This is a genomic window from Lentzea albida, from assembly GCF_900111005.1.
Lineage (GTDB): Bacteria > Actinomycetota > Actinomycetes > Mycobacteriales > Pseudonocardiaceae > Lentzea > Lentzea albida.
The window spans coordinates 1-224,576 of the sequence record NZ_FOFV01000008.1 but is presented as its reverse complement, the minus strand read 5'-3'; the positions used below and the strand labels follow the sequence as shown (position 1 = coordinate 224,576).

226 protein-coding genes, 1 tRNA gene, 1 pseudogene and 1 riboswitch (1 of these 229 running past the window's edge) are annotated in these 224,576 nt (G+C 69.3%); of the genes and pseudogenes, 98 read left to right on the top strand and 130 right to left on the bottom strand.

Features of this window, described 5'->3' with window-relative positions:
- Nucleotides 1-97: the 5' end (the start) of a sterol carrier family protein gene (locus tag BMY74_RS21605; RefSeq protein WP_371927798.1), read on the bottom strand. It extends 251 nt beyond the left edge of the window; the window shows 97 of its 348 coding nt (coding positions 1-97); the start codon lies at nt 95-97; its stop codon lies off the left edge, out of view.
- Between the two features lie 89 nt (nt 98-186).
- Here BMY74_RS21605 and BMY74_RS21600 point away from each other — a divergent pair, with 89 nt between their 5' ends.
- Both BMY74_RS21600 and BMY74_RS21595 read left to right on the top strand, forming a co-directional pair.
- A complete protein-coding gene (locus BMY74_RS21600) occupies nt 187-1,884 on the top strand; it encodes a type VII secretion protein EccC (protein WP_089918737.1) in 1,698 nt (565 codons plus the stop codon).
- A complete protein-coding gene (locus BMY74_RS21595; protein ID WP_089918735.1) occupies nt 1,881-3,569 on the top strand; it encodes a hypothetical protein in 1,689 nt (562 codons plus the stop codon). Before BMY74_RS21600 ends, BMY74_RS21595 begins: the two co-directional genes overlap by 4 nt.
- On the opposite strand, the gene BMY74_RS21590 is transcribed toward BMY74_RS21595, so the two are convergent.
- From BMY74_RS21590 to BMY74_RS21570, 5 genes are all read right to left on the bottom strand, one after another.
- Complete coding sequence (locus BMY74_RS21590; RefSeq protein ID WP_089918733.1) at nt 3,564-5,207, bottom strand: glycosyl hydrolase family 28-related protein; 1,644 nt, start codon at nt 5,205-5,207, stop codon at nt 3,564-3,566. The two genes, BMY74_RS21595 and BMY74_RS21590, sit on opposite strands and share 6 nt — an antisense overlap.
- A 56-nt stretch (nt 5,208-5,263) precedes the next feature.
- Entirely contained in the window at nt 5,264-6,070 is an 807-nt protein-coding gene (locus BMY74_RS21585; protein WP_089918731.1) for an ESX secretion-associated protein EspG, read from the bottom strand.
- Nucleotides 6,067-7,338, bottom strand: coding sequence for a PPE domain-containing protein (locus BMY74_RS21580; protein WP_089918729.1), 1,272 nt, complete (start codon nt 7,336-7,338; stop codon nt 6,067-6,069). The genes BMY74_RS21585 and BMY74_RS21580 overlap by 4 nt, the downstream gene beginning before the upstream one ends.
- Before the next feature lie 15 nt (nt 7,339-7,353).
- A complete protein-coding gene (locus tag BMY74_RS21575; protein ID WP_089918727.1) occupies nt 7,354-7,725 on the bottom strand; it encodes a hypothetical protein in 372 nt (123 codons plus the stop codon).
- A gap of 123 nt (nt 7,726-7,848) precedes the next feature.
- Nucleotides 7,849-8,448: a DUF3558 domain-containing protein gene (locus BMY74_RS21570; RefSeq protein ID WP_089918725.1), complete on the bottom strand. Its 600-nt coding sequence runs from the start codon at nt 8,446-8,448 to the stop codon at nt 7,849-7,851.
- 150 nt (nt 8,449-8,598) lie between these two features.
- On the opposite strand from BMY74_RS21570, the gene BMY74_RS21565 reads away from it, so the two are divergent.
- Nucleotides 8,599-11,238, top strand: a complete 2,640-nt coding sequence (locus BMY74_RS21565) for a glycoside hydrolase family 2 protein (protein WP_089918724.1) — start codon at nt 8,599-8,601, stop codon at nt 11,236-11,238.
- On the opposite strand, the gene BMY74_RS21560 is transcribed toward BMY74_RS21565, so the two are convergent.
- From BMY74_RS21560 to BMY74_RS21550, 3 genes are read right to left on the bottom strand one after another with little or no spacing between them, the layout of a single operon-like run.
- Entirely contained in the window at nt 11,235-13,037 is a 1,803-nt protein-coding gene (locus BMY74_RS21560) for a glycoside hydrolase family 15 protein (RefSeq protein WP_089919110.1), read from the bottom strand. The genes BMY74_RS21565 and BMY74_RS21560 overlap by 4 nt on opposite strands.
- Before the next feature lie 20 nt (nt 13,038-13,057).
- Nucleotides 13,058-15,223, bottom strand: coding sequence for a putative bifunctional diguanylate cyclase/phosphodiesterase (locus BMY74_RS21555; protein ID WP_177229856.1), 2,166 nt, complete (start codon nt 15,221-15,223; stop codon nt 13,058-13,060).
- 60 nt (nt 15,224-15,283) lie between these two features.
- Nucleotides 15,284-16,099 carry an SAM-dependent methyltransferase gene (locus BMY74_RS21550; protein WP_089918721.1) on the bottom strand — a complete coding sequence of 272 codons (816 nt, stop codon included), beginning with the start codon at nt 16,097-16,099 and terminating at the stop codon, nt 15,284-15,286.
- Between the two features lie 71 nt (nt 16,100-16,170).
- On the opposite strand from BMY74_RS21550, the gene BMY74_RS21545 reads away from it, so the two are divergent.
- Entirely contained in the window at nt 16,171-17,043 is an 873-nt protein-coding gene (locus tag BMY74_RS21545) for a pentapeptide repeat-containing protein (protein ID WP_089918719.1), read from the top strand.
- A gap of 895 nt (nt 17,044-17,938) precedes the next feature.
- Here the strand turns inward: BMY74_RS21545 and BMY74_RS46670 are convergent.
- Entirely contained in the window at nt 17,939-18,835 is an 897-nt protein-coding gene (locus BMY74_RS46670) for a LysR family transcriptional regulator (protein WP_177229855.1), read from the bottom strand.
- Between the two features lie 75 nt (nt 18,836-18,910).
- On the opposite strand from BMY74_RS46670, the gene BMY74_RS21535 reads away from it, so the two are divergent.
- Both BMY74_RS21535 and BMY74_RS21530 read left to right on the top strand, forming a co-directional pair.
- On the top strand, nt 18,911-19,750 hold the full coding sequence (locus BMY74_RS21535; protein WP_089918717.1) for an aldo/keto reductase: 840 nt from the start codon (nt 18,911-18,913) through the stop codon (nt 19,748-19,750).
- A gap of 42 nt (nt 19,751-19,792) precedes the next feature.
- Nucleotides 19,793-20,581, top strand: coding sequence for a lysozyme (locus BMY74_RS21530; RefSeq protein WP_089918715.1), 789 nt, complete (start codon nt 19,793-19,795; stop codon nt 20,579-20,581).
- A 38-nt stretch (nt 20,582-20,619) separates the two neighbouring features.
- On the opposite strand, the gene purL is transcribed toward BMY74_RS21530, so the two are convergent.
- The 4 genes from purL to BMY74_RS21510 all read right to left on the bottom strand — a co-directional run bounded on the left by purL (nt 20,620) and on the right by BMY74_RS21510 (nt 24,554).
- Nucleotides 20,620-22,878, bottom strand: coding sequence for a phosphoribosylformylglycinamidine synthase subunit PurL (purL, locus tag BMY74_RS21525; RefSeq protein ID WP_089918712.1), 2,259 nt, complete (start codon nt 22,876-22,878; stop codon nt 20,620-20,622).
- Entirely contained in the window at nt 22,875-23,546 is a 672-nt protein-coding gene (purQ, locus tag BMY74_RS21520) for a phosphoribosylformylglycinamidine synthase subunit PurQ (protein WP_177229854.1), read from the bottom strand. Before purQ ends, purL begins: the two co-directional genes overlap by 4 nt.
- On the bottom strand, nt 23,543-23,782 hold the full coding sequence (purS, locus tag BMY74_RS21515; protein ID WP_030477798.1) for a phosphoribosylformylglycinamidine synthase subunit PurS: 240 nt from the start codon (nt 23,780-23,782) through the stop codon (nt 23,543-23,545). The genes purQ and purS overlap by 4 nt, the downstream gene beginning before the upstream one ends.
- 232 nt (nt 23,783-24,014) lie before the next feature.
- Nucleotides 24,015-24,554: a hypothetical protein gene (locus tag BMY74_RS21510; RefSeq protein ID WP_089918708.1), complete on the bottom strand. Its 540-nt coding sequence runs from the start codon at nt 24,552-24,554 to the stop codon at nt 24,015-24,017.
- 149 nt (nt 24,555-24,703) lie between these two features.
- On the opposite strand from BMY74_RS21510, the gene BMY74_RS21505 reads away from it, so the two are divergent.
- A complete protein-coding gene (locus BMY74_RS21505; RefSeq protein ID WP_089919105.1) occupies nt 24,704-25,684 on the top strand; it encodes an NAD-dependent epimerase/dehydratase family protein in 981 nt (326 codons plus the stop codon).
- On the opposite strand, the gene BMY74_RS21500 is transcribed toward BMY74_RS21505, so the two are convergent.
- Entirely contained in the window at nt 25,668-26,594 is a 927-nt protein-coding gene (locus BMY74_RS21500; protein WP_177229853.1) for a trypsin-like serine peptidase, read from the bottom strand. The two genes, BMY74_RS21505 and BMY74_RS21500, sit on opposite strands and share 17 nt — an antisense overlap.
- Nucleotides 26,595-26,858: 264 nt before the next feature.
- Here BMY74_RS21500 and BMY74_RS21495 point away from each other — a divergent pair, with 264 nt between their 5' ends.
- A complete protein-coding gene (locus tag BMY74_RS21495; protein ID WP_089919103.1) occupies nt 26,859-27,482 on the top strand; it encodes an MBL fold metallo-hydrolase in 624 nt (207 codons plus the stop codon).
- Here BMY74_RS21495 and BMY74_RS21490 read toward each other — a convergent pair.
- Both BMY74_RS21490 and BMY74_RS21485 read right to left on the bottom strand, forming a co-directional pair.
- Nucleotides 27,445-28,095, bottom strand: a complete 651-nt coding sequence (locus tag BMY74_RS21490) for a polysaccharide deacetylase family protein (protein WP_089918705.1) — start codon at nt 28,093-28,095, stop codon at nt 27,445-27,447. The two genes, BMY74_RS21495 and BMY74_RS21490, sit on opposite strands and share 38 nt — an antisense overlap.
- A gap of 50 nt (nt 28,096-28,145) precedes the next feature.
- Complete coding sequence (locus BMY74_RS21485) at nt 28,146-29,021, bottom strand: phosphoribosylaminoimidazolesuccinocarboxamide synthase (protein WP_089918703.1); 876 nt, start codon at nt 29,019-29,021, stop codon at nt 28,146-28,148.
- A gap of 88 nt (nt 29,022-29,109) precedes the next feature.
- On the opposite strand from BMY74_RS21485, the gene BMY74_RS44265 reads away from it, so the two are divergent.
- Nucleotides 29,110-29,556, top strand: coding sequence for a hypothetical protein (locus BMY74_RS44265; RefSeq protein WP_143091655.1), 447 nt, complete (start codon nt 29,110-29,112; stop codon nt 29,554-29,556).
- On the opposite strand, the gene BMY74_RS21475 is transcribed toward BMY74_RS44265, so the two are convergent.
- From BMY74_RS21475 to BMY74_RS21445, 7 genes are read right to left on the bottom strand one after another with little or no spacing between them, the layout of a single operon-like run.
- Nucleotides 29,553-30,341 carry an MOSC domain-containing protein gene (locus tag BMY74_RS21475; protein WP_089919102.1) on the bottom strand — a complete coding sequence of 263 codons (789 nt, stop codon included), beginning with the start codon at nt 30,339-30,341 and terminating at the stop codon, nt 29,553-29,555. The genes BMY74_RS44265 and BMY74_RS21475 overlap by 4 nt on opposite strands.
- Before the next feature lie 2 nt (nt 30,342-30,343).
- Complete coding sequence (purB, locus tag BMY74_RS21470) at nt 30,344-31,762, bottom strand: adenylosuccinate lyase (protein WP_089918699.1); 1,419 nt, start codon at nt 31,760-31,762, stop codon at nt 30,344-30,346.
- Between the two features lie 25 nt (nt 31,763-31,787).
- On the bottom strand, nt 31,788-32,555 hold the full coding sequence (locus tag BMY74_RS21465; protein ID WP_089918698.1) for a hypothetical protein: 768 nt from the start codon (nt 32,553-32,555) through the stop codon (nt 31,788-31,790).
- Nucleotides 32,552-33,085 (bottom strand): SigE family RNA polymerase sigma factor, encoded by a 534-nt coding sequence (locus BMY74_RS21460; protein ID WP_089918696.1) that lies wholly within the window; start codon nt 33,083-33,085, stop codon nt 32,552-32,554. Before BMY74_RS21460 ends, BMY74_RS21465 begins: the two co-directional genes overlap by 4 nt.
- Nucleotides 33,086-33,142: 57 nt before the next feature.
- Nucleotides 33,143-33,724, bottom strand: a complete 582-nt coding sequence (locus tag BMY74_RS21455) for a TetR/AcrR family transcriptional regulator (protein ID WP_089918694.1) — start codon at nt 33,722-33,724, stop codon at nt 33,143-33,145.
- Nucleotides 33,725-33,751: 27 nt separating this feature from the next.
- Nucleotides 33,752-34,441: a hypothetical protein gene (locus BMY74_RS21450; RefSeq protein WP_089918692.1), complete on the bottom strand. Its 690-nt coding sequence runs from the start codon at nt 34,439-34,441 to the stop codon at nt 33,752-33,754.
- A 20-nt stretch (nt 34,442-34,461) separates the two neighbouring features.
- Complete coding sequence (locus tag BMY74_RS21445; protein WP_089918690.1) at nt 34,462-34,980, bottom strand: SigE family RNA polymerase sigma factor; 519 nt, start codon at nt 34,978-34,980, stop codon at nt 34,462-34,464.
- Between the two features lie 183 nt (nt 34,981-35,163).
- On the opposite strand from BMY74_RS21445, the gene BMY74_RS21440 reads away from it, so the two are divergent.
- Entirely contained in the window at nt 35,164-36,105 is a 942-nt protein-coding gene (locus tag BMY74_RS21440; protein ID WP_425434850.1) for a threonine aldolase family protein, read from the top strand.
- Between the two features lies 1 nt (nt 36,106).
- Complete coding sequence (locus BMY74_RS21435; RefSeq protein WP_089918689.1) at nt 36,107-36,703, top strand: HAD-IA family hydrolase; 597 nt, start codon at nt 36,107-36,109, stop codon at nt 36,701-36,703.
- Here the strand turns inward: BMY74_RS21435 and BMY74_RS21430 are convergent.
- From BMY74_RS21430 to BMY74_RS21400, 9 genes are all read right to left on the bottom strand, one after another.
- The gene (locus tag BMY74_RS21430; protein WP_089918687.1) at nt 36,647-37,372 is read right to left on the bottom strand and encodes a potassium channel family protein; all 726 of its coding nucleotides are present in this window, start codon (nt 37,370-37,372) and stop codon (nt 36,647-36,649) included. The two genes, BMY74_RS21435 and BMY74_RS21430, sit on opposite strands and share 57 nt — an antisense overlap.
- Before the next feature lie 39 nt (nt 37,373-37,411).
- Complete coding sequence (locus BMY74_RS45140; RefSeq protein WP_177229852.1) at nt 37,412-37,561, bottom strand: hypothetical protein; 150 nt, start codon at nt 37,559-37,561, stop codon at nt 37,412-37,414.
- Between the two features lie 56 nt (nt 37,562-37,617).
- Entirely contained in the window at nt 37,618-38,748 is a 1,131-nt protein-coding gene (locus tag BMY74_RS21425; protein WP_089918686.1) for a pyridoxal phosphate-dependent aminotransferase, read from the bottom strand.
- Between the two features lie 54 nt (nt 38,749-38,802).
- Nucleotides 38,803-39,969: a transglycosylase SLT domain-containing protein gene (locus tag BMY74_RS21420; protein ID WP_245786274.1), complete on the bottom strand. Its 1,167-nt coding sequence runs from the start codon at nt 39,967-39,969 to the stop codon at nt 38,803-38,805.
- A 1-nt stretch (nt 39,970) separates the two neighbouring features.
- Nucleotides 39,971-40,225 (bottom strand): hypothetical protein, encoded by a 255-nt coding sequence (locus BMY74_RS44260; RefSeq protein WP_143091654.1) that lies wholly within the window; start codon nt 40,223-40,225, stop codon nt 39,971-39,973.
- Nucleotides 40,226-40,410: 185 nt separating this feature from the next.
- A complete protein-coding gene (locus BMY74_RS21415; protein WP_342717553.1) occupies nt 40,411-41,133 on the bottom strand; it encodes an ESX secretion-associated protein EspG in 723 nt (240 codons plus the stop codon).
- A 38-nt stretch (nt 41,134-41,171) separates the two neighbouring features.
- Entirely contained in the window at nt 41,172-42,467 is a 1,296-nt protein-coding gene (locus tag BMY74_RS21410) for a hypothetical protein (RefSeq protein ID WP_089918681.1), read from the bottom strand.
- Nucleotides 42,468-42,476: 9 nt separating this feature from the next.
- On the bottom strand, nt 42,477-43,079 hold the full coding sequence (locus BMY74_RS21405; RefSeq protein WP_089918679.1) for a DUF3558 domain-containing protein: 603 nt from the start codon (nt 43,077-43,079) through the stop codon (nt 42,477-42,479).
- Nucleotides 43,076-43,531, bottom strand: a complete 456-nt coding sequence (locus BMY74_RS21400; protein ID WP_089918677.1) for a hypothetical protein — start codon at nt 43,529-43,531, stop codon at nt 43,076-43,078. The genes BMY74_RS21405 and BMY74_RS21400 overlap by 4 nt, the downstream gene beginning before the upstream one ends.
- A gap of 296 nt (nt 43,532-43,827) precedes the next feature.
- Here BMY74_RS21400 and BMY74_RS21395 point away from each other — a divergent pair, with 296 nt between their 5' ends.
- Both BMY74_RS21395 and BMY74_RS21390 read left to right on the top strand, forming a co-directional pair.
- The gene (locus BMY74_RS21395) at nt 43,828-45,021 is read left to right on the top strand and encodes a hypothetical protein (RefSeq protein WP_089918675.1); all 1,194 of its coding nucleotides are present in this window, start codon (nt 43,828-43,830) and stop codon (nt 45,019-45,021) included.
- A gap of 49 nt (nt 45,022-45,070) precedes the next feature.
- On the top strand, nt 45,071-45,919 hold the full coding sequence (locus BMY74_RS21390; RefSeq protein WP_089918673.1) for an AraC family transcriptional regulator: 849 nt from the start codon (nt 45,071-45,073) through the stop codon (nt 45,917-45,919).
- On the opposite strand, the gene BMY74_RS21385 is transcribed toward BMY74_RS21390, so the two are convergent.
- The 5 genes from BMY74_RS21385 to BMY74_RS21365 form a co-directional block, all read right to left on the bottom strand.
- Nucleotides 45,909-46,817 carry an ADP-ribosylglycohydrolase family protein gene (locus BMY74_RS21385; protein ID WP_089918670.1) on the bottom strand — a complete coding sequence of 303 codons (909 nt, stop codon included), beginning with the start codon at nt 46,815-46,817 and terminating at the stop codon, nt 45,909-45,911. The genes BMY74_RS21390 and BMY74_RS21385 overlap by 11 nt on opposite strands.
- Nucleotides 46,814-48,070: a phosphoribosylamine--glycine ligase gene (purD, locus tag BMY74_RS21380; RefSeq protein ID WP_089918667.1), complete on the bottom strand. Its 1,257-nt coding sequence runs from the start codon at nt 48,068-48,070 to the stop codon at nt 46,814-46,816. The genes BMY74_RS21385 and purD overlap by 4 nt, the downstream gene beginning before the upstream one ends.
- 16 nt (nt 48,071-48,086) lie before the next feature.
- Nucleotides 48,087-49,067, bottom strand: a complete 981-nt coding sequence (locus BMY74_RS21375) for a TAXI family TRAP transporter solute-binding subunit (protein WP_245786272.1) — start codon at nt 49,065-49,067, stop codon at nt 48,087-48,089.
- Nucleotides 49,054-50,943: a TRAP transporter permease gene (locus BMY74_RS21370; protein WP_089919094.1), complete on the bottom strand. Its 1,890-nt coding sequence runs from the start codon at nt 50,941-50,943 to the stop codon at nt 49,054-49,056. The genes BMY74_RS21375 and BMY74_RS21370 overlap by 14 nt, the downstream gene beginning before the upstream one ends.
- 125 nt (nt 50,944-51,068) lie before the next feature.
- Nucleotides 51,069-51,329, bottom strand: coding sequence for a UBP-type zinc finger domain-containing protein (locus BMY74_RS21365; RefSeq protein ID WP_089919092.1), 261 nt, complete (start codon nt 51,327-51,329; stop codon nt 51,069-51,071).
- A gap of 29 nt (nt 51,330-51,358) precedes the next feature.
- On the opposite strand from BMY74_RS21365, the gene BMY74_RS21360 reads away from it, so the two are divergent.
- Entirely contained in the window at nt 51,359-52,906 is a 1,548-nt protein-coding gene (locus BMY74_RS21360; RefSeq protein WP_089918666.1) for a Na+/H+ antiporter, read from the top strand.
- A gap of 66 nt (nt 52,907-52,972) precedes the next feature.
- Nucleotides 52,973-54,055 (top strand): glycerophosphodiester phosphodiesterase, encoded by a 1,083-nt coding sequence (locus tag BMY74_RS21355; protein ID WP_089918663.1) that lies wholly within the window; start codon nt 52,973-52,975, stop codon nt 54,053-54,055.
- Here the strand turns inward: BMY74_RS21355 and BMY74_RS21350 are convergent.
- The 5 genes from BMY74_RS21350 to BMY74_RS21330 all read right to left on the bottom strand — a co-directional run bounded on the left by BMY74_RS21350 (nt 54,045) and on the right by BMY74_RS21330 (nt 59,037).
- Nucleotides 54,045-55,169: an LLM class flavin-dependent oxidoreductase gene (locus BMY74_RS21350; protein ID WP_089918661.1), complete on the bottom strand. Its 1,125-nt coding sequence runs from the start codon at nt 55,167-55,169 to the stop codon at nt 54,045-54,047. The genes BMY74_RS21355 and BMY74_RS21350 overlap by 11 nt on opposite strands.
- Nucleotides 55,166-56,140 carry an ABC transporter substrate-binding protein gene (locus BMY74_RS21345; protein ID WP_425434847.1) on the bottom strand — a complete coding sequence of 325 codons (975 nt, stop codon included), beginning with the start codon at nt 56,138-56,140 and terminating at the stop codon, nt 55,166-55,168. The genes BMY74_RS21350 and BMY74_RS21345 overlap by 4 nt, the downstream gene beginning before the upstream one ends.
- Nucleotides 56,124-56,825 (bottom strand): ABC transporter ATP-binding protein, encoded by a 702-nt coding sequence (locus BMY74_RS21340; RefSeq protein ID WP_089918659.1) that lies wholly within the window; start codon nt 56,823-56,825, stop codon nt 56,124-56,126. Before BMY74_RS21340 ends, BMY74_RS21345 begins: the two co-directional genes overlap by 17 nt.
- Nucleotides 56,810-57,619 carry an ABC transporter permease gene (locus BMY74_RS21335; RefSeq protein WP_089918656.1) on the bottom strand — a complete coding sequence of 270 codons (810 nt, stop codon included), beginning with the start codon at nt 57,617-57,619 and terminating at the stop codon, nt 56,810-56,812. Before BMY74_RS21335 ends, BMY74_RS21340 begins: the two co-directional genes overlap by 16 nt.
- 128 nt (nt 57,620-57,747) lie before the next feature.
- Complete coding sequence (locus tag BMY74_RS21330; protein ID WP_089918653.1) at nt 57,748-59,037, bottom strand: adenylosuccinate synthase; 1,290 nt, start codon at nt 59,035-59,037, stop codon at nt 57,748-57,750.
- A gap of 62 nt (nt 59,038-59,099) precedes the next feature.
- On the opposite strand from BMY74_RS21330, the gene BMY74_RS21325 reads away from it, so the two are divergent.
- Both BMY74_RS21325 and BMY74_RS21320 read left to right on the top strand, forming a co-directional pair.
- A complete protein-coding gene (locus BMY74_RS21325) occupies nt 59,100-59,756 on the top strand; it encodes a hypothetical protein (protein WP_089918651.1) in 657 nt (218 codons plus the stop codon).
- A 104-nt stretch (nt 59,757-59,860) separates the two neighbouring features.
- Complete coding sequence (locus BMY74_RS21320; RefSeq protein WP_089918648.1) at nt 59,861-60,490, top strand: HNH endonuclease family protein; 630 nt, start codon at nt 59,861-59,863, stop codon at nt 60,488-60,490.
- Nucleotides 60,491-60,649: 159 nt separating this feature from the next.
- On the opposite strand, the gene BMY74_RS21310 is transcribed toward BMY74_RS21320, so the two are convergent.
- Nucleotides 60,650-61,810 carry an FUSC family protein gene (locus tag BMY74_RS21310; RefSeq protein WP_089918645.1) on the bottom strand — a complete coding sequence of 387 codons (1,161 nt, stop codon included), beginning with the start codon at nt 61,808-61,810 and terminating at the stop codon, nt 60,650-60,652.
- Nucleotides 61,811-62,455: 645 nt separating this feature from the next.
- Complete coding sequence (locus BMY74_RS21305) at nt 62,456-62,866, bottom strand: DUF3151 domain-containing protein (protein ID WP_089918642.1); 411 nt, start codon at nt 62,864-62,866, stop codon at nt 62,456-62,458.
- Nucleotides 62,867-63,154: 288 nt separating this feature from the next.
- Here BMY74_RS21305 and BMY74_RS21300 point away from each other — a divergent pair, with 288 nt between their 5' ends.
- Entirely contained in the window at nt 63,155-64,276 is a 1,122-nt protein-coding gene (locus BMY74_RS21300; RefSeq protein WP_089918640.1) for a hypothetical protein, read from the top strand.
- On the opposite strand, the gene BMY74_RS21295 is transcribed toward BMY74_RS21300, so the two are convergent.
- On the bottom strand, nt 64,242-64,613 hold the full coding sequence (locus tag BMY74_RS21295; protein WP_089918638.1) for a winged helix-turn-helix transcriptional regulator: 372 nt from the start codon (nt 64,611-64,613) through the stop codon (nt 64,242-64,244). The genes BMY74_RS21300 and BMY74_RS21295 overlap by 35 nt on opposite strands.
- Nucleotides 64,614-64,697: 84 nt before the next feature.
- Here BMY74_RS21295 and BMY74_RS21290 point away from each other — a divergent pair, with 84 nt between their 5' ends.
- The gene (locus BMY74_RS21290; protein WP_089919087.1) at nt 64,698-65,525 is read left to right on the top strand and encodes an SDR family oxidoreductase; all 828 of its coding nucleotides are present in this window, start codon (nt 64,698-64,700) and stop codon (nt 65,523-65,525) included.
- A gap of 51 nt (nt 65,526-65,576) precedes the next feature.
- Here BMY74_RS21290 and fbaA read toward each other — a convergent pair whose 3' ends face one another.
- Entirely contained in the window at nt 65,577-66,611 is a 1,035-nt protein-coding gene (gene fbaA / locus BMY74_RS21285; RefSeq protein WP_089918636.1) for a class II fructose-bisphosphate aldolase, read from the bottom strand.
- Between the two features lie 157 nt (nt 66,612-66,768).
- On the opposite strand from fbaA, the gene BMY74_RS21280 reads away from it, so the two are divergent.
- The gene (locus BMY74_RS21280; RefSeq protein ID WP_089918634.1) at nt 66,769-67,053 is read left to right on the top strand and encodes a DUF427 domain-containing protein; all 285 of its coding nucleotides are present in this window, start codon (nt 66,769-66,771) and stop codon (nt 67,051-67,053) included.
- On the opposite strand, the gene BMY74_RS21275 is transcribed toward BMY74_RS21280, so the two are convergent.
- Nucleotides 67,043-67,825 carry a TIGR03620 family F420-dependent LLM class oxidoreductase gene (locus BMY74_RS21275; RefSeq protein WP_089918632.1) on the bottom strand — a complete coding sequence of 261 codons (783 nt, stop codon included), beginning with the start codon at nt 67,823-67,825 and terminating at the stop codon, nt 67,043-67,045. The two genes, BMY74_RS21280 and BMY74_RS21275, sit on opposite strands and share 11 nt — an antisense overlap.
- 37 nt (nt 67,826-67,862) lie before the next feature.
- Here BMY74_RS21275 and BMY74_RS21270 point away from each other — a divergent pair, with 37 nt between their 5' ends.
- Together BMY74_RS21270 and BMY74_RS21265 are read left to right on the top strand one after the other, a co-directional pair.
- Complete coding sequence (locus BMY74_RS21270; RefSeq protein ID WP_089918630.1) at nt 67,863-68,789, top strand: aldo/keto reductase; 927 nt, start codon at nt 67,863-67,865, stop codon at nt 68,787-68,789.
- Between the two features lie 45 nt (nt 68,790-68,834).
- Nucleotides 68,835-69,686 (top strand): SDR family oxidoreductase, encoded by an 852-nt coding sequence (locus BMY74_RS21265; RefSeq protein ID WP_089919084.1) that lies wholly within the window; start codon nt 68,835-68,837, stop codon nt 69,684-69,686.
- Here BMY74_RS21265 and BMY74_RS21260 read toward each other — a convergent pair.
- Nucleotides 69,676-69,957: a YciI family protein gene (locus BMY74_RS21260; RefSeq protein WP_089918628.1), complete on the bottom strand. Its 282-nt coding sequence runs from the start codon at nt 69,955-69,957 to the stop codon at nt 69,676-69,678. The genes BMY74_RS21265 and BMY74_RS21260 overlap by 11 nt on opposite strands.
- A gap of 40 nt (nt 69,958-69,997) precedes the next feature.
- On the opposite strand from BMY74_RS21260, the gene BMY74_RS21255 reads away from it, so the two are divergent.
- From BMY74_RS21255 to BMY74_RS21220, 8 genes are all read left to right on the top strand, one after another.
- Nucleotides 69,998-70,561, top strand: a complete 564-nt coding sequence (locus tag BMY74_RS21255) for a SigE family RNA polymerase sigma factor (protein WP_030465839.1) — start codon at nt 69,998-70,000, stop codon at nt 70,559-70,561.
- Nucleotides 70,562-70,789: 228 nt separating this feature from the next.
- On the top strand, nt 70,790-71,698 hold the full coding sequence (locus tag BMY74_RS21250) for an ROK family protein (protein ID WP_245786271.1): 909 nt from the start codon (nt 70,790-70,792) through the stop codon (nt 71,696-71,698).
- Nucleotides 71,698-72,849, top strand: coding sequence for an N-acetylglucosamine-6-phosphate deacetylase (nagA, locus tag BMY74_RS21245; protein ID WP_089918622.1), 1,152 nt, complete (start codon nt 71,698-71,700; stop codon nt 72,847-72,849). The genes BMY74_RS21250 and nagA overlap by 1 nt, the downstream gene beginning before the upstream one ends.
- Nucleotides 72,850-72,853: 4 nt before the next feature.
- Nucleotides 72,854-73,048: a hypothetical protein gene (locus BMY74_RS21240; RefSeq protein WP_089918620.1), complete on the top strand. Its 195-nt coding sequence runs from the start codon at nt 72,854-72,856 to the stop codon at nt 73,046-73,048.
- Nucleotides 73,049-73,071: 23 nt separating this feature from the next.
- Entirely contained in the window at nt 73,072-73,788 is a 717-nt protein-coding gene (locus BMY74_RS21235; protein WP_245786296.1) for a DedA family protein, read from the top strand.
- 140 nt (nt 73,789-73,928) lie between these two features.
- Nucleotides 73,929-75,074 carry a glycoside hydrolase family 18 protein gene (locus BMY74_RS21230; RefSeq protein ID WP_218159694.1) on the top strand — a complete coding sequence of 382 codons (1,146 nt, stop codon included), beginning with the start codon at nt 73,929-73,931 and terminating at the stop codon, nt 75,072-75,074.
- 2 nt (nt 75,075-75,076) lie between these two features.
- Nucleotides 75,077-75,277 (top strand): hypothetical protein, encoded by a 201-nt coding sequence (locus BMY74_RS21225; protein ID WP_089918618.1) that lies wholly within the window; start codon nt 75,077-75,079, stop codon nt 75,275-75,277.
- 34 nt (nt 75,278-75,311) lie between these two features.
- Entirely contained in the window at nt 75,312-76,727 is a 1,416-nt protein-coding gene (locus BMY74_RS21220) for an amidohydrolase family protein (protein ID WP_143091653.1), read from the top strand.
- A 157-nt stretch (nt 76,728-76,884) separates the two neighbouring features.
- Here the strand turns inward: BMY74_RS21220 and BMY74_RS21215 are convergent, their stop codons facing one another.
- Entirely contained in the window at nt 76,885-78,261 is a 1,377-nt protein-coding gene (locus BMY74_RS21215) for an FAD-binding oxidoreductase (protein WP_089918612.1), read from the bottom strand.
- 157 nt (nt 78,262-78,418) lie between these two features.
- On the opposite strand from BMY74_RS21215, the gene BMY74_RS21210 reads away from it, so the two are divergent.
- Nucleotides 78,419-79,087: a DedA family protein gene (locus BMY74_RS21210; protein WP_089918609.1), complete on the top strand. Its 669-nt coding sequence runs from the start codon at nt 78,419-78,421 to the stop codon at nt 79,085-79,087.
- Nucleotides 79,088-79,094: 7 nt separating this feature from the next.
- Here the strand turns inward: BMY74_RS21210 and BMY74_RS21205 are convergent, their stop codons facing one another.
- Genes BMY74_RS21205 through BMY74_RS21190 form a run of 4 tightly spaced genes read right to left on the bottom strand, consistent with a single transcriptional unit; the run spans nt 79,095 to nt 83,101 of the window.
- Nucleotides 79,095-79,499 (bottom strand): peptidase inhibitor family I36 protein, encoded by a 405-nt coding sequence (locus BMY74_RS21205; RefSeq protein ID WP_089918606.1) that lies wholly within the window; start codon nt 79,497-79,499, stop codon nt 79,095-79,097.
- Between the two features lie 46 nt (nt 79,500-79,545).
- A complete protein-coding gene (locus tag BMY74_RS21200) occupies nt 79,546-81,654 on the bottom strand; it encodes an ATP-binding protein (protein ID WP_089918604.1) in 2,109 nt (702 codons plus the stop codon).
- Nucleotides 81,655-81,656: 2 nt separating this feature from the next.
- Nucleotides 81,657-82,292 (bottom strand): nucleoside/nucleotide kinase family protein, encoded by a 636-nt coding sequence (locus BMY74_RS21195; RefSeq protein ID WP_089918601.1) that lies wholly within the window; start codon nt 82,290-82,292, stop codon nt 81,657-81,659.
- Nucleotides 82,256-83,101, bottom strand: coding sequence for a PfkB family carbohydrate kinase (locus BMY74_RS21190; RefSeq protein ID WP_089919080.1), 846 nt, complete (start codon nt 83,099-83,101; stop codon nt 82,256-82,258). The genes BMY74_RS21195 and BMY74_RS21190 overlap by 37 nt, the downstream gene beginning before the upstream one ends.
- Nucleotides 83,102-83,135: 34 nt before the next feature.
- Between BMY74_RS21190 and BMY74_RS21185 the strand changes: the two genes are divergently transcribed.
- Nucleotides 83,136-84,110, top strand: a complete 975-nt coding sequence (locus BMY74_RS21185; protein ID WP_089918598.1) for a LacI family DNA-binding transcriptional regulator — start codon at nt 83,136-83,138, stop codon at nt 84,108-84,110.
- On the top strand, nt 84,104-84,835 hold the full coding sequence (locus tag BMY74_RS21180; protein WP_089918595.1) for a sugar phosphate isomerase/epimerase family protein: 732 nt from the start codon (nt 84,104-84,106) through the stop codon (nt 84,833-84,835). Before BMY74_RS21185 ends, BMY74_RS21180 begins: the two co-directional genes overlap by 7 nt.
- On the opposite strand, the gene BMY74_RS21175 is transcribed toward BMY74_RS21180, so the two are convergent.
- From BMY74_RS21175 to clpB, 8 genes are all read right to left on the bottom strand, one after another.
- Nucleotides 84,825-85,922, bottom strand: coding sequence for a glycoside hydrolase family 76 protein (locus BMY74_RS21175; protein WP_089918593.1), 1,098 nt, complete (start codon nt 85,920-85,922; stop codon nt 84,825-84,827). The two genes, BMY74_RS21180 and BMY74_RS21175, sit on opposite strands and share 11 nt — an antisense overlap.
- Nucleotides 85,923-85,947: 25 nt before the next feature.
- Nucleotides 85,948-86,625, bottom strand: a complete 678-nt coding sequence (locus BMY74_RS21170) for a TrmH family RNA methyltransferase (protein ID WP_089918592.1) — start codon at nt 86,623-86,625, stop codon at nt 85,948-85,950.
- Nucleotides 86,585-86,953 carry a DUF2784 domain-containing protein gene (locus tag BMY74_RS21165; RefSeq protein WP_089918590.1) on the bottom strand — a complete coding sequence of 123 codons (369 nt, stop codon included), beginning with the start codon at nt 86,951-86,953 and terminating at the stop codon, nt 86,585-86,587. Before BMY74_RS21165 ends, BMY74_RS21170 begins: the two co-directional genes overlap by 41 nt.
- A 59-nt stretch (nt 86,954-87,012) precedes the next feature.
- Nucleotides 87,013-87,567 carry an orotate phosphoribosyltransferase gene (gene pyrE, locus BMY74_RS21160; RefSeq protein ID WP_089918588.1) on the bottom strand — a complete coding sequence of 185 codons (555 nt, stop codon included), beginning with the start codon at nt 87,565-87,567 and terminating at the stop codon, nt 87,013-87,015.
- Between the two features lie 37 nt (nt 87,568-87,604).
- Entirely contained in the window at nt 87,605-88,378 is a 774-nt protein-coding gene (locus BMY74_RS21155; RefSeq protein ID WP_089918585.1) for an SDR family NAD(P)-dependent oxidoreductase, read from the bottom strand.
- Between the two features lie 43 nt (nt 88,379-88,421).
- Nucleotides 88,422-89,159 (bottom strand): type III secretion system chaperone family protein, encoded by a 738-nt coding sequence (locus tag BMY74_RS21150; protein ID WP_089918583.1) that lies wholly within the window; start codon nt 89,157-89,159, stop codon nt 88,422-88,424.
- Between the two features lie 161 nt (nt 89,160-89,320).
- Nucleotides 89,321-89,689 (bottom strand): hypothetical protein, encoded by a 369-nt coding sequence (locus tag BMY74_RS21145; RefSeq protein ID WP_089918581.1) that lies wholly within the window; start codon nt 89,687-89,689, stop codon nt 89,321-89,323.
- The gene (gene clpB, locus BMY74_RS21140) at nt 89,686-92,268 is read right to left on the bottom strand and encodes an ATP-dependent chaperone ClpB (protein ID WP_089918578.1); all 2,583 of its coding nucleotides are present in this window, start codon (nt 92,266-92,268) and stop codon (nt 89,686-89,688) included. Before clpB ends, BMY74_RS21145 begins: the two co-directional genes overlap by 4 nt.
- A 126-nt stretch (nt 92,269-92,394) precedes the next feature.
- On the opposite strand from clpB, the gene BMY74_RS21135 reads away from it, so the two are divergent.
- Nucleotides 92,395-92,778: a VOC family protein gene (locus BMY74_RS21135; protein WP_089918577.1), complete on the top strand. Its 384-nt coding sequence runs from the start codon at nt 92,395-92,397 to the stop codon at nt 92,776-92,778.
- Here the strand turns inward: BMY74_RS21135 and BMY74_RS21130 are convergent.
- Together BMY74_RS21130 and BMY74_RS21125 are read right to left on the bottom strand one after the other, a co-directional pair.
- Complete coding sequence (locus BMY74_RS21130; RefSeq protein WP_483868410.1) at nt 92,676-94,355, bottom strand: MDR family MFS transporter; 1,680 nt, start codon at nt 94,353-94,355, stop codon at nt 92,676-92,678. The two genes, BMY74_RS21135 and BMY74_RS21130, sit on opposite strands and share 103 nt — an antisense overlap.
- A gap of 215 nt (nt 94,356-94,570) precedes the next feature.
- Nucleotides 94,571-95,188 (bottom strand): pyridoxamine 5'-phosphate oxidase family protein, encoded by a 618-nt coding sequence (locus BMY74_RS21125; protein WP_342717527.1) that lies wholly within the window; start codon nt 95,186-95,188, stop codon nt 94,571-94,573.
- A 332-nt stretch (nt 95,189-95,520) separates the two neighbouring features.
- Between BMY74_RS21125 and BMY74_RS21120 the strand changes: the two genes are divergently transcribed.
- Together BMY74_RS21120 and BMY74_RS21115 are read left to right on the top strand one after the other, a co-directional pair.
- The gene (locus BMY74_RS21120) at nt 95,521-96,624 is read left to right on the top strand and encodes an FAD-binding oxidoreductase (protein ID WP_089918571.1); all 1,104 of its coding nucleotides are present in this window, start codon (nt 95,521-95,523) and stop codon (nt 96,622-96,624) included.
- A gap of 6 nt (nt 96,625-96,630) precedes the next feature.
- A riboswitch (ZMP/ZTP riboswitch) is annotated at nt 96,631-96,715 on the top strand.
- Between the two features lie 13 nt (nt 96,716-96,728).
- On the top strand, nt 96,729-97,946 hold the full coding sequence (locus BMY74_RS21115; RefSeq protein WP_089918569.1) for a serine hydroxymethyltransferase: 1,218 nt from the start codon (nt 96,729-96,731) through the stop codon (nt 97,944-97,946).
- Here BMY74_RS21115 and BMY74_RS21110 read toward each other — a convergent pair.
- Nucleotides 97,929-98,504, bottom strand: a complete 576-nt coding sequence (locus tag BMY74_RS21110; protein WP_089918568.1) for a TetR/AcrR family transcriptional regulator — start codon at nt 98,502-98,504, stop codon at nt 97,929-97,931. The two genes, BMY74_RS21115 and BMY74_RS21110, sit on opposite strands and share 18 nt — an antisense overlap.
- A gap of 85 nt (nt 98,505-98,589) precedes the next feature.
- On the opposite strand from BMY74_RS21110, the gene BMY74_RS21105 reads away from it, so the two are divergent.
- On the top strand, nt 98,590-99,489 hold the full coding sequence (locus BMY74_RS21105) for an SDR family oxidoreductase (RefSeq protein ID WP_089918566.1): 900 nt from the start codon (nt 98,590-98,592) through the stop codon (nt 99,487-99,489).
- On the opposite strand, the gene BMY74_RS21100 is transcribed toward BMY74_RS21105, so the two are convergent.
- The 9 genes from BMY74_RS21100 to BMY74_RS21060 form a co-directional block, all read right to left on the bottom strand.
- The gene (locus BMY74_RS21100; RefSeq protein WP_089918565.1) at nt 99,471-99,974 is read right to left on the bottom strand and encodes a hypothetical protein; all 504 of its coding nucleotides are present in this window, start codon (nt 99,972-99,974) and stop codon (nt 99,471-99,473) included. The two genes, BMY74_RS21105 and BMY74_RS21100, sit on opposite strands and share 19 nt — an antisense overlap.
- Nucleotides 99,971-100,399: a heat shock protein transcriptional repressor HspR gene (locus tag BMY74_RS21095; RefSeq protein ID WP_089919078.1), complete on the bottom strand. Its 429-nt coding sequence runs from the start codon at nt 100,397-100,399 to the stop codon at nt 99,971-99,973. The genes BMY74_RS21100 and BMY74_RS21095 overlap by 4 nt, the downstream gene beginning before the upstream one ends.
- Before the next feature lie 5 nt (nt 100,400-100,404).
- The gene (dnaJ, locus tag BMY74_RS21090) at nt 100,405-101,568 is read right to left on the bottom strand and encodes a molecular chaperone DnaJ (protein ID WP_089918563.1); all 1,164 of its coding nucleotides are present in this window, start codon (nt 101,566-101,568) and stop codon (nt 100,405-100,407) included.
- 182 nt (nt 101,569-101,750) lie between these two features.
- Nucleotides 101,751-102,383, bottom strand: a complete 633-nt coding sequence (gene grpE, locus BMY74_RS21085; RefSeq protein ID WP_089918561.1) for a nucleotide exchange factor GrpE — start codon at nt 102,381-102,383, stop codon at nt 101,751-101,753.
- Nucleotides 102,380-104,242, bottom strand: a complete 1,863-nt coding sequence (gene dnaK, locus BMY74_RS21080) for a molecular chaperone DnaK (RefSeq protein WP_089918559.1) — start codon at nt 104,240-104,242, stop codon at nt 102,380-102,382. Before dnaK ends, grpE (BMY74_RS21085) begins: the two co-directional genes overlap by 4 nt.
- Before the next feature lie 180 nt (nt 104,243-104,422).
- Nucleotides 104,423-105,262 carry a DUF4097 family beta strand repeat-containing protein gene (locus BMY74_RS21075; RefSeq protein ID WP_089918557.1) on the bottom strand — a complete coding sequence of 280 codons (840 nt, stop codon included), beginning with the start codon at nt 105,260-105,262 and terminating at the stop codon, nt 104,423-104,425.
- 79 nt (nt 105,263-105,341) lie between these two features.
- On the bottom strand, nt 105,342-105,896 hold the full coding sequence (locus BMY74_RS21070; protein ID WP_089918555.1) for a hypothetical protein: 555 nt from the start codon (nt 105,894-105,896) through the stop codon (nt 105,342-105,344).
- Between the two features lie 4 nt (nt 105,897-105,900).
- A complete protein-coding gene (locus tag BMY74_RS21065; RefSeq protein ID WP_089918553.1) occupies nt 105,901-106,476 on the bottom strand; it encodes a TetR/AcrR family transcriptional regulator in 576 nt (191 codons plus the stop codon).
- Between the two features lie 8 nt (nt 106,477-106,484).
- The gene (locus BMY74_RS21060; protein WP_089918551.1) at nt 106,485-106,808 is read right to left on the bottom strand and encodes a DMT family transporter; all 324 of its coding nucleotides are present in this window, start codon (nt 106,806-106,808) and stop codon (nt 106,485-106,487) included.
- A gap of 144 nt (nt 106,809-106,952) precedes the next feature.
- Between BMY74_RS21060 and BMY74_RS21055 the strand changes: the two genes are divergently transcribed.
- Nucleotides 106,953-109,214 carry a (Fe-S)-binding protein gene (locus BMY74_RS21055; protein WP_089918549.1) on the top strand — a complete coding sequence of 754 codons (2,262 nt, stop codon included), beginning with the start codon at nt 106,953-106,955 and terminating at the stop codon, nt 109,212-109,214.
- 60 nt (nt 109,215-109,274) lie between these two features.
- On the opposite strand, the gene BMY74_RS21050 is transcribed toward BMY74_RS21055, so the two are convergent.
- From BMY74_RS21050 to BMY74_RS21040, 3 genes are all read right to left on the bottom strand, one after another.
- Nucleotides 109,275-109,655: a phage holin family protein gene (locus BMY74_RS21050; protein WP_089918548.1), complete on the bottom strand. Its 381-nt coding sequence runs from the start codon at nt 109,653-109,655 to the stop codon at nt 109,275-109,277.
- A gap of 32 nt (nt 109,656-109,687) precedes the next feature.
- The gene (locus BMY74_RS21045) at nt 109,688-110,962 is read right to left on the bottom strand and encodes a hypothetical protein (protein WP_089918546.1); all 1,275 of its coding nucleotides are present in this window, start codon (nt 110,960-110,962) and stop codon (nt 109,688-109,690) included.
- Between the two features lie 161 nt (nt 110,963-111,123).
- Nucleotides 111,124-111,675 carry a MarR family winged helix-turn-helix transcriptional regulator gene (locus BMY74_RS21040; RefSeq protein ID WP_089918544.1) on the bottom strand — a complete coding sequence of 184 codons (552 nt, stop codon included), beginning with the start codon at nt 111,673-111,675 and terminating at the stop codon, nt 111,124-111,126.
- Between the two features lie 265 nt (nt 111,676-111,940).
- Between BMY74_RS21040 and BMY74_RS21035 the strand changes: the two genes are divergently transcribed.
- A complete protein-coding gene (locus BMY74_RS21035) occupies nt 111,941-112,921 on the top strand; it encodes a cation diffusion facilitator family transporter (protein WP_089918542.1) in 981 nt (326 codons plus the stop codon).
- Here BMY74_RS21035 and dcd read toward each other — a convergent pair.
- Nucleotides 112,918-113,499 (bottom strand): dCTP deaminase, encoded by a 582-nt coding sequence (gene dcd, locus BMY74_RS21030; RefSeq protein ID WP_089918540.1) that lies wholly within the window; start codon nt 113,497-113,499, stop codon nt 112,918-112,920. The two genes, BMY74_RS21035 and dcd, sit on opposite strands and share 4 nt — an antisense overlap.
- A 73-nt stretch (nt 113,500-113,572) precedes the next feature.
- On the opposite strand from dcd, the gene BMY74_RS21025 reads away from it, so the two are divergent.
- Nucleotides 113,573-113,646 (top strand) — tRNA-Gly (locus BMY74_RS21025).
- Nucleotides 113,647-113,716: 70 nt separating this feature from the next.
- On the opposite strand, the gene BMY74_RS21020 is transcribed toward BMY74_RS21025, so the two are convergent.
- Nucleotides 113,717-114,133 (bottom strand): hypothetical protein, encoded by a 417-nt coding sequence (locus tag BMY74_RS21020; protein WP_245786269.1) that lies wholly within the window; start codon nt 114,131-114,133, stop codon nt 113,717-113,719.
- Between the two features lie 117 nt (nt 114,134-114,250).
- Between BMY74_RS21020 and BMY74_RS21015 the strand changes: the two genes are divergently transcribed.
- Nucleotides 114,251-114,613 (top strand): hypothetical protein, encoded by a 363-nt coding sequence (locus tag BMY74_RS21015; protein WP_143091651.1) that lies wholly within the window; start codon nt 114,251-114,253, stop codon nt 114,611-114,613.
- Here BMY74_RS21015 and BMY74_RS21010 read toward each other — a convergent pair.
- Nucleotides 114,573-116,081, bottom strand: a complete 1,509-nt coding sequence (locus BMY74_RS21010) for a sodium:solute symporter family protein (protein WP_089918533.1) — start codon at nt 116,079-116,081, stop codon at nt 114,573-114,575. The two genes, BMY74_RS21015 and BMY74_RS21010, sit on opposite strands and share 41 nt — an antisense overlap.
- A gap of 276 nt (nt 116,082-116,357) precedes the next feature.
- On the opposite strand from BMY74_RS21010, the gene BMY74_RS21005 reads away from it, so the two are divergent.
- A complete protein-coding gene (locus tag BMY74_RS21005; RefSeq protein ID WP_089919076.1) occupies nt 116,358-116,996 on the top strand; it encodes a response regulator transcription factor in 639 nt (212 codons plus the stop codon).
- Nucleotides 116,997-117,225: 229 nt separating this feature from the next.
- Here the strand turns inward: BMY74_RS21005 and BMY74_RS21000 are convergent, their stop codons facing one another.
- Entirely contained in the window at nt 117,226-117,801 is a 576-nt protein-coding gene (locus BMY74_RS21000) for a TetR/AcrR family transcriptional regulator (protein WP_089918531.1), read from the bottom strand.
- 81 nt (nt 117,802-117,882) lie between these two features.
- Between BMY74_RS21000 and BMY74_RS20995 the strand changes: the two genes are divergently transcribed.
- Nucleotides 117,883-118,917 (top strand): FAD-dependent oxidoreductase, encoded by a 1,035-nt coding sequence (locus tag BMY74_RS20995; RefSeq protein ID WP_089918529.1) that lies wholly within the window; start codon nt 117,883-117,885, stop codon nt 118,915-118,917.
- A gap of 151 nt (nt 118,918-119,068) precedes the next feature.
- Nucleotides 119,069-120,904 carry an acyl-CoA dehydrogenase gene (locus tag BMY74_RS20990; RefSeq protein ID WP_089918528.1) on the top strand — a complete coding sequence of 612 codons (1,836 nt, stop codon included), beginning with the start codon at nt 119,069-119,071 and terminating at the stop codon, nt 120,902-120,904.
- A gap of 71 nt (nt 120,905-120,975) precedes the next feature.
- On the opposite strand, the pseudogene BMY74_RS20985 reads toward BMY74_RS20990, so the two are convergent.
- Nucleotides 120,976-122,001 (bottom strand): annotated as a pseudogene (locus BMY74_RS20985) (Cmx/CmrA family chloramphenicol efflux MFS transporter); the annotation flags it as partial.
- A 172-nt stretch (nt 122,002-122,173) separates the two neighbouring features.
- On the opposite strand from BMY74_RS20985, the gene BMY74_RS20980 reads away from it, so the two are divergent.
- Nucleotides 122,174-122,620, top strand: a complete 447-nt coding sequence (locus tag BMY74_RS20980) for a hypothetical protein (protein WP_089918524.1) — start codon at nt 122,174-122,176, stop codon at nt 122,618-122,620.
- Here BMY74_RS20980 and BMY74_RS20975 read toward each other — a convergent pair.
- The 4 genes from BMY74_RS20975 to BMY74_RS20960 form a co-directional block, all read right to left on the bottom strand.
- Nucleotides 122,584-123,375 carry a DUF1206 domain-containing protein gene (locus BMY74_RS20975; RefSeq protein WP_245786268.1) on the bottom strand — a complete coding sequence of 264 codons (792 nt, stop codon included), beginning with the start codon at nt 123,373-123,375 and terminating at the stop codon, nt 122,584-122,586. The two genes, BMY74_RS20980 and BMY74_RS20975, sit on opposite strands and share 37 nt — an antisense overlap.
- Nucleotides 123,376-123,422: 47 nt before the next feature.
- Nucleotides 123,423-125,228 carry a VanW family protein gene (locus BMY74_RS20970; RefSeq protein WP_425434849.1) on the bottom strand — a complete coding sequence of 602 codons (1,806 nt, stop codon included), beginning with the start codon at nt 125,226-125,228 and terminating at the stop codon, nt 123,423-123,425.
- Nucleotides 125,229-125,511: 283 nt separating this feature from the next.
- Entirely contained in the window at nt 125,512-125,805 is a 294-nt protein-coding gene (locus BMY74_RS20965; protein WP_089919073.1) for a GroES family chaperonin, read from the bottom strand.
- A 36-nt stretch (nt 125,806-125,841) separates the two neighbouring features.
- Nucleotides 125,842-127,701: an NHL domain-containing thioredoxin family protein gene (locus tag BMY74_RS20960; protein ID WP_089918518.1), complete on the bottom strand. Its 1,860-nt coding sequence runs from the start codon at nt 127,699-127,701 to the stop codon at nt 125,842-125,844.
- Between the two features lie 46 nt (nt 127,702-127,747).
- On the opposite strand from BMY74_RS20960, the gene BMY74_RS20955 reads away from it, so the two are divergent.
- Together BMY74_RS20955 and BMY74_RS20950 are read left to right on the top strand one after the other, a co-directional pair.
- Nucleotides 127,748-128,239 carry a helix-turn-helix domain-containing protein gene (locus BMY74_RS20955; protein ID WP_089918515.1) on the top strand — a complete coding sequence of 164 codons (492 nt, stop codon included), beginning with the start codon at nt 127,748-127,750 and terminating at the stop codon, nt 128,237-128,239.
- A gap of 3 nt (nt 128,240-128,242) precedes the next feature.
- Nucleotides 128,243-128,815 (top strand): PIN domain-containing protein, encoded by a 573-nt coding sequence (locus BMY74_RS20950; RefSeq protein ID WP_089918513.1) that lies wholly within the window; start codon nt 128,243-128,245, stop codon nt 128,813-128,815.
- A gap of 18 nt (nt 128,816-128,833) precedes the next feature.
- Here the strand turns inward: BMY74_RS20950 and BMY74_RS20945 are convergent, their stop codons facing one another.
- From BMY74_RS20945 to BMY74_RS20935, 3 genes are read right to left on the bottom strand one after another with little or no spacing between them, the layout of a single operon-like run.
- Nucleotides 128,834-129,247, bottom strand: coding sequence for a DUF4259 domain-containing protein (locus BMY74_RS20945; protein ID WP_245786266.1), 414 nt, complete (start codon nt 129,245-129,247; stop codon nt 128,834-128,836).
- Between the two features lie 29 nt (nt 129,248-129,276).
- On the bottom strand, nt 129,277-130,170 hold the full coding sequence (locus BMY74_RS20940; RefSeq protein ID WP_089918511.1) for a pentapeptide repeat-containing protein: 894 nt from the start codon (nt 130,168-130,170) through the stop codon (nt 129,277-129,279).
- Between the two features lie 22 nt (nt 130,171-130,192).
- On the bottom strand, nt 130,193-130,711 hold the full coding sequence (locus BMY74_RS20935) for a hypothetical protein (RefSeq protein ID WP_089918508.1): 519 nt from the start codon (nt 130,709-130,711) through the stop codon (nt 130,193-130,195).
- 116 nt (nt 130,712-130,827) lie between these two features.
- Here BMY74_RS20935 and BMY74_RS20930 point away from each other — a divergent pair, with 116 nt between their 5' ends.
- On the top strand, nt 130,828-131,880 hold the full coding sequence (locus BMY74_RS20930) for an NAD(P)-binding domain-containing protein (protein ID WP_143091650.1): 1,053 nt from the start codon (nt 130,828-130,830) through the stop codon (nt 131,878-131,880).
- A 3-nt stretch (nt 131,881-131,883) separates the two neighbouring features.
- On the opposite strand, the gene BMY74_RS20925 is transcribed toward BMY74_RS20930, so the two are convergent.
- Both BMY74_RS20925 and BMY74_RS20920 read right to left on the bottom strand, forming a co-directional pair.
- Nucleotides 131,884-132,552: a dienelactone hydrolase family protein gene (locus tag BMY74_RS20925; RefSeq protein ID WP_089918503.1), complete on the bottom strand. Its 669-nt coding sequence runs from the start codon at nt 132,550-132,552 to the stop codon at nt 131,884-131,886.
- Nucleotides 132,553-132,578: 26 nt separating this feature from the next.
- Nucleotides 132,579-133,493 (bottom strand): SDR family oxidoreductase, encoded by a 915-nt coding sequence (locus BMY74_RS20920; protein ID WP_089918501.1) that lies wholly within the window; start codon nt 133,491-133,493, stop codon nt 132,579-132,581.
- Between the two features lie 97 nt (nt 133,494-133,590).
- Here BMY74_RS20920 and BMY74_RS20915 point away from each other — a divergent pair, with 97 nt between their 5' ends.
- Together BMY74_RS20915 and BMY74_RS20910 are read left to right on the top strand one after the other, a co-directional pair.
- The gene (locus BMY74_RS20915; protein ID WP_089918498.1) at nt 133,591-134,262 is read left to right on the top strand and encodes a TetR/AcrR family transcriptional regulator; all 672 of its coding nucleotides are present in this window, start codon (nt 133,591-133,593) and stop codon (nt 134,260-134,262) included.
- 7 nt (nt 134,263-134,269) lie between these two features.
- On the top strand, nt 134,270-135,043 hold the full coding sequence (locus tag BMY74_RS20910; protein WP_218159691.1) for an HAD family hydrolase: 774 nt from the start codon (nt 134,270-134,272) through the stop codon (nt 135,041-135,043).
- On the opposite strand, the gene BMY74_RS20905 is transcribed toward BMY74_RS20910, so the two are convergent.
- From BMY74_RS20905 to BMY74_RS20890, 5 genes are all read right to left on the bottom strand, one after another.
- Entirely contained in the window at nt 135,033-135,377 is a 345-nt protein-coding gene (locus BMY74_RS20905) for a PIN domain-containing protein (RefSeq protein WP_089918496.1), read from the bottom strand. The two genes, BMY74_RS20910 and BMY74_RS20905, sit on opposite strands and share 11 nt — an antisense overlap.
- Nucleotides 135,378-135,391: 14 nt before the next feature.
- Nucleotides 135,392-136,762, bottom strand: a complete 1,371-nt coding sequence (locus BMY74_RS20900; protein WP_245786265.1) for a S28 family serine protease — start codon at nt 136,760-136,762, stop codon at nt 135,392-135,394.
- A 52-nt stretch (nt 136,763-136,814) separates the two neighbouring features.
- The gene (locus BMY74_RS20895) at nt 136,815-137,666 is read right to left on the bottom strand and encodes an NAD(P)-dependent oxidoreductase (RefSeq protein ID WP_177229850.1); all 852 of its coding nucleotides are present in this window, start codon (nt 137,664-137,666) and stop codon (nt 136,815-136,817) included.
- A 230-nt stretch (nt 137,667-137,896) separates the two neighbouring features.
- Entirely contained in the window at nt 137,897-138,043 is a 147-nt protein-coding gene (locus BMY74_RS45135; RefSeq protein ID WP_169746017.1) for a hypothetical protein, read from the bottom strand.
- A 158-nt stretch (nt 138,044-138,201) separates the two neighbouring features.
- The gene (locus tag BMY74_RS20890; protein ID WP_089918490.1) at nt 138,202-139,395 is read right to left on the bottom strand and encodes an ATP-binding protein; all 1,194 of its coding nucleotides are present in this window, start codon (nt 139,393-139,395) and stop codon (nt 138,202-138,204) included.
- A 154-nt stretch (nt 139,396-139,549) separates the two neighbouring features.
- On the opposite strand from BMY74_RS20890, the gene BMY74_RS20885 reads away from it, so the two are divergent.
- Together BMY74_RS20885 and BMY74_RS20880 are read left to right on the top strand one after the other, a co-directional pair.
- Nucleotides 139,550-140,164, top strand: coding sequence for an SIMPL domain-containing protein (locus tag BMY74_RS20885; protein ID WP_089919064.1), 615 nt, complete (start codon nt 139,550-139,552; stop codon nt 140,162-140,164).
- An 83-nt stretch (nt 140,165-140,247) separates the two neighbouring features.
- Nucleotides 140,248-140,928 (top strand): S1 family peptidase, encoded by a 681-nt coding sequence (locus BMY74_RS20880; protein WP_089918488.1) that lies wholly within the window; start codon nt 140,248-140,250, stop codon nt 140,926-140,928.
- Here the strand turns inward: BMY74_RS20880 and BMY74_RS20875 are convergent.
- Complete coding sequence (locus BMY74_RS20875) at nt 140,915-141,175, bottom strand: hypothetical protein (protein WP_089918486.1); 261 nt, start codon at nt 141,173-141,175, stop codon at nt 140,915-140,917. The two genes, BMY74_RS20880 and BMY74_RS20875, sit on opposite strands and share 14 nt — an antisense overlap.
- 83 nt (nt 141,176-141,258) lie before the next feature.
- The gene (locus BMY74_RS20870; protein ID WP_089918483.1) at nt 141,259-142,464 is read right to left on the bottom strand and encodes an acetyl-CoA C-acetyltransferase; all 1,206 of its coding nucleotides are present in this window, start codon (nt 142,462-142,464) and stop codon (nt 141,259-141,261) included.
- Nucleotides 142,465-142,517: 53 nt separating this feature from the next.
- Between BMY74_RS20870 and BMY74_RS20865 the strand changes: the two genes are divergently transcribed.
- Together BMY74_RS20865 and BMY74_RS20860 are read left to right on the top strand one after the other, a co-directional pair.
- Entirely contained in the window at nt 142,518-143,753 is a 1,236-nt protein-coding gene (locus BMY74_RS20865; protein ID WP_089918480.1) for a 3-oxoacyl-ACP reductase, read from the top strand.
- Nucleotides 143,753-144,514, top strand: coding sequence for a MaoC family dehydratase (locus tag BMY74_RS20860; RefSeq protein ID WP_089918478.1), 762 nt, complete (start codon nt 143,753-143,755; stop codon nt 144,512-144,514). The genes BMY74_RS20865 and BMY74_RS20860 overlap by 1 nt, the downstream gene beginning before the upstream one ends.
- Here BMY74_RS20860 and BMY74_RS20855 read toward each other — a convergent pair.
- The gene (locus BMY74_RS20855; protein ID WP_089919062.1) at nt 144,503-145,138 is read right to left on the bottom strand and encodes a TetR/AcrR family transcriptional regulator; all 636 of its coding nucleotides are present in this window, start codon (nt 145,136-145,138) and stop codon (nt 144,503-144,505) included. The genes BMY74_RS20860 and BMY74_RS20855 overlap by 12 nt on opposite strands.
- A 103-nt stretch (nt 145,139-145,241) precedes the next feature.
- Here BMY74_RS20855 and BMY74_RS20850 point away from each other — a divergent pair, with 103 nt between their 5' ends.
- The 3 genes from BMY74_RS20850 to BMY74_RS20840 all read left to right on the top strand — a co-directional run bounded on the left by BMY74_RS20850 (nt 145,242) and on the right by BMY74_RS20840 (nt 148,674).
- Nucleotides 145,242-145,871, top strand: coding sequence for an SCP2 sterol-binding domain-containing protein (locus BMY74_RS20850; protein ID WP_089918477.1), 630 nt, complete (start codon nt 145,242-145,244; stop codon nt 145,869-145,871).
- Between the two features lie 15 nt (nt 145,872-145,886).
- Nucleotides 145,887-147,101, top strand: a complete 1,215-nt coding sequence (locus tag BMY74_RS20845) for an acyl-CoA dehydrogenase family protein (RefSeq protein ID WP_089918473.1) — start codon at nt 145,887-145,889, stop codon at nt 147,099-147,101.
- A 1,189-nt stretch (nt 147,102-148,290) separates the two neighbouring features.
- On the top strand, nt 148,291-148,674 hold the full coding sequence (locus tag BMY74_RS20840; RefSeq protein ID WP_143091649.1) for a hypothetical protein: 384 nt from the start codon (nt 148,291-148,293) through the stop codon (nt 148,672-148,674).
- Nucleotides 148,675-148,677: 3 nt separating this feature from the next.
- Here BMY74_RS20840 and BMY74_RS20835 read toward each other — a convergent pair whose 3' ends face one another.
- Nucleotides 148,678-149,004, bottom strand: a complete 327-nt coding sequence (locus BMY74_RS20835) for a hypothetical protein (RefSeq protein WP_089918468.1) — start codon at nt 149,002-149,004, stop codon at nt 148,678-148,680.
- A 66-nt stretch (nt 149,005-149,070) separates the two neighbouring features.
- Entirely contained in the window at nt 149,071-149,991 is a 921-nt protein-coding gene (locus BMY74_RS20830) for a helix-turn-helix domain-containing protein (protein WP_089918466.1), read from the bottom strand.
- Nucleotides 149,992-150,053: 62 nt separating this feature from the next.
- On the opposite strand from BMY74_RS20830, the gene BMY74_RS20825 reads away from it, so the two are divergent.
- Nucleotides 150,054-151,178 (top strand): pentapeptide repeat-containing protein, encoded by a 1,125-nt coding sequence (locus BMY74_RS20825; protein WP_143091648.1) that lies wholly within the window; start codon nt 150,054-150,056, stop codon nt 151,176-151,178.
- Here BMY74_RS20825 and BMY74_RS20820 read toward each other — a convergent pair.
- Genes BMY74_RS20820 through pdhA form a run of 3 tightly spaced genes read right to left on the bottom strand, consistent with a single transcriptional unit; the run spans nt 151,172 to nt 154,796 of the window.
- Entirely contained in the window at nt 151,172-152,560 is a 1,389-nt protein-coding gene (locus BMY74_RS20820; protein WP_089918462.1) for a dihydrolipoamide acetyltransferase family protein, read from the bottom strand. The two genes, BMY74_RS20825 and BMY74_RS20820, sit on opposite strands and share 7 nt — an antisense overlap.
- 14 nt (nt 152,561-152,574) lie before the next feature.
- Nucleotides 152,575-153,600, bottom strand: a complete 1,026-nt coding sequence (locus BMY74_RS20815; protein WP_089918460.1) for an alpha-ketoacid dehydrogenase subunit beta — start codon at nt 153,598-153,600, stop codon at nt 152,575-152,577.
- Nucleotides 153,600-154,796: a pyruvate dehydrogenase (acetyl-transferring) E1 component subunit alpha gene (pdhA, locus tag BMY74_RS20810; RefSeq protein WP_089918458.1), complete on the bottom strand. Its 1,197-nt coding sequence runs from the start codon at nt 154,794-154,796 to the stop codon at nt 153,600-153,602. The genes BMY74_RS20815 and pdhA overlap by 1 nt, the downstream gene beginning before the upstream one ends.
- A 355-nt stretch (nt 154,797-155,151) precedes the next feature.
- On the opposite strand from pdhA, the gene BMY74_RS20805 reads away from it, so the two are divergent.
- Nucleotides 155,152-156,570, top strand: coding sequence for a M20/M25/M40 family metallo-hydrolase (locus BMY74_RS20805; RefSeq protein ID WP_089918455.1), 1,419 nt, complete (start codon nt 155,152-155,154; stop codon nt 156,568-156,570).
- Here BMY74_RS20805 and BMY74_RS20800 read toward each other — a convergent pair.
- Nucleotides 156,521-158,554 carry a hypothetical protein gene (locus BMY74_RS20800; protein ID WP_089918453.1) on the bottom strand — a complete coding sequence of 678 codons (2,034 nt, stop codon included), beginning with the start codon at nt 158,552-158,554 and terminating at the stop codon, nt 156,521-156,523. The two genes, BMY74_RS20805 and BMY74_RS20800, sit on opposite strands and share 50 nt — an antisense overlap.
- A 136-nt stretch (nt 158,555-158,690) precedes the next feature.
- Between BMY74_RS20800 and BMY74_RS20795 the strand changes: the two genes are divergently transcribed.
- The 7 genes from BMY74_RS20795 to BMY74_RS20765 all read left to right on the top strand — a co-directional run bounded on the left by BMY74_RS20795 (nt 158,691) and on the right by BMY74_RS20765 (nt 169,287).
- Complete coding sequence (locus BMY74_RS20795; RefSeq protein WP_089918449.1) at nt 158,691-161,345, top strand: MGH1-like glycoside hydrolase domain-containing protein; 2,655 nt, start codon at nt 158,691-158,693, stop codon at nt 161,343-161,345.
- A gap of 241 nt (nt 161,346-161,586) precedes the next feature.
- Nucleotides 161,587-162,405: a transporter substrate-binding domain-containing protein gene (locus BMY74_RS20790; RefSeq protein WP_089918447.1), complete on the top strand. Its 819-nt coding sequence runs from the start codon at nt 161,587-161,589 to the stop codon at nt 162,403-162,405.
- A gap of 73 nt (nt 162,406-162,478) precedes the next feature.
- Complete coding sequence (locus BMY74_RS20785) at nt 162,479-163,276, top strand: amino acid ABC transporter permease (protein WP_089918445.1); 798 nt, start codon at nt 162,479-162,481, stop codon at nt 163,274-163,276.
- Nucleotides 163,273-164,034 carry an amino acid ABC transporter ATP-binding protein gene (locus BMY74_RS20780; protein WP_089918443.1) on the top strand — a complete coding sequence of 254 codons (762 nt, stop codon included), beginning with the start codon at nt 163,273-163,275 and terminating at the stop codon, nt 164,032-164,034. The genes BMY74_RS20785 and BMY74_RS20780 overlap by 4 nt, the downstream gene beginning before the upstream one ends.
- A gap of 11 nt (nt 164,035-164,045) precedes the next feature.
- Nucleotides 164,046-166,154 (top strand): hypothetical protein, encoded by a 2,109-nt coding sequence (locus BMY74_RS20775; RefSeq protein ID WP_089918442.1) that lies wholly within the window; start codon nt 164,046-164,048, stop codon nt 166,152-166,154.
- Between the two features lie 53 nt (nt 166,155-166,207).
- Nucleotides 166,208-168,376, top strand: coding sequence for an NEW3 domain-containing protein (locus BMY74_RS20770; RefSeq protein WP_089918440.1), 2,169 nt, complete (start codon nt 166,208-166,210; stop codon nt 168,374-168,376).
- An 11-nt stretch (nt 168,377-168,387) separates the two neighbouring features.
- On the top strand, nt 168,388-169,287 hold the full coding sequence (locus BMY74_RS20765) for an ROK family protein (protein WP_089918438.1): 900 nt from the start codon (nt 168,388-168,390) through the stop codon (nt 169,285-169,287).
- Nucleotides 169,288-169,502: 215 nt separating this feature from the next.
- Here the strand turns inward: BMY74_RS20765 and BMY74_RS20760 are convergent, their stop codons facing one another.
- On the bottom strand, nt 169,503-170,282 hold the full coding sequence (locus BMY74_RS20760; RefSeq protein WP_089918436.1) for a LamB/YcsF family protein: 780 nt from the start codon (nt 170,280-170,282) through the stop codon (nt 169,503-169,505).
- Between the two features lie 97 nt (nt 170,283-170,379).
- Between BMY74_RS20760 and BMY74_RS20755 the strand changes: the two genes are divergently transcribed.
- The 5 genes from BMY74_RS20755 to BMY74_RS20735 all read left to right on the top strand — a co-directional run bounded on the left by BMY74_RS20755 (nt 170,380) and on the right by BMY74_RS20735 (nt 175,230).
- Nucleotides 170,380-171,066 (top strand): GntR family transcriptional regulator, encoded by a 687-nt coding sequence (locus tag BMY74_RS20755; protein ID WP_245786264.1) that lies wholly within the window; start codon nt 170,380-170,382, stop codon nt 171,064-171,066.
- A gap of 105 nt (nt 171,067-171,171) precedes the next feature.
- Nucleotides 171,172-171,438 carry a DUF3311 domain-containing protein gene (locus BMY74_RS20750; RefSeq protein ID WP_089918434.1) on the top strand — a complete coding sequence of 89 codons (267 nt, stop codon included), beginning with the start codon at nt 171,172-171,174 and terminating at the stop codon, nt 171,436-171,438.
- A complete protein-coding gene (mctP, locus tag BMY74_RS20745; protein ID WP_089918432.1) occupies nt 171,438-173,072 on the top strand; it encodes a monocarboxylate uptake permease MctP in 1,635 nt (544 codons plus the stop codon). Before BMY74_RS20750 ends, mctP begins: the two co-directional genes overlap by 1 nt.
- Nucleotides 173,073-173,143: 71 nt before the next feature.
- Entirely contained in the window at nt 173,144-174,391 is a 1,248-nt protein-coding gene (locus BMY74_RS20740) for a pyroglutamyl-peptidase I (protein ID WP_245786263.1), read from the top strand.
- The gene (locus BMY74_RS20735) at nt 174,388-175,230 is read left to right on the top strand and encodes a septum formation family protein (RefSeq protein WP_143091647.1); all 843 of its coding nucleotides are present in this window, start codon (nt 174,388-174,390) and stop codon (nt 175,228-175,230) included. Before BMY74_RS20740 ends, BMY74_RS20735 begins: the two co-directional genes overlap by 4 nt.
- A gap of 286 nt (nt 175,231-175,516) precedes the next feature.
- Here the strand turns inward: BMY74_RS20735 and BMY74_RS20730 are convergent, their stop codons facing one another.
- The 3 genes from BMY74_RS20730 to BMY74_RS20720 all read right to left on the bottom strand — a co-directional run bounded on the left by BMY74_RS20730 (nt 175,517) and on the right by BMY74_RS20720 (nt 178,613).
- On the bottom strand, nt 175,517-175,729 hold the full coding sequence (locus tag BMY74_RS20730) for a hypothetical protein (protein ID WP_089918428.1): 213 nt from the start codon (nt 175,727-175,729) through the stop codon (nt 175,517-175,519).
- A 74-nt stretch (nt 175,730-175,803) separates the two neighbouring features.
- A complete protein-coding gene (locus tag BMY74_RS20725; RefSeq protein ID WP_089918426.1) occupies nt 175,804-177,615 on the bottom strand; it encodes a phosphoenolpyruvate carboxykinase (GTP) in 1,812 nt (603 codons plus the stop codon).
- A 311-nt stretch (nt 177,616-177,926) separates the two neighbouring features.
- Entirely contained in the window at nt 177,927-178,613 is a 687-nt protein-coding gene (locus BMY74_RS20720; protein WP_089918423.1) for a DUF6802 family protein, read from the bottom strand.
- An 88-nt stretch (nt 178,614-178,701) separates the two neighbouring features.
- On the opposite strand from BMY74_RS20720, the gene BMY74_RS20715 reads away from it, so the two are divergent.
- Nucleotides 178,702-178,977 carry a hypothetical protein gene (locus BMY74_RS20715; RefSeq protein ID WP_089918421.1) on the top strand — a complete coding sequence of 92 codons (276 nt, stop codon included), beginning with the start codon at nt 178,702-178,704 and terminating at the stop codon, nt 178,975-178,977.
- Here BMY74_RS20715 and BMY74_RS20710 read toward each other — a convergent pair.
- The 3 genes from BMY74_RS20710 to BMY74_RS20700 are packed head-to-tail and all read right to left on the bottom strand — an operon-like array spanning nt 178,974 to nt 182,673.
- Nucleotides 178,974-180,794, bottom strand: coding sequence for a dynamin family protein (locus BMY74_RS20710; protein WP_089918419.1), 1,821 nt, complete (start codon nt 180,792-180,794; stop codon nt 178,974-178,976). The genes BMY74_RS20715 and BMY74_RS20710 overlap by 4 nt on opposite strands.
- Entirely contained in the window at nt 180,791-181,156 is a 366-nt protein-coding gene (grpE, locus tag BMY74_RS20705; protein ID WP_089918417.1) for a nucleotide exchange factor GrpE, read from the bottom strand. Before grpE (BMY74_RS20705) ends, BMY74_RS20710 begins: the two co-directional genes overlap by 4 nt.
- Nucleotides 181,153-182,673 (bottom strand): dynamin family protein, encoded by a 1,521-nt coding sequence (locus tag BMY74_RS20700; protein ID WP_425434846.1) that lies wholly within the window; start codon nt 182,671-182,673, stop codon nt 181,153-181,155. Before BMY74_RS20700 ends, grpE (BMY74_RS20705) begins: the two co-directional genes overlap by 4 nt.
- A gap of 36 nt (nt 182,674-182,709) precedes the next feature.
- Here BMY74_RS20700 and BMY74_RS20695 point away from each other — a divergent pair, with 36 nt between their 5' ends.
- Entirely contained in the window at nt 182,710-183,159 is a 450-nt protein-coding gene (locus tag BMY74_RS20695; RefSeq protein ID WP_089918415.1) for a hypothetical protein, read from the top strand.
- On the opposite strand, the gene BMY74_RS20690 is transcribed toward BMY74_RS20695, so the two are convergent.
- A complete protein-coding gene (locus BMY74_RS20690; RefSeq protein WP_089918413.1) occupies nt 183,144-183,512 on the bottom strand; it encodes a GntR family transcriptional regulator in 369 nt (122 codons plus the stop codon). The genes BMY74_RS20695 and BMY74_RS20690 overlap by 16 nt on opposite strands.
- Complete coding sequence (locus BMY74_RS20685; protein ID WP_089918411.1) at nt 183,509-184,177, bottom strand: hypothetical protein; 669 nt, start codon at nt 184,175-184,177, stop codon at nt 183,509-183,511. The genes BMY74_RS20690 and BMY74_RS20685 overlap by 4 nt, the downstream gene beginning before the upstream one ends.
- A gap of 116 nt (nt 184,178-184,293) precedes the next feature.
- Between BMY74_RS20685 and BMY74_RS20680 the strand changes: the two genes are divergently transcribed.
- On the top strand, nt 184,294-185,472 hold the full coding sequence (locus BMY74_RS20680) for a sensor histidine kinase (protein WP_342717486.1): 1,179 nt from the start codon (nt 184,294-184,296) through the stop codon (nt 185,470-185,472).
- 9 nt (nt 185,473-185,481) lie between these two features.
- Complete coding sequence (locus BMY74_RS20675) at nt 185,482-186,138, top strand: response regulator (RefSeq protein WP_089918409.1); 657 nt, start codon at nt 185,482-185,484, stop codon at nt 186,136-186,138.
- Here the strand turns inward: BMY74_RS20675 and BMY74_RS20670 are convergent.
- The 3 genes from BMY74_RS20670 to BMY74_RS20660 are packed head-to-tail and all read right to left on the bottom strand — an operon-like array spanning nt 186,135 to nt 188,045.
- Entirely contained in the window at nt 186,135-187,055 is a 921-nt protein-coding gene (locus tag BMY74_RS20670) for an SDR family oxidoreductase (protein WP_089918407.1), read from the bottom strand. The genes BMY74_RS20675 and BMY74_RS20670 overlap by 4 nt on opposite strands.
- Nucleotides 187,039-187,518 (bottom strand): pyridoxamine 5'-phosphate oxidase family protein, encoded by a 480-nt coding sequence (locus tag BMY74_RS20665; protein ID WP_089918405.1) that lies wholly within the window; start codon nt 187,516-187,518, stop codon nt 187,039-187,041. Before BMY74_RS20665 ends, BMY74_RS20670 begins: the two co-directional genes overlap by 17 nt.
- A complete protein-coding gene (locus BMY74_RS20660; RefSeq protein ID WP_089918403.1) occupies nt 187,518-188,045 on the bottom strand; it encodes a TetR/AcrR family transcriptional regulator in 528 nt (175 codons plus the stop codon). Before BMY74_RS20660 ends, BMY74_RS20665 begins: the two co-directional genes overlap by 1 nt.
- A 48-nt stretch (nt 188,046-188,093) precedes the next feature.
- Between BMY74_RS20660 and BMY74_RS20655 the strand changes: the two genes are divergently transcribed.
- Nucleotides 188,094-188,879, top strand: coding sequence for an HAD family hydrolase (locus tag BMY74_RS20655; RefSeq protein WP_089918401.1), 786 nt, complete (start codon nt 188,094-188,096; stop codon nt 188,877-188,879).
- Here BMY74_RS20655 and BMY74_RS20650 read toward each other — a convergent pair.
- The gene (locus tag BMY74_RS20650; protein WP_089918399.1) at nt 188,876-189,310 is read right to left on the bottom strand and encodes a PPOX class F420-dependent oxidoreductase; all 435 of its coding nucleotides are present in this window, start codon (nt 189,308-189,310) and stop codon (nt 188,876-188,878) included. The genes BMY74_RS20655 and BMY74_RS20650 overlap by 4 nt on opposite strands.
- 130 nt (nt 189,311-189,440) lie before the next feature.
- Between BMY74_RS20650 and BMY74_RS20645 the strand changes: the two genes are divergently transcribed.
- The 3 genes from BMY74_RS20645 to BMY74_RS20635 all read left to right on the top strand — a co-directional run bounded on the left by BMY74_RS20645 (nt 189,441) and on the right by BMY74_RS20635 (nt 192,108).
- Complete coding sequence (locus BMY74_RS20645) at nt 189,441-190,352, top strand: ABC transporter ATP-binding protein (RefSeq protein WP_089918398.1); 912 nt, start codon at nt 189,441-189,443, stop codon at nt 190,350-190,352.
- Nucleotides 190,353-190,357: 5 nt separating this feature from the next.
- Nucleotides 190,358-191,113 carry a hypothetical protein gene (locus BMY74_RS20640; RefSeq protein ID WP_089918396.1) on the top strand — a complete coding sequence of 252 codons (756 nt, stop codon included), beginning with the start codon at nt 190,358-190,360 and terminating at the stop codon, nt 191,111-191,113.
- Between the two features lie 92 nt (nt 191,114-191,205).
- The gene (locus tag BMY74_RS20635) at nt 191,206-192,108 is read left to right on the top strand and encodes an ABC transporter ATP-binding protein (protein ID WP_089918394.1); all 903 of its coding nucleotides are present in this window, start codon (nt 191,206-191,208) and stop codon (nt 192,106-192,108) included.
- Here the strand turns inward: BMY74_RS20635 and mycP are convergent.
- Nucleotides 192,074-193,222, bottom strand: coding sequence for a type VII secretion-associated serine protease mycosin (mycP, locus tag BMY74_RS20630; protein WP_177229849.1), 1,149 nt, complete (start codon nt 193,220-193,222; stop codon nt 192,074-192,076). The genes BMY74_RS20635 and mycP overlap by 35 nt on opposite strands.
- 305 nt (nt 193,223-193,527) lie before the next feature.
- Between mycP and BMY74_RS20625 the strand changes: the two genes are divergently transcribed.
- The 5 genes from BMY74_RS20625 (at nt 193,528) to BMY74_RS20605 (ending at nt 199,064) form a co-directional block, all read left to right on the top strand.
- Nucleotides 193,528-193,899, top strand: coding sequence for a hypothetical protein (locus BMY74_RS20625; protein WP_143091646.1), 372 nt, complete (start codon nt 193,528-193,530; stop codon nt 193,897-193,899).
- Between the two features lie 82 nt (nt 193,900-193,981).
- Complete coding sequence (gene trmB / locus BMY74_RS20620) at nt 193,982-194,626, top strand: tRNA (guanosine(46)-N7)-methyltransferase TrmB (RefSeq protein WP_089919053.1); 645 nt, start codon at nt 193,982-193,984, stop codon at nt 194,624-194,626.
- Between the two features lie 132 nt (nt 194,627-194,758).
- Nucleotides 194,759-195,865: a nitric oxide synthase oxygenase gene (locus BMY74_RS20615; RefSeq protein ID WP_281244993.1), complete on the top strand. Its 1,107-nt coding sequence runs from the start codon at nt 194,759-194,761 to the stop codon at nt 195,863-195,865.
- Nucleotides 195,866-196,167: 302 nt separating this feature from the next.
- The gene (locus BMY74_RS20610; RefSeq protein WP_089918387.1) at nt 196,168-197,325 is read left to right on the top strand and encodes a sensor histidine kinase; all 1,158 of its coding nucleotides are present in this window, start codon (nt 196,168-196,170) and stop codon (nt 197,323-197,325) included.
- A gap of 431 nt (nt 197,326-197,756) precedes the next feature.
- The gene (locus BMY74_RS20605) at nt 197,757-199,064 is read left to right on the top strand and encodes an amidohydrolase family protein (protein WP_089918385.1); all 1,308 of its coding nucleotides are present in this window, start codon (nt 197,757-197,759) and stop codon (nt 199,062-199,064) included.
- A gap of 4 nt (nt 199,065-199,068) precedes the next feature.
- On the opposite strand, the gene BMY74_RS20600 is transcribed toward BMY74_RS20605, so the two are convergent.
- A complete protein-coding gene (locus tag BMY74_RS20600; RefSeq protein ID WP_089918383.1) occupies nt 199,069-199,746 on the bottom strand; it encodes an SDR family oxidoreductase in 678 nt (225 codons plus the stop codon).
- 12 nt (nt 199,747-199,758) lie between these two features.
- On the opposite strand from BMY74_RS20600, the gene BMY74_RS20595 reads away from it, so the two are divergent.
- Entirely contained in the window at nt 199,759-200,934 is a 1,176-nt protein-coding gene (locus BMY74_RS20595; RefSeq protein WP_089918381.1) for an MFS transporter, read from the top strand.
- On the opposite strand, the gene BMY74_RS20590 is transcribed toward BMY74_RS20595, so the two are convergent.
- The 5 genes from BMY74_RS20590 to BMY74_RS20570 form a co-directional block, all read right to left on the bottom strand.
- On the bottom strand, nt 200,907-201,446 hold the full coding sequence (locus BMY74_RS20590) for a DUF3455 domain-containing protein (RefSeq protein WP_089918378.1): 540 nt from the start codon (nt 201,444-201,446) through the stop codon (nt 200,907-200,909). The genes BMY74_RS20595 and BMY74_RS20590 overlap by 28 nt on opposite strands.
- A 46-nt stretch (nt 201,447-201,492) precedes the next feature.
- Complete coding sequence (locus BMY74_RS20585; protein WP_089918376.1) at nt 201,493-202,029, bottom strand: DUF3455 domain-containing protein; 537 nt, start codon at nt 202,027-202,029, stop codon at nt 201,493-201,495.
- Nucleotides 202,030-202,146: 117 nt separating this feature from the next.
- Nucleotides 202,147-204,234 (bottom strand): PhoX family protein, encoded by a 2,088-nt coding sequence (locus tag BMY74_RS20580; protein WP_089918374.1) that lies wholly within the window; start codon nt 204,232-204,234, stop codon nt 202,147-202,149.
- A 129-nt stretch (nt 204,235-204,363) separates the two neighbouring features.
- Nucleotides 204,364-206,385, bottom strand: coding sequence for a PhoX family protein (locus tag BMY74_RS20575; RefSeq protein ID WP_177229848.1), 2,022 nt, complete (start codon nt 206,383-206,385; stop codon nt 204,364-204,366).
- 57 nt (nt 206,386-206,442) lie between these two features.
- Nucleotides 206,443-207,609, bottom strand: a complete 1,167-nt coding sequence (locus tag BMY74_RS20570; RefSeq protein ID WP_089918372.1) for an MFS transporter — start codon at nt 207,607-207,609, stop codon at nt 206,443-206,445.
- A 66-nt stretch (nt 207,610-207,675) separates the two neighbouring features.
- Between BMY74_RS20570 and BMY74_RS20565 the strand changes: the two genes are divergently transcribed.
- The 4 genes from BMY74_RS20565 to BMY74_RS20550 all read left to right on the top strand — a co-directional run bounded on the left by BMY74_RS20565 (nt 207,676) and on the right by BMY74_RS20550 (nt 210,874).
- Nucleotides 207,676-208,305 carry an HAD family hydrolase gene (locus BMY74_RS20565; protein ID WP_089918370.1) on the top strand — a complete coding sequence of 210 codons (630 nt, stop codon included), beginning with the start codon at nt 207,676-207,678 and terminating at the stop codon, nt 208,303-208,305.
- 77 nt (nt 208,306-208,382) lie between these two features.
- Entirely contained in the window at nt 208,383-209,276 is an 894-nt protein-coding gene (locus tag BMY74_RS20560; RefSeq protein ID WP_089919049.1) for a DNA-processing protein DprA, read from the top strand.
- Nucleotide 209,277: 1 nt separating this feature from the next.
- A complete protein-coding gene (locus BMY74_RS20555; RefSeq protein ID WP_089918368.1) occupies nt 209,278-209,964 on the top strand; it encodes a ComF family protein in 687 nt (228 codons plus the stop codon).
- Nucleotides 209,965-210,139: 175 nt separating this feature from the next.
- A complete protein-coding gene (locus BMY74_RS20550) occupies nt 210,140-210,874 on the top strand; it encodes an SDR family NAD(P)-dependent oxidoreductase (protein WP_089918366.1) in 735 nt (244 codons plus the stop codon).
- A gap of 40 nt (nt 210,875-210,914) precedes the next feature.
- Here the strand turns inward: BMY74_RS20550 and BMY74_RS20545 are convergent, their stop codons facing one another.
- The gene (locus BMY74_RS20545) at nt 210,915-212,000 is read right to left on the bottom strand and encodes an inositol-3-phosphate synthase (protein WP_089919046.1); all 1,086 of its coding nucleotides are present in this window, start codon (nt 211,998-212,000) and stop codon (nt 210,915-210,917) included.
- 30 nt (nt 212,001-212,030) lie between these two features.
- Complete coding sequence (locus BMY74_RS20540) at nt 212,031-212,570, bottom strand: PadR family transcriptional regulator (RefSeq protein WP_089918364.1); 540 nt, start codon at nt 212,568-212,570, stop codon at nt 212,031-212,033.
- A gap of 164 nt (nt 212,571-212,734) precedes the next feature.
- On the opposite strand from BMY74_RS20540, the gene BMY74_RS20535 reads away from it, so the two are divergent.
- The 3 genes from BMY74_RS20535 to BMY74_RS20520 all read left to right on the top strand — a co-directional run bounded on the left by BMY74_RS20535 (nt 212,735) and on the right by BMY74_RS20520 (nt 217,735).
- On the top strand, nt 212,735-213,133 hold the full coding sequence (locus BMY74_RS20535; protein ID WP_177229847.1) for a DUF5318 domain-containing protein: 399 nt from the start codon (nt 212,735-212,737) through the stop codon (nt 213,131-213,133).
- 347 nt (nt 213,134-213,480) lie between these two features.
- Nucleotides 213,481-216,018, top strand: coding sequence for a transglycosylase domain-containing protein (locus BMY74_RS20525; protein WP_245786262.1), 2,538 nt, complete (start codon nt 213,481-213,483; stop codon nt 216,016-216,018).
- Nucleotides 216,019-216,121: 103 nt separating this feature from the next.
- Nucleotides 216,122-217,735 carry a glycosyltransferase family 87 protein gene (locus tag BMY74_RS20520; protein WP_089918358.1) on the top strand — a complete coding sequence of 538 codons (1,614 nt, stop codon included), beginning with the start codon at nt 216,122-216,124 and terminating at the stop codon, nt 217,733-217,735.
- Here BMY74_RS20520 and BMY74_RS20515 read toward each other — a convergent pair.
- Genes BMY74_RS20515 through BMY74_RS20505 form a run of 3 tightly spaced genes read right to left on the bottom strand, consistent with a single transcriptional unit; the run spans nt 217,647 to nt 220,844 of the window.
- Nucleotides 217,647-218,654 (bottom strand): GDSL-type esterase/lipase family protein, encoded by a 1,008-nt coding sequence (locus tag BMY74_RS20515; protein ID WP_089918356.1) that lies wholly within the window; start codon nt 218,652-218,654, stop codon nt 217,647-217,649. The genes BMY74_RS20520 and BMY74_RS20515 overlap by 89 nt on opposite strands.
- 19 nt (nt 218,655-218,673) lie before the next feature.
- The gene (locus BMY74_RS20510) at nt 218,674-220,050 is read right to left on the bottom strand and encodes a glycosyltransferase family 87 protein (RefSeq protein WP_089919042.1); all 1,377 of its coding nucleotides are present in this window, start codon (nt 220,048-220,050) and stop codon (nt 218,674-218,676) included.
- Nucleotides 220,051-220,073: 23 nt separating this feature from the next.
- On the bottom strand, nt 220,074-220,844 hold the full coding sequence (locus BMY74_RS20505; RefSeq protein ID WP_089918354.1) for a deoxyribonuclease IV: 771 nt from the start codon (nt 220,842-220,844) through the stop codon (nt 220,074-220,076).
- 131 nt (nt 220,845-220,975) lie between these two features.
- Between BMY74_RS20505 and BMY74_RS20500 the strand changes: the two genes are divergently transcribed.
- From BMY74_RS20500 to BMY74_RS20475, 6 genes are all read left to right on the top strand, one after another.
- Nucleotides 220,976-221,911, top strand: coding sequence for a hypothetical protein (locus tag BMY74_RS20500; RefSeq protein ID WP_089918352.1), 936 nt, complete (start codon nt 220,976-220,978; stop codon nt 221,909-221,911).
- Nucleotides 221,912-222,012: 101 nt separating this feature from the next.
- Nucleotides 222,013-222,321 (top strand): 30S ribosomal protein S6, encoded by a 309-nt coding sequence (gene rpsF / locus BMY74_RS20495; protein ID WP_089919040.1) that lies wholly within the window; start codon nt 222,013-222,015, stop codon nt 222,319-222,321.
- Between the two features lie 29 nt (nt 222,322-222,350).
- Entirely contained in the window at nt 222,351-222,860 is a 510-nt protein-coding gene (locus tag BMY74_RS20490) for a single-stranded DNA-binding protein (protein WP_089918350.1), read from the top strand.
- Nucleotides 222,861-222,918: 58 nt separating this feature from the next.
- The gene (gene rpsR, locus BMY74_RS20485; protein ID WP_030480165.1) at nt 222,919-223,158 is read left to right on the top strand and encodes a 30S ribosomal protein S18; all 240 of its coding nucleotides are present in this window, start codon (nt 222,919-222,921) and stop codon (nt 223,156-223,158) included.
- An 18-nt stretch (nt 223,159-223,176) separates the two neighbouring features.
- Nucleotides 223,177-223,629, top strand: a complete 453-nt coding sequence (rplI, locus tag BMY74_RS20480; RefSeq protein ID WP_089918347.1) for a 50S ribosomal protein L9 — start codon at nt 223,177-223,179, stop codon at nt 223,627-223,629.
- Between the two features lie 520 nt (nt 223,630-224,149).
- The coding region (locus tag BMY74_RS20475) for a DnaB-like helicase N-terminal domain-containing protein (RefSeq protein WP_425434845.1) at nt 224,150-224,576 on the top strand (427 nt) is incomplete at its 3' end.

Below are 224,576 nucleotides of genomic sequence, written 5' to 3'. Positions count from 1 at the left end.
GCAGGCTCAGCCGGACCGCCGCGGCGAGCACGGGACGTTCTGGCTGGTCAGCCTCACCGCGCAACCAGGGGAGCACGGCCTGCACGGCGGCGCGCATCTCGGCGGGGTCGACGGCTTTGGCTGGCACGCCGCCCACATTAGCGAAGGGGCGGCGGCGCTCCGGGGGCTGTTGGTATACCTGGGGCCGTGATCAGGAACTTCGCCGTCGTCGGTCCCGGGCAGGCGACCAGGGAGCGGCTCACGACGGCGCTGGCGGCGGCACCGAACATCTCGGTGTACCGGATCGGGAGGGGAGCGGACCCGTTGCCCGTCTCGGCCACCTTCGACCCGGCCGACGCACCGGGCTGCCGCAGCCTGCTGGACTGGTTCGAGCGCGGCGCGCCGTCGGGTGCCGTGCTGCTGATGGACGACTGGGCCCTGTGCTCCGGTCTCGACGGGGAGCTGGACAGGACCGTCGAGTGGATCGCGGCGTTCGGGCCGGCGCGGGGCGTGCAGGTCGTCGTCACGGCGCGGAAGTGGTCGGACGTGCCGGACCGGCTGCGGCGGCACCTGCACGGCGAGGCCACGGACTTCCTGGCGCTGCACGAGATCGAGCCCGACCTGGGCAACAGGTACCAGCGCCACGACCTCCGTGCGGCCATCGGCGCCGACGCCCGCGGCTGGCCCGTCTACATCGACGTCAACAGCACCCTCGCCGCCTGCCTGGGCAGGCCGGCGGACCGCGAGCAGAAGCTGCTGAGCGCGTTGCTGGGCCTCATGGTCACGCACTCGTCGGCCGACCTGAACTTCGCCCTCTTCGACATGAAGAACGTCGGGTTGTTCGACGGCCTGGAGACGGCGCCGCACGTGGCGTGCGCGCTGTCGGGCGAGGACGACGACGAAGTGCTCCAGCAGTTCCACGACGGTCTGGCCGCCGAGCTCGACCGCCGGCGCCGGCTCAGGCAGGCGGGCGAGCCCTTCCCCGCCCTCATGGTCTGCGTGGACAGCCCCGAGACGCTGGTGGAACGGTGCCCCGCCTACCGCGGCCTGCTGCAGTCGCTCAGCGGGGCGGGCCACGAGCTCGGCGTCCACCTGCTCTACTCCGGCGACGGGCTCGCGGCTCCGCTGCCGGCGCAGATTCCCGCCTGGCCCGCCGCGGTGCCGCCGTACGACCTGGAGGAGTGGGCGGAGGTCCTGCCGCCGGCGCTCGCCGGTACCTGCCCGCCCGCGCACGTGCTGGCCCAGCCGCCGGCCGGGGCGTTCCAGGCCACGCAGAAGCTCACGCTGCCGCCGCGTCCGTCCACTTCGGACGGGGTGGGGGAGGTGGTGCAGCCAGTGGAGTTGGTGCCGCCGGTGGACGCGGTACGGCCAGGGGACGCGGTACGGCCGTTGGACGCGATGCGGCCAGCAGAAGCGATGCGGCCGGTGGACGCGGTGCGGCCGATGGACGTACCGCCACCTCCGTCCCCTGCGGGCCTGTCGCTCGCCATGCTCCCGCCGGGAGCCATCGGCCTGGTCGACCTGCCTTCCGAACAGCGCCGCGACGTCCTGGTCCCCACCTTCACCCGGGAACGACGCCACGGCGCCATCGTCGGCAAGCCGGGCACCGGCAAGAGCACGACCCTGCGCACGCTCGGCGCCGTCCTCGGCGACCCCGAGCGCTACCAGCTCCTCGACGGCCCCGGCGAACCCCTCGACCCGCGACGCCACATCGTCGTCACCGCCCGCTCCTGGGACCAGGTGCCGCCGTTCATCAGGAATAGCCTGGCGTTCGCCGTCGAGTTCCGCCTCGACGACCCGGCCACGTCACTGGTCGACGCCCGGCAGGCCGCCCGCGTGCCGGACCGGCCGGGGTTCGGCCTCTCCCTGCCCGGCCGTCTCCACGCCCAGATCGCGCTCCCGTGAACCACCTCGGTCTGGTGGGGCCGCCGGACCTCGTCGCACGCCGGATCGCCGTGGTGCCAGGGCTCTACCGCATCGGCCGGGGTGAGGTGCCGGGGGTCGCGGTGAGCTTCGAGCCCGGTGACGAGCGGCGGCGGCAGAACCTGCTGGCCTGGTTCGAACGGGGTGCGGAACCCGGCGCGACGCTGCTGGTCGACGACTGGAAGTACTGCTGTGACCACGATCCCGGGCTCGCCGACACCGTGCGGTGGATCGCGGCGGCCTCGTGGAACGTGCGGGTGATCGTCACGGCTCGGGCGCTCGACGAGCTGCCGGAGCGGTTGCCGTTGCGGGTCGAGGTGCTGGACTTCCTGTCGTTGCACGGGATGGCGCGGTTCACCAAGGCGCTCGCGTGGAAGGGGCGGTGGTGGAAGGTTCCGGTCGGTGTCGATGAGAGCGGTGCGCCGGTCGTCGTGGAGTTGACGCACTTCGCTGACGGCAAGTGGCGCACCGGGTCGCACCTGGCCGTCCCGTCGCGGGAGGCCTTCCGGAGTCTGGTGCTCGGGCTGATGACGACGCACTCGCCCAAGTTGTTCCAGGCGTGGTTCATCGATGCGCACGACTCCGACGTGTTCGACGGGCTCGACCAGGCTCCGCACGTCGTGGCACGTCATCGGCACGCGGCGCGGGATCCGCAGAAGATCGCCGACCTGCTCGTCGAGGAGTCCGAGCGCCGGCTCGAGGTCGTGGGCAACACGTGGACCGTCTTCGACCACCGGGGTTTCGACCAGGTGATGCCGCAGCTCCTGGTGTGCGTGAGCGGGTTCGGGGACATCGGCGCGGAGGTGTTCGAGGCCGTCGCGCAGGACGTCGGCAAGTCCGGTGTGCAGCTCCTGCTCGACGGGCCGGGCGGACTGGCCGACGTGGTGGTCGGCGACTGCCTGGTGCCCGCGAACCTCGACGAGGCCGCACGGGACCTGCCGGCGTTGATGCACCAGGACGAACGCGCGCCCGGCTTCTTCGCGCTGCACGAGATGCCGAACCGGCACGCGTGGCGGTCGCGACCGGTCAAGCTGCAGTACCGGGTGCCGGTCGGCGTGGACGAGCACGGGCAGCCGGTGGAGATCGACCTCAAGTCGAAGCACCTGCAGGACGGCATGGGGCCGCACGGCGAGGTGATCGCGCCCGCTGACAAACGGGCGGAAGCTGTTCGGGCGCTGACGCTCGGGCTGATGGCACGGCATTCACCGGACGAACTCCAGGTCGTCCTCGTCGACTTTCACGGCAGCGGTGTGTTCGCGGGGATCGACGGCGCACCGCACATCCGGCACGGCATCGTGGACCTGCTGGAGGACCACGAGCAACGCACCAGAACGTTGGCGCACAACAACTTCCGCAACATCTGGGACTACCGGGCCGCCGGGCTCGTCCTGCCCGAGCTGCTGGTCTGCGTCGACGGCGTGCAGGCGTTGCTCGAGGAGCGCCCGGAGTTCGCCGAGGTCCTGCGGACGCTGGCCACGGCGGGGCGCACCTACGGCCAGCACCTGCTGTTGTGCGACACGGCTCCGGGCGAGCACGGCTCGTACCGGCTGGAGTTCACCGAGCAGGGCTGGGTGCGGCGGATCGGCAGGTCGGTGGAGAGGGTCGTGCTCCCCACCGACCTGAACGACGTCGTGTGGTCGTTGCCGATCAGGATGACCGAGTCATGAGCGGCGCAGCTTCCGCTGTGCGTCGTAGAGGTTGCGCGGAACCACGGACGTCGTGCCGTAGAGCTCCAGCCGGGAGTTCAGGTCGCCGGTGAAGTCCGGCTTGTCGACCTGACCGAAGTCGCGGACCTCGGAGATCGCCACGGTGGCGCTGCACGGCGCGACTTGGTCGATGCGGACGTTGCCGGCCCGCTGGTTGGTGACGGTGACGTTCCAGTGCGTGAAGCGGGCGCCGTAGAGCGGGCCCGCGTTGGCGCTGCCGCCGTGGGCTCCCACGTTGTTGATGGTGATCTCGGTGCGGACGTTGGCGAACGGCAGGCCGCGGTGGGTGTCGAAGACGTCGTGGTCCATCCGGCCGCGCGTCCAGACGTTGCCGCAGGACAGGCCTTCCACGTTCAGGCCGTGGTTGCCGGCGCCCGCCTGCGAGGGTTCGGACGGGGCCTCGATCACGAAGCCGTCGGTCAGGTTGTCGTGGGACTGCTCGCGCACGGCGTACGCGTGGTGGTGACCTCGGCCGGAGACGCGGGTGTTCAGCAGCGAGATCCCCTTGGAGGACACCAGGAGGAACCCGTTGTCGACGTCCTGCACGTGCACGTCGTCGGCCCAGCAGTCCCACGCGCACTGGAACGCGAGGCCGTTGTACCCCTTGTCCTGCAGGTGCTTCGGGGTCGGCACCTTGAACATCTCGATCTTGATGCCCTCGACGCCGGCACCGGTGATCACGGGCGCCATCGTGGTGAGGCGCGCCTTCCACTCCGGGCGGATCTCCAGCGGCAACGGCTGCGCGAGCTTGACCCTGTTGCCGCGCACCCACTCCACGCGCACCGGCCACAGGAACGGGAAGTACGACAGGAGCTTGTCCTTGTCGTCCCAGCGGTAGCTCGCAGTGCCGGGGACGTCGCCGCACATGTGCTTGGGCAGCGAGTACTCCGAGTCGTCCAGCCGCAGCAGCACGCGCTGACCCGCCCGCAGCGACCGTCCGTTCTCGACGGTCACGACGAACGACCCCCTTGCGGCGGAACCGGTCACGGCCGTCAGCGTCGAGCCCTGCTCCAGCTCGTTGCCCGTCCAGCCCTCGAACGGCCACCTGCGCGCCTTGATCGCGTCGACCAGCGGCTGGTAGCGGTCGCGGTGGCAGACCCACACGAGGCCGCCCGACCAGCTCCAGGCCGAGTTCTCCGAGCCGTACCGGCTGCGGTTGATGCCGACGATCTCCTCGAGCGACCTGGTCGCGTAGAACGTCGTCCGGCCGCTGCCCGCACCGCGCAGCACGACGTTGTCGTAGCCGATGCGGACGACGTCGTCGATGCGGTAGCGGCCCGGTGGCACGTGGACGGTGCCGCCACCGAGCCTGCCGACGAACTCGATCGCCTTGTTGATCGCGGCGGAGGCGTCCGCCGACCCGTCGGGCCGGGCGCCGAAGAACAGCACGTTCGCGAGGACCGGCCGGCGGGCGGGCTTCTCACCGGTGCGGTAGCCGGCGTAGGCGACGTTCGGGATCTGCGGGTGGTCGTACGGGTCGGCAACGAACTCTTGCCACAGCGAAGCTGAGGACTGCGCGGAGGCAGTCCCCGTCATCGTCGACGTCCCGACCAGTGCCGCTCCCGTAGCCAGCAGGAACGACCTTCTGTCGATGCTCATTTCGCCGTCTCCAAGGGGTCTTGGCCACGGCGGCGGTGATCAGATCAAACCAGACGTCAGACGCCCGCGGAACGGCTCGCTTCGGCGATCAGCTCGTCGACCTGGTGCATCATCCGGCGCGCGTCGGTCGGCGTGAACGTGCTCCACGGCGGCTGACCGTTCGAGGCACGCCGTTGTTGCAGGTAGCGGCCCTCTTCGGTGTCGAAGAACGCGACCACGCGCTCGGGGCGCCAGCGCTTGCCGTACTTGTCGCGGGCGGCCGCGCCGAAGTTCCCGGTGTGCACGAGGCCGGTGAACATCTTCACGAGCGCCTTCGCGTCGTCCTCGCGCAGCCCGATGCCGCGGAACGCGGCCTCCATCGACTTCGGCGAGCCGTCGGTCTTCGCGATCGCCTTCTCGATGTCCTCGCTCGGCAGCGTCACGGACATGCCCGTGCCGGCGGGGTGCGCGGGGAGGACGGACAGCACCGCCGAGGCGAGCCCGGAGCCCGCCCACGGCTGGAACGTCAGCTGGTCGTCCCGCAACGTCGCGAGCGCGCCCCAGTCACCGTTCGCCACGGCGAGGACGCGCAGGCTGTGGCCGAGCCAGAGGCGGCCGTCCGCCTCCCGCTCGGGCTTGACGAACATGCGCAGGAGCCCCTCCAGCTGGGACGACAGGCCGCGCGAGTTGCCCAGGCGCCGGTGGTCCAACTGCTGGTAGACGCGGTTCTCGAGCTGGATGCGCTCGTCGCGCGTCTTGCCCGGGGTGGGAACCTTCAGCACGAGCGGCATGGGGCCGACGTCCAACCGTTCCCACACGACGTCGAACTCCTCGGCGGAGAGGGTGATCGGCTCCCTCTCCGCTGCTGCGCCGAACAGGCTCACTCCGACAGGCCGCCGATGACCGGCGGCGCGACCATGCGCTCGTCGCCGAACACGTCGTCGGTCTCGACCAGGTAGTCGGCCGCCTTGTGCTCGATGTCGTCCTCGCCCTCGCCCTTCTGGCCGTGCGCACCCGCGCCGCCCATGCCGGCGCCGGCCGCACCACCCTTGCCCGCGCCCGCACCGACGCCCGCGGCACCGCCGCGCATCGCGTCAGGACCGGAGCCCATGGCGCCGGAGAGGCCGCCGGGCATGCCACCGGGCTTCATGGCGCCCTGCTGGCCGGCGGAGCCGAGCGAGCCGGACATCGGCCCGAACGCCTTGCCGCCACCAGCACCACCTGCGCCACCGGCGCGAACACCACTGCTCGAGCCGCCGGGGCCACCGGGACCGGTCAGACCGGGCCGGGTGAACACCGGACCGCCGGGAGGCGTCGTCGTCGGGTTGTGGGTCTGTCCCGGGTTGGGCAGCGTCGTGGGAGGCGGGGTGTGCGTGGGAGGCGGCGTCGTCGTCGGAGGCTGCGTCCACGAGGTGTGCGTGGTGTCGGTCGGCGGAGGGGTCCAGCCGGTCGAGACCTGCTGCTGCGGGGTCGTCGACACCGGCGTGGCCCACGACGGGGTGGTCGTGCCGGTGCCGGAGGGACCGGCCGAACCGGTCGGGCCGTAGCCGACTCGCGTGCTGCCCGTGCCGGTGTCGGCGGGAGGCGGCGTGTCGATCACGACCTGCGGCGGCGTCGGGAACTCGCCGAGCGTCGAGGAGTTCCAGCGGCTGTCCGACTGGTAGTCCTCCATGACCTTGACGGCCTGGGCGGCGGCGTTGTCCGCGGCGGCTTCCTGGCGCTCGTGGTCGAGCTGCTGGCTCACGACGTGCGCCATGCCGACCGGACCGGTCAGCGCGCCCGCGGCGATGTCGAGGAAGCCGGGCTTCTCGGTCGTGACGGGGACGACCTCGGGCATCTTCTTGCGCGCGTCGGCGATGTACTCGCCCTGCAGGCGCGCGGAGCTCTCCATGGTCGTCGCGCCGGTCTCGGCGAAACCGGCCCACTCGGCCAGCGGCGACAGCGCGCCCTGGGCGGCGTCGGAGGCGTCGGACTCCCAGTCCGCGCCCATCTTCGCCAGACCGGCGTGCAGGTCGTCGTCGATCTGCTTGAGGGTCGCGGCGACCCTCTTCCAGCCCTGCTCGACCGGGATGGAGGCGGCGACGCCGGGACCGGAGTTGATCATCTTGTACAGCTCGGGGTGCCCGTACCCCTGGAAGCGGTGGTCAGTCATCGGTCAGTCCCCCTCTCAGGCCTGGTCACGCAGGTGCTTGCCCCACATCGCGGCGTTGTCGCCCTCGGTGAGGATGTACTGCTGCTCGATCGCCTTGAGCTGGTCGATCACGCCGACGAGCTGCTTGCGGTAGGCGGTCAGCGCCTCCAGCGCCTTGTCGCTCGTCTGCTGGTTGAACTTCTTGGACGTCTCGTCGCTGATCGGGTCTTCCGCCCACGGCCTCGTGGGGAGGTCGGCCACGGCGTCGGCCAGCTTGCCGTCGAACTCGTCCAGCGCCTTCTCGAAGGCGGCTCTTGCCTGTGGAATCGCTGACGGGTCCACCTTCAGCTTGCGCTGACCGAACTGGGGCGGCGACGACGCGCCACCTCCACCATCCGCGAGAAACACGGCACACCCTCCTCAGTACGGCCCCTCAGGAATGGACCGTGTGTGCATTTGGGACGACTTTAGCTCTGATGCATGACGGCGGCGGGTGGTTCCCGGTAAAAGCGGAGTAGTTCTACTCAACCGTCAGGCGGTCGCGAGAGCGGTGCCGACGGCGGCACCGATGCTCTTGCTGAGCTCGCAGGCACCGTCGAGCGGAGCCTCCACCCCGATGAGCGGGCCCATCTTGACCAGCAACAACTGCCCGTCGTTGGCGTCGATGTAGAGGTCGCAGGAGTCCGGCTGCGACCCCTCGGTGATGTTCTTGGCCAGGTAGGCGGGATAACCCGAAGCGGTGGTCTCGGTGAGTTCGGTGGTCTTGCCCACCGTCCTCTTGAGGCGATCCACACCACCGTTGGTGAGCGTGTAGAGGCTGCCGCCGTAGGTGCGGGGCTGCTGGAACAGCAGGCCGCACGACTTGGTGCCCTCGCCGTAGTCCGCGGGGGACTCCCGCTCGGTCGCCGACTGGATCTTGAGCGTCGTCTTCGCGTCCGCCGTGATCAGCCCGCACACGTCCACGGACTTCATGTCGACGGCCTTCGGCCTGTTCACCGGGGCGTTCCCGGCCGAAGAACCGGTCGTGGGCGCGGAGCCCGTCTGGTCCCCCGCGGAGGGCTTGCCGGGCTCTGTCGAAGAACACCCGGTCAGGACCGCTGCCAGCAGGAACGGGACGGCAAGTCGACGCATGACGGCCAAGTTATCGGATCACCGAGCACGGGGTGTGGCCAATGGCGTGTCCCGCATCACCCGTAAAGCCCATTGCCGCTGGCGGAATATAAAGGAAACCTTCTTTACGATACCCCGAAGCGCCGCCGCCCCGATGCGTCGAGGAGCGACATGCTGCGCAACCGACCACTGCCGACACTGGTCGTGGCGGCGGTGGGTCTGGCCCTGCTGGTGCCAGGCGCCTCCGCCAACGCGGGCCCCGTGCCCGGCACGGGAGCGGCGCTGGAGGCGGCCGCCGTCCCGGGACAGACCTCCACCGTTCCCGACTGGCGCATGCAGAGCAGCGCCTCGGCCACGCAGGCCGGCAACGTGATCTCCGGGCCCGCCTACTCGGACGTGGGCTGGCTGACGGTCCCCGCCCGGTCCACCGTGATGGCCGGGTTGATCGCCAACGGCAAGTACGGCGACGTCAACTACTCGGAGAACCTGAAGCGCGCCAACGCGAACGACTTCAAGGTGCCGTGGTGGTACCGCAAGGTCTTCCAGGCCGACCCGCAGCCGGGCGTGAACACGTTCCTCAAGCTCAACGGCGGCGTGATCGCACGCGGTGAGGTGTGGCTGAACGGCACCAAGGTCGCCGGCACGGACACCGTGATCGGCGCCTACCCGACGTTCGAGTTCAACGTCACCGGCCTGCTGCGCAAGGGGGACAACGCGCTCGCGATCAAGGCGTCGCCGTCCGACCCCGCCAAGGACCTGGTGATCCACTTCATCGACTGGGCCCAGCTACCGCCCGACCGCAACCAGGGCCTGTTCCGCGACGTCGACCTGACGGCGAGCGGGCCCGTGTCGGTGCGCGACCTGCACGTGCTGAGCGACCTGCCGCTGCCGGACCTGAGCAGCGCCAAGGTGACCGTGAAGGTCGACGCGCGCAACAACACCGGCAGCCCGGTCACCACCACCGTCGCCGGCAGCGCCGCGGGCCAGAACTACAGCCAGGTCGTGAACCTCGCGGCGAACGAGACCAGGACCATCACGTTCGCGCTCGACGTCACCAACCCGCAGATCTGGTGGCCTTTCCAGATGGGCGCGCAGCCGCTGTACGACGCGACGGCGGCCGCGACCGTGAGCGGTGTGAAGTCGGACGAGCAGAAGACGACGTTCGGCATCCGCGAGGTCACCTCGAAGATGATCAGCGGCAACGTCCAGTACCAGGTCAACGGCAAGCCGATTCTGATCCGCGGCGGCGGCTGGGCGTCGGACCTGTTCCTGCGCACGGACGCGCGGAAGATCGCCGACGAGATCCGGTTGACGAAGTCCATGGGGCTCAACACGATCCGGTTGGAGGGCAAGCCGGAGAACGACGAGATCTACGACCTCGCCGACCGCGCGGGCGTCCTGCTCATGACCGGCTGGGAGTGTTGCTCGAAGTGGCAGAACACCGGCGGGTTCACCGAGGAGGACAAGCGCGTCGCGGGCGCGTCCGCCGAGGGCGAGGCCAAGCGGATCCGCAACCACCCCAGCGTGTTCACGTTCCTGATCGGCTCGGACGAGGCGCCGGTGGCGGACGTCGAGAAGATCTACCTGGACGCCCTGAAGCGCGCCGACTGGCAGACGCCGATCATCACCGCGGCCGCCCGCCGCAGCTCCCCGCAGCTCGGTGACTCCGGCATGAAGATGGACGGCCCGTACTGGTGGGAGCCGCCGGTCTATTGGTACAACAACCAGAAGGGCGGGTCGGCGGGCTTCGCGTCGGAGATCGGCCCCGGCCTCGCCATCCCGGAGATGGACGAGCTGAAGAAGTTCCTCGGCCAGACCGAGATCAACAAGCTCACGGACTACAACGCGCAGCAGTACCACCTGTCGCCGTCGGGGAACTTCAGCAAGATCGGCTTCTGGGGCACGGCGCTCGACAACCGCTACGGCAAGCCGTCGAACGTCGAGGACTTCGTGAAGAAGGCGCAGCTTCAGCAGTACGAGACGAACCGCGCGCAGTTCGAGGCGTTCGGCCGCGACTTCTCCGACACCGGCGCGAACCAGGCGCAGGGCGTCATCTACTGGATGCAGAACGACCCGTGGCCCAAGCTCTTCTGGCACCTCTACAACTACAACCTCGCCACGGCGGGGTCGTACTTCGGCGCCAAGACGGCGAACAAGGCGTTGCACGCGCAGTACTCCTACGACGACAAGTCGCTCGCCGTCGTGAACATGGGCCTGGAAGCGCGACAAGGCCTCCAGCTGCAGGTCACGGTCTTCAACTCCGACGGCACGCAGAAGGCGAATGAGACGCGTTCCGTTCCGGCCAAGGCCAACGGGTCCGTGCGGGTCGGGAACCTGCCGCAACCGTCCGGGCTGTCGACGGCGTACTTCGTGCGGCTGCTGCTGAAGGACGCGAGCGGCAAGGAGGTCGACCGCAACGTCTACTGGCTGTCCACCAAGGCGGACACGCTGAACTACAACGCCGGCGACTGGTGGTACACGCCGCAGGCCCAGTACACGGACCTGAAGTCGTTGAGCTCGCTGAAGGCCGGCCAGGTGTCGGTGACCTCCACGACGACGCCGGGTGCGGACGGTCGGCAGTCCACGAGCGTGACGGTGAAGAACACCGGCACGTCCGTGGCGTTCTTCCTGCGGGCGTCGCTGCGCAAGGGCCAGGGCGGCGCCGAGGTGCTGCCCGTCGACTGGAGCGACAACTACATCACGCTGTTCCCCGGTGAGTCGCAGACGATCAGGGCCGAGTACCGCACGTCCGACCTGGGCGGGGCGGCTCCGGTCGTGCAACTCTCCGGGCACAACGTGAGCAAGCGCTAGGAGCCGTAACGGTTCGCGACGACGTCGGGTCGTTCCACGGGACGGCCCGCGTCGAGCGACCACGCCAGCCGCACGTACTGCGCGTGCGTCCAGGCGAGCGGCGTGGCCGCGCCGGTGCCGCGGCCGTTCCACACCTGCTCGGGCAGCATGAGCCCGCTGTTCGCGGTCGCGGCGATCTCCCTGAGCCGCTTGGCAGCGCTCGCCCTGTCACCCGCCAGCAGCTCGTACTCACCGCGTTCGCCGGTCAGCAACGGCCAGAGCCTGCCGTACGTGCGAGTCGGCGTCGGCCAGTTGATGCCCCACGGCCTGCCGTCGGCGGTCTCGCCGTAGCCGTCCTGCGTGAACCGGTGCCAGTAGCCCTGCTCCTTCAGCTGCTGGTCCACGACCCGCACGGTGTTGCGGACGACCGGGTCGTCGGCGCGCTTCACGCCGAGCCTGACCAGTTCGAGGAAGCTCGGGTCCACCACCGCGCGCTGGTCGATGTCGGTCGGGTTGTTGTCGCCCAGGTTGTACTTGGTGGCGGCGTCGGGCTGTCCGTCCTTGGTGAGGCGCAGGTAGTACGGCTTGGGTTCGTACGGGCCGGTCCTCGTCGCGGTCCAGCCCTCCACCTGCCGCTGCCACGAGTCGGCGGCCGCGAGGTACCTGTCGGCGTTCTGCCCGTTGCGCTGCAACAGGTCCGCGAAGCACACGAGCCCGGCGACGGCCGAGGCGATCGTGGCGGGCGAGTAGCCGTCCTGGTTCTCCCAGCGCTCCTGCTCGCTGAACGGTGCGTTCGGGTACGCCAGCAGGTAGTCGGCGGAGCGGCGGAGTGAGTCCACAGTGGACTTGTCCTGGCGGCCCAGGTGCCAGGCGAGCAGCAACGGCGCCGCGACCTGGTCGAGCTGGACCTTGAGCCACACCGGCGTGCCGTCGACCCGCGTGTTCTGCGGCAGGTGACCGTCGGGCTGTTGTTGTTCGGTCAGCATGAAGTCCAGCGCCCGCTGGGCGAAACCGACGTCTCCGGCGGCGATCATGGCCGTGGAGACGTGGTACAGGTCGCGCGGCCACACCAGCGCGTACGGGCCGAGCTCCGGCGCCAGTTCGCGGTCGAAACCGAACGCCCACGGGAAGCTCGGCGAAGCGATCGACGCACCGGGATGGGTCTTGTCCTCCGTCGCGGCCAGCACCATGACGGACATGTCGTAGAGGCGCCGGTCCGCGGACTTCGGCCGACGCAGCCCGTCCAGGTACGTGTGCCAGCCCTGCGCGTACTCCCTGGCCACAGCAGGAAAGCCGCGGTTCAGCGCCGCCTGGGCGACGCCGTCGCCGAAGCCGACCGCGAACGTGCCGTGCGCGCGGCGCACCGGTTCCGTGGGCAACGAGCTGACGAGCTCGCTCGAGCCCTTCATCGGCACGTGCTCGATCGACAACCGCACGGGCCGCTGCGCCTTGAAGTCCACCTCGGCGAGCACGGCCGCGCGCTGCGGATCGGTGACGTAGGTGATCTCGGCCTGCCAGCCGTCACCGCGCACGTGCTGCCGGAACGTCAGCGATCGGTCGTCGGCGGGTTCGGTGCGGGCCTCGCCGGGCTCGCCGTCGACGAGCAACCGGGTCTCGCGGGTCGCGGGAGTGCTGAGGTCGGGGTGGAAGATCCCGGAAAGCCCCTGGTGGCCGAGGGTGAACCACACCGGGCTGGCGGCGGACCTGGCCGTGCCGAACGCCTGCTTGTCGGCGGGGAGGGGCACGACGTCCGGAGCATCAGCGCGGGCGATGGGGGCCGACATGACCAGCAGGAGCACGACGAGCGCCAGTGGCTTCATGCCCACCGGGGTGCCCCGGTCTAGAGATCACCACGCAACAGGCTGTCGATGTTCTCCGGCGGTCCCGGCCGCGCGAAGAACCAGCCCTGGCCCGTGTCACACCCGAGGCGCAGCAGCCGCGCGGCCTGCGCGGGGGTCTCCACGCCCTCGGCCGTGACGCCCAACGACAGGGCGTGCGCGAGCTGCACCAGCGTCGCGACGATCTGCGAGTCGACCGGGTCTTCCTCGTTCTCGGCGCGCAGCCCCTCCATGAACGAGCCGGCGATCTTCAGCTCGTGCACGGGCAGGTGCTTGAGGTACGCGAGGTTCGAGTAACCCGTGCCGAAGTCGTCGATCGCGATGCGGACACCCATGTCGCACAACGCCCGCAGCGCCTCCAGCGGCTCGTCGGCGGTGCCCATGATCGCCGACTCGGTGAGCTCCAGCTGCAGGTGGTGCGGCGGCAGCGAGCACTCGTCGAGGATCTGCTTGACGTCGCGGACCAGCTCGGGGTCGCGGGACTGCCGCACGGCGAGGTTCACCGACACGAACGGCGCCGAGTCGCCGAACTCCTCGAGCCAGCGCCGGGCCTCCTCGCAGGCCTTGCGCAGCACCCACCGTCCCAAGGGGACGATCAGGCCGGTCTCCTCGGCCAGTTCGATGAACCTGTCCGGCGCGAGCCGCCCGAACTCCGGGTGCTGCCAGCGGACCAAGGCCTCGACACCCGTGACGGTGGAGTCCTCCAGGCGCACCAGCGGCTGGTACTCGACGTAGAACTCGCCGCGTTCCAACGCGCGCGGCATCGTCGCGGAGAGCGTGAACCGGGCGACCTCGCGGGCGTTGCGCTCCGGGTCGTACAACGCCCAGCGCGCCTTGCCGTCCGCCTTCGCCCAGTACAGCGTGATGTCCGCGTCGCGCATCAGGTCGGCGGACGTCGTGCCGGACAGCTGCCGTTCGACGATGCCGATCGACGCCGACACGGACAGCTCGTGGCCCGCTATCCGGATCGGCGCCTCCAGCGCGGTCAGCACCCGGTCGGCGACCTCGACGATGTCCTGCTCGCCGGACGAGCCCTCGACGAGGATCACGAACTCGTCGCCGCCCATGCGCGCGACGAGCTTGCCCTCGCCGGACACCGACTGGTCGAGCCGGCGACCGACCTCGACCAGCAGCTGGTCGCCCGTGTCGTGGCCGAGCGAGTCGTTGATGACCTTGAAGCCGTCCAGGTCGAGGTAGCAGAGGCCGGCCCGAACGTGCTTGGCGCGGTTGTTGAAGACGCGGCCGAGGCGTTCGAGGAACAGCGCCCGGTTCGGCAGCCCGGTCAGCGGGTCGTGCAGCGCCTGGTAGCGCAGGCGGTTCTGCAGCAGGTGCCGGTCGGTGACGTCCTCGATCATCGCGACCTGGTACTGCGGCTCGCCGTGGTCGTCGCGGACCAGCGACAACGTCAGGTGCGTCCACACCTGCTCGCCGTCGGCCCGGTGGAAGCGCTTCTCGGCGCGGTAGTGGTCGCACTCGCCCGCGATGAGCTGGTCGTAGAGCCGCCAGACGCTGCCCGCGTCCTCGGGGTGCATGAGGTCGCGGACGTTGTACTGGCGCATCTCGTCGACGCTGAACCCGAGCATGTCCTGCAACGCCTGGTTGACGTCGAGGATCCGGCCGTCGATGTCGGCGATGCCGATGCCGATCGCGGCCTCGGTGAACATGGCGCGGAACCGGGCTTCGGACGCACGCAGCATCGACTCGGCCTGGTCGCGGGCGTCCAGCACGGCCGCCCTGATCGCCTCCTGCTCGGCCAGCGTGCGTTCGCGCAGCGCACGGGCGTACCCGGCGGCCAGCGCGCCCTGCAGGGCCGCGAGGCGGGAGGTCAGCCGTTCGTCGCCCGGGAAGCCCAGGTCGGCCAGCAGGTCGTCGCCGAGCAGCTGGACGGTGCGGCCCAGCGTGTCGGTGCCGGTGAAGTGCGCGTCGACCAGCCTCGAGCCGATCTCGTGGCCGGGCGCGGTGCGGAACGGTTTCGCGAACAGCGCGGCGACCAGCAGCTCGGTGAGGTCCTGCAGGTGCTGCGCGACCTCGGCCCTGGTCATCGGCACGTAGCTCGACCCGATGACGGCAGTGGCCCAGCTGCGCGCGAACACCTCGGCACCGGCCAAAACGGCCGGGTCCAAAGGAGAGCGGTCCTCACGCACTCGCTGGTCAACCCGTTCGGTCATCTGCTCGGCCTTAAGCCCACGAACGCGCAGCATACGGCCGGTAGCGGTCCGGAGTCACCTCTACTCCTTCCGGCCTACCGCGGCGAAGCCCGGGAAGCGCTTCCCCGCCTCCTCGACGTCGGCCGGTGACTCCGGGTGCCAGGCCGGCAGCCGGACGACACCCGGCTCGACCAGCGTGAAGCCGTCGAACAGGCGGCCGATCTCGGTCCTGTTGCGAAACGTCGACCGCGTGACCTGCCGGTCGTAGATCCGGCGCGCCTGCACCGAGGCGGACGACTCCACGTCGTCCTCGTCGTAGCCCGCCTGGGAGATCGCGAGGTAGCTGCCGGGCGCGAGGCGGTCGCGGTAGCGGCCGATGATGCCCCACGGGTCCTCCTCGTCCGAGACGAAGTGCAGCAGCGCGATCATCAGCACGCCGACGGGCTCGTCGAAGTCGAGCTGCTTGGTCACCTCGGGGGACGACAGCACGCCCAGCGCGTCGCGGACGTCCGCCTGCAGCACGCTGACCTGCGTGTTGGTGTCCAGAAGCGAACGGCTGTGCGCGACGGCGACCGGGTCGAGGTCCACGTAGACGACCCGCGCCCCGGGGTCCGCGGCCTGCGCGATCTCGTGCACGTTGCCCACGGTAGGGATGCCGGAGCCGAGGTCGAGGAACTGCCGGACGCCCTGGTCGAGCAGGTAGCGGACGGCGCGGCGCAGGAAGGCGCGGTGGTTGAGGACCACGGTGCGGATCTCCGGCATCGCCTCGAGCGTCTTCTCCGCCGCCGCCCTGTCCGCGGCGAAGTTGTGGGCACCGCCGAGCCAGTAGTCGTACACGCGCGCGACGCTCGGCCGTTCCAGGTCAATGTCCCCCGGCGCCCAGTTCGGCCGCTCCACTCGCTCTCCCCACCGCGTTCGGACCCGTTCCACCCCATCATGCACCCGGTGGTTGGCAGAATGCCGACCTCGTGAGGAAAAGTTTGCTGCTGTCGACCATTCTCGCGTCGATCGGCGCGTTTCTGCTGGTCGGCGGCGCGCTGCTGCTCGTCGACCCCGGCGCGCCGAAGCACGAGGCGATCAAGACGGGCGGTCTCGCGGGCGGCGCGATCGTCGCGCTGTACGCGTTGTGGCTGAACGACCGGCGCCGCAAGGTCGAGGAGGCCCGCCAGGAGCTCGAGAGCCAGCGCATCGACCACGACCGCTCCAGGGTGGCCGACGAACGGTTCGCGCGCGCCGTGGAACTGCTGGGCCACGAGACCGCCCAGGTGCGGGTGGGCGCGATGCACGCGCTGGCCGGCCTCGCCAAGTCCAGGGTCGAGTACACCCAGACCGTGCTCGACATCCTCTGCGCCTACCTGCGGCGGCCGTTCAAGCGCAAGCCGGACGACGAGGACGCCGGCGAGATCGAGCTGGAGGTCCGCCTCACCTCGCAGCGGCTGATCGAGGACCTGCTGCCGCGCCTGGAGGAGAAGGACCCGGTCCGCTACGACCTCAACCTCACCAAGGCCCACCTCGAGTACATGGACCTGTCGTACCGGCAGGTCGGCGACCTGATCATGCGGGTCGCGCACCTGAACGAGTCCAACGCGTTCCACCACATGGTGGTCCACGGCGACGTCTACCTCACCGACGCCGAGGTGACCGGCCGGTTGTACATGCACCACAACGACTTCCGCCGCAAGGCGTGGTTCAGCAGGGTCAAGGCGAGCGGTCTCGCCGTGTTCACGGAGACGAAGTTCGGCGGCGAGACCAAGTTCGCGAACTCCGAGTGGGCCGACGTGAAGGCGGACGGCTGTACGTTCGCCGTGGAAGCCGATCTTCCCGAAGCGTGGAGGAACTGACGTGAAGGCACCCTGGCTGGTCGCGGTGCTCGCCGCCGTCCTGACGACGGTGGTCACCGGCGTGGCGCTGTACCTGGTGAAGGCGCCGCCGGTCGAGATCGTCAAGACGGCGGGGGTCGCGGGCGGTGCGGTGATCGCGCTGTACGCGTTGTGGCTCAACGACAAGCGGCGTCGCGTCGAGGAGGCCCGGCACAGCCTGGAGAGCGAGAAGGTCGCCGACGAGCGGTTCGCCCGCTCCGTCGAGCTGCTGGGCAACGAGGCCGACCAGGTGCGGGTGGGCGCGATGCACGCGTTGGCGTGGCTCGCCAAGTCCACCCCGCGCTACCGGCAGACGGTGATCGACGTGCTGTGCGCGTACCTGCGCCGTCCGTTCAGCCACCCCGCGCACGAGGTCAAGCCGGAGGACCCCGACCAGGTCTTCCTGGAGGTCGACCAGGAGATCAGGCTGGAGCACCAGGTCCGGCTGACCGCGCAGCGGCTGATCAAGGACACGCTGTCGTGGGGCGACAAGGAGCACGACCACCTCGACCTCGACCTGACCGGGGCGGTCCTGGAGTACTTCTCGCTGGACGGCAGGCACGTCAACCGGTTCGTCGCCCGGCGCGCGCAGTTCTACGGCATCACGAACCTGCGCAACGTCCACGTGCAGAGCGTCACGCTCTTCTCCGGCGGTGCGTTCCACGGCAGGCTGCAGCTCGAGAACGGCAACTTCGAAGGCGGGATCTCGTTCCAGGAGACGACGTTCGCCCGAGTGGTCAACCTGGGCAACCCGAAGATGGGGTTCGCCAGGGTGGGCAGGTTCTTCCACCCGTCCCCGCAGCCGCCCGCCGAGCAGGACGGCGAGATGGAGGTGCTGGAGAAGACGGAGTTCCGCGCGCCCGCGACCGGGTGGCGGCTAACCGGCAGCACCGAGGCGGCCGGACTTGGCCGCCAGGACCAGGTCGAGCAGAACGCCCGCGGTGGCGCTGACGGTGTTCCCGGTGACCACGGCGGTCTCGGCGACCGGCACCTCCCCGCGAAGGCCGACGAAGTGCGCGCGGTCGGTCTTCAGGGTGAAGGACTGCGGGACTAACGCGACCCCGAGCCCGAACCCGACGAAGTCGAGAAGTGAGTGCACGTCGTTGACCTCGACGGCGACGTGCCGCTCGACCCCGGCGGCCGCCAGCGTGCGGTCGACCTCGTCGCGCGTGCCCCAGTCGGCGTTGAAGTCGACGAACGGCTGACCGGCCAGCTCCTGCAGCGCGACCGACTCCCTTGCCGCGAAGGGGCTGCCCGGCGCGCACGCGAGCACCAGCGGTTCACTGGCCAAAGTGGACACCCGCAGGTCGTCGGCGATCCGGTGCTGCCGCGTGACGAACGCGAGGTCGAGCCGGCCCGCGCGCACGTCCTCGACCAGTTCGGCGTTGCCCGCCTGGCGCATCCGGATCTCCACGCCGGGGTGCAGCTCGTGGAACCGCGCCAGCACGGCGGGCAGGTGGACCACGTGCAGGCACTGCAGGCTGCCGACGGACAACGTGCCGCGCACCAGCCCCTGCACGGCGGCGACGGCGTCCTTGGCCGAGGCGACGCTGTTCAACGCCCGGCGCGCCTCGGGCAGCAGCGCCCGTCCGGCCTGGGTCAGCTCGACCTGGCGGGTGGTCCGCAGGAAGAGCGGCGCGCCGAGCTCGGCCTCCAGCGCCCTGATCGACGCGGACAGACCCGACTGGGCGACGTGCAGGCGTTTGGCGGCCCTGGTGAAGTGGCACTCCTCGGCCGCGGCCACGAAGTACTCGAGCTGTCTGAGTTCCACCATTCATCACCCAAGCTGCTGAATGAGATCACATCCTTGCGTTGGACAGCTTAATCGGAAGGGTCCAAGGTGGAACACATGCAGAAGCGTCGTATCGGAGACACGGAAGTCAGCGCCATCGGCCTGGGCGGCATGCCCATCTCCGTGCAGGGGAGGCCGGACCGCGCGCAGGCGATCGAGACCATCCACGCCGCCCTGGACGCGGGCGTGACGTTCATCGACACCGCCGACGCCTACTCGCTCGACGACAGCGACTTCGGCCACAACGAGGAGCTGATCGCGGAGGGGCTGCGCGGCCGTTCCGAAGAGGTGTTCGTGGCGACCAAGGGCGGCCACACGCGCGTCGCGGGCGGCGGCTGGGAGCTCGACGGACGGCCCGAGTACCTGCGCAAGGCCGTCGACGGGTCGCTGCGGCGGCTCGGCGTGGACCAGATCTTCCTCTACCAGTTCCACCGGCCGGACCCGAAGACGCCGATCGCGGAGTCCGTGGGCGCCCTCAAGGAGCTGCTGGACAACGGCAAGATCCGCTACGCCGGCGTCTCGAACTTCAACCCGGACGAGATCGTGCAGGCCAACGACATCCTCGGCGGGCGGCTCGCGGCGGTGCAGAACCAGTTCTCGCCGCTGTTCCGGTCGAGCGAACCCGAGCTGGAGCTGTGCGCGAAGCTCGGCATCGCGTTCCTGCCGTGGAGCCCGTTCGGCGGCATCGGCAAGGCGGGCGCGCTGAGCGGTCCGTTCAAGGAGGTCGGCGACGCCCACGGGGTGAGCGCCCACCAGGTCTGCCTGGCGTGGATGCTGGCGAAGTCGGAAGTGGTAGTCCCCATTCCGGGTGCTTCCCGACCGGCGAGCATCCAGGATTCGGCCTCGGCCACCCACCTGGAGTTGACCGCCGAGGAGCTCGCCCGCCTGGACGGGTGACGCCGGTAGAAAATTGCGACAAATGGTCGCACGATCTACTCCATGCGGACCTTGATCAGCATCGTGGCGATCGTCGCCGGCATGTCGCCGGCACCCGCGTCCGCGGCGCCCTTGCCCGAGGGCTCCGCGGACCACACGGCGGGTTCCCAGATCCTCAAACACGAGGGCTCGGGCGACCTCCGCGCGGAGTCACCGCCCACCGAGGGCAAGGTGCCCGGCATGGACGTCAGCAGCCACCAGGGCGACGTCGACTGGAAGTCCTCGTGGGACAAGGGAGCCCGGTTCTCCTACGTGAAGGCGACCGAGGGCACCCACTACAAGAACCCGAAGTTCACGCAGCAGTACAACGGCTCGTACAACATCGGCATGATCCGCGGCGCCTACCACTTCGCGCTGCCCGACCGCGCGAACGGCGTGGCGCAGGCGAACTTCTTCGTGGACAACGGCGGCGGCTGGTCGGCCGACGGCAGGACCCTGCCGCCCGCGCTCGACATGGAGTACAACCCGTACGGCGACACCTGCTACAACATGAACCAGACGGCCATGACCGCGTGGGTCAAGGAGTTCAGCGACACCGTCTACGCGCGCACGAAGCGCCACCCGATGATCTACACGTCCACGAGCTGGTGGAACAAGTGCGTCGGCGGGTCGATCAAGTTCGGCGACAACAATCCTTTGTGGATCGCGCACTACAGCGCGAAGCTGGGGGCGTTGCCGGTCGGGTTCGACTTCCACACGATCTGGCAGTGGCAGGCGGCCGGGCTGTTCCCCGGTGACCAGAACCTGTTCAACGGCAGGATGGAACAGCTCCAACGCATCGCCGCGAGCTGACGGAGGCCCCGTCGCGGTGACGGGGCCTCCTCCACGCTCTAGTCGAACAGCGCCGGGAGGGTGCCCTCCCAGGCCTCGCGGAGCTCGTCCAGCGGGATCTCGCCCAGGCCCTGGACCTCCAGGGCCTTCGACTCCGGGTCGACCACGCCGACCTTGCGCCACGGCAGCCTGCGCGCCGTGCACATGTCGACGAACCGCTGCTCCTCGGTGCGCGGGACGGCGACCAGGACCCGTCCGGCCGACTCGCTGAACAGCGCGGTGAACAGGTCGCCCTCGGGGAAGACCCGCGCGCCCACCTCGCCGATCAGGCACGTCTCGACCAGCGCCTGGGCCAGACCGCCCTCGGAGAGGTCGTGCGCGGCGGAGATCATGCCGTCGCGGGAGCCCGCGACGAGGACCTCGCCGAGCAGCTTCTCCCGCTTCAGGTCGACCTTCGGCGGCAGCCCGCCCAGGTGGCCGTGGACGTGGTGCGCCCACTCCGACCCGCCGAACTCGTCGCGCGTCTCCCCGAGCAGCAGCAGCGTCTCGCCCGCCTCGGCCCCGATCCCGGTGGGGATGCGGCGGCGCACGTCGTCGATCACGCCCAGCACGCCGACGACCGGCGTGGGCAGGATCGGGGTGGAGCCGGTCTGGTTGTAGAAGCTGACGTTGCCGCCGGTCACCGGGATGCCGAGCTCCGCGCAGCCGTCCGCCAGGCCCTTCACGGCCTGCTCGAACTGCCACATGACCGCCGGGTCCTCCGGCGAGCCGAAGTTGAGGCAGTTCGTGACGGCGACCGGGGTGGCGCCGGTGGCGGCGACGTTGCGGTAGGCCTCGGCCAGCGCCAGCTTCGCGCCCTCGTACGGGTCGAGCTTGGTGTAGCGGCCGTTGCAGTCCGTGGAGAGCGCGACGCCGCGGCCCGTCTCCTCGTCGATGCGGATCATGCCGCCGTCGCTCGGCTGCGCGAGGACGGTGCCGCCGCGGACGTAGCGGTCGTACTGCTGCGTGACCCACTTCTTCGAGGCGAGGTTGGGACTGGCCGCCATGGTCTTGACCAGGGCGAGCAGCTCGTCCTTCGCCGGCCGCGGCAGGCCGTCGGGGGTGTTCGCCCGCAGCTCGTCCTGGTCGGCGGGGCGCTGGATCGGCCTGTCGTAGACCGGGCCCTCGTGCGCGACCGTGCGCGGGGGCACGTCGACGACGACCTCGTCGTGGTAGGTGATGACCAGGCGGTCGCCTTCCACCACCTCACCGATCTCGGTGGCGATGACGTCCCACTTCGCGCAGACCGCCATGAACGCGTCGACGTTGTGCGGCTCCACGACGGCGCACATGCGTTCCTGGGACTCGCTGGACAGGATCTCAGCCGGGGTCATGTTCGCCGCCCGCAGCGGCACCCGGTCGAGGTAGACGTGCATGCCGCCGTCCCCCGCGGACGCCAGCTCGGACGTCGCGCAGGACAGGCCCGCACCCCCGAGGTCCTGGATGCCCGCGACGAGGCCCTTCTCGAAGAGCTCCAGGGAGCACTCGATCAGCACCTTCTCGGTGAACGGATCGCCGACCTGCACGCTCGGCAGCTTCTTGCGCTTGCCCGCCGTGTCGTCGAACGTCTCGCTGGCGAGCACGCTGACGCCGCCGATGCCGTCGAGACCCGTGCGCGCGCCGTAGAGGATGACCTTGTTGCCGGTGCCGCTCGCGTGCGCGAGGTGGAGGTCCTCCACCCGCATCGCGCCGACGCACAGCGCGTTGACCAGCGGGTTGCCCTGGTAGGACTCGTCGAACACGACCTCGCCGCCGATGTTGGGCAGGCCGAGGCAGTTCCCGTAGCCGCCGACACCGGCCACGATGCCGGGCAGCACCCGCTTGGTGTCCTCGGCGTCGGGCTTGCCGAACCGCAGCGGGTCCATGACCGCGAGCGGCCGCGCACCCATCGCGAGGATGTCCCGCACGATGCCGCCCACGCCCGTCGCGGCGCCCTGGTAGGGCTCGACGTACGACGGGTGGTTGTGGCTCTCGACCTTGAACGTGACGGCCCACCCGTCCCCGATGTCGACGACGCCGGCGTTCTCGCCGATGCCCGCGAGCATCTTGCTGCGCATCTCGTCGGTCGTGGTCTCACCGAAGTACTTGAGGTGCACCTTCGACGACTTGTAGGAGCAGTGCTCGCTCCACATGACCGAGTACATCGCCAGTTCGGCGTCGGTCGGCCTGCGGCCGAGGATCTCCTTGATGCGCGCGTACTCGTCGTCCTTCAGGCCCAGCTCCTGGTAGGGCTGCTCCTGGTCGGGAGTGCTTTCCGCGTTCTTGACGGTGTCGATCATGCCTTCACCACCGTGTCGAGCAGGGACAGGAACATGCCCAGTCCGTCGTCCGTGGGGCCGGTGAGCGCGTCGATGGCGTGCTCGGGGTGCGGCATCAGCCCGACGACGTTGCCCCTGGCGTTGGTGATGCCGGCGATGTCGTTGCGGCTGCCGTTGGGGTTGTCCCCGACGTACCGGAAGACGATGCGGTGTTCGTCCTCCAACTCCTTGAGGGTGTCCTCGTCGGCCTGGTAGCTGCCCTCGCCGGACTTCAGCGGGATGAGGATCTCGGCGTTCCGGTCGTACCGCGTGGTCCACGCCGTGGTGTTGTTCTCGACCCTGAGCCACTGGTCGCGGCACACGAAGTGCAGCTTCTCGTTGCGGGTCAACGCACCCGGCAGCAGATGCGCCTCGGCGAGGATCTGGAAGCCGTTGCAGATGCCGAGAACGGGCATCCCCTTGTTCGCGGCCTCGACCACTTCCTGCATGACGGGCGCGAACCGCGCGATGGCACCGCACCGCAGGTAATCCCCGTAGCTGAACCCACCGGGCACGATGACCGCGTCGACACCCTTGAGGTCGTGGTCGCCGTGCCACAACGGCACGGCCTCGCCGTCGGCGTGGCGGACGGCACGCTGGGCGTCGACGTCGTCGAGGGTGCCGGGGAAGGTGATGACACCGACCCTCATGCCTCGACCCTGCGCACGGTCCAGTCCTCGATCACGGGGTTGGCGAGGAAGGTCTCGGCGATCTTGGCGAGCGTGGCGTCGTCGACGTCGTCGGCGACCTCCAGCTCGAAGTGCTTGCCCTGGCGGACGGCGGTGACGCCGTCGAAGCCGAGACGGGGCAGCGCGTTCGCCACCGCCTGGCCTTGGGGGTCGAGGATTTCGGGCTTCGGCATGACGTCGACGACGACTCGGGCCACGACAGACTGCTCCTGGGAATGGGGAGGGCTGGCGGTACCTCGTGACCCTACCTGAGCTGGGCGTTCATCCCCGCGACACGTGTTCGGGGGCACATCGGGCGGCGGTCCACCATCGGGTGAACGAGCTTGCCTCGCTCTGGCGGTTTGGTAGAGTTGACCTCGCCGAGGCCCGTAAGCCGAGGAAGTGTACCCAGCCCACGTCCGGACGGTCGACGGCTGGGTATCGCGCTTTCTAGGGGCAGTCCAGGTCGACGATCGACTCGACGACCGGCATCACCCGCTCCCGCCATTCGCCGCCGGAGCCGTAGCACCAGGCGACGAAGTCCGCGATCCACAGCAACTCCTCGCTGTTGCTGCGGCAGTGCTCGTAGACGAGGTTCGTGGACAACGCGGCGTGGCCGAGCGACGTGCGGATCGTCAAGAGGTCGTGCTGATCCCGTTGAGCCCGGGAATCGAGGACGAGCCGATGAGCACCGGCACCCAGCAGGTCCAAGACGAGCTGCCGCAGGCACGCCTGACGCGCCTGCTCGTCGCCCTGGTCACAGCTGCGCTTGTACAAGCGCACGGACACCTGCGCGTCCACCAACCGTGAAGTGATCGCTTTGCGGCGACTGGGAGTCTCCTTCTTGCAATGCAGCTCCCGCTGTCCCGGCATCAGCAGGCAGCGCAGAGCTTTGCGGAACTTGTGCAGCCGGCCGGGCGGCACGAGGGCCACCGCCAGCAGGTAGGTGTTGTTTCGCCGCGACTCGTCGACGAAGGCGTGCAGACTCACGGAACGTCCATCGGCCGGTTCCGATCACCAGTTCAGCAAGTCCAACCGATCGGGACCGAACGACTCCGCCTTGGACTCGTTCCAACAGGCTGTTTCGCCGAAAGCGAGACCACTGGCAGCCAGGCCCGATCGGACGGATGCTGGGGGACATGAAGATCCTCGTGCTCGGCGGGACCGTTTTCCTCAGCAAGGCGATCACGGCGGAGGCGGTCCGCCGGGGCCACGAGGTGGTCTGCGCTGCTCGGGGCGCCTCGGGCGGGGTGCCGGAGGGCGCCACGCTGGTCCAGGTGGACCGGGACCGGCCCGGTGCGTTCGACGCGCTGGCCGGGGAGCGGTTCGACGCGGTGGTCGACGTGTCGAAGTACTCGGTGAACTGGGTGCGGGACGCGCTGGAGGCGTTCGGGGCGACGACGCCGCACTGGACGTTCGTGTCGAGCATCTCGGTCTACGCCGACCACTCGACCGGCAGTGACGAGCTGCTCCCGCCGCTGGACGACGACCCTTCGCAGGAGTTCACGGCCGAGCGGTACGGCAGCGTCAAGGTGGCCAGCGAGATCGCGGTCCGGGAGGCGGTGGCGAGCCGCGAGTTCATCGTCAGGGCCGGGCTGATCACCGGGCCCGGCGACCCCAGTGACCGGTTCGGGTACTGGCCGTCGCGGCTGGCGCGGGGTGGGCGCGTGGTCGTGCCGGACAGCCCTGACCTGGGTTTTCAGCACATCGACGCGCGGGATCTGGCGCAGTGGATCGTGTTCGCGGCCGAGGAGCGGGTCACCGGCACGTACGACTCGACCGGGCCCGTCATGCCGTTCCAGATGGCCATCGGGGAGATCGCCGGCGCGACGGCTCCGCCCGGGACCCAGCTCGTTCCCGTCAAGGAGAGCGTGCTGAAGGAGCTGCAGATCAACCCGTGGTCCGGGCCCCGGTCGTTGCCCCTGTGGCTGCCGCAGGAGTGGGCCAAGATGGTCGGCCGCGACGTGAGCAACGCGCTGGCGAACGGGTTGCGGGTCCGGCCGCTGGCCGAGACCGCGCTCGACTCGCTGGAGTACGAGCGCGGCCTCGGGCTGGACCGGCTCCGCAAGGCCGGGCTCACGGCGGAGGAAGAGCAGGAGATCCTTACAGCAGTGAGTTGACCTGCGCGGCGACGAGGTCGATGCGCACGCCCTGGTTCGGGCAGCCGCCGAAGTGGTGGAGTCCGATCACCTTGTGCGTGCGCCTCGACAGCACGGGTGAGCCGGACGAGCCGCCCTCGGTGTCGCACATGTAGCTGATGTCGGACTGCGACGAGCTGCCGTTCACGCGTACGGCACGCACGACGCAGTAGCCACCGCCGTTGTTGTTGTCGCGCAACGACAGCTTCTTCAACTTCCCGGCCGGGTGGCCGACGATGTACATCTCCTCACCCACGGCCGGAACGCGCGCGTCCAGCTCGAGGTAGCCGAACGAGCTGATGGCCGCGAAGTTGTTCACGGTGAAGAGGGTGTAGTCGAGGGCCGCGCTGTACTTCAGCACCGACGCCGCCAGCACCTTCGTGACGGTGGCCGTGGCCGTGCCGCCGCAGGTCGGGCACTGGTAGTTGAACCACACCTCGATGCCGGTGGTGCTGGTGAAGCAGTGCTCGTTGGTCAGCATGCGGTTGTTCGGGCCGACGCGCCACGCCGTGCACAGCGAGCTGCCGTTGCGCAGCAGCTTCGCCACGGCCGGCGTCTTGCCCCACTCGGTGGGGTTGCTCGACTGGTAGCAGACCGCGTCCTTGTAGTCGTTCGTGCCGCAGATGCTCTGCACGGACGGCTGCGAGGACATCTCGGCCTCGGTGTAGCCCCGCGTCAGCTTGTCGACCCGGACGCGCGACGCCGGGTTCGTCACGGAGACCACGGCTCGGTCACCCGTGATCGACATGGCCCAGAAGCCGGTGGCGTCGGGCGTGGCCGTCAGGGAGGCCTTCAGATCGCTCGTGTACGTGTACTTCTCGGTGCCGTCGGGGTTCGACACCGTGAGCACGTCACCGGACTGGATCCGCAGGTCCGTGAAATGCAGCTTCACGTAACCGGATCCCGGTCGTTCGACCACCGTCGAACGATTCGCGCCACCCACGCGTACTGAGACCTTTTCCTCAGTTCCGATTTCCTGCGACTGCGGCGACGAGGCCTGCGCAGGTGTAGAGGTGGTGGTAGCAGGGATGATGGACGTCATCGGCAGGGCGAGCGCCAGTGCCGTGAGGAGATGCAGGGTTTTCCTCATGCCTTTTGATACTTCCGACGTCACCTCATCGTGTCAGCCCGCCAAACGTCGGTAATGGAGGTTTCCGTGAAAGTTGTCCATTTCGGTCATGCCTGCGTGCTGCTCGACACGGGGACGACCCGCATCCTGATCGACCCCGGCACGTTCTCCGCGGGGTTCGAGGACCTCACCGACCTGGACGCGGTGCTGATCACGCACCAGCACTTCGACCACATCGACGCCGAGCGGCTGCCGGCGCTGCTCGCGGCGAACCCGCAGGCGCAGTTCATCGTCGACGAGGGCACGGCGCCCACCGTCGAGAACGCGACCGTCGCCCGGCCGGGCGACACGTTCAAGATCGGCGACCAGTCCGTCCGGGTCGCCGGCGGGCAGCACGCGGTGATCCACGCGGACATCCCGACCATCCCGAACGCCGCCTACGTGATCGGCGACGGCGCCTTCTACCACCCCGGCGACTCGCTGGTCGTGCCCGACGAGGACGTCGACGTGCTCGGGCTGCCCGCGGGCGCGCCGTGGCTGAAGACCGGCGAGGCCGTCGACTTCCTGCGCGCCGTGAAGCCCCGCGTGGCCGTGCCGATCCACGAGAAGACGCTGGCCAGCCCGCAGATGGCCGTCCGGTTCTTCGACATGCTGAAGCCGGACGGCACGGACGTCAGGCTGCTGACGCCTGGCGAGGAGACGGCAGTCTGACGTAGGTGGTCGGCGCGGCGTCGTGGGCGAGGGCGATGTCCACGGCGTCGAGCACGGCCTGCCGCGCACCGGGCCGGTGCAGGTCGCGGGCGTCGACGGTGATCCGGGTCAGCCCGCCGCGGCGCGCGGACCTGGCCGTCGCGTAGACCAGCGCCAACGACCGCAGCTCACCGAAGCTGCTGCGTTCGGTCAGCGCGTGCAGGCGGCCCAGCGTCGCGAGCCCGCTGCCGACCTCGCGGACGGCGTGTGCGTCGGCGCAGAGCTTGAACCTGTGCTTGGCCAGCGCGAGCAACGTGCCGGGTGACGCCACGCACCGCCGTGGGGCGAACGTGTCGGCGTTGAGGCCGATGGCGTCCATCTGCAGACGAGCGCCCATCAACAACAACCCGGCTTCATAGGCCGGCAGCCGCCGTTGACTGAGGCCGTGCAGCACGACGGCGTCACCGAGGGAGGCGCGCTGCCGCACCCATTCCTGCGCCGTGCCGAGCTCGCGAGGTACTACGAGCAGCGACAACGGCACCTGCCGCGGGTCGAGGGCCGCGGCGAGCTCAGCGCATCGGTCGAGTGTCTGCGGACCGATGCCGGACAGGGAGACCACGAGCTGTGAGTGCACCGTACGAGTGCGCCACGCCGTGGTGACGTCCGCGTGAAAGCAGAGCTAACTCAGGCGAGCCAGTCAGCGAAAGACCGGCCCGTGAGCCGCTCGTACGCCTCGACGTACCGCGCACGGGTGGCCTCGATGACGTCCGCGGGCAGCGGGGGCGGCGGCACGTCCGACTTCCGGTCCCAGCCCGAGGCGTCGGACGTCAGCCAGTCGCGCACGAACTGCTTGTCGAACGACGGCTGCACGCGGCCGGGCTCGTAGCCCTCGGCCGGCCAGTAGCGCGACGAGTCCGGCGTGAACACCTCGTCCGCGAGGATCAGCTCACCGGACGCGTCCAGGCCGAACTCGAACTTCGTGTCCGCGAGGATCAGGCCGCGCGTCAACGCGTACGCGCGCGCCTCGCTGTACAGCTCGATCGTGCGGTCGCGCAGCTTCGACGCCAGCTCGACGCCGTGCTTCTCGGCGATGACCTCGAACGACACGTTCTCGTCGTGCGCGCCGATCTCGGCCTTCGACGCGGGCGTGAAGATCGGCGGGTCCAGCTCGGACGCCTCGACCAGCCCGGCCGGCAGCTCGATCCCGCAGACCGCGCCGGTCGCCGTGTAGTCGGCCATGCCCGAGCCCGTCAGGTACCCGCGCGCCACGCACTCCACGTCGACCATCTGCAGCTTGCGCACCAGCAACGCGCGGCCGCGGACCTCGGCGGGGATGCGCGGGTCGTCGAACGCCACCAGGTGGTTCGGGGAGAGCCGCTCGAACCAGAACACGCTCATCGCGGTGAGCACGCGCCCCTTGTCGGGGATCTCCGAGCTCAGGATGTGGTCGTACGCCGAGATGCGGTCGGACGCGACGAAGAGCAGCAGCTCGTCGTCGACGTCGTACAGATCGCGAACCTTGCCGCGGGCGACGTGCTGGTAGTCAGCGAGCGTAGGCACGCTGGTCAGCCTACGTGCCCCTGTTTCGGCGACCGATGTACACCCCGCACCTCTACAGATCAAGGGCGAAGAAGCTTAAGGTGCACCCGTGCTCACCAGAAAGGCCCTGTGGATCCCGGCGTTGGCCAGTGCGGCCTTGCTGATCGTCCTGGGCGTCGCAGGGTGGAGCTTCGACTCCAGCCCCATCTCGTCTCCCACGTCGGGAGGCTCGCAGAACACGAGCGGGAACCAGTCGGTCAGCATCGTGCCGACTCCGGACGTCGCCGACATCTCGGTGAAGACATCGTCGTCATCGACCTCGACGACGACCACCCCGAAGACCACGCAGCCGAAACCGCCGCCCGCCCAGCCGCCGGCGGCCACGCAACAGCCACCCGCGACCACCAGCGAACCGCCGCCGCAGCAGGGGCTACTGGTCAACGAGGGCGCCCGGTGCGATCCGGAGGGCGCCAACGGCATCGGCCTGCTCGGCGAGAAGCTGGTGTGCCGCAAGGACCCCCAGCGCGGCGACCGGCTGCGCTGGCAGAAGGCTTAGGAACGCCACTCCAGCACGTCGACCTTGTCCCCGACCGACATCGTTCCGGTGCGCGTGACCTGGGCCTTCATCCCGAACGTCACACCGCCGTCGGGATCACGGCGGTAGGTCGCGAGCGACCGGATCGGCTCGGGTCCGGACTTCACGCCGGTCTCCTGGTCGACCATCGGCACGGCACACCGCACGCAGTCCTTGGCGTAAGCCAGTTCCACGTCACCGATCACCGCTCGCCGCACCCGGTCCTCCGTGTGCGGTTCGGGCCAGCCGGACACGACCACGTTGGGGCGGAACCGGTTCATCGGCACCGGTTCGCCGCCGCGCTCCAGGATGCGTTCGTTCACACCGTCCAACGAGGACAGCGAGAGCATTAGCAACGCGTTGCCGTCCGCGTACCCGACGAGCCCGGTGGTCTCGCCCGTCGTCTCGCGACGCAGGTCCGGTGGTGTGCGCACGAGCCGCACGGACTTGCCCAGCACGTCGGAGAAGTACGCCGCCGGGGCGTCGCCCTGGTCCACTCCGGACCCGTGCCAGATGTGCACGGCGACCGGCACCCGCGGCCCGTCCGGCAGGACCGGGAAGGACTCTCCGCCGATCGACAGCGCCGAGTCCGCGAGGGACGGCCGCAGCGCGGCCATCGCCGGGACCTTGCGCTGCGACAGGAACACGCCCTCGTCGTCGACCAGCATCATCATCCGGTCGTCGCGCAGGCCGGTCGCGTCCACGGCGGAGGAGGCGACGGAGTACCCGCCGCACCCCTTCACCGGGTACACGACCAGGTCGGACACGATCACAGGATCGGCTCCGGCTCGTAGGCCGGGTACTTGTCGACGACCGCGGCGACCTGCTCCACGACCGACGCGACCTGCGCCGACGCCACGCCGGTGAACGACAGGCGGTCGGCCAGCAGCGCCTCCAGGGCGGCCTTGTCGAGCGGCAGGCGCTCGTCGGCGCCGAGGCGGTCCAGCAGGTCGTTCTGCGCGAGACCCTGCTCGCGCATCGCCAGCGCGACGGCCACCGCGTTCTCCTTGATGGCCTCGTGCGCGGTCTCGCGGCCGACACCCGCGCGCACGGCCGCCATCAGCACCTTCGTCGTGCCGAGGAACGGCAGGTAGCGGTCCAGTTCGCGGGCGACGACGGCCGGGTAGGCGCCGAACTCGTCCAGCACCGTCAGGAACGTCTCCAGCAGGCCGTCGAACGCGAAGAACGCGTCGGGCAGCGCGACCCGGCGGACCACCGAGCACGACACGTCGCCCTCGTTCCACTGGTCGCCCGCGAGCTCGCCGACCATCGACAGGTAGCCGCGCAGGATCACCGCGAAGCCGTTCACTCGCTCGCACGAGCGGGTGTTCATCTTGTGCGGCATCGCGCTGGAGCCGACCTGGCCGGGCTTGAAGCCCTCGGTGACGAGCTCGTGGCCCGCCATCAGCCGGATGGTCTTCGCGACCGACGACGGCGCGGCGGCGAGCTGCACGAGCGTCGAGACGACGTCGAAGTCGAGCGAGCGGGGGTAGACCTGGCCGACCGACGTGAGCACGCGCTCGAAGCCGAGGTGGCCCGCGACCGTCTGCTCCAGCTCCTGCAGCTTCTCGGGCGTGCCGAGCAGGTCGAGCATGTCCTGGGCGGTGCCGACCGGGCCCTTGATGCCGCGCAACGGGTAGCGCGAGATCAGCTCGTCGAGGCGGGAGAACGCGACCAGCAGCTCGTCGGCGCCCGTCGCGAAGCGCTTGCCCAGTGTCGTGGCCTGCGCGGCCACGTTGTGCGAACGGCCGGCCATCACCAGGTCGGAGTGCTCGGCGGCGAGGCGCGCGAGGCGGCCGAGGACGGCGGCGACCTTGGAGCGGATCAGCTCGAGCGAGCGCAGCACCTGCAGCTGCTCGACGTTCTCGGTCAGGTCGCGCGAGGTCATGCCCTTGTGGACCTGCTCGTGGCCCGCGAGCGCGTTGAACTCCTCGATGCGCGCCTTCACGTCGTGCCGGGTGACCCGCTCGCGCGCGGCGATCGACTCCAGGTCGACCTGCTCCAGCACGCGCTCGTAGTCCGCGACCGCCGTCGCCGGCACCTCGATGCCCGCGGCCGCCTGGGCCTTGAGCACGGCGAGCCACAGCTGGCGCTCCAGCACGATCTTGTGCTCGGCCGACCAGAGCGTCGCGAGCGACGTGGAGGCGTACCGACCTGCGAGGACGTTGGCGATGCGGGGCTTCGTCACGCCCTCAGGTTAGTGCACCCGGCCGTCACTCCCAGGCGATGACCGAGTCCGTGGTGAGCGCTGTGAGCACGTCCACACCCACCGGGATGTTCTGGCGGATGCCGTTGCCGGTCGACGGGTTGCGCGAGTAGCTGGAGATGATGACCGACCTCCTGCCGTCCACGAACGTGCGCATCGACACCGCCTTCACCACCTCCGAACCGTCCCGGAACTCGGCCTCGGTGACGACCGAGCCGTCGTTCTGCCGCACGTCCCGGCAGAAGAGCGCCGTGCCGGAGTTGCACAGCTGGCCGGGCGAGATCGCCGAGCCCGTGGTGACCAGCAGTGCGGTCGGCCCGATCGCGTCGGTGAAGTAGACGAAGCCGTAGAGGTCGTCCGAATCCTGGGACGTGCTGACGGGCTGCAGCGGCATCTCGGGCTTCAACCCCGGCCCGCTCCAGTTGAAGCTCCCGTAGACCTCCTTGAACTCCGGCCGCTGCCGCTGCAGCCGGTCCGCCAGCGCGTCACCGATCTTCTGGTGGCGCCTCCTGTCCGGCGTCGACGGCGTGGCCGACGGTGCGGCGCTCGTCTGGGTCTCCGCGCCGAGCTGGCTGTCCCGGTCGCGCGGCAGCAGGCCGGGCAGCGCGAACGACGCCACGGCGATCACCGCCGTAGCCACTCCCACAGCGACCAGCGCTCGGCGACGACTTTTTTTCTGCTCGACCCGCCTGATCAGGGTGTCGGGGTCGAAGTCGAGCGGCGGCTCGTCCCAGACGGCCAGCAGCATTCCCTCGCGGATCTCCTGCTCACTCACGACGCGACCCTCCCCGAACTGTTGTCGAGCTTCTCCACGATGGTGCGCAGTGTCGCGAGACCGCGCGCCGTCTGGCTTTTGACCGTTCCCTCGGTGCATCCCATCGCCACCGCCACCTCGGCGACCGACAGGTCCTCGAAATAACGCAGCACGAGCACCGCCCGTTGCCTCGGGGGCACCTGCAACAACGCGGTGTGGACCAGTTCGCGGGCCCACAGCTTCGCGCTGGTCGTGTCGGGGTCCACGGTGGCGTCGGCCGCGTCGGGCAGTTCCCCGTCCCGCTGCTCGGCTCTGCGCCACGGCCTGCGCTTCTCGTCGAGCCACGTGCGCAGCAGCACCTTGCGGGCGTACGCGATCAGGTTGTCCAGGTCCTTGATGCGCTTCCACGCCAGGTACATCTTCATGAGGCTCGACTGCATCAGGTCTTCGGCTGTGTGCCAGTCGCCACAAAAGAGGTACGCAGTACGACGCAAAGACGCGGCATTGGCTGCCGCGAATTCACGAAAGCCCTGTTCATCGGCCTTGCGCATGCGATCCCCTCTCGCGTCCTCACCCAGGGACACGCGTCGGAGGAACGCGAGGTTGCATCACTCGTGACGCGAAAGGGCCGAACGGAGCATCCTGCCCGCCACGCCCCGCGGATCGGACTTCAGCTCGATGAACGAGTTGACCACCGAGCCGTCCACCAGCGCGATCAACTCCTCGACCCGCTCGCTGCCGACCTCACGGCCGGCGCGCGCGAAGACGTCGGTCACCAGCACGCGCAGCTCGGTCGACAGCTCGCGCATCAACGGCCGCAGGTACGGGCGGCGGCCGGTCGCGACGAGGCGTTCGTAGCGCAGCAGCACGGCCTCGACGTCGGTCGCGTCCTCCCCGACGAGCAGGTCGAGGACGAACTCGACCAGCGCGTCGTCGGTCATCCGCTCCTGGATCGACGAGAGCCGCCGCCGGAAGCTCGCGAGCTCGCTGCGGCCGTGGAACTCGACCGCGGCGGTGATCAGCTCGTCCAGCGAGTCGAAGTAGTACGTGGTCGACGCGAGCGGCAGACCGGCGCGTTCGGCGACGGCGCGGTGCCTGACCGCGTCGAAGCCGCCCTCGGCGAACAGGCCGGACGCGGCCTCCACGAGCGCCTGCCGCCTGCGCTCACCCTTGGGAGTTGCTGCCGTCATAGTCGCGCCAGGGTACTCGGCGGACGATCAGAACCTCGGCGCCAGTGCGTCGGCGAACCGCTGGGCCTGGCCCTTCAGCTCACCGTCGCCCTGCGTGAAGACGTAGAGCTCCTGCCCACCGGTGGTCCTGACCCTCGCCGCTGCGGCGGGCGCCTCGAACGGCTGCGGCGACACGATCGCGGTGATCGTCAGCCCGTCGATCGTGAACGCGGCCGCACGGGCGTCGGGCGGGCAGGTCACCGCCGGCGCGACGGCGTCGTTCGACGAGACGGCGGGACCCGGTGAGACCGAAAGCTCGGCGGCGAGGGCGTCGGCGAGCTCTCGGTCCACACCTGCGCAGCCCTGCACTGCGCTTTCACCGGCCGAAGGGCCGGTGCTCCCCGGCGCCGACTTCTCCCCCTGCGTGGAGTCGTCCTTGCCGGTGAAGTTCGTGGGTGGCGCTTGAAGCGCGGTCATCGGCGATTGTGCACCGTTGTCGTTCTGCTGCCCACCCTCGGCGCTGGTCGAGGTGCTCTCGCCCCCGCCCGTCCAGCCGTTGGCGGCGAAGATCCCGCCGAAGCCGAGCACGACGACCAGGGTGGTGCCGGCCGCGATCGAGTTGCGCCTGCGCAGCGTGGCCTTGCGCGAGGCCGTCCGCACGTCGCCCGCGTCGAAGGACGCCGGTGGCGCGTCCTGCGCCGCGTCGCGGAACAGGCCCGCGAGCTTCTGCTCGTCCATCTACGTCCTCCTCTCGCCGGTCACGACGCCGGTCGCAGGTCGTCGATGGCGTCACCCAGGGCTTCCCTGAGCGCCGCCAGCCCGCGGGCGGTCTGACTCTTCACAGTTCCTTCCGAGCACTTCAGCGTCTCGGCCGTCGCCGTGACGTCCAGGCCCTCGAGGAACCTGAGCACGAGCACGGCCCGTTGCCTCGGCGGGACTCTGCGCAGGCCCTTCAGCAACGCCTCGCGGGTCGCGACGGTCTCCCCGATCTCGGTGTCCGCGACCGGGGCCTCGGGCATCTCGTCGGTGAACTTCTCGCGACGCCACGGACGGCGCGACTCGTCGATCACCGCGCGCACGACGCTGCGCCGGACGTAGGCGTCCAGAGCCTGCTTGTCCCGGATCTTGCGCCACCTCCTGTGCAGTGCCACGAACGCGGTCTGCGCGAAGTCGTCAGCGCGGTGCCAGTCGCCGCACAGCAGGTATGCCGTTCGGCGCACGGCCTCACGGCGAGCCACGAAGTACTCCGCGAACTCCTGCTCGTCGCGCTGATCCACGCGGACTGCTCTCCGCTCGTTCCTCGAGTTGCACTGACAGGACGGAAACTGCGGCACCAACGGTTGCACGAACCCGCGGGGAGAGCTACATCACCCCCTCGGTCGTTCGCCCGATGTGATGTGATCGAGCTCGTGACCCCCATTGACCTGCGCTCGGACACCGTCACCAAGCCGGACGAGGAGATGCGCCGCGCGATGGCGGCGGCCGAGGTCGGCGACGACGTCCTCGACCACGACCCGACCATGGCCGCCCTGGAGGAGCGCGTCGCCGCGTTGCTCGGCGTCGAGGCCGCCCTGTGGGTCCCCTCGGGCTCCATGGGCAACCTCATCGCGCTCTTCCTGCACCTGGCCCGCGGTGACCGGTTCCTGGCTCCGCTCGGCGCGCACGTGCTCGACGCGGAGCTCGGGACCGCCGCGTGGCTGGCCGGCGGCATGCCGCACGCGCTGCACTCGCTGACGCCCGAGGCCGTGGTCGCGGCCGGCGGCGGCGAGTCGCCCTACTACGGGCTGAAGACCACGTTGCTGAGCCTGGAGAACACGCACAACGCGTCCGGCGGCACGGTGACGTCCGCGGCCGACCACGCGGCACTGGTGGCGGCGGCCCGGTCGATCGGGCTGGTGGTGCACCTCGACGGGGCACGGCTGTGGAACGCGTCCGTCGCGCTCGGGGTGCCGCTGACGTCGCTGACCGCCGGCGTCGACACCGTGCAGGTGTGCCTGTCGAAGGCGCTCGGGGCGCCGGTCGGGTCGGTGGTGGCCGGGTCCGCGTCGTTCGTCGCCGAGGCGCGGCGGGTGCGCAAGATGCTGGGCGGCGGGGTGCGCCAGGGCGGGGTGCTGGCGGCCGCCGGTCTGGTCGCGCTGGACCGGATCCCGCGGCTGGCCGACGACCACGCCCACGCGTCCTCGCTGGCCGCCGGGTTGCGCGAGCTCGGGTGGGACGTGGCCGAGCCGGCGACGAACATCGTGCTGGCGTCGGTGCCGGACCTCGACAAGACGCTGCTCGCGCTGGGCGAGGCCGGGGTGCTCGCGAGCCCGATGGCGGGCAAGGTCCGGTTCGTGACGCACGGCGACGTCGGCTCGTCCGACGTCGCCGAGGTGCTGCGCCGCGTGCGGGAGGGTGTCTGAGGTGCGCTGGATCGTGTTCGACTTCGGCGAGGTCATCAGCCCCCGCAACCCCGCGCTACCCGCGATCGCCACGCGGCTCGGCGTCTCGCTGGAGGCCTTCGAGGCCGCCTACTGGGACCGTGACGCCTACGACCGGGGCGGGTCGGACGCCGCGTACTGGGCGTTGATCGGGTCGTCGCTGGGGCGGACGTTCGACGACGACGAGGTGCGGGAGCTGACCGCTCTCGACAACGCCGGGTGGCTCGACGACCCGGTGGTGGAGACGGTGGCGCTGATCGAGGACCTGGCCGCGCTCGGCGTGCCGCTCGCGCTGCTGTCGAACGCGCCCGCGACGTTCGCGCGGCTCGCGGAGAAGATGCCGTGGGCCGAGCACTTCCAGCACCTGGTGTTCTCCGGCGACCTGGGCTCGGCGAAGCCCGACGCGGCGATCTGGCGGCACGTGGAGTCCGTGATCGGCTCGTCGGACGTGCTCTTCTTCGACGACCGGCAGTCCAACGTGGACGGCGCACTGGCCGCAGGCTGGGACGCGCGGCTGTGGACGTCAGCCCTGGCTGCGCGTGCCGAGCTCCGCGCGGAGTTCGGCGATCTCCGCGCGTAGGTTCCGGAGCTCCTGCGCGGCCTCGAGCTCGGCGTTCTCGACGCCGCGCAGCTTCTCCAGGAGCCAGCTGGCGATCGTGCCGGTGATGACACCGAGCAGCGCGATGCCGCCGACCATCAGCAACCCGGCGACCAGCCTGCCCTCGCCCGTGACGGGGTAGCGGTCGCCGTAGCCGACGGTCGACATGGTGGTCAGCGTCCACCACAGCGCGTCGCCGAACGTGGTGATGCTGGCGTTCTCCGCGTGCCTTTCCGCGTCCAGCACGGCGAGGCTCGCACAAAACGCGACGATGGCCGTTACGCCCGCGACGTAAATGCTGACCCGTTGCCTGATCTTGTGCTGGAACTTCTTGTTCAGCAACGTCATGACCGTGATCAACCGGAGCACCCTGAGCTGGCGCACCATCGGCAGAACGACCGCGGCAAGATCGAACAGATGCGTTCTGAGGAATTTCAGCTTGTCCTGCGCGAGCGTCAGCCTCGTGGCGAACTCGGCCGCGAACAACGCCCAGACCAGCCACAACGCGATCTCCAACGGCACGTGCATCGGCCCGTGGTCGTCGAAGACCTGCCACGCGTAGGCGGCGAGGAACACCACGGCGAGTGCCGTCAACGGCCACTCGACCTTTCGTTCCCACCGCTCGAGGCGGGCCTCGTTGGCTAGCAACACCGCCTCATGGTGAGCGGTGCGATCTCATTTATCCAGGGGTCAGCGCTTGGATTTGATCGCACCGTAAGCCGCGGTGCCTGCGAGGAGTAGTCCTCCAATCACAGCGAGCCAGAAAAGGCCTTTCACAACGGCTCCGACGACGGTCAGCACGATCCAGATCGCCACCAGCCACCCGATGATCGCCCACATGGGATCCCCCTTCCTCCGCTCTGTGAACGTCCCGGTGCCCTGTTTTGTTGCTCGTCTCAGAGCCAGGCCTTGAGACGGCGCAGGGCCTCCTCGACGTCCTGGGTGGAGCCCGCGAACGACATGCGCACGAAGTGGTGGCCGTCGACGGGGTCGAAGTCGATGCCCGGCACGATCGCGACACCGGTGTCGTCCAGGAGCTTCTGGCAGAACGCCATCGAGTCGTCCGTGAGGTGCCGGACGTCCGCGTAGACGTAGAACGCCCCGTCCGCGGGCGCGAGCTTGTCGATGCCGAGGTCCGTGAGGCCTTCGAGCAGCAGGTCGCGGTTGGTCCGGTAGCGCTCGAGGTGCCCGGCCGTCTCGGCGTAGGAGTCCTCGTTGAACGCCTCGACCGCCGCGTACTGCGCGAGCGCCGGCGGGCACAGCGTGAAGTTGCCCGTCAGGCAGTCCACGGCCCTGCGCAGCCGTTCCGGCAGCAGCATCCAGCCGAGCCGCCACCCGGTCATCGCGAACGCCTTGGAGAAGGAGTTCACGACGATCGCGTCCCGGCTGGTCTCCCAGGCGCAGTGGAGCGGTTCGCCGTAGCTGATGCCGTGGTAGATCTCGTCGCTGACCAGCTGGACGCCGTTGCGCTCGCACCACAGCGCGATCGGCTCGACGTCGGCCGTCGTGCCCGTCGGGTTGGCGGGGCTGGCCACGATCACGCCCTTGAGGCCCGGGTCGAGCATCTCCACGGTGGGCTGGAAGCGCGTCTCCGGCCCGCACGGCAGTTCGACGACCTCGCACCCCAGCGCCTTGAGGATGTTGCGGTAGGCCGGATACCCGGGCCGGGCCAGCGCGACCCTGTCGCCCGCGTCGAACGCCGCCAGGAACGCCAGCGTGAACGCGCCGGACGACCCCGTCGTCACCACCACGTCGTCCGCCGACACGTCGAGGTCGTACTGGCGCCGGTAGTGGCCCGCGATGGCGCTGCGCAACTCGGGGATGCCGAGCTGCTCGGTGTAGCCCAGGGAGTGCGCGTCGAGGGCCTTCGCCGCGGCCTCGCGCACCGGGCGGGGCGCGGGGCTCGACGGCTGCCCGGCGGCCAGGGAGATCACGTCGCCGTGCGTCCGCTGCCTCTTCGCGGCGGCGGACAGCACGTCCATGACGTGGAAGGGCGGGACGTCTGCGCGGGCGGCCACGGTCAGCATGCCGCCAGGCTAACTCGCCCGCGGCGGTGTGCCCGGCGGGTTTCCATCACACCCCTAGTAGCCCTGGTAACCGCCGCCCTGCGCCATCGCCTTCAGGCCTGGGTGGCCCTCGAAACCGCCGTAGCGCGAGAACGTGTACCGCACGCCGGCGATGATGTTGTCGACCGGGTTCCAGATGTCGTCGTGGCCGGGCAGCTTGTGGGCGTTGAACGTCGAGTCGATGCACTGCATCAGGCCCTTGGAGGGCGTGCCGGCCTGGGCGTTGGAGTCCCAGAGGTTGATGGCGTGCGGGTTGCCGCTCGACTCCTTCTCGATGATCTTCCAGATCTCGTCGATGTTCTCTTCCGTGACGGGGATCCCGTTGGCCTGCAGGATCTTGATGGCCTCGCGGATCCACTCCTGCACGTTGCCGGGAGGCGGGCTGCCCGAGGGCGGGCCGCCGCTGGAGCCGAGGCCGCCCATGCCACCGCCCTCACCGCCGCCTCCGCCACCGCCTCCGGATGCGCCGCCACCGCCACCGCCGCCGTGGTTGGCGGTCGCCGGTGCGGGAGCGGGTGCGGGCTGCGAGTCCGTTGTGGACGAAGCCTTGGTGGACTCGTCGGGTGGTGCGGCCGGTGCCCACTCGACGGGCTTGCCGGGCGCGGGCGTGAACGACTGGCTGTTCGGGTCCTCGAGCGACGAGAACTTCGGGGACAGCGCGCCGGGGCGGCCCTTCAGCGTGCCGGCGGCGGCGTTTACGGCGCTTTCCGCTTGCGCGACAACGGGTTGCGCGTCGCCGACCCCCTCGGCGCAGTAGCCGCGGATGACGCTGTCGACGTCCTCCTGGGGCTGGCCGTGCAGCTGCTGACGGGCCTGCCGGGCGCGGCTCAGCACGGTCTCGCAGATGCGGCTCATCGAGGACTTCGCGGTCTCCAACGCGGTCGCGGCCGCCTCCAGGTCGGCCGCGGCACCGTTGAGCGCTTCCGCCATCGAGGTGCCGCACTTCGCCACGTTCGCCATGTAGGCGACGAACCCGTCGGCGGACGCACCCTCCCAGGCACCGTCGAGCTGCGCGACCGAGCGCTGCAGGACGTTCGTCTGGTCGCCGCACTTGCCGGCCGCCTGCTTCCAGCGGTTCGCGATGTCGCGCACGGCCTGCGGTTGCGCGGTCTCCACCTTGTCCGCGAGCGCGGCCAGTTCACCGCCGCCGGGCAACGCCGCGACCTCGTCCATCGCGCTCACGTCAGACCGCCCTCATGGAGTTCTTGTTGACCTCTTCGACGTCCACGACGTTGGTCTGGATCGCGTCGAGCGCGCCTTCGACCTTGCGCAGCACCTTCTCGGCCGCGTCGAACTCCCGCGCACCGGCCTCGTCCATTCCGGACACGGCACCGGAGATCGCACCCGAAGACCCGAGTTTTCCGAAGATGTCCGAATTGCCGTACTGGCCGGAAAAGCCGTCGCCGACAGCCCCGAATTGCCCGGCCTGACTGCTCACGGTAGTTCGGCACTGTTCAATGGCTTCGGCGTTGAACCTCGTAGGAGCCACGCGCCTTACCCCCTCAACGTCTACTCGCCGACCCTAGAACGAATTGCGCCGACTGGTGCGCGAATTCGCTCGTTCGAACGACGATGCCCGCCCGTCGAATGTTCGACGGACGGGCACGCGCGGAGGTTCCGTGATCAGACTTCCTGGAGCAGCTCCCAGATCGAGCCGGCGAGCCGGTGGTTGTCGACGGGCGTGATCGTGCACCAGTTGCGCCCGTCACTGCTCGGCTTGAGCTGACGCAGGTACCGCCCGTTGTGCGTGTCGTGGAAGGAGACGACGCGGTTCGCCCGCCGCCCGCCCCGCTGCACCCCGAACTGCCCGCGCGTGGACATGCCGTCGAGCATCCCGGCGAGCTCCTGCGCGTCACCGAGCCGCATGCCCCGCCGCTCCAGCGTGGTGATCATCCGCTGGGCGTCGAGCCCGACGTCCTTGGCAGCAGCCACCAACTCGTCGTAAGGCGCGCTGATCGACCGCCCGAACCCGGCCGGCATCTCCCCGGCGACCGACACGGCGGCCTCGGCCAGCGCCGTGCCACGAGCCTCGATCAACCACATCTCGTCGCGGTCCTGCACGGCGAGGATCGCCTCGTCCCCGATCGCCGCCGCCAGCCCGCTGATCTGCCGGTCGGCCCAGATCCACAGGTCGATCGCCACCTGGTGGTTCGCCAGCAACGCGAACCCGTCGGCCAACTCGGGCACGACCCGCCCGTTGCGGGCGAGCCCACGAGCCTCCAGCGACTCCCAGGCCCGCTTCACCACCTCGGCCTTCTCGGTGTGCGTGACGGACGGGATGCGCGTGTCGAGCGCAACGTGCGCGGCCGGGAGGCGCTGAGCCTCCCAGACCACGGCGAACTCCACTGTGGACAGAACCACAGAACCAGGCGCGCTCAACGGATCTACTTGTCCTTCGGGTCTTCGCCGATGACGGACTGCACCACCATGCGGTCGTCACCGAACATCTCGTCGGAGTCGACGCCGTACTTGCGCACGTGCTCGCCGTCCTCCTCGCCCTCGCCCCTGGCAGCGCTGGCAGCGGGCGACATGAGCGACCCGGCACCCTTGCCGGCCACCCCACCCTTGCCGGCCGCGGCCGCGGTGCGGCTGCCTTCGGGCCCGACACCGCTGGCACCACCGGGCGTCATCGCACCGGGTCCCTTGCCGGCGGCCCCGGTACCGCCCGCTCCGGCGCCACCCGCGCCAGCACCGCCGCCTGCTTTGCCTGCGCCGATCGTGCTCGGTGCGCCCTTCGGTCCCGACGGCGCGATGGCGGTCTTCGGGGCCTGGCTGGGCCCGCGTCCGCCGCCGACGACCTGGGCACCGCGTGCACCGGCCGTTCCGCCGGCCAGACCCGCGGCCGCTGCCGCTGCGGCGGCCACGCCGATGGGCGGGGCGCCGAAGGGCTTGGGGAGGCCTGGGCCGGTGGCGATCGGGGTTCCGGTGCCCGTGCCGGGGATCACGCCGGTGGAGTTGCCGGGGATGCTCGGGGTGGGGGCGCCTGGGGTGCCCGTGAAACCCGGGGTTCCTGGGGAACCCGGCGAGCCGGGGAAGCCGGGGCCGCCCGGGATGCCGGGCGTGGCTCCTGTGCCGGGGTTGACGGTGGGACCCACGGCCGTGGGAGCGGCCGCGCTGGCGACCACGATGTCCGGCGGCGGGTTGGGCGTGCGGAAGGAGTCGATCGCGCTCTGGCTGTTGGACTGGTAGCCGTTGAGGCTGTCAATGGCCTGCTGACGGGCGGCGTTGGTGGCCGCGACCTCTTGGGCGTGGTCGGTCTCGATGCCGAAGAAACCGCCGACCTTGTCCCCGAAGTTCTGCTCGGTGTCGCCACGCAACGTCTGAGCCGAAGGCGAACTGTTGCGCGCGGTGCTGGTGCTCTCGCCCTGCCGGGACATGGCGTCCGAGTTGACGGTGGTCGCTTCACCGGCGTCGTTGAAGCCCTCCGAGGTGACCTTGGTCTTCTGCTGGCCCGCCTCTCCGGCCGCGCCACCCCAGTCGATGCCCAGAACCTTCAGCTGATTGCGCAGCTCCTTGTCCACGTCCTCCAGGCTGCCCGCCAGGTTGCGGAGAACGTCCGACGCAGCAGCGAACTGCCTGGACAGTTCACCGCTGCCGGAAGCCAGTTTCTGGACTTCCATTGCGAGCTGCTGGTTGCTCCAGCCGTCGAAGTTCCAGTCAGTGAGCCGTCCACCCGACATGTTTCCCCCTCACTTCAATGTCTTGAGAGTCTCGACCGCGAGCTCGGCAGCCTTGCCGGCCTTGTCGCACATCTGGTCCTGCGAGTCACCCTTCTCCGTCCCCGGGTCGTAGCTCATGTGGAGCTGCTGACCTTCGGCAACGTCGACCGTGACACTGCAATCGACACTGTTCGTGCCCGTGAAGTTGAGTTGGGCGGCGCCGTACCCGGCCACGGTGACGACCTTCGCGTCCACGTTCCCAGAACCGCTGAGCCAGAACGGCACGCCCTTGGTCGTCACCAGGACAACGGTGTAGGCATATTTGAGGCCGTTTTCGTAGAAGCAGCCAGGCGCTTTTCCGAAGTCGTTGACCTCGATCTGCTCCGGCACCGCTTCAGTGACCTTGACGGAAGCCATCTGAGCCGCGGTGAGCAGCTTGCAGGCATCGACGCCGTTGAGGGTCAGCTCAGCCGGGCGCTTCGGCAGTTCCTTGGCGGAGCCCGACGTACCCGAGGTAGAACTACTGCCTCCCGACGTGGGACTCGGCTTGCCTTGCTCACCGCTGCCCGTGCACGCGGTGGCCGCCATCAGGACGGACGCCGCGGCGATGACTTTGAGGAAGGACTTGCTCACGTCGTCTTTCCGAACACAGTAGTGATCTCTTCCTCGGTGAAACCGTATTGCTTTGCCGATTGCTGCAGCTGCGCCGACAGCTTGTCCAGGGTTTCGACGTACTGCTCGATTCGGCCGACGTAGGAATCTTCATCGGTCATCAAGCGGCGGTTCCACAGACCTGAGATATCCGCACTGACGATTCCTGAGGATTCGCCGACGTGCACCTGGAGGTCGCGTTTGGCCGAACGCAGCGCCCTGTTCAACACCTCGGCCTGGTCTTGGATGATCAGGCCCGCTTTCAGCACGTTGTCCTTGTTGACGTGGAACTTCTGGCTCGACGCACCGGCCATGATCCCGTCGAGCGCGCCCGACGCCGCCCGGAACATGCTGACCGCGGCTCCGACCGCGCCCCCGGCCGCTGCACCGACGGCACTGAGAGCGGCATCCGCCCCCGCGCTCTCCTGTGTCACGTCCTACCCCCGTACGGTTGGTAACGGTTCGGTCCCGCTTCGCAGGCTACCAACGCCCACGTAAGACGTACCTGTAGTTGGACGAAGACCACCCCTCGTTGGTTCCACGTCACTCTGCGTCCCGTTTCCACTGGCGGCGTGCCGCGATTCCGGTAGCTTCCGCGAGTTGGGGGAGGAACGCACGCGACCACCTGGGGGAATGAGTGCACGGCCCACAACAGCCATACCCGACGCACGGGTATCCGCAGCCTTATCCGTTTCAGCAGTACCCGCCGCCGAAGAAGAAGCGCACCGGATTGATCGTTGTCGCGGTTCTCGCGGCGGTGGTGCTCGTGGGTGGCGGGATCACGGCGGCGATCTTGGTCAAGGGCGGCGGCGAGCAGGCCGTGCCGGAGCCTGAGGCAGCTGACAGCGGGGTGATCGCGCAGGAGGTCGACGCCGAGCCGGTCGAGTACGGCGATGTCGTGGTGATCGACGCCTGCACGGTCATGCCCGCCTCGCTGCTCGAGGAGGTCGGTTTCCGGGACGCTGCTCACGGCTGGCACAGCCAGGTTTACCTGCCGCGGTCGGTGCCGGTGGCCGACGCGACCGTCAAGCCCCAGAGCGACGCGATCTCCATGTGCCTGTACGAGTCGACGGCGGAGGGCGGGATCGAGCGGTTCACGCTCTCCGTTCGCCAGCCGCCGTTCAACCACATGGGAACGGCAGGTTATGTCGGCAAGGACGACACTCCGGTGACCGTTGCCGGGCTCAAGGGGTCCGTGAGCCCTGGTCTCTCACCGGACAGCTTCGACGCCAGCCTCGTCAGTGCCGACGGCAAGGCACAGGTGAACCTCGGTGCGTCGCGCATGGGCAACGTCAAGGAGATCACCGATCCCAAGGCGACGTTCATGGTGCTCTTGGAACGGGTGGCGGCGAACTTCGCGAAGGGGCCGCAGGGTCGTACGACGCACGTGCACACGGGGCGGTACGCGAGTGTGCCGAACGCCTGCGAGATCTTGAGCAGTGAGCGCTTCCAGGAGATCACGAGCAGCAAGGACTCCGGGGTGGTCGAGGCCGACTACTACGAACAGGAAACCGCGGACAGGTTCGAGGACACCAGCCTCTACTCGAACCTGCAGGAGTGCAGGCGGCTGTCACCGGAGTGGTGGGACGCGGGGAACCGCGGTCAGCGCAAGGCCTTGAAGATCAGCCTCCGCACCTACCGGGACGCTGGGATGGCGATCAAGGACGCGCAGGACTGCAACCCCGACTCCCCGTCGCGCAAGGTCACCGGTGAGGCCGCGATGAGTGCGGAGAAGATCGGTGACGGAGCGGCCTGCAGTTATCTGCAGGGTGACTCACCGACCATCTCCTTCCTGGCCGGACGCACGCAGGTGCGGCTCACGGGCTACGGCGATTGGGCGCCCGACGATCCCAAGGCCTACGTCCAGGCCTTCACGCCCATCGCGCAGAAGCTGGCGGACGAGGTGCGCAAGGCGATCGGATAGGGCACAGCAAGTCGGGTGCGAAAGCGACCACCCTCCTAACGTTGAACACGTGCTGGAACGACTCAACGAGGCCATGGCCCGCATCGAGGACGACCTCGAAGGCGAGGTGGACGTCAAGCTGCTCGCACGCATCGCGGGCACCGGCGAGTACCACCTCAGAAGGATGTTCAGCGCGCTGGCGGGGATCCCGCTGAGCGAGTACATCCGGCGGCGCAGGCTCACGAAGGCGGCGAACGAGGTCCTCAGTGGACAGAGTTCGTTGCTCGACATCGCCGTCAAGTGGGGCTACGGGTCCAACGAGGCCTTCGCGCGTGCCTTCAAGGCCATGCACGGCGTCGGGCCTCAGGAGGCCAGGGCTTCCAAGAAGGCGTTGCAGTCACAGCAGATTCTCACGTTCAGACTGGTTGTGGAGGGGAGTACGAGCATGGAGTACCGGGTCGTCGAGAAGGACGCGTTCCAGGTCGTCGGTCGGGGGACGCGGGTGCCGTTGGTGCACCTGGGGATGAACCCCGCGATCGTCGAGTTCGTCAAGGGCATCGGGATGCCTACGCTCGACAGGATGAAGGCTCTGAGCGACGGGGAGCCGGGCGGGATGCTGGCGCTCACGTCCAACCAGGAAGGGAACCAGGAGGGCGACATGCTCGACTACTTCCAGGGCGTGGTCACGTCGAAGGAGGCGCCGGAGGACATGGAGACGCTCACCATCCCCAAGGGCACGTGGGCCGTGTTCACGGCTGAGGGGCCGTATCCCGAGACCATTCAGTACATGTGGCGTGACGTGTACACGCAGTGGTTCCCGTCCAACAGCTACGAGAGTGCGGAGGGGCCGTCGATCCTCAAGACGGAGATCGACGGCGACAACGCACGCGCGGAGTTGTGGATTCCCGTCACCAGCTGAGGACGAGGCGTTCCATCACGTCTCGCAGTTCCAGCACGGAGAGCCACTCCGAGGGAATCACGTCGACACCATCCCGGGCGCCCAGGATGTTGCCGCAGATCGACCCCGTCGAGTCGCTGTCGCCCGAGTGGTTCACGGACAGGCGCAGTGCGGACGGGAAGTCCGGCGCCACCAGTGCGGCGTGCAGGCCGATGGCGAGGGCCTCCTCGCCCACCCAGCCGCCGCCCAGTTCGGAGGCGATCTCCTCCGGGGTCAGCGGGCCGAGGCCCATCACCTTGTCCAGCAACGAGGTCTGCTCCTCGTGGCCGTCCCAGCGGACCAGCTCGGCGCGGGCTGTGCCCACGGCGGAGACCAGGTCCTCGCCTGCCAGCAGTTGCTGGACGATCACGGCCAGCGCGCCTGCCGACAGGTAGCCGCTGGGGTGGTGGTGCGTCATCTGGGCCGTGCCCACGGCCAACGAGAACACCTCGCGCACGTCTGACGACCAGACGGCGACCGGGGCCGCGCGCATCACGCCGCCGCAGCCCTTCGAGTCGTTCTTCTCGTTGTGCTTCAGCGCGGTGATGCACGTGTGGCCCGGCGCCCGCCGCGAGTGCAGGCGCTGGTCCGCCATCAGCCAGCCGTCGTCGGCGACCAGAGGGCCGCCCTGCGTGTGCAGCCAGCGCCCGTAGGCGGCCCGCACGGTCAGCAGCGGGTCCACCCCGAAGTTCCTCGCCAGCACGAGGCCTTCGAGGGTGAACAGCACCATCTGGGTGTCGTCGGTGATCTCCAGCGAGGGGAGGTCGACGAGGCCGGCCGGGCCGTGCTGGTGGCGGATCGTGTCGATCGAGGAGAACTCGATCGGCGCTCCCAGGCCGTCACCCACGGCCCCGCCGAGCACGCACCCGAGGAGGCTCACGGCAGGACGATCTTGCCGTCGACCGCCTTCGAGGCGATGTCCGTGCGGTGGTGCGAGCCGGTGAGGTGGATGTCCGCGACGCGCTTGTAGGCGCGCTCGCGGGCCTTCGCCAGCGACTTGCCGGTGCCCACGACCGACAGCACGCGGCCGCCCGCCGAGACCACGGCGCCGTCCTCGCGGCGGCGCGTGCCGGCGTGCAGGACGCCCTCGACCTCGGAGCCGGTGATCACGTCACCGGTGCGCGGGCGGTTCGGGTAGCCCTCGGCCGCGACCACGATGGTCACCGCGTAGCCGTTCTCCCACTCCAGGGCGGGCAGCGAGGAGAGCTTGCCGGTCGACGCCGCGAGGAACAGCGCGGAGATCGGCGACTTCAGCAGGGCGAGCACCGACTGCGTCTCCGGGTCGCCGAAGCGGCAGTTGAACTCGATCACCTGCACGCCGTTCGACGTCAGGGCGAGGCCTGCGTAGAGCAGGCCTACGAACGGCGTCTCGCGGGCGCGCAGCTCGTCGACGACCGGCTGCACGCACCGCGTCACGATCTCCGACACCAGGCCCTCCGGCGCCCACGGCAGCGGCGCGTACGCACCCATGCCGCCGGTGTTCGGGCCGGCGTCGCCGTCGCCCACGCGCTTGAAGTCCTGCGCCGGGATCAGCGGCACGACGGTCTCACCGTCGGTGACGCAGAACAGCGACACCTCCGGACCGTCCAGGAACGACTCCAGCAGCACCGGGTGGCCGCCGTCGAGCAACGTCATGGCGTGCGCGCGGGCCGCGGCCAGGTCGGACGTGACGACCACGCCCTTGCCGGCGGCGAGGCCGTCGTCCTTCACGACCCACGTCGGGCCGAAGCGGCCCAGAGCGGCGTCCAGGCGGGCCGGGTTGTCCACGACCTCGCTGTGCGCCGTCGGCACCCCCGCTGCGTTCATGACGTCCTTGGCGAACGCCTTGGACCCCTCGATGCAGGCCGCGGCCTTCGAGGGGCCGAAGCACGGGATGCCGAGGGCGCGGACCGCGTCCGCGGCCCCGACCACCAGCGGTTGTTCGGGGCCGATGACGACGAGGTCGGCCTTCCACTCCTTCGCGAGGCCGGCGACGGCCTCGGCGTCGGACACGTCCACGCCGTAGATCTCGGCGTGCCCGGCAATGCCTGCGTTGCCTGGCGCGCACGCCAAAGCAGTCAGTTGCGGGTCGCGCGACAACGCGAGGACAAGGGCATGCTCACGGGCTCCAGACCCGATGACCAGGACGCGCACGAGGCCCCAGAGTAGTTCAGCCCAGCGCCTGCTTCGCCCCAGGGTGCAGCGGGACGGGGTCGGAGGCCGACGCCTTGTCCTTCGAGATGTCCTTCACGGCCGGGTGGACCTTCTCCAGGTCAGCCTTCTTGTCGAAGATCAACTTGGTGACCGCGCAGGCGTTGTTGGCCGCGAAGTCCTCGCGCACGAGGAGCAGGTTCGGCACCACGATCGTGGGAACCTCGGCCACCCCGTAGGTCGCCGCCGGGATCGGCGCCGTGTCGTACACCGGGCTGATCTTCTTCATCTCCGGCAGCAGCGGGGTGATGTCGATGAGCTTCACCCCGCCCTTCATCGACGTGGTGATGTCCGTGATCTGCGGCGTCGGCAGGCCGCCCGACCAGATCAGGCCGTCGATGCTGCCGTCCTTCATGCCGTCCGCGGTCTTGGTGAGGTCGAGGCGCTGGGCCTGCACGTCCGAGTCGATGTTCAGCCCGGCCGACTTGAGCAGGCGCCCGGCGATGACCTCGGTGCCCGACTTGGGCGAACCGGTCGAGATCCGCTTGCCCTTCATGTCGGCCACGGAGTTGATGCCGGAGTCCGTGCGCACGAGCACCTGGGTGTAGTTCGGGTAGATCCGCGACAGTGCCGCGACCTTCTCCTTCTTGCCCTGGAACGCGCCCGTGCCGTTGACGGCGTCCGCGGCCGTGTCGGCCAGCGAGAACGCGATGTCGTACGTGCCCGCGACGAGCTGCTGGATGTTCTGCACCGACGCGCCAGTCTCGGCGGACGACGCCTTGAGCTTCGAGTTGTCGGAGATCAGCTTGGCCAGACCGCCGCCGACCACGAAGTACACGCCACCGGAGTTGCCGGTCGCGATCGTGATCCGGCCGTCGGACGCCTCGCAGGACGCACCGCCGCCCGACGCGTCCGGGGTGGTGGGTGTGCGCTTGCCGCCACACCCGGAGACGGCGAGCGCCAATGCGATAGCGCCGATCGCGTACTTATGCAGCTTCACGAACCCTCCCACGGGTCACCAGGTGTACCGCTACGGCCACCACGAGGAACCCGGCCCCGATGGCGATCGTCAACGGCTGCAGGTAGAGCAGGAACAACGCGGCCGGCACGCACAGCAGGCGTTCCGGCCAGCGCGCGGGACCGAACAACCAGCCGCCCGTCAGCACGGCCAGGGCGGCCACCCCCAGCGCGGACGCCCCGAACGCCCACACCGAGTCGAGCAACGGCCCGCGCAGCAGCAGCGAGGAGCCGGCGTCGGTCAGCACGAACGCCAGCGGCACGAGGAACGCGGGCAGCGTGTACTTCCACGTCTGCCACATGGTCTTCATCACGTCGCCGCCGGTCAGCGCCGCCGCGGCGACGGCGGCGAGCGCGGTCGGCGGGGTCACCTCGGACAGCACCGCGTAGTAGAAGATGAACATCGCGGTCTCGGCGGGCTCGACGCCCAGCGTGATCAACGCCGGCCCGATCACGACCCACGAGATGATGAACGACGCCGTGACCGGCACCGCGAGCCCGAGCACGGACACCGCGACGGCCGCGAACACGGCCGTCAGCATCAGCACGACCGTCTCCGAGGACGCCATCGCCGAGGCCAGGTCCACCAACGAGCTCGCAAGCGCTTGCCCCAGCCCGGTCTTGGTGATCGTCGAGGTCACCACGCCGGCCGCCGCGCACACCGCGATCACCGGGAACGCCGACCGCACGCCGACCGACAGCGCGTCCGCGATCAGCCGCGGCCACTCCCGCCGGTGGTTGATCAACGCGAACAGCGCGGCCACGCCCGTCGCGTACACGACGGCCTTGTAGACCGGGATGCCCAGCGCCAGGAACACGATGATGATCCCGAGCGACAGGAAGTGGTACCAGCCGAGCTTCAGCACGTCGAGAAACCGGGGCGCGTCCACGTCGACCGGCTTGGCCCCGAACCGCCGCGCGTCGGCCTCGACCGCCAGCGCGATGCCCAGGTAGTAGAGCAGCGTCGGGACGATCGCCCAGATCAGCACGTCGAGGTACGAGACCTTCAGGTACTCGGCGATGATGAACGCCGCCGCGCCCAGCGTGGGCGGCGACAGGATCGCGCCGATGCCGGACGCCGCGAGCAGCCCGCCCGCGTTCTCCTTGGGGTACCCGGCCTTCTGCAGCATCGGCCAGGTCACGGCGCCCAACGAGACCGTCGTCGCCGTGCCGGACCCCGACACCGTGCCCAGCAGGAAGCCCGCCGTCGCGGCCGTGCGACCGGGAGCGGTCCGCGACTTGCGGAACGCGGCGAAGCTGATGTCCACGAAGAACTTGCCCGCGCCGGACGCGTTCAGCACGGCGCCGTAGATCGTGAACAGCACGATGTAGGTCGCCGCCACGTCGAGCGGCGTGCCGTAGAACCCACTGCCGTCGTTGAAGAACCCGTTGATGATCTGCGGGAAGTCGACACCGGAGTGCGAGATCGACCACGACGGCGGCAGGAACCCGCCGTAGTAGGCGTAGAGGACGAACGCGACGCACACCACCGGGAGCACCCAGCCGGTCGTGCGCCGGCAGGCCTCCAGGATCAGCACCAGCAGCACCGATCCCGCGATCACGTCGAGCGTCGTGAGCTGGCCCTGGCGGTTCAGGAACTCGTCGTAACCGCCGAACAGCGGGTACGCGCCGACCACGAACGCCAGCGCGGCGAGCACCCAGTCCCACCACGGCGGTGTGTGCCCGCGGCCGTAGGCGAGGAACACCAGCGGCAGCGTCACCGCCAGGAAGATGATCAGGTAGTACTGGCTTCCCTTGGAGAACGGGAAGAACACCTGCTTGAGCACCAGGAGGGCGATCAGCAGGCCGGCGATCCACAGCGCCCGCTCCCACCGGGGTGAGAGCGAACGCGACGGCATCTCCTCGTCGTGCTCCGCGACGATGCGGGCGAGGTCCGGGTTGGCCACGGACCGACCGTACTGTGGGGCCGATCACAGCCCCAGGGGATCAATCCAAAGGAACTGCAAAGACTCGGACCGCGTGCTCAGACGATGGCACCGTCCACATAGCACCAGCGCCAGTTCTCGCCCGGCTCGACCGAGCGCATGACCGGATGCTGGGACGAGCGGAAGTGCGCGGTCGCGTGCCGGTGAGGGCTCGAGTCGCAGCACGCCACGTGCCCGCAGGACAGGCACATCCGCAGGTGGGCCCAGTTGCGTTCGCCCAGGGCGAGGCAGTCGACGCAGCCCTCGGTGGACTCCGGCACGACCGACGCGGGCAGCGCGCGCACGTGCGAACAGGTCATGGCTTCCATCATTACGCAAAATAAGCGTCATGGTCGGGCCTGAGATCCTGCTGCTGCTCCTCGGAGCGTTGGTCGTCACGGCGGTCGCGCGCCGGTTGAACTGGTCGGCGCCGCTGGTGCTGGTCGCCGTCGGTCTGGTGGTGTCGTTCATACCGGGTGTGCCGGAGTTCGAGCTCGACCCGCACCTGATCCTGCTGGTCGTGCTGCCGCCGCTGCTCTACAGCGCGGCGCTGGACAGCTCGTACCTCAACATCCGCGCGAACCTGCGGCCGATCGGCCTGCTCGCGGTCGGGCTGGTGCTGTTCACGACGCTGGTGGTCGGGGTCGTGGCGAAGATGGTCTTCCCCGACCTGCCGTTCGCGGCGGCACTGGTGCTCGGCGCCGTCGTGGCACCGCCGGACGCCGTCGCCGCCGTGGCGATCGGGCGCAAGCTCGGTCTGCAACGGCGGGCTATGACGTTGCTGGTCGGGGAGAGCCTGATCAACGACGCCACGGCGCTGACCGCGTTCAAGGTCGCGGTGGCGGCCGCGGCGGGCGCGGCCATGCACCCCGTCGAGGGAGTCGGGTTGTTCCTGCTGGTCACGGCCGGCGGCATCGCGGTCGGACTGGTCGTCGGCGTGGTCGTCCGGTTCCTGCGCAGGCGGCTCTGCGAGGGCGTGCTGGAGAGCGCGCTCGGGATGCTCGTGCCGTTCGGCGCCTACCTGCTCGCCGAAGAGGTCGCGCACGTGTCCGGTGTGCTCGCGGTCGTCGTCGCGGGCCTCTACATCGGCCACCACTCGCCGCGCGGCACGTACACGACGCGGCTGCAGGACGCGGCGGTGTGGCGCGCGCTGGACGCACTGCTGGAGGCGTTCGTCTTCGCGCTCATCGGGCTGCAGGTGTCGGCGATCATCCGGGACGTCGAGCTGGACGCCGCCCTGCTGCTCGGCGCCGGTGCCGTGCTGCTCGCCGCGATCCTCGCGAGGTTCGTCTGGATGTACCCGGCCACGTACATCCCGCGCTACCTGTCCAAGCGCGTGCGCGAGCGGGAACGACCGCCGCACCTCGGCCAGGTGACGGTGATCGCGTGGGCCGGCATGCGCGGCGTGGTGACGCTCGCCGCGGCGGCCGCGGTCCCGGAGAACGTCCCGGGACGCGACATCATCCTGTTCTGCGCCTTCGTGGTGACGGTCGCGACCTTGCTGCTGCAGGGCCTGACGTTGCCGTGGGTCATCAACAAGATCGGTTTCGAGGGCGACGACGCTCGCCAGGACGCGCTGGCCGAGGCGCAGGTGCAGCACCGGGCGGCGCAGGCGGCGGTGACGAGGCTCGACGAGGAGATCGCCGACGTCCCCGACCACGTGCGCGACCAGCTGCGGTCGCTCGCCGAGCACCGGGGCAACGCCGCGTGGGAACGGCTCGGGCGCCAGGACGAGGAGAGCCCGGCGGCCGCCTACCGCAGGCTGCGCCGGGTGATGCTGAGCGCCGAACGTGACGAGTTCGTCAGGGCCAGGGACAAGGGCGAGATCGACGACGAAGTGCTGTTCCGGGTGCTGCGCGAACTCGACCTGGAGGAAGCCGCACTGTCCCGTGAGTAACCGTTCACCTGCATTTCGTGTTGCGATGCTTGGGTGCGCTCTCAACACGAACTGGGAGGTCGAACGATGTATCGGAGAGGTCTTGCCGCCGTAGTTCTCGTGTTCGCGGGTGCGGTGGTGGCGTCCCTGCCCTCCGCCTCCGCACACGACGACAAGGGCCCGATCGTCATCGGGCACCGCGGCGCGTCGGCGTACCGGCCGGAGCACACGCTGGCGGCGTACGAGCTCGCGGCGCGGATGGGTGCGGACTTCATCGAGCCCGACCTGGTGCCGACCAAGGACGGCAAGCTGGTCGCCCGGCACGAGAACGAGATCGGCGGCACGACGAACGTCGCCGAGAAGACGCAGTTCGCCGACCGCAGGAAGACCAAGACCATCGACGGCGTCGCTGTCACCGGCTGGTTCACCGAGGACTTCACGCTCGCCGAGCTGAAGACGTTGCGCGCGAAGGAGCGCATCCCCGCGATCCGCCCGCGCAACACGCTCTACGACGGCCGTTTCGAGATCCCGACGCTGCAGGAGGTCATCGACCTCTCGAAGCGCCTGTCCCGCGAGCTACACCGCGAGATCGGCATCTACCCCGAGACCAAGCACCCGACGTACTTCCAGTCGATCGGTCTCGCGCTGGAGCCGAAGCTCGTCGACGTGCTCAACCGCAACGGCCTGAACCGCAGCAGCGCCAAGGTGTACGTGCAGTCGTTCGAGGTCGCGAACCTCAAGGAGCTCAACCGGTCGCTGCGCGTGCCGATCGTGCAGCTGATCAACGCCGCGGGTGCGCCGTACGACTTCATCGCCGCCGGTGACAAGCGCACCTACGCCGACCTCGTCACCCCGGCCGGTCTGCGCGAGGTGCGTTCCTACGCGGACGGCGTCGGCCTCACCAAGGACGTCATCATCCCTCGTGACGCCAACGGGTTCCTCAAGGCGCCGACCACCGTCGTGAAGGACGCCCACCGGGTCGGCCTGGTCGTGCACTCGTGGACGTTCCGCAACGAGAACTCGTTCCTGCCCGCGGACTTCCGGTCCTCGACCGACCCGGCCGCGTACGGCCGGGCCTTCGAGGAGTACGACCTGTTCTTCAAGCAGGGCATCGACGGCGTGTTCGCGGACAACCCCGACACGGCCGTGGAGGCCAAGGTCAAGCGTTAGTCAGCGCGAGCGTGCGGTCCCCGTCGAGCAACCCGCGTTGCTTCAGCAGGGGCCGCACGCCCTCGCCGAACCAGTAGGCCTCTTCGAGGTGCGGGTAGCCGGAGAGCACGAACTCCTCGATGCCGATGGAGTGGTACTCCTCGATCAGGTCCGCGACCTCCTCGTGGGACCCGACCAACGCCGTTCCCGCACCACCGCGCACGAGCCCGACGCCCGCCCACAGGCCCGGGTAGATCTCCAGGCCCCGCACGCCCCGGCTCAGGTCGCCGCCGTGCAACGCCACCATCCGTTGCTGGCCAACGGACTCCGACGCGCCGAGCTGGGCCTGCGCCTTCGCCACCTGCTCCGGGTCGAGCGCGTCGAGCAGCTTCGCGGCCGCCTCCCACGCCTCCGCCGAGGTGTCCCGGCTGATCGTGTGCAGCCGGATGCCGAACCGGATCGGCCGGTCCGTCAGCGCCCGCACCCGCGCGATCTTCGCGGCCACGTCGGCGGGTGGTTCGCCCCAGGTCAGGTAGACGTCGGCGCGGGCAGCGGCCACCGGCAACGCGGCGTCGGAGGATCCCCCGAAGTAGATGGGCGGCACCGGGTCCGGCGCGGCCAGGACCGTCGCGTCCTGCACCTGGTAGTGGGCGCCGTGGAAGGTGAACGGCTTGCCGGTCCAGATCCCGCGCACGACCTGGAGGAACTCGTCGGTGCGCGCGTAGCGCTGGTCGTGGTCGAGCCAGTCGCCGAACCGTTGCTGCTCAACGGAATCGCCGCCGGTCACCACGTTGAGCAGCAGCCGCCCGCGGGAGATCCGCTGGTACGTCGAGGCCATCTGCGCGGCGAGCGTCGGCGAGAGCACGCCCGGCCGGAACGCCACGAGGAACTTCAGCGTCTTCGTCTGCGCGATCAACGCGGCCGTGGTCAGCCACGCGTCCTCGCACCACGTGCCGGTCGGCGTGAGCACGCCGGTGAACCCGACCTGCTCCGCCGTGCGCGCGATCTGCGCCAGGTAGTCGATGTCCGGGTCGCGACGGGCTCCGGCGGCGGGTGCGCGGTTGGCGTGGAAGTGCTCCACGACCGTGCGTCCGTCACCGGAGGTCGGCAGGAACCAGTGCAGCGTGATGCTCATGTGAGATCTCCCTGGAACCGCGTGTCCACGAACTTCCCGAAGTCGACCTTGCCCGGCAGCGTCTTGTCCTCGGTGAACGCGTCCGCGAGCTCCTGCTCCGACCTGATCACCGCGTCGTCCAGCTTCACCGGCAGGTCACCACCGCGTTCCACGGCGGCACGCGCGACCTCGTACTTCAGGCCGGTCTCCGCGGACCACGCCTTGGCCCACTCGTCGCGGTGCTCGTCGGCCCACTTCTGCGCCTTGTAGTACCGGATCAGGTACTCCTTGATCGCGGCGACCTTCCCCTTGTCCTCCAACGCCTTCTTGCCGGCGACCTGGAAGCCGTAGCCGTTAGCGGTGCCTTTGCCGTCGGCGAGGACCCGTGCACCGGCCTCCTTCTCGGCCTGCGCGGTGTAGGGGTCCCAGGTCGCCCACGCGTCGACCTTGCCCTGGGTGAAGGCGCCGTAGGCGTCGGCGGGCTGCAGGAAGTTCAGCGTCACGTCCTTGGTCGTGAGGCCGGCCGCGCGCAGGGTCGTGAGGATCTGCCCGTGCGCCGAACTCCCCTTCGCCACGGCGATGTTCTTGCCCTTGAGGTCCGCCACGGTCCTCAGCGACGAGTTCGCGGGCACCAGGATCGCGTCGCTCTCCACGTTGCCCCGGGACGAGCCGACCACGGCGATCTTCGCGTTCGCCGCGGCGGCGAAGATCGGGGGTGTGTTGCCCACACCCCCGATGTCGATGGCTCCGGCGGACGCGGCTTCGAGCAGCGGCGGGCCGGAGGTGAAGGTGGACCACTCGATCTTGTGGGGGAAGTCGTTCAGCAGCCCGGCGGCGGTCAGCAGCGACTTCGCGCCGCCCTTCTGGTCACCGACCTTCAGCACGACCTCACCGGGCGGCGTGTCCTGCGGCTGCGCGGACGTCGAGCAGCCGGTGGTGAGGATGATCGCGGCCAGCAGGGCCAGGAGCTTGCGGTCAGGCAGCTTCTTCAACGTCCACTCCCAGGTCGGCGAGCACGCGGGTGCGTTGCTCCACAACGGATGCCCGGCGGCGCGGGCGGGGCAGGTCGACGTGGTGCGTGGCGACGATCCGGCCCTCGTCGAGCACGAGGATCCGGTCGGCCAGCAGCAACGCCTCGTCGACGTCGTGCGTCACGAGCAGCACGGCGGGCTTGTGCCTGGCCCACAGGTCTTCCACCAGGTGGTGCATGGCGAGCCTGGTCAACGCGTCGAGCGCGCCGAACGGTTCGTCCAGCAGCAGCACGTCCGGCTCGCGCACCAGAGCCCGCGCGAGCGAGACCCGTTGCGCCTCACCGCCGGACAGCGTGAGCGGCCACGCGTCGGCGTGGCCGGTCAGCCGCACCTCCTCCAGCGCCTTGAGGGCGACCTCGCGTCCGTCAGGTTTGTGCAGGCCCAGCGAGATGTTCTTCCATACCTTGCGCCACGGCAGCAGACGCGGCTGCTGGAACGCGATCGACACCGTGCCGGGGACCTCCGCGGTCCCCTCGACGTCGCGGTCGAGGCCCGCGAGGATCCGCAGCAACGTCGACTTGCCGCAGCCGCTGCGCCCGAGCAGCGCCACGAACTCGCCCGGCTGGACTTCGAGGTCGATGCCGTCCAGCACCGTCCGTGCGCCGAACGCCTTGGTCAGGCCGCGCACGCTCACCGCTTTTGCCACCGCAGGACCCTCCTCTCCATCAGCCGCACCAGGGCGTCGGTCGTGAGACCGAGCAGCGCGTAGACCACGAGGCCGACGACCACGACGTCGGTGCGGAGGAACTCGCGGGCGTTGTTGATCAGGAAGCCGAGGCCCGCGTCGGCGTTGACCTGCTCGGCGACGATCAGCGACAGCCAGGCGGTGCCGAACGCGATCCGCAGTCCCACGAGCGTTTGCGGCACGGCGGACGGCAGCACGACGTGCACGATCCGTTCGAACCGGCTGTAGCCCAGCACCTTCGCGGCCTCGACCAGGCCGGGATCGGTCTGGCGGATGCCCGCGTGCAGGTTGAGGTAGAGCGGGAACGCGACGCCGGCCGCGACCAGCGCGAGCTTGGGTTCCTCGCCGATCCCGAACCACAGGATGAACAGCGGGATCAGGCCGAGGTGCGGCAGCGTGCGCAACATCTGGACAGGTGGGTCCAGCAGCGTCTCACCCCAGCGGGAAAGGCCGGAGGCGAGTCCCAGAACAACACCGGCCAGACCGCCGATGAGAAATCCGAAGAAAACGCGCGTGATCGACACGGCGAACGCTTCGCCCAATTGGCCGTCCGCGATGAGCTCACCGGCGGATTCGGCGATCGTGACAGGAGAAGCGAGTTTGTCGGGGGACAGCACACCCGTTGAGCTGGCCAGTTGCCACAGCAGGACCAGCGCTATTGGGCTGATCCAGCGCAGTGGCAGCTTCAGTTTTCGCGCCTGTTGAGGCGGCGCGGATTTGGGCCGCGCGACTACGCCTGCTATGGACAAGGTCATAGGCAGGAAGTACAGGCGAGTGGAACAAGTGAGTCAACGACGCCCAAATCCTGATAATGCGTCGGACGTCGAGATGATCGGACGTGGGTGGTTTCCCAGAATTCGGAAACCACCCACGCCCTGTGCTATCAGCCGAGCACGTCGTGCCGGACGATCGTCTGGTCGCGGCCCGGGCCGACGCCGATCGCGGAGACGCGGGCGCCGATGATGCTCTCCAGGTACTCGACGTACGCCTTCGCGTTCGCCGGCAGCTCGTCGAACGAGCGGCAGTGCGAGATGTCCTCGAACCAGCCCGGCAGCTCCTCGTAGACCGGGACGGCGTGGTGCACGTCGGTCTGCGTCATCGGCATCTCGTCGACGCGGCGACCGTCCACTTCGTACGCGACGCAGACCGGCACCTTCTCCAGGCCCGACAGCACGTCCAGCTTGGTGAGGAAGTAGTCGGTGATGCCGTTGACGCGGCTCGCGTAGCGGGCGATCACGGCGTCGAACCAGCCGGTGCGGCGCGAACGCCCGGTCGTGACACCGAACTCGCCGCCCTGCTTGCGCAGGTACTCGCCCTGGTCGTCGTTGAGCTCCGTCGGGAACGGACCGGAGCCGACGCGGGTCGTGTAGGCCTTCAGGATGCCGATCACGGTGCTGATGCGCGTCGGGCCGACACCGGAGCCGACGGTCGCGCCGCCCGAGGTCGGGTTCGACGACGTGACGAACGGGTAGGTGCCGTGGTCGACGTCGAGCAGCGTGCCCTGCGAGCCCTCCAGCACGACGATCTCGTCGCGGTCGAGCGCCTGGTTGAGCAGCAGGCGGGTGTCGGCGATGCGGTGCACGAAGTGCTGGCCGTGCTCGAGGACCTGGTCGACGACCTGGTCGGCGTCGAGCGCCTTGCGGTTGTAGACCTTGACCAGCACCTGGTTCTTGAAGTCCAGGGCGGCCTCGACCTTCTGCCGCAGGATCTTCTCGTCCAGCAGGTCCTGCACGCGGACGCCGACGCGGGCGAGCTTGTCCTGGTAGGCGGGGCCGATGCCGCGACCGGTCGTGCCGATCTTCGCCTTGCCCAGGTAGCGCTCGGTCACCTTGTCGATGGCCACGTGGTACGGCATGATCAAGTGCGCGTCCGACGAGATCAGCAGCCCGCTGGTGTCGACGCCCTTCTCCTCCAGGCCCGCGAGCTCCGTGAGCAGCACGCCGGGGTCGACCACGACACCGTTGCCGATCACGTTCTTCACGCCGGGCGTGAGGATGCCGGAGGGGATGAGGTGGAGGGCGAACTTCTGACCGTCCGGGAGGACGACGGTGTGACCCGCGTTGTTGCCGCCCTGGTAGCGAACGATCCACTGGACACGCTCACCGAGGATGTCGGTGGCCTTGCCCTTGCCCTCATCGCCCCACTGGGCACCGATCAGCACGACGGCCGGCATGTGAAACTCCAAGCACTTGGACTGGTTCGAGCGAATGCCGGTAAGTGAGGGTAGACCAGGAGATGACCGTGCGCGGAATCGTGTTGGCCTGCGGAAACGCGCAGTCGCCATTGATCGCTCAACGTGACGACGTGGTGGCCGTCCCGGCCCGTCCCGGCAAGGACCACGTCGACCACCACCTGGACGCCGACCGGCTCGTCGTGGTGGGCACCGACGCCGACCTCGCCGCGGTGGCGTTGAGGTTGCTGCGCAAGGAGAAGCTCGGCTCGGTGGCACTGGGTTACGTGCCCGTGGCCGATTCGTCCGTCGCCGCCCTCTGGGGGCTTTCGACCGATCCCGGCCGCGCCCTGGACGTCGCCCTGAACGGTGATGTGGATCCCGTCCCGCTCGTCCGCGACGACGTCGGCGGAGTGCTGGTGGGCCTCGGCGTGTTGTCACCGGTTCGTGGCGTCGGTTACAGCGACGCGGACAACGTGCTGCGCGGGCAGGCGTCGCGGATCGAGTGCACGCCCGACCCGGACGGCGGCCTGGGGCTGCGGATCCGGATCGTCAACAAGCGCCTGTTCGGGTCGAAGGTCCGGGAGAGCCGCCCGCGGGCGTTCCAGCTCGGCTGCCTGCCGACGACCGCCGTGCAGGACGGCCACAAGCACCCGCGCCCGGTGGACAAGTGGACCTGGTACCGCCACACCGAGGACTTGAGGCTCGTCCGAGGCCTCTAGGCATCTGCTTGTCATTCACTTGAGTGTCACTCGAAGGCATTGCTTAATTTCACAGCGTGACTGAGGGTAGGCCCGATCACTTTCCAACGAGGAAGGTCGGGCCGATGTCAAAAGTTAACCGAACCATTGGTGTTCTGGTTGCCACCGCAGCCATCACCTTCGGTTTTGTTTCCCCTGCACTCGCGACACCGCCGAACATCCCCACCGCCGCCACCGCCAAGTCGGAACTGGCGGGCCTCACCGTCCGCGCGGATGGCTCGATGACGGGCTATTCGCGCGACAAGTTCCCGCACTGGATCACCCAGTCGGGTACCTGCAACACCCGCGAGGCCGTGCTGAAGCGCGACGGCACCAACGTCGTGACGGACTCCGCCTGCGCCGCCACCTCGGGCCGCTGGTTCTCGCCCTACGACGGCGCGACCTGGTCCGCGGCCTCCGACGTGGACATCGACCACATCGTGCCCCTGGCGGCCGCCTGGAGGTCCGGAGCGGCGTCCTGGACCACCGCCCAGCGCCAGTCGTTCGCCAACGACATGTCCGGCCCGCAGCTGATCGCCGTCACGGACAACGTGAACCAGGCGAAGGGCGACCAGACCCCTGCCACCTGGAAGCCGCCGCTGACGTCCTACTGGTGCACCTACGCCAAGATGTGGGTACACACCAAGTACCGCTGGAACCTCAGCGTGAACTCGGCGGAGAAGACCGAACTGACGGGCATGCTCGGAAGGTGCTGATGGCGTCCCTCTCCACGCTTTTCGTGGCAGGCCCCGGTGGCGTGATGACCGACGAGGTCGGCGTCGTCACCGGAGACCTCGAACTGTGCACGGACCTTTCCGAAGACGGAAATCTGCGCGCACTGGTCCGCTACGAGGGCGCGGAGGAGTGGTACGCGATCACGGGCGCGTCGTGCGCCCTTCTCGATCCTCGTGATCACGAGCAGGTGCATTCCCTGCTCGTGGGCCTTCTGAACCGGCCGGAGGGCTGAGAGGCGGCAACGCCTCCATCGCCTCGCTCCGGCTCACCCCGGTCGCCTGCAGCAGGTCCACCGCGACACTGCGGATCTGCGCCAGCACGACCTTGGACGAGAACCCGTCCCCACCGAGACGCCGCGCGGTGAGACTCCGCGCGGCGTCCCGCACGGCCTCCCTGGTCGCCTTCGGCTCGTTGCCCTTCTCCAGCTCGCCCCGCAGGCAGTCCACGGCGTCCGCGTATTCCTTGAGCACGTCCGGCACCCCGTCCGGAATCCGCTCGTCGGCCTTCAGCGCCGCCATGGTCCTGCGAGCGAGCACGCGAGTGTTCCGAATCGCGTAGTCCACCGGCCCGGCCGCCGTCTGGTACCGGCTCAGCTCGTCCTTCGACCGCCACCGGATGGGCGCGATCTTCGCGATCTCACTACCGGTCTGCAGCGCGGACTTGTAGTCGTCGATGGTCGTCTGACTGGTCCGCAACTCGGCCAGCACCCCGGCGGCCTTGACCGCGTCCTTCTCCTCGAGCGCCAGGGCGATGTTCCGCAGCGCGCCACTCAGCGTGTTCGTCAGCACCTTGAGCTGCCGCTGCGCCACCGTGACGGGATTCGCGGGAATGAGCGCCGCCACAGCGAGCCCGACGAGCCCACCGGTCAACGCGTCGATCATCCGGTCGAACCCACCACCAGCACTGGGCGGCAACAACGTGGCCACCAGCACGGCGGAAGAGCCCGCCTGCAACGCGATGACCGTCCCCCCGTCCAACAACACGGCCGTCGACATCGCCAACGCCACGACGAGCGCGATCTGCCAGGGCCCGCTCCCGATCCAGCCGATGAGCGCGTCCCCGACCCCCACCCCGACCGACACGCCGACGACCAGCTCACCCACGCGCCGCAGCCGCTGCCCGAGCGAAACCCCAAGGCACACGACAGCCGCAATGGGAGCGAAGAACGGGTGCGCGTGCCCGATGAGCACCGTCGCCACCACCCACGCCAGCCCAGCGGACAGGGCACATTGGACGATCGGCAACGCGGCCCCGCGCCACCGCGCGAGCCCACGCCCGACCGCATCCCTGACCGCGCCCACCACTCACCCCGACCCGCTAGTACGCCGATGCCCGCCGCCAGTCTCGAACCAACGGACACCGGTCACAACCTGCCACCAGCCTTTCCTTGCCCAGGGGCAAGCAACCTCACACGCGGTGGGGAGGGGAGGGAGGGGCGGACGGGCTGCCAGGTGCGGCGGCAGGTGGTGCGGCCGCAGGCGCTGCGGCGGCAGCCGGGTGAGGGCCGGTGGGGTCGGCGGTGACCGGCGGCAGGGGCTGGGCAAACGGGGCGAGGTCAGCGCAGTGGCGAGATCAGCGCGAAGCGCGAGACCGCCCGCGATGCCGCAGGCGAGCCGTCTTCAGCAAAGAGGTACCGGCGGTGGGGTCCCATCACGAGTCGCGCCACAGCTCTTGCTGCAGTCAGGCAGGGGTGTCAACTCGGCACGCTCTTCGCCGAGTTGACACCCCTGCCTGACTGTGGCCCGCTCTTGGTGCGGCTTGTGATGGGACCCCACCGCCACCGCAACCCTCAACGCAACAGGCAGCCGCTCTAAGCAGCAGGCGTGCCATCTACCTGCCCGCGGCGCTACCCCCTGATCAGATTGCCGGGGTCTGGGGCAGAGCCCCAGGGGAAGCACGCAACAGAAACAGGCCGCACGCAGAACAACCACCCGAAAAAAGGGCGATCAGACCAGCCCAAGCGCAGCAGGCGCCTTCGGGTCCGAGTCAGCGAGGAACGTAGAACACCGCGACCACTCCTCGTCCTCCCCGATCTCCCGAGCAGCCCGAGCCAACGCCCCAAGAGCCCTCAAAAACCCCTGATTCGGCCGGTGATCCCAGGGAACGGGCCCGAACCCCTTCCACCCGGCCCGCCGCAACTGGTCCAACCCCCGGTGGTACCCGGTGCGCGCATACGCATAGGCAGCGACAGGGTCCCCGGCGTGCAGCGCGCGCTCGGCGAGCAGGGCCCAGGCCTCGGAGAAGTCCGGGTAGGCGCGCACGATCTTGGCGGGGTCGGTCCCGCCGTCAGCGGCGGCCTGCGCCTCAGGGCGTTCGGGAAGACGGGTCGGCTCGGGCCCGAGGAGGTTCTCAACCATGCGACCCATCGTGCCGCATGTGACGAACCGAGCTAGACGAACATCCTCATGACGGAGACCACAACGGCCAGCATCAGCACGGTGACGAGCACGCCGGCGATGATGCGCTGCTTCGTGGTCGCCTTGTAGCCGTCGTTCGCGTCGGAGCTCATGGCCGTGCACCTTGCCGTGAGCGGCACGACAACTTCAACGTCGTTCACTCCATCGTGCGCACGAATTGGAAACATCAGGGTAAAACCAGGGACGTTCTCCCTACCTGGACACCCGAGGCGCGCTCATGATGTTCGGATGATTCAGGGGGCAAGGCAGTTCCGGGACCTCTACTGGGAGCGGGGCGCGCCGGGCAGGGAGACACCGGCGGCGCTCACGAAGCGGCTCTACCAGTGGTGGCTCGTCGGTCTGCTGCTGAAACTGATCGGGTCGTCGTGGGACGTCTCGTGGCACTTCAAGTGGTTGCGCGACGACCTCGCGCCGCCGCATCTGATCAACACGGTCGGCACGGTGATCGTGGTCGGGCTGACGTTGTTCCACACGTTCACCGGGTACGGCGGCGACAAGCCGACGATCCGGTTGATGCAGGTCGGGTCGGGGATCTTTCTGATCGCGCTGCCGATCGACGTCATCAACCACCGGGTCAACGGACTCGACATCACCAGTTGGAGCGGGTCGCACGCGCTGCTGTACCTCGGTACGGCCGTGATGCTGGCCGGCGCGATCCGCGGGTGGATGAAGAACTACCCCGAAGGCAGGGGCAGGACGCTGGGGCTTGCGGCGCTGTGGTTCTTCTTCCTGGAGAACGTCTGGTTCCCCAACCAGCACCAGGAGTACGGCGTGCGCGCGTTGCAGGCGTACGACAGCGGACGGCCCGAGGCCGAGCCGATCCTGTTGCAGTTCGCGGCCGACCAGCTCGGCGTCCCGGTCGGGCGGGAGGCGGTCGTGAACTTCGCCCTGCCCATCGCGGACTGGGTCTACCCCGTGTGGGGACTGGTCGCAGCGGCGATCGTGCTCGTCATCGCGCGCAGGACGATCGACAAGAAGTGGGCGGCCACGGCGGTCGTCGGCGGATATGTCGCCTACCGCTGCCTGATCTGGCCCTTGCTGGCCGGGATCGACTTCCCGAAGTCCGCGGTGCCGCTGTTCCTGGTGCTGGTCGGGCTCGCGATCGACGCGGCGCACGCCGTCGACATGCCGACGCCCGCCAAGGCGGTGCTGGGGTCGGCGGCCGTCACGACGGTCGGGTACGTCGGGATCTGGTTCCAGCAGGAGTACCTGTGGGGGCCGCCGATCTCGTTCTCGTCGGCGGCGGTCACGGCCGTGCTGCTGGCGGTGCTGTGGACGGCCGGGGACCTGCTGGTCCACCGCCGCCTCGCCGGCGTCACGCCTCGAGCCGGGCTGCCAGCCGCGTCGTGATCCGGCCGAACAGGTCGGCCAGCGGCTCGCCGACGTCCCGCCCGAACTCGGTCAACCCGTAGGTGACCTGGGGCGGGGTCGTCGGCTCCACCCTGCGCCAGATCAGGCCGTCGTCGACGAGGCCGCGCAACGTCTGGGACAGCATCTTCTCGCTGATGCCCTGGATGCCGTCGCGCAGCTCGAAGAACCTCAGGTCGTTGGTCTGCAACGAGATCAGCACCCAGATGCCCCAGCGGCTGGTGACGTGGTCGACCATCTCGCGCGCGGGGCAGTTGGTGTGAAACACGTCATAGCGCCCGTTGTTCTCGGGGCGCGTGAACTGAGCTCCGACCGCCATGTCCGGAGCTTACCCAGAGGTACGTCCTTACGAAATGTAAGCCCGGTTCCTAGCGTCGTGCCCACATCGACGAAGGAGCTGGACATGATCGTGGTAACCGGTGCGACCGGGAACGTCGGCAGGCCGCTGACCAGGGCGTTGGCGGAGGCCGGCGAGCAGGTGGTGGCCGTGTCCCGGCACGCGGCGGAGGTGCCGGACGGCGTGCGGCACCAGGTGGCGGACCTCTCCGATCCGCACAGCCTGGACCTGAAGGGCGCGAAGGCGTTGTTCCTGCTGCTGTCCGGAGACCTGCACGCCGTCGGGGCCAGTCCCGTCCAGCTGGTCGAACGGGCCGTCGCGCACGGGGTGGGCCGGGTGGTGCTGCTGTCGTCGCTGGGTGTGCGGACCAGGCCGTTCGGCACGACGCGGGTCGAGCTGCGCGCACTGGAGGACGTGCTGCGCGAGTCCGGCCTCGACTGGGCCGTCCTGCGGCCCGGCGGGTTCGCGTCCAACGCGCTGTGGTGGGCCGAGTCGGTCCGCGCCCAGCGGACCGTCGCCGCACCGTTCGGCGACACCGGGGTGCCGGTCATCGACCCGGCGGATATCGCCGAGGTCGCGGCCACCGCCCTGCTCAGCGACAGGAACGGCGTCCTGGAGCTCACCGGGCCGGAGGTGATCACGCCACGGCAGCAGGCGGAGGCGATCGCGGACGCGCTCGGCGAACCCGTGCGGTTCCACGAGCTCACCCGCGCCGAGGCGAAGGCGGGCCTGGAGCAGCTCATGCCGGGCGAGCTCGCCGACGACACCCTGGACATCCTGGGGGCGCCCACGCCCGACGAGGTGGTGGTGAGCCCGGACGTCGAGAAGGTCCTCGGCCGCGCCCCGCGCACGTTCGCCGACTGGGTCGCCCGCCACGTCGAGGCGTTCCGCTGACAAAGCGAAAGGCCCCCGGCGCGAGACCGGGGGCCTTCCTCGCGAAACGTGTCAGCCCGCGATCATGCGGCCCGACGACTTGAGGTGCTCGCACGCCGAGGCGATGCGGGCGGCCATGGCCTGCTCCGCGGCCTTGAGGTAGCTGCGCGGGTCGTAGGCCTTCTTGTTGCCGACCTCGCCGTCGATCTTCAGCACACCGTCGTAGTTCGCGAACATGTGCGCGGCGATCGGACGGGTGAACGCGTACTGCGTGTCCGTGTCGATGTTCATCTTGATGACGCCGTACGACACGGCCTCGTGGATCTCCTCGAGCAGCGAGCCGGAGCCGCCGTGGAAGACCAGGTCGAACGGCTTCGAGCCGGCCGGGAGGCCGAGCTTCTCCGCCACGACGTCCTGGCCCTGCTTGAGGATCTCCGGGCGCAGCTTGACGTTGCCCGGCTTGTAGACGCCGTGCACGTTGCCGAAGGTCGCGGCGAGCAGGTAACGGCCCTTCTCGCCGGCACCGAGGGCCTCGACGGTCTTCAGGTAGTCCTCGGGCGTCGTGTAGAGCTTGTCGTTGATCTCGTTGTCGACGCCGTCCTCCTCGCCGCCGACGACGCCGACCTCGATCTCGAGGACGAGCTTCGCCTTGGCCGAGAGGTCGAGCAGCTCGGACGCGATCTGGAGGTTCTCCTCCAGCGGCACGGCGGAGCCGTCCCACATGTGCGACTGGAAGAGCGGGTTGCCGCCCTTGTCGACGCGCTCCTGGCTGATCGCGATCAGCGGACGCACGTAGCCCTCGAGCTTGTCCTTCGGGCAGTGGTCGGTGTGCAGCGCGATGTTCACCGGGTACTTCGCGGCGACGACGTGCGCGTACTCCGCGAGCGCCACGGCACCGGTCACCATGTCCTTGACCTTGGTGCCCGAGGCGAACTCGGCACCGCCGGTCGAGACCTGGATGATGCCGTCGCTCTCAGCCTCGGCGAAGCCGCGCAGAGCCGCGTTGAGCGTCTCCGACGACGTGACGTTGATGGCGGGGTAGGCGAACTCGTTCGCCTTGGCCCGGTCCAGCATCTCCGCGTAGACCTCGGGAGTTGCGATGGGCATCGGTGGTCCTCCTCAGGCGCCCTGAACGGGTGTCGCCCCGCATCCTACGAGCCGGTGTCACGGGGCCGTAACAGTGGCCGCCCTCACAGGAGGATCGATCAAGTACGAGCTGACCAGCCGATCTGCACTACTCGCCGGTAAGGGCACACTGGAAGACATGGCAACCGCGAAGTGGAACGGCAAGATCATCGCCTCGAGCGACGACACGGTCGTCGTCGAGGGCAACCACTACTTCCCCCTGGAGTCCGTCGACCCGGATGTCCTCAAGCCCACCGACCACACCTCCCACTGCCCGTGGAAGGGCGACGCGAACTACTTCTCGTTGCAGGTCGACGGGTCCGAGAACACCAACGCGGCCTGGTACTACGCCGAGCCGAAGGAAGCGGCGGCGGAGATCAAGGGCCGCGTGGCGTTCTGGAAGGGCGTCGAGATCAGCGCCTGAGCCCCAGGGCTCCGGCCAGTTCCGCGTAGTGGCCGTTCAGAGACTGGACGGCCACGTGGTCGGCACCCGCGTCGACGTGCGCCTGCAGCTTCGCGGCCACCTGGTCCGGGCTGCCGTGCGCGACCAGCGCGTCGATGAGCCGGTCCGAACCCTTCACGTCCTCCTCGGAGAACCCGTACCGGCGCCAGTTGTTCACGTAGTTCGTGAGCGTGAAGTAGAGCGCCAGCTGCTCACGGGCGATGGCCCGCGCAGCGTCCGGGTCCTCCTCGACGACCACCGTGACCTCGGGCGCCAGGAGCTTGTCCCCGAGCACCTTGCGCGCTTCGGCGGTGTGCTCGACCGGCACGAGGTACGGGTGGGCGCCGGCGGTCCGGTCCGCGGAGAGCTGCAGCACCTTCGGGCCGAGCGCGGCCAGCACGAGCCGGTCGGTCGGCACGTCGAGGCGGTCGAGGTAGCCCACGAGCTTGGCGTACGGCTTCTCGTAGGCCTGGTCGAGCTGCCGGTGGCCGATGCCGACGCCGAGCAGGAACCTGTCGCTCGCCAACCGGTGGAACTCGGCGGAGACGGCCTCGGGCTCGGTCTGCCAGACGTTGGTGATGCCGGTGGCGATGGTGATCGACTCGGTGGCGTTCAACGCCTGCTCGACCAGGGCGATGTCCGGCGAGGCGCCGATCCAGAAGGCGCTGTAGCCGAGGGCTTCGAGCTCCGCGATCTCACCGAGCTTCGGCGCCCACTCGTAGTGCGAGCCCCAGACTCCGAACGTTCCCAGCATGCGAACCCCAATCGTCGCGGCGGACTACCTTCGCAGTATGCCGATCTTGAGCACCACGGACCTCGAAATCTCACGCCTCTGTTTGGGTGGCAACGTCTTCGGCTGGACCGCCGACGAGGAGCAGTCGTTCGCCGTGCTCGACGCGTACGTGGAGGCGGGCGGGAACTTCGTCGACACCGCCGACGCGTACTCGGCGTGGGCGGAGGGCAACTCCGGCGGCGAGTCGGAGACGATCATCGGCAGGTGGCTGGCCGGGCGCGGCCGCCGCGACGACGTCGTGGTGGCGACGAAGGTCGGCATGCTCGCCGGGTTCAAGAACCAGAAGCGCGACACGATCCTGACCAGCGCCGAGCGTTCGCTCAAGCGGCTCGGTGTCGACCACATCGACCTCTACTACAACCACCTGGACGACCCGGCCACGCCGCTCGAGGAGACGCTCGCGGCCTACGACCAGCTGGTCCGCGACGGCAAGGTCCGCTACGTCGCCGCCTCCAACTTCTCCGCCGAACGGCTCGCGAAGGCGCTCGAGGTCCAGGAGCGCGAGGGCTTCGCGAAGTTCGTGGCGCTGCAGCCCGAGTACAACCTGGTCAGCCGCGACGAGTTCGAGGGCGACCTGCAGCAGGTCGTGGCCGGGCACGGCCTCGCCACCGTGCCGTACTGGGGCCTCGCGAGGGGCTTCCTGACCGGCAAGTACCGGCCGGGCGTCGCGGTCGAGAGCGTGCGGGCGGGAGCGGCCTCGCAGTACCTCGACGAGCACGGCCTGCAGGTGCTGGAGGTGCTCGACGAACTGGCCGAGACGCACGAGACCACGGTCGCGGCGGTCGCCCTGGCGTGGCTCGCCCAGCAACCCACGGTGGCCGCGCCGATCGCGTCCGCGCGCACGTTGGAGCAGCTCAGCGACCTGACGCCACTGCTGACCCTCGAACTGACCCAGGCCGAGGTGGATCGCCTTAGTGCAATTTAACTTGCCAGTAGCTTACCGGGAGTAGGTTGCGTTACCGTGACGGGCATGGACGTCACGGGCAAGGTGGTACTGATCACCGGCGCGGCCAGGGGCATCGGCGCCGAGGTGGCGAGGCAACTGGCCGGGCGCGGGGCTCGTCTCGCACTCGTCGGGCTCGAGAAAGCCCAGCTCGAAGAGGTCGCGCGGGAGACCGGCGGCAAGGCGTGGGAAGCCGACGTCACCGACTGGGACGTGCTCGACCGGGTCATGACCGAGGTCGCCGAGCACTTCGGCGGCATCGACGTGGTGGTGGCGAACGCGGGCATCGCGGCCACCGGGTTCGTGCGCTCGATGGACCCCAAGGCGTTCGAACGGGTCATCGAGGTGAATCTGCTCGGTGTGTGGCGCACGGTCCGCACGGCGCTGCCGCACCTGATCAAGACCCGCGGCTACTGCCTGGTCGTGTCGTCGCTGGCCGCGATCGTGCACATCCCCGGCAACGCGGCCTACTCGGCGGCCAAGGCGGGCTGCGAAGCGTTTGCTGACAGCCTGCGGGCCGAGGTCAGGCACCTGGGCGTGGACGTCGGCACGGCGTACTTCTCGTGGATCTCCACGGACATGGTCAACAGCGCCGACGAGCACCCGGTCTTCGGCAAGCTGCGCAAGGGCATGCCGGGCCTCGCCGGCAAGAAGTACCCGGTCCGCGACGTCGGCAGGGCCGTGGTGAAGGGCATCGAGAAGCGGGCGAGGGCGGTCCACGTCCCCGGCTGGGTCGGCGCTCTGAAGTACTTCCGCGCGTTCACGCCGTTCGTCGTGGACCGCCAGTCGGTCGAGGAGGTGGCCGACGCCGACAGGCAGATGGCCGCGAGCGACACGTCGGGCCTGGTCGGGCCGGGCGGACAGGCCGCTAGCCGGTGACCCAGGGGCCCATCAGCGCATTCCACTCGCGGATGGTCCACTCGGCCACGCCGGCGGGCGTGTACGGGTCGGCGGCGATGATCTCCTTCACCGCCGCCTCGTCCGCCGCCTCGTAGATGATCAACGCGCCGGCGTCGTCGGCGTACGGTCCCGAGGCCAGGATCACGCCCTTCTCGACGAGGGACGCGATGTACTCGCGGTGCTCGGGGCGTACTGCGAGACGCTTCTCACGGTCCGGACCGAACACCAATTCGACTGCAAAACGGGCCATGCCTCCACCGTAGTGAAGCTGACCGGTACCGTCCTACATCGTGGTTGGCGAAGAAACCCCGCGCACCGTGCAGGACACCCTGACCAACCTGCGAATCAAGGACGGCGTCGCAGGACCTCCCACAGGGCCGCTCACGCTCGAAGACCTGTACAAGCAGCACCGCATGCGCCTCATCAGGCTCGCGCTGCTGCTCGTGGACGAGCCCGCGACCGCCGAGGACGTGGTCCAGGAGGCGTTCACCGGCCTGCACCGCAACTGGAAGGGCCTCCGCGACGCCCAGGCGGCCGTCGGGTACCTCCGCACGGCCGTGGTCAACGGTTCCCGCAGCGTGCTGCGCCGGCGCAAGACGGCCCGCGACTACACGCCCCCGCACGTCGCGAACGCGCGCTCGGCCGAGTCGCTCGCCATGCTGACGGCGGAGCACCAGGCCGTCGTGAAGGCGTTGCAGCAGCTGCCGCCGCGCCAGCGCGAGGTGCTCGTGCTGCGCTACTACGGCGACCTGTCGGAGGCCGAGATCGCCGAGGCCACCGGTATCTCGAAGGGCACCGTGAAGTCGACGGCGTCCCGTGCGCTCGACGCGTTGCAGAAGATCATGGCGGGCTGAACGGGCCCTGCCGCACCCAGCGGAGACCACCACCCGACGTGCCGGGTGGTGGTCGAGCACGTCCTCGTGAGGCCACCGGACCGGCCGTCCGAGTAGTGAGGCAACTTTCCCATTTCCCCTGTCGGCGCCGTTTTGACCGTTCCGTGCGGTTTCAGCTCGTAAGACCACCCGCCCAAATCGGTACTTGGTATAGACCAATAGGGCCCCCATGCCGCAGGATCAGATCCCGTGGCACGCAGACACGTGGTCGCCGTTGACATCGGTGGCACCGAAACCAAGGCGGCGCTGGTCTCCGGAACGCGGGAGTCCGTCGCGGCGGAGAAGCACGCGCGCAGGGCGACGCCCGGCGAGCTGGAACCCCTCCTCGCCGTCATCGGCGAGCTCGTCGAGGAGCTCGCCAACGCCTCCGAGCACGAGATCGACGCCGTGGGGATCGTGGCGCCGGGCATCGTGGACGAGACCAACGGCGTCGGCGTGTACACGACCAACCTGCCGTGGAACCGGTTCCCGTTCAGCGAGGTCATGACCGAACGCCTGGGGCTCCCGGTCGCGTTCGGGCACGACGTGCGCGCCGCGGGCCTGGCCGAATGCCGCATGGGTGCCGCCAGGGACCTGCGCAACGCGGTGATCATGCCCATCGGCACCGGGATCGCCGGCGCGCTGCTGCTGGACGGGAAGATCTACGGCGGCGGGGGCTACGCGGGCGAGATCGGCCACGTGGACGTCGGCCACGGCGTGCCCTGCGCCTGTGGCCAGATCGGCTGCGTGGAGACGGTGGCGTCCTCCGCGGCGATCGCCCGCCGTTACACCGCACGTACCGGCACCCCCGTCAACGGCGCCGCCGAGGTCGCACGCAGGGTCGCCGACGGGGAGCAGGACGCAGTCGCCGTGTGGCACGAGGCCGTGGACGCGCTCGCCAGGGGGATCCTGGTGCTGGCGACGCTGCTCGGTCCGGAGGCCGTCGTCCTCGGCGGTGGGCTCGCACTCGCAGGAGATCTGCTGGTGGAGCCCCTGAGGGAAAGGCTGGACGGCCTGATCGCCTTCCAGCGCCGACCGGAGCTTCGGCTCGCGGCGCTCGGCGACGAGGCGGGCTTCCTCGGCGCGGCGCTGCTGGCCATCGACACGCTGGAGGCGTGATGAGCACGTGGGGTGGACCAGTCGACGTGACCCTGACCGGTGGTCGGGTCGTCACGCCGGGAGGGGTGCTCGAGAACGGGTGGGTGAGCGTCCGGGACGGGCGGATCGCCGCGGTCGGTGAGGGCGCCGCGCCCGACGGCCCGACGACCGACGTCGCCGGCGGCACGATCGTGCCGGGGTTCGTCGACATCCACTGCCACGGCGGTGGCGGTGCCGCGTTCACCAGTCCCGACCCCGAGAAGGTCCGCAAGGCGGCGGCCGCGCACCGCAGGCACGGCACCACGACGGTGCTGGCGTCGCTGGTCACGCGTCCCGTGCCGGAACTGGCCGACCAGGTCTCCGCGCTGGCCGAGCTGGTCCAGGAGGGCGTCGTCGCGGGCATCCACCTGGAGGGCCCGTTCCTGTCGGCCGCCCGCTGCGGCGCGCACGACCCGGCGATCCTGTGCCCGCCGGAGCAGACCTCGGTGACGAAGCTGCTCGACGCGGGCAAGGGCACCGTCCGCATGATCACCCTCGCGCCCGAGCTCGAAGGCGCCGTGCACGCCGTGCGCCAGCTCGTGGACAACAACGTCATCGCCGCCATCGGCCACACCGACGCCACCGAGGCCCAGGTCCGCCCCGCCGTCGACGCGGGCGCGTCGGTGGCGACGCACCTGTTCAACGGCATGCGCCCGCTGCACCACCGCGAGCCGGGTCCGATCGGCGCGCTGCTGGACGACGAACGCGTCACCGTCGAACTGATCTGCGACCTGGTCCACCTGCACCCGACCGCCGTCCGCCTCGCGGCCCGTCACGCGGGCCTGAAGCGCACGGTCCTCATCACCGACGCCATCGCGGCGGCGAGCGTCGGCGACGGCGTCTACGACATCGGCGGCCTCGAGGTGCGCGTCGTCGACGGGGTGCCGACGTTGGCCGGCGGCGCCTCCCTCGCCGGCAGCACGCTCACGATGGACATGGCGTTCCGCAACGCCGTGAACTCGTGCGGCCTGACCCTCGTGGAGGCCGCGCACGCCGCCTCGACCCGCGGCGCCGAGCTCCTCGGCCTCGACACGGGCAAGCTGGAGGCCGGGCTCGCTGCGGACCTCGTCGTCCTCGATGCAGAATTGAAGCCGAGGGACGTGATGGTCAGGGGCGAGTGGGTCAAGGACTAGGTGGATGGCGGACGATCCGGAGCGACTGGTGACCGACGCCCTGCGCGCGCAGGCGACCAGCACGAATGCCGGATTTGTCGCACCTGTCCCAATCGCTGACGAGGCCCCCGCACCCATGTCCGCGTGGTGGGTGCTGGGCCTCGCCCTGCTGTTGGGCCTGGCAGCGGGCACGGTGGCCGCAGTGATCACCCTGAGCTGACCTGTACCGTTGTCGCCGTGACGATTGCATTGGGCCCTGACTGGCTGGACCCCACCGTTCTGCTGAACGGGCTCGGCCCGTACATGCTCATCGGGTTGTGCCTCATCATCTTCGCGGAGTGCGGGCTCCTCGTCGGTTTCTTCCTGCCGGGCGACTCCCTGCTGTTCACAGCGGGTCTCTTCGTCGCCGCGGGCACCATCGACACCCCGCTCTGGCTCGTCTGCGTGCTCCTGACGATCTGCGCCTTCGTCGGCAACGTCGTCGGCTACTACATCGGCAAGAAGGCCGGCCCGGCGCTGTTCAGCAAGCCGGAGTCGAAGATCTTCAAGAAGGAGTACGTCGACAAGACGCAGGAGTTCTTCGACAAGTACGGCGCCCGCGCCATCGTGCTCGCCCGGTTCGTGCCGATCGTCCGCACGTTCATCACGGCGATGGCCGGCGTGGGCCGGATGGACCCGAAGAAGTACTTCACGTACTCCGCGATCGGCGGCGTCGCGTGGGCGGCGGGCCTGACGATCCTCGGCTACTTCCTCGGCCAGGTGTCCTTCATCAAGGACAACCTCGAGATCACGCTGCTCGCCATCGTCTTCCTGTCGATCGTGCCGATCATCATCGAGGTGATCAAGGCGCGCAAGGAGAAGAAGTCGCTCCTGCAGGAAGAGGCGGACGACATCACCCAGGTCATGGACGCGCAGCTCCAGGACGACTCGACGCAGATCATCCCGCGCGTCGAGCGCTGACACCGCACGAACTCCGAAGGCCCGTCCGCTCCAGCGGGCGGGCCTTCGCGCATCCTTGGACGCGTGTTCGCCGACGGCCTTGCGGCAGACCTCCGACCGCCCCTAGGTTTGCTAGTGGTCCAGACCACTGGAGGTCCGTGATGTCGTTGCTCCGCAAGGGATTGGCGGTCGTCCTGGCCGCGCTTTCCGCCTCGGTTGGCATCAGCACGGCCGACGCCTCGCCCAAGAGGATCGTCGGCGCGTACTACGGCAACTGGTACAGCGCCTCGAAGCCCATCTCGGCCATCCCGTCGGACACGCCGATCACCCACCTGTTCTACGCCTTCTCCACCATCGAGAACGGCAAGTGCACGATGACGGCCCCCACCGCGGCCAAGGACTTCCAGGACATCCGCGGCCTCAAGAAGCGCAAGCCACAACTCAAAGCGCTGATCTCGCTGGGCGGCTGGGGCGCGGGCGGGTTCTCCGACGCCGCGCTGACCCCGGCCTCCCGCGCCACGCTCGTCCAGTCCTGCCAGGACCTCTTCTTCCGCGACGGCACGTTCGACGGCATCGACATCGACTGGGAGTTCCCGGTCTACGGCGGTCCCACCGAGATCACGGACCGGCCAGAGGACCGGCGCAACATGACGTTGCTGACCAAGGACTTCCGCAGGGCGCTGGGCGCGAAGAAGCTCGTCACCGCCGCGCTGCCGGCCGGCCGGTTGCAGACCGACGGCCCGTACGACCCGGCGAAGTCGTTCGAGTTGCGCGAGCTGTCGCGGATCATGGACTTCATCAACGTCATGACCTACGACCTGGGCACCGGGTTCTCGCCCGTGGCCACCTTCAACGCCGGGTTCCGCGAGGTCGCGAACGACCCGATGCCGGCCGCCGACCGCAGGTGGAACAACGTCGTCGGCGCCATCGACTACTACCAGCGGCACGGGGTCCCGCCGCGGAAGATGGTGCTCGGCACGCCGTTCTACGGGCGTGGCTTCACCGTGCAGAGCGAAGGGCCTCAGCACGGGCTCTACCAGCCCTACGACAGCACGTTCTGGGTCGACGGGTACGAGGAGGCGATGAAGCTCAAGGCTTCTCCCGGCTGGAAGGAGTACTGGCACCCGGTCGCGCAGTCGCCGTGGCTCTACAACGCGGCCGAGAAGAAGTTCGTGTCGTACGAGAACCCGCGGTCGATCGGCATCCGCGCGGACTTCGCCAGGGCACGCGGCCTGCTCGGCACGTTCATGTGGGAACTCGGGCACGACGACGCGCGGCACTCGCTGCTGAAGGCCATGTCCCGCTGACGATGCACAGGACCGAGGACCGCATCGCCCTGCTGCGCCAGGCCCTGAGGAGCCCTGACGTGTGGCAGGTCTCGGCCGCGCTCGCGTACGTGGCCGAGAAGCTGGAACCCGAACACCGCGCGGCGCTGGTGCCGGACCTCGTCGAGTTGTGCGCCAGCCCGCTGTGGGCGTCGGACGCGCGCGAGGTGCTCGAAAGGATTTGAGTCTCCAGCAACGTCAAGGTGTTGGTTGATCGGCATGACCACCACTCGACGTGAAGTACTGGGATGGCTGGCAGGACTCGGTGCGGCGGCCGGCCTGCTCCCACGTGAAGCCGGCGCCTCCCCGCGCGTCACGGCGTTGCGCGGCGCGACTCTCATCGACTCGTCCGGTGTCCGGCTGAACACGACCATCGTGCTGGCGGACAACCGGATCCTGGCGATCGGGCGCGACCTGCCGCTGCCGCGCGGCTCCACGGTGCTGGAAGGCAGGTTCGTCATCCCGGGCCTGTGGGACATGCACGTGCACGGCGCGTTCCTCGACCGGATCACGTTGCCGCTGTGCCTGGTCAACGGCGTCACGGGCATCCGCGAGATGTGGGGCTTCCCGCCGATCTACGAGCTGCGCGGGCGGATTGCGCGCGGCGAGGTGCTCGGACCGGAGCTGGTCGTCGGCAGCGCGATCATCGACGGCCCGCACTCGACGTTGCCCGGCGCGTTGGTCGTCAGCACGCCCGACGAGGGCAGGCAGGCCGTGCGGGACGCGAAGGCGCAGGGCGCGGACTTCGTGAAGGTCTACTCGTACCTCGACCTCCCCACGCTCACGGCCATCGCGGACGAGTGCACGAGGCAGGCCATCACGTTCGCCGGGCACTGCTCGAACCACGTGCCGCTGGGCGACGCGAGTGACCTGGGGCAGAAGACCTTCGAGCACATGTACGGCCTGTCGCTCGCCACCAGCACGCGGGAAACCCAACTGCGCCAAGCGATCGCGGACCTTCCGCTCGACCCGGCGAACTCGTTCGCGTGGTTCCAGCAGGTGCTGGAGTTCGAACGGCAGGCCGCCCTCACGCACAGCCGGTCCAAGGCCGTCAGACTCGCGAACCGGCTGCGGCGCAACAACTCCGCGCTGTGCCCGACGATGGTCGCGATGCGGGTCTACTCCAGCCCCGCGGACCGGTTCGCGAACGACCCGCGGATGAAGTACATGCCGTCCTTCTACCGCGACCTGTGGCGCGACCAGCTGAAGAACTGGGCTCCGGTGACGCAGCAGGAGATCCGGCAGCAGGCCGAGTTCTTCCGCCGCCGCCAGGACCAGGTCGCGGAGATGCACGAGCACGGCGTCGAGGTCCTCGCCGGCACGGACGCGGGCAACCCGTACTCGTTCTCCGGTTTCTCCGTGCACGACGAGCTGGAGCTGCTGGTCGAGGCAGGCCTGTCCCCGAAGGCGGTGCTGAAGGCCGCCACCCGCGACGCCACCGTGCGGCCGGGGGACGCCGCGAACCTCGTCGTGCTCGACGGCGACCCGCTCGACGACATCCGCAACACGCGACACGTCCACACCGTGCTGGCCAGGGGGAAGGTCCTCGGGCCGGCGGAACGGCGGACGATGCTGGCGGACGTGGAGAAGGCCGCACAGGAGCCGTTCCCCACCGTCCAGCGGACCTGTTGCTAGTGGTGTGGCTCAGAACGTTGCCGGTGTATTCGTGTTCAGACGGGTGTGTCGGGGTGCCGCCCCCACGTCCTCGTACTGGTTGTACGGGGGCGTGGGGGCGGTGCCGCGACGGATCCTGCTGAGCGCGGATGCGCCGCCAACGTTCTGTGCCACGCCACTAGAGGCTGAACATCGAACCGGGGTTGAACAGGTTCTCCGGGTCCAGCGCGCGCTTGATGTCGCGGTGCACCCGGAGACCGACCGGCCCGATCTCCTTCTCCAGCCACTCCCGCTTGATCTTGCCGATGCCGTGCTCGCCGGTCACCGTGCCGCCCAGCGCGAGGCCCACCGCGAGGATGTCGTCGAACGCCTTCTGGGCGCGCGCGAACTGGTCGGCGTCGGCGGGGTCGTAGACGATCGTCGGGTGCATGTTGCCGTCGCCCGCGTGGCCTACGACGGCGATCTTGAGGCCGACCTCCTTGGAGATGTCCTCGCAGCCCTGGATGAGCTCGGCGATGCGGGTGCGGGGCACGCACACGTCGTCGGTCAGCCACGAGCCGTAGATCTCCAACGCGGTGAGCACGGCCCTGCGCGCCGTCAGCAGGTCACGGCCCTCGTTGACGTCGGTCGTCGAGTAGACGAGGTCCGCCTCCAGGCAGATCTCCTCGATCTTGGCCAGTTCGGCGCGCGCCTGCTCGCCACCGGCATCGGACTGGCAGATCAGCAGCGCCGCGCAGCCGGGCCCGGCGCCGAGCTCGGTCTTCAGGTACGTCTCCGCGGCCTCGATGGAGACCCGGTCCATGATCTCCATCAACGAAGGCACCAGGCCCTCGCGGACGATCCGGCTGACCGCGGCACCCGCCAGCGCCGTGGTGCTGAAGGCGGCGACCAGCGTGGCCGGGGCCTGCGGCAGCGGACGCAACGCCAGCGTCGCCTTGGTGATCACGCCGAGGGTGCCCTCGGAGCCGATGAAGAGCTTCGTGAGGTCGTAGCCCGCGACGCCCTTGACGGTGCGGCGACCCGTCCGCAGCACCTCGCCGTCGGCCAGCACGACCTCCAGCCCGAGCACCGAGTCGGTGGTCACGCCGTACTTCACGCAGCACAGGCCGCCCGCGTTGGTGGAGAGGTTGCCGCCGATCGTGCACCAGTCGTAGCTGCTCGGATCCGGCGGGTAGAAGAGGCCGTCCTTCTCGACGGCACCGCGCAGGTCGAGGTTGACCACACCGGGCTCGACGACGGCGAGGCGGTTGTCCGCGTCGATCTCGACGATCGCGTTCATCTTGGTCGTGACGAGGACGACGCAGCCCTCGATCGCGTTCGCGGCGCCGGACAGGCCGCTGCCCGCTCCCCGCGGGACGATCGGGACGCGGTGACTCGCGCAAGCCCGCACCACCGCCTGGACCTGCTCGGTGTTCAGGGGGAACACCACCGCCAACGGACTGCCGTGCGGCGCCAACGGCATCATGTCGCGTTGGTAGCTCGCGGTGACGTCCGTGTCGGTCAGGACGCCCGAGTCACCCAGTGCGGCGCGGAGTTCGGCGAGCAAGGTCTCCATACCCGCCACGCTAGCCGGAAACGCCTGGTTGACTCGATGGTCAATCCGAGCGGAGAGGTGGTCACGAGGTGACTCAGCGTGCTCAACGCAGATTTCGCCCGCCCGTCAACCCGATGTCGCCGTGCCGCCGGCACATCACGACGTAGGCTGGTTCACCGTGGCGCACGCATTCGCCTCGCTGGAGACCGCGGGTCCGGTGGCCGTCTGGGTCATCGTGCTGAGCTTCATCTTCGTCGAGTGCGCTTTCATCTTCGGGCTGTTCCTGCCCGGCGACTCGCTGCTGTTCGCGGCCGGAGTGGTTCTCGCGACGCACAACAGCGAGCTGTCGGCGTGGCTGCTGTCGCTCGCGGCCCTGGTCGTCGCCGTCGTCGGCAACCAGGTCGGGTACTTCATCGGCCGCGGCACCGGCACGCGCGTGCTCGCCCGCAAGGGCGGCAAGGTGCTGAACAAGCAGAACCTGCAACGCGCGGGCGAGTTCCTCGACCGCCGCGGGTTCTGGGCCGTGGTGCTCGCGCGCTGGATCCCGTGGATCCGCACGCTGGCACCGATGATCGCGGGCGCGGCCCGGATGGACCTCCGGAAGTTCACGCTCGCCACGACCATCGGCGCCATCGCGTGGGTCCCGACGCTGGTGCTGGCCGGTTACTACGGCGCCGGCATCCTGCAACAGCTCCCCTGGCTCGAGACCGCCGCGATCGTCGTCAGCATCGCCTTCTTCCTGGGCGGCACCGGCTGGGGCATCTGGCGCTACCGCCAGGAGATGGCGAAGCCGATCGACGAGACCAGCGAGGACCTGGAGCACGTCAGCCACCCCCAGGCCGGCTGACGGGCCCTCACAGGAACAGGTGCGACGCGTTCTCGTTCTCGGTGTTGACGAGGTTCTGGCAGCGACCGGCGGGGATCGTGTCGTACGCGCCCTCGTGGTAGCTGTTGAAGTACACGCGCACGGCCCTGGACCGCTTGTTGCACGCTGACATCGCGTTGTTCTTGACGCAGTCCTGGAAACCGGGCTGACCTGCGGTCCTGTACTCGTAGCACGTCGGCTGCGAGGTGCCGTACGTGTCGATCGAGGTCGTGAAGTCGGACAGCGATCCGAAACTGTCGGGCCCCCAGTACAGGCAGAACTCGCCGGAGTCACACCTGCCGTCACGGGCTGCGGCCGAGGCGGCGGGCGTGGCGACCAGGACGGACACGGCGGCGATCGCACCCGCCAGGAGTTTCTTCGAGAAGTTGTTCATGTCGTCGATCGTGGCGAGAACGTACGGGCCCCAACAGCGACAACCTCTACGAAGCACCTCCACATTTCGCGAGGTGCTGCCGCAGGCTCGCCTGCCGCCGGAGGTCGCCGTGGCGTTCGGCGATGTGGAGCCCGCGCCGCAACGTCTCGGCCGCCGCCGCGCGGTCGCGGCGCAGCAGGTGCACGAGCCCCAGTTCCTCCAGGCACGCCACCTCACCCACCGGGTCGCCGCCCTCGCGGAACAGGTCGAGGCTCCGCGCCAGCGCCGTCTCGGCGTCCTCGGTCCGGCCGGACCGCCGGTGCAGCGCGCCGATCCGGTGCAGCACGCCCGCGCACGCCCGGTCGTCGCCTTCGAGAGTGCTCAGCCGCAGGCTGTCGAGGTAACAGCGCAGCTCACGCGCGTGGTCGCCCGTCTTGCCGTAGGCGCTGCCGAGCTGTTCCAGGACCGCTGCCTCGACGCACCTCAGCTCCAGCTCGCGGGCCAGGACGAGGCTCTCCTCGCCGATCTCGACCGCCTCCAGCACCTCGCTGAGGTTCGTGAGGCAGACCGCCACGCCGTTGGTGTCGCCCAGCTCCCGGAACGCGTCGAGCGCGCGGCGCAGGTGGCCCGCGTCGCGCAGCGCCACGCCGAGGTCCATCTCGACGATCGCCCGCGCCGCCGGGTCGCTCGCCGCGGGCAGCGCCAGCCCGCACACCTCGGCCCAGTCCGCGCGGTGGTCGCGGCTCAGGTAGTACGGGAACAGCCCGATCGCGAGCCTGACCAGCGCTTCGGCCGGCACACCCGGCGTCCGGCAGAGGTCGGCGAGGTGCGGGCGGTGCTCGTCGAGCCACGCGAACGCCGCCGCGGCCGTGGTGAACTCCGGCGCGCCCGCGGCCCACGCCGGGTCGGCCCAGAGCCCGCGCAGGCTGTGCGGCACGGCCAGCGCCACCGACCGCCAGGCCACCGCGACGAACAGGTCGGCGACCCTGCCCAGGGCTTCGGAATCCGCCGGCTGCTCGCGCGCGTAGGTGCGGACGAGGTCGTGCATGCGGTAGCGGCCGGGAGTCGTGGCCTGCAGCAGGTGCAGGTCGGCCAGCCGTTCGAGGACCAGTTCGGCGGAGAGGGAGTCCGCGTCGAGCAGGCGGGCGGCGACTGGCAGCGAGACGTCCTCGAAGACGCCGAACAGCGCGAACGCCGTCCGGTCGTCCGGGTCGAGCTGGTCGACGGACACGGCGAAGCTCGCCCGGACGCCCGCGTCGTCGCGGTCCAGCTCGTCGAGCCTGCGCACGGCCAGGCGCCGCGCGAGGTGGGCGATCGGCCAGGCGGGCCGGGACGCGAGCCGGGCGCCGGCGAGGTGGACGGCGAGCGGCAGCCGGCCGCACAGCTCCACGACCTGCTCGGCGGCCGAGGCGTCGGCGGTCCGTTCCGGTCCCGCGTAGGCCGCGAGCAGGTCGAGCGCCTCGCGTTCGGGCAGCACGTCGAGCCGCAGGTGGTGGGCCTGCGGCAGGGTGTCCATGGCCCGGCGGCTCGTCACGACCGCCGCGCAGCCGACGGTGCCGGGCAGCAACGGCTGGACCTGGGCGGCCGTCGCCGCGTCGTCGAGCACGAGCAGCACCCGCCGCCCGGCGAGCGCCGACCGCAGCCGCGCGGAGGTCTCGGCGAGCGTGCCGCCGTGGTCGGGCCGGTCCAACGCGCGCAACAACTGCCCCAGCGCGTCCTCCGGCGGCAGGCTCCCACGCAGGTCCAGGTACAGCTGCCCGTCGGGGAAGTGCTCCGCCACCAGATGGGCGACGTGCAACGCGAGCGAGGTCTTGCCGACGCCGGCCATGCCCGCGACGACCACCGTGCCGGACCGTGCGAGCAGGTCCGCCAGCTCGGCGACCTCGGCCTCCCGCCCGGCGAACCGCACGGGCGCGGCGGGGAGCTGCCGGACCGGGGCGGACGCCTCGCAGCGGGGCCGGGGCGTGCGGGCGGCGGCCGCGGCGAACTCCGCGCGGTCGTCCGCGTCCAGCCCGAGGGCGTCGGCGAGCCTGAGCACCGTCTCGCGGTGGGGATGGCGGCGGTCGCCCCGTTCGAGGGCACCGACGGCCTGACCGCTCAGCCCGGCCTTCTCGGCCAGCGCCTCCTGGGTGAGCCCGGCGGCGAGCCGGTGGCGCCGCAGCAGGTCGCCCAGCACGCCTAGAGGACCTCGGTGATCAGCAGGTCGGCGGCGCCCTTCGACGAGTTCACCATCAACGCGTTGACGTGGTCGGTGCCGTGCAGCACCCGCTCCTCCGCCTCGGACAACGTGCGCCCGTACCGCAGATGGCGGTCGATCAGGCGTTGCACGCGCACGTCCTCGTCGATGAACAGGAACCACGCCTCGTCGAGGATGATCCGGACGCGCTTCCACTTGTCGTAGTTGAGCAGCAGGTAGTTGCCCTCGGTGATGACGAGCGGGACGTCCGGGTGCACCGGCACGGCGCACGCGATCGGTTCCTCGATCTCGCGGCGGAACTGCGGCGCGTAGATCATGTCCGGCCCGCACGCCTTGATGCGGCCGAGCAGGTCGACGTAGCCGGGGATGTCGAACGTGTCGGGCGCGCCCTTGCGTTCGACCAGCCGCAGCCGTTCGAGCTCGCTCTGCGCGAGGTGGAACCCGTCCATCTCGACGAGCACGGCCTGGCCGTCGAGCGCCTCGACGAGCCGCCGCGCGAGTGTCGACTTGCCGGAACCGGGCGCGCCGCCGATGCCGAGAATCTTGCGCTCACCCTGATCGGTGAGCACCCGAGCCCGCTCTAGCAGCTCGTCGAACCTGACCTGCTGTCCTGCCACCGCGCCAGCTCCTCAACCCAGTCCCCGACCGCACCGACGCGAACGGCGGCCGCCTCCGTCGCGAAGCCGATGGATCGCACCGGGTCCGCCCCTGACGCCAGCGCGTAGGCGTACGCGCCGTGCCAGACGTCACCGGCACCGTTCGTGTCCACCACCTCCGCCGCGGGCACGGGCAACTCGCCGGTCGAGCCGTTCCGCGACCAGGTGACCGGCTTCGCACCGTGCGTGCGAATGACCAGCGGCACCCCGTAGGAGTGCACCTCGGCCTCGGACCGCTCGAACCCGGAAGAGCAGGCGGCCACGTCCACCAGCGGCAACAGGTGATCGAGGACAGGTTTCCAGCTCCCGGCGTCGAGCACCACAGGCAATCCCAGAGCTTTTGCGCGTTGGGCCACGGGCAAGGCCAGGCCTTCGTGGTGTCCGTCCAAGAGCACGACGTCCGCGGCGGCGAGAAGTCCGGTCAAATCGGGCGCGATCACCGGGACCGAAGCGTTGCGGGACACGACCGTGCGCTCCCCATCAGCGTCTCTGACGACGACCATGCTCACGGGCGTCGTCCCCGCAACGGCGGTCACTTGGACCGGGTCCAAGGAATCACGCACGAAATCACCCAGTGCGTCGGCGCCCAGGGCGGTGAGCAACGCAGCCTTTCCACCCAATGCGGCGACGGCGCGGGCCGCGTTGGCGGCGGGACCACCGGGCGACAGGGCCGCGCCCAGCGAACGGACCTTCTGGCCGGGCTCCGGGAAGTCGCTCACCCGTTGGGTCACGTCGAGAGTTGTGAGCCCGACACACAGCACGGCTGCCATCTGGGCTTCCTCCAAACGGGTATGGTCCCTGGTCATGGTCACCATGCGGGATGTCGCGGCTCTCGCGGGGGTCTCCATCACCACGGTGTCACACGTGATCAACGAGACGAGGCCGGTCGCAGGGGACACGCGCGAGCGCGTCCAGAAGGCGATCGACGAGACCGGGTACACGGGGGACGCCATCGCGCGTTCGCTGGTCATGGGCGGCACGAAGTCGCTGGGCCTGGCCGTGTCACTGGTCTCGCACCCGTATTTCGCCGAGCTGATCGCCGCCATCGAGTCGGAAGCGACCCGAAGCGGCTACTCGCTCGTGCTGATCGACACGAGGGACACCCCCGAGTCCGAGCAGGCCGCCGTTCGAATGCTGCGGTCGCGAAGAGTCGACGGGTTGCTGCTCACACCCTCGGCCGGCGGCGGGAGCCTCGTGCTGCCGGAGCTCAAGAGGCTCAACATCCCGACGGTGCTGGTCGACCGGCTGACCGTCGCGAAGGACATCGACCAGGTCGGGCCGGAGAACGTCCAGGCCACGTCCGGGCTGGTCAGGCACCTCGCGGAACTGGGTCACCGGCGGATCGGCATCGTCTGCGGCAAGGCGGGCGTGGCGACGACCGAGGAGCGGATCCTCGGCTACCGCCTCGGTCTCGGCCGCGCGGGCCTGAAGTGGGACGAGGCGCTGGTCTCGCAGAGCGGCTGGCTCGCGCCGCTGCTCGACCAGGAGGACCCGGCCACGGCCGTCGTCGCCGCGGACCATCTCGTCACCGTCGGCATGCTGCACGAGATGCGCGCCCGCGGCCTCAAGCTCGGCACGGACCTCGCGGTCGTCGCCTACGACGAGGTCGAGTGGGCGACGTTGATCGAACCGCCGCTCACGACCCTGGCCCAGCCCGTCGAGGAGATCGGACGGACCGCGGTGAAACTGCTGCTCTCCCGCATCGCCGACCCGGAGAGGCCCCCGGAGACGATCCGGCTCGCGCCCTCCCTGATGCACCGGCAGTCCTGCGGATGCTGATCCCCGGGCTCGTCTCGGTGACGTTCCGGCAGCTCACGGTCTCCGAGATCGGTGAGCTCGCGACGGAGTGCGGGCTGCAGGCCGTCGAGTGGGGCGGCGACGTGCACGTGCCGCCCGGCGACTTCGCCGCGGCGCGCAAGGCGCTGGACACGGGGCTGAAGGTGGCCGCGTACGGGTCGTACTACCGCGCGGGCGTGTCCGACCGGGCGGAGCTGGCACCGGTCCTGGAGACGGCGGCCGAACTGGACGCGCCGTACGTGCGGGTCTGGGCGGGCAGGACCGGCTCGGAGGAGTGCCCCGACCGCGCGCCGGTCGTCGAGGCGTTGCAGCACGCCGTCGAACACGCCGAGGCGATGGGCACGAAGATCGCCCTGGAGTACCACCAGAACACGCTGACGGACACGCTCGACTCGACGGTGCAACTGCTCGACGAGGTCGACGGCGTGGTGTCGTACTGGCAGCCCGTCGGCGGTCAGGACGTGTTCTCCGCCGTGCACGAGGTGCGCACGGTGGAACCGGTGACGGCCCACGTCTTCTCGTGGGGTCCCGGTGGCTTCCAGGACCGTCTCCCGCTCGCCGGGCGCCGCGACCTGTGGAAGCCGGTGCTGACGGAGCTGGGGCGCGACGGCATCGACCGCAACGTGCTGCTGGAGTTCGTCCTCGACGACTCGCCGGAGCGGTTCCGCGAGGACGCGAAGACGCTGCTGGGCTGGCTCAGGCAGTAGAGACGTCGAGCCCGTTCCGTTCGAGCAGGGCGGCCGCCTCCAGGCACATCCAGCCACCGAGCTGGACGGACAGGTCGCGGCCCTCGCCCTCGTCGGCCGGAACCGTCCACTCCGGACCGAAGAGCGGTCCGCTGACGGCCATCACCCGGTTCGTCCACGCGGCCTCCGCCGACTGCACCACGAGTTCTCTGGCGAGGTCCGCCGTCACGGCCCTGGTGGGGTCGAGGTCCGGGATGACCAGCGCGGCCTGGGCGAGGTAGCGGGTCAGGATCCCGGCGAACAGGCCTCCGTCGCCGCCGCCCTGGCCCTTGATCACGCCGTTGGTGGCGAGGTCGTCGTGCACGGCCGTGATCGTGCGCGCGGCCTTGTCGAGCCACTTGTCCTGCTGGCCGTGCTTCGCGAGCTCGACGCACGCGCCGATGAGAACCCCTTGGCAGTACGTGTAGATGTTCTTCTCGTACTCGCGGATCTCACCGTTGGGGTGGACGTGCAGGCCGTCCCACGCGAGACCGCTGCCGGGGTCGATGAGGTGCTCCTCGACCCAGTCCACGATGGACCGTGCGCGCGCGAGGTCGGTCCGTTCGTTCTGGCGGGCCAGGAAGATCGCGGCCGGGCCGTTCGCGGGGACGTTCTTGAAGTCGTCGCCCCGCTTCCACCAGATGCCGCCGCCGGCGTGGTCGGTCCAGCCGTCGCGCAACCGTTCCGCGATCGCGTTCAGCGCCTTGGGCTTCGCGATGCCGACGTCGTTCTGGGCGCGTTGCAGGGCGAGGCCGAGCCAGGCGACGTCGTCGTAGAAGTCGTTGGTCCAGCCCAGGACGTTGCGGACCCGGATGCCGCGCACGACCTTGGTGATCGCGGCCTTGCGCAGCTCGTTGGGCGAGCGCAGGTAGCCGTCGACCAGGCAGTCCAGCAGGTGCGCCTGCCACCAGTAGTTGAAGCTCGTGTGGATCTTGTCCTTGAAGAGCGGGGGCCACGCCCTCGCCCCGAGCAACGTGCCCGGCACACCCCAGACCCGCCGCAGGTGCCTCGAGTACACCGCGCGCTCGGCGACGCCCGCGCGCGCCGCCAGCAGTTTCGCGATCGCCACCAGATCATGGTGCGTGCTTGACCGGTCAAGAAGCTCGGTGAATCGCCCAGTGGTACAGGCCCATGGCGACAGAAGTTGTCAGGTTGTAACTGCTGACCCTCTCCCGCATGGGCAACCGGACGATCCGGGACGCCTTCGCGCGCACCTCGTCGGAGATGCCGTGGCGTTCCGAGCCGAACGCGAGCACGGCGTCGTCCGGGATCGGGCCTTTCAGCAGGTCACCGTCCGCGTCGAACGCGATGAGCTCACCCGCGAAGTCGAGGTTCGTGACCCTCGCGACGGGCAACGCGAAGTGCAGTCCGGCGGATCCGCGCAGCACGTTCGGGTGCCACGGGTCCACGTCACCGGTGGAGATCACGCCCCCCGCGTCGAGGCCGGCGGCCACCCGGATGGCGGCACCGAAGTTGCCGAGGTTGCGGGGGTTGTCGAGCAGGACGACCGGCGCGTTCCGGTCGAACGGCAGGTCGGGCTGCTCCGCGAACCCGGCCACGCCCGTCGGGTGCGTGCGACCCACCCGCAGCTTGAAGTGGTTCTGGTCGACCTCGGTGGCGGTTCCGAACCGCTCGACCAGGTCGGGCGCGTGCGTCTCGGCGAGGCTGACCGCGGCGGCGAGATCCGTGGTGATCAACGGGTGCACGTCGGCGCCGAAGCGCAGCGCGTGCTTAACAGCGTGAAAGCCTTCGAGCAGCACGGTGGCCAGCATAGAAGCCGATCCACGAGACGATCACGATCGTCCCCAGCACCAGCTGGACCAGCATCGACGCGCTCTCCGGGTACCAGACGCCGTCGATGTAGTGGTCGATGAACCCGGTCTCGAGCACCGGCATGCCGGCCATGGCGCGGAAGTCGTTCTCCCACACCGTGATCGGGCACACAGTCGGTGTGACGACGCTCAGCACGGCCCAGGCGCCCAGCGCGAGGTGCGGGTAGATCACCCAGCGCCACCGCCAGGCGAGGAACCCACCCACGAGCAGGAACGCCAGCACCGCGAAGTGCAGCAGCATGACCGCTTCGGCGAGCACTCCAGCCATTCGCACCACCCCGTCCTCCAGACTAGGACGGGGTGGCTCGAAGCGCTCTCGACAAAACCTCAGGCGAGCCCGAGGTCGTCCAGGTCGAGCAGGTAGCGGTACTGCAGGCCCTCGGCCTCGATGGCCTCCTTGGCGCCCGTGCCCCGGTCGACGACCGTGGCCACGCCGATCACGTCGGCCCCGTGCTCGCGCAGCGCCGTGACGGCCGTGAGCACCGAACCGCCCGTGGTGGAGGTGTCCTCGACCGCGAGCACGCGCTGACCGCGCACGTCGATGCCCTCGATCTGCCGCTGCATGCCGTGGGCCTTGTTCGCCTTGCGCACGACGAACGCGTCGAGCACGTCACCGTCGGCCGCGGCGGAGTGCATCATCGCGTAGGCCACGGGGTCCGCGCCGAGCGTGAGACCGCCGACCGCGACGAAGTCCCAGTCGGACGTGAGCTGCCGCAGCAGCTTGCCGATCAACGGGGCCGCCGCGTGGTGCAGCGTCGCCCGCCGCAGGTCGACGTAGTAGTCGGCTTCCTTGCCGCTCGACAGGGTCACCTTGCCGTGCACCACGGCCAATTCGCTCACCAGACGGGCGAGTTCCGACTTCGCGTTCGCGTCCAAGACCACTTCAGTTCGCACGGGTCGCTAGCCTCGCACACCCCGGTCAGGTGCGCCCACGGCCACCCGCGAACCGCGACGCCATCCTGCGCACGAGCGACCTCGGCAGCAGCCCCGCGATCGTCACGATCGCCTTGTACTGCGCGCCCGGGATCGACAGCGGCTTGCCGCGGCGCAGGTCGCGCAGGCCGTCGTGGACCAGCCTGTCCGCGTCGACGTAGAGCCAGTTCGGCGTCTTCGACATGTCGATCTGCGCGCGCTTGTGGAACTCGGTCCGCACGAAACCGGGGGCCAGCGCCATGACCCGCACGCCGGTGCCCTGGGTCGCCAGGGCCATGCCCTCGGAGAACGCCGTCACCCACGCCTTGTCGGCGCTGTAGCTGGTGCCGCGGCCGGGCAGGAAGCTCGCGACGCTGGACACGTTGACCACGTCACCCTTGCCGCGCGCGATCATCGCCGGCAGCGCGGCCCTGGTCAGGCGCAGCACCGTGGCGACGTTGACGTCGAGCTGGGCCTGCAGCTTCTCGACGTCCGCGTCGAAGAACTCACCGGTGTTCGCGAAGCCCGCGTTGTTGACCAGCAGGTCGACGGCCTGGCCGGCCAGCCGCTCCTCGACCTTGAGGCGCTCCTCGTGGACGCTCAGGTCGGCGGGCAGGACGTCCACGTTTACGCCGTGGCGGTCGTGCAGCTTCTTCGCGAGTTCCTCGAGTGCGGGCGCGTTGCGCGCGACCAGCACGAGGTCATACCCCTCCGCCGCGAGCCTGCGGGCGAAGGCGGCCCCGATCCCGACGGTCGATCCGGTCACCAGTGCGGTTGGCATACCGCACGGTAACCGGAAAGCGACTGCGGCCGTTAGGGGTCGGTCAGGGCTGCTTGCGGCCGAACGACGGGCGGTAGACCTCGCCGCCCTCGTCCTCCTCGGCCACCGGCTCGTCCTCGCGCTCGGAGGGGTCCGGGTCGAACGGGTCGATGACGTCCGCGAGCTCACCGACGTCGCGCAGCAGCCGTTCGAGGCGCGCGGGCGACGAGTTGGGCGGCGCGGCGGCCAGCACCCAGTCGTTCTCCATCCAGACGACCGTGACGTCGCCACCGATCTCCTCGGCGGCGTCGATCAGGTCCGGCGTGATGACCTTGCGAGCGGCCGGCACGTCCGTGACGAACGCGTACCGCGACCCGACCGGCCCGAGCAGGTCGGGCATCGGCATCTTGTCGTTGTCGCGCTGGAACGGCACGGTCGACAGCCACAGCTCGATCACCACCGACAACGCCCGGCGGCAGCGCACGCCGACGAGCACGGAGTTCACCTTGCCGCCGGTCTCGTGGTCGAGGACGTAGACCTGCCTGCGGCCGTCCGCGGTGAAGGTGGAGCCCGCGACGACGTCACGGGCGAGCCCCGTGCCGTAGTACGCGATGGCCCCGGCTTCCCACCGGGTCGGCAGCACGTGGTCTGTCTCCTCGAACTGCCAGCCGCGCAGGGCAGCCCAACGGCGCCGTTCACGATTACGCGCGGTTCGTTGCGCCCGGTCGGTCGCGAGCAGGGCGAACCCCGCCACGCCCGCCACCGCGGCGACGGTGAACCAGACCCACGCCGGTATGCCCACAGGGGAAGCCTAGTGGGTCGGAGGCGTGGAACGAAGATCACTTCCGCGCGTCGTGACCGGGACGTGCCTTTCCTCAGGTCAAGAGGGCCGACGCCGCGCGGCGGATCTCGCCGCTGCAGGCCGTCGCTCGCACGCCCGACCAGCTGCTCGGGATCCGCCGACTACGGGTGCGGCACCACGACGACCTGGTCGGCGTCCTCGTAGACGACCCGGCCGGGGTCGTCGCTCTCCAGCCGCACCCACGGGACGCCGTGCGCGTCCAGCAGGTCCAGGTAGCCGGTGACCCGCGAGAGCAGGTGCGTCGAGGTGGGCCGGAACCACGCCACCGCGTCCGGCCGCCGGTAGACGGACGGATCCACTGTGGACGGGTCGGTGTAGTTGGCGTCGTACCAGTCGTTGTTCAGACGCCGGAACAGGTGCTGTTCCGGCGTCAGCCGTTCACGCCGCGCCAGGCCGTTCACCAGGGAGAAGACGCCGAGGAAGCGGCCCTGCCGATCCGGCAGGGCCGCCTGGAACCTCACGAACGTCACGCCGCGCGGCCCACGATCAGACCGCTGTTGTCGTCCAGCACGTCGACCCGCACCGTGTCGCCGTCCCGCACCTCGCCGGCCAGCAGCTCCTTCGCGAGCTGGTCGCCGATCGCCGACTGCACCAGCCGCCGCAGCGGCCGGGCCCCGTAGATCGGGTCGAAGCCGTTCAGAGCCAGCCAGTCGCGCGCCGCGGCCGTGACGTCCAGCGTCAGGCGACGGGCCGCCAGGCGGCTCGCCAGCCGGGCGATCTGGATGTCCACGATGGACGTCAGCTCCTCGGTGGCGAGCGCGTGGAAGACCACGACGTCGTCCAGCCGGTTCAGGAACTCCGGCTTGAAGTGCCTCTGCACCACCGCGAGCACGGCGTCCTTGCGCTCGGCGTCGGTCAGCGTCGGGTTCACGATGTTCTGCGAACCCAGGTTGGACGTGAGCACCAGGATCGTGTTGCGGAAGTCGACCGTGCGGCCCTGGCCGTCGGTCAGGCGGCCGTCGTCGAGGACCTGCAGCAGCACGTCGAACACGTCCGGGTGCGCCTTCTCGACCTCGTCCAGCAGCACGACCGAGTACGGGCGGCGGCGGACCGACTCGGTGAGCTGGCCGCCCTGGTCGTAGCCGACGTAGCCGGGAGGCGCGCCGACCAGGCGGGCCACCGAGTGCTTCTCGGAGTACTCGCTCATGTCGATGCGGATCATCGCCCGCTCGTCGTCGAACAGGAACGAGGCCAGCGCCTTCGCGAGCTCCGTCTTGCCGACGCCGGTGGGGCCGAGGAACAGGAACGACCCCGTGGGGCGGTCCGGGTCGGCGACTCCAGCGCGCGTCCTGCGCACCGCGTCCGACACGACGCGCACGGCCTCGGCCTGGCCCACGACGCGGCGGCCCAGTTCCTCCTCCATGCGCAGCAGCTTGGCGGTCTCGCCCTCCAGCAGCCTGCCCGCGGGGATGCCGGTCCACGCCGACACCACGTCCGCGACGTCGTCCGGGCCGACCTCCTCCTTGAGCATCGCGGCGTCCTGTGTGGACTCCGCGGCGACAGCGAGTTCCTTCTCCAGCTCGGGGATCCGGCCGTACCTCAGCTCGGCCGCACGACCTAGGTCGCCGTCGCGCTCGGCCCGTTCGGACTCACCGCGCAACGACTCCAGCTGCTCCTTCAGGCCGCGCACGCGGTCGATGGAGCCCTTCTCGTTCTGCCAGCGGGCCGTCAGCGCGGAGAGCTCCTCGCGCTTCTCCGCGAGCTCGGCGCGCAGGGCGTGCAGCCGTTCGACCGACGCCGCGTCGGACTCCTTGGCGAGCGCCATCTCCTCGATCTCGAGGCGGCGCACGGCGCGTTCGACGGTGTCGATCTCGACGGGCCGTGAGTCGATCTCCATGCGCAGCCGGGACGCGGCCTCGTCGACCAGGTCGATGGCCTTGTCCGGCAGGAAGCGCGCGGTGATGTAGCGGTCGGACAGCGTCGAGGCGGCGACGAGAGCGGCGTCGGTGATGCGCACGCCGTGGTGCACCTCGTAGCGCTCCTTGAGGCCGCGCAGGATGCCGACCGTGTCCTCCACCGACGGTTCGCCGACCAGCACCTGCTGGAAGCGGCGCTCCAGGGCGGCGTCCTTCTCGATGTGCTCGCGGTACTCGTCCAGGGTCGTGGCACCGACCATGCGCAGCTCACCGCGGGCGAGCATCGGCTTGATCATGTTGCCGGCGTCCATCGCCGACTCACCGGTCGCGCCCGCACCGACGATCGTGTGCAGCTCGTCGATGAACGTGATGACCTGTCCGGCCGAGTCGGTGATCTCCTTCAGCACGGCCTTGAGCCGCTCCTCGAACTCACCGCGGTACTTGGCGCCCGCGACCATCGAGCCGAGGTCGAGCGACACGACCTTCTTGCCGCGCAACGACTCCGGCACGTCACCGGCCACGACGCGCTGCGCCAGGCCCTCGACGATCGCCGTCTTGCCGACGCCGGGCTCGCCGATCAGCACGGGGTTGTTCTTGGTGCGCCGCGACAGCACCTGCACGACCCGGCGAATCTCGGCGTCACGGCCGATCACGGGGTCGAGCTCGCCCTTGCGCGCACGTTCGGTCAGGTCGACGCCGTACTTCTCCAGCGCCTTGTAGGTGCCCTCGGGGTCGGCCGACGTCACCCGCGCCGACCCGCGCACCTTCGCGAAGGCCTCGGTCAGCGCGTCCGGGGTCGCGCCGTGCCGCCGCAGCAGGTCGGCCACCTGGCCACCGTGCTGCGCGAGCCCCACCAGCAGGTGCTCGGTCGACACGTACTCGTCGCCCATCTCGGTCGCGAGCTCCTGCGCCTTGCCGATCACCCGCACGGCGTCGCGCGAGAGCTGCGGGGCGGACACGGTCGAACCGGAGGCGCTCGGCAACGAGCGCGAGAGCTGCTCCAGTTCCTTGCGCACCTGCGCCGGGTCGGCGCCCACCGCCTCGAGCAACGGCGCGGTCAACCCGTCCGTCTGCGCCAGCAGTGCACTGAGCAGGTGCACGGAGCCCACGTCGGGGTTCCCGTTCAGCGTGGCGGCCTGCACCGCCGCGGAAACGGCCTGCTGCGTCTTGGTCGTCGGGTTGAAAGCGTCCATTCCTCCACCTCGTGGTCAGCCTCCAGCATGGACCATCATCCCGCACAACGTCAGAAAAGTTGAGTCTGTTCCGCTCAACCCTGAAAACGGCTCAGATCACACGCCCGACTAGGCGAAGATCGGCTCATGACGTCCATCATCCACAGCATCACGATCGACACGCGCGACTCGTACGCGCTCGCCTCGTGGTGGAGCCAGGTCCTGGGCCTGCCGCTGCACCCCGACGACAACCCCGGCGACCCGGAGTCGCTGATCGAGATGCCGAACGGCATCCGCTACCTGTTCATCAACGTGCCCGAGGGCAAGGAACTCAAGAACCGGCTGCACCTCGACCTGCAGCCCACCGACGCCACCCGCGACGAGGAGGTGGAACGCCTGGTGGGCATCGGCGCGACGGTCTTCGACGATCAGCGCAGGCCGGACGGCACCGGCTGGGTCACCCTGCGCGACCCGGAGGGCAACGAGTTCTGCGTGGAACGCAGCGCAGCCGAACGAGCCGCGACGTCCTGACCAGCATCACTCGAAAGCACCAACAGCTTGTCCACAGCAGGTGCGGAGTTGTCCACAATCCGCTGGTCAGTATCCACAGGTGAGTCGAGCTCAGTCGCGACCGTCTGTGCACCAGAACCCGTTGGAGTGACAACTTCGTCGTCGTCCACGGAGTCCCGCAGCGGCTGTTCCTTGATCAGCAGCACCGCGACGACCGTGAACACGGCGAGCCCGGCGGCGATGAGGAACAGCTCGCCCATCGCGTCACCGTAGGAGGCACGCACCGCCGGGGAGAGGGAGCCGGCGTCGAGCGTCGTCGTGCTCACCTGGGCCGCGAGCACGGCCCCGAGCACCGAGACGCCCGCCGTCCCGCCCAGCGACCGCAGGAACGTGGCCGTGGAGCTGGCCGCCCCGAGATCGGCCATCCCGACGCCGTTCTGCACGGCCAGCACCAGGTTCTGCATGGTGAGCCCCACCCCGACACCGACCAGCGCCAGGTAGGCGCCCATCAGCACGAGGTTCGTCGTGTGGTCGATCGTCCCGAGCAACGCCAGGCCGGCGACCAGCGAGAACGAGCCCCAGACCAGGTAGCTCTTCCACCGGCCGCTCTTCGCGATGAGCTGCCCGCTCACCGTCGACGAGACGCTCAGCCCCAGGACGAGCGGCACGGTCAGCAACCCGGCCTTGGTCGGCGAGAACCCGCGGGCGATCTGGAAGTACTGCCCCATGAACACCGAGGCCCCGAACATGGCCGTGCCGACCGCCACACCACCGAGCATCGCGAGCACCACGGTCCGGTTCTTGAACAGGCGCAGCGGGATGACCGGCGCGGACGCCCGCCGCTCCACGAAGTAGGCCCCCACCAGCGCCAGCAGCGCACCACCGACGAACAGCGCGCTCTCCGCGCTGATCCACGCGAAGTCCTTGCCGGCGAACGAGACCCACATCAGCACCAGGCTCACCCCGCCGGTGATCAGCGTGGCACCGAGGTAGTCGATCTTCACGTGCTGCTTCTTGACCGGCAGGTGCAGCGTCTTGTGCAGCACGGCCAGCGCCACCAGCGCCAGCGGCACGCAGACGAAGAAGCACCACCGCCACCCGGGCCAGTCGACGAGGAACCCGCCGACCAGCGGCCCGCCCACGGTCCCGGCGGAGATCACCATGCCGGTGTAGCCGCTGTACCTGCCGCGTTCACGCGGGCTCAGCAGCGCGCCGACGACGACCTGCCCCAGCGCCTGCACTCCGCCCAGCCCCAGCCCCTGGACGACCCGGAACCCGATGAGCTGCTCCATGTTCTGGCTGAAGCCCGACAGCACGGAACCGACGACGAACAGCACGATCGCCGTCTCGAGCAGCTTCTTCTTGTCGAACAGGTCCGCGAGCTTTCCCCACAGCGGCGTGCTGGCCGTGGACGCGAGCAACATCGACGTGATGACCCACGTGTACTGGGTCTGCGTGCCCTTGAGCTCGGCGAGGATCGTCGGGAGAGCGTTCGAGACGATGGTGGAACTGAGAATGGCGACCAGCAGCGCCACCCAGATGCCAGAAAGCGCTTCGAGGATCTCCCGATGCGACGAGGGCCGACTCAAAACCGGCACACCTCCAGTAATTAGTTGATGTCATACAACTATATCTGGAGATAGTTAGCTACGCCAACTAAATCGGTGGCTGATGGGTCACACCCAGGGTGGGGCAGGGCGCTGGAGGCGGGCCGGAACCGGAGCCGGAGTCCGGGCGAGGCCGGAAGCGGGGCTCGACAGGACGGCAGGAGCGGTGGCCGGGCCGGAGGATGCCCGCTCCCACGAGCGGCGGGTCACCCCTCCGCGGCGACCTTCTTCCCGGCCTTCACCTCGAAGAAGTCGCCGCCCTTGCGCTTCACGTCATCCGTCCCCCAGTCCCGGATCCGGTCCACGGGGATCATCCGGGGGATGTGCTTGCGGCAGTGGATGTAGGCCTCCTCCACGGACACCACGACCCACCGCTCGATCCGCCGGTCCTCCCCGGCGAACTCCTCGAACTCCTCCCGAGGGGCGATCCGGGCACGACCGTTCACGTGCAGCCCGATCAGGTCCTCGGTGAAGTCCAGCATCAGCATCCCGATGTGCGGGTTTTCCATGATGTTGCCGAGAGACGCCATCACCCCGTTCCCCCGGTACTCGGGGTAGACGACGGTCCGCGAGTCGACCACCCGGAGGAACCCGGCAGGCCCCGCACGCAGCGAGGAGTCGCACTCCCCGTCCGCGTCCGCGGTCGAGATGAACGCCATCTCCATCCGGCCGACGAACTCGGCCATCGCGGGGTTGAGGTGGTCGAGGACCTGATCCGAGTAGAAGCGCCTGGCGCGATCGGACGTCTCCAGGGCACATTGGAGGTAGTGCTCACCCCGTGAGCCAGGCAGTTCGACACGGTCGGGTGAGGTGGTTTCAGTCAAGTCAGGCAGGGACACGCGGCCAACCCAAGCACGCAAGCACGCAACCCGGTACAGACGGACCCTCACATTCACACTGTTGCGGTAACAACTACTCACCTAGAGTGACCATGCTTCGCTCGAAGGTGGCATCAAGGAGTCAAACAGCTCGAACAGGGGTTACTGTCCACCCTGTCGGGGGACGGATGCTTGACGAGGAACTACCGCGCCCTACCCGGCGCACCAGAACGCCCTAATGAGAACGTGGAGACTGCGCGCGGACCATGACTGCGAACGCTGTGCTGAGCCCCATCCCAACCCCGCCACACCGAGAGCCCCCGCCCGGCGTCACCGCGATGGTGCGCATGATCCGGGAGAGCTTCGCGGTGGTGGAACCGCACGCCGAAGAAGTGGCGAAGTTCTTCTACGGCATGCTCTTCTCGCTCTCGCCCGCCACACGCGAGATGTTCCCCGCGAACATGGAGGTGCAACGCAGCCGCCTGCTGCGCGCCCTCGTGCACGTGGTGCAGATGGTCGACCGCCCGGACGACCTCATCCCCTTCCTGCGTCAGCTGGGTCGTGACCACCGCAAGTTCGGTGTCATCAACGTCCACTACGAGGCGGTGGGGACGGCACTGCTGTCCGCGGTGAAGAAGTTCTCCGGCGCCGCCTGGACGCCCAAGGTCGAGATGGCGTGGGCCGAGGCCTACACCCTCATGGCCAGGGCGATGCAGGAGGCGGCCGACGCCGACAACGGGCCCGCGTACTGGCACGCGACGGTGCTCGACCACCAGCGCGTCTCGTGGGACCTCGCCGTCGTGCGCCTGCAGCCGGACCACCCGGTCAACTACAAGGCCGGCCAGTACGTCAGCGTGGAGACCCCGCAGCGCAAGCGCCTGTGGCGGTACTTCTCGCCGGCGAACGCACCGCGCGAGGACGGCGTCATCGAGTTCCACATCCGGTCCGTGGACGGCGGATGGGTGTCGCGCTCGGTGGTCGGCCACACGCAGGCCGGTGACACGTGGCGCATCGGACCGCCCATGGGACGTCTCTCGGTCGACCGCACGGCCGGGACCGACATCCTGATGGTGGCCGGTGGCACGGGTGTCGCGCCGATGCACGCGATCATCGACGAGATGGCGCAGTACGGCGAGAACCCGCGCGTGCACCTGTTCTACGGCGGCCGCACCCGCGAGGACCTCTACGACCTCGACAACCTGCAGCGCATCGCGACCACGAACCCGTGGCTCACGGTCGTGCCGGTGCTGGAGTCGGACCCCGGCGTCCGGGGTGTCGAGCAGGGCAGCCTCGCCGACGTGGTCACCCGCTACGGCGCGTGGGAGGACCGCGACGTCCTGGTCTGCGGCAGCCCGGCCATGATCAGGTCCACGGTGTCCCGCATGCTGGTCGCCGGAACGCCGCTCGACCGGATCAAGTACGACCCGTTCACCCTGGACTAAACTCGGCACGTCGAAAGCGACTGGCGTGCCGAGGGTGGAACTGACCACCGGGAAGCGACGGCCGAGCGCACCGAACGCCTGGGTGCCCGGCACGGAGTGATGCCGTGCTGCGCGAAGTCGATCCCGAGATCGCCACCCTCATCCAGGCCGAGGAACGCCGTCAGGCCAGCAAGCTGCGCATGATCGCGTCCGAGAACGACGTCTCGCCCGCCGTGCTCGAGGCAACAGGCTCGGTGCTGACGAACAAGTACTCCGAGGGCTACCCCGGAAAGCGCTACTACGAGGGCCAGCAGGTCATCGACCAGGTCGAGCTGCTGGCGCAGGACCGCGCGAAGGCGCTCTTCGGCGTCGACCACGCGAACGTCCAGCCGTACTCGGGCTCCCCGGCGAACCTCGCCGTCTACCTGGCGTTCCTGCAGCCGGGCGACACCGTGATGGGCATGTCGCTGCCGATGGGCGGCCACCTCACGCACGGCTGGAGCGTCTCCGCCACCGGCAAGTGGTTCCGCAGCGTCCAGTACGAGGTCCGCAAGGAGACCGGACGCGTCGACATGGACGAGGTCCGCACGCTCGCCCAGGTCGAGCGCCCGAAGGTGATCTTCTGCGGGGGCACGGCGATCCCGCGCACCATCGACTTCCCCGCGTTCGCCGACATCGCGAACGAGGTCGGCGCGCTCCTGGTCGCCGACATCGCGCACATCGCGGGCCTGGTCGCGGGCGGTGCGCACCCGTCGCCGGTCGGGCACGCGCCGGTGATCACCACGACCACGCACAAGACGCTCCGCGGTCCGCGCGGCGCCATGATCCTCACCGACGCCGCCCACGCGAAGGCGATCGACCGCGCCGTCTTCCCCGGTCTGCAGGGCGGTCCGCACAACCACACGACCGCCGCGATCGCGGTCGCGCTCAAGGAAGCGGCCACGCCGGAGTTCCGCGAGTACGCGCACACGATCGTCGCGAACGCGCAGGCGCTCGCGGAGGCGTTGCTGGAGCGCGGTTTCGACCTGGTCTCCGGCGGCACGGACAACCACCTGGTGCTGATCGACCTGACGTCGAAGCTGATCGGCGGCAAGCCGGCCGCGCAGGCGCTCGACCGGGCGGGCATCGAGCTGAACTACAACGCCGTCCCGTTCGACACGCGCAAGCCGTTCGACCCGTCCGGCATCCGGCTCGGCACGCCCGGCGTCACCACCCGCGGCCTCAAGCCCGCGCAGATGCCGTTGATCGCGGACTGGATGGACCGCGCGATCACCGCGCACGACGACGAGCAGGCGCTGGACCGCATCGCCGCCGAGGTCGAGGAGCTACTCGGCTCGCTGTAGGGAGGCCACGGCCTCCCGCACGTCACGGAGCGTCCGGCGGGCGATCTCGCCGAAGTCCCCGCCGGCCTCCAGCCAGTGCCCGTACCCGCGGTCGAACGCCAGCACGCCCAGCTCGGCGGCCACGGCCGCCTCCAGTTCCGGCACCCCGCGCCGCTTCAGCGCGTCCGTCATCGCGATGGCGAACCCGACCATCTTCAACGCGGCCCGTTCGCGCAGCTCGTCGTTGCCCTCGATCACCGCGAGCCGCTGCGGCCCGTGCGCACGGCGCTCGTCCGTGAACGTCTTCGCCGTCGCCACCAGGGCCGCCTCGACCGCCACCAGCGGCCCCGCCCCGGCAGGGGTGTCCGCGATCGCGCCGACCATCAGCTCGGCCAGCACCTCCTGACCGCCGAACAGCACCTCCCGCTTGTCGCGGAAGTGCCGGAAGAACGTGCTCTTCGTGAGCCCCGCGCGCTCGGCGATCTGCGCGACCGCCGTGTTCTCGTACCCCTGCTCGCTGAACAGGTCGAGCGCGGCGCGCACCAACCGCTCCCGCGCGTCCGGTTCCCATCGAGCCATGCGCCCATCATAAGTGACGAGACTAAGTCCCATCACTCTGCTACGGTTGATGAGACCAAGTCCCATCACTTCGAAGGACAAGCACATGAAGGTCTTCGTCACGGGTGCCAGCGGCCACGTCGGTTCAGCGCTGGTGCCGGAACTGCTCGGGGCAGGGCACGAGGTCGTCGGGCTGGCCCGCTCCGACGCGTCCGCCGCCAAGCTCGAGGCCCAGGGCGTCACCGTTCAGCGCGGTGACCTCGACGACCTCGACGGGCTGCGCAAGGGCGCCGCCGAGGCGGACGCCGTGATCCACCTGGCGTTCAAGCACGAGGAGATGTACGCGGGCGACTACCAGGGCGCCTCGGACGCCGACCTCGCCGTGGTCCGCGCGTTCCTCGACGAGCTGGCGGGCACCGGCAAGGCGCTGGTCGGCACCGCGGGCACGCTGTCCTACTCCGGCCTCGGCCGCACGGCCACCGAGGAGGAGCGGATCCCCAGCGAGGGCCCGCGCGGCGCCGCGCGCAACGCGATCATCGACGCGCAGGGCGTCCGCGGCTCGGTCGTCGTGCTGCCGCCGACCGTCCACAGTGAACTGGACACGGCCGGCTTCATCCCGATCCTGATCAGGACCGCCCGCGCCACCGGCGTGTCCGGCTACCCCAGGGACGGCTCGAACCGCTGGTCCGCCGGGCACACGCGGGACGCGGCACGGCTCTACCGGCTCGCGGCCGAGAAGGCGCCGGCGGGCTCGGTGCTGCACGCGGTGGGCGAGGAGGCCATCACCATGAAGGAGATCGCCGAGGTCATCGGCCGGAAGCTGGGCGTGCCGGTCGAGGGCATCCCGGAGGAACGGGCGCAGGAGCACTTCGGCCCGCTCGCGTTCATGGTCTCGCGGGACGCGCCGACCTCGGCCGAGCGCACGAAGTCGTTGCTGGGCTGGGAACCGGAGGAACCCGGCCTCCTGGAAGACCTGGAGTCCGGGTTCTACTTCGACGAGAGGTGAGCTTCGAGCTCGGCGTGCGCGTCGGAGAGCGCACCGCTGGGATCGGGCTGGTTCAGTGCCGCTCGTTCCAGCACGGCCAGCGTTTCCGGCGTGCGGCACCACTCGGTGAGCGGTCCGGCCTTCGGGCCCTCGCGCACCAGCCCGGCCAACGCGACCGGCGTGGCGAGGAAGTACTCGCGCACGGCCGCCTGTTCGCGCGGGTCGCCCTGCTCGTACGCCTCGGCGACGAGCCGGAGCCAGAAGAAGTCCGCCTCCAGCTCACCGAGTGCGATCAGCTCCATCACGCGCGGGAGCAGGTAGCGCACGAACATCTCGTCGCCGATCGTCCCGGACTTCAGCCAGAACTTCCCGACCTGGTCGGAAGTCAAGTGGCGCAACGGAACCGTGGTGAACGGCGTGACGTTCGCCGCGTCCACGCAGTGGTCGCAGAAGTCGACCACGCCCGGACGCGGCGTCGCGAAGACCTCGTACAGCCGCTCGATCACTTGCGCGGCTTCGGCTTCCACACGACGAGCGCGGTCTCCTGCCGGATCGGCACGAGGTCGCGCCGGTAGGAGGCGTGCACGGCGGCGGCCGTGGAGTCGGCTGCCGCCAACGCCTGCGCGAGTTCCTGCTGGAGCTCGGCCACGCGGGAGCGCAGGGCGTCGACCTGGTTCTCCAGGTCGATGATCCGCTTGATGCCGGCGAGGTTGACGCCCTCGTCCTGCGAGAGGCGCTGGACCTCGCGCAGCAGCACGATGTCGCGCATCGAGTAGCGGCGGCCGCCACCGGACGTGCGGCCCGGCGACACCAGGCCCATCCGGTCGTAGGACCGCAGGGTCTGGGCGTGCAGGCCCGACAGCTGGGCCGCCACCGAGATCACGAAGAACGGCGTGTCTTCATCAGTCCCGGGAGGGAACGGAAAACCCACCGAACTCACCGCCCTTCAAGGAGTGCGTTCAGGTCACCGCGCGGGTCGTGGTCGGTCGTCACGTCGGCGTACGCCTGGAGGGCCTTGCGGGCCTCCGACGACAGGTTGTTCGGCACGGCGACCTCCAGGGTGATCAGGAGATCGCCCGCGGTCCCGTCCCGCTTCGTGATCCCCTTGCCCCGCGCCCGCAGCACCCGCCCGGAGGACGTGCCCGCGGGCACCTTCAAGGTCACCTTGCCGTCGAGCGTCGGCACGGTCAACGTCGTTCCGAGCGCGAGCTCGGGGAAGGTCATCGGCGCGGTCAGCGTCAGGTCGTTGCCCTGACGGCCGAACACGCTGTGCGGGTTGACGTGCACGCGCACGAACAGATCACCGTTCGGACCACCGTTGCGCCCCGGTTCGCCTTGTCCCGCAAGGCGGATCCGCTGGCCGTCGTCGACGCCCGACGGGATCCGCACGGTCAGCGTGCGGGTGCGGGTGCTGACGCCGTCGCCACCGCACTCGGGGCACGGGTCGTCGATGATCTTGCCGGTGCCGCGGCAGTCGCGGCACGGCTCGCTGAACGCGAACGCGCCCTGCGAGCGCGTGACCAGGCCGGAGCCCGAACACGTCGCGCAGGTGTGCGGCGTGGTGCCGGGCTTGGCGCCGGAGCCGTTGCAGGTGGTGCAGGCGGCGGGCGACGACAGGCGCAACGGCACCGTCGCCCCCTGCACCGCCTCGGTGAAGTCGATGCGGACGTCGGTCTCGACGTCCTCACCACGACGCGGCCTCGTGGCCGAGCCGGGCGACGCGCCACCGCGCCGGTTGAACAGGCCGCCGAGCAGGTCGCCCAGGCCGCCGCCACCGGTGCCCTGCGCGGCACGGCCGAACAGGTCGTTGACGTCGAAGCCACCGGAGCCGAAGCCACCGGAGCCCGGGAAACCGCCACCACCCGCGAACAGGCGGCGGGCCTCGTCGTACTGCTTGCGCTTGGCCGGGTCCGACAGGACGCCGTAGGCCTCGGAGACCGCCTTGAAGCGGGCCTCGGCCTTGGCGTCACCGGGGTTCGCGTCGGGGTGCAGCTCGCGGGCGAGCTTGCGGTACGACTTCTTGATCTCGTCCGCGGTCGCCTCTGAGGAGACGCCCAGCTCGCGGTAGAAGTCCTTTTCGATCCAGTCCCTCTGACTCACCGGACGTCTCCTCCTTTCCCTGTGCCGTGACCGGCAGCCTTGCCTCGTGTTTCGGTGTTCAGACGGGTGCGTCGCGGTGCCGGCCCCCGTCCTCGGCCTGGTTCGGCCGTGGACGTGGGGCCGGGGCCGCGAGGCGCCCTGCTGGGCGCCGGAAGACGCGGCGGCGGTTGCCGGTCGCGGTACTAGGCGTCTTCGGCCGGGGCCGCGGCGGCGGGCTCGTGGTCGGTCACCGCGACGAGCGCGGGCCGGACGAGCTTCTCGCCGAACGTGTAGCCGCGGCGCAGGACGGCGGTCACGGTCGGTCCGTCGACGTCCGGGGACGTGCTGTGCTGCACGGCCTCGTGCACCGACGGGTCGAACGCCTCGCCCTCGTGCGCGAACGGCTCCAGGCCCGACTTCTGCAAGGTGGAGACGAGCTTGTCCGCGACCGCCTTGAACGCACCGGTGAGGTCGCCGTGGGCGGCGGCCCGCTCGATGTCGTCCAGCACCGAGAGGAGCTCGGAGGCGACGGACGCCTTCGCGTTGGTGATCACCGCTTCGCGGTCGCGTTCCACCCGCTTGCGGTAGTTCGCGTACTCGGCGGTGAGCCGCTGCAGGTCGGCGGTGCGCTCGTCGAGCTGGGTCTTCAGCTCGGCGGCCACCTCGTCCACGACCTCGGCGACCAGGGGCTCTTCGGAAACCGGAGCAGCGCCTTCCTCGGGTGCCGCGTGGGCCGGCGGCCGGACCTCGCCCGTTTCGGGGTCGATCCGGCGCCGGTCGTTCACGACGACCTGAGGCTGCTCCTCGTCAGGGGCGGCATGCCTCGGTTCGGTCACTTCTTCTCGTCCTCGTCCACGATCTCGGCGTCGACGACGTCGTCGTCCTTCTTGGCGCCCGCACCCGCGGCACCCGGCGCGTCAGCACCAGGGGCCTCGGCGCCGGGGGCACCGGGGGCGTTGGCGTAGATCGCCTGGCCGATGGCCTGCGACTCGGTCGCGAGCTTCTCCACCGCGGCCTTGATGGCGGCGATGTCGGTGCCCTTGAGCGCCTCGTTCGCCTCGGTGATCGCGGCGTTGACCTTGTCCTTGATCTCGGCCGGGAGCTTGTCGTCGTTCTCCTTGACGACCTTCTCCGTCTGGTAGACCAGGGTCTCGGCCTGGTTGCGGACCTCGGCCTCCTCGCGGCGGCGCTTGTCCTCCTCCGCGTGGGCCTCGGCGTCCTTCACCATGCGGTCGATGTCGTCCTTCGGCAGCGCGGAGCCACCGGTGATCGTCATCGACTGCTCCTTGCCGGTGCCCAGGTCCTTCGCAGACACGTGGACGATGCCGTTCGCGTCGATGTCGAAGGTGACCTCGATCTGAGGCACGCCACGCGGGGCGGGCGGCAGGCCGGTCAGCTCGAACATGCCGAGCTTCTTGTTGTGGGCCGCGATCTCGCGCTCGCCCTGGAAGACCTGGATCTGCACGGACGGCTGGTTGTCGTCCGCCGTCGTGAAGGTCTCGGAGCGCTTCGTCGGGATCGTGGTGTTGCGCTCGATCAGCTTGGTCATGATGCCGCCCTTGGTCTCGATGCCGAGGGACAGCGGGGTGACGTCGAGCAGCAGGACGTCCTTGACCTCACCCTTGAGGACACCGGCCTGCAGGGCGGCGCCGACGGCGACGACCTCGTCCGGGTTCACGCCCTTGTTGGGCTCGCGGCCGCCGGTCAGCTCCTTGACGAGCTCCGCGACGGCGGGCATGCGGGTCGAGCCACCGACGAGCACGACGTGGTCGATGTCGCCGACGGAGACGCCGGCGTCCTTGATCACGTTGTTGAACGGCGCGCGGGTGCGCTCGAGCAGGTCGGACGTGATGCGCTGGAACTCGGCGCGCGACAGCGTCTCGTCGAGGAACAGCGGGTTCTTGTCCGCGTCGACCGTGATGTACGGCAGGTTGATCGACGCCTGCGACGAGCTGGACAGCTCGATCTTGGCCTTCTCAGCGGCCTCGCGGATCCGCTGCAGGGCCATCTTGTCCTTGGTCAGGTCGATGCCGTTGGCCTGCTTGAAGCGCTCGACCAGCCAGTCGACGACGCGCTGGTCCCAGTCGTCGCCACCGAGGTGGTTGTCACCGGAGGTCGCGCGGACCTCGACCACGCCGTCGCCGAGCTCGAGCAGCGAGACGTCGAACGTGCCGCCACCGAGGTCGAAGACCAGGATGGTCTGCTCCTTCTCGCCCTTGTCGAGGCCGTACGCCAGAGCGGCGGAGGTCGGCTCGTTGACGATGCGGAGCACGTTGAGACCCGCGATCTGGCCGGCCTCCTTGGTGGCCTGGCGCTGCGCGTCCTCGAAGTAGGCGGGGACGGTGATGACCGCGTCGGTGATCTCTTCGCCCAGGTACGCCTCGGCGTCGCGCTTGAGCTTCATCAGCACACGCGCGCTGATCTCCTGCGAGGTGTACTTCTTGCCGTCGATCTCGTCGGTCTGCCAGGTCGTGCCGACGTGGCGCTTGACCGAGCGGATCGTGCGGTCGACGTTGGTGACGGCCTGGTTCTTCGCGGGCTGACCCACGAGGACCTCGCCGTTCTTGGCGAACGCGACGATGGACGGGGTCGTCCTCGAGCCCTCCGAGTTGGCGATGACCGTCGGCTCACCGCCCTCGAGAACGGCGACGACGGAGTTGGTCGTCCCCAAGTCGATGCCGACTGCACGCGCCATTGGAGTTCCTTCCGCTAGTACTTGTTGAGCGTTGCTGGCTCAAGTTTGCCATCTCACCCAACCTTGAGCCTACCCGACTCAAGCTTTCTGACTGGCTCAACGGCCGGGAAGGTCCCGTTGTTCCCTCAGAACGCACCGAGGGCCACCCCTTGTGGAGTGGCCCTCGACACAGTCCCTGGTCTAGATGCCCACGACGCGGACGTCCCCCGACCCGGTGTCGAGCAGCAGCTCGGTCTTCCCCGACGGATCGGTCGGCACGTTGATCCGCCGGTCACCGCTGCCCGACTGCCCGAGGATCTTGAACGGACCGCCCGGCACCCGCAGGAGGATGTCGCCGGATCCGGAGTTCGCCCGCACCGGTCGCTCCGAGAGCAGCGTCAGGGCGATGTTGCCCGAGGAGGCGTCGGCCGTGATGTCGTTCTCCATCGCGGTGCCGTTGATGTCACCGGAGTGGGTGAGGAGCGTCGCCTTGCCCTTGATCGCGTCGAGCGTGATGTTGCCCGAGGAGACCTCCACGATCAGGCTTCCGCCGACCCCGGCGGCGTCGACGTCGCCCGATCCCGAGCTGACCCGGACGTCCCCCCGGACGTCCTGGATCTTGAGGTTGCCGGACCCCGTCCGGTAGTCGACCCCGGCCACGCCGTCGAAGATGCCGTCGCCGGACCCCGTCGAGCCCTGCACGGTGATCTTCTCGTCCGGGACCAGGACCTCGTAGTTGATCTCGCAGTCCCGGCCGCACCCGTCGAGCACCAGCGTGTCGCCCTCGACGCGGTGCGCGACGCCCGACGGCTTGGTGTTCTTCGTGTGCTCGACCCGGCGGTGGATCTTCGTCTCGGTCAGCCCCTGCTGGTACCGGATCGTCACGTCCCCGGCGTCGTCGTCACTGCGGACCTTGACCGAGCTGAACTTCTCCGCGACCACGTGGTCGTCGGAGAACTCGTACTTCACGATGCGGATGCCACAGGCCGACACCGTGAGCACCGCCCCCACCACCAACGCCGCCAGCGCCGTCCTCATCATGACCTCAAAAGTAGAGGCGGCGGGGCTCGGCGACACGGCTGCAAGCCCCCGGAGCAGGGGTGGGGTTCTCCCTACCCCCTCAGGCCAGCTCCTCCAGCACCGCGCGCAACGCGGGAGCCGTGCGGGCCGGGTCGTTCAGGAAGCGGGTCGACGCCAGCACGTGCGCGGGCGCGATGCGTTCCCACAGCAGGCCGTCGACCGGCACCTCGGCGATGTGCAGCTCCACGCTCTGCGCCCACCGGCCGATGCGCGACTCGATGCCGCGCAGCACGTCGCCGATCGGCAGCGCGGCGGGGCTCTGCACGCGGTGCAACTGCTCGATGCCGGGCTTCAGCGCGAGCACGGCGGCACGGCTGGCGGGCCTGGTCAGCAACGCCGCGGCGTCCTCGGGGGCCGGGGGTTCGACGCCGTGCGTGCACGCGTCCAGCGCGTCCGCCCACCAGCCCGGCCACTCGGCGGTCACGGCGGCGCGGTCGGTGCCGAGCGGCACCTGCACCGGCAGCGACGGCTCCAGGCCCGGCACGTGCGGTTCGACGTCGACCGACAACGCCAGCGAGTCGCGCACGTACAGCGCGGCGAGCAGCCCCAGGCTCACCCCGTGGCTGATGCCGGACACCTCTCGCGCGAACCTCATGGCCTCATTCTTCCCGCGGGGCGGCCGTGAGTTCGTCGCGACCGCGGATCAAGAAGGACACGATTGGCTCCAGCTCGGCCTCGTTCGGGGCGACGTCGGCGATCAGCCCCTGGATGAGCAGTCCGTCGATCGCCGCGAGGAACGCCCGGAACCCGGTGGGGTCCGCGGGCCTCGCGAGCTCCACGGCCAGGTCGAGCCACCGGCGCGCGGCGGGCTTGAGCTCGGGACGGCGGCCCGCCAGCAGGTACAGCTCGTACTCGGCGAGCGTGCGGCCGCGGTGCTCGTCGACGGCCTGTGCCAGGCACTGGGCGATCTCCCGCGCGCTGCCGGTCGCGACGACGTGCAGCATCTCGTCGCACAGTTCCTCGGCGGACCACAGCAGCGTGGCGATCAGCAGGTCGTCGAGCGTCGCGTAGTAGTAGGTGGGCGCCGTCGTCGGCACGCCGGCCTCACGGGCGACGCTGCGGTGGGTCACGCCGGTGACGCCGTCGCGTTCGATCACGCGCAGGGTGGCCTCGACGATGGCGCGCCGCTTCTTCTCGCCGCGCGCCTTGCGGCCGTCGACCTTCTGGAACTCCACTACCGCGGTCAGTGCGTCCTCCCGAGTTCGAGCGTCACCACGCCTCCGATGATCAGGGCCAGCCCGACGACCATCGTGGGGTTGAGCGTTTCGCCGAGGAACTTCCAGCCGATGACGGCGACGGCAGCGACACCGATGGCAGACCATACGGCGTACGCGACGCCCACGGGCATACCCAACTTCAACGCGCGCGAAAGTGCGGTGAAGGCGATGGCGTAGCCGACGACGACCACCACGGACGGCCAGAGTCTGCTGAAGCCCTCGGACAGTTTCAACGACACGGTGGCGGCGATCTCGCCCACGATCGCCGCGGCGAGGTACAGGTACAGCACGGCGACCTCCGGGGTCTCAGACCAACTACCTGAACAAGTGTTCCATAAGTTTTTGATCAACTTCTGGCTACTTGACCGGTACGTGACGAGACACCGGCCACGTCCAAGTGGTTACTGATCAGTAACGTGGCCTAGACTCCCGCCATGACCCTCCAGCTGGTTCTCGGACTCGTCGCCGTGGCGGTGAGCGTCGTCGCCTGGGGCGTGTTCGTCGCCGGGGTGCTGAAGCAGATCAAGATCATCCGGCTCGGCCAGCCGGACGGCACCCGCTTCGGGCCGTTCGTGCCGCGCATGAAGACGATGATCGTCGAGTTCGTCGCGCACACCAGAATGGCGAAGTTCCGCTCGGTCGCCCCCTGGCACTGGATGGTGATGTGGGGCTTCCTCATCGGCTCCGCGGTGCTGTTCGAGGCGTACGGCGAGGTGTTCGACCCGCACTTCCACTGGCCGGTCATCGGCACGTGGTCGGTCTGGCTGCTGCTGATCGAGCTGCTGGGTCTCGGCACCGTCGTCGGTGGTGTGGCCCTCGCGGTCATCCGCCAGCGCAACCACCCGCGCCGCGCCGACCGGGTCTCCCGCTTCCAGGGCTCGGACTTCAAGTCCGCCTACTTCGTCGAGGCCGTCGTCATCATCGAGGGCATCGGCATCCTCATGGTGAAGGCGTTCAAGCAGTCGAGCGGCCTCGAGTCCGCGCCGCTGTGGACGTCGTTCGTGACGCAGCCGCTCGCGCAGATCCTGCCCGCCGCGCCCATCTGGGTGTCGGTGATGGCGCTGGTCAAGCTGCTGAGCGGCATGATCTGGCTGGTCGTCGTCGGCCGGAACCTCACGATGGGTGTCGCCTGGCACCGCTTCTCGGCGTTCTTCAACATCTACTTCAAGCGCGAGGACGACGGTGGCGTCGCCCTCGGCGCGCTGAAGCCGATGATGTCCGGCGGCAAGGTCCTCGACCTGGAAGAGGCCGACCCGGACAAGGACGTGTTCGGCGTCGGCAAGGTCGAGGACTTCAGCTGGAAGGGCTGGCTCGACTTCTCCACCTGCACCGAGTGCGGCCGCTGCCAGTCGCAGTGCCCCGCCTGGAACACCGGCAAGCCGCTGTCGCCCAAGCTGGTCATCACGCAGCTGCGCGACCACGCCTACGCCAAGGCGCCGTACCTGCTGGCCGGCGGCTCGCGCGACATGGCCGGTGACGAGGTCGGCCTGACCGAGGACAAGTACGAGGACTACAAGAAGCGCCTCGAGTCGATCGACGTGCTGGCGATGGCCGAGTCCGAGCGCCCGCTGGTCGGCGGCCCGGACGAGCTGGGCGTCATCGACCCCGAGGTGCTGTGGTCCTGCACGACCTGCGGCGCGTGCGTCGAGCAGTGCCCGGTCGACATCGAGCACGTCGACCACATCGTCGACATGCGCCGCTACCAGGTGCTGATCGAGTCGAACTTCCCGACCGAGCTCGGCGGGATGTTCAAGAACCTGGAGAACAAGGGCAACCCGTGGGGCCAGAACGCCAAGGACCGCCTGGCGTGGACCGAGGGCCTCGACTTCGAGGTGCCGGTGTTCGACGGCGAGCTGGGCGACGCGGAGTACCTGTTCTGGGTCGGCTGCGCCGGTGCGTTCGAGGACCGCGCGAAGAAGACCACGCGCGCCGTCGCCGAGCTGCTGCACACCGCGGACGTCAAGTACACCGTGCTCGGCCCGGAGGAGACCTGCACCGGTGACCCGGCCCGCCGCGCCGGCAACGAGTTCCTGTTCCAGATGCTCGCACAGCAGAACGTCGAGGTGCTCAACTCGGTGTTCGAGGACCGGCCCGCCGGTCAGCGCAAGATCGTCGTCACGTGCGCGCACTGCTTCAACACGCTGGCCAACGAGTACCCGTCGGTCGGCGGCACGTACGAGGTCGTGCACCACACGCAGCTGCTCAACAAGCTGGTGCGCGAACGCCGCCTGGTGCCGGTCGCGCCGGTCACCGAGGACGTCACGTACCACGACCCGTGCTACCTGGGCCGCCACAACAAGGTCTACGAGGCACCACGTGAGCTGATCGGGGCGTCGGGCGCGAAGCTGCGCGAGATGCCGCGGCACGAAGAGCGCTCCATGTGCTGTGGTGCCGGTGGCGCCCGCATGTGGATGGAGGAGCGGATCGGCAAGCGCATCAACCTCGACCGCGTGGACGAGGCGCTGGGCACCGCGCCGTCGAAGATCGCGACCGGCTGCCCGTTCTGCCGCGTGATGCTGACGGACGGCGTGACCGCGCGGCAGTCCGACGGCCAGGCCGGTGCGCACGTCGAGGTGGTGGACGTGGCGCAGATGCTGCTGGAGTCCGTCCGCCGCGGCACGGAGAAGAAGGACACGCCGACCGACGAGGTCCCGACCGGCACGCCGCTGCCGGACGAGGACAAGGCGAAGGCGTAGCCGCGGCAAGCGAAAAGGCCCTCGGTCCGTTGTGGACCGAGGGCCTTCCCGTTGGTGCGACTAGTCGTTGTCGGTGATCTTGTCGTAGACCACGTTCAGCACCCAGCCGGTCAGGGCGACGATGATCGCGCCCCAGAACGCGGGCCAGAAGCCGTCGACGCGGAACGGCAGGTCGAGCTGCTCGGCCAGCCACCCGGTGAGCATGAACAGCAGCGCGTTCACGACGAGCCCGATCAGGCCGAGCGTGAGCAGGTAGAACAGGCAGCCGAAGAACTTCACCAGCGGCTTCACGATCGCGTTGACCAGGCCGAAGATCACGGCGACGCCGATCAGCGTGAGGATTCTCGAGCCGGTGGAGCCCTCGCCCAGGTCGATGCCGGGGAGGGCGGTCGACACCCAGACCGCCACGGCGGTCAGCAGCACATGCACCAAGATGCCCATGCCGCAGCCTAGCCGTGGCGGGTCCTAAGTGGTCAGGACCGGCGGCGGCGTGCCACGAAGAACGCCGAGGCACCGACCGCCAGCAGCACCGCGCCCAGTGCCAGGGGACCGAACACCGACGCGCCCGTGGACGCGAGGCCGGACCCGTTGCCCGCCTTGGCGACGGCCGGAGCGGTCGTGGTCGGCACGGCGCTCTGCGACGGCGAGGTCGACGTCGTCGGAGCGGTGGTGCCCTTCTCGACGACCTTGACGGCGATCGGCGGCAGCAGGACGTTGTTCTTGCGGTCGACGTCCTGCAGGTTGCCGAAGTTGAAGCGCACGATCGGCTGCACCTTGTCGAACGTGAGGTCGTTCAGCTCGACCTTGAGCACGACGTCCGCCTGCTCGCCCGGCAGGATCTTCGCGACGGTCTCGAACTCGTCGTCGCGACCGTTGATGAGCTTGATGTTGTCGCTGTGCGACACCAGTTTCGCGACGAACTCCGCCATGACGACGGACGGGACGACCGGCACGTTGCCCTTGTTCGCGAGCGTCAGCTTGACGTCGACCTGCTCGCCGAGGACGTAGGAGTCCTTGGCGGGCACGACGGACGCGGACAGCGCGATGTCGGCCCTGGCCTCGACGTACCGCACGTCGGCCCGGACCTCGCGGTTGTCGGCGCCGACGAGGGCGGTCGTGCCGGAGACCCAGTCGACGTCCGAGGCCGTCCTCGGCTTCGCGAGCGCCAGGCCGTCCTTCGTGAGGTCCGGCGCGGTCAGCGTGAGGGCACCGAACGGGAGGTCGAGCTGGTAGGCGCCGTCCGGGCCGGCCTGGGCCTCGCCGCTGAACTGCGCGCCGGAGTGGACCTGACCGGTCACCTTCACCTTGCCGCCGTGGGTCTTCTCCTCGGCCTGCTTCACACCGTCGCCGTTGGTGTCGACGAAGGTCACGCCGTTGAGGAAGTAGCCGCGCAGCGGGTAGTCGGCGTCGGTCCTGGACTCGGACGCGTCGTGTCCGAGCCTGGTGCTGGAGTAGTCCTTCTCCAGGCTGCTGGTGACGTACTTCGGGCCCTTGGGCAGCACGGCGCGGTAGCGGCCGTCCGGACCGGTCGGGAAGGTGCCGACCAGCTCGTTGGTGCCCTGGACCCGGATCTGGACCCCCGGCCCGCCGGCCCGGACGTTCTCCCCGGCGGTGAAGGCGTTGTCGCCGTTCCGGTCGATGTAGAACAGACCCTCGACGGTGATCGTCTCGCCCTGCGCGGCGGCGGACACGGCCGCCGAAGGCAGGACGAAGGCAGCCGTCATCGCGACGGCGAAGAACTTCTTCACTGATCCCCCAGTGTTCGATTGCTCCAGTTAGGACATCGGAGCACCGGGGGCCGATGTTGCGTGATCCAGGTCACTCACTCCGACAGCGGGTAGCCACCCATCTCGCACCCCTCCCTCTCGCGCCATTTAGCACGATATCGGATAGTACGAGATCGTAGCAATCATTCCTCGGCGTCGAGTGCGAGCCGCGTGCGGCGATGCGCGGGCCCCAGTTCTCCGGACAGCACCTCCATCACCTGGCGCAGCAGGTCGCGGAGGTTCTCGAGGTCTGCGCCGGGCAGCGCGGTGAAGAGGTCGCGCTCCCGTTCCGCCTGGCCCGCGACGATCCGCAGGAAGATCTCGCGGCCGGCGCCGGTCAATGTGGCGGGCAGCGACCGGCGGTCGCTCGGGTCGAGCTCGCGGACCACGAGCCCCGCCTTCTCCAGCCGGTCGAGTCGGCTCGTGATCGTGGTGGCCGGGCTCAGCGTGCCGTTCGCGAGCTGCTTGGGCGTGAGCCGGTGCGGCGGCCCGATCCAGAAGAGGCGGGCGAGGATCTCGTAGTCGGCGCGGTTGAGCCCGTGCGGCGCGGCGATCTCCGTCGCCAGGAAGTCGAGGTACTTGCTGATCTGGTGCACCCGGTCGACCACGCCCTCGACCACCGGATCGATCTCCGGCACCGCGGCCCGCCACGACTCGACCTCGGCATCGGTGTCGTCCGCACCCCGTTCGCCCATCTCACGATGGTAGTTGCGCCCCACATGCGGAACGGCCCGCGTCTCTCCCGGACGCGGGCCGTTCCGTCTTACCCCCTGGTGATCAGCGTCCCCCCGGTGCGGATCCCAGCCTTAAGACACCCCAGGCCCGCCGGATGTTGCTCCGGCCGCCGAATGTCACTCGAATGCAGTAACGGCCGCGCAAACGCAACACGAGTCCGGCCACCTTTCCTCTTCCGATCGCCGCAACAGGTGCACGCACGTCCTGCGTCCTAGGCTGATCGTCATGAGCGAGAAACCGCAGGGCTCAGGCGAAAGCAACCTCACCGTCGTCCTGGCCCTGCTGGTGAATCTGGCGATTGCGGTCATGAAGGCCATTGCGGGCGTTTTGACCGGTTCGGCCGCGATCCTCTCCGAAGCCGCGCACTCGGTCGCCGACACGTTCACCGAGGCGTTGCTGCTGACCGCCCTGCGCCGCTCGGACCGCCCCGCCGACCGCCGCCACCCGTTCGGCTACGGCAAGGAGCGCTACTTCTGGTCGCTGCTGGCCGCGGTCTCGATCTTCGCCTCGGGCGCGGTGTTCGCGTTCTACGAAGGCTTCCGCACGGTCTTCGGCCACCCGGAGGAGCAGACCCGCCCGCTCGTCGGCTACATCGTGCTGGGCCTCGCGTTCGCGCTGGAATCCGTCTCGTGGACGCAGGCGTTCCGGCAGGTCCGCTCCGAGTCCAAGGCGCACGGCCGCGGGTTCTGGGACTTCCTGCGGGTCTCCGACGACCCGACCGTGAAGACGGTCTTCCTGGAGGACTCCGCCGCCCTGATCGGCCTGCTGCTGGCGTTCGCGGGCCTCGGCCTGCACCAGCTGACCGGCTCGTCGGTGTGGGACGGCCTCGCGTCACTCGCGATCGGCCTGCTGCTGGCGGTGGTCGCCTACGTGCTGGCGCGCACCAACCGCGGCCTGCTGATCGGACGGCAGGCGGACCCGGTGGTGGTGAAGGCGATCTGGCGCAGGCTCGGCGAGGTGCGCGAGGTGGACGCCGTCGTGGACGTCCTGACGATGCTCATCGGCACCGACCGCGTGCTGCTGTGCGCCCGCCTCGACTTCGACGACGCCCTCACCGCACATCAACTGGAGGACGCCTGCGTGCGCATTTCCGCGGAGCTGCGCGCGGAGTTCCCCGACCTCGACGAGATCTTCCTCGAACCGGTCCCGCGCACCGACCCGGAACTGCGCCGCCGCGTGCTGGAGCGCTACGGCGACCTGGGCTAGCGGCGCGTGTCCGTGCGGTGGAAGTTGAGGTACGCGCGGCTGGGCGTGGGCCCGCGCTGCCCCTGGTACCGGCTGCCGGCCTGCGACGAACCGTAGGGGTGCTCCGCCGGGCTCGACAGCTTGAACAGGCAGAGCTGCCCGATCTTCATGCCGGGGTGCAGCGTGATGGGCAGGTTCGCGACGTTCGACAGCTCCAGCGTGATGTGGCCGGAGAAGCCGGGGTCGATGAAGCCAGCCGTGGAGTGCGTCAGCAACCCGAGCCGCCCGAGACTGGACTTGCCCTCGAGCCGCCCCGCCAGGTCGTCCGGCAGCGTCACCATCTCGTAGGTGGACCCGAGCACGAACTCGCCGGGGTGCAGCACGAACTGCTCGTCCGCCGGCGTCTCGATCAGGCTCGTCAGGTCGTCCTGCTGCTGCGCGGGGTCGATGTGCGTGTACTTCGTGTTGTTGAAGACCCGGAAGAACCGGTCGAGCCGCACGTCGATGCTCGACGGCTGGAGCATCTCGACGTCGAAGGGGTCGAGGACGAGACGGCCGGACTCGACCTCTTTGCGCAGATCCTGGTCACTCAGCAGCACCCGGACAGGCTAACCGAAGATGCGCGCGGGTCACGTTGCACGCCTGTGTATGATCGACGACGAGCTTGCTCATGCGGGTGTAGTTCATTGGTAGAACGACAGCTTCCCAAGCTGTAGAGGCGGGTTCGATTCCCGTCACCCGCTCCACTCGAAGGCCCTCCTCGCGGAGGGCCTTCGTCGTTTCCAGCAGCGAGGCGGACCGGGGACGGCGGGCTGACTAGTCGACCGGCAGGCCCCACGGGCGGCGGTCCAACTCCACCCAGCCGCCGCCTTGAGCGAGTGCAGCGCGCACACCGGCCACGTGGTCCGCGAACGACGCGAGGTCGCCGTGCAGGAGTTCGGCGCGTTCAACGTCCAGGGGGTGTGTGTCGTCGTGCCACAGGTCGACGGCGAACGAGGCCACGAAGGACATGGACTGCAGCAGTTGCAGCAGGGCGACGGACGGACGTGAGGTCTCGGCGAGGTAGGAGAGGCGGATTTCCTCGCACACGGCGAGGAGCGCGCGCACCTGGCGGATGGCGTCGGCCGGTGTGCCGTCCCAGGAGGGGTCCGGCCACACGCGGTCGCTGAGCTCCAGCCAGAGTCGCCAGCCGGTAGCGAGTTCCGCGTCGTCTGAGGGAGACCACTTGCCCATGCATTCACTGTGCATGGGCAAGCTACAAGTGTCTCGTGACGATGACGCACGCCACGACAACCGATGCGCCACATGTGCGTCCTGTAGCGCATGACGCGTTCCTGGCAAGGACAGAGCGTGAAGAGTCTTGTGGTCGGGCTCGCCGTGGGCGTGGTGCTGGCGGTGCTCGCGATGCCCGCGCTGAAGTACGAGGTCACCGATCACGCCAACCTGCTGACGCGCGTGCTCGCCTACGGGTTCCTGTTGGTGCCGGTCGCGGTCGTCACCGTGTTGAAGAGCAAGTTCCCGGTGACGCACACGACCGGACTGGTCCTGGGGGCGACGGTGGTGCTGGCGGGCACGGCCACCACCTACACCGGCACGCCGATGCCCTACGTGTGGCTCGCGGCGGCGACCCTGTTCGGGTGCGCCGCCGCGAGGATCATGCGGAACGAAAGGCTTACGCCTTCACCTTCTCCGGTTCCGGCTCGTCGGAGCTGAGCGAGTCGAGCAGTGCGTCGCGCTCGGTGGACGGCTCCTTCTTGAGGAAGCCGATCGCCAGGTAGAGCACCAACGAGAGCAGCAGCGGCCACGAGACGAGCACGCCCTTGGTGACCCACGCGGCCTTGTTCATCTGCTCGATGTAGAGGAACGCCCACATGCCGAGGCCGCCGACGACCGACGCGATGGCCGCTGTGGAGCCGATCCTGCGGAACCACGGGAGCAGGCCGAGCATCAGCGGGATCGCGATCGGGCCCATCGTGGCGGCGACCAGGTCGACCACCACCTTGAGCACGAAGCCCTGGCCTCCCGAGGCGATGGCGATGATCATGCTGACGCCGATGAAGGTGAACGTCGTGATCCGGGCCAGCTTCAGCTGGTTGTCCGCGGAGAACGTCTTCACCTTCTTCCACAGGTGGGGCAGCATGTCGCGGTTGATCACGGCGGCGATGACGTTCGCATCCGACGACACCATGGCCATGGTGTGCGAGAAGAAGCCGGCCAGGACCAGGCCGATCATGCCCGCGGGCAGCATCTGCTTGCCCATCTCGATGTAGGCGTTCTCCGCCTGCGCGCCTTCGAGGCCCGGCACGATCAGCGGCGCCGCCCACATCGGGAAGAACAGCACGAGCGGCCACACCAGCCACAACGCCGACGAGAGGAGCGCGGACCGCTTGGCCGCGAAGCCGGACGGCGCGGCCATGTAGCGCTGCGCCAGGTTCCACATGCCGCCGTTGTACTCGAGCGTCTTGATCAGGAAGAGCGCCATGAGGAACGTCGACGTGTACGGGCCCGCCAGCGGGTCGCTGTGGCTCTCCGGGAGCTTGTCCCAGATCGTCACGGGGAAGCTCCAGCCGAGGGTGCCGGCGACGGCGAAGAACATCGCGAAGCCCGCGGCCGCCTGGATGATGAACTGGCCGAAGTCGGTGAGCGCGTCGGCCCACAGGCCGCCGAGCACGGAGTAGACCATCGTGACCAGGCCGATGATGACGATGCCCCACGTGATCGGGACACCCGCGAAGCCGCGGAGCAGGATCGCGACGGCCGCCCACTTCGCGGCGATGTCGACGACCTTGAGCAGTGCGCCCGCGTAGGCCATGACCTGCTGGGTGGGCAGGTTGTAGCGCTTGGCCAGGTACTCGAGCGGCGACTTGACGTCGTGCTTCGAGCGCAACCGGTTCCACCGCGGCGCGAACAGGAACGCACCGATGCCGACGCCGACACCGATCGTCAGCGACCACCACACGTAGACGGTGAGCCCGAGCCGGTACGCCTCGGAGGCGAACGCCACGAACATGACCGCGCTGTAGCCCGACATGTGGTGCGAGATGCCGGACAACCACCACGGCATCTTGCCGCCGGCCGTGAAGAAGTCGGCGATGTTCTGGACCCGCCCACGCGACCAGAGCCCGATCGCGACCATCACGAAGAAATAGCCGACAACCACGATCCAATCGAGGGTGCCCATGTGACCTCCTTGCGTGCACACACGTGTGCCCGCGAGAGCACCAGGCCTCATGGCGGCGGAACCTGGCACATCCGCACGGGATATGTGACGTAGGTCTTACGAGACTGTTGCCCCGCGGCGGAAGGGTTTCGCCGGTCTTGAATCACATTCGTGACCCTTGTTCATACATGCGAACTTCGTTGGCGCCCCAACATTTCCGGTCCTGTTCCCGGCCTTTTTCGCGTCACGCGATCGGGGTAACGGCGTCACCCCTCCGGATGCACGAAGGAGGTGCTGATGCTCCCGCCAAGCCGGCCTGCTCCCGGCGTCGCGCTGATCGATCCTGTGCCGCTCTACCGCGAAGGCCTGTCCGCCCTGGTCAGGAGGACTCCCGGCCTGCGCTGGCTGGGGTCGACCGGCGACGTGGGCGCCGCCGTTCGCCTGCACGAACGACTGCGCCCCGACGTGCTGCTCATCGACTCCCTGCTCGACCCGGTCGGCCACCTGAGCCGCCTGCTGGTCGAGCGCGACCCAGCCCTGCTCGTCATCGGACTGGTCCGCGACGCGCACTCGCACGTGAACCACGTCACGACCGCACTGGAGGCGGGGGTCCGCGGCGTCGTGCCGCGCAGCGCCCAGCCGGAGCAGATCGTGCGGGTGATAGCTGAAACCTGCCGTTCACGTGCGTATGTGCACCCCGACCTGAGGGCGGGTGAACGGCCGACGTTGACCAAGCGCGAGCACGAGGTGCTGACGCTCATCGCGGACGGCTTGGAGAACCAGCAGGTCGCCGACGAGTTGGTGTTGTCCGTCGAGACCGTGCGCACCCATGTGAAGGGGATCTTGCGCAAGCTCAGTGCTCGCGACCGGACGCATGCGGTCTCACTCGCCTACCGGTCGGGGCTGTTGATCGGGCGGGCGGCGATGCCGGAGTAGAGGGGTGAGGTCCCGGCAGACGGGTGAGGCGCTGAAGAGCTGGCCAACGGCGCCTGAGCAGGCAGTCGAGACCTAACAGGTCAGGGCGCGCGGACGATCGCGACGAGGGGCTGATGCGCCCGTCGGCCTCGATGTCGTGGCCACGGCGCTCGCCGTCTGAACGCGACGAAGTCGGCCCTCGTGCTCAGGCAAGCGCCCGCACTCGCCTGACCAGGTCCGGACCGCCCGGTCAGCGCTGCCGATCACCCGCCCAGCCGTGCTCGAGCAGGCCGAACACCTCGTCGGCCGCCCGTGCGCGGTCCGGGCGGTCGAAGATCACGTCCCTCGCGTCCAACGCGAATCGGGCCAGCGCGGCGCACCTGACGTCGTCTGGCGGCGCGCCCGTCTCCTCCGCGATCGCTCTGGCCAGCGCGTCCTGGTGGCGCGTCCACATGCGGTGGCCGTACTCGCGCAGGGCCGGGGTCTCCAGCACGAGGCGCTGGAAGACCTCGAACTGCGGGTGATCGGCATGGCCTTCCGCCGCCTGGACGAAGTGGTCGCGCAGCGCCATCGGGATCGACCTGCCCTCGCGGTTGCGCACTACCTCCACCAGCGCCGACTCCTGCTCCTCGTCCTCGTCGAAGAGCAGCGCCTCCTTGCTCGGGAAGTGCTTGAACAGCGTCGTGACGGACACGTCCGCCGTGTCGGCGATCTCCTTCACGCCCACGTCGTCGAAGCCGCGGTCGAGGAACAGGCGCAGCGCCGCCTCGGCGATCGACTGGCGGGTCTGCAGCTTCTTCCGCTCGCGGCGGCCGAGCTCGGTCACCAGGTGACTGTACCACCAAGGTTGAGCCGGTTCAAAAGTGTAGTGGTTGCACTTTTTGAGTCGATGCGCTTTGCTGGGGGCATGACTTCGCCACGCATCGCCATCGCCGGAGCCGGCATCGGCGGCCTCACCTGTGCCCGCGTCCTCCAGTTGCACGGCTTCGAGCACGTTGCCGTCTTCGAGCGCGAGAGCTCGCCGGACGCCCGCCAGCAGGGCGGCACCATCGACCTGCACGCCGACAGCGGCCAGGAGGCCGTCCGCGCCGCCGGGCTCTTCGACGAGTGGCGCGCGCTCGCCCGGTTCGAGGGGCAGGAGCAGCGCGAGGTCGACCACGCCACCGCCGAGTTGGTCGAGCACCAGCCGCCGGAGGGCGACTTCCGGCCCGAGATCGACCGCGGCCAGCTCCGCGACCTCCTCCTCGGCTCGCTCGCGCCGGGCACCGTGCAGTGGGGGCGGGGCGTCGGGTCTGCGCGGCCGGGCGAGGTCACGTTCCTCGACGGCTCCACGGCCGCGTTCGACCTGGTCATCGGTGCGGATGGGGCCTGGTCCCGGGTGCGCCCCGCGCTGTCGCCCGCGGTGCCGCGGTACACCGGCGTGCTGTTCGTCGAGACCAGGCACGACGGCGACGAGGCACTGCTTACCCTCACCGGCCAGGGCACGATGGTCGCCGCCGATGAGGGCCTGATGCTGTGGGCGCAGCGCAACAGCGGGGACCACGTCCGCGCTTACGCCTGCCTGCGCGCGGATGAGGATTGGAAGCCCTCCAACGCCGAACTGATGGACCTGTTCGCCGGCTGGCACCCCTCGCTGCGGGCGTTCCTCGAGGGCGAGCTGATCCACCGGCCCCTGTACTCGCTGCCGGTGCCCCACACGTGGGAGCACACACCCGGTCTCACGCTGCTCGGCGACGCCGCGCACCTGCAGCCCCCGCTGGGCGTCGGCGCGAACCTCGCCATGCAGGACGCAGCCGAGCTCGCCCTCGCGATCGCGGAGCACGGTGTCCGAGACGGGGTGCCGGCCTACGAATCGGTCATGCTGCCGCGGGGCGTCAGCTTCGCCGAGCGCACGAACCCGGCGCTGCTCGAGATGGTCGGCGAGCGTCCCATACGCGTCTGACCGGCTCTCATGCCCGATTCAGGTCACTCGGAGGACTGTCTGATTCGCCACCAGTGGGTGGTCGGCCTTGCCGGGGTTACTGTCGAGTAATACTCTGTTGTTACCGGTCAGTAGGCGACCCCGCCGCGACCCTGAGGAGTGAGCTGACGAGATGGGCCACTACAAGAGCAACGTCCGGGACCTCGAGTTCAACCTGTTCGAGGTTTTCAACGTGCAGGACCACCTCGGCACGGGGCCGTTCGAGCAGTCCGACGAGGACACCGCGCGCAGCGTGCTGGCCGAGATCAAGAACCTCGCGGAGGGCGTTCTGGGCGACTCCTTCGCCGACGCCGACCGCAACCCGCCGGTGTTCGACCCGGCGACGCACACGGCGACCCTGCCGGAGTCGCTGAAGAAGTCGTACCAGGCGGTGTGGAACGGCGAGTGGTACCGCCTGTTCCTGCCGGAGGAGCTGGGCGGCTTCGGCACCCCCCGGTCCGTCATGTGGGCCGCGTCCGAGCTGCTGCTCGGCGCGAACCCCGCCGTCTACATGTACCTCGCGGGCCCGAGCTTCGCGACGGTCGTGCACAACAACGGCACCGAGCGCGACAAGCACTGGGCGCAGCTGATGATCGACCGCGGCTGGGGCGCCACGATGGTGCTGACCGAGCCGGACGCCGGTTCGGACGTCGGCGCCGGTCGCACCAAGGCGATCAAGCAGGACGACGGCTCCTGGCACATCGAGGGCGTGAAGCGCTTCATCACGTCCGCCGACCAGGACCTGACCGAGAACATCATGCACATGGTGCTCGCGCGTCCCGAGGGCGAAGGCATCGAGGCGAAGCCCGGCACCAAGGGTCTGTCGCTCTTCCTGGTGCCGAAGTTCCACTTCGACCCGGAGTCCGGTGACCTGGGCGAGCGCAACGGCGCCTTCGTGACCAACGTCGAGCACAAGATGGGCCTCAAGGCGTCCACCACGTGCGAGCTGACCTTCGGCCAGCACGGCGTGCCCGCCAAGGGCTGGCTGCTGGGCGAGGTGCACGACGGCATCGCGCAGATGTTCGACGTCATCGAGTACGCCCGCATGATGGTCGGCACCAAGGCCATCGCGACGCTGTCGACCGGCTACCTGAACGCGCTGTCCTACGCCAAGGAGCGCGTGCAGAGCGCCGACCTGACGCGCATGACGGACAAGACCGCCCCGCGCGTCACCATCACCAACCACCCGGACGTCCGCCGCAGCCTGATGCTGCAGAAGGCGTACGCCGAGGGCCTGCGCGCCGTGTACCTGTACACCGCGACGTTCCAGGACAAGGTGCTGCTCGGCGGCGACGACGCCAAGCTCGCGGCCCAGGTCAACGACCTGCTGCTGCCGATCGTCAAGGGCGTCGGCTCGGAGCGCGCGTACGAGCAGCTGGCGCAGTCGCTGCAGACGCTGGGCGGCTCGGGCTTCCTGCAGGAGTACCCGATCGAGCAGTACATCCGCGACGCGAAGATCGACTCGCTGTACGAGGGCACCACGGCCATCCAGTCGCTGGACTTCTTCTTCCGGAAGATCATCCGCGACAAGGGCCAGGCGCTCGCGTTCATCAACGGCGAGATCCAGTCGTTCCTCGACAACGAGGGTGGCAACGGCCGCCTGAAGGAGGAGCGGGCGCTGCTCAAGCAGGGTCTCGAGGACCTGCAGGGCATGCTCGGCGCGCTGGTCGGCTTCCTGACGAGCTCGCAGGAGGACGTCAGGAACATGTACAAGATCGGCCAGAACTCGGTCCGCCTGCTGATGACCGCGGGTGACGTCCTGGTCGGCTGGCTGCTGCTGCGCCAGGCCGAGGTCGCGCTGCAGAAGCTCGACGGCACCCCGTCCGCCAAGGACAAGGCGTTCTACGAGGGCAAGATCGCGGTGGCGTCGTTCTTCGCGAAGAACGTGCTGCCGGAGCTCACCTCGCGCCGCAAGATCGCGGAGTCCACGGACAACGCGCTCATGGACATCGACGAGAGCGTTTTCTAGAACGCCTCAGGACGACGGGTCCGTGCACCTCCTGCCCGAGGTGCACGGGCCCGTTTTTCGTTGCGTCAGAACAACAGCGGACCGATCGCGGCACCGACGTTGAACGCCGCCGTCGCGTAGGAGCCCGCCATCGTGGGCGCACCCGCCGCATGGTGCAGCACGCGCGCGATCAAGGTGCTGCCGACCGCGAACGACGCCGCGCCGAGCACGAACACCAGTGCCAGCAACGTGATCGGCTCCCGGCCCAGCACGTCGAGGCACAGCCAGCCGACCACGGCCGGCGGTCCGCCGAACGCGACGACCGGCAGCGGTGACGAGTCGGCCAGCCTGCCTCCGGCGGTGACACCGGCGAACGAGCCGATGCCGAACAGCACGAGCGCGACCGGTACCCACCACTCGCTCAGTCCCGTGTTCGTCACCACCGGGGCGAGGAACGTGAAGCGGCCGAACGTCACCGCGTTCACGACCACGGCGAGCACGACGACCAGCACCAGCCGCGGCTTGAGGAGCTCGGCGAACTCCGGGCGCAACGCGGACATCACGAGGTGCTCCCGCCGAGCCGGAATCCCCTGCAGGACACCGATTGCCGCTGGCACGCAGAGCACGGCGACCGCGAGGAACGTCGCACGCCACCCGAAAGCGGTGCCGAGCAACGACCCGCCCGGCACACCGGCGATGGTGGCGACCGTCGTGCCGGACAACAACACGGCGAGCGCCCGACCACGTCGTCCCGGCGGAACGAGCGCGGCGGCCGTCGTCAGTGCCACTGCGAGGAATCCGGCGTTGGCGAGTGCGGCGACCACACGGGACGCGAGCAGCACGGCGAAGCTCGTCGTGAGAGCGCCGACGACGTGAGCCACCAGGAAGACGAGGACGAACCCGAACAGACTGCGGCGGGGCGGCCACCGGCGGGCGAGCACCGCCATCAGCGGTGCGCCGACGGCCATGCCGGCCGCGAACGCAGAGGTGAGCAGACCGGCGGTGGCCACCGGGACGCCGAACGCGGCCGCGATGGACGGCAGCAGTCCGGCGAGCATGAACTCGGAGGTGCCCATGGCGAACACGGCCAGGGCGAGCAGGTACAGCGAAAAGGGCACGGAGGAACTCCGGAGGCTTCAGGGGTTTTCGGGGCTGACGGCTAGACCGCAGACCCGACCCTGGATGCCTCAGGACTCGACATGCCCCGCACGGTAGCGTGACCGAGTCCCACGACGCAGCCGGATTTCGTTGTCGGTTGACAGGCCCTCGTTCGGAATCAAAGATTGCCGGGTGTTCCTGTACCTGCTGATTCTGTGCGCGGTCGTGGGCGTCGTGGCGCTCGCGACGATCGTTCTACGACGCCTGAAGAACCGGCGGGTGCGCCAGGACGCGCTGTGGTCCGCGTACCGGCAGCACATGGACGAGCTGCGCGCGGCGTCGCCGGAAGCCGAGCTCGCGAACGTCGCGCAGGTGTACCAACGGGCGGGCAGCGGTGCCAAGGCCGCGATCGTGTGGCAGCGGACCGGGGTCGCCCAGGACTCGTGGTTCGAGGGGATGAACCCGAGTCCCGGCGACCTCCTGCTGCTGCGCGGCGGCCCCGGCTGGGGACCGGACGTCAGCAGCCCCAACGTCTTCTACATCGCGCCGGGGCAGGTCCTGTCGTCGATGACGCTCGAGGCCCAGGAGGCCGCGGACCGCCATCACTCCTTGAGTGCGCGCGCCGCCGCGAAGCAGTAGACGCCGAACGCGGCGATGCCGATCGCCACGGCGGACAGCAGGAACATGCCGTAAGGCTGTGCTGCCAACGTCTTCAGGGCTTTGTCCATGCCGCCGGACTGCCCGGGGTCGGCGTTGATCGCGGCGAGCCCGACGAGAACGCCGATCACGCCGTACGCGCTGCCCTTGCCGATCCAGCCGATCCTGCCGACGGGCTCGATCCACTTCGGGGCCTTGCCCATGTCGAGGTCCTTCTCGAAGGACTTCTTGACGCCCTTGTAGATGATCACGCCGGCGATGACGAGGATGCCGATCGCGATGGCGCCGACGATGAACTGACCGCCGGGCCAGGAGAGCACCTGCGCGGTGAGTTCCTGCTGCTGCTGGTTCTGGTCGCCGCCGCTGCCGGAGCCCGTCGCGTACTTGAAGGCACCCAGCGCGATACCGGTCGCCGTGACGGCACGGGCCGCGGAACCGATCCGCTTGGAGATCCGCTTCCGCTTCTTGCCGATGTAGGTGTACCCGACGAAGGCGAGCAGCAGCTGCCACAGGGCGAAGAACACGAGCCCGATGCCGAGCAGCCAGAGCAACCACGGGCCGCCCTGAGCGATGTCGCTCACCGCGCCCTTCGAGTCGGCCTGTTCGGAGTCGCCGAACGCGACCTGGATCGCAAGCCACGCCACCAGGACGTGTACGACCCCGTACAACACCATTCCCGCGCGCCCCAGCGTCTGGACGACGGGGTGTCTTCGCGCCTCTTGCGCAACAGTGGCCACGAACGGGTGAATACCCGCGCGTGGCCACTGTTGAACCAGCTTTTGTGTCAGCCGCCGGGCGGCGGCTCGCAGATGATCTTGAACTGCGGGTCGTACTTGACCGTGCGCGACTCGGAGCGCGACTGGCCGCTGCGGCGGTCCGTGATCGTGCGGGTGTCGGTCACCGAGAAGCCGGGTGCGCCGTTGCTCGGCGTGCAGCCGGCCTTGTTGACCTTCTTCTCCTGCGGCTGGGTCGGGTTGAACTCACCGCTGGTGGAGCCGGTGACGTCGTAGTTCTTGGTGCCCCAGAGCTTGATCGTGATCGACGAGCCGGTCCAGATCGTCTGGATGGCGACACCCGTGTCGTCCGGGTTCGTGAACGCGATGTCGATCAGGCTGTTGCCCGCGTTGTCCATGAACACGGTGGCCTCGCGGCCCTTCGGGTACCGCGTGATCCAGTAGCTGTGCTCCCGGTGGCCCGCGTCCTTCATGCCCGCGTAGTAGTACGCGTTGTAGAGCGTGGTCGCGAACTGCGAGATGCCACCGCCGACCGCCATGCCGGGGATGCCGTTCTCGATGATGCCGGCCTCGACGTAGCCCTGCGCGGTGCCGCGGGGGCCGGTGTACTTGTTGAGGCTGAACGTCTCCTTGGGCTTCACGATCGCGCCGTTGACCTTCTCGGCCACGACCCGGATGTTGACGCCCGAGGCGGGGGCGAAGCCACCGGTCGAGAACTCGCCGATGACCTCCTTGATCCCCATCTTGTTCGCCTGCTCGGTCGTGACCTTCGCGGGCGTGTGCTTGTACTCGAACTTGACCTCGCGCGCGTCCTTCTTCTTCAGCGTGTCGAAGTAGGGCTGGAGGTTCTTGTCCCAGTCGAGGTCCAGGCCGTCCACCGAGGGCTTGACCGTGGGCTTGCCGCCCTCGAAGACGATCTCGGCGTCCTTGCCCTCCTTGATCGTGTCCTTGAGCTGCGGCGTGGTGACCTCGGCGAGCTTGTCCTTGTTCGGCGTGACGTTCAACGCGCCACCCTCACCGGGGGCGAACGCCAGCGTGGTGCCGATCTGCTCGGGCGTGAGCGTCGCGTCCTTGCCCTCGCCCTTGATGACGACGGGGCCGGACACCGCGGTCTTCACGACCTCGTTGAGCGCCTTCTCGACGCCCTCCTTGGTCGTCTTGACCGGGGTGAAGTCCATCGGGACGTCGACCGGGCTGCCGGACGCCCAGTTCGCGACCACGGCGCCGACGGCGTCCTCGGTCTTGAGCTTCTGGCCGTCGTGCGGTTCGACGGCGACGGGGTTGGCGCCCTCGAACTTGATCGTGCCCTCGATCGGGTCGTGGTCGAGCTTGGGCCGCAGGGCCTCGAGGGCCCCGGAGACCTTCGTGTCGTCGGCCTTCGTCGCGACACCGACCTCGCGGCTGGTGAAGAACGAGGTCACGCGCGTGAACGGGCTGAGCGGCTGGCTGCCGGCGCGGTCGATCGTGGCGTTCCAGTCGAGCTCCAGACCAGCGGCCTTCGGGTCGAGCTCGGCGGTGACGTCACCGGCCTTGAGCGCGACGGGCTTGCTCAGGCGCGGGCCGATCTCGTCGCGCAGCTTCTTCTCGGCGTCGCCGTGGCTCATGCCGCCGACGTCGACGCCCGCCACCGTCACGCCGCGCGGCACGTTGCCGCTCGAGACGAGGATGTCGAGGCCGTAGAGCAGACCGAACGCGCCGACCACGGCGGCGGCCACGATGAGCGCCTTGCGCCGGTTGAACTTCGGCCGCGCCTCGTCCTCGCCCGGCTCGATCATCACGGGCCCGTAGACGCCGGTGTCGTTCTGCGGCTGTGGCTGAGGCTGTGGCTGCGGTTCGGGCGGCGCCACCGGCTTCATGTACTCGGTGGCGGCGTCGCCCGCCGGGAAGCCGACCCCGGGCAAGGCCGCGGCGATCGTGGGCTCGTTCGAGTCCGGCTCCTCAGACGGCCACGCCTCGGTCGAGGCGTCCACCTGGACCGGAGTGATCTTGGTCGTCTGCTCCGAGGACGTGCCGCCGGGACCCACCGGAGGCATCGCTCTCGTCTTGTCAGCGTCGTACGGCACAGCTCTCCCCGTTGCCCTGTCTCTCCTGAGGTGGCATATGTGTGTAGCTATCAGGCGCAGATCACGAACCGGCGGCTCATAGGTACAGACCAGTACCGTGCTCGGTGAGCTCAGTCGCAACCGCGTGCAGATCGCGTTCCCTCATCACGAGGTACGTGGTGCCCTGCACCTCGACCTCGAGCTGGTCCTCCGGGTTGAACATCACCCGGTCGCCGACCTTCACGTGGCGCACGCTGGTACCGACTCCGAACACATCACCCCACGCCAACCGCTTCGCCATCTGGGCCGTAGCGGGGATCACGATGCCTCCGCTGGAACGCCGCTCGCCGTCCTCGGGCGAGATGCGGACCATCACGCGGTCGTACAGCATCTGGATCTCGAGCTTGACATCAGGCACCAGCAGAGTCTACGTGCCTTGTGGACCCTCCTCGTCCATGCCGCCCATCAGCAGCGGGAGCCTGGTGGGTGCATCCGCAACCACTCGAACGGGCACTCCCCAGTCCTGCCTGGTCAGACGGCAGACGGGGTGTTCCTCGGCCGGGTCGTCACTACAACTCGCGGCCTGCGCGACGACGTGCAGCACGCCGTTCGTGACCTGATCGTTGATCCGCAACGCCCGTACCAGTTCGGTGGTGACCCCCGCGCCCTCGAGGATCAGCTCCGGGGGTGAGCTGGTGATCTCCAGACGCGTTGAGGGGCCATACCTTTCGTCCAGTTTGGTGCCTTTCGGCGGGGTGAAGACGACGGCGAGTTCGAACGCCCCCGCCGCGATGTCGGTGAACGGCCGCTTCACCTCGTGGGCCGCGCCGTCGATCTTGGTGGCGGAGGCCGCGAACCGTTCGAGCCGGTGCGCCGCGGATGCGACCACGACGAGCTCGCCGTCGACGACGAGCGCGTCGGACGGCTCCGCGACGTCCGTTGCGATCGTGGTCAGCGTCTTGGTCTCGGGATCGAAGCGGCGGATCGCGTTGTTGTAGGTGTCGCTGATGACGACCGAGTGGTCGTCCAGGACCGTGACGCCCAGCGGGTGCTGCAACAGGGCCTCGTCCGCGTCGCCGTCCTTGTGGCCGAACGCGAACAGCCCCTTGCCGACGACCGTGGTGACCTCGCCGTGCTCCAGGTACCGCAGCGCGCTCGTCTCGGAGTCGACCATCCACAGCCGGTCGCCGTCCGCCGCGAGCCCGGACGTCTGCGCGAAGAAAGCGCCTTCCGCGGGCCCGTCGTTGATGCCCTCGACGGTGGTGCCGGCGAGCCTGCGGACGGTGCCGGACGCGGGGTCGAAGAAGCCCAGCGTGTGGTTGCCGGCCATGGCGATGGCGATGCCGCCGTTCCACCAGGCCACGTCCCACGGGCTCGTCAGCTCGATCTTGTCGGCGGGCCCGTCGGTCTCGCCGTCGCGCCACTGCTCCCCGGTGCCCGCGAGGGTCGTGACCTCGCCGGTGTCGAGGTCGAGGCCGCGCAGCAGGTGGTTGACCGTGTCCGCGACGACGACCTGGTGGGTGCCGGGGACGAGCGCGAGGCCCGCGGGCTCGGAGAAGGTGGGGTTGAGGCCGTCGGTTCTTCCACGCTCACCGGTGCCGAATCGGCGGATCACGGTCTCGCCGTCCGCCTCCAGCTCCACGATGCTGTGGTGCGCCGAGTCGCTGACGAGGATCGTGTTGCGCGGCGTGACGATCGCCTTGGCGGGGAAGCGGAGCGTGGTGTTCTCGGGCTCCGGCGCCTGGTACGGCCCGGTGCCGCGGTGCAGCGTGCCTTTCTCGTCGTGCTCCTCGACGAGCTCCTTGATGATCGTCCGGAGGGCCTCGACGTGGCCCTCACCGGCGGCGACGTGCACGACGTAACCCTCGGGGTCGATCAGGTTCAGCGTCGGCCACGCCTTGACGGCGTAGTTCTGCCACGTGGTGAGCTCAGGGTCGTCCAGCACCGGGTGGTGCACCCCGTAGCGTTCGACGGCGGCCTTGAGAGCGTCCGGGTCGGCCTCGTGGACGAACTTCGGCGAGTGCACGCCGATCGTCACCAGGACGTCCTCGAACTCCTCCTCGAGGGGACGCAGCTCGTCGAGGACGTGCAGGCAGTTGATGCAGCAGAACGTCCAGAAGTCGAGCAGCACGATCTTGCCGCGCAGGTCGGTGAGTTTGATCTGCTCGCCGCCTGTGTTCAGCCAGCCGCGTCCCACCAGTTCGGGGGCGCGGACGCGGGCACGGCGCTTGGGGGTGCTCACGGCCGTATCCAACACTGTGGACGGTCGGACTGTTCCGGCGTCCATCAGGTGGACTTCTTTCGTTTTGTTCGTTTTGGGCTAGCATGAACACATGACGGCAGGCGCGAGTGAGCGAACGGTGCTGCCTCCGGCCCAGCCGGAGAGCTTGTCCGCGTGGGTCGCCGCGTTGACTCGCTCAGGAAACGAGACCGCCGCACTCGTCGCACCCGACGGCACGCATCTCCCGCTGCCGCAGGAGATCTTCGACGTGCTGCGGGACGTCGTGTTCGCGATGTCGCGTGGTCTGGCGATCACGGTCGCCCCTCAGCACACCATTCTCACCACCAGCGAAGCCGCACATCTGCTGGGCGTTTCCCGGCCGACCTTGGTGCGACTGCTGGAAGCGGGCGAGATCCCGTACGAGCAGCCCAACAGGCATCGGCGAGTCCGTCTGGCGGACCTCCTCGCCTACCAGGACCGTTCCCGCAGGGCACGCGCCGCCGGACTGGACGAGATGGTCCGCGACGGTGAGGACGGCGGCCTTTACGACCTTCCGTTGGAGACGCCGTTCGAGCGGTTGCCGACGAACGACGACTTCAGGTGATCAGTGCTTCCCGTCTTCATCGACACGTGCGTCCTTCTCAAGCCCTACCTCTGCGACACGCTGCTGACGATCAGCGAGTGCGGCGTCTACCGTCCGCTCTGGTCTACCGATGTGCTGGCCGAACTTGATCGAAACTTGCGCAAACGAGGCGCCTCCGAGCACCAGGTGGCCCACCGGCTCGGACAGATGCGACGACACTTTCCCGACGCCGAGGTGACCGGGTACCAGCACCTCGTCGAGGCGATGGAGAACGATCCCAAGGATCGGCACGTCCTCGCGGCAGCCGTGTGCGGCGGGGCCGAATTGCTGATCACCGAGAACCTGAAGGACTTTCCTGCTGCCGCCGTCAGCAGTTTCGACATCGAGGTGCTGCACCAGGACGAGTTCCTGCTCGATCAACTCGATCTCGCCCCGGAACTGGTGATCGCAGCCCTCCGGCGACAGGTGTCCCGCTACAGACGAACGCCGCGCACTGTCGATGACCTGCTCGACATCCTGGCCAACGAGGGTCACCGCTGCAGCGGGTTCGCCGAAGCGCTCCGCAACACCGGAGCGTTCGGCACTTGGAGAAGTTGACCTGCTGGCAGCGGAACGTCAGGCGAGAAGAACGGCCTTCAGGTCGGCGATGCTCTGCCGCCACTGCGGACCGGACTCGCTCTCGTCCCACAGCTCGGCGAGCTCCGACCCCTTCCCCAGCACCCGGTCCAGCGCCTGAGCCGCAAGCGCCCGCAGGTCTTCCGGCAGAGGCGGCAGCAGCTCGTCGGGGCCGTACGCGGTGGTGATCGGCGTGCCGCCCGGCAGCTGCGCGGCGATCAGCGCCGCCGAGGCGACGGCCTGGCACGCCTCGTAGCTGTCGAGGAACTCGTCGGACTCAATCGTGCTGGTCAGCGCGGTGCGGATGATGGCCTCGCGCTCCGCTTCCGCCGCGTCGTCCAGCTTGCCGGAGAAGTCCGCGGCGGTGTCGTTGTCGAAGTGTCCGACGTCCCAGGTGCCCATGGCGGTGATCATGACACCCGGCACCGACAAATCCGGGTGGGTCAGGGCAGCTTCAAGCCCGGCTTGTCGCCCTCGTCGAACACCGGCGCCACCCTGATGACCGCCTCCGAGAGGTCCACCTCACCGCCCGCGAACCGCGCGCCCCGGAACGACACCTCGCCCGCGTTGAGCTCCGCGCCCTCGAACTTCACGCGGCCGCCGGTGAACCGCGCGCCGTGGAACGTGACCCGCGCGCCGCCGAAGGTCGCGCCGCCGAACCACACCTCGCCGCCGCTCACGCGCATGCCGTCGAACGACACCCAGCCGCCGGGGAAGCGCGCCAGGCTGAGCACCAGGTTGCCGCCGGTGACGTGGACGCCGGCGAAGTCCGCGGCGCGCAGCACCGCCCTGGTCAGGTGGAAGTCGTGGCCCTGCCAGCTCACCGGGGCGCCGTCGCGCAGGTGTGCGGTGATGAGGCTGGTGACCGACAGGCGGACCTCGGTCTCCTCGTCGTGGTCCCACTCCGAGTCGAGGGACGGCTCGTACGGGATGCGGAGGTACGCGCACAGCACGTCGATGCACGTCTGGCGCTGCTCGGTCCACTCGTCGGCGAGCGACGCCATCGCGTAGAGGCCCGCCAGGCGGACGGTGGGCTTGTCGTGGCCGATCTGGGTGCAGGCGGTGGCGAAGCGCTCGTTGAGCACCTTCGCGTGCTCGCGCTTCTCGGCGGACTCGCTGATGCGTTGCTTGCGGTAGGCCACGACGAGGGCGACCACGCCGCCTACGCCGGCGACGACCGACAGTGCGATCTTGATGATGTCGACTCGGGTGTTCAGCGCGGTCGGCAGGCCCAGCGCGAGCCACAGCAGTCCTGCCGCCGCGGCGAAGACCGCCAGGCCGATCAGCACCACCGCGCTGATGTGCGTCCGGATCGACCAGAGCTCGCGATCAGCCACGGCGCGAGCGTAGTGGCGAACGTCAGGTGCTGGTGTCGTAACGGAAGATCACGCTGGGCGTGACGTCCGCCCAGTGCACGACCACGCGGGTCTGCCCGCCCTTGGTGTGCCGCATGGTCAGCGTGAGCGGGGACCACGTGCCGCCCGGCTCGGTGACGCCGGTCGACGTGCACGCGATGTCGCGGTCGCCCTCGCACTCCCAGCCCTCGCCGCCGACGGTCAGGTCGCCCTCGCCGTCCATGTCCTCGACGACGAACCGCAGCCGCGCGTCCGACTGCGGTGTGCTGCCGGTGTTGCGGGGTGTCAGCGTGAAGTCGACGGGCTGGCGGCGGTAGGCGAACCCCATCTCCTCCGGGGAGTTCCGCCACTCGCGGACGCCCTGGGCGTCCGTCTTGATCTCGAACGGCTCCTGCAGCGGCGGAGTCGGCGGCATGGTGGTGGTCTCGCCCGTCGGGTCGGGGGACGTGGGGGGCGCGGGTGCGGCCTGGGAGGTGCAGGCGCCCAGCAGCAACGTCAGCGCCGTCACCGCGATGAGCCTCATGGACCCAGCGTAACGGCGTCGTGCTCGTCCGGCGCGTCCGCAGAGCGGGACGGTCGCCCGCACCCCGCCGTCAGCGTTCATGATGGAGGCAGACCGCCCGTCTGAACCTTTTCGCCGTGATCGGCGTAGAGGACGCCGGGAGGTGCGTGATGGTGGAGTACCTGGTCGTCGGTGCGGGTCCGGCCGGCCTGCAGATGGGGCGCTTCCTGCACGGTGCGGGCCGCGACTACCTGATCGTCGAGGCGGGACCGGAGCCGGCGGGGTTCTTCCGGAGGTTCCCCCGGCACCGCGTCCTGTCGACGGACGACAACTGGCTGTTCGACGGCGCGCCGTTCACGCGCTACAGCAAGCGGTCCTTCCCCGACGCGGACGACCTGGTGCGCTACCTCGAGGACTTCGCTCGGCCGTTGAACATCCGCTACGGCACGCCGGTCGACGACCTGGGCCGGTACCGGGCGCGGCACGTCGTCGTCGCCACGGGCAAGAAGCCGCACCTGCCCGCGATCCCCGGCATCGAGCACGCCGAGACGTACGCGACCGCCAGCACCGATCCGACCGCGTACGCCGGGAGGCGCGTGCTGATCATCGGACGCGGGCACAGCGCGTTCGAGACGGCGGACAACCTGTCCGCCACGACCCGGCTCACGCACACCGTGGGACGGTCGGTGCAGCGGATCGTCAAGGAGGGCGACGAGTTCGTCGCGACCATCGACGGGACCGGTGAGCTGCGGTACGACGACGTCATCGCGTGCACCGGTTTCCGCCGGGACACCGCGCTCGACGCGCCGGGCGTGCACGTGCTGACCGGCGACTCGATCAAGGCCATCCGGCACGCCGCCAGGGCGTTGCACCGGTCGCTCGAGGCCGAGCACCACGGCGTGCCGTGGCCGCACCGCAAGCTGCGCAACCGTCCCGACTCGCTGGCGGCGACGATCGCGACGCGGGCCGGCAAGATCCCGGACGGACTGGCGGACGTCGTTGTGCCACAAGGACAACACGCGCTGCTCTACGACGAGATGCCCACGACCGAACGCAACGGGTTCGTCGTCACGAGCACGCAGGTGAGGCACTACCGGCGCAACGAGCTGATCGCCGTCGAACGCCGGTTGCACCGCAAGCCGCTGGAGAAGTTCTTCTCGCAGCAGCTCGCGGTGCCGTGCATCGCCTGAACCTCAGGCCGGCAGCGTGCGCTTGAGGAACTGCCCGGTGATGTCCCACGCGCGGTCGGCGGCGGCCTGGTCGTACCAGGGCCCGAGGTGGTTGAGGAACGCGTGGCCGGCGGGCTCCAGGTGGACCTCGGCGTTCTCGTGCTCCTCGACGGCGTCCACGACGGCCTGGTAGCCGGTGATGAACGAGTCCTCGGTGCCGAAGTGGAACAGGATCGGGCACGTCACCTGGCCGAGCGTGCCGATCTGGTCCGGCACGCCCGAGCCGTAGAACGACACGGCGGTGTCGGGGTCGGAGGCGACGGCGGCCGCGTAGGCGAGCGTGCCGCCGAGGCAGAAGCCGAGCACGCCGACGCCACCGGTGACCTCGGGCAGACCGCGCAGGTACTGGACGGACGCGACGACGTCCTGCACGGCGAGCGGGAAGTCGAGGTTGCCGGTGACCTCCATCGACTTCGCGATGCCCGCCTCGTCGTGCTCGCCCACCCAGCTCGGCTGGAAGCGGTGGAACAGCTCGGGCACGGCCACGACGTACCCGAGCGCGGCCAGCTTCTCCGCCACACCCCGCAGGTACCCGTCCAGGCCGAAGATCTCCTGGACCAGCACGATGCCGGGCCCGGTCCCGGACTCCGGCAGCCAGAGCGGCAACGGCATCTCGTCAACTCGATGGGTCATGTCCCGATCTTGCCCGAGCACCGGGGTCAGCCGCCGACGGCCACCGACGTCCCGGTGAGGCGCTCGGCCTCGGCCCACAGGCGCGCGGCCACGGCCTTGTCCCGCGCGGTCCGGGGCGTCGAGACGGGCCTGGTCGGACCCACGACCGCCCAGCGCGGCCCGTAGTAGCCGCCGGCGACCGCGCCGGGGTCGGCCGTCGCGTACAGGAGCGGTTCGGTGCCCTGCTCGACCCCTTGCGAGGGAACGACCTTGTAGCCGATGGACTCGACGAGACCGGGCTTGCCGCCGTTCAGGTGCGGGCCCGAGGTCATCAGGTTGGTGCGGGTGTAGCCGGGGTGCGCGGCGACCGACAGCAACGGCCAGTCCCGTTCGGCCGCCAGGTCAGCGAGGTGCAGCGTCATCAGCAGGTTGGCGAGCTTCGTGCGGGAGTAGGTCAGCGTCGGGCTGTACCGGCGGCGTCCCTGCAGGTCGTCGAAGTCGATGCGACCGCGGTAGGCGGCACCGCTGCTCATGGTCACGACCCGCGGCGCGGGTGCGGCCAGCAGCAACGGCAGCAGTCGCACGGTGAGGGCGAACGGGCCGAGGAAGTTGCTGGCCAGCTGGAGTTCGAAGCCGTCGGCGGTCTCGGTCCGCGCGGGCACGTTCATCACGCCCGCGTTGTTGACCAGCACGTCCAGCGGCCTGCCGTCGGCGAGCAGGCCCTCGGCGAACGCGCGCACCGACGCCTGGTCGGCCAGGTCGAGCTGCCGGACCTCGAGCGACGCACCGGGGTGCGCGGCCAGGATCTCCGCCTTCGCCTGCTCGCCCTTGGCCGCGGTGCGCACCGCGAGGACCACGTCCGCCCCGGCTCCCGCCAGGCGCTTGGCCGCCTCCTTGCCCGTGCCGCTGTTCGCGCCGGTGACGACGATCCGCTTGCCGTGCTGGTCAGGAACCTCGTACATCGCGACCCCTCGTTAAGTACTGCCGGTCTCTTATGTCCTCAACATAACGGACCGACGGTCTCTTAGTAAAGTACCGCTGGTCTGTAACATGCGGTGCATGAGCTTCCAGCGGGCGCGCACCGACGAGCAGCGCGGCGAGCGGCGGCGGCAGATCCTCGCCACCGCGGCCGCCATGCTCACCGAGATGCCGGTCGCCGAACTGACCCTCACCGCACTCAGCCGCCGGGTCTGCCTGGCCAAGGCCAACGTCCTGCGCTACTTCGAGTCGCGCGAGGCCGTGCTGCTGGCGTTGCTGGAGGCGGAGGTCGCGGACTGGATCACGGAACTGGAGGCCGCGCCGGCCGCGGACGGCAGCGCGGCCGGGGAACGCGGAGACCGGTTCGCCGAGCTCCTGGCGACCTCGCTGGCACGTCGCCCGGTGCTCTGCGACCTGATGAGCGCGCAGTCCACGGTGCTGGAGCACAACATCTCCGCCGAGACCGCGCTGCGACACAAGCGCGCTGTCCACGGGTACCTGGAGGTACTCGTCCGGTTCACCGCGGGGCACCTCCCCGAGCTGGGCGACGAGGACGCGGCCGCCCTGATGCAGTCCGTCATGCTCGTCGCGGTCGCCGCCTGGCCGGCCAGCCGTCCCCCGCGGGCGGTGCTCGACGCCTACGCCACCGACCCGGCCCTGGCCGTGATGTGCGTCGACTTCGCGGACGTCGTGCGCCGCACCGCCGCGGTGACCGTTTCGGGTCTTCTCGCCCGCGAGCGCCAGCCCCGATAATCGCCCGATGATCAGGTTGATCGCGACCGACCTCGACGGCACGCTGCTCCAGCCCGGCGGGGTGTTGAGCGACCGCACCCGTGCCACGCTCCACGCCGTCGACGCGGACGTCGTGGTCGTCACGGCGCGACCGCCGCGGTTCGTGCAGGACCTGGAGCTCACCGGCACGGCGATCTGCTCCAACGGCGCGATGATCTACGACCTCACGAACCGCGAGGTGACGCACGCGCAGACGGTGCCGCTCGACGTCGTGCGCAAGGTGTCGGAGGCGTTGGCCGAGGTCATCCCGAACGTCGGCATCGCGGTCGAGACCGGGCTGGAAGTGTTGTCGGAGCCGGGTTTCCAGGGTTTCGGACCGAAGAATCCACACAGGACGCTGGAGCTGCTCGACCACGTCCTCGAGGAGGCGCACCAGGTCGTGCAGATGCTCGCGTGGGCGCCGGACGCCGAGGTCGACCACATGATGGAGATCGCGCGGGAGGCCGTCGGGCAGCACGTCTCCGTCACGCACTCGGGCGGCCTCGGGCTGCTGGAGATCAGCCCACCGGGCGTCTCGAAGGCCGCCACGCTCGAATCCCTCTGCAACACAAGGGGAATCGGCAAGCACGAGGTCGTCGCGTTCGGGGACATGCCGAACGACCTGTCGGTGCTCGGGTGGGTCGGCACGGCGTACGCGATGGGCAACGCGCACCCGCTCGTGAAGCAGGCCTGCACGAACCACGCGCCGCCGAACACCGAGGACGGCGTGGCTCAGGTCCTCGAAAGCCTCTTCAGGATCTAGGCACCGAGGTGGGTCCGGCCACCTCGGCTCCCAGGGCGACCACCCGCCGCCGCAGCTCGCGGTCGGCGGTCACCACCGTCACCTGACGTCCGGCGCCTTCGGCTCGCACCACCTCGACGATCGTGTCGTCGCCCTCGCCGGGAGCGGCGACGACACGGACGTCGTCGATCGAGGAAACGTTGCGCGCCTTGCCTTCCACGACGAGAACGACCTCCTCGTCACGGCCGCGCAGCGCGTCGCGGAGGCGTTCGGCCGCGGCCGCCCTGTCCCGCCACCACCCGTCGGGGACCGACCCCACGACGTTGGCTGCGTCGACCACGAGCAACGGCTTCACGCCTCCAGCGTGCCTCAGCCCCGGCGGGCGCGCAGTTCGTCCAGCGAGTCCGGCCCCTCGTCCACGGCAAGTGCCGCAACGGGGGCAGCGGACACGCCGGCCCAGCGCAGCACGGCGGCGGTGGCGGCGGCCCGTTCCTCCTCGGGCAGCTTGGCGATGTTCGCGCCGTGGTTGCCGCCGGGAACCGTGTACGACAACGAGTCGCGCGTGCCCCGTCCGAGGCGGAACGGTTCCGCGCTCCACGGGTCGTTCTGGCCGTTCACGAACAGCAGCCGCGAACCCTGGTGGCGGACCCACGTGTCGATGTCGCGCATCGCGGAACGGTCGAAGCGCGAGAACCTGATGTCCGGCGACACCATCGAGCGCGGCACCGAGGAACCGGGGTAGCGCAGCAGGTCGCGCACCGCCGACTCGTCCGCTTCGGGCCAGCCGAGCTGCGTGCCCGCCTGGTAGTAGTACGCCGTGTAGGGCGCGACGCCCGCGTCGGTGTAGAAGTCCCAGCCCACGGTCTGGTCGATGAACTTCCACAGGTCGTCCACCGAGGCGCCGTCACCGGGCACCAGCGCGCACTGCTCCTGCGTGCCGTACTGCCAGAACGTGAACGGCGTGTCCAAGACCAGGATCTCCAGCGCCTTGTGGGCGTTGCCGAACTGCTCGTACGTGTAGCCCTTCGCCTCCAGCCTCGCCACGAACTCGTCGCGCTGCTGCAGGATCTGCCGTTGGACGCCTTCGAGCCGTCGGTTGCACGTCGGGTCGTTGCCGACCTCGCGGATGAACTCGCCGTAGACGTCGCGGTCGTTCACCACGTCGTTCGGTGCCACGTACGCGATGGTCGCGTCGACGTCGCGCGGGAAGAAGCGGCGGTGGTAGATCGACGTCATGCCGCCCTTGCTGGCACCCGTCGAGAGCCACTTCGCACCGTAGATCTTCTTGAACGCGCTGACGATCCGGTGGTGGTCGTTCGCGGCCTGCCAGATGTTCAGGTCGTCCCAGTCGGCCGGGGCGGGGCGCGACGGCGGGAAGAACCGCTGCTCGACGCTGATCTGGTTGCCGTCGACGAGCCGGGCGGGCTCGGACGCGCTGACCGAGCCGGGCAGGTTGTAGCCGGTGGTGTGCAGCACCATCGGCTTCGACTCGGCCTTGTGCAGCAACGAGAAGCGCTGCTCGAACTTCGGCCCGCGCGGCTTGCGGTGGTCGGCGGGCTGCTGGATGCCGAGGACGAACGTCCGCGCGGTGCCGGACGTCCCCTCGCTGATGATCCGCACGCCGGGGACGGCGGCGACGCGGTCCTTGATGTCGGGGGCGGCGGACGCCACGGCGGCGGTGGCGGCGACCTGCGCCGATGCCAGGCCGAACGCCAGCAGGGAGCGTACGAGTCTGTTCACCGCACCAAGCTATTGAGCCCGCACGCCCCGCCGGACCGGCCGATCGTCGGGCTTATTCGAAGCTCGCGAAGTAGGACGCCGCCATGTCCTTGTCGCCGTGCCCGCCGTCGACCGCGCGCTTCAGGCGTTCGGCGGAGGCCTGGGCGACGTCCAGCCGCACCTTCGCCCGGTCCGCGGCCTCGGCGACGAGCCGGGCGTCCTTCAGCGCGTTCTCGACGGTGAAGGCGGGCTCGAACGAGCGGGCGATGATCGCGCCGCCCTTCATCTGCAGGTACGGGGTGTCGATGGCGCCGCCCGAGATGGCCTCGAGAAGCAGCTTCGGGTCGAGTCCGGACGCCTCGGCCAGCGACACGGCCTCGCCCACCGCGGCGGTCAGGGCGAGCACCCAGCTGTTCGCGACCAGCTTCAGCTTCGACGACGCCCCGGCCTCGCCGATCCACATCGTGCGCGCGCCGATCACGTCGAACACGGGCTGCACCCGCGGACGCAGTTCCTCGGCACCGGACGCGAGCACGACGAGCTTGCCCTCGGCCGCCGGCTTCGTGCTGCCGAGCACGGGGGCGTCCACGAACTCCAGCCCGAGCGAGCGGGCGAGCGCGATGTGGTCCTCGGTCGCCTCGATGCCGACCGTGGACGCCTGGATCCACACGGCGTCGTGCGGCAGTGACGGCGCGGCGGCCTGGATAGCGGAGGTGACCGCGGGGCCGTCGTTGAGCACGGTCAGCACGACCTCGACGCCCTCGACGGCCTCCGCGGGGCTGCCGGTGACGGTGGCGCCCTTCGAGGCGAGCGGTTCGGCCTTGGCGCGCGTGCGGTTCCAGACCCGGACGTCGTGTCCGGCCGCGGCGAGGTTGGCTGCGATGGGGGCACCCATGAGGCCGGTGCCGAGCACGGCGATCTTCATGTCCCCCAGCAAACAAGAAACCTCGCGGTGCTGCCAGGTCGGGGGTCCGACAGCACCGCGAGGTCAACAGTGACATCGGCGGACCGACGTGCGCTGTTACAACACCATCATACTGTGGCGTGGATCACGTTTAACAGAATGAAACCCCTGGAGCGCGGGAGGTGCTCCAGGGGTTCCCGTTGGGGAGGCACTCGCGACGGGGCGCCGCGCGAGTGCCGGGTCTTCGAAAGTCAGCGCAGGGTGGTGACCTGAGCCTGGGCGATGGCCATCAGCTCGTGACGCATGGACGGGGTGGTCGCCATGTCGATCGCGCGAGCCACGGCCTTCCGGTTGCGCGCCTCGGCACGACGGGCGCGGAGCTTCGCTGCGAAGTTCATCTCGGTCTGCACTTCCCTCTTCGAGGTCTTGTTGGCTGGTGACTCAAGTATGCACCTTCGTGGGCGTAAACGCACGCGATTGTCCGGTGAGGTGGCGCACATGCCGATGAATCATCGGCCGATAACGTGGACGGCCGGACAACGACGGGTAACCGCCGTCACTCCTCCCGGCCGAGCAGGAAGCGCCCGAAGTGGGGCACCGTGAAGGCGATCTGACCCCGCTCCGCGCTGTAGACCAGGCCTTTCTTGATGAGCGAGTCCCGCGCGGGCGACAGCGACGAGGGCTTGCGGCCGAGGTGCTCGGCCACCTGGGCGGTGTTGACGCCCGCATCCTTTCCGTCGGTCAACTCGGCCATCGACCGGAGATACTCGCGTTCAGCGGGCGTTGCACGCTCGTATCGGGAGCCGAAGAAGCCCACGGCCAGCTCCGCGTCGGCCTCCGGAGCCGCCACCGAGACGTCCAGCGCGGTGATCGGGTCGGCCGGAGCGGCGTCCCAGGCGGCCTTGCCGTAGGCCTGGATGAAGTACGGGTAGCCCCCGCTCGCGTCGAAGAGGGCGTCGAGCGCCTCGTCGGTGATGCCCGCGTCCTCCCGTTCGACCGGGGCCAGCACGGCGCGGTCGGCGTCCTCGCGGCTGAGCCGGTCGATGCGGACGTAGCGGAAGAGGCGTTCCGAGTACGACTTGCTCGCGGACAGGACCGCGGGCAGGTGGGGCAGGCCGGCACCGACGACCACGAGCGGCGCGCCGATCTGCGAGAGCTCGTGGCACGCCGCGCACAACGCGCTGATGTCGTCCGGCTTGAGGTCCTGCATCTCGTCGATCAGCAGCGCCACACCCGTGCCGACGTCCTGCGCCAGCTCGGCGACGTCGGTGAAGAGCTCGACCAGGTCGATCTCGATGTCACCCGAGTCCGCGCGGCCGGACGCGGCGGGCACGTCGATGCCCGGCTGCCAGCGGTCGCGCAGCTTGGCGCCGTCCGGAGCGGCCCTCAGCGCGAACGCCTTGAGGATCCCGAGGATCGCCTCGACCCGGTCCGGCGCGCGGTGGCGGACCGCGAGGTCGCGGATCGCCCGGTGCAGTGCGGCGCTCAACGGCCTTCTGAGGTCGGCGTCGGGCCTGGCTTCGACCTTGCCGGCGCCCCAGCCGCGTTTCACGGCCATCGACCGCAGCTCGCCGAGCAGCACCGTCTTGCCGACCCCGCGCAGTCCCGTCAGCACGAGGCTGCGCTCGGGACGGCCGCGGGCCACGCGTTCGAGCACCACCTCGAACGCACCGACCTCTTTGTCCCGGCCGGCGAGCTCAGGAGGCCGCTGGCCTGCACCGGGAGCGAACGGGTTGCGCACCGGGTCCATGGCTCGCACCGTATCCGCGTTTCTAGGACCCGCCTTAGAGACGCGCAGACTCGCGTCGAAATGCGGCCGGATGCCGCTCTCTAAGTTTATCTAGTGATGGAGCAATAGAGTCGAATAGTTGCGGATGCTGTGCCGTGCCGGTTGGCTGGCCCACGTGGCTGAAGTCGTGACGAAGGGGACAGGCGAGGTCGAGCGCACCGCCGACCGCGCACAGGTCGACGTGACGTTCGAGGCGCTCGGCGCCGAACGCTCCGAGGCGGTGAGCACCCTCAACCAGCGCATTTCCACGATCGAGCCGCTGCTCGAGGAGTTCGAGGTGCGGTCGCGGCAGCTGTCCGCGCACGACAACTGGGACAACAACCAGCGCGTCGGCAGCCGCGCGTCGCAGCAGTACGTGATCTGGGTGAAGGACCTCGACCGCCTCGACGCGCTGCTCGGCGAACTCGTCCAGGCCGAGCCGTCCTGGATCAACGGTCCGTCGTGGGCGTTGGTCGACGACGGCGAGGCCATCCGTGAGGCGCAGCGGGAGGCCGTCGCGGATGCGCTGCGTCGCGCCGAGGGGTACGCGTCTGCGTTGGGGCGGCGGCTCGGGCCGTTGCTGCGGATCGGTGACACGGAGGGCGGCGCGCACTACCAGCCGCGGATGATGAGCGGTGCGGCGTCGTTCGAGATGGCCGGGCCCGCCGGGATGGTGGACCAGCTGAACCTGAAGGCGCAGCAGATCACCGTGTCCGCGTCGTGCACGGCCGCGTGGTCGTTGCTCGACTGACGGCCGTAGTCCTGAGGTCTGACCCGCGGATCATGCCGCGGTGCGATCCGCGGTGACGGCGTCGATCCATACCGTGCCGATCCATGCGGAACTTGTTGATCGGCATGGTCGTCGGGGCGGCGGTGATGGCGTCCATCGCGCCCGCGCACGCGATCATCGGCGGGGAGACGGCGACCGGGGAGCACACCTGGATCGCCGACCTGGGGCACGACGACAACGGGCACGGGTGCGGTGGCGGGCTGGTCGCGCCGCGGTGGATCGTGACGGCGGGACACTGCCTGGGGCGGGCCGCGGTCGGCACGTCGGTCCGGGTCGGGTCGAACGACCGGCTCGAAGGCGGCAGCGTCGTCGCGGTCGCGAGCGTGCACAAGGGCGACCACGGCGACATCGGGCTGGTCGAGTTGGAGAAGCCCGTCGCCGAGACGCCCGCACTGGTCGGTCCGATGCCGGTGTCCGGGCCGATCCGGTTGCTCGGCTGGGGCATGGACGCGCAGGAGAACCCCACCTCTCCGCGGCACCTCAAGCAGCTCGACACCGAGGTGCTCGGGCAGTGCGGCGGGAACGACGAGATCTGCGTGAAGCAGTCCGCCGAGGCCGCCGTGTGCCACGGTGACTCGGGGACGCCCGCGATCGTCGACGGCAGGGTGGTCGCGGTGACGAGTCGCGGGCCGATAGGGCCGTGTGGCGCCGAAGGCTGGACCGTCTACACGGCCGTGGCGCCGCATCAGGCCTGGATCGACAGCACGATCGCTAGCTCTCGTTGAGCGACGCCAGTGCGTGTTGGACCGCGGCGGCGTCCTGGTCGTCCGGACGGGCCTTGAGCCACCGCCTGAGCCACTCGACGCGCCGCCGGGCCGCCGCGGCCAGCGTCAGCGTGATGTAGGCGCGGCGTTCCCACTCGCGGGCCGACCTCATGGCGTCGGCGGCCGGCCGCCACTCGTCGCGCATCGTGCCGGTGAGGGCGCGTGCCAGCACCGGATCTCTCTCGGGATCGACTTGCAGGTCGTGCATGCGCCCCCCACCCCCCAGTACCGCCACGCTGCGGTCCAGTGAGTGTGCATGAGGGACCCTCGGCTTCGGCAAGCCTTGGTGCGTCACCGTTCCAGAATCGCAGTGATCCCCTGGCCGCCGGCCGCGCAAATGGACACGAAACCGCGTCCACTTCCCTTCTGGTGCAGCAACTTGGCGAGGGTCGCGACGATGCGGGCGCCGGTGGCGGCGAACGGGTGGCCTGCCGCGAGTGACGAGCCGTTGACGTTCAGCTTCGCCCTGTCGATCTCGCCGAGCTCCTTCTCCCAGGCCTTCAACGTCGCCAGCACCTGGGACGCGAACGCCTCGTGCACCTCGTAGAAGTCGAAGTCCTGGAGTGTGAGGCCCGCCTTGTCGAGCATGCGCGGTGCAGCGTGCACGGGTGCCATGAGCAGGCCCTCGCCGCCGTGCACGTAGTCGACGGCGGCGGTCTCGGCGAACGTCAGGTACGCGAGCACGGGCAGGTTGCGCGCGGCCGCCCACTCCTCGGTCGCGAGCAGGACCGCGGAGGCGCCGTCGGACAGCGGGGTCGAGTTGCCGGCGGTCATCGTGTCGCCGAAGACGGGCTTGAGCTTCGCGAGCTTCTCCACGCTGCTGTCCGGGCGGAGGTTCTGGTCGCGGGTCAGGCCGAGGTACGGGGTGACGAGGTCGTCGAAGAAGCCCTCGTCGTAGGCGCGCGCGAGGTTCTGGTGGCTGCGCGCGGTGAGTTCGTCCTGGTCCTCGCGCGTGATGCCGTACTCGGCGGCGGTGACGGCCGCGTGCTCGCCCATCGACATGCCGGTGCGCGGTTCGCCGTTGCGCGGCAGGTGCGGGACGACGTGGCTCGGCCGCAGCTTCGTCAGGAGGCTGATCTTGCGGGTGCGGTTGAACTCCAGCAGGAGCTTGCGGAAGTTCTCGTTCACGCCGATCGGCGCGTCGCTGGTGGTGTCGACGCCGCCCGCGATGCCCGCCTCGATCTGGCCGAGCGCGATCTTGTTGGCCACGGCGACGATCGCCTGCAGGCCGGTGCCGCACGCCTGCTGGAGGTCGTACGCGGGCGTTTCCGGGCTGAGCCTGCTGCCGAGGACGGACTCGCGGACGAGGTTGAAGTCGCGCGAGTGCTTGAGCACGGCGCCCCCGACCACCTCGCCGAGGCGTTCGCCCTTCAGGCCGAAGCGGCTCACCAGGCCGTCCAGCACCGCCGTGAACATGTCCTGGTTCGACGCGGTGGCGTACGGGCCGTTCGAGCGGGCGAACGGGATGCGGTTGCCGCCGATGATCGCTACTCGCATGCCGTCATACTACCTACTAGCGGGTAGACTTACTAGCGAGTAGGTTGTGGTTCGTGGACAGGTACCAGAAGTTCGCAACGTCGGGGCTCGGCCGTCAGCTCGTGCGCAGGCTTGGCCTGCCGGACCCGTATCCGCTGCGCCGCGACGCCGCACTGGCCACACCGGTGCTCGTCGGTGGCGCCACCCGGCTGCCCTTTCTGAAGCAGCTGGAAACTGGGCCTGCCCCGTACGGCGCGCTGGTGTTCGACGCGTCGGAGCTCTCGTCCGTCTCCGACCTGCGGCAACTGCACGAGTTCTTCCACCCGGCGATCACGCAGCTGGGGCCGTGCGGACGCGTGGTGGTGATCGGGCGGTCGCCGGACTCCGTGGCGCAACGGGCGTTGGAAGGCTTCGTGCGATCGGTCGGCAAGGAGCTGCGCCGCGGTGGCACGGCGAACCTCGTGTACGTGGCGGACGGAGCCGAGGACGGGGTCGAGTCGACGTTGCGGTTCTTCCTCTCCGGGCGGTCCGCGTACGTGTCCGGGCAGGTCGTGCACGTCTCCGGGAACGCCGCTCCGGCCACGCTGAAGGGCAAGGTCGCGCTGGTCACGGGCGCCTCGCGGGGCATCGGCGAGGCGATCGCGGCCACGTTGGCCCGCGACGGCGCGCACGTGGTCTGCCTCGACGTGCCCGCGGCGGGTGACGAGCTGTCGAAGGTCGCGAACTCCATCGGCGGGTCCGCGTTGCAGCTCGACATCACCGGCGACCCCGCCCGGCTGACCTCGTACCTGCTGGAACGGCACAGCGGTGTCGACATCGTCGTGCACAACGCCGGCATCACGCGCGACAAGACGCTGGCGCGCATGGACTCCTCGCAGTGGGACTCGGTGCTGGAGGTCAACCTCGCCTGCCAGGAACGGGTCAACGACGCGTTGCTGCACGACGGCGTGCTGCGCGGCGGTGGGCGGATCATCGGGGTGTCGTCGATCGCCGGGATCGCGGGCAACCGCGGCCAGACCAACTACGCCACGTCGAAGGCGGGCGTGATCGGCATGGTGCAGACGCTCGCGCCCGTCCTCGCGGCTCGGGGCGCCACGATCAACGCCGTGGCACCCGGTTTCATCGAGACGAAGATGACGGCCGCGGTGCCGTTCGCGACCCGCGAGGCCGGGCGGCGGATGAACAGCCTGTCGCAGGGCGGGTTGCCGGTCGACGTCGCGGAGACCGTGGCGTGGTTCGCGTCGCCGGGATCCGGTGGCGTGAACGGCAACGTCGTGCGGGTGTGCGGCCAGATGCTGCTGGGGGCCTGATGCTGCTGCGCGCCGCCCTCACGTCGTTCCGGCGCGGCGAAACGCTTGCCGCGCAACCGGTGTCGGCCTCCGTCGACGTCTCGCTGAAGCACCTCGCGGCCTACAACTCGGTGTGCGGCTTCGGTTTGCGCGACGCGTTGCCGTTGACCTACCCGCACGTGCTCGGGTTTCCGCTGCAGATGAAGCTGATGTCCGGGCCCGGGTTCCCGTTCCCGCTGCCCGGCCTCGTGCACGTGGCGAACCGGATCACGCAGGCGCGGCCGCTGACCGCGGACGAGCCGCTGGAGATCACGGTGTCCGCGCGCGATCTGCGACCACACCCCCAGGGCACGCAGGTGGACGTGGTGACGTCGATTTCCGGTGTCTGGGAAGGGGTTTCGACCTACCTGCGACGCGGTGGCGGTGCGTCCAGCACCGGCGAGCAGCTGGAACGGCCGGTCGCCTCGGCGGTGTGGCGGGTGCCGGCGGACATCGGGCGGCGCTACGGCGCGGCGTCCGGCGACCGCAACCCGATCCACCTGCACCCGTTGAGCGCCAAGGTGTTCGGCTTCAAGCGGGCGATCGCGCACGGCATGTGGACGAAGGCCCGGTGCCTGGCCGCGCTGGAAGGACGGCTGCCCGAGGCCGTGACGGTCGACGTCCGGTTCAAGAAGCCGCTGCTCGTCCCCGGTCGCGTCGAGTTCTCGGCGAGCGAGAACGGCGGCGGCTGGGAGTTCGCCGTGTGGGGCAAGGGACCCCACGTGCTCGGCTCAACGTCGTGACGGTGGATGCCAGACGTTGCCGTCGACCAGGTCGCCGAACCCCATCCAGACGAGGTTCATGAGGCGGGCCGCGACGACGCCGGCGGGTTCCTCGGGGTGGTCGAGCCACCAGTCCGCGAGCGACTCGCCGGCCCCGACCAGCGCGGCGGCCAGCGACTCGGCCTCGAGTTTGGTCGCCGGAGCCTTCGTCGACTGGGTCAGCAGCGCCGCGACCAGCGACACCGCGCGAGCGCGCATGTCCATGAGCTCCACCGCGAACGGACCGCCCTGGTTGGACGCCTGCCGGTGCAGCACCTGCCAGCTCGCCCGGTTCTCCCCGACGAACCCGAAGAACGCCCGCAGGCCGCTCCACAGCTGCACGTCGGGTTCCTGGTCGGGCTCGACGCCCGTCGCGATGGCCTCCATCATGCGGGTGGCCTCACGCCGGATGCACGTCGCGAACAACTCCTCCTTGGAGCCCAGGTAGGCGTACAGCATCGGTTTCGAGATGCCCGCGACCTCGGAGATCTCGTCCATGGAGGCCGAGTGGAAGCCGAGCCGCGAGAACACGTCGACGGCGGCGTCCATGATCTGCCGCTCACGCACGGCGCGTGGCAAGCGCTTGGCTCGACCTTCTGTGCGCATCACTACCCCTCGGTTCGAAGCCGCAAGATTATCCGATCGGCTTGCCGCCCTATCTACTCATCAGTAGTCTTACTCGCGAGTAGGTACCAGGAGGTGTCCCACCATGACGCTCGACCTCAGCACCGAGGCGATCGCGAAGCTCAGCCCGGCCGAGCTCATCAGCACGCTGGAGAAGACCTCGCCGGACGACCCCGCCCTGAAGGACGTCGACATCGACGTCATCGCCCGCGGGATCGACCCGAAGAAGCTGGGCAAGGACGACTTCGCGGCGCTGCTGCGGGCGTTGGGCAGGCTGGCGGACGGCGGCGCCGACCTCGACCTGTCGAAGATGGACCCGTCGAACTTCGCCCGCATCATCTCGCGCGCCTCGAAGGACCAGATCGAGGCCGTGGTCGCCGACGAGGCCCTGCGCGTGCGCGTGCTGGACGAGGTGTTCCGGCGCATGGAGGTCCACTTCCGGGCGGACCGCGCCGGCGCCACCAAGGCGGTCGTGCACTTCCACGTGCTCGAAGACGTGTACGAGGCCATCATCGAGAACGCCGAGTGCACCATCAACAAGGGCGTGACGCGCGAGGCCCGCGCCATCGTGACGCTGACGCCCGCCGACTTCCTGAAGCTCGCGACCGGCAACGCCTCCGCCCCCGTGCTGTTCATGACGGGCAAGCTGAAGGTGAAGGGCGACCTGGGGTTCGCGGCCGGGTTCATGAGCCTGTTCAACATCCCGAAGGCCTGACGGAGAGGTTTTGCAGTGGGTGGCTTCTCGCTCGAGCTGAACGAAGACCAGACCGACCTGCGCGACTGGGTGCACGGTTTCGCTCGCGACGTGATCAGGCCGGCGGCCTCGGAGTGGGACGAGCGCGAGGAAACGCCGTGGCCGGTGATCCAGGAGGCGGCGAAGATCGGCCTCTACGGCTTCGAGGCCCTCGCGACCTGGTTCGCCGACCCCATCGGGTTGTCGTTGCCCATCGCCACCGAGGAGCTCTTCTGGGGTGACGCCGGCATCGCGTTGTCCCTGATGGGCACCGGTCTGGCCGTAGCCGGCATCTTCGCGGGCGGCGAGCCCGAACAGCTCGCCGAGTGGGTGCCGGAGTGCTTCGGCGACGAGTCGGACCCGAAGCTGGCCGCCTTCTGCGCCTCCGAACCCCAGGCGGGCTCGGACGTGGCCGGCTACCGCACGCGCGCCCGTTACGACGAGGCCACCGACGAGTGGGTGCTGAACGGCCAGAAGGCCTGGGCCACCAACGGCGGCATCGCGAACGTGCACGTCGTCACCGCCGTCGTGGACCCCGCTCTGGGCTCACGCGGCCAGGCCGGGTTCATCGTCCCGCCCGGCACGCCGGGGTTGTCGTCGCCGGGCAAGATCAAGAAGCACGGCATGCGCGCCTCGCACACGGCAGACGTGTTCCTGGACGACGTGCGGGTGCCCGGACGCTGTGTTCTGGGTGGCCGGGAGCGGTTGGAGGCACGGCTGGCTCGTGCCCGCGAGGGTCTGCGCGCAGGTGGCCAGGCCGCGATGGCGACGTTCGAGACCACGCGCCCGACGGTGGGCGCCATGGCCGTGGGTGTCGCACGGGCCGCCTACGACTACGCGCTGGAGTACGCGAAGGACCGCGAGGCGTTCGGCCGCAAGATCATCGAGAACCAGTCGATCGCGTTCGACCTCGCCAACATGCGGATGGAGATCGACGCGTCGCGGCTGCTGGTGTGGCGGGCGGCGTGGATGGGGCGCAACAACGTGCCGTTCACCGCTGGTGAGGGCTCGATGTCGAAGCTCAAGGCGTCCGAGGTGTCGGTGTGGGCCACGGAGCGGGCGATCCACATCCTGGGTGGGGCCGGGTACACCCGCGAGCACCCGGTGGAGCGGATGCACCGGGACGCCAAGATCTTCACCATTTTTGAAGGCACGAGCGAGATCCAGCGGCTCGTGGTGTCGCGCATGATCTCCGGGATGCAGATCAAGTAGAGCGCGAAGCGGGCGGTCTTCGGTACCGCCCGCTTCTACTTCTTGGCGAGTGTTATGAGAGCACTCAGAACCGCCCCGATCGCTGGAATCAGCACGACCAGCCGTGTCCACACAACGCTCGTCAGCGCCTCAACCCTCTGATGCCGCCGAGGCCTGAGCAGCGTGGCACCGCTAGGCGGCCGACTGAGGTCTGGCGGAACAAACCTTCGCGGCCCCTGAAAGTGAACCGCTGCTTAGGCGCACACTTGCAGCACATCATGTGTTCGACGACGATCGAGCAGGTCTTCACTCGCCCAGCAAATCCAGCAACCGAGTGTCGCCACTCTGCGGTTATTTCTTTCATTGGAATCAAGCCCGCTCAACATCGCGATTTTTCGAGAGATGATCCAAGCGCTCGTTCGCAATCTCGATCGGATCGAGCGAAGGCTGGTGTTTCGCGAATCGATGTAGAGCGGATCGCGCTCAACCCACGCTTGCAGCCTCTGCAGTCTGTCTAGAGCATGGATCACCCGTCCGAGCTCCAAGACAATGGATCCAGCACCGGTGAACCTACGCGAGACTATGAAGTACCGCGCCGCAAGAAGGTACCCCACGAAGATCAAAGCGGCCGCCCCGAGCAACACCGCAAGCTGTGGCGCGCCTTGCAGACCTAGCCTTGAGATTACAATTTCTGACACCTTGCCAACAAGGTATCCGATTACAAACATTGACATCATCGACAAAGCAAGTACGCGAACTAGCCAATACGTCTCGATATTCGATAGCCGCTTACGCGTTTGCCGATCAACACCATAGTTCTCCAGCACACCCCAAGGGCCGCGATTGCGCCTGATCTTGCTTGCGCGGAGAGAAGCCAGCACACGGAGCCAATAGTTTCGCATCGAGATGGACTACCCGTCGTCTTGCCGAGTTTTGACGAGATAGTCGCGAACACTGATGAGCGTGTTACGGCTCGTGCACAGGAATCAAAGATCTCATCTGTGGTCGAGGTGCGGCTGCTTCAGTCCGACGAAGCCGAGTTGGCGGTAGTGGCGGGAACCGCCCCACTGGGAGGGGCAAGTGGCGGATCGTAGTCACAGGATTGAGGTGATGGCCCGCCGTTCCCCTGCGCCGGCGGGCCACTCGCACAAGGATCAACCTCAGCGGTTATGACCCGGTAAACGACCTGGTGGCCCTAGGGTCGCAAGACATGAGACCTTCTCAACTCCAGCGGGCCTCGATCCTGGTGATCTTCGTTGACGCCGTCGTCATCGTGTCCGGGTTCCTGACCGGCAGCCCGTTGCTGCCGAGGGCGGCGAACGTCGTGCTGGTGGTGATCTCCATAGCGCTCATGCTGGTCACACGTCTGAAGGTCGGCAACGACTACGACGTCAAGACGATGACCCGCCCGGTGTGGGCGTTCTCGGTGGGAGTGGTCGCGTTCTTCGGCGGCGCGATCCTCTTCGTGATCCCGCTGTTGAACGAGCAGCAGCAGAACGACCCGGTCGCGAACCAGCGCGGGTGGGTGGGGCTCGCCCTCTCGTTCGCGGGAGGCTGTCTCCTGTACGCCGGTCTCCGCCGCAACGACATGTGACCGCTAGAGCGGCAGGGTCAGGACTGCGCCGACGCGCTTGAGTTCGCGGCGGTGCACGGCCAGCAGGACCGTGTCGTGAGGGCGGCGGAAGTGCAGCACCACGAAGTTCGGGTGCGGCGGGTCGTGGTCGATGATCTGCTCGACGCGGCCCTCGTCGTTGCTGAAGACGATGCGCTCGTCCCAGATGATCTTGGTCGGGCCGAAGAACAGCTCGCCCTCGTGCCACTCGCCGTCCAGGAAGACGTCGCCGTCCCCGCGCGTGTGGTCGTCGCCCGACGGCCCGAAGGCCTCTGCGAGAACTCCCCCGAGAATCTCGAAAAGCACTGACATAACGAACCCCCTTCGTTGCCACGAGAACGAGCTGGGCGCCCAGCTGGTTCCCGTTGCAGGCAGGGTTCAGCCGAATGGCTGGCCGGCTTCGCGCAGCCAGGCGCGCTCACGCGAGTGGTCCGGCATCGCGGGCCAGCCGTTGACCTTCGCGATCAGCACCCAGTACCGCTCGGCGCGGGGGTCGGCGAAGTCGGAGAGTTCGCGCAGCTTCGCCACGAGGCTCTCGTCGTTCGGCAGGCCCAGGGCCTCCGCCCAGTTGGCGTTCACGCGGTCCACGACCTCGCGGGCCTGTGCGGACTCAGGTGCGATGCCGGCGTCGACGGCTTCTTTCGCCTGGGCGATCGCGAAGTTGAACGCCTCCATCTGGTTCTCCGAACGCGGACCCATGTCCTCACCGTTGCGGCGGTACTCCTCGTGCTGCTGGGACATCCGCTTCACGACAGCGCGGAAGTCCGGGTCCTGCACGAGCTTCGCGAGTTCGACCCACGCCTCCAACTGCTCGGTCGACGGGTCGTCCGGCAGCTCGATGCGCACGGACCGCATGTGCTGCTCGAACTGCGGATCCATCTCGTAGGGGCCGAACACCTCCTCGAAGAAGTCGTCGAGGATCCGCTGGCGCTCCTCGTCCGACATGCGTGCCAACTCGTTCATCAGTTCCATCTCCCCTCCTTTGGCGACGGCGCGCAGCACGGCCCGCCTGAGCCGCAACGTCTTCATCTGCGCGTCGATCGCATCCGCGTGTGCACGCGCCACGTCGGTCACCGACACCTCGCGGGCCAGCACCTTGCCGGCCGTGGGCAGGTCCACGCCCAGGTCTCTGAGCGTGCGGACCAGCTTGAGCCTCGCGACCGCGTCGGCGTCGTAGGTGCGGTAGCCGCCGGTGGTCCTGTCCGCGGGCGGGATGAGGCCCGAGTCGGAGTAGAACCTGATGGTGCGGACGGTGAGTCCGGTCATCCTGGCGAGCTCGCCGATCTGGTAGCGCGTCACGGGACCTACTGTGAACCCTCCAGTTGCTGGAGGGTCAACCTGAATACGGCACGATCACCTGTGTGGGGTCGAACACCTGGCAATACGCGGCTGTGGGGGCACTGGCCGTGGTGTGGCTGCTGTTGCTCGCCCGGCGCCTGAAGCTGCCGCTCCGCCGCCGGAAGCGGGAGAGCCAGTCGCCGGTCTGGGTGTCGATCGTCGGGTGGCTGGTGATCGCGCTGCTCGTGGCCGCGGCGGCGGGTGGTGGGCTGCTGTGGATCCTCGGCTGGCCGACGATGCCGAAGCAGGCCGCGTTCTCCACGACCGAGATGCTGGACCTGTTGAAGATCGGGCTCGCGGTGGTCGCCGGGTTCGGCGGTGTGGTCGCGCTGGCGGTGAACTACCGCAAGCAGCGCGTCACGGAGGCAGCCCACACGCACGCGCTCAACCAGGAGGAACGCGAGCGCACCAAGCTGTTCAACGAACGCTTCAAGGTCGCCGCCGAGTTGCTGAGCGGTGAGCAGCCCGGCCTGCGCATCGCGGGCGTGTCCGCCATGGCCGGTCTCGCGGACGACTGGGAAGCCCAGCGGCAGACGTGCGTCGACGCGTTGATCGACCAGCTGCGGCTGCACGAGGACGACGCCCAGACGGCGAACAAGATCTTCCGCGCCCTGCGCGACCGGCTCGGCACGCATCGCGAGGCGGGACCGTGGTCGGAGCTGAACTTCGACTTCACCGGAGTCCGCTTCGTCGACGCCGACTTCAGCGAGCGCACGTTCACCGGTGCGGTCGTCCTCGACGGTGCCGAGTTCACCGGTGACCACACGTCGTTCGAGCGCACCGCGTTCAGGCACACCACGTTGAGCTGCCACGGCACGACGTTCACCAACACCGAGGTGAACTTCCAGGACGCGTACTTCGACTTCGGGGCCATCGAGTTCGTCGGCTGCGCGTTCGACCGGACGACCTTGAACCTGCACCGCCTGGACGCGCTCTACAGCAGGATCGACTTCTACCGCAGCACCTTCACCGGCAGCGGCGTCGTCGGGCACGACCTGACCCTGTCACTGCCGGTGCGGGTGGAGCTGTGCACGTTCCTCGACAGCACCATCGACCTGCGCACGTTCGAGGCCGGCTTCCAGGCGGTGCGGTTCGTCGGTGGGGAGCCCGAAGGACTCCCCACCGCGTCGAGCGAACTGCCTCAGTAGGTCATCGCGATGCCCGGCTCGGCCAGCAGCGCGCCGACGTCGGCCAGGAACTGCGAGCCCTGCTGCCCGTCGACCACGCGGTGGTCGAAGGAGAGCGCGAGCTGGCAGATCTTGCGGACCTTGATCTCGCCGTCGACCACCCACGGCATGTCGCGGATCGCGCCCAGGGCGAGGATCGCGGACTCGCCGGGGTTGAGGATCGGCGTGCCGGTGTCGACGCCGAAGACGCCGACGTTGGTGATCGTGATGGTGCCGTTCATCATGTCGGCCGGCGACGTCTTGCCGTCGCGGGCGACCGTGGCGAGCTCGTCCAGCGCGACCGCGAGTTCCTTCAACGACATGCGGTCGGCGTCGCGGACCTTCGGCACCACCAGGCCGCGCGGCGTCGCCGCCGCGATGCCGAGGTGGACGTAGTCCTTGTAGACGATCTCGTTCGCCGCGGCGTCCCAGGTGGCGTTGACGTCCGGCGTGCGGCGGGCCGCGAGGATGACCGCCTTGGCGCAGAACGCCAGCGGGGTCAGCTTCACGCCGCGGAACTCCGGCGCGTTCTTGAGCTTCGCGCGCAGTTCCATCATCGGGGTCACGTCGACCGTCAGGAACTCGGTGACGTGCGGTGCGGTGAACGCGCTGTCGACCATCGCCTGGGCGGTGGCCTTGCGGACGCCCTTGATGGGCACCCTGCGTTCACGCGTGCTGTTGTCCACAGAGGACGCGGCAGCTGCCGCCGGGGCGGCGGGGGCGGAGACGGCGGTTTCGACGTCCTCGCGGGTGATGACGCCGCCGGGGCCGGAGCCCGTCAGGACGTGCAGGTCGACGCCCAGGTCCTTGGCCAGCTTGCGCACCGGCGGCTTGGCCAGCGGCACGTAACCGCCGGGCGCCACCGGAGCGGGAGCCTGGACCACCGGCGCCGCAACGGGAACCGGAGCCGGAGCGGGAGCCGGCGGGGCCGCGACGGCGGCGGCGGGCGCGGCGTCCTTGCGGGCGCGGCGCTTCGCGGTGCCGGACTTCGGGCCGTAACCGACGAGCGTCGCGATGCGACCGCCCGGCATCTCCTCGCCGATCTTGCCGGACGAGGTGCCGTTCGCCTCCGCCGAAGCCGCGACGGGAGCGGGGGCCGCGGGGGCGGCCGCGCCACCGGGGTCGGTGTCGATCGTGATGATCGGGACGCCGACCTCGACGGTCTGGCCGGGCTCGGCCAGCAGCTCCGTCACGACGCCGGCCCACGGGCACGGCAGCTCGACGGCGGCCTTGGCCGTCTCGATCTCGACGATGATCTGGTTGACCGCGACGGTGTCACCCGGCTTCACGTGCCAGGTGAGGATCTCGGCCTCGGTCAGCCCCTCTGCCGTGTCGGGCAGGGGGAATTGCTTGTACTGCGGCATTTCCGGTTGTCCCCTTACCAGGCGAGAGAGCGGTCGACGGCGTGCAGCACCCGGTCGAGGTCGGGGAGGAACTCCTCCTCGAGCTTCGACGGCGGGTACGGGGTGTCGAAACCGGTCACCCGCAGCACCGGTGCCTGCAGGGAGTAGAAGCACTCCTGCTGGACCTTGGCTGCAATCTCGCTGGCGATCGAGGACTCGGACGGCGCCTCGGACACCACGACCAGCCGGCCGGTGCGGCGCACCGACTCGAACACGGGCGCGAGGTCGAGCGGCGACAGCGTGCGCAGGTCGATGACCTCGAGCGACGTGCCGTCCTCTGCGGCCGCGTTCGCGGCGTCCAACGACGTCCTGACCATCGGGCCGTACGCCACCAGCGTCGCGTCCGTGCCGGGACGCAGCACGCGCGACTCGAAGAGCTTGCCGGGCTGGGCCGTGGTGTCGACCTCGCCCTTCTCGTAGTAGCGGCGCTTCGGCTCGAAGAACAGCACCGGGTCGTCGCAGTCGATCGCCTGCTGGATCATCCAGTACGCGTCGGACGGGTTCGAGCACGAGACGACCTTGAGGCCGGCGGTGTGCGCGAAGTACGACTCGGGCGACTCCGAGTGGTGCTCGACGGCACCGATGCCGCCACCGAACGGCACGCGGATCACGATGGGCATCTTGATCTTGCCCTGCGTGCGGTAGTGCAGCTTCGCGACCTGCGACACGATCTGGTCGAAGCCCGGGAAGATGAAGCCGTCGAACTGGATCTCGCACACCGGGCGGTAGCCGCGGATCGCGAGGCCGACGGCGGTGCCGATGATGCCGGACTCCGCGAGCGGCGTGTCGAGCACGCGCTGCTCACCGAAGTCCTTCTGCAGGCCGTCGGTGATGCGGAAGACGCCACCGAGCTTGCCGATGTCCTCGCCCATCATGATGACCTTGGGGTTGGCCTCCATGGCCGCCCGCAGGCCCAGGTTGAGCGCCTTCGAGATCGTGAGCGTCTGCACCGGGGAGGCCGGGGCAGCAGCAGCGGAACGGTCCATCGTCGGAGCAGCCATCAGTGCTCACCTCCAGCAAAACCCGAGACGTAGTCGAGGAATTCGTCGCGCTGCGCCTCGAGGTTGGGGTTCCCCTCGGCGTAGACGTTGCTGAAGATCCGTTCAGCGGGCGGGTCGGGCATGTTCGTGCAGAACTCCCGCAGCTCCTCGCCCAGCGCGTCGGCCTCGGCCTCGACGCCCTCGAAGAACTCGCTGTCGGCCCACTGCTGGCGCACGAGGTAGACCTTCACGCGCTCGATCGGGTCCTTGAGCTTCCACATCTCGAGCTCGTCGGACAGCCGGTAGCGGCTCGGGTCGTCGGAGGTGGTGTGCGCGTCCATCCGGTAGGTGAACGCCTCGATCAGGATGGGACCGTTGCCGTGGCGGCACTCGTCGAGCGCCCACTTAGTGACGGCGAGCGTCGCGAGGACGTCGTTGCCGTCCACCCGGATGCCGGGGAAGCCGTAGCCGCGGGCGCGCTGGTAGAGCGGCAGGCGCGACTGGCGTTCGGTGGGCTCGGAGATGGCCCACTGGTTGTTCTGGCAGAAGAAGACGAGCGGCGCGTCGTAGACCGCGGCCCACACGAAGCCCTCGTGCACGTCACCCTGGCTGGTCGCGCCGTCGCCGAAGAAGCACATGGTGGCTTCTCCCTCGTCGTCGCCGACCTTGCCGTCGAACTTCTGGCCCATCGCGTACCCGGCCGCGTTCAGGACCTGGTTGCCGATGACGATCGTGTAGGGGTGGAAGCGCTTCTCGACCGGGTCCCAGCTGCCCATGTCGGTGCCCCGGAAGATGCCGAGCAGGTCGGTCGGCTTGATCCCGCGCGTCCACGCGATGCCGTGCTCGCGGTAGCTGGGGAAGGCCATGTCGGTCTCGCGCATCGCACGGCCGGCGCCGATCTGCGCGGCCTCCTGACCGAGCAGCGGCACCCAGATGCCGAGCTGGCCCTTGCGCTGCAACGCGTTCGCCTCGCGGTCGACGCGGCGGATCAGGACCATGTCGCGGTACAGGCCGCGCAGTTCCTCCGCCGTGATGTCGATGTCGAAGTCGGGGTGGCTGACCCGCTCGCCCTCGGGCGTGAGGAGCTGCACCAGGTCGGCGCCGCCCTCGTCGGTCGCTCGCAAGCCCGCGATCACCTGCTCCGCCGTCGGTTTCGCGGCAGTGGCGGCCGGCGCTGCGTCCGGCTCAGGGTGCGTCCATTGCTCAGGGGACGACATGCGCCTTCTCCTCTGTCTACTCCGACCGCCCGATCGCTCGTGACGACCTCGTGCGGCGACGTCGGCGGTCACCGCCAGCCCTGTGGGGCCGGAGGCAGCCGTCGACGGTGACGGTGGCTTACGACCACATCCTGACACGGCCTCACGCGAGTTGGTGAGACCCGTCCCACTTCGTAACACACGAGTCAACGTTCTGATCAGCGACAACTGTCGGAAGTTCGACCTTTTGTCCTCCGACAGTTGTTGTCCGGAGAACGGACAACGTTGTCCCGGTTACCGATCGTTAACTTCGTGCGAGGCCTTTCCCAAGAGGCTACGGACGCGAGCGGAGCCGGAGTCGTGACAGGATCGAGAGGTGGACCGCTCAGTTGTGACCAGCACCGTCAGGACGCTCTGGGACGACGACATCGTCCCGAGCCTGTCTCAGCTCGTCGCCGTGCCGGCGATCTCGCCCGCGTTCGATCCCGCCTGGGAGGAACACGGAGAGTTGGCGGCCGCGATCGACCACGTGAAGGCGTGGATCGCCTCGCGGAACCTGCCAGGCGCGTCGCTCGACGTCGTCCAACTGGCGGGACGCACGCCGCTCCTCGTGGTGGACGTGCCCGCGTCCGGTAACTCGGGCGACGACACGGTGTTGCTCTACGGACACCTCGACAAGCAGCCGCCGGTCGGTGGCTGGGGCGAGGGTTTGGGCCCGTGGACCCCGGTGCTGCGTGACGGACGTCTCTACGGCCGCGGCGCGGCCGACGACGGTTACTCCGGATATGCCGCAATCGCCGCGATCGAGGCCGTGCGCGCGGCCGGTGGCTCGCACGCCCGGTGCGTCGTGCTGCTGGAGACCGGCGAGGAGTCGGGTTCGCCCGACCTGCCCGCGTACTTGGAACACCTCTCGGACCGGCTGGGTCGCGTCTCGCTCGTCGTCTGCCTGGACTCGGGCGGCTCCGACTACGACCGCATGTGGCTGACGACGTCGCTGCGCGGCCTCGTGCAGGTCACGGCCACCGTGCGGGTGCTCGACGGCGGCCTGCACTCGGGCATGGCGTCGGGCATCGTGCCGTCGTCGTTCCGGATCGCGCGGATCCTGCTCGACCGGATCGAGGATTCGGAGACCGGCGAGATCCTCGTGCCGGAGATGCACGTGGAGATCCCGGCGGGTCGCCTGGCCGAGGTGCGCGAGGCCGTCGAGGCCGCGCCCGGCGCGCTGTGGGACCCGGTGCCGCGGGTCGGCGACCTCAGGCCGATGTCCGACGACGAGGTCGAGCTCGCGCTGAACTCCGGCTGGCGGCCGACCCTGTCCGTCACCGGCGCCGAGGGCCTGCCCCTGCCGGACGACGCGGGCAACGTGCTGCGGCCGTACACCTCCCTCGTGCTCTCGTTCCGCCTGCCGCCGACGGCTTCCGCCTCGGCCGCCCTGGAGGCGGTGCGTCAGAAGCTGACCACCGACGTTCCCTACAACGCGACGGTGGAGCTCTCCCGCGTCGAGTCGGCCGACGGCTGGAACGCGCCCGAGCTGGCACCGTGGCTGTCCGCCGTGCTGGACGAGGCGGGCAAGGAGATCTTCGGCGCGCCGTGGCGGACCGTGTCGCTGGGCGGCTCGATCCCGTTCATGGGGCTGCTGCACGAGGCGTACCCGGAGGCGCAGTTCGTGGTCACGGGCGTGATCGGGCCGGACTCGAACTGCCACGTGCCGGACGAGTGGCTGCACCTCGCGCACGCGGCCCGCGTCACCGAGGCGATCGCGCTGGTGCTGGACTCGCACGCGAAGCAGAGCTGAACTCCTCCAGCAGGGCCAGGCCGGTGGCCGGGTTGCTCCCCGCGTAGCGGCGCGCTCTCGCGAGTGCGTCGACCTGCGCGGGGACCACCTCGGCCAGGTCGTCGGTGAAGTGGTCGCGGACGACGGCGAGGAACGCGATCCGCGCCGCCGCCCTGTCCGCGAGGTCCCCGATCGCGGAGTGCTCCTTCGCGTAGGAGGCCTGCACGCGGTCACGCAGGGTGTGCAGGTCAGGATCGGGATCGACGAGCACGCGCAGCAGTTTCGTCACGCCGTCGCGGTCGTCCAACGCCGTCAGCGCGTCGCTCGTCGTCTTGCACACCCTGTCCAGCTCGTCGGCGACCAGCCTCGCGGTCACCGCCCCGAGCGACGTGCCACGCGGCTGCCGGACGATCGCGCGGGCCGAGCGGGTGAGCTGCCGCGCGAGTCCCCCGGAGAACGCGTAGGCGAGCGCCACGAACACCTCCGGCAGGCCGTCCACCGACCTGCTGATGAGGCCGCGGGCCAGCTGGAAGTCCAGGTAGTCGACCCGGACGACCTCGTCGAACGAGCTGTCGAAGACGCTGCGCAGGCCCATGCCCGTCAGTTCGAAGTCGTGCTGCGCCTCGGTGGACACCGACATCAGGTAGTAGCAGCCGGGCACGTCGAACACGGCCTTGATCTCGTTGAGGAACCTGCGGGCGGGCTCGCCCGCGCCGATGCGGTCGATCTCGTCGATGGCGATCACCACGCGCACCGGGTCCAGCGCGCGGGCGACGGCGCCGACGAACCCGCGGAAGTCGTCGACCACCTCGGGATACGTCCGCGGGCGGCCGGTCAGGCTGGTCGCGCGCTTGTGGGCCAGCTCGGCTCCCCGGAACCCGAACTTCCCGCTCGTCTCCCCGGTGAGCGTCTGGACGTAGGCGATGTCCCGGAGTCCGCGCTGCGCCGACCTGGCCAGCCGATCCCGTTCACCGCGTCGAACCCGCCAGCGGCGCCAGACGCCCTTGTCACCGTTCTCGCGCAGGTGGGCGAGCACCGCGTGGCAGGCCTGCGCGTAGAGGTGCAGGACGAACTCACGCGGGACGTAGTCGACCGGCGCCGCGACCAGCACGCTCAGGTCGGCGACCTGGTCCTGCCCCCGGTAGGCACCCCGGCAGAAGGCCCTCAGCAGGTTGGTCTTGCCGGAACCCCGCGGTCCGGCGAGCGCGAAACTGCCGCCGTCGAGCGTGTCGACCAGCTCGGCCAGCTCCCTGCCGGCCGGCACCGGCTGGTGGCTGATCAGCGACCCGCCCCGGTGCAGGCTCTTCGCATCACCGAACACCAGCGCGGTGCCGGGGACGATCCGGTCGCCGCCGGACGCGGCGCGCAGCGCGGGCAGCACACCCTCGTGCAGCATCGCCGACCTCCACTCCTCGAGCGCCTGGCGTGCCGCAGCGAACCGGGCGCTGACCATCGGCGGTGACAGCAGCGCGGTGAGAGCCGTGGTCAGGCGGGACACACCCCAGACGATGCCGATCCCGAGTGGCACGGTGGCGAACAACGTGAGCCAGGAGACGGTGATCAGCGCGCCGAAGATCGCGCTGACCACGGCGAGGGTGAGGAAGCCCAGCCCGAGCACTCCCCAGAACCACGCGGCCGTCCTCCCGAGCGCGTTCGTGTACGAGATCCCCAACGCCACCGCGGCGACCGCGACGGCGGGTGCGGTGTGGCGGACGACGGGTATGGCGGGGTTGCCGTTGACCCCGTACTTGAACAACAGCACCGCGAGCACCCACTCCGTCACCGGAATGACGAAGAGCAACAGGCAGCGCCACAGGAACGGGTGCCTCGTCACGAAACCCGAACTCACGACCGCGAGCTTCACGTAGCGGTCTTGCTGGGCACGCGCCGCAGCGACGATCCACGGTTTGGCGTCGCGCAGCACGGCCCGCATCGCCTCGGAACCACCGGGTGGTGCTTCGAGCGCCACCTCGACGGCCTCCTCGAAGACCTCGTCCTCGGTCACCCGTGCATGGTGCGCTCGTTCGGGAACGTCCGAAATGCGCCGAACAGGTCACGCTCCACCCGGCTTCGAGTGAGCTAGGACTCAGCCGAGACGTGGGCCCGACCGACCGTCCTACCTGGTGTCCCACACTGGGCGGATGGTCGAACATGCGGAACGGGCGCGCCTCGCGGAGTCGGACACCCCGACGTCGCCGTGGCGGCTGTGGGGGCCGTACCTGTCGGGCCGCCAGTGGGGCACGGTCCGCGAGGACTACTCACCCGAGGGCGACGCGTGGGCCTCGTTCCCGTTCGACCACGCCCGGTCGCGCGCGTACCGGTGGGGCGAGGACGGCATCGCCGGCATCTGCGACGTGCACGGGTTCCTGAACTTCTCCGTGGCCCTGTGGAACGGCAAGGACCCGTTCCTCAAGGAGCGGTACTTCGGCCTCACCAACGAAGAGGGCAACCACGGTGAGGACGTCAAGGAGCACTGGTGGGTGACCGACGGGACGCCCACCCACTCCTGGATGCAGGTGCTCTACCGGTACCCGCAGCGCGAGTTCCCGTACGAGCAACTCCGGGAGATGGCGCGCAACGCGGGGCGGGAGAACCGCGAGCCCGAGCTGAGCGACACCGGGGTGCTCGACGGGAACCGGTTCTTCGACGTCCAGGTCACCTACGCGAAGGCCGACACGGACGACATCTGCGTCGAGATCAGCGCCACCAACCACGGGCCCGAGGACGCGCCGCTGCACCTCCTGCCCCAGCTGTGGTTCCGCAACACGTGGGCGTGGGGGCGAGACCAACGGCCGTGTCAGCTCGTCGCGAGCACCACGGCCGGACGCAAGGTCACGGCCGACCACGGCAACCTGGGCCGGTACACGCTGCACCTGGACGACTCGCCGTCGATGCTCATGACGGACAACGAGAGCAACGAGGTCGCGCTCTTCGGGGCCGCGCGCAACCCCTCGCCGTGGGTCAAGGACGGCATCTGCGACTACGTGGTGCGCGGCAGCACCAGCTCCTGCCAGGTGGCCGGACCGGACGACGCCGGGACCGCCGGCACGAAGTTCGCGGCCTGGTACTCGTTCGACCCCGTCGAGCCGGGCGAGACGGTGACGGTCAGGCTGCGGCTCGTCGGCGGTGACGGGCACCTCGACCCGTTCGGGCCGGGCTTCGACGAGGTCATGAGCAGCAGGAAGGCCGAGGCCGACGAGTTCCACGACACCATCGCGCCGCAGGCCGGTCCCGAGGAGAGGCACGTGCTGCGGCGCGCGCTCGCGGGTCTCATGTGGACCAAGCAGCACTACCGGTTCCGCACGCGCGACTGGCTCGACGGCGACCCGACGAAGCCCGAGGCGCCGTCCAGCAGGAGAACGGCCAGGGCGCGCAACGTGCACTGGCGCCACCTCGACGTCGCCGACGTCATCTCGATGCCGGACGAGTGGGAGTACCCCTGGTTCGCGGCGTGGGACCTGGCGTTCCACACCATCCCGTTCACGCTGGTCGACCCGGCGTTCGCGAAGGAGCAGCTGCTGCTGTTCTGCCGCGAGTGGATGATGCACCCCAACGGCCAGATCCCCGCGTACGAGTGGGAGTTCGGCGACGTGAACCCGCCGGTGCACGCGTGGGCGGCGCTGCAGGTCTACCGCGCGGACGGCAGCAGGGACCGCGGGTTCCTCGCCAAGGTCTTCCACAAGCTGCTGCTGAACTTCTCCTGGTGGGTCAACCGCAAGGACGCCGACGGCAGCTACCTGTTCGAGGGCGGGTTCCTCGGCATGGACAACATCGGGCCGGTCAACAGGTCGGAGCCGATGCTCGGCGAGTGGCGGCTGGAGCAGTCCGACGCCACCTCGTGGATGGCCGCGTACAGCCTGCACCTCATGCAGATCGCGCTGGAGCTGGCGCGCCACGACGAGTCCTACGAGGACGTCGCCACGAAGTTCGTCGAGCACTTCCTGTCGATCGCGGAGGCGTTCACGCACTTCGGGTCGCACGGCGGCGGGATCTGGCACGACGAGGACGGCTTCTGCTACGACCGGGTCTCGCGACGGCGTCCCGATGGCGAGATCGAGTCCGAACCGGTGCGCGTGCGGTCGATGGTGGGCCTCATCCCGTTGCTCGCGTCGGCGGTCTTGGAGCCGTGGGTGCTCAGCGACCTGCACGGGTTCACGAGCCGGTTGGACCACCTGCTCAAGCGCCGGCCCAAACTGCGGCAGTTCATCACCTTCCACTACGAGCGCGGCGCGTTCGTGTCGTTGCTCGACGAGGGCAAGCTCAAGCGCGTGCTGCACCGGATGCTCGACGAGCAGGAGTTCCTGTCGCCGCACGGGATCCGCTCGCTCAGCGCCGCCCACCGCGAGGGCCTGGAGGTCAAGGTCGCGGGCCAGGACCACCGCATGGGCTACGAGCCGGGCGAGTCGCACACGCCGATGTTCGGCGGCAACTCCAACTGGCGCGGCCCGATCTGGCTGCCGACCAACGCGCTGCTGGTCGAGGCGTTGCGGACGGTCTGCGCGTTCCACGACGGCACGTTCCAGGTCGAGATGCCGACGCACTCCGGGCGCTGGGTCACCGCGGGCGCCGTCGCGGACGAGCTCTCGGACCGCCTCGTCGGGCTGTTCCTCCCCGACCAGGACGGGCGCAGGCCGTCGGACGGCAAACGCGTCGAAGCCTCCGAATCACCTCTTTGGCGCAGTCATGTCACCTTCAGCGAGTACTTCGACGGCGACACCGGTGAGGGTCTCGGAGCCACTCACCAGACCGGGTGGACGGCTCTGGTGGCGGGTCTGTTGACCGAAAGAACACGCTGACCAGCACTGTCGTGATCAAATCCTGATCAAGGAGACACTCGCGTATCGTAATCATTCGTGTGCAATACGTGAAGAAGTTGTGTGATCTGAGCCAACTGGCGCAAGATCTTGTGATCGAAAAGCTGATTTGACGCAAAATCATTGCAAGGGAGTGGCCTGTAACACGCACGTGCTGTCCACCACGTCACCCGAGTGGCAGGATCCCGTTCACTCGTCCGCGACAGTTACGAGGAGTGACGCAGTGGCTCGTCGACCCAGGCACGTGCTCGCCCTGCTGCCCGCAGCGGCCCTAGCGCTGACCGCGCTCGCCGGTTGCGCGACGAGCACCAACAGCGGTGGAGGCACCACCGACGGTGGCATCAAGCTTGTCAAGGAAGGCAAGCTCGTCACCTGCACGCACCTTTCCTACAAGCCGTTCCAGTTCACCGAAGGCGACAAGACCGTCGGCTTCGACGTCGACCTGGTGGACCTGATCGCCAAGGACCTCGGTGTCACGCAGGAGATCTTCGACACCCAGTTCGAGACGATCACCTCCGGTGCGAGCTTCAACGCCAACCAGTGCGACCTCGCGGCCGCCGGTATGACGATCAAGGAAGAGCGCAAGCAGGCGATCGACTTCTCCGACCCGTACTTCGAGGCCACGCAGGCGCTGCTGGTCAAGAAGGACTCGCCGATCAAGGCGCTGGCGGACCTCAAGGGCAAGAAGATCGGCGTCCAGCAGGACACCACCGGTGAGATCTACGCCAACGACAACAAGGCCGCCAACGGCTACGAGGTCATCCAGTTCGAGGACCTCCCGCTGATGGAGACCGCCGTGCGCACCGGCGCCGTCGACGCCGCGATCAACGACAACGGTGTGCTCCTGGACTACGCCAAGGAGTTCCCGGACACCGTCGTGTCGGCCGAGTTCAACACGAACGAGCAGTACGGCATCGGCATCAAGAAGGGCAACACCGCCCTGGCGGAGAAGGTCAACGCCGTTCTGAAGAAGGCCAAGGAAGACGGCACGTACGACACGATCTACGAGAAGTGGTTCGGCAAGAAGCCGGAGAAGAAGTAGCGATCTCGAGCTGACGGGGCGGCGGACGACGCCGCCCCGTTCGCGTTCCGAACCACATCCGCTAGGAGTCAGAATGGCGCTGTCGAAGCGCAAGCGGGCTGAGTACTTCCGGTACTCGCAGTACACGCTGCTCGCCGTCATCGCCGTCGTGATCGCGTTCCTCGCCGACTGGGAGCAGATCCGCACGGCGTTCTTCAACTTCAAGACGATGGGGGAGATGTTCCCCAACGTCATCACCATCGCGTTGAAGAACACGCTCATCTACACCGCGCTCGGCTTCGCGTTCGGCCTCGGGCTGGGCCTCGTCCTCGCGCTGATGAAGCTGTCGTCGATCGCGCCGTACCGGTGGATCGCGACCGTCTACATCGAGTTCTTCCGCGGCATCCCGGCTCTGCTGGTGTTCATCGGCCTGGCGTTCGGCGTGCCGCTCGCGTTCCAGATCCAGTTCGACATCTACTCCACGGTCATGCTGGCGCTCGGCATCGTCGGTGCCGCCTACATGGCCGAGACCATCCGCGCCGGCATCCAGGCCGTGCCGAAGGGCCAGGTCGAGGCCGCGCGCTCGCTCGGCATGTCGCAGGGCCGCGCCATGATCACCATCGTGATCCCGCAGGCGTTCCGGATCATCCTGCCGCCGCTCACCAACGAGCTGATCCTGCTGACCAAGGACTCCTCGCTGATCTACATCATCGGACTGGCCCGCGACCAGTACGAGCTGACGAAGTTCGGGCGGGAGACGCTGAGCCGCAGCCCGTCCCTCACCCCGATCCTCGTGGTCGGCCTCTGCTACCTGATCATCACGTTGCCCCTCGGGTACCTTTCCCGGTACCTGGAGCGCCGCTCCGGCGGGAAGAAGGTGTCCGTCCTGTGAGCGAGATCAGTGTCGAGATCACCGGGCTCAAGAAGTCGTTCGGTTCGCTGGACGTGCTCAAGGGCATCGACGTCACGGTCAACCGCGGCGACGTGGTCTGCATCATCGGACCGTCGGGTTCGGGCAAGTCGACGTTGCTGCGCTGCGTGAACCTGCTCGAGGAGCCGAACGACGGCAAGATCGTCGTCAACGGCGTCGAGCTCACCGACCCGGACGTCGACATCGACAAGGCGCGCACGAAGATCGGCATGGTCTTCCAGTCGTTCAACCTGTTCGCGCACCTCAACGTCCTCGCGAACCTCACCGTCGCGCAGCGCAAGGTGCTCAAGCGCGGCGAGAAGGAGGCGCAGGAGATCGCCCTGCGCAACCTCGACCGGGTCGGCCTGAAGGAGAAGGCCAACTCGATGCCCGCGCAGCTCTCCGGCGGCCAGCAGCAGCGCGTGGCGATCGCCCGCGCGCTGTCGATGGACCCGGACGTGATGCTGTTCGACGAGCCCACCTCGGCGCTCGACCCCGAGCTCGTCGGTGACGTCCTGGGCGTCATGCGCCAGCTCGCCGACGAGGGCATGACGATGCTGGTCGTGACGCACGAGATGCAGTTCGCCCGCGAGGTCGCCGACAAGGTGATCTTCATGGACGGCGGCTACATCGTCGAGGAGGGCCCGGCGGCCGAGGTGATCGGCAACCCGCAGGAGCCGCGCACGCAGGAGTTCCTGGCGCGCGTTCTGGACCCGACGCACCAAGGTCCGAAGGACTAGGCTCGAACCTCGTGGCGAGGGGGAAGGTCGCCGCGGCGGACGTGCTGCGGGGGCTGTTGGGGGAGAACGAGAACGCTGGTGGTGGCGGGTGGAGGTTGCCTCGGCGCAAGCCGAGCACCCCGCCCGTCATCCGCGTGGTGGACCGGGTGGTCACCGACGTGCTCGACCTGCGCGCGGTCGAGGTGCCGTACGTGCTGGAGTTCGAGCGCTGCCAGTTCGAGGCGGCCCCGGACCTGCGGCAGGCCAACCTGGCGGGCATCTCGTTCAGCGACTGCGACCTGCCCGGCCTGGAAGCGCGGAACCTGAGCAGCAGCAACGACGTCTCGTTGCTCGACTGCCGGGTCTCCGGGCTGACCGACCTCACCGACGCCGAGATCGCGGGCTCGGTCCTGTTGCGGGACACCAGGTTCAGCGTGCCGGGCGGGCTGTGCCTGCACGGTGACCGGCTGACCGTCGCGGGCGCGCTGCTCGGGTTCGGGATCATCACCGAGGGCGAGGTGCGGTTCGCGGGCGCGCGCATCGGCGGCAACGTCAACCTCGGCAGCGCGGTGCTGGAGAACGCCGACGGGTTCACGTTGAACGGCAACGGCATGCAGGTCGGCGGCAACCTGCTCGGCGCGTTCACGTCACACGGCGTGGTGTTCCTGGCCAACGCGCGGATCGAGTCGACGCTGTCGCTGAGCGGCGCCGCGCTTTCCCGCGGCTCGGACTTCAAGGACACCGACGACCCGCACGCCGACCCCTCCGCGACGCTGTTCCTGGACCGCGTGCACGTGTCCGGCGACCTCGAACTGGACCGCGGCTTCACGAGCAAGGGCACCGTGCGCGCGGTGAGCGCCAAGATCGGTGGAACGTTCTCGCTGGCCGGGGCCGTTTTAGATGCCGTGTCGCCTCCCGCCGTCGGCACCGACCCGACCGGCTCCGGACGCGCGTTGCACGTCGACGGCGCGGAGATCGGCGGGGACGTCGTCGGGCGCGGGGTGAAGGTCAAGGGCCAGCTGCGGATGGTCGACACGCACGTGCGCGGCAGCATCACGCTCGAACGGGCCACCGTGGACAACCCGGCCGCCGACGCCGTGCTGGCCAACCGGTCCCAGATCGGCAGCAACTTCGTGGTGCGCGAGTCGGACGTCTCCGGCGGCCTGGAACTGCGGGGCATCACCGTCGGCGCGAACCTCGACCTGCGCGGCAGCCGGCTGACCAGGCCGGGCACGTACCGGCACCAGCCGCGCGAGAAGCCGTCGCTCGACATCGGTGGTGCCACGATCGGCCGCGACCTGATCTGCGCGCGCGGCGAGAAGGAGTTCGTCGCGCATGGCGGCGTGCGGTGCCGTCGGGCCGTCATCGGTCGTATGGCGAACTTCAACGGCGCGGTGCTCGGGTACAAGCTCGACAGCCACGCGTTGAACGCGATGGGCATGCAGGTGCAGGAGCTGATGCTCAACGTCGTGTCGCCGCCCAAGGGCCTGGTGACGTTGCGGCAGGCGCGGTGCACGTCGTTGGACGACAACGAGAACTTCTGGAGCGCCACGGGGTACATCGACCTCGACGACTTCCGCTACGACTCCCTCGCGTACCCCATCGACCTGCGCGACGACGATCAGGTGCAGCAACGGCTGCGCTGGTTGCGGCAGGCCATGCGGCGCAGCTACCACCCGCGCCCGTACGACCAGTTCGCCGAGATGCTGACCGCGGCCGGCAACGAGGAGCACGCCTCGACCGTGCTGATCGAGAAGCAGCGCCTGCGGTACAAGGCGGTCGCCGAGGGCATGCGGTTCTTCGGCCCGTTGGTGCTGCTGTGGAGCTTCCTGCAACGGTCGATGGTCGGCTACGGCTACCGCCCGGCGCGTGCGCTGGGGTGGCTGATCGCGGCGTGGGTGGTGGGCAGCCTGTGGTTCCAGTTCAAGGGCCCGCTGGTCGAGATCAACGACGACGACCACCTGCCGTGGAACGCGTGGCTCTACACGATCGACCTGGTGGTGCCGATCGTCGACTTCGGCAACAAGAACCGCTGGCAGACGCCCGGCGCGTCGCAGTGGATCGCGTCGGGGCTGATCGTGACGGGCTGGATCCTCGCCACGACGGTCGCCGCCGGTCTCACCCGCATGCTCAAGCGCTAGCTTTTCGCCCCCATCGGGGAATTCCTCCGGGCGGGGAACAGTGGTGCGATCGTGTGGTGATCGCCGCCGAGTCGACCGAGCTGTTCGTCGGGCCTCGGACCGCGCTGCTGCAGGTGGTGCGGCTGAGTTCGCCCCTTCTTACGGGTCCGGTGCACGCCCACGTGTCCGGGCCTGGGCTGCGTTCGCCGCGGCACGGCGGTTCGCTGGCGCACGGGCCGTTCGGCTACGAGCTCGGCGTTGACGTCTCCGAGCACCCTCCTGGCGCCGTGGTGCCCGCCCAGGTTGTGGTGCGATCTTCGGCCGGTGAGGAGACCTGCGCGTTCTCGCTGGTCGTGGGCTCGCCGGGGTGGACCGTGCACCTCGTCGGGCACGTTGCGGCCGATGCGCCGTTCGCCGCTCTGCGGGCCCACCTGGACTTGGCGCTGACGGATCGCGCGTACCGGTTCGCCGTGACGTCGGTGGAGTTGTTGCAGCCCTACTGGGACACGTTCCCGGAGCACCGCTCACTGCTGTTGCGGCTGGTCGCCGAAGGGCGGGTCGAGGTCGTCGGGGCCGAGTCCACTGTGGTCGGTGTGCAGCCGGTGCTGTCCTCGTTGCCGGCGGGGTTGCCGTTGCGGGGTTCGCTGGCCGAGGCCTCGCGGGCGGTCTACTCGTCGTTCCTGCGGCTGCGGGCCGGGGCCGCCGCGCCGCACGTGATGTTGCCGGTCGGGGACGCCCGGGAGGCTCCTGACCCGTTGGTGATGGCGATCCATCACGACTGGAGCGCGCGCTACACGTGGCCTCGGGTCGTCTGTTCGTTGCCGCGTGACTACTACGTGCGCGGCTCTGTGCCCGTGCCTCGTGCGGCGGCGGACGACTCGCCTGCTGCTGTGTTCGCTTCGCACGCGTCTCGGCTGACCGGAGCCGCGTTTCCCGTCGCCGCCCTCTCCCGCGCTGCCGTCGCGCACCCTCGGGAGGCCTTCGACCTGCAGTCCGAGGTGGTGTCGCGGTCTTTGCGGGCGCTGACGTCCACTGTGGAGTCTTCGGTGGTCGTGTGGAACCCGGCAGCTTCTGCTTGCACCGACATCGTGTCCGTGCACCTGCCGTACGCGCGCAACGTGCACGTCGAGTCCGACGGGGTCGTGCTGCCCACGTTGGTCGACGGTGTCACCGTGACGTTCTTGGCGCGTGACGTGCCAGCGCGCGGATGGCGCACCTACTCGTTGGTCGAGGACGACGTCGACCACGGCTGGAAGCGCGGCTACGGCACCGAGATCGCGTCCACTCACTACGTGCTGTCGTACGACCCGATCGCTTCCCTCGTCGCCGTGGACGGTCCTATGCTGGAGGCGCCTCGTCTCGTCGGCCCGATCAGCGTGTGGCACAGCGAGGTCGGCGAGAAGATGGTCGGCTCCACGACCGTCGTGCTGTGGAACGGGGTCGGGCACCTGGGTCCGTCCGCGTTGGTGGGCGTGCTCGGCTCGCGGTCGCCTTCGTGCGGCACGCTGCCGTCCGTCGCGTCCCGGCTGACGTTGGCCGGCCCCGCCCTGGGACCCGCGTCGCCCGAGGTGACACCGGTGTTCGCGCGCTACTGGCTGCACGAGCCGGCACCGTTGGGCGGGCTGCCCGCGAACGTCCGCCTCGAGGTGCTCGGTCCCGCGCTGCTGCGGGTGGTGGTCGTGTCGGACGGCGAGGCGTTCTCGGGCGTCGTCCGGCTCTCGTTGCCGCCGGGGTGGTCGGCGTCGTGGGACTCGATGCCGGTGTCGGTGCCGGCGGGCGGCCACGTGTCCGCGGAGGTGCGGCTGGTGGCTCCGCGCACGCCCGGCTGCCACCCGGTGCGCGCGGTGCTGGAGGGCCTGCCGTTCGAGGTGTACGACGTGGCGTTGCTGGGGGTGCCCGAGTGGGACGGCGACGATCCCGTCGAGGTGCTGTGGGTGGCGTCGACGCCTTCTTCTGTCTCGGTGCGGCCGGGCTCGTCGGCGTTGGTGCGCATCGTCGTGGCGTCCGGCGCACACGGCGACCTGCCCGTGCAGGCACGTCTGCTGTCGCCGCGCCCGACTTGGGAACTCGTCGGCCCGTTCTGCGTGGGCGGCCTGCTCCCGGCGCAGGGCCGGCTGCCCCTGGACTTCACCTTCGAGGCACCACCGTGGGCCACGCCGGGCCGTTGGTCGGCCGTGGTCCGCGTCACGGCGGGCCCGCTCGTCAGGACCACTGCGCCCATCACCCTCGAAGTGGCTGATTAAGCTGGTTCATCGTGACTGATCTGGTGCTGGCACTGGACTTCGGCGGCACCAAGATCGCCGCCGCCCTGGTGGACCCGTCCGGTGTCGTGGTGCGGTCCTCCCGCGTGCCGACGCCACCCACCGACACGTGGGACGCCGTCGTGTCGGTGATCGCGTCCGTGGTCGAGGACACCGCCGTGGCGGGCGTGGGCATCGCCTCCGCGGGTCCCGTCGACACCACGACCGGCACCGTCTCCCCGATCAACGTGCCGACGTGGCAGAACTTCCCGCTGCGCGCCTCGATCGCCTCGCTGTTCCCCGGCGTCCCGGTGGAACTGGCGGGCGACGGCGTGTGCATGGCGCTGGGCGAACACTGGCGCGGCGCAGGCCAGGGCAGCGGCTTCATGGTCGGCCTGGTCGTGTCGACCGGCGTCGGCGGCGGCCTCGTGCTGGACGGACGCCCGTTCGGCGGCCGCACCGGCAACGCGGGCCACATCGGCCACGTCGTGGTGGAGCCCGACGGCGAACCCTGCACGTGCGGCGGCCGCGGGTGCGCGGAGACCGTGGCGGGCGGTCCGCGCATGGTGGCGTGGGCCCGCCGGGCCGGGTGGCAGGCGCCGGAGCACGCCGATGCGGCATTGCTGGCCGCTGCCGCTCTGGCCGGTGAGGAGATCCCGCAGGTCGCGTTCGAACGGGCCGGGCGGGCCGTCGGGATGGCGATCGCCGGGGCGGCTGCGGTGTGCGACCTGGAGTTGGCCGTGGTCGGGGGTGGGGTGGCGCAGGCCGGGGAGTTGTTGTTCGAACCGGTTCGGCGGACCTTGAAGGCTCATGCGGGGTTGTCGTTCTTGGACGGGTTCGAGGTTCGGGCCGCCGAGTTGGGTGGCGAGGCGGGGCTGGTGGGGGCTGCGGCGCTGGTGCGTCAGGCGGGCTGACGCGGGGCAGGTGGGCCAAGCCGCAGGCGGGCTGACGCCAGCAGGGCGGGCTGACGCAGGCACGCAGGCAGGCTGACGCCGGCAGGTGCGCCAAGCTGCCACAAGAGTCGGCGGCAGGGGCCGATCTGCTGCGGGGCGCGGTTGGGCGACGTGCGCGGCGCAGCTGGGTGGCGAGGCGTGCGGCTTCAGGTGCGCGGGTGCCGGTTGTGGCGCTGTCAGGCCGGCTGGCGTGTGTGGCGGAGCGGCGACTCCACACGGGCCACCGCCACGCCCGCCGACTCCAGTGCCCCGCGGACCGCGCGGGCGATCTCCACGGCGCCCGGGGTGTCGCCGTGCACGCAGATCGAGTCCGCCTGGATGCGGACCGGGCGGCCGGAGACGCTGCGGACCCAGCCCTCCGTTGCCAGCTGCACGCAGCGGGCCGCGATCTCGGCCGGGTCGCGCAGCACCGCGCCTGGTTCGCCTCGCGGTACCAGGGCGCCCGAGGGTGTGTAGGCGCGGTCTGCGAACGCCTCGTGCCACACGCGCAGGCCCGCTACCGCGGCTCGCTTCAGCCACACCGCGCCTGGTGCTCCCAGCACCGCGAGTGTCGGGTCGAAGAGGCGGACCGCGTCCACCACGGCGTCTGCCTGGGCCTCGTGGCGGAACAGGGCGTTGTAGAGGGCGCCGTGTGGCTTGACGTACGAGACGCGGGTGCCTGCGGCGCGGGCGAAGGTCGACAGGGCGCCCAGTTGGGCGAGGACCTCGTTGGTCAGGGTGTCCGGAGCCACGTCGATGAAGCGGCGGCCGAAGCCCGGTAGGTCCCGGTAGCCGACGTGGGCGCCTATGGCCACTCCTGCCGACGCTGCGGAGGCGCAGGTCTCGCGCATCGTGTCCGGGTCGCCCGCGTGATGGCCGCAGGCGATGTTCGCGCTGGTGACGACCGCCAGCAGCGCCTTGTCGTCGCCCAGGGTCCAGTGGCCGAAGCCCTCGCCCAGGTCCGCGTTCAGGTCCATGGCCGTCCTCCCCCGAGCTGTGCGTGTGTTGACTTGTAGGATTGTTGAACGATTCTACGATAGTGCAATCGAACGATCCTGCAAATAGACTTCTCAGGTGACCGAGACGTGGGTGTCGACGCTGGCTCAGGGCAAGGCCGACCTGGAGCGCGCCAGCACCGCGCAGAAGGTCGCCGACATGCTGCGGGAGCGGGTGCTCGACGGTGAGCTGGAACCGGGCCTGCGGCTGAGCGAGGAAGCGATCGGCGGCGCGCTCGGCGTCAGCCGCAACACGCTGCGCGAGGCGTTCCGGCTGCTCACCCGCGACCGGATCCTGGTGCACGAGCACAGCCGCGGCGTCTTCGTCCGCCGCCCGACCAGCGACGACGTCCGGGACCTCTACGCCGCCCGCCGCGCGATCGAGTGCGGTGCCCTCCGCCTGTGGAACGACGTCACCGAGGCCCGGCGGGAGGCCGTGCGGGCACCGGTCCGCCAGGCCGTGGCCAGGGCCGAGAAGAACGACTTCAGCAAGACCGGCACCGCCAACATCCAGTTCCACCGCGGCATCGTCGGCCTCGCGGGCAGCGCGCGGCTCAGCGACGAGTCCGACCGGCTCTTCGCCGAGCTCATGCTCGCGTTCCGCGTCGCCCGCGAGATGGACGCCTTCCACCAGACGTACCTGCCGTGGAATCGCAGGATTGTGGAATTGTTGAACAACGGGACAGTGGAACAGGCGGTTCTGCAGCTCGACGAGTACTTCGACGCCGCCGAACGAGACCTCGCCAGCCGTCTGTCGGCGGATTAGTCCAAAGAGAACGTTAAGCCGAAGACAACGATTGCAATCTCTAGGCTGACGCCACACTTCATCAGGCCTAACATCCGCGCAACATCGCGTACACGGAGGGCCACCATGCCGTCGGACCACAAGACCGGCTTGCGCTGGAGCAACTGGAACCTGCTGCTGATACTCCCGTTGTTCATGCTCATCACGCCGTGGTTCAACTTCGACGAGCCCCGGATCTTCGGGCTGCCGTTCTTCTACTGGTACCAGTTCCTGTTCGTCCCGCTCGGCGTCGCGTGCGTCGGGATCGTCTACGTCAAGACCAAGGACGAGCCCGTGGTCACCGGCAAGCCAGACAAGCTCGGCGTTGACGACCTGGACGAGGGAGCGAACTGATGCAGTGGACCGAGCTGATCGTTTTCAGCGCCCTCTTCCTGCTCGTCACGGTCATGGGCTTCGTGGCCGCGCGGTGGCAGAAGGGCGAAACGCTCGACCACCTCGACGAGTGGGGTCTGGGCGGCCGCAAGTTCGGCAGTTGGATCACGTGGTTCCTGGTCGGCGGTGACCTCTACACCGCCTACACCTTCGTCGCGGTGCCGGCGCTGATGTTCGGCGCGGGCGCGCTCGGCTTCTACGCCCTGCCGTACACGATCATCCTATACCCGCTGGTGTTCCTGCCGCTGGTGCGCATGTGGTCGGTCAGCCGCGTGCACGGCTACGTCACGCCCGCCGACTTCGTGAAGGGCCGCTACGGCTCGCACTGGCTGGCGCTGATCATCGCGGTCACCGGAATCGTCGCGACCATGCCGTACATCGCGCTGCAGCTCGTCGGCCTCGAAGCGGTGCTGCGGTCCATGGGCCTCAACGGTTCCGGCATCCTCGGCCACCTGCCGCTGTTCATCGCCTTCCTGATCCTCGCGCTCTACACCTACCAGTCGGGCCTGCGGGCGCCTGCGCTGATCGCGTTCGTCAAGGACATCCTGATCTACCTGGTGATCCTGGTCGCGATCATCTACCTGCCCTCGAAGTTCGGCGGCTGGGGCGAGATCTTCAACGACGCGCAGGCCAAGTTCGACGCGACGCCGAGCAAGGCCGACGGCATCCTGCTGACCGGCACGAACCAGCTGCAGTACGCGACGCTGGCCCTCGGGTCCGCCCTGGCGCTGTTCCTCTACCCGCACTCGCTGACCGGCATCCTCGCGAGCCGCGGCCGCAACGTCATCAAGCGCAACATGGTCGCGCTCCCGGCGTACTCGCTGCTGCTGGGTCTGCTGGCGCTGCTCGGTTTCGTGGCGATCAGCGCGGGCACCAAGCCGATCGTCAACCAGGCGACCGGCCGTCCCGACACCAACACGATCGTCCCGGAGCTCTTCGGCGCGAACTTCCCGTCGTGGTTCGCGGGCATCGCGTTCGCGGCCATCGGCATCGGCGCGCTGGTGCCGGCGGCGATCATGTCCATCGCGGCGGCGAACCTGTGGACGCGCAACGTCTACAAGGAGTACGTGAAGAAGGACGCCACCCCGGCGGAGGAGGCCAAGCAGGCCAAGCTCGCCTCCCTGGTGGTGAAGTTCGGCGCCGTCGCGTTCATCGTGTTCGTCGACCCGCAGTTCTCCATCGACCTGCAGCTCATCGGTGGCGTCATGATCCTGCAGACGCTCCCGGCGGTCGCGATCGCGCTCTACACGCGCTGGTTCCACGTGTACGGCCTGATCGCCGGTTGGGTCGCGGGCATGGGCTACGGCATGTGGCTGCTCTACAACATCGGCAACCCGGCCGTGGGCAAGGCGCACTTCGCCGGTTCCGCGCTGCCGCTCGGCAACATCTCGATCTTCGGATGGCACCCGTTCGGCGCCTCGACGACGCAGATCTACGTCGGCATCGTCGCGTTGCTGGTCAACCTGGTCGTCGCGGTGATCGTCACGCTGATCGCGAAGAAGGCCAAGTCCCCCAACGGTGTCGACCACACCGACCCGTCGGACTACCACGTCGACGAGGACAACCCGCGGGTCAAGCCCGTGGCAGCGCACTGAGACGCAGTCGGCAACACTATGGGCCACCCGTCGGTTACGGCGGGTGGCCCTTTGCGTCGAGGATCGTCTACGTGAAAACCATCGCCGGACTGGTCGGACTGACCGCTCTCGCCGTCACCCTGAGCCCTGCCGTCGCGCACGCGCAGGACGCCGACTGCTACGACACCACCGCCGCACTGACCGTCGAGGAGCAGCGGCTCGACGACGTGCTCGTCGTCGGCGGTCCCGCCGTCGGCCCGTCGCTCGTGAAGCTGGCCGGGTTCGACGGCCGCGTCGCGGACTTCACCGCGAAACTCTGCCGCCAGGTCCTGCCGAGGCAGGCGCAGCAGTTCGTCGAACGAGAGGGCAACGCGCTGTGGAAGGCGGCCGTCGCCCGTGCGCAGAGCACAACACCTCAGGCGCACGACACCTATGACGACCGCCCGCTCTACTGGGCACGGCTGCAGCTCAGTTCCGCGCTGCGCCAGTGGAAGCCGCGCTTCACCCTGTCACCCCACGACCGCGCGACGCTCATCCAGAAGTTCGACTGGGCGTCCCGCGGTCTGAGCGACACCAAGTTCCCCGCGAAGCCCGGCGTGCGCAAGATCGCGGTCACCGGCTTCGACCCGTTCCAGCTGACCGGCGTGAACGTGCGGCGCGCGAACCCGGCCGGTGCGGCGGCGTTGCAGCTCGACGGTCGTGAGATCGACACGCCCACCGGCAAGGTCGTGCTGCAGGCCGCGGTGCTCCCGGTGCTGTGGGGCGCGTTCGACGAGGGTGTCGTCGAGCAGTTCTACGGAACGGCGCTGCAGCAGAAGCCCGACGCGTTCGTGACGATCAGCCAGGGCAGGCCCGGCCGCTTCGACGTCGAGCGGTGGGCGGCGCGCTGGCGCGGTGGCTTCGCGGACAACAACAACGTCGGCTCCTACGGTAGCGTCCCGAACGCTCCGGGCTGGCCGCAGCCGACGGACGAGTTCATCGAGACCTCGCTGCCGTTCCAGAAGATGATCGACGCCGGCACGGGCCCGTTCGCCGTGAACCACAACCTGGCCTTCTGCGAGTGGGTCGTCGTCGGCTCGCAGCAGTCGTGCCGCACGGACCAGCCGACTCCGGGCAGGGTCGCGGCGTCCGGCGGCGGCGGTGACTACCTCTCCAACGAGAGCATGTACCGGGCCAACAGGCTGCGGATCGGTTACGGCGCAACGAACGTCCTCGGCGGACACCTCCACACGCCGGTGCTCGGGCAGCCCGCCGACCCGGCCGCGCTGACCGACGCCGCGTTCGAAAAGCAGCGTCGGGACATCGCCGATCAAGTGAAGGCCCTAGTCTCTGTGGTGTGACTCGTGTGCGGCTGGCGGTGGCAATTGTCCTGAGCGCGGTGACGCTGTCCGCGTGCGCGATCCAGGTGGGAGGGCAGGCGGTCCCCGGACCGATGCCGTCCACGGCCTCCGCCTCCGCGCCCACGCTGCCGAAAGCGGGGCAGTGCATGAACGCCTACGAGCTGAAGGTGCTGCAGTGCACCGACTCGCACGAGGCCGAGGTCATGAGCGTCGGTGAGATGACCGGCCTGCCGTCGGCCTACCCGGACACGCAGGTGCTCCGCAAGGCCGCGCTGCCGCCGTGCCGCCAGACGCTCAGCGAGTACCTGGGCAGCGGCGACGCGGACTCGACGCGCCTGCGGGTCTGGGCGTTCTGGCCGAACGAGCAGGGCTGGAAGGACGGCCAGCGCTGGCGCCTGTGCACCGTCGTGGAGATCAGCCCGGACGAGAAGCCGCTGGCGCGCAAGGGTTCCGTCAAGGAGATCCTGAAGGGCAACGGCTTCAGCACGTTCCAGACCTGCACCCAGGGCTCGCCGTCGAAGGACCAGGAGGTCAAGGTCGTCGCGTGCAACACCGCGCACCTGGCCGAGGCCGTGCCCGCCGGTGTCGTGTCGCTCGGCAAGTCGTCCGACCCCGCTCCGTCCAAGGAGCAGATGAACTCCATCGCGAACGAGAAGTGCACCAAGGCCGTGCACGACTACCTGGGGTCGAGCAAGCGCACGGACGTGTTCCCCGCGTGGCGCAACCCCGGCTCGCAGGCCTGGTCAGAGGGTTGGACCAACGCCGTCTGCTACGCGGAGGCCACCAAGGCCTTCAACGGGACCCTCCTCGGCATCCGGGACAACCCGCTCCCGAACTGACCCGGCGATCACGACCATCAGCACGGCGGCCAGGGACAGCACCAACATCGCAATTCCCGCGACACCCACGGCACACCTCCCTTTCCGTCTCGGTTGACGATCTTTGTGACCGCCATCACATACCTAAGACGTTCCCGGAAGGGGCCAGGTTCATTCCTGGTGCAAGACCGTTTTCACGACCTATGGAGAAGTCCCCAGGCTTGTCCACAGCTATCCACAACATGTGCACAACCCCGTCCACAGGTGTGGACAACTTCGTCCCAAGTGGACGATGAGCTGCGCTGATTCAGAGAAAATTGCTGCACAGGACCACACCGGCCACCACGCCGATCGCCCAACCGACGACGAACACGAGCATGTAGCGCCACCACGGCGTGCGGGGCGGCTCGGCGGGTGGCGGCACCGGGTAGTAGCGCACGATGCCCGTCGTCGGGCCGACCTCCACATCGCGCGTCGAACCGTCGTAGTTCAGCCCGCCGAGAAAGTCGTCCTGCTTCACACGACTAGTAGTACCCCAAGAAGAAGCCCCACCGGTCGCCGTTGACCGATGGGGCTCCTGCGAACACCCGGGAACTAGCCCAGGCGCTGCTTCAGGGCGGCCAGCTCGTCGCGGAGCGTGGTGGGGACCTTCTCGCCGATCTTGGCGAACCACTCCTCGACCAGCGGGATCTCGGCACGCCACTCGTCGGCGTCGAACGCCAGCGATGCCTCGATGTCCTCACGCGACGCGTCCAGGCCCTCGAGGTCCAGGTCGTCGGCGGTCGGCACGTACCCGATCGGCGTCTCCTGCGCGGCGGCCTTGCCCTCGAGGCGCTCGATGGCCCACTTCAGCACGCGCGAGTTCTCGCCGAACCCGGGCCACAGGAAGCGCTTGTCCTCGCCGCGGCGGAACCAGTTGACGTAGAAGATCTTCGGCAGCTTGTCGGCGTCGGCGCGCTTGCCGAGGTCGACCCAGTGCTGGAAGTAGTCGCCGGCGTTGTAGCCGATGAACGGCAGCATCGCCATCGGGTCGCGGCGCACGACACCGGTCTTGCCGACCGCGGCGGCCGTGGTCTCCGACGACAGCGTGGCGCCCATGTAGGTGCCGTGCTGCCAGTCGCGCGACTCGGTGACCAGCGGGATCGTCGTGGCGCGGCGGCCACCGAAGAAGATCGCGCTGATCGGCACGCCCTTCGGGTCGTCCCACTCCGGCGCCTTGATGTCGCACTGCTCGATCGGCGTGCAGTAACGGGAGTTCGGGTGCGAGGAGAGCTCCTCGCTGTCCGGCGTCCAGTCCTGGTGCTTCCACGAGGTGAGGTGGGCCGGGGGCTCGCCCATGCCCTCCCACCAGATGTCGCCGTCGTCGGTCAGCGCGACGTTCGTGAACAGCGAGTTGCCCTTGGCGATGGTGCGCATCGCGTTCGGGTTGGTGTGGTAGTCGGTGCCGGGCGCGACGCCGAAGAAGCCGTTCTCCGGGTTCACCGCGTAGAGGCGGCCGTCCTCACCGAAGCGCATCCAGGCGATGTCGTCGCCGAGCGTCTCGACCTTCCAGCCGGGGATCGTCGGCTCCAGCATGGCCAGGTTGGTCTTGCCGCAGGCCGACGGGAACGCGGCGGCGATGTAGTACGCCTTGTTCTCCGGCGAGGTGAGCTTGAGGATCAGCATGTGCTCGGCGAGCCAGCCCTCGTCGCGCGCCATCACGGACGCGATGCGCAGCGAGTAGCACTTCTTGCCGAGCAGGGCGTTGCCGCCGTAGCCGGAGCCGAAGCTCCAGATCTCGCGGGTCTCCGGGAAGTGCGAGATGTACTTGGTCTCGTTGCACGGCCACTGCACGTCCTCCTGGCCGGGCTCGAGCGGGGCGCCGAGGGAGTGCAGGGCGGGCACGAAGTCCGCGTCGTCACCGAAGACCGCGAGGGCCTTGGTGCCCATGCGGGTCATGATGTGCATGGAGACGACGACGTACTCCGAGTCGGTGATCTCCACACCGAGCATGGGCTTCTCCGCGTCGAGCGGGCCCATGCAGAACGGGATGACGTACATCGTGCGGCCACGCATGCAGCCCCGGTAGAGCTCGGTCATGATGGCCTTCATCTCGGAAGGGTCCATCCAGTTGTTCGTCGCGCCCGAGTCCTCCTCGCGCACCGAACAGATGTACGTGCGCTCCTCGACCCTGGCCACGTCGCTGGGGTCCGAGGCGGCCCAGAACGAGTTCTGCTTCTTCTTGAGCGGCACGAACGTGCCGGCGTCCACGAGCTTCTTGGTGAGGCGGTCCCATTCGCCCTGGGACCCGTCGGCCCAAACAACCTCGTCGGGGCAGGTCAGCTCAGCGACTTCCTGAACCCATGCGAGCAAGCGCGCGTGGTTGGTAGGTGCCTGTTCGAGACCGGGAATGGTCACTGCCGTCATCTCGTCTCGTCTCCTGACTGAACGCCTCGGCAACCCGAGCACGTGGTGGTCCGGTGCAGGACTTCGTCGTCCTCGGGAATAGCTCCAGACGCCCGGTGGGGCCGGGCGTGCGTGGAAGGGGATGGACCGAGGTTAGCCCGGTGAATGGCAGGTAAAGCACCCCCAGCCTGTCGCTTCCCTCACAAAACCGATTCTGGAATCGATTCAGCACTCGGACGGCGTTAAGCCCCCGTGGCGGTGGGAAAAACACAAGAGGCCCCGGTGCGGTTCTCACCACACCGAGGCCTGTGACCTGCGCTTCAGTTAACGGTTCAGTTCGGGCTGATCCACTGCCCCGTTGTGGAATCGATTCGGACGACGCCGTCGAAGCGTTCTTCCTCGAGCCACTCGTCCGAGTCGTCCAGAATGCCGCTCTTCGAGTCGGTCACGTACCGGCCGTCGGACTCGATGTGGCCGTGCTCGACCTCCACCCAGTCGTCACCTCGGTGTTCCGACATCGTGACCTCGCCGGACCGCGTGATCTCGGTCGCCACGTCGGCCTTGCCGTCGCCGTTCTTGTCGGTGAACAACCACGTGTCGCCGTCGTCGTCGCGGACGACAACGGTGTCGGCCTTGCCGTCCCCGTCGGTGTCCTCGGTGGCCGGGCCGACGTTTCGCTCCCCGTCGTCGGTCTCCACGACAATCGCCTGTTTGGAAGTCGAATTCGTCTTTTCGTGCTGCGAGTCGTTCGGGTCGACGGCCACCCACTCACCGGAATTCTCCTCGAACCGCGCCTGGCTCAGGAGATTGCCGTCCTTGTCGAACGTGCTCATCAGATCGGCGTCGCCGTCGCCGTTCGTGTCGGTGAACGCGAGATGACCGCCGTCATCGGTCTCGACGACGGCGGAGTCGTTCACGCCGTCCTGGTCGAGGTCGAAGGTGACGTCGGCGGTGTACTCCTCGTCCTCGACGGTCACCTTCAGCTCGGCGTCGGCCGCACCGTTCTCGTCGATGTACACCGGGACACACCTCCATACCTGCTCATGTACCGGTATGACCCACGTTATGCCGGTTTGGTTCCGCCGCCAACCTCGCTACGGTCCCGGGGTGGACGAGGACCAGCAGAGGTGGGAGCGGTTCAGCGCGCATCTGGAGCTCGGGCAGCGGTTCACCGGCACCGTGGTGCTCGTGCCCCGGCCAGGTGCGATCGGTGTGTTCGTCGACCTCGGGCTCCCCTTCGGGGGTTTCGTCGACGTGCTCCGCCTCCCGCGCGAGGTGGAGCGGTGGCCGCAGGTCGGCACGGTCACCACGTTCGAGGTCGTCTGGTTCGACGACCGGCAGCAGATCAGACTGAAGCCGCTGGATCCCGCCTACTGCGCCTAAGCCCGGTCGCGCACGGACCTGATCCGGCCCAGCAGCTCCTCGGCCTTCGACAGCCCCGACTCCACCTCGGCCAGCTGACGGGTGGCGGCCTGCAGCTCGCGCCCCCGCTCCCCGGCCTCCATCCGCAACGCCCGGTCGACCTCCCGCAGCTCCGCCTCGATGGCCTCGATGCGCTTGGCCAGGGCCTCGTCCAACGCCAGCGACAGGGCCTGCTCCGCCTCGATCAGCTGCTCGGCGGCCAGTTGGTCCACAGTGGAGCGGGCGTCGGCGATGGCGTCGGAGAGCCACTGCTTGACGTGCTGCTTCTCCGCGGTGTGGGTGCGGGTGCGGGCCATCCACCAGCCGGCGCCCAGGCCCAGGGCGATCGTGACGGGCAGGACGATCGGGTTCAGGACCGCTATGCCGAGGCCGGCGAGTGGCATGACGGCGAGCTTGCCCGCGCCCAGGCCGCCCGAGACGCCCATGAACACCAGCAGCTTGTCCTCGGCCGTCGGCGGGCGCTTCTCCTTGGGGCGCAACACGACCGGCGGGTGCTTGCCTCGGGCGAACTGGCCGCGGATCAGGGTGAGTTCCTCGGGCGAGAACAACGTGGCCAGCACGGCGTCGGTCACCTGGGACAGGCGGACGGACAGGGCTGTGGAGATCCGGCTGGAGACGACCTGCAGGGCCGTGTCGACCTGGCCCGGTAGCGCCGCCAGGGCCGTGCGGTCGGCCGCGTCGATGGCCTGGCGGTACCAGGTCTGCAGGTCGCGCATCTGGCGGGAGATCTCGTGCGAGTTCTCGATGCGGGCGCGTTGGACCTCGCCGCGCAGGCGGACCTGCCAGCCCCGGGTCGAGGAACGGCGTTCGGTCTGGAGTTCTTCGCGGCGGGCGCGGAGCACTGCGGCTTCGTCTTCGCCCACGGAGAGAGCGCGCTTCTCGTGCTCCAGGCGTACTACGAGTTCTGCCAGGACTGTGGTGAGTGCGCGGAGGGCGTTGGCCTCGGCGAGCATGCCGGCCCGGCCGGTGACCAGTTCCTGCAACGAGGTCTGCAGCGCGGAGATGCCGGAGCGTTCGCGCAGCATCGAGGCGGCGTCCGGGTTCGGGGCCTGGGCGGCCATGCCGAACATGCGCGAGGAGACCGGGTACCAGGTGGCGTCGGCGAAGCGGGGGGCGTGCTCGGCGAGCAGGGCCCGGTTCGCGTCGAGGACCTGGCGCCAGCCGCGGTACTGGTCGGTCTTGGTGAGGGCGAAGGCGACGGTTTCGACGCGGTCGCCGACGCGCTTCAGGAAGTCCAGCTCGCCGCGGGTGAAGGGGGACGAGGCGTCGACCACGAAGACCAGGGCGGTCGCCGAGGTGACGGCCTCCAGGGCCAGTTCGCCGTGCACCGACTCCAGGCCGCCCACGCCGGGGGTGTCCACGACGGACATCCGTTCCAGCAACGGGATCGGGGCGTCGACCTCGACGTAGCGCGGGGGGAGTTCGCCCTCGGGCAGGTCGTGGGCGGCGGAGACCCAGTTGATCAACGCGGGCAGCGGGAACGAGACGGGTGCCAGGAGGCCGGGGTAGCAGGCGCGCGCCGCCCACGACGGGCCGTGCTGGAAGACGAGGTACGTCGAGGTGGCGACGTCCGCGTCCACCGGGGACAGGCCCGGGGTGGCCAGCAGGGCGTTGACCAGCGACGACTTGCCGCGGTTCGTCTCGCCGACGATCACGACCGACGACACCTCGGGCGTCGCGCTCCTCGTCACCCAGTCGGCCATCGACGGGTCCAGCTCGCGCACGAGAGAGGTGAGGCGCTCGCGCGTCTGCCGGACTGTCTGCGAGAGGTTGCTCATCGGGCCGTGTAGACCGTCACGATCGGAGCGCGCAGAACGCGGCCGCGGTCGCAGAAGCCTGGGACCTCGGTCTCGGCGACCAGGCCCTGCAACGACAGGTCGTCCGTCGGGACGGCGCCGCCGGCCTCGTGCCGCGACGGGTCGAAGCGCTCACCGTCGGCCCGCATCGCCACGACGCCTATGGACGACAGGCCTTCCTCGATGCGTTCGACCACGCCCGCACTGGCGCGGTCCAGCGCGTACAGGCACAGCTGGACCAGGGCGCGGCGTTCGGCCAGCGCCTGGTCCAGCAGCTCGTCGGCAATGGTCTCCACACCGTCGTCCGACGTCAGATCGGGGTGTTCGGTTCCGTTCACGCTCATCGGTGCCCCCCAGCACGTAGTTGCTGCCAGATGAGGAAATACGCCCGGTGGACGACGTGCGCCACCCGAGCCTGCGCCGGAGTCGCGCCGAAGGAGGCGAACGAACGCCACCACCCGGCTCTCTCCAGCGCGAACGCCGTCAGCTCCGCGACCGGTCTGCCGGCCAGGCCGAGCCGGGCGGCGACGTCGGGGGTGCTGCCGACGCGCAGCACCTCGTCGGTCAGGTCGGGCGCGAACGCGACGGCGCCGGACGAGACGAGCGTCAACGCCTCCAGCAGCCGCAGCTGGTGCGCCTCGGGACGGGCCAGCAGCACCTCGATCGCGTCGTGCACGCGCTGCCGTTCACCGGGGTCGCCCGCCGCCAGCGACGTGATCGAGGCCAGCGCGGCGGCCGCCTTGATGCCGTCGGCGCGGGCGCGGAAGACCGCGTCCAGACGACCTCGGACGGCGGCGAACCCGGACGCGTCGAACAGCACCCGCCGCAACGCCCCGGCGGGCAACGCGGGTTCGGCGTCCAGCGCGAGGAGCGCACGGCCGATGCCGTACAGGTCGAGCTTCTCCAGCAACCGGGACCGCACCCCTGCCGCGACGTCGCACTCCCACGACGTGAAGAGGTCACCGGACATCAGCATCATCGTGCGGGTGTCGGGGTCCAGGGCGGCCAGCGCCCGCAGCGCCTCCGCGTCGGCCGAGGTGAACTCGCCGGTCTCCGCGGACTCGGCGAGCAGGCTGATCACCGGCAGGACGTCCGCGACCCGCGGCTTGAGCAGGTCGGCCTGCTTCGCCGCGAGGATCTGCGCGGCCCTCCAGACGTCCCCGTCCGCGCCCTCGACGGTCTCCGGCGCCACGGCGTCGACCTTGTTCAACGCGGCGATGGCGTTGACCGGGCCCGCCTCGCGGGACGCGGTCGCGGCGGTGAAGGCGGCCAGCGTCGACTGGTCGTCCGCGCGCACGCCCTGCGTCACGACGTAGAGGACGGCCTCGGCGCCTGCGACGGCGTTGCTCGACACCGGGTCCAGCAGTTCCTCGGTGCGGGCGACCGACGTCGCGTCCAGCGAACCGAGCCCCGGCGTGTCGATGACGGTGAAGTCGCGCAGCACCGCGTTCGTCAGGTACGCCTCGATGTGCGAGACGCCGTCCAAGCCGAGAGAAGCGGGGATCATGCCGTTCGCGTCGAACGGCAGCACCTGGCGCCTGCCGTCCCGCAGCACGACTTCGATGCGATCGACCGTGCCGTACTGGTAGCGCGTGACGAGCCGTGTGCACTCACCGACGTCGGTCGGCGCGACCCGGCGGCCGATCAACGCGTTCACGAGAGTCGACTTGCCGGACTTGATCCGGCCGGCGACGGCGACCTGCAACGGCGCGTGCAGACGGCGCAGCACTTCCTGGAACCCGGCGGCCGTCCGGAGGGAGACCTGTGGTTGCAGGGCACCGCAGAGGTTGGCCACCGCCGCGCACAGCGGACCGGCCAGTTGTTGTCCCTGCAACGCCGTCACGAGCACTGATCGTGCCACGGTTTGTAGGCGTGCGTGCGCGGGTAGCCACAGCGCATGGGTGACAGCTACGTGACGTTCCTAGTGCTGGGGATCGTCCTGGTCGCGATCGACGGCCAGCTGATCTACCACAGCGGCAAGGGATATCTGAAGCGCGCTGCGTACGACGAAGAGCAGGTCGGCGGCATGATGAAGCTGACGGCCGTGCTGTTCCACCTCGTCGTGCTCGGCCTGTTGGCACTGGTGTCGATCGTGAACGTCGACACCGGTGACCCGGCGAAGAACGTGGTCGTGAAGCTGGGCATCGTGCTCTTGCTGCTGGCACTGGCTCACGGCGCAACCATGGCGATCCTGGCCAGGATCAGGGATCGCCAGATGCAGCAGCAGCTCGCGGACCAGATGGCCGAGGAGCACCGGATCTACGAGGAGCGCCAGGAAGAACGTCAGGCGCACATCGGCGAACCGCGACCCGCACCCAAGATCGAGTCGCCTTACTCACCCAAGTAACGGGCTCGCACGGCGTTCAGTGCCTCCCCCTCACTGGCGCCGAGTGACCGAGCGATGGCGACGAACTCCGCCGCGGCGGCGGAGAGCGGGTCCGGTGCATGTGAAGGCAGGGCGGCCACCACGGTGCCCTGCCTTCGCCCTGTCGTGATCACGCCCGCCACCTCCAGCTCCCGGTACGCCCGCGCGACCGTGCCGGCGGCGAGCCCGAGGTCGGCGGCGAGCTGCCGGATGGTCGGCAACCGCGACCCGACCGGCAGCACCCCCGCACTGATCAACCGGACGAGCTGGTCGCGGACCTGGCGCCAGGGCGCGACACCGTTCTCGACGTCGACGACGATGCGGGGAGCCGTCACCAGGCGATCTTCTTGGACACGACGTTCGTGTTGGCCATCATGACCCACGCGAAGACGCCCAGGAACAGGTAGCCACCGCCGATCAGCGCGCAGATCATGGCCGCGCCGATGCACGCGGACACGTGCACGCTGCGGGTGCGGAGCACCCGGTCCACCTCCTCGTCGCCGTCCACCGGACGGGCGACGGCCGCCCAGATGACCGTCGCGACGGCGGCCACGGACACCACGAAGACGGGCAGCTGGGTGATCTGCAGGTTCACGACGAACCACACCAGCCCGAACAGCACGACCACCGCGTAGGCGCCCAGCACGTACTGCGAGGCGATGTCGAACAGGCCGCGCGGGGCGAGCGAGGCCGACCGCTGACGGCCTTCGCGCGGCAACGCCAGCGCGATGAGCTCGGCGAGCAACGTGCCCCCGAGCACGATCGCCGCGAGCGACCCCAGACCGCGACCGCTGGCGAACGGCACGAACGACAGGCCCACGAACAGCAGCGGGTAGAGCAACCGCCGCCGCTTCAGGTACCGGATCGCGTCGTCGACCTGCGCGGGCGTCGGGTCGGACACCTTCCAGCTCTTGAGCAGGCGCCTGCCGGTGGACTGCGTCGGCCACAGGACGACCAGCAGGACCAGGCCGATGCCGGCCGACACCAGGACGTCGTACATGGCGAACCCCCGAACTTTGTATCAACCCCTCGACACAATAACTCACACTGAAGTCGTACGGAGCGTCAACCCGTGGCGCGACGCGCGGAAGTTCGATCCGAACCTAATCTTGTCCGGTGCGGCGGTTCAGCCTGTGGATGAAGTCTCATCCGGCGTTCGGGGACTCCCTGATCGCCGGATTTCTGCTGATCTTCGACCTGGGCTTCGCGGTCACCGGGATCGACAGGGGCGTGTCCTTCTCGGCCTTCCTCGCCGTGACGCTGCTGATGCTCGGCCCGCTGCCGTTCCGCCGCCACCACCCGCTGGGCGCGAGCTACCTGATCCTCGGGGGCGCGTTCCTCCAGCTGTTCACGCACGGCGGCACCGACGGCGGCATACCGGTGCGGATGTCCGACTTCGCGCTGGCCGTGGCGCTGTACACGCTCGTCGCCTACACGAACCGCAAGACGGCGTTGATCTACACGGGCTGGCTGCTCGCGGGCACGTTCCTGTGGGCGGTCTTCCAGGTCGGCGACGTCGAGGCAGTGTTCCTGGTGTTCCTGATCCTCGTGATCTTCGGCTTCAGCTGGGCCATGGGGGAGTTCGTCGGCGCCCGCCGCGCGTACCAGGGCGAGTTGGAACAACGCCTGCTGCTGCTGGAGACCGAGCGCGACCAGCAGGCGAGGATCGCGGTGGGCGAGGAGCGGTCGCGCATCGCCCGCGAACTGCACGACGTCGTCGCCCACGCGGTGAGCGTGATGATCGTCCACGCCGACGGTGCCGCGTACACGATTAGAACTCAGCCGGAGGTGGCCGAGAACGCGGTCCGCACGATCGCCGACACCGGCCGGCTGGCCCTGACCGAGATGCGCCGGTTGCTCGGCGTGCTGCGCAGCGAGGACGCCGAGACGCAGTGGGCTCCCCAGCCGGACGCACGGGGTGTGGTCGAGCTGGCCGAGAACGCCCGCACGGCCGGGGTGCCGGTGCGCCTCGAGATCACCGGTGACGTGGACGACCTGCCCGTGGGCGTCGGGTTGAGCGTCTACCGGATCGTGCAGGAAGCGCTCACCAACGTCATCAAGCACGCCGGCGCGGACACGACCGCCATGGTGCGGCTGGCCCGCACGCCGGAGGAACTGCGCCTGGAGGTGACCGACGACGGTTTCGGCACACCGCACGACGTCGTCAAGGTCTCCGGCGGCAACGGACTGATCGGCATGAGGGAAAGGGCTGCGGTGCTGGGCGGCGAGTTCGAGGCGGGTCCCAACCCCGGTGGGGGCTGGCGCGTCCGCGCGATCTTCCCGCTGGCCGCATAGGGTGATCGAGTGATTCGGGTGCTGCTGGTCGACGACCAGGAACTCATGCGCATGGGCTTCCGCATGGTGCTGGGTGCGCAGGAGGACATCGACGTGATCGGCGAGGCCGCCGACGGCCTCGACGCCGTGCAGATGGCCGACAAGCTGCGCCCTGACGTGGTGTTGATGGACGTCCGCATGCCCGTCATGGACGGCGTGGAGGCCACCAAGCGCATCGCCGAGGCCGACACCGCGAAGGTGCTGGTCATGACGACGTTCGACATGGACGAGTACGCGCTGTCGGCGTTGCGCAACGGTGCCAGCGGCTTCCTGCTGAAGGACACCCCGCCGTCCGACCTCGTGTCGGCCCTGCGCGCGGTGGCCTCGGGCGACGCCGTGGTCTCGCCGTCGGTGACGAAGCGGCTGCTCGGCCGGTTCCTCGGCGACGGCGGCGGTGAGCTGCGGGACGCCTCGATGCTCGACGTGCTGACCGAACGCGAGCGCGAGGTGCTCGTGCTGATCGCGAAGGGCCTGTCGAACACCGAGATCGCCCGCAAGCTCTTCCTGTCCGAGGCGACGGTGAAGACGCACGTCGGCAGGATCCTCGCGAAGCTGGAGCTGCGAGACCGGGTGCAGGCCGTGGTGCTGGCCTACGAGACCGGTCTCGTCCGCCCCGGCGACGCCTAGCGGTACTTCTCCGGGTCGGCGTCCACCGCCTGCCCGGCCATCCGCGGCTTCACCACGTCGTCCCACCAGTGGCCCCAGTCGGGCTGCGAGCCGTCGAGGTCGGTGAACCCGTACTCGCGCTTGAGCTTCCACGACGACAGGCACTGGCCGGAGAACCGTGCGCGGTTCTCGTCCGCCGCCAGGTGCGCGATGCCGCGGCCGAGGTAGTGCGGCGTCTCGGACAACGCGTAGTCCGGCACGTCCTTGATCGCGTCGCGCCAGTTCGCCTCGGTGACGCCGAAGCCCTCGAGCATCTGCTCGGAACGCAGGAACCCCGGCGTGACAGCGAGAGCCGTCACGTTCGGGTGGTCCTTCAGGTCCTTGGCCAGCACCTCACCGAAGCGGCGCACGGTGTTCTTCACGGCGTCGTACGGGAGGTTCACGAAGTACGCCTCGCCGTCCTCGCCGTCGGTCACCTCGACCACCAGCCCGGCGTCGGACTGCAGGACCAGCGGCACCAGCTTGTGGATGGCGACGAGGTGCGTCTCGACGCCGTTGCGCCACATGCGCAACTGCCGGTCGAGGTCGTGCTCCCAGAACTTGCCCCACTCGACGAGGTTCTCGCCACCCCAGGCGTTGTCGACGAAGATGTCGAGCTTGCCGATGCGCGCGGCGAGAGCGTCCACATCGGACGGATCGGTGAGGTCGCAGCGGACCGCGATCCCCTTGCCCCCGGCGGCGTCCACCAGGTCGGCGGTGTCCTCGATCGTCTCCGACCGCCCGATCTCGGACTGCTGCTCCCGCGTGGTCCGGCCGGCGACGAACACCGTCGCGCCCGCAGCCCCCAGCTCGATCGCGATCGCCCGCCCCGCACCGCGCGTGGCGCCGGTGACGACCGCGACCTTCCCCCTCAGATCGGGCTCACTTCTTGACGACACGGTGAGTTCCCCTTCCCTCGTGCCACGCCAGAATGATCATCCCGTCGCCTTCGACGGTCATCTGCACGACCTCGGTGACGTCGAACCGGAACAGGTCGATCTCCTCCGGCGCCGGCTGCCAGCCCGTGCGGTCGAACAGGTCCTTCAGGTAGATCTCCTTGTCGGCGTGGAGTTCCGCGGTGCCGCTGACCTTCGCGTCACCCGCCTCCGTCATCGACGCGGTCGTGGTCGTGCAGTGCAGCGCGAACCTCGGGTCGCGCTGCAGGTCCTTCGACTTCAGCGAGCCGGGCATCATGCCCGCCCACAGCTCGCCGTGCGCGAAGTCCGGTTCCACGCCGCTGATCCGCGGCGAGCCGTCCTTGCGCAGGGTCGCGACCAGCGCGTGCCGGTCCGCCGCGAACCTGCCCTCCACGAACGCGGCCATCTCCGGTTGTTCCGCCGTGAACTCCGCCCAGGTGGCCATCAGCGCATCCCCTCCAACACCAGATCGACGTCCTCGGCCGTGCGTTGCAGCAGGTCACCGCGCGGACGCACCGACCAGTCCATCGAGATCCCGTACACCAGCGCCGCGAGGACGCGGGCCGCGGTCGGTGGCAGCTCCTCGGCCGCGCACAGGACCTCGAGTTCCTCCTCCAGCACCGCGTAGTGCCGCGCCAGCAACGCGCGCAGCTCCGGGTCGATCAGGTCGACGCCGAGCTGCGCCAGGTTGTTCGTCGCGACCACCGGGTCGGCCAGCCGGTCGAACCACGTCAGCAGCGCCTCGCGGACGGTGCCCGCCTCGCGCATGCGACGCCTGACCTCCTCGGTGCCCGCCTTCGTGAGCGCCTGCAGCAGGCCGCTCTTCGACCCGAACCGCTTCGCCACCGCGCCGACCGACACCCCCGCCTCCGCCGCCACGTCCGCGACGGTGAACTCCGGTCCGCGCCGGTCGATGACGGCCGCCACGGCGTTCAGGATCCGTTCGTCGGTGATCGTGCGAGGTCGTGCCACGCAGTTAGTGAACCACAATTCACTAACCTTGGCATAGGGTCGTGACACGTGAGCTGGAGACCGCGCCTGGTAGCGCTGGACATCGACGGAACCCTGACCCCGGTCGGCTCGAACGACATCTCGCCCGCCGTGGAGGCGGCCATCACCCGCGCCACCGACCACGGCGCCCACGTCGTGCTCTGCACCGGTCGCAGCCTCATCGGCATCAGCGAGGTCGCCGCGAAGCTGCCCGTCTCGTACGCCGTGTGCTCGAACGGCGCGGTGTGGTGGGACCCCGCCCTGCGCGAGGTCACCAAGCGCGTCACGTTCGACCCCGGCCCGACCATCAAGACGTTGCAGGCGTTGCTGCCGAACGCGGTGTTCGCGGTGGAGCAGACCGGCGTCGGCAACCTGTCGCTGGGCGAGTTCCTGCCGGGTGACCTGTGGGGCACGACGACACAGGTGACGTTCGAGGAGATCGCCGTGCCAACCTCACGGCTGGTCATGCGCTGGCTCGACCACACGCCGGCCGAGCTGTCGTTCGCCCTGCGGGAGCTGGAACTCCCGGGAGTCGAGTGGTCCGTCGACCACACCGAAGCCTGGCTCACCGCCGTGCCGCTCGACGTCAGCAAGGGCTCGGCGCTGGACGAGCTCAGCACGCAGCTCGGGGTGACCCCGGCGGACGCGCTCGCGATCGGCGACGGGTCCAACGACGTCGAGATGCTGAGGTGGGCGGGGCTCGGCGTGGCCATGGGGCAGGCGCCGGCCCACGTCCAGGCGGTCGCGGACGAGGTGGCGCCGACCGTGCTGGAGGACGGCGCCGCCCTGGTGCTGAACCGGTACTTCCCGGGCTAGTCGGAGACGTTCTGCACGGCGACGACCTTGCCGACCTTGACCCGCACGACCATCTCGCCGGGCACGCCGTTGCGCTCGGCGTACTCGTCGGCGCGGTCGTCGCCCATGTAGCGCGCGGCCGTGCGGCCCGCCCAGTACTTGAGCTGCTCGGGGTCCTCGTCGACCACGGCCTGGCCGGTGATCGTCACGAAGTCGAACGGCGGCAGCTCGTTGTCGAAGCACAGGGCCACGCGGCCGTCGCGCAGGATCGACTTGCCCTTGACCGTGTCGCGCGCGGTCAGGAAGACCACGTCGGGGCCGTCGAGGTCCACCCAGACCGGTGCGACGTGCGGCGACCCGTCCTTGCGGGTGACCGCGAGCTTCGCCGTGCGCGCGGGCTTGGCCAGCACGAACTCACGCCACCAGCCTTCGGGAGCTTCCGTGTATCCCATGTGGCTCATTCAACTACGACCGAGGTAGCGCCACACGACGACGGAAGTTGACGCACGCGCAGACCGCAGGCCGATGTGGCGGCACCCCTCGGAGCGGGAAGGTGTTCCCATCACCGAGAGGGGAAAGCCAATGATCGAGGCAATCGGCCTCACCAAGAGATACGGCAGGACGGTCGCGGTCGACGACCTGTCGTTCACCGTCCAACCTGGACGGGTGACCGGATTCCTCGGTCCGAACGGCGCCGGCAAGTCCACCACGATGCGCATGATCCTGGGGCTCGACCGTCCGACGGCAGGCCGCGTGCTGATCGACGGCAAGCCCTACACCGAGCTCAACCGTCCACTTCAGACGGTCGGCGCGCTGCTCGACGCCAAGTGGGTGCACCCGAACCGCTCGGCCCGCGCCCACCTCAAGTGGCTCGCCGTGTCCAACGGCCTGCCGAAGAGCCGCGTCGACGCGGTGCTGGAGGCCGTCGGCCTCACGCAGGTCGCGAGCAAGAACGCCGGCGGGTTCTCGCTCGGCATGTCGCAGCGGCTGGGGATCGCCGCGGCACTGCTCGGCGACCCGAAGGTGCTGCTGTTCGACGAGCCGGTCAACGGTCTCGACCCGGAGGGCATCCTCTGGATCCGCACGTTCATGCAGAACCTCGCCGCCGAGGGCCGCACGGTCCTGGTGTCGAGCCACCTGCTGTCGGAGATGGCGCTCACGGCCAGCGAGCTCGTGGTGATCGGCAGGGGGAAGCTGATCACGCAGAGCAGCACGCAGGAGTTCATCGACCGCTCGACGGGTAACACCGTGCTCGTGCGCAGCCCTCAGCTCTTCAAGCTCGGCCCGCTGCTCGTCGACAAGGGCTTCACGGTTCGTGACGGCGCGGACGGCGCGTTGTCCGTATCGGGTGCCACCAGTGACCAGATCGGGGACATCGCCGCTGCGAACGGTGTCGTCCTGCACGAGCTGAGCCCCCAGCGCGGTTCGCTCGAAGAGGCGTTCATGCAGCTGACCGGCGATGCTGTCGAGTACCACGCAGAGATCGGGAAGTGAGTCTGATGACCCTGTTGGCAGTTGAGAGAATCAAGCTCTTCTCGACCCGCTCGCCGTACTGGTGCAGCGCGCTCGCCCTGGTCCTCGGCGTCGGGCTCACCGCGATCATCGCGGCCTCGACCGACAACGGCCAGCTGTCCCTCGGTGCCACGCAGTTCGGCAGCAGCCAGCTCGCGCTGTCCGTCGTGCTGGTGATGGCGGCCCTCGCGGTCACGACCGAGTACCGCTTCAGCACGATCCGCGCCACGTTCCTCGCGGTGCCGAACCGCACGTCCGCGCTGGTCGCCAAGACCGTCGTGGTGGCGTTCATCGCCGCGGTCCTCGGCGAGATCATCGCATTCGGCTCGGTGGGCATCGCCAAGGTGCTCTCGCCCGCCTCCGACCTCGCGATCACCACGGGCGACGAGTGGCGGCACGTGGCGGGCGTCGGCCTGCTCTACGGCATCGGCGCGGTCATCGCGATCGCGGTCGGCATCCTGGTCCGCCAGACCGCCGGCGCCGTCGCCATCCTGCTCGTCTGGAACATGCTGCTCGAAGGCCTGATCGGGATCATCCCGAAGGTCGGCGTGAAGATCCAGGCGTGGCTGCCCTTCATGAACGCCAACCACTTCCTGCAGCTCGGCGGGGACAACCCGGCCGAACAGGCGGGGGCGGGCGTCGACTTCAAGCTGAGCCAGTGGGGCTCGCTCGGCTACTTCGCCGCCATCGCGGTGGCGCTGCTGGTGGTCGCACTGATCGTCGCGAAGCGGCGGGACGCGTGACCTGTTCCAGGTAAGGGGGAGAGGGACCTGGGTCATCCGTCGGGGGGTGACCCAGGTCCCTGTCGGTTTCTTCGAGCGCACCGGGAGAGGTCATGATCGAAGCAGTCCGCCTGCAGAAGCACTACGGCAAGACCAAGGCCGTCGACGACCTGTCGTTCAGCGTCCGGCCGGGCCGCGTGACCGGGTTCCTCGGACCGAACGGCGCCGGCAAGTCCACGACGATGCGGATGATCCTCGGCCTCGACACCCCCACCGGTGGTGACGTCAGGATCGACGGCAAGCACTACGCCGAGCTCAAGCAGCCGTTGACCAAGGTCGGCGCACTGCTCGACGCGAAGTGGGTGCACCCCAACCGTTCCGCGCGCTCGCACCTCAAGTGGCTCGCCGTCTCCAACAAGATCCCGGTCAGCCGGGTCAAGGAGGTGCTGGAGGTCGTCGGCCTCACCGAGGTCGCGCACAAGAACGCCGGCGGGTTCTCGCTCGGCATGTCGCAGCGGCTCGGCATCGCGGGCGCGTTGCTCGGGGACCCCGAGGTGCTGCTGTTCGACGAGCCGGTGAACGGCCTCGACCCCGAGGGCATCCTGTGGATCCGGCAGTTCATGCACCGCCTCGCGAACGAGGGCCGCACGGTGTTCGTGTCGAGCCACCTGCTCTCGGAGATGGCGCAGACCGCGCAGGACCTGATCGTGATCGGCAAGGGGCAGCTGATCGCGCAGACCTCCACCGAGCAGTTCATCGCCGACGCCACCCAGGACACCGTGAGGGTGCGGTCGCCGCACGCCGCGAAGCTGCGCGAGATCCTCGCCGCGCACGCGACGGTGACGGACGACTCGGTGAGCGGAAGCCTGGTGGTGCACGGGATCCCGGCGCAGCAGATCGGTGAGCTCGCGGCGGAGAACCAGATCGTGCTGCACGAGCTCAGCCCTCAGCGCGGGTCGCTGGAGGAGGCCTTCATGCAGCTCACCAAGGAGTCGGTGGAGTACCAGGCCCACTGACGGGCTTGGGGCGCCGCGACCTGATGGCGGGCAACGCGATCAGCAGTGCCGTCATCACGGCGGTGCCGCCCGCCACCGCGGCGACGAACGGCAGCCGGTCGCTCAGGTCGGCCGGTTGCCGCTGGGGGCGTTGCGCGGCGAGGGTCGGAGTCGGTTGTGCCGGCGGCGGTGCCGGCGCGGGCAGCAACGGGTTCCGTTCCACCGGCGGGAGTTTCGCGGTGAGCGCGCCCATCGGGTTGACCATCCCGAACCCGGTCGTCGCGTCGCGGCCGGGTTCCGCCAGGTCCGTCGCCGTGCTGATCAACGCGTTGACGACGTCCTTCGCGGGCATCTCGGGGTGCTCGGCGCGCACGAGCGCCGCCACGCCGGACACGATCGCCGACGCCGCGCTCGTGCCGTCCATCTCGGCGTACCCGCTGGCGTAGACACCTTCCGGCGCGGTCGTCACGATGCCTTCCGCCGGAGCCGCGAGCACCGTGTCCGCGCCCACGTTGGACGACGCCCACGGCTTGCCCGCCCTGTTCGTGCCCGCGACCGCGATCACGCCGTTGATGTTGGCGGGCGCGGAGACCTCCTTGCCCTCGTTGCCGGTGGCGGCCACGAGGACGACGTCCCTCTCGATCGCGTAGTTCACGGCCTTGACCAGCGACGGCGTCATCGAACTGGAGAAGCCCAGCGACATGTTGACGACCTTGGCGCCGTGGTCGGCCGCCCACCGGATGCTGTCGGCGACGACGTCGAGGCCGAACTGCTCCTTCTCGTCGGCGCTCGCGATCGGCAGGATCTTGGCGCCGGGCGCGATGCCGAGCGCGCCGCCGCCCTTGCCGGTCGCGGCGATGATGCCGGCCATCCCGGTGCCGTGGCCGTCGACGTCGGTGGTGCCGTCCGTGCCCTTCGAGCGGCCGAAGCCCGTTCCGGGCAGGACCCGTCCGGCGAGGTCGGGGTGCTTCGCGTCGACGCCGGAGTCGATCACCGCGACGACCACGCCGTCCCCGCGCGCCCTGGCCTGCGCCGAGTACACGTCGAGCGCGTCGAGGTGCCACTCCTGCTCCTCGATCGTCTGCGCGGCGAGCAGCAACGGCAGCGCGGCGGCGAGCGCGGGGAGCAGGGGCACGACAGCTACATCGTGTTTCCACCTCACAACGCAACGTGCCTGCGGTCACAGGTTGTGCAGCGAATTGCGTAAGAGGGCTGTTAACAACCGATAAAAACCGGCATTTTGGACATCATCGACGTTTGGTTTCCCGTTCAATGGGGTTATCCCCGCTGCGGAGGTGGCCAGTGGTCCGTGTGGAAGCAATGCTCGGTCTCGAGTGGTCCAGTGCTCTCGAAGCTCCCAACCCTGCCGAAATCGCCCTCACCCCAGCTGACGCGCGCCGCTCGTGGGTGAACCGCGCCCCCGAGCACGAGGTGCTCACGATGTACCGCTCGGTGCGCGACGCCGAGGACGCGCCCGCGCCGTGGTGGCTGCGCGCGCTGGACCGGGGTCGCCTGCGCTCCCGCGCCGAAGGTCACGCCGTCGAGGACGCGGTGAGCGAGCTGCTCTCCTCCCGTCCCGGCTGGGTGTTCGTGCCCTGGGTCGACCTCGGCGAGGTCGGGTACTGGGAGTACGTGCCGTCCGAGAGCGGTGTCTACGGGCCCGCCACCCCCACGACGGTGCAGTTCACGGACTCGCACCGCGGTTTCGTGCACCTCGTGCCGGCGCACCGCGGCGCCGGTCGCCCGGAGGCCATCGACTTCACGGTCGACGACCTGCGCGCCCAGATCGAGGACATCGAACTGATCGCCTAGTTCCCGGTCATTAGAATGACCGGTCGTGACCAGCCCTGAGTTCCCCCGTTCCATCGTCAGCTTCGTCCAGCGCGGCGAGCGCATGACCGTGGGACAGGAACGCGCCTGGGACACGTACTGGGAGAAGATGGGCAACGACGTGAAGTCGTTGCCCGACGGGCCCCTGGACTTCGACTCGTGGTTCGGCCGCTCCGCGCCCGTGCTGCTGGAGATCGGGTCCGGCATGGGGGAGACCACCTCGCAGCTGGTCGCCGCCGCGCCCGAGCTCAACTACGTCGCCGCCGAGGTCTACAAGCCCGGCCTCGCCCAGCTGCTGCTGCGCGCCGAACACCTCGGCGGTCTCGACAACCTGCGCGTGCTGCGCGGTGACGCCGTGGTCCTGCTGACCGACCACATCGCTCCCGCGTCGTTGCACGGCGTGCGGATCTTCTTCCCGGACCCGTGGCCGAAGAAGAAGCACCACAAGCGCCGGCTCGTGCAACCGGAGTTCGTGTCGCTGATCGCGTCGCGGCTGGAGCCCGGTGGCGTGCTGCACCTCGCGACGGACTGGGAGAACTACGCCGAGCAGATGCTCGAGGTGTGCTCGGGCGAGCGGCTGCTGACCAACGTGTACGACGGCTGGGCACCGCGGCCGGACTGGCGGCCCGTCACCAAGTTCGAGCAGCGCGCGGTGAACGAGGGCCGGATCTCGCACGACCTGATGTTCCGCCGGAACGACCTCACCTGATCGAGGTCTCAAGCCGAACGAGTGAACACCCCGGGTCTACCGTTCACTCGTTGGAGTGGCCGGTGTTGATCACCCGAAATGCCCCGAGTGGCAGTGACGCGTGAGGCTGTTCCGGGCTTAGCGTTCCGCTCCGTGACCCCCGACGTCCTCCCCGTCGCGGAGGAGTTCGTCCGCATGTTCCACGCGGCGCACTCCGACGCAGGCTCGCTGTCCGCCCGCATCGCCCAGGTGCGCGCCGAGATCGCCGAGACCGGAACCTACCGCCACACCACCAACGAACTCGCGTACGGCGCGCGGATCGCGTTGCGCGATTCCGGGTGGTGCACCTCGGGTGTGCCGTGGCGCCGGCTCAAGGTCCGCGATCTGCGCGGCTACCGCAACGCCGCCGCCGTCGCCGGCGAGTGCGTCGAGCACCTGCGCCTCGCGACCAACGGCGGTGAGATCCGGCCGCTGGTCACGGTCTTCGCGCCGGACGCCCCCGGCTCGCCGGGACCGGTGATCTGGAACGAGCAGCTGATCCGGTACGCCGGGTACGCCGACGGGATGGGGGACCGGCGGTACACCGGGTTCACCGAGTCCATGCAGGGCATGGGGTGGCGTCCGCCCGCGCGGCGGTCGCGCTTCGACCTGCTGCCGTTGGTGGTGGAGACGCAGCACGAGGGCCCGCGGCTGTTCACGCTGCCGTCCGAGATCGTGCACGAGGTGCCGTTGGAGCACCCGACCCTGCCGTGGTTCGGCGAGATGGGCCTGCGCTGGCACGCGGTTCCGGTCATCTCGAACATGCGGCTGTCGATCGGGGGTGTGCACTACCCCGCCGCGCCGTTCAACTCGTGGTTCGTCGGCGCCGAGATCGGCACGCGCTCACTGGCCGAGGAGGGCGCTTACGGTGTGGCGCGCGAGGTCGCCGAGGCGTTGGGTCTGGACACCTCGTCCGAACGCACGCTGTGGCGGGACTTCGCGACCGTTCACCTGAACGCTGCAGTGCTGCACTCGTTCGACAAGGCGGCCGTCACCATCACGGACCACCACGCGGAGGCGTTGCACCGCCTCGCCTGGCTGCGTTCGCGCCAGCGGCCGTCCGCCGCACGTCCCGCGTTCCGGTTGGACACCGCAGCCGCGGCGCGCGCACGGACCGGTTTTCCGGCGCGCTTCACGGCCGCGTTGGACGAGACGCGTCCCCAACCGACGAGCAGGCTGGCGGAACTGCTCCGCCAGCAACACTCCCTGACCAGCGCCTGACTTCCCCATCACACGCTGGTGTGCGGTCTTCCCTAGTGCTTCGAGTCGATCATCACGCCCGAGAGGGCCATCAGCGCAAGGACCAGCAGGCCGACCACAGCGGCGGCCCAAGTGAACACAACTGACAACATGGCGTCCTCCGTCTTCCCCGACTTCCTGCTCCTCCAGAGTCCGTGACCGTCGCGTAATCCGGCATCCGCCGTGAGGGTGTTTCCGCAGGTCGCCTCATCAGCCTTCTGGCTGATGCCCGGGTAGCCCCTGGTCGGACGCGGGGTCGCACTTGCGGCCCTAGGGTTGCTCGGGTGGAGAGCACGGACTTGAACTGGCGGCTGCTCGCCAAGCGTCAGTGGCCGCTGGCGCTCTCGCTGGCCGGGATCGTCATCGCCGAGACCGGTTCGATCGACACCCCGTCCGGCTGGTGGCAGGTCCCCGGTGTGCTGGTCGTCTGCGCCATCTCGGTGCTCGCACCGCGCAGACCGTTCGACGCGGCACTGGCGGCGGCGTTCGCGATCGTCTGCGTGGCGATCTACATGCGGCTGCTCGGAGTTCCGATCGAGCCGCACTTCTTCCTGAGCGGTGCCAGCATCTCGATCACCGGCGCCGCCATGGCGACCGTGGCGATCCTGGTGCGCGAGTCGTCGCACTGGCGCGCGGTGGCCGGAACCCTGCTCGTGATCGCGGCGATGATCGCGATGGAGGTCATCGGGTGGCCGATCGTGTCGGAGCTCGAGTACCGCAGGTGGGAGCCGGATCCGTCGTCGTACCTGTTCGGCGCGTGCATCATGCTCGTGCTCGCCATAGGCACCGGTCTGTACTTCCGCGCCCGTGACAACGAACGCGCGTCCCAGCTCGCCGCTTCCGTTGCGGCGGCTCAGAACTCCGAGCGGATGGCGTTGGCGCGGGAGCTCCACGACGTCGTGGCGCACTACGTGACGGCGATCGTCGTGCACGCGCGAGCGGGTCAGCTCAACCGCGAGTTCGACGTGCTGCCGGGCATCGAGGCGTCCGGGAACGAGGCGCTCACCGCGATGCGCCGGCTGGTGGGAACGTTGCGGGACGGTGAGTCCACCGGTCCGGCCGCGTCTTCGTCGCTCGTCGACGACGTGCGTGCGCTGGCGGCGGAATCCGAGCTGCCGGTGCGGCTCTCGTTCGACCTGCGGGACGCGGTGCCGCAGGAACTGGCCCGCTCGGTGTTGCGGCTGGTGCAGGAATCGCTGACGAACACCCAGAAACACGCGTTCTCGGTGTCCTCAGTGGACGTTTCACTGTCCTCGAGCGACGGTGTGCTGCACCTGGCCGTGCTGGACGACGGTGTCGCCTCGGGCGTTCCCGTCGGCGGCTCGGGAGGGTACGGGCTCGTCGGCATGCGCGAGCGCGTGGAACTGCTGGGTGGGACGTTCTCCGCGGGCCGACGCGAACCGACCGGGTGGACGGTCCGCGCCGATCTGCCGATCAGCTAGCTCAGTCGAGGTCGCGGATGACTTCGAACTCCTGGGTCATCTCGAGGTCGCTCTGCTGGTCGTCGTTCTGAGGGTCGATGTCGGCCACTGATGCCTCCGCATGATCACGCCCGTACCGTGGACCGTGATCATGCCAACTCAGCGCCGGGTCGGCGGCTTGGGGGTGGCGGGCTTCTGCGCGCGGCGGAACTGACCGGCAGACGTGCACGACTTCTTCGACATGATCTTGAGACGCCCCTGTCCTGCCCGTGGTTGCTCGTGAATGCACAAAGGGCCCGTCGGCTCATGCTCTGACGGGCCCCTTGGATGGGGAGAAGTTTTAGGCCGGGGCGGACCCTGGGGGTCGGCCCGCGCCCGACACAGCGAGGATGCCCAGGCCGTCCGGAAGTATGCGTGCATGTGACCGGCATCACAATGGCAGGATTCTCCGCATGTCACTGCGTCTGCACGCCCCGGTGGTCCTGCCCTGCGACCCGTCCTGCGCCGTGTTGCGCGACGCGGTCGTGGACGTCGTCGACGGCCGGATCACCTACGTGGGTGAGCTCTCGTCCGCGCCTGCTTTCGACGGCGAGGCCCGTTCGCTCTCGGGCATCCTGCTCCCCGGCCTGGTCAACACGCACGCCCACAGCCCGATGACGGTGCTGCGAGGCCTGGGCTCCGACCTGCCGCTGCTGCGGTGGCTGCAGGAGCAGATGTGGCCGAACGAGGCGCAGATGACCGCCGCCGACGTGGGCACGGGCATGCTGCTCGGTGCCGTCGAGATGCTGCGGCACGGCGTCACCACCTCCGCCGAGATGTACTTCCACGGCCCTGAGCTGGTGTCCTCCGTGCTGGCCGCCGGCTCGCGGGTCGTGTTCGGCGGGGCGATCCTCGACGTGCCGGGCATGGACTGGAGGGCGCAGACCGACGAGATCTCGTCGTGGATCGACGCCGACGGCCTGCGGTTCGGACCCGGCGAGCGCGTCGAGCTGGCCTACGGGCCGCACTCCGCCTACACGCTGTCCGCTCCGCAGCTGTCCTCCATCGCCGTGGAGGCCCGTGCGCGCGGTGCGCTGTTCATGGTGCACGTCGCCGAGTCGCCGTTCGAGGACGAGGCCGCTCGCGCCGAGTTCGGGTCGGTGCCGGCGCTCATGAAGGCGTCGGACGTCTTCGGTGGCCGGGTGCTGTCCGCGCACTCCGTGCACCTGTCCGATGACGACATCGCCCTGTACGCGTCTTTCGGCGTCGGCGTGGCGCACTGTCCCGGCTCGAACACGAAGCTCGCGTCCGGGATCGCCCGGGTTCCCGAGATGCTGGCCGCCGGCGTGTCCGTCGGACTCGGGACGGACGGGCCCGCGTCCAACGACGACCTGGACCTGTTCGAGGAAGCTCGGCTGGCCGGGTTGCTGGCTCGGGTGTCGAAGATGGACGCGACCGTGCTCGGTGCGGCGCAGGCGTTGTTGATGGCGACCCGGGGTGGGGCTGCCGCGCTCGGGCGTGACGACATCGGGGCGCTGGAGGCCGGTCGGTGGGGCGATGTCGTGCACATCGCCGCCGATGACCCCGCCTTCGCGACCGGGCTGGACTCGCCCGACGAGCAGCTGCTGGCGAACCTGGTGTGGGGGTCGGGGTCCCGGCGGGTCACCGACGTGTGGGTGGCCGGGGAGCAGGTCGTGGCCGGTGGGGAGTCGACTCGGGTGGACCGGGCCGAGGCCCAGGCCGGGGTCGCCGCGGTGGCGCGGCGGCTGCGGGCGAGCTGACCGCTCAGTGCGGGCGCGACCGCACGTTGATCTCGGTGATGTGGGCGTCGGGCGTCGCCAGCACGGCCGCCGCCACCGCCCGCCCCACCGAGGCCGGGTCCAGGTACTTCGACGGGTCGTACTCGCCGCCCTCCTGCCGCCGCACGTCCTCCTGCATGGGCGTGGCGGTCCGGCCGGGGTACACGGTGGTCACGCGGATCGACGGCTCGTCGCCGCGCAGGGCGTCGGCGTAGGCGCGCAGGGCGAACTTCGAGGCCGCGTACACGCCCCAGCCCGGGTTGGCGTTGAGGCCGGCGCCCGAGTTGATCAGCACCACGTGACCGCCGGCGGCGCGGAGCTGCGGGAGGACCAGGTTGGTCAGTTCGGCCACCGCGAAGACGTTCACGTCGAAGGTCTTCCGCCAGTCGTCCTGGGTGGCCTCGCCCAGCGGGCCGAGCAGGGCGATGCCCGCGCTGTGGACGACCACGTCGAGGCGGGAGAGAGCGCTGAGGTCGGCTGAGGCGGCGTTCGTCAGGTCGAACGGCCACGCCCGGGCTCCCGGGAGTTCCGCTGCCAGCACGGACAGGGAGTCCTCGTCGCGGCCGCCCAGCAGGAGGTCGTGCGTGGGGGCCAGACTGCGGGCGATGGCCGAGCCGATTCCGCTGGATGCCCCGGTGACGAGGGCGACCGGACGATCACTCATGGGGGAACCTTAATGCCCAGGAAGTTGATCCTGCCGTTCCTGTGCCTGCTCTACTTCGTCAACTACCTGGACCGCGTCAACATCGGGTTCGCCGGGCCCAACGGGATGTCGGACGAGCTCGGGCTCACCTCGACCGTGTTCGGGTTCGCGTCCGGGGTGTTCTTCATCGGGTACCTGCTGCTCGAGGTGCCGAGCAACCTGGCGCTGCACCGGTTCGGGGCGCGGCGGTGGATCGCGCGGATCATGATCAGTTGGGGGATCCTCGCCACGGCCATGGCGTTCGTGCCCAACGGGACCGTGCTGATCGTGCTGCGGTTCCTGCTCGGGGTGGCGGAGGCCGGCTTCTTCCCGGGGATCATCCTCTACCTGACCTACTGGTACCCGCAGGAGGACCGGGCGCGGATCGTCGCGTTGTTCATGGTGGCGGTGCCGATCTCGACGGCACTCGGGGCCACGTTCAGCGGGCTGCTGATCCAGTGGACCGACTGGCGCACGATGTTCCTCGTCGAGGGGTTGCCGGCGATCGCGCTGGCCTTCGTGGTGTGGTTCTGGTTGCCGGACAAGCCAGCGGACGCGGTGGAACAGCCCGCGGAAGAGCACTGGCCGTTGAAGAAGGCCCTCACGCACCCGCGGGTCCTGGCGTTGAGCTTCGTGTACTTCGGGATCGTGTACGGGCTGTACACGCTCGGGTTCTTCCTGCCGACGATCATCAAGGGGCTCGCGCCGGACGCGGGCGTCGTCGAGCGCGGGCTGGTCAACGCGATCCCGTACGTCCTCGGTGCGGTCGCCATGGTCCTGTGGGCCAGGCACGGTGACCGCACCGGAGAACGGAAGTGGCACGTCGCCGCGCCCATGCTGCTCGGTGGAGCCGCGATCCCGTTCGCGCTGCACCTCGACAACCCCGTCGCCGCGATGGTCGCGGTCTCCGTCTGCGCCATCGGCGTCTGCGCTGCCCTGCCGACGTTCTGGGCGCTTCCCACGAGTTTTCTCGGCGGCACGGCCGCGGCGGGCGGGATCGCGTTGATCAATTCGCTCGGCAACGTGAGCGGCTTCGCGGCGCCGTACGTCACCGGGTGGCTGCGCGACCTCACCGGGACCCAGAAGACCGGTCTCTGGGTCGTCGGCATCACGATGGTCGCGGCGGCGGTCGTCGCGCTCGTTCAGAGGGCGGGCACGGAGAAGGTGTAGAGCGCCTCGTAGCGGACGGAGGTCTGCGCGCCTTCGGTGCACGCGCCGGTCGGGGCGAGACCGCCCTTGGTGTTGAGGCGCTGCACGTAGCTGACGCCCGCGAACACGCCGTCGCCCCTGGTGGACTTGGCCTTCAGCAGGAGTTCCGGAACGGCGCCGGGCACCTCGTTGCGGGCGCCGTCGACCGGGGCGGCCTCGACCGCGCTGCCGTCGACGGTGGACACCCAGATCGGGCCGCGGGAGTGCAGTCCGACGGCCCTGCCGAGCCGGTCCGCCAGGGTGGCGGCGGGTTCGAGGCCCTTCCACGCCCCGGCCGTGCAGGTGTAGGTCTGCACGCCCTTGGCCTGGAGCCTTTCGACGACCTTGTTGCCGGGCGGGACCTGGACCGCGGGTGCGACCCTCGCGGAGGCCTCGCTCATGGCACCCGTCGTCGGCGCGGCGGTGGAACCCGCGCCTCCCAACGCGATGCCCAGGAGAGTTGATGCGACCAGGACGATGCCAGTTCGTTTCATCACCCCCGGTCGTACGGCCCGGTCAACGGACCGGTTCAGTCTCGTCTCACTTGGCGGCGTAGAAGGTGTAGAGCGCCTTGTACGGGACGGACGTCTGCGCGCCGGCCTTGCACCCGCCCGCCGGGGCGACGCCGCCCTCGGTCGCGAGGCGCTGGACGAAGGTGACCTTGCCGAACAGGCCGTCGCCGCGCACGGTCTTGGCCTTCAGCAGGAGTTCGGGAACGGCGCCCTTGACGTCGTTCTTGGCGCCGTCGACCGGCGTCGCCTCGACCGCGCTGCCGTCGACCGCGGAGATCCAGACGGGACCGCGGGAGTGGATGATGATCGGCTTGTCGTCCTCGTCCACGAGCGTCGCGGTGGGCTCCAGGCCCTTCCACGCGTTGCCCTGGCAGGAGTAGGTCTGGACGCCCTCGGCCTGGTACTTCCCGACCAGCTCCTGGCCCGCCGGGACCTGGACGGCCGCCGCGACGGGCGTGTCCGCGGCCCGGGCGACGGGCGTGGGGGTGGCGGTACCGGTGGTGGGGGTGCCGCACGCGGCAAGACCCAGAAGAGCAGCAGCACCAACGAGAAGACGAACGTTCACGACTCACTCCAAAGTGGACGACCAAAGTGGACTTTTGGCTGTCCGCGGTGCAGCCACCCATCACACGGACGGGTGGCTGCACCGGTTCACGGCGTCGGAGTGAGCCGGACCACAGGATCAGTCGCAGATCCTGCGGCGGTCCTTGCGCCACACCACCGCGACGGACGGACGCGGCTGCGAGGTGCCGCCGTCCGGCCAGTGCGACAGCGGGTTGTTCGCCGACGCGCCGTCGATCTCGCCGGGGTGCTGCACGGACACCAGGACGAAGTCGTCGGTGATGACGGGACCGCAGGTCTCCGCGCCCTTGGGCACGGTGAGGAACTGCTTCACCTGGCCGCGGCGCCTGCCGGAGACCGGCACCGCGAACAGGCCGTCGTTGGAGCCCAGCGCGTTGCCGTCCGTGGAGATCCACAGGTTGCCGCGCGAGTCGAACGCGACGTTGTCCGGGCACGAGATCGCGCTGACCTGCGACTTGTCGAAGCCGCCGAAGTACGTGCCGGGGTCCTTCGGGTCACCGCAGACCAGCAGCAGCTTCCACGAGAACGTCAACGCCGTGTTGTCGCTACGGCGCTCCTCGATCTCCAGGACGTGGCCGTGCTTGTTGCCGTTGCGCGGGTTGATCTCGGTCGGGCCTTCCTTGCCCGCCTTGCCGCGGTCGGTGTTGTTGGTCAGCGCGGCGTAGATCCGGCGGTTGTGCAGCGAGGGCTCGACGTCCTCGGGGCGGTCCATCTTCGTGGCGCCCACCTTGTCGGCGGCCAGACGCGTGAAGACGTAGACCTCCTCGGCGGTGAAGCCGGGCACGAACGACTTGTCGTTGTGCGCCAGCGCGATCCACTCGCCGGAGCCGTCGAACTCGCCGTCGGTCGGGAGTGTGCCGGTGCCGTCGATCTCGGCGGCCGGGCTGTCACCGGTGAACTTGGCGACGTACAGCGTTCCCTTGTCCAGCAACTGCTTGTTGTGCTCGCGGGCGCGCTTGGAGTCGCCCTTCTGCATGCGCTCGTCGGAGACGAACTTGTACATGTAGTCGAAGCGCTCGTCGTCGCCCATGTACGCGACCACGCGGCCGTCCTTGGCGACGATGACGTTCGCGCCCTCGTGCTTGAAGCGGCCGAGCGCGGTGTGCTTGACCGGCGTCGACTTGGGGTCGAGCGGGTCGATCTCGACGATCCAGCCGAACCTGTTGGCCTCGTTGGGCTCCTGGGCCAGGTCGAAGCGCTTGTCGAAGCGCTCCCACTGGCGCGTCGTCGCGCCGCCGCTGATGCCGTAGCGGGCGAGCTTCGCCTTGGTGTCCGGGTCGGCGACGTTGCCGCCGTTGGCGAAGTACTGGTTGAAGTTCTCCTCGCCGGACAGGATCGTGCCCCACGGCGTGACGCCACCGGCGCAGTTGTTCTGCGTGCCCAGGACCTTGCGGCCCGTCGGGTCGGCGGAGGTCCTGAGGAACTTCGACCCGGCGGCCGGGCCCTTGACCTCGAACGGCGTGGTGAGCGTGATCCGGCGGTTGTACTTCTTCATGTCGTTCTTGGAGACGACGAGCTTGCCGGAGCGGCGCTCGCGCTCGACCTTGACGACCGACAGGCCGTGTGCGGCCCACGCGATCTTCGCGTGCTTCTCGGTGACCTTGTCCGCCGCCCAGTCCTTGAACATGAACGTTTCCGACGTGTACTCGTGGTTGCTCACCATGAGCCAGCTGTCCCAGGAGCCGGGCAGCGGGACGAGGCCGCAGAAGTCGTTGTTGAAGCCGAACTGCTTGGCCTGCGCCTCGGGCGTCTGGTTGTCGAAGTCGAACTTCGGCGCGTCCGGCAGCACCGCGTCACCCCAGCGGATGACGACGTCCTGCTCGAACCCCTTCGGCACGCTGACCTGGTCGAGGGTGTTGGGCGCCACCGGCTCGAAGTTCAGGCCGTCGTTGCCGCGACCGCGCAGGTCGAGGTCGACGCTCACGGGAGGAGCGGCGGCGGCCGAACCGGAGAACGCGAGCGCACCGGCACCGGCGGCCGCGACGACCGCACCGGCCTTGAGCATGCCGCGGCGGCTCACGACCTCCTTGACGACGTCGCCGAAGTACGCGTTGGCCGACGAGTTGGGCGCCTCGTGCGAGCACGCGTTGCCGCAGCGGAACTCACAGGTCACGGCCTGACGCCCGAGCGGGTGGTTCGTCGGGAGCAGGGGCAGCAGGCGGCGGCCCCGATCGGTGGATGAGGACACGCAGGCCTCCGAGATCGGTCAGTGTGGGAACTGGCCGAACCTAAGAGCCCAACGAGATCACCTGCCGTCCAAGAGGTGAACGGCAGGCGAACTCGTACTACTCCCGAACGATCACAGCACGCGCCGTGATCAGCCGATCTCACCCAGTTGACGACGGCCCGTGCGCCACACGGCCACGACCGACGGACGCGGCCTGCTCGTGCCGCGGTCCGGCCAGTTCGAGACGGGCTTGTCGGCGTTCGCGCCGTCCACCTCGCCGGGGTGCTGGACGCAGACCGTGATGACCCGTTCGCCGATCACCGGGCCGCACGTCTCACCGCCGCGCGGCACCGTGAGGAACAGCTTGAGGTGGCCGCGTTCCGGGCCCTCCAGGGGAACTCCGTAGAGGCCGTCGTTGAGCCCGTCGAGCTTGCCGTCGGCGTCCGTGGAGATCCACAGGTTGCCGTGCCGGTCGAACGCGACGTTGTCCGGACTGGAGATAGGGCTGACCTGCGACTTGTCGTAGCCGCCGAAGTACGTGTTCGGGTCGTCGGGGAAGCCGCAGACGAGGAACAGGCCCCAGTTGAACGTGAGCGCGAGCGCGTCACCACGACGTTCGACGATCTCCAGGACCTGTCCGTGCCGGTTGTTGATCCGCGGGTTGGGCTCGGTCGGGCCCTCCTTGCCCGCCGTGACACCGCGTTCGACGTTGTTGCTGAGCGCGCAGTAGACCGTGCCGGTGCGCGGGTGGCACTCGATGTCCTCGGGGCGGTCCATCTTCGTCGCGCCGACCTTGTCGGCCGCGATGCGCGTGAAGACGTAGACCTCCTCCGCGGTCATGCCCGGCACGAACGACCTGCTGCCCGACGCCAGCGGGATCCACTCGCCGCTTCCGTCGAACTTGCCGTCGCTCGGCAGCTTCCCGGTGCCGTCGATCTCGGCCGGCGGGCTGTCGCCGGTGAACCGGCCGACGTAGAGCGTGCCGTCGTCGAGCAGCGTCATGTTGTGGCGGCGCGCGGCCTTGCTGTTGCCGCGCTTCATCTTCCCGTTGGAGATGAACTTGTAGATGTACTCGAACCGCTCGTCGTCACCGGAGTACGCGACGATCCGGCCGTCCTCGGCGACGCGGATGTTCGCGGTCTCGTGCTTGAAGCGGCCGAGGTGCGTGTGCTTGACCGGCGTGGAGTCCGGGTCGTGCGGGTCGAGCTCGATGACCCAGCCGAACCTGTTGACCTCGTTGGGTTCCTGCGCGAGGTCCCAGCGCTTGTCGAAGCGCTCCCACTTGCGCGTGGTCGCCGTGCCCGTGACGCCGTAGCGGGTGAGCCTCGGGTCGTTGCGGCCGGCGGCGTTGGCGAAGTATTGGTTGAAGTTCTCCTCGCCGGACAGGATCGTGCCCCACGGCGTGACGCCACCGGAGCAGTTGTTGATCGTGCCGAAGACCTTCTTGCCCGTCGGGTCGGCGGCGGTCTTGAGCAGGTCGCTGCCCGCGGCCGGACCGCGCACCTCGAACGCCGTGTTGAGCGTGATGCGGCGGTTGTACTTGCTGAAGCGCGGCTTGTAGTGGCCGGAGAACAGCGAGCGCTTGATCATGAACACCGAGAGCCCGTGCGCGGCCCAGGCGATCTTCACCTGTTCCTCGGTGGGGTTGTTCGCGTCGTAGCCGCGGAACATGAACGGCTCGCTGGTGTACTCGTGGTTCGTGACCATGATCCCGGTCAGTTCCAACGGGTCCAGCGGCAGGATGGCGGCGAAGTCGCAGTTGAAGCCGAACTGCTTCTCCTGCTTCGCGGCCGTCTGGTCGTCGAAGTCGAACTCGGGGACACCGGGGAAGAGCGGGTCGCCCCAGCGGATCACGATCCCCTGCTCGTACCCCTCGGGGACGACGACCTCGTCCTTGGTGTTGACCTCGACGGGCGTGAAGTCGAGTCCCCGGGGTGGGCGGCCCTGGGACTGCTCGGGTGCCGCGGCGGCGGCCGTCGCGGGGGTGGCGATGGTGGCCGCGGCCGCGACGACCGCACCGGCCTTGAGCGCGGTGCGGCGGCTGACCAGATCACCGAAGTACGGGTTGTCCGAGGTGTTCGGGACGTCGTGGAAGCAGGCGTCGCCACAACGGTATTCGCAGGTCACCGCAGCTCTGCCTACGCGGTGGTTGACGAGCGGCAGGGGGATCATGGTGGTGGCCTCCTACGATCGGTGCGGGAACACGCACCGACCGTAGTTCACCCTTTGTTAACCGACTAGCTGCTCGCTCGCGATCACGACTTCCGTAGGTACTTCGCGCGTGTCCGTCTTGTTGAACGCCAGCAGCACGGCCGCGACCGCGCAGAGGACGGCCGCCACGACGAACGGCTGGGCGAGGTGGCTCACGAACGTCGCCGCCAGCGCACCGCCGAGCCAGCGCAGGAAGTTGTAGCCGGCGCTCGCCACGGGCCGCGGCGCGTCGCTGACGCTCATCGCGGTACCGGTGAACAGCGTGTTCAGCAGACCGCTGACCAGTCCACTCACGATCACGGCGACCACCAGCAACGGCTTGCTGGGCACCGCCATCAGCAGCATCAGCACGGCGAACGCGAGCACCGACCCGATGATCGCGCGCTTCTCGCCGATCCGGTCCGCGAGCCGCGGCGCCAGGAAGACGCTGGAGACGGCGACGCACACGCCCCAGCCGAAGAAGATCAGTCCGATCTCGACGGCACCCCACCGCAGCACGAACGGCGACCAGGCCAGCACGGTGAAGAACGCGGCCGTGTAGAGCGCCGCTCCGATGGAGGTCCTGAGCAGCACGGGGTTCTTCAGCGCCTTGAGCGGGTCGAGCAGACCGATCTTCGGACGTTCGTGGTGCGAGTCCTTGGCCAGGAACGTTGCACAAAGGATCAGCGCGGCCGCCATGAGGATCGCGGTGCCGAGGAACGGCCCGCGCCACGAGATGCTGCCGAGCAGCGCACCGAGCAGCGGCCCGACGCTCAGACCGAGACCGAGAGCGGCCTCGTAGAGCAGGATCGCGGCCTTCTGCCCGCCACTGGCCGCACCGACGATGACGCTGAGCGCCGTGGCGATGAAGAACGCGTTGCCGAGCCCCCACACGGCCCGAAGTCCGACGAGCTGCCCGATGCTCCCTGCCGCCGAGCACAGCAGCGTCGCGACGACGATCAGCGCGAGCCCGCCGACGAGCGTGCGCTTGGCGCCGAACCGGGCCGTCGCGGCACCCGTGAAGAGCATCGCCACGACCTGGACGCCGAGGTAGGAGGAGAAGAGGAGGGTGACCTGCGACGGTGTTGCGTGCAGACCCTCCGCGATGGACAACAGGATCGGGTCCACGAGCCCGATCCCCATGAAGGCGATGACCGCGGCGAAGGCCGTGATCCACACCTGCTTGGGCTGAGCTTTGAAATTCACTTCGCCATCCTAACCGATTTTGCTTAGCATAGCGAAGTATCGTGGGCCACAGGGTACGGTTCTCCGGTGGATGCGGTGATCTTCGACCTCGACGGCGTGCTGATCGACTCCGAGCAGGTGTGGGACGAGGTGCGCCAGTCGTTCGCGGCCGCGCACGGAGGGACGTGGACCCCGACCGCCACCCGCGACATGCAGGGGATGTCGACGCCCGAGTGGGCGGAGTACCTGGTGTCGGCCGTGGGGGTGCGACTGCCTGCCGCCGAGGTCTCCGCCGGGGTGATCGCCGCGATGGAGAAGGCCTACGCGGCGCACCTGCCGGTGATCCCCGGCGCCGTGGACGCGGTTCGTGCCGTGGCATCGCGGTTTCCGGTGGCGATCGCCTCTTCCGCGCCGGCTGTGCTGATCCGGGTGTTCCTCGACGTGACCGGGCTACCGGTGCCCGTGGCGGTGTCCTCGGAGGAGTGTGCCGCCGGGAAGCCTTCGCCTGACGTTTATCTGCTGGCGGCTTCTCGGCTCGGGGTCTCCCCGGCGTCCTGTTACGCCGTCGAGGACTCGACGAACGGGTTGAAGGCGGCGCTGGCCGCGGGGATGACCGTGCTGGCGGTGCCGAACCCGCACTTCCCGCCTGCCGCGGAGGTGCTGGCTCAGGTGCGGGTGCTGGGTTCGGTGTCGGAGTTGCCGGACGCGCTGGCGTAGCCGAATGCCAGCTAGACTCGCCCACTTCCAGGCGATTCGACCCAGCGCGTCGAACCTGTGTTCGATAGGATGTGGCGGTGGCGAACCGGCGTGAACAGGCGGCGCTCCTGCTCGCACTCCGCGACAGCGAGCGCGGCTGGGGCGACGTCACGAGCGCCGTCGAAGAAGCCGGATCCGCCCTGTCGGTGCTGGAGTCCCTGCTCACCCCCGACCAGCCGACGCTGGACCACGTCGTTCCCGAAGTGTCGGGTCAGCTGGACCTCGCCGAGAAGGAGATCGAGTCCTGGGAGACCGAGGGAATCCACCTCGTCACGGTGCTCGACGAGCAGTACCCGGTCCAGCTGCTGATGGTGCACCAGCGGCCGCCTTTCCTGACCTGCAGGGGTTTTCTCGACCCTGCCGACCAGTTCGGCATCGCCGTCGTCGGCAGCAGGAACGCGAGCGCACGCGGACTCCACATCACGCGTGAGATCGCGACGACGCTGGCCAAGCACGACATCACCGTCTTCAGCGGGCTGGCCACCGGCATCGACACGGCAGCGCATCGAGCTGTTGTGGATGCCGGAGGCCGGACGGTCTCCGTGGTGGGAACGGGTTTGCGTCGCTGCTACCCGGCGGAGAACGCGGACCTCCAGCGGGAGATCGCCAGGACGGGTGCGGTGCTGTCCCAGTTCTGGCCGGACACCGGTCCTGCGAAACACCACTTCCCGATGCGCAACGCCGTCATGAGCGGGTGCAGTGTCGCGACCGTCGTCGTGGAGGCAGGGGAGCACAGCGGCACCCGGATCCAGGCGCGGGTCGCGTTGGAACACGGGCGGCACGTCTTCCTGCTGCCCGAGGTCGTGTCCGGCACGTCGTGGGGCCGGGACATGGCGGACCGGCCGAACACGACCGTCCTGGAAGGTCCCGACCACCTGCTGCGCGTGCTGGACGAGTTGCGCGCCGGAGTCCCGGACCTGATCGACCTCTGACGTGAGCCCGCTCAGCCGCGTTCTCGAGCGGTACCTGAACATCCTGGTCGCACCGGACCGCGGACCGGACACGTGCACCACGTGCTTCCGTCCGACCGACGGGTATCTGCGCTGTTCGCAGTGCAACAACCACTTCCGCGAGTTCGGCACGGAGCTGGCCGACGTCGTCGTGGTCATCTCGATGGCCGGCAGGGGTGGCCAGCTGGCCCACGTCCTGGCGAAGTACAAGAACGGCGAACGCCAGGAGATGCGCAGGCAGTTCACCGACGAGCTGGCGTACGTGCTCGCGACGTTCCTGGCGAGACACCGGGGCTGCCTCGGTGAGTTCGACGTCGTCACGGTCGTGCCCAGCACGCGGCAGCGCAGGACCACCCACCCGTTGATCGACATCCTCGCCCGCCGCCTCAACATCACCAGGTACCGGTTCGTCGAGGCGCTGAGCACGTCGAGCGGCAACACCAGGCTGCCTCGACCGGACGAGTACACCGTCCAGGCCGACGTCAGCGGCAAGCGCGTGCTGCTCATCGATGACCAGTGGACGTCGGGCGCGAGCCTGCAGTCGTCGGCCATCGCCCTCAAGCGGGCCGGCGCGGCGCGGGTCACAGGCCTGGTCATCGGACGGCGACTCGACGGCCGACCGACCGGCACGTTCGACTGGGACGAGTGCGTTGTCTGCCGTCAGCGCTGACGAGTGGTGTGGCTCAGAACGTTGCCGGTGTAGTCGTGCCCAGACGGGTGTGTCGGGGTGCCGCCCCCACGTCCTCGTACTGGTTGTACGGGGGCGTGGGGGCGGTGCCGCGACGGATCCTGCTGAGCGCGGATACGCCGCCAACGTTCTGTGCCACGCCACTAGCGTGGCCGGTATGACGCAACGAGTTGCCGTGGTCACCGGCACGGCGCAGGGCATGGGGCGGCGCATCGCCGAGGTGCTGCGCGAGGACGGCTACACCGTCGTCGGCTTCGACCTGCAGGAGAGCGAGGGCGGGATCGTCGGCAACGTGGCCAGCGCCGCGGACGTCCAGCGCCTGACCGACCACGTCCGGACCACCCACCAGAGGGTCGACGTGCTGGTCAACAACGCGGGGATCGCCGGCATCGTGCCGTTCGAGGACACCACGCTCGAGCAGTGGGAACGGATCATGGCGGTCAACCTGACCGGGCCGTTCCTGCTCACGCAGGCGCTGGGCAGGCTGATGCTCGAGCAGGGGTCCGGCAGCGTCGTCAACATCGCGTCCGTCGCCGGGCTGCAGGGCGTGGCGGACCGGGCCGCCTACAACACGACCAAGCACGGGCTGATCGGGTTGACGCGCACGCTCGCCGTCGAGTGGGGCGGGCGGGGGATCCGGGTCAACGCCGTGTGCCCCGGCTGGGTCAAGACCGAGATGGACGTCGAGTCGCAGGCCGGCGGGTACTACGTGGACGACGACATCACCGACCACGTGCCGGCCGGGCGGTTCGCGGCGCCGGACGACATCGCGCAGGCCGTGCGGTTCCTGGCGAGCGACAACTCCAAGTACGTCAACGGTGTCGCGCTGCCCGTCGACGGCGGGTGGACCGCGGACGGCAGCTGGCAGAAGCTGCGGCTGTCGAAGCGGTGAGAGAAGGGCCGCCCTGACGAGGGCGGCCCCACTCAGCGGATCAGGCTTCGCCGCGGATGAACTTCTCGACGGCCTCGTGCGCCTCGGAGTCCGAGTACTGCACGGGCGGGGACTTCATGAAGTACGACGACGCCGAGAGGATCGGGCCGCCGATGCCCCGGTCGAGGGCGATCTTCGCCGCGCGGACCGCGTCGATGATGATGCCCGCGGAGTTCGGGGAGTCCCAGACCTCCAGCTTGTACTCGAGGTTCAGCGGCACGTCGCCGAACGCGCGACCCTCGAGGCGGACGTAGGCCCACTTGCGGTCGTCGAGCCACGCCACGTAGTCCGACGGGCCGATGTGGACGTTGCGCTTGCCCATCTCGCGGTCCACCTGGGACGTGACGGCCTGGGTCTTGGAGACCTTCTTGGACTCCAGTCGCTCCAGTTCCTTCATGTTCAGGAAGTCCATGTTGCCGCCCACGTTGAGCTGCATGGTGCGGTCGAGCTGGACGCCCCGGTCCTCGAACAGCTTCGCCAGCACGCGGTGCGTGATGGTGGCGCCGACCTGGGACTTGATGTCGTCACCGACGATCGGGACACCGGCCGCGCGGAACTTCTCCGCCCACTCCGGGTCCGACGCGATGAAGACGGGCAGGGCGTTGACGAACGCCACACCGGCGTCGATCGCGGCCTGGGCGTAGAAGCGGTCCGCGTCCTCGGAACCCACGGGCAGGTACGAGACCAGCACGTCGACCTCGGCGTCGCGCAGTGCCTGGACCACGTCGACCGGCGCCGCGTCCGACTCCTCGATCGTCTCCCGGTAGAACTTCCCGAGGCCGTCGAGGGTGTGACCGCGCTGCACGACGACGCCGAGCGGCGGCACGTCCGCGATCTTGATCGTGTTGTTCTCGCTGGCCCCGATGGCCTCCGAGAGGTCGACACCGACCTTCTTCGCGTCCACGTCGAACGCTGCGACGAACTCGACATCGCGCACGTGGTAGTCGCCGAACTGCACGTGCATCAGACCGGGCACGCGGGTGCTCGGGTCGGCGTCCCGGTAGTAGTGGACGCCCTGCACCAGCGACGCCGCGCAGTTGCCAACCCCGACGATGGCCACTCGAACGGTGCGGCGGTTTTCGCCCATTGCCGAGTCCTCCTTGATCAACATGTGAAGTTACTGCTCGTCCTGCTCGGACTGTTCGTGCGCGATGAGCTCGTTGAGCCACCGCACCTCGCGCTCCGTGCTTTCCAGGCCTTGGCTGTGCAGCTCACGGGTGTAGCGGTCGATCTGCTCGCCCGTGCGGGCGAGCCGCTCGCGGAGCCCCTCCCTGCGTTCCTCGACCCACCGCCGGCGGCCCTCCAGGATGCGCATCCTGACGTCGGCCGGCGTGCGCGAGAAGAACGCCAGGTGGACTCCGAACGAGTCGTCGTCCCAGGTCTGCGGCCCCGCCTCGGACAGGAGGTCGGCGAACCGCTCCTTGCCCTCGGGTGTGAGCTTGTAGACCTTGCGAGCCCGACGTCCCCAAGAAAGAGCCGACTCCTCCGGCCCCTCCTCCACGATCAGGCCCGCCCGTTGGAGTCGCCGCAGTGTTGGGTACAGCGATCCGTAGGAGAACGCGCGAAACGCTCCGAGCAGGTCATGCAAGCGCTTGCGCAGCTCGTAGCCGTGCATGGGCGCCTCGTGCAGCAGGCCGAGCAGCGCGAACTCGAACACGAGTCACCTCCTCGCACCTGCACCGATAGGTGAGGTGATTATATCGGCGCGATACATCGTGTGCTCCTCAGAACTGTGGGATGTGGCACACCGTGATACCGCGTCCAGGACTGCTGCCCTGAACGGCCCATCATCGAAAAGCGCCCGGCACGTACTCTTGTCACGTGTTGACCCAACGACAGGTGGTGGACTACTCGCTGCAGCGCAGGGCGCTGCTGGCGGAGGTCCATGCCGGTCGCACGGGCACCATGGAGGTCTGCGACGCGTCCCCGTACCTGCTGCGAGCTGCGAAGTTCCACGGAACGGCGACGGAAGTGCCCTGCCCCGTGTGCCGGAAGGAACCCCTGACCCACGTCTCGTGGGTCTACGGTGACGAGCTCAAGCACGCGGCCGGTTCGGCGCGCGCACCTGAAGAACTGGTGAAGATGGCGAACCTCTTCGACGAGTTCTCCGTGTACGTGGTCGAGGTTTGCCGCACGTGCAGTTGGAACCACCTGGTGCAGTCATACGTCCTGGGGAAGCGTGGGCTGGAAAAGCCACGCAGGAGGACTGCGGCGGAATGACCCACAGGTGACACTGCTCCGAATGAAGTACGACCACCGAACCGTGTGCTGATGCACGCCGGTCTGGGAGGCCTTTTCACGTGAACGACCAGCATGATGACCGGCAGCGCGGAGGCGAACCGCAGTGGCCGACCGGGGACGACCCGGACGGCGGCGGTACGAGGCGCGATGTCCCGAATCAGCCGCGACCGGGCACCCCGCCCGGCGGTTTCGCGCGCCCTCCCCAGGGTGGCACGCCGCCCGGTGGTTTCCCACAGCAGCAGCCCCCGCGCCGCCCGAACGGACCAGGCGGTCCGCAGGGTGGCCCCGGTGGGCCGCAGGGCGGTCCAGGCCGTCCGCAGGGGCCCGTGAACGGTCCCGGCGGCCCCCAGGGCGCACCGGGTGGTCCCCAGGGCGGCCCCGGCGGCCCGCAGGGTGGCCCCGGCCGTCCTCCGACGCCTCCCGGCGGCATGCCGATCGCCCCGCCCCCCGGTGCCCGTCGCCCCGGTGGGCCCGGCGGCCCCCAGGGCGGTCCCGGTGGTCCGGGCCGTCCCGTTCCCCCGCGCAACCCCGGCGAGGAACGCACCACGCAGATGCCGCCGGTCAACCGGCCGACGCAGCGCGAGCCCGAGCTCATCACCCACCGCGAGCCCGAGGACGAGTTCCTCATGGCCGGTGCCGGCGACGATGACGACGACTACGAGTACGACGACGAGCCGGAGCTCACCGAGGACGAGGAGCGTCGTCTGCGCAAGAAGAAGATCTGGAAGCGCGTCCGGATCGGCGCGTTCGTCGCGATCGGCCTGATGATCCTGGGTCCGGTGATCGCCGTCGCGGTCGCCTACCCGCTCGTCGACTGGCCCCGGCCGGACGAGATCGCGGCCAAGCAGGACAAGACGATCACGCTGCTCTACTCGGACGGCTCCGAGATGGGCAAGATCACCTCGCCCGGTGAGAACCGCACGATGCTCACCTACGAGGAGCTCCCGGACACCGTCAAGAACGCGGTCATGGCCGCGGAGGACGCGAACTTCTTCGAGAACCCCGGCTTCGACGCGAAGGCCATCGTCCGCGCCGTCTGGATCCAGGCGACCGGCGGCAGCTCCGGTGGTTCCGGTCTGACGCAGCAGTACATCAAGAAGGCCACCAACAACGAGGCCCCGACGCTGACGCGGAAGTTCACGGAGCTCGTCAAGGCCTACAAGATGAGCAACGAGTCGGACCACCCGACGATCCTCACCGCGTACATGAACACGGTGTACTTCGGCCGGGGCGCGAACGGCATGAAGGCCGCGGCGCAGGTCTACTACGACAAGGAGATGAAGGACCTCACCCCCTCCGAGGCCGCCTTCATCGCCGGCATGATCCAGATCCCCTCCTGGTCCGAGGACGAGGAGCACGCGAAGAAGCGCTGGGAATTCGTCATGGGGCAGATGCTCCAGAAGGGCTGGATCAGCCAGGCCGACTACGACGCCCGCAAGTACCCGACGCCGCTGCCGTTCGAGCAGACGCAGCCCGCGAGCCTCGACGGCCCGCTCGCCCGCGTGAGCCAGCAGGTCCAGAACGAGATCGACAGCGAGCTCATCGGTCTGACCATGGAGAGGGCGCAGAAGGAAGGCGTCACCGTCACCACGACGATCGACCCGAAGATGCAGCAGGCAGCGGTCGACGCCGTGAACTCGGTCATGGAGGGCCAGGATCCCGAACTGCGGACGTCGCTCAGCGCGATCGAACCGCAGTCCGGCGCGGTCAAGGCCTACTACCCGGGCAAGGACGGCCTGAAGGGCATCGACTACGCCAAGGGCACGATCCAGGAGGCCGGCTCGTCGTTCAAGCCGTTCGACCTGGTGGCCGCACTCAAGGCGGGCAAGGGCATCGGCGACACCTACGACGCCACCCCGCGCAAGATCGCCGGTGTCGAGGTCCGCAACGCGGGCACCACCACGTGCGGCAAGCAGTGCACCATCCGCCAGGCGATGAAGGAGTCCCTCAACACCGTCTTCTACGACATGGTGGCGGGTCCCGAGGGCACGGGCACCAAGGCCGTGGCCGACGCGGCGCACGCGGCGGGCATCCCGAAGACCGTGCGGGTCGGCGGCCAGGAGAAGCAGACGCTGGTGGGCGAGGGCGGCAACGCCCCCACCGCCGGTATCGCCATCGGTGCCGACAGCGCCCAGGTGCGGCCGTTCGACATGGCCTCCGCGTACGCCACCTTCGCCGCCCGCGGCATCTACCGCCAGCCGTTCTTCGTCACGAAGATCGTGGGACCGACGGGTGACGTCCTCTACCAGCACGTCGACCAGCCGGTGCCGGCGTTCGACCCGGTGGAGACGAAGAGCCGCGACATCGCCGACAACGTCACCGAGACGTTGAAGCCGATCCCGTCCGGGCCCATCGCGTGTGCCGGTGGCCGCCCGTGCGCCGGCAAGACCGGTACGCACGAGCTCCCCGGCAGCCTCGACCAGAACTCGAAGGCCTGGATGGTCGGCTACACGCCGCAGCTGTCCGCTTCCGTGTGGGTCGGCAAGGACCAGGGCAACCTGGCCATCAGGGACAAGTCCGGCAAGGCCGTCTTCGGCTCCGGTCTGCCCGGCCTGATGTGGAAGAAGTTCATGGACGCGGCACTCGCGGGCGCGCCGAAGGAGGCGTTCCCGAAGCCGAACCCGATCGGCAACTTCAACCCGCCGAAGCCGTCCGAGCCGCCGGTGGCGCCGTCGAGCCAGCAGCAGCCGAGCAACCAGCCGAGCAACCAGCCCCCGTCGCAGACCTCGGAGCCCGGCAAGCCGTCGCAGACGAAGCCGAACCCCGGCTGCATCCCGGGCATCAACTGCCCGGACCCGTCCGACGATCCCGATCCGTCGACCAGCGGCCGCCCCAGGGGCGGGGCGAGTCCAGGAGACGGCTGACAGGGGGAAGGGGCCCGGTGCACACGCACCGGGCCCCTTCCCTTTGTGCGGTTGCCCAGGATGTTGACCACGGCGAAACGGTCTTGGCCGTAACATCCGCGACGTGCCCAGCAGCCCTGCCGAGCGTCCCGCCGAGGCCCCGGAGCCCGACCTCGCCGAGGACACCGCTTCGCTCACCCGCGAAGAGCGCGTCGCGCCCACGTGGACCGAGTCGCTCGCCCGTGGTCTGAGCAGACCGTTCGGCGGTCCGCTCGGCGAGCACGCGCTGGTCGGCCGGAACTACTTCTGGACGGCCGTGCGGGTGATCCTGATGCTCGCCATCGTCACGTTGCTGCTGGGGTGGGTGCAGAAGTCGCCGTGCATCCAGCAGTACGTGGACGACAAGGGCGTCGTGCAGCTCGACTGGCGGGGGAGCAAGCAGTTCACCGCGCTCTGCTACTCCGACACCGTGCCGCTCTACACCGCGGAACGGCTCGACCAGCGCGGGTCCTTCCCGTACATCACGTCCTGGAAGGACGACGAGGGCAAGCCGACCGAGCACGTCCGGTACATGGAGTACCCCGTGGTCACCGGCCTGTTCATGTGGCTCAACGCGCGGGTGGCGCAGGGGCTCGTGGCGCTCGTGCCGGGGCTGCCGATGACGGTGATCGTGTTCTTCAACGTCACCGCGTTCTGGCTGGCCGTGGCGTGGCTGGTGACGGTGTTCTCGGTCGCGCGCATCGCGCGGCGCAGGACGTGGGACGCGGCCATCGTCGCCGTGTCGCCGCTGGTCGTCGTGCACGCGTTCACGAACTTCGACACGATCGCGACGGCGTTCGCGACGGCCGGTCTGCTGGCGTGGGCGCGGAAGAAGCCCGTGCTCGCCGGCGTGCTGCTGGGGCTCGGTGGCGCGGCGAAGCTGTACCCGTTGTTCCTGCTGGGGCCGTTGCTGTTGTTGTGCTGGCGGTCGAACAGGATCAAGGTGGGCCTCACCACCACCGCCGCGGCCATCGGCGCGTGGGCGCTCGTCAACGCCCCGATCGCCTTGAACCCGGCCTCGCACACGGGGTGGCGGGAGTTCTTCCGCCTCAACACCGAGCGCAACGCGGACCCCGACACGCTCTACAACGTGCTGGTGCAGTGGACGGGGTGGCAGGGCTTCGACCCCGGGCTCACGCAGGGACAGCCGCCGACGGTCCTCAACACGGTGAGCATGGTGCTGTTCCTGGTCTGCTGCGCCGGCATCGCGTACGTGGCCCTGAGCGCTCCCACCAGGCCGCGGCTCGCTCAGCTCGCGTTCCTGGTCGTGGCGGCGTTCCTGCTGACGAACAAGGTGTGGAGCCCGCAGTACTCGCTGTGGCTGGTGCCGCTGGCCGTGCTCGCGCTGCCGCGCTGGAAGCTGCTGCTGGCGTGGATGACGGTCGACGCGCTGGTGTGGGTGCCGCGCATGTACTTCTACCTCGGCACGGACAACAAGGGCCTGCCGATCGACTGGTTCCTCGGCGCCGTCCTGCTGCGGGACGCGGCCGTCATCACGTTGTGCGTGATCATCCTGAAGGAGATCTACCACCCGGAGCGCGACAAGGTGCGGCTGGCGGGCGACGACCCGTTGGAGGGCGTGCTGGCCGGCGCGCCGGACCGTCCGCTCGTCACACCCTCACGAGGCGAGCCATCGCACCGAATGCGGTCCCGTTCGGGTGCAGGTGATCACCGGAGTCGAACTCCGGACGCAGTCTGAGCGGGTCGGCGGGGTCGCGCACGGCCCTGTCGAAGTCGATGGCGCCGGGGAAGGTGGCGCGGATCCACGCGTTCACCTCCTGCCGCTGCCGTTCCCGTTCCTCGGTCCAGGCCGACCAGCCGCGCCACGGCGTGATGGTGCCGACGTGGAACTCCACACCCTCCTGGCGGCACCGCAGCTGGACCGTGCGGATGCCGGCGATGACGTTCGCGGCGTTGACGCCGTTCTGGATGTCGTTGATGCCGCCGAGCAGCACGACCTTGCGCACTTCTTTGCTGAAGAGGACGTCACGGCCCACACGGAGGACCATCGGCGCGTTGCCCAGCACCACGCCGTTGCCGTTGATGCCGGCGTTCAGGACCGCGTAGTCGCTCTGGACCAACGACGGCCAGGTGTTCTCGTACCAGCCCTCGGTGATCGAGTCGCCGAACATCACCACGGCCCCCGGCGCGGTGAAGCCCGCGACCTCGACCGCCGAGACGAGGCAGATCTGCTCACGCGTCGAGGTGATCGTGCGATGCGCACGGGCCTGGCACGGCGTGCCCGCCGGGGTGTACGTGCTGATCTCGAGCGTCTTGGTGACCGCGAGCAACACGGCGTCGCTGTAGACCTCGGCGCGGGCCCTGATCGTGACGGCGCGGGACCGGCCGAACGTGAGCTGCCGCGTCTGGCCGCCGGCCGTGACGGTGACCTGCTCGACGCGGACGGGCCTGGTGCCCATCAGGTTCGACAGGCGCACCCGGACCGAGGTGCCGCCCGCCGCGAGGTCGACCGTCGTGCGCACGCTCTGGTCGGGCACGGAGGCCGAGAGGGTCGGCACGGCCTGCCACACGGGCAGCCAGCGGACCACCTCCGATCGCACGGGCACGCCGGAGGCACCGCAGGCCAGCAGCAACGCCAGCACGATGATCACCCTCACGGGTGGAGTGTGCTGCCGATCAGCGCCGCGCTGCTACGTCTCCGCGGAGGAATTTCAGGTCTTCGCGGTCGTCCTCGGTGACGTCCGCCGACTTCAGGAACACGACGAACAGCGCCACGAGCAACGCGGCACGGCCCCACACGCCGATCATCACGGCCTGCGCGGAGAAGCTGTCGTAGATCCCCGCCGGCTGGCCGAACTCGATCGCCCAGAACCACCGGAAGATGCCGATGCCCATGGCCAGGTCGACCACGAAGTAGGCGAACGCCCACATCAGCCGCACGCGCAGCAGCACGAGAAACGGCACCAGCCACAGCGTGTACTGCGGCGAGTGGACCTTGTGCAGCAGCATGAACCCGCACAGCATCGCGCCGGACACCGCGATCCACGGGTAGCTGCCCTCGCGCCGGAACCGCATCCAGCCGTAACCGGCGGCGATCGCGAACGAGATGAGGATCGTGATCGGCGAGATCACGCCGACCAGCGACTGCATCGCGTCGTCGCCGATGAACGGCCGCAGGCCCCAGTACCAGATCGAGTTCGTGGTGATGTCGACCCGGCGCAGCCCCTGGAACTCGAACGACGCCGCCCAGCCGTCGTACCCCGCGATCGCGAACGGCACGTTCACCAGCACGACCGTGATGATCGAGGCGAGCCCGACCTTCACCGCGCCGGCGACGTCGACCTTCTTGCCGTCCGGCATCTCCTGGCCGCGCCAGCCGCCGGTGGCGACGAAGAGCATCAGCGGCAGCACGAAAGCCGCCGGGTAGACCTTGAACGCGAACCCGAGACCGAGCAGCACGGACGCCACCGTGGCCCGTTCGACCAGCGGTCTGTTCCACCGGTGGACGACGAAGACCGCGGCGACCGAGCAGAGGACCACGGGCAGGTCCCAGTTGTGGAACGCGTACAGGACCAGCGGTGGCCCGATCGCCCACAGCAGGGCGCGCCAGCGGGCGAGCTTGCCCAGCATCCAGCCCGTGAGCAGGCCGAACGGCGCCATCAGCAGCGACGAGTAGAGCAGGTACTCCGCGTCGTTGTGCGCGAAGATCGCGCCCGCCCAGATGAGCAGGCCGGAGAGCACCGGGTACTCGACCGAGCCCCCGATCAGGATGCCCTGCTCGTTGATGTTGCCGTCCACGTACGGGAAGACGTGGCGGTCGATGTCGCGCCCGATCCAGAGGTGCTGGATGTCGGAGTAGCAGACGTCCTGCTTGTTGCGCTCGTCGTAGTCGGGCTGCGTGCGGCCCCACTGGTCGAAAGCGGGACCGGTGCAGCGGTCCTTGTTGATGAAGCCGAGCAGCAGGGTGAGCCCGCACAGGAGCACGAGCACGACGAGAGCGGCGCTGCCGAAGCGGTTCGTGGAACGCCCGCCGTCGCCTCGCTCGGGCGTCACGCTCACCACCTCGTGCACGGTGTTCACCGGCCGGCGTGGTCGCGCAGGAAGGCGATGTCGTCCGCCTGGCCCTCGTCCGGTGTCTCCACCACGACCGGGCATCCGGCGGTGGCGACCACGGCCGCCAGCTGGTCCGCGTCGATCGTGCCAGTCCTGATGTTGTCGTGCCGGTCGCGCGAGGAACCGAACTCGTCGCGCGAGCTGTTGAGGTGCACGAGGTCGATCCGCCCGGTGATCGCTTTCACCCGATCGACGATGCCGACCAGGTCCTCGCCGGCGGCGAACGCGTGGCAGGTGTCGAGGCAGAAGCCCGCGCCGAACTCGCCGACCGCGTCCCAGAGCAGCTTCAGGGAGTCGAAGGTGCGGGCCATGGCGCCGTCGCCGCCCGCGGTGTTCTCGATCAGGACCGGGACCGCGAAGCCGCCCTCGGCGACCTGGCGCTCGAAGAACTTGCGCCAGTTCGCGAAGCCCTCCGCCGGGTCCTCGCCCTTGGTGACGTGGCCGCCGTGCACGATCAGGCCCTTGGCGCCGACGGTCGCGGCGGCCTCCGCGTGCTGGACCACGTTCTTGCGGGACGGGATCCGGATCTTGTTGTTCAGCGACGCGATGTTGATCATGTACGGGGCGTGGACGAACACCTCGAGATCGGAAGCGAGCAGGGCCTCCGTCTGCGGATGAGGTTTCGGCTTCTTCCAGCCCTGGGGATCCGACAGGAAGAACTGGACGACCTCGGCCCCGCGTTCGGCCGCGGCGCCGACCGGGTCGTCGTCGCGTACATGGGCCCCGATGCGCATACGCAGGAGGGTAGTCGGCGTCCGCAACGCGATCGCAGCCGCCGCCGATAGGAGTAATTGCGAAAACTGGGACTGGTTCGCGTCACCACCAGGACCTACGGTCGTTACTTGAGAGTAGGAAAGGGGTTCGCATGAGGCTGATGAGCGTCGCCGCCACGGCGCTGCTGGCCCTGGCGTCCGCTTCGGTGGGCGGGGTCGCGCACGCGGCTGATCCCATCGTGGTCGGCAGCTGTGCCACCACCGTGCAGGGCGCGCCCGGCACTCCTGTCTCCCTCAGTCCCGCCGCCGTGACGCAGCCGATCACGGACCTCGTGCGCGCCGTCCCCGTGCTGGGACCACCGCTCGCCGAGCCGTTCAAGCAGGCGTTCTCGCAGGTCAAGCCCATTCCGATCGGTGCGGTGCAGGTCGGCACCACGACCATCAGCGGTGGCACGATCGCGAACGCCGTCATGGTCGAGGTCAACAAGATCCCGCTGCTCGGGCCGATCCTCGGCACGCTCGACAAGACCGTCCGCGCGACGCTGACGGGCGGGTGCTCCGTGACCGTCGTCGCCGTCAACCAGGTCGCGGCCCCGGTCCAGGACACGTCCAGGGGACTCGCCGACGCCTCCCAGCAGGCGGTCGGAGCGGTCCCGGGCGCGCCGAAGCCCCCCGCCCAGCAGCCCCAGCCGCAGCCCGGCACCAACCCCGGCACGCAGCAGCCCGGTACCCAGCCCGGCGTTCCCGGTGTCGGCGCGGGCGCGCCGAGCAACCGCGACTTCTCGCTCTACCCGATCGGCGCGAACTTCGGCCGCGTGCCGCTGTTCAGCTACGGCTCGCTGCCGTTCGCGATGCCCGGCCTGTACTCGCCGTCGCCCGGCGTGCGGTACGGCTCGCAGGTGCCCCGCGCGTCCAGCGGCACCGGCGTCGAGGGCGACTCGGTGCAGGCCGCCGGTCGCGCGACGGCGCTGCCCAGGCTCTCCGGACCCGGCGGCGTCGGCGCTCCGGTGCTGGTCGCGGTGCTGATGCTGGCGCTGGTCACGGGCGCGCTGGTCCGGACCTGGGTGCTCCGCCGCACCCCTGCGTAGTCACCGGACGCGCTCTGTTAACCTTTGTCAGTTGCTGACGCGACGACCCTCCTGCCACGGAGAGCCCGTGGCCGCGAGTCCACAGGAGGTGAGTGGTCCTCATGCGTCATTACGAAGTGATGGTCATCCTCGACCCCAGTCTCGACGAGCGCACGATCGCGCCGTCTCTCGACACGTTCCTCAACGTCATCCGCACCACGGGCGGAAACGTTGAGAAGGTCGAGGTGTGGGGCAAGCGCCGGTTGAGCTTCGAGATCAACAAGAGCAGCGAAGGCATCTACGCCGTGCTCGACCTGACCTCGACGCCGGACGCGGTGAAGGAACTGGACCGCCAGCTCGGTCTGCAGGAGACGGTGCTCCGGACGAAGGTCCTGCGCCGCGAGCCCGCCAAGTCGGCCGCCAAGGCCTGACGAACCTCGATTAGGGGAGCTCCCAAGACATGGCTGGTGAGACGACGATCACGGTGGTCGGGAACCTGACTGCCGACCCCGAACTCCGCTTCACCCAGAGCGGTGCCGCGGTGGCGTCCTTCACGGTCGCCTCCACGCCCCGCACCTTCGACCGCCAGTCCGGCGAGTGGAAGGACGGTGAAGCGCTGTTCCTGCGGTGCAACGTGTGGCGGCAGGTCGCCGAGAACGTGGCCGAGTCGCTCACCCGCGGTTCGCGAGTGCTCGTCTCCGGACGGTTGCGCCAGCGTTCCTTCGAGACGAAGGAAGGCGAGAAGCGCACTGTCGTGGAGCTGGAGGTCGACGAGATCGGCCCCTCGCTGCGCTACGCGACCGCGAAGGTCAACAAGGTCAGCCGTGGAGACGGCGGCGGTGGCGGCGGCTTCGGCGGCGGCGGCGGTCAGCAGTCTCGTGGCGGTGGCGGCGGCGCGCCGGCAGACGACCCGTGGGGTTCCGCCCCGCCGGCCGGCTCCGGTGGCTTTGCCGACGAGCCCCCCTTCTAGACCGAGTGCACCGGTCACCCAGTACTTCATTCACCGCGTAACCAGGAGTTAGAGACACATGGCCAAGCCGCCTGTGCGCAAGCCCAAGAAGAAGGTCTGCGCCTTCTGCAAGGACAAGAGCGCGTCGCTGATCGACTACAAGGACACGACGCTGCTCCGCAAGTTCATCTCGGACCGGGGCAAGATCCGTGCCCGCCGCGTCACGGGCAACTGCTCGCAGCACCAGCGCGACGTCGCTGTTGCCGTGAAGAACGCCCGTGAGATGGCCCTGCTGCCCTACACCTCGACCGCTCGCTAAGAGAAGGGAACTCCTGCGATGAAGCTCATCCTCACCGCTGACGTTTCCGGCCTTGGCGCGCCCGGCGACATCGTCGAGGTCAAGGACGGCTACGGCCGCAACTACCTGCTCCCGCGCGGCTTCGCCATCGTCGCGACCCGCGGCGCGCAGAAGCAGATCCAGGTCATCACCCGCGCGCAGGACACCCGCCGCGTGCGCGACCTGGACCACGCCAAGGAGATCAAGGCCGCGCTCGAGGGCCTCTCCGTGGAGCTCAAGGCCAAGGCCGCCGCCGGCAGCACCAAGCTGTTCGGCTCGGTCACCGCGTCGGACGTGGCGGCTGCCGTCAAGTCCGCCGGTGGTCCGGTCCTGGACAAGCGCGCCATCGAGCTGCCGGGTCACATCAAGACCACCGGCAAGCACTCGGTGACGGTTCGCCTCCACCCGGAGGTCACCGTCGCCCTGCCGCTCGTCGTGACGGCGGGCGAGTAAGTCCTTCGATCTTGTGGGGCCTGCCGCACCACTCGTTGGTGGGGTTCTCCCACGGTTCGGTTCGCTGAAGCGCTGCCCGTCCGGAATGCTCCGGGCGGGTGGCGCTTTCGCTCGTTCGGACTAGTGCCGCGCTGTCCACGTCCTGTGGATAAATCCAACGCTCGGCGCATGCGCGACACGCCGAAGAGGGTGTTTTCCGCGACACGCCGAGGGTGTGGCGCACAACTTCTTCCACAACTTGTGCACAGCCTCTGATCTGGGGTTACTTCCGTCACTCCACCGGTTGTCAACAGGTTGTCCCCAGCGTCGCGATCCCTGTGAGCAACCATCCACAGGTTGTCCCCCAGTTGTCCACAGGTCGATCCACACGCTGGTTTGCTTGCTCCGGACGGGTCCCTCTAGCGTCGCGGCCAGGGCGACGCCATCGCACAGCGTGGCCGCCCGGAATTGTCGGTGCCGCGCGGTACAACTAGGGGACTCAGGCACCGGCTCTCGACTTCTTCGCAGGGGTGATTCGGCAGTGGCGCTCGTGGACGACCGGGGCATGGCAGAACCCGCATTCGAGCGTCAGCCGCCCCAGGACCTGGCTGCGGAGCAGTCCGTTCTCGGCGGCATGCTGCTGTCCAAGGACGCGGTCGCCGACGTCATCGAGGCCCTCGCGCCCAACGACTTCTACCGCCCGGCGCACCAGGCGATCTACGACTGCATCCTCGACCTGTACGGCCGGGGTGAGCCCGCCGACCCGATCACCATCTCCGCGGAGCTCGAACGCCGCGGCGAGCTGATGCGCGTGGGCGGTGCGCCGTACCTGCACACGTTGATCGCGACGGTCCCCACGGCCGCGAACGCCGGTTACTACGCCGAGATCGTTGCCGAGAAGGCGGTGCTGCGCCGCCTGGTGGAGGCCGGCACGCGCATCGTGCAGCTGGGGTACAACGGCGCCGAGG

Excerpts from the sequence above, each read along its gene's own strand:
- BMY74_RS21590 (WP_089918733.1), bottom strand. The coding sequence starts at position 5,207 with ATGAGCATCGACAGAAGGTCGTTCCTGCTGGCTACGGGAGCGGCACTG.
- BMY74_RS21580 (WP_089918729.1), bottom strand. The coding sequence starts at position 7,338 with ATGACTGACCACCGCTTCCAGGGGTACGGGCACCCCGAGCTGTACAAG.
- BMY74_RS21570 (WP_089918725.1), bottom strand. The coding sequence starts at position 8,448 with ATGCGTCGACTTGCCGTCCCGTTCCTGCTGGCAGCGGTCCTGACCGGG.
- BMY74_RS21565 (WP_089918724.1), top strand. The coding sequence starts at position 8,599 with ATGCTGCGCAACCGACCACTGCCGACACTGGTCGTGGCGGCGGTGGGT.
- BMY74_RS21560 (WP_089919110.1), bottom strand. The coding sequence starts at position 13,037 with ATGAAGCCACTGGCGCTCGTCGTGCTCCTGCTGGTCATGTCGGCCCCC.
- BMY74_RS21555 (WP_177229856.1), bottom strand. The coding sequence starts at position 15,223 with ATGACCGAACGGGTTGACCAGCGAGTGCGTGAGGACCGCTCTCCTTTG.
- BMY74_RS46670 (WP_177229855.1), bottom strand. The coding sequence starts at position 18,835 with ATGGTGGAACTCAGACAGCTCGAGTACTTCGTGGCCGCGGCCGAGGAG.
- BMY74_RS21535 (WP_089918717.1), top strand. The coding sequence starts at position 18,911 with ATGCAGAAGCGTCGTATCGGAGACACGGAAGTCAGCGCCATCGGCCTG.
- BMY74_RS21530 (WP_089918715.1), top strand. The coding sequence starts at position 19,793 with ATGCGGACCTTGATCAGCATCGTGGCGATCGTCGCCGGCATGTCGCCG.
- purL (WP_089918712.1), bottom strand. The coding sequence starts at position 22,878 with ATGATCGACACCGTCAAGAACGCGGAAAGCACTCCCGACCAGGAGCAG.
- purQ (WP_177229854.1), bottom strand. The coding sequence starts at position 23,546 with ATGAGGGTCGGTGTCATCACCTTCCCCGGCACCCTCGACGACGTCGAC.
- BMY74_RS21505 (WP_089919105.1), top strand. The coding sequence starts at position 24,704 with ATGAAGATCCTCGTGCTCGGCGGGACCGTTTTCCTCAGCAAGGCGATC.
- BMY74_RS21460 (WP_089918696.1), bottom strand. The coding sequence starts at position 33,085 with ATGCGCAAGGCCGATGAACAGGGCTTTCGTGAATTCGCGGCAGCCAAT.
- BMY74_RS21455 (WP_089918694.1), bottom strand. The coding sequence starts at position 33,724 with ATGACGGCAGCAACTCCCAAGGGTGAGCGCAGGCGGCAGGCGCTCGTG.
- BMY74_RS21450 (WP_089918692.1), bottom strand. The coding sequence starts at position 34,441 with ATGGACGAGCAGAAGCTCGCGGGCCTGTTCCGCGACGCGGCGCAGGAC.
- BMY74_RS21440 (WP_425434850.1), top strand. The coding sequence starts at position 35,164 with ATGCGCCGCGCGATGGCGGCGGCCGAGGTCGGCGACGACGTCCTCGAC.
- BMY74_RS45140 (WP_177229852.1), bottom strand. The coding sequence starts at position 37,561 with ATGTGGGCGATCATCGGGTGGCTGGTGGCGATCTGGATCGTGCTGACC.
- BMY74_RS21425 (WP_089918686.1), bottom strand. The coding sequence starts at position 38,748 with ATGCTGACCGTGGCCGCCCGCGCAGACGTCCCGCCCTTCCACGTCATG.
- BMY74_RS21410 (WP_089918681.1), bottom strand. The coding sequence starts at position 42,467 with ATGTCGGGTGGACGGCTCACTGACTGGAACTTCGACGGCTGGAGCAAC.
- BMY74_RS21370 (WP_089919094.1), bottom strand. The coding sequence starts at position 50,943 with ATGCCGTCGCGTTCGCTCTCACCCCGGTGGGAGCGGGCGCTGTGGATC.
- BMY74_RS21365 (WP_089919092.1), bottom strand. The coding sequence starts at position 51,329 with ATGACCTGTTCGCACGTGCGCGCGCTGCCCGCGTCGGTCGTGCCGGAG.
- BMY74_RS21360 (WP_089918666.1), top strand. The coding sequence starts at position 51,359 with ATGGTCGGGCCTGAGATCCTGCTGCTGCTCCTCGGAGCGTTGGTCGTC.
- BMY74_RS21355 (WP_089918663.1), top strand. The coding sequence starts at position 52,973 with ATGTATCGGAGAGGTCTTGCCGCCGTAGTTCTCGTGTTCGCGGGTGCG.
- BMY74_RS21350 (WP_089918661.1), bottom strand. The coding sequence starts at position 55,169 with ATGAGCATCACGCTGCACTGGTTCCTGCCGACCTCCGGTGACGGACGC.
- BMY74_RS21335 (WP_089918656.1), bottom strand. The coding sequence starts at position 57,619 with ATGACCTTGTCCATAGCAGGCGTAGTCGCGCGGCCCAAATCCGCGCCG.
- BMY74_RS21330 (WP_089918653.1), bottom strand. The coding sequence starts at position 59,037 with ATGCCGGCCGTCGTGCTGATCGGTGCCCAGTGGGGCGATGAGGGCAAG.
- BMY74_RS21325 (WP_089918651.1), top strand. The coding sequence starts at position 59,100 with ATGACCGTGCGCGGAATCGTGTTGGCCTGCGGAAACGCGCAGTCGCCA.
- BMY74_RS21320 (WP_089918648.1), top strand. The coding sequence starts at position 59,861 with ATGTCAAAAGTTAACCGAACCATTGGTGTTCTGGTTGCCACCGCAGCC.
- BMY74_RS21305 (WP_089918642.1), bottom strand. The coding sequence starts at position 62,866 with ATGGTTGAGAACCTCCTCGGGCCCGAGCCGACCCGTCTTCCCGAACGC.
- BMY74_RS21300 (WP_089918640.1), top strand. The coding sequence starts at position 63,155 with ATGATTCAGGGGGCAAGGCAGTTCCGGGACCTCTACTGGGAGCGGGGC.
- BMY74_RS21295 (WP_089918638.1), bottom strand. The coding sequence starts at position 64,613 with ATGGCGGTCGGAGCTCAGTTCACGCGCCCCGAGAACAACGGGCGCTAT.
- BMY74_RS21290 (WP_089919087.1), top strand. The coding sequence starts at position 64,698 with ATGATCGTGGTAACCGGTGCGACCGGGAACGTCGGCAGGCCGCTGACC.
- fbaA (WP_089918636.1), bottom strand. The coding sequence starts at position 66,611 with ATGCCCATCGCAACTCCCGAGGTCTACGCGGAGATGCTGGACCGGGCC.
- BMY74_RS21280 (WP_089918634.1), top strand. The coding sequence starts at position 66,769 with ATGGCAACCGCGAAGTGGAACGGCAAGATCATCGCCTCGAGCGACGAC.
- BMY74_RS21275 (WP_089918632.1), bottom strand. The coding sequence starts at position 67,825 with ATGCTGGGAACGTTCGGAGTCTGGGGCTCGCACTACGAGTGGGCGCCG.
- BMY74_RS21270 (WP_089918630.1), top strand. The coding sequence starts at position 67,863 with ATGCCGATCTTGAGCACCACGGACCTCGAAATCTCACGCCTCTGTTTG.
- BMY74_RS21265 (WP_089919084.1), top strand. The coding sequence starts at position 68,835 with ATGGACGTCACGGGCAAGGTGGTACTGATCACCGGCGCGGCCAGGGGC.
- BMY74_RS21260 (WP_089918628.1), bottom strand. The coding sequence starts at position 69,957 with ATGGCCCGTTTTGCAGTCGAATTGGTGTTCGGTCCGGACCGTGAGAAG.
- nagA (WP_089918622.1), top strand. The coding sequence starts at position 71,698 with ATGAGCACGTGGGGTGGACCAGTCGACGTGACCCTGACCGGTGGTCGG.
- BMY74_RS21240 (WP_089918620.1), top strand. The coding sequence starts at position 72,854 with ATGGCGGACGATCCGGAGCGACTGGTGACCGACGCCCTGCGCGCGCAG.
- BMY74_RS21230 (WP_218159694.1), top strand. The coding sequence starts at position 73,929 with ATGTCGTTGCTCCGCAAGGGATTGGCGGTCGTCCTGGCCGCGCTTTCC.
- BMY74_RS21225 (WP_089918618.1), top strand. The coding sequence starts at position 75,077 with ATGCACAGGACCGAGGACCGCATCGCCCTGCTGCGCCAGGCCCTGAGG.
- BMY74_RS21220 (WP_143091653.1), top strand. The coding sequence starts at position 75,312 with ATGACCACCACTCGACGTGAAGTACTGGGATGGCTGGCAGGACTCGGT.
- BMY74_RS21215 (WP_089918612.1), bottom strand. The coding sequence starts at position 78,261 with ATGGAGACCTTGCTCGCCGAACTCCGCGCCGCACTGGGTGACTCGGGC.
- BMY74_RS21205 (WP_089918606.1), bottom strand. The coding sequence starts at position 79,499 with ATGAACAACTTCTCGAAGAAACTCCTGGCGGGTGCGATCGCCGCCGTG.
- BMY74_RS21190 (WP_089919080.1), bottom strand. The coding sequence starts at position 83,101 with ATGGCAGCCGTGCTGTGTGTCGGGCTCACAACTCTCGACGTGACCCAA.
- BMY74_RS21185 (WP_089918598.1), top strand. The coding sequence starts at position 83,136 with ATGGTCACCATGCGGGATGTCGCGGCTCTCGCGGGGGTCTCCATCACC.
- BMY74_RS21180 (WP_089918595.1), top strand. The coding sequence starts at position 84,104 with ATGCTGATCCCCGGGCTCGTCTCGGTGACGTTCCGGCAGCTCACGGTC.
- BMY74_RS21170 (WP_089918592.1), bottom strand. The coding sequence starts at position 86,625 with ATGCTGGCCACCGTGCTGCTCGAAGGCTTTCACGCTGTTAAGCACGCG.
- BMY74_RS21165 (WP_089918590.1), bottom strand. The coding sequence starts at position 86,953 with ATGGCTGGAGTGCTCGCCGAAGCGGTCATGCTGCTGCACTTCGCGGTG.
- BMY74_RS21155 (WP_089918585.1), bottom strand. The coding sequence starts at position 88,378 with ATGCCAACCGCACTGGTGACCGGATCGACCGTCGGGATCGGGGCCGCC.
- clpB (WP_089918578.1), bottom strand. The coding sequence starts at position 92,268 with ATGGACGCTTTCAACCCGACGACCAAGACGCAGCAGGCCGTTTCCGCG.
- BMY74_RS21135 (WP_089918577.1), top strand. The coding sequence starts at position 92,395 with ATGACGTCCATCATCCACAGCATCACGATCGACACGCGCGACTCGTAC.
- BMY74_RS21120 (WP_089918571.1), top strand. The coding sequence starts at position 95,521 with ATGGTGCGCATGATCCGGGAGAGCTTCGCGGTGGTGGAACCGCACGCC.
- BMY74_RS21110 (WP_089918568.1), bottom strand. The coding sequence starts at position 98,504 with ATGGCTCGATGGGAACCGGACGCGCGGGAGCGGTTGGTGCGCGCCGCG.
- BMY74_RS21105 (WP_089918566.1), top strand. The coding sequence starts at position 98,590 with ATGAAGGTCTTCGTCACGGGTGCCAGCGGCCACGTCGGTTCAGCGCTG.
- dnaK (WP_089918559.1), bottom strand. The coding sequence starts at position 104,242 with ATGGCGCGTGCAGTCGGCATCGACTTGGGGACGACCAACTCCGTCGTC.
- BMY74_RS21075 (WP_089918557.1), bottom strand. The coding sequence starts at position 105,262 with ATGATGAGGACGGCGCTGGCGGCGTTGGTGGTGGGGGCGGTGCTCACG.
- BMY74_RS21070 (WP_089918555.1), bottom strand. The coding sequence starts at position 105,896 with ATGAGGTTCGCGCGAGAGGTGTCCGGCATCAGCCACGGGGTGAGCCTG.
- BMY74_RS21055 (WP_089918549.1), top strand. The coding sequence starts at position 106,953 with ATGACCCTCCAGCTGGTTCTCGGACTCGTCGCCGTGGCGGTGAGCGTC.
- BMY74_RS21050 (WP_089918548.1), bottom strand. The coding sequence starts at position 109,655 with ATGGGCATCTTGGTGCATGTGCTGCTGACCGCCGTGGCGGTCTGGGTG.
- BMY74_RS21040 (WP_089918544.1), bottom strand. The coding sequence starts at position 111,675 with ATGGGCGAACGGGGTGCGGACGACACCGATGCCGAGGTCGAGTCGTGG.
- BMY74_RS21035 (WP_089918542.1), top strand. The coding sequence starts at position 111,941 with ATGAGCGAGAAACCGCAGGGCTCAGGCGAAAGCAACCTCACCGTCGTC.
- BMY74_RS21020 (WP_245786269.1), bottom strand. The coding sequence starts at position 114,133 with ATGGGCAAGTGGTCTCCCTCAGACGACGCGGAACTCGCTACCGGCTGG.
- BMY74_RS21010 (WP_089918533.1), bottom strand. The coding sequence starts at position 116,081 with ATGGGCACCCTCGATTGGATCGTGGTTGTCGGCTATTTCTTCGTGATG.
- BMY74_RS21005 (WP_089919076.1), top strand. The coding sequence starts at position 116,358 with ATGCTCCCGCCAAGCCGGCCTGCTCCCGGCGTCGCGCTGATCGATCCT.
- BMY74_RS20995 (WP_089918529.1), top strand. The coding sequence starts at position 117,883 with ATGACTTCGCCACGCATCGCCATCGCCGGAGCCGGCATCGGCGGCCTC.
- BMY74_RS20990 (WP_089918528.1), top strand. The coding sequence starts at position 119,069 with ATGGGCCACTACAAGAGCAACGTCCGGGACCTCGAGTTCAACCTGTTC.
- BMY74_RS20970 (WP_425434849.1), bottom strand. The coding sequence starts at position 125,228 with ATGAAGCCGGTGGCGCCGCCCGAACCGCAGCCACAGCCTCAGCCACAG.
- BMY74_RS20965 (WP_089919073.1), bottom strand. The coding sequence starts at position 125,805 with ATGCTGTACGACCGCGTGATGGTCCGCATCTCGCCCGAGGACGGCGAG.
- BMY74_RS20960 (WP_089918518.1), bottom strand. The coding sequence starts at position 127,701 with ATGGACGCCGGAACAGTCCGACCGTCCACAGTGTTGGATACGGCCGTG.
- BMY74_RS20955 (WP_089918515.1), top strand. The coding sequence starts at position 127,748 with ATGACGGCAGGCGCGAGTGAGCGAACGGTGCTGCCTCCGGCCCAGCCG.
- BMY74_RS20945 (WP_245786266.1), bottom strand. The coding sequence starts at position 129,247 with ATGATCACCGCCATGGGCACCTGGGACGTCGGACACTTCGACAACGAC.
- BMY74_RS20935 (WP_089918508.1), bottom strand. The coding sequence starts at position 130,711 with ATGAGGCTCATCGCGGTGACGGCGCTGACGTTGCTGCTGGGCGCCTGC.
- BMY74_RS20925 (WP_089918503.1), bottom strand. The coding sequence starts at position 132,552 with ATGACCCATCGAGTTGACGAGATGCCGTTGCCGCTCTGGCTGCCGGAG.
- BMY74_RS20920 (WP_089918501.1), bottom strand. The coding sequence starts at position 133,493 with ATGTACGAGGTTCCTGACCAGCACGGCAAGCGGATCGTCGTCACCGGC.
- BMY74_RS20915 (WP_089918498.1), top strand. The coding sequence starts at position 133,591 with ATGAGCTTCCAGCGGGCGCGCACCGACGAGCAGCGCGGCGAGCGGCGG.
- BMY74_RS20910 (WP_218159691.1), top strand. The coding sequence starts at position 134,270 with ATGATCAGGTTGATCGCGACCGACCTCGACGGCACGCTGCTCCAGCCC.
- BMY74_RS20895 (WP_177229850.1), bottom strand. The coding sequence starts at position 137,666 with ATGAAGATCGCCGTGCTCGGCACCGGCCTCATGGGTGCCCCCATCGCA.
- BMY74_RS45135 (WP_169746017.1), bottom strand. The coding sequence starts at position 138,043 with ATGAACTTCGCAGCGAAGCTCCGCGCCCGTCGTGCCGAGGCGCGCAAC.
- BMY74_RS20890 (WP_089918490.1), bottom strand. The coding sequence starts at position 139,395 with ATGGACCCGGTGCGCAACCCGTTCGCTCCCGGTGCAGGCCAGCGGCCT.
- BMY74_RS20880 (WP_089918488.1), top strand. The coding sequence starts at position 140,248 with ATGCGGAACTTGTTGATCGGCATGGTCGTCGGGGCGGCGGTGATGGCG.
- BMY74_RS20875 (WP_089918486.1), bottom strand. The coding sequence starts at position 141,175 with ATGCACGACCTGCAAGTCGATCCCGAGAGAGATCCGGTGCTGGCACGC.
- BMY74_RS20870 (WP_089918483.1), bottom strand. The coding sequence starts at position 142,464 with ATGCGAGTAGCGATCATCGGCGGCAACCGCATCCCGTTCGCCCGCTCG.
- BMY74_RS20860 (WP_089918478.1), top strand. The coding sequence starts at position 143,753 with ATGCTGCTGCGCGCCGCCCTCACGTCGTTCCGGCGCGGCGAAACGCTT.
- BMY74_RS20855 (WP_089919062.1), bottom strand. The coding sequence starts at position 145,138 with ATGCGCACAGAAGGTCGAGCCAAGCGCTTGCCACGCGCCGTGCGTGAG.
- BMY74_RS20850 (WP_089918477.1), top strand. The coding sequence starts at position 145,242 with ATGACGCTCGACCTCAGCACCGAGGCGATCGCGAAGCTCAGCCCGGCC.
- BMY74_RS20840 (WP_143091649.1), top strand. The coding sequence starts at position 148,291 with ATGAGACCTTCTCAACTCCAGCGGGCCTCGATCCTGGTGATCTTCGTT.
- BMY74_RS20835 (WP_089918468.1), bottom strand. The coding sequence starts at position 149,004 with ATGTCAGTGCTTTTCGAGATTCTCGGGGGAGTTCTCGCAGAGGCCTTC.
- BMY74_RS20820 (WP_089918462.1), bottom strand. The coding sequence starts at position 152,560 with ATGCCGCAGTACAAGCAATTCCCCCTGCCCGACACGGCAGAGGGGCTG.
- BMY74_RS20815 (WP_089918460.1), bottom strand. The coding sequence starts at position 153,600 with ATGGCTGCTCCGACGATGGACCGTTCCGCTGCTGCTGCCCCGGCCTCC.
- pdhA (WP_089918458.1), bottom strand. The coding sequence starts at position 154,796 with ATGTCGTCCCCTGAGCAATGGACGCACCCTGAGCCGGACGCAGCGCCG.
- BMY74_RS20795 (WP_089918449.1), top strand. The coding sequence starts at position 158,691 with ATGGTCGAACATGCGGAACGGGCGCGCCTCGCGGAGTCGGACACCCCG.
- BMY74_RS20785 (WP_089918445.1), top strand. The coding sequence starts at position 162,479 with ATGGCGCTGTCGAAGCGCAAGCGGGCTGAGTACTTCCGGTACTCGCAG.
- BMY74_RS20760 (WP_089918436.1), bottom strand. The coding sequence starts at position 170,282 with ATGGACCTGAACGCGGACCTGGGCGAGGGCTTCGGCCACTGGACCCTG.
- BMY74_RS20750 (WP_089918434.1), top strand. The coding sequence starts at position 171,172 with ATGCCGTCGGACCACAAGACCGGCTTGCGCTGGAGCAACTGGAACCTG.
- mctP (WP_089918432.1), top strand. The coding sequence starts at position 171,438 with ATGCAGTGGACCGAGCTGATCGTTTTCAGCGCCCTCTTCCTGCTCGTC.
- BMY74_RS20725 (WP_089918426.1), bottom strand. The coding sequence starts at position 177,615 with ATGACGGCAGTGACCATTCCCGGTCTCGAACAGGCACCTACCAACCAC.
- BMY74_RS20710 (WP_089918419.1), bottom strand. The coding sequence starts at position 180,794 with ATGAGCAACCTCTCGCAGACAGTCCGGCAGACGCGCGAGCGCCTCACC.
- grpE (WP_089918417.1), bottom strand. The coding sequence starts at position 181,156 with ATGAGCGTGAACGGAACCGAACACCCCGATCTGACGTCGGACGACGGT.
- BMY74_RS20695 (WP_089918415.1), top strand. The coding sequence starts at position 182,710 with ATGGGTGACAGCTACGTGACGTTCCTAGTGCTGGGGATCGTCCTGGTC.
- BMY74_RS20685 (WP_089918411.1), bottom strand. The coding sequence starts at position 184,177 with ATGTACGACGTCCTGGTGTCGGCCGGCATCGGCCTGGTCCTGCTGGTC.
- BMY74_RS20665 (WP_089918405.1), bottom strand. The coding sequence starts at position 187,518 with ATGGCCACCTGGGCGGAGTTCACGGCGGAACAACCGGAGATGGCCGCG.
- BMY74_RS20650 (WP_089918399.1), bottom strand. The coding sequence starts at position 189,310 with ATGGGATACACGGAAGCTCCCGAAGGCTGGTGGCGTGAGTTCGTGCTG.
- BMY74_RS20645 (WP_089918398.1), top strand. The coding sequence starts at position 189,441 with ATGATCGAGGCAATCGGCCTCACCAAGAGATACGGCAGGACGGTCGCG.
- BMY74_RS20640 (WP_089918396.1), top strand. The coding sequence starts at position 190,358 with ATGACCCTGTTGGCAGTTGAGAGAATCAAGCTCTTCTCGACCCGCTCG.
- BMY74_RS20635 (WP_089918394.1), top strand. The coding sequence starts at position 191,206 with ATGATCGAAGCAGTCCGCCTGCAGAAGCACTACGGCAAGACCAAGGCC.
- BMY74_RS20625 (WP_143091646.1), top strand. The coding sequence starts at position 193,528 with ATGTACCGCTCGGTGCGCGACGCCGAGGACGCGCCCGCGCCGTGGTGG.
- trmB (WP_089919053.1), top strand. The coding sequence starts at position 193,982 with ATGACCGTGGGACAGGAACGCGCCTGGGACACGTACTGGGAGAAGATG.
- BMY74_RS20605 (WP_089918385.1), top strand. The coding sequence starts at position 197,757 with ATGTCACTGCGTCTGCACGCCCCGGTGGTCCTGCCCTGCGACCCGTCC.
- BMY74_RS20600 (WP_089918383.1), bottom strand. The coding sequence starts at position 199,746 with ATGAGTGATCGTCCGGTCGCCCTCGTCACCGGGGCATCCAGCGGAATC.
- BMY74_RS20595 (WP_089918381.1), top strand. The coding sequence starts at position 199,759 with ATGCCCAGGAAGTTGATCCTGCCGTTCCTGTGCCTGCTCTACTTCGTC.
- BMY74_RS20590 (WP_089918378.1), bottom strand. The coding sequence starts at position 201,446 with ATGAAACGAACTGGCATCGTCCTGGTCGCATCAACTCTCCTGGGCATC.
- BMY74_RS20575 (WP_177229848.1), bottom strand. The coding sequence starts at position 206,385 with ATGATCCCCCTGCCGCTCGTCAACCACCGCGTAGGCAGAGCTGCGGTG.
- BMY74_RS20550 (WP_089918366.1), top strand. The coding sequence starts at position 210,140 with ATGACGCAACGAGTTGCCGTGGTCACCGGCACGGCGCAGGGCATGGGG.
- BMY74_RS20545 (WP_089919046.1), bottom strand. The coding sequence starts at position 212,000 with ATGGGCGAAAACCGCCGCACCGTTCGAGTGGCCATCGTCGGGGTTGGC.
- BMY74_RS20505 (WP_089918354.1), bottom strand. The coding sequence starts at position 220,844 with ATGCGCATCGGGGCCCATGTACGCGACGACGACCCGGTCGGCGCCGCG.
- BMY74_RS20500 (WP_089918352.1), top strand. The coding sequence starts at position 220,976 with ATGAGGCTGATGAGCGTCGCCGCCACGGCGCTGCTGGCCCTGGCGTCC.
- rpsF (WP_089919040.1), top strand. The coding sequence starts at position 222,013 with ATGCGTCATTACGAAGTGATGGTCATCCTCGACCCCAGTCTCGACGAG.
- BMY74_RS20490 (WP_089918350.1), top strand. The coding sequence starts at position 222,351 with ATGGCTGGTGAGACGACGATCACGGTGGTCGGGAACCTGACTGCCGAC.
- rpsR (WP_030480165.1), top strand. The coding sequence starts at position 222,919 with ATGGCCAAGCCGCCTGTGCGCAAGCCCAAGAAGAAGGTCTGCGCCTTC.
- rplI (WP_089918347.1), top strand. The coding sequence starts at position 223,177 with ATGAAGCTCATCCTCACCGCTGACGTTTCCGGCCTTGGCGCGCCCGGC.